At 60.4% G+C, this 225,900-nt stretch carries 228 protein-coding genes, 2 tRNA genes, 1 other RNA gene and 2 pseudogenes (1 of these 233 only partly in view); 111 read left to right on the top strand and 122 right to left on the bottom strand.

Going from position 1 to position 225,900, the window contains the following annotated elements:
* Both rnpB and rpmG read left to right on the top strand, forming a co-directional pair.
* Positions 1-125: RNase P RNA component class A (rnpB, locus tag WNY61_RS11845), an RNA gene on the top strand (it extends 288 nt beyond the left edge of the window).
* A 161-nt stretch (positions 126-286) separates the two neighbouring features.
* Complete coding sequence (rpmG, locus tag WNY61_RS11840; RefSeq protein ID WP_007119221.1) at positions 287-454, top strand: 50S ribosomal protein L33; 168 nt, start codon at positions 287-289, stop codon at positions 452-454.
* A gap of 97 nt (positions 455-551) precedes the next feature.
* Here the strand turns inward: rpmG and WNY61_RS11835 are convergent, their stop codons facing one another.
* The 3 genes from WNY61_RS11835 to WNY61_RS11825 are packed head-to-tail and all read right to left on the bottom strand — an operon-like array spanning position 552 to position 2,035.
* Positions 552-959, bottom strand: a complete 408-nt coding sequence (locus WNY61_RS11835) for a hypothetical protein (RefSeq protein WP_342851636.1) — start codon at positions 957-959, stop codon at positions 552-554.
* Positions 956-1,576 (bottom strand): DUF5671 domain-containing protein, encoded by a 621-nt coding sequence (locus WNY61_RS11830; protein ID WP_342851635.1) that lies wholly within the window; start codon positions 1,574-1,576, stop codon positions 956-958. Before WNY61_RS11830 ends, WNY61_RS11835 begins: the two co-directional genes overlap by 4 nt.
* A gap of 3 nt (positions 1,577-1,579) precedes the next feature.
* Positions 1,580-2,035 carry a nucleoside deaminase gene (locus WNY61_RS11825; RefSeq protein ID WP_040700955.1) on the bottom strand — a complete coding sequence of 152 codons (456 nt, stop codon included), beginning with the start codon at positions 2,033-2,035 and terminating at the stop codon, positions 1,580-1,582.
* Between the two features lie 62 nt (positions 2,036-2,097).
* Here WNY61_RS11825 and WNY61_RS11820 point away from each other — a divergent pair, with 62 nt between their 5' ends.
* The 10 genes from WNY61_RS11820 to dtd all read left to right on the top strand — a co-directional run bounded on the left by WNY61_RS11820 (position 2,098) and on the right by dtd (position 10,664).
* Positions 2,098-3,162, top strand: coding sequence for a pseudouridine synthase (locus tag WNY61_RS11820; RefSeq protein WP_342851634.1), 1,065 nt, complete (start codon positions 2,098-2,100; stop codon positions 3,160-3,162).
* A 127-nt stretch (positions 3,163-3,289) separates the two neighbouring features.
* The gene (locus WNY61_RS11815; RefSeq protein ID WP_007119216.1) at positions 3,290-3,505 is read left to right on the top strand and encodes a hypothetical protein; all 216 of its coding nucleotides are present in this window, start codon (positions 3,290-3,292) and stop codon (positions 3,503-3,505) included.
* A gap of 3 nt (positions 3,506-3,508) precedes the next feature.
* On the top strand, positions 3,509-4,423 hold the full coding sequence (locus tag WNY61_RS11810) for a 5-bromo-4-chloroindolyl phosphate hydrolysis family protein (protein WP_342851633.1): 915 nt from the start codon (positions 3,509-3,511) through the stop codon (positions 4,421-4,423).
* On the top strand, positions 4,423-5,619 hold the full coding sequence (locus tag WNY61_RS11805; RefSeq protein ID WP_342851632.1) for a toxic anion resistance protein: 1,197 nt from the start codon (positions 4,423-4,425) through the stop codon (positions 5,617-5,619). Before WNY61_RS11810 ends, WNY61_RS11805 begins: the two co-directional genes overlap by 1 nt.
* A 22-nt stretch (positions 5,620-5,641) precedes the next feature.
* The gene (locus WNY61_RS11800) at positions 5,642-6,604 is read left to right on the top strand and encodes a DUF2927 domain-containing protein (RefSeq protein ID WP_342851631.1); all 963 of its coding nucleotides are present in this window, start codon (positions 5,642-5,644) and stop codon (positions 6,602-6,604) included.
* A 35-nt stretch (positions 6,605-6,639) separates the two neighbouring features.
* Positions 6,640-7,758, top strand: coding sequence for an SPFH domain-containing protein (locus WNY61_RS11795; protein WP_342851630.1), 1,119 nt, complete (start codon positions 6,640-6,642; stop codon positions 7,756-7,758).
* 51 nt (positions 7,759-7,809) lie between these two features.
* Positions 7,810-8,358, top strand: coding sequence for a cytochrome b/b6 domain-containing protein (locus tag WNY61_RS11790; RefSeq protein WP_342851629.1), 549 nt, complete (start codon positions 7,810-7,812; stop codon positions 8,356-8,358).
* A 71-nt stretch (positions 8,359-8,429) separates the two neighbouring features.
* A complete protein-coding gene (locus WNY61_RS11785; RefSeq protein WP_342851628.1) occupies positions 8,430-9,542 on the top strand; it encodes a TFIIB-type zinc finger domain-containing protein in 1,113 nt (370 codons plus the stop codon).
* Positions 9,539-10,216 carry a nitroreductase gene (locus tag WNY61_RS11780; RefSeq protein WP_342851627.1) on the top strand — a complete coding sequence of 226 codons (678 nt, stop codon included), beginning with the start codon at positions 9,539-9,541 and terminating at the stop codon, positions 10,214-10,216. The genes WNY61_RS11785 and WNY61_RS11780 overlap by 4 nt, the downstream gene beginning before the upstream one ends.
* Before the next feature lies 1 nt (position 10,217).
* Positions 10,218-10,664: a D-aminoacyl-tRNA deacylase gene (gene dtd / locus WNY61_RS11775; protein WP_342851626.1), complete on the top strand. Its 447-nt coding sequence runs from the start codon at positions 10,218-10,220 to the stop codon at positions 10,662-10,664.
* A gap of 188 nt (positions 10,665-10,852) precedes the next feature.
* Here dtd and WNY61_RS11770 read toward each other — a convergent pair whose 3' ends face one another.
* The 6 genes from WNY61_RS11770 to WNY61_RS11745 form a co-directional block, all read right to left on the bottom strand.
* Entirely contained in the window at positions 10,853-11,113 is a 261-nt protein-coding gene (locus WNY61_RS11770; protein WP_342851625.1) for a hypothetical protein, read from the bottom strand.
* Positions 11,103-11,345 carry a DUF1127 domain-containing protein gene (locus WNY61_RS11765; RefSeq protein ID WP_342851624.1) on the bottom strand — a complete coding sequence of 81 codons (243 nt, stop codon included), beginning with the start codon at positions 11,343-11,345 and terminating at the stop codon, positions 11,103-11,105. Before WNY61_RS11765 ends, WNY61_RS11770 begins: the two co-directional genes overlap by 11 nt.
* 262 nt (positions 11,346-11,607) lie before the next feature.
* Complete coding sequence (locus WNY61_RS11760) at positions 11,608-13,488, bottom strand: acyl-CoA synthetase (protein WP_342851623.1); 1,881 nt, start codon at positions 13,486-13,488, stop codon at positions 11,608-11,610.
* A 148-nt stretch (positions 13,489-13,636) separates the two neighbouring features.
* Positions 13,637-15,445: an ABC transporter transmembrane domain-containing protein gene (locus WNY61_RS11755; RefSeq protein ID WP_342851622.1), complete on the bottom strand. Its 1,809-nt coding sequence runs from the start codon at positions 15,443-15,445 to the stop codon at positions 13,637-13,639.
* A gap of 136 nt (positions 15,446-15,581) precedes the next feature.
* Positions 15,582-16,673 carry a purine nucleoside permease gene (locus WNY61_RS11750; RefSeq protein WP_342851621.1) on the bottom strand — a complete coding sequence of 364 codons (1,092 nt, stop codon included), beginning with the start codon at positions 16,671-16,673 and terminating at the stop codon, positions 15,582-15,584.
* Between the two features lie 52 nt (positions 16,674-16,725).
* A tRNA-Gly gene (locus WNY61_RS11745) sits at positions 16,726-16,799 on the bottom strand.
* A 169-nt stretch (positions 16,800-16,968) separates the two neighbouring features.
* Here WNY61_RS11745 and WNY61_RS11740 point away from each other — a divergent pair.
* Entirely contained in the window at positions 16,969-17,904 is a 936-nt protein-coding gene (locus tag WNY61_RS11740) for a YihY/virulence factor BrkB family protein (protein ID WP_342851620.1), read from the top strand.
* Between the two features lie 3 nt (positions 17,905-17,907).
* On the opposite strand, the gene WNY61_RS11735 is transcribed toward WNY61_RS11740, so the two are convergent.
* From WNY61_RS11735 to WNY61_RS11710, 6 genes are all read right to left on the bottom strand, one after another.
* Positions 17,908-18,483 carry a hypothetical protein gene (locus tag WNY61_RS11735; protein WP_342851619.1) on the bottom strand — a complete coding sequence of 192 codons (576 nt, stop codon included), beginning with the start codon at positions 18,481-18,483 and terminating at the stop codon, positions 17,908-17,910.
* A complete protein-coding gene (locus tag WNY61_RS11730; protein ID WP_342851618.1) occupies positions 18,480-20,720 on the bottom strand; it encodes a molybdopterin cofactor-binding domain-containing protein in 2,241 nt (746 codons plus the stop codon). The genes WNY61_RS11735 and WNY61_RS11730 overlap by 4 nt, the downstream gene beginning before the upstream one ends.
* A gap of 2 nt (positions 20,721-20,722) precedes the next feature.
* Positions 20,723-21,181 (bottom strand): (2Fe-2S)-binding protein, encoded by a 459-nt coding sequence (locus tag WNY61_RS11725; RefSeq protein ID WP_342851617.1) that lies wholly within the window; start codon positions 21,179-21,181, stop codon positions 20,723-20,725.
* Between the two features lie 122 nt (positions 21,182-21,303).
* On the bottom strand, positions 21,304-22,467 hold the full coding sequence (locus WNY61_RS11720) for a hypothetical protein (RefSeq protein ID WP_342851616.1): 1,164 nt from the start codon (positions 22,465-22,467) through the stop codon (positions 21,304-21,306).
* Between the two features lie 94 nt (positions 22,468-22,561).
* Entirely contained in the window at positions 22,562-23,998 is a 1,437-nt protein-coding gene (locus WNY61_RS11715) for a TolC family outer membrane protein (RefSeq protein ID WP_342851615.1), read from the bottom strand.
* Between the two features lie 97 nt (positions 23,999-24,095).
* Positions 24,096-24,749, bottom strand: a complete 654-nt coding sequence (locus WNY61_RS11710) for a methyltransferase domain-containing protein (protein WP_342851614.1) — start codon at positions 24,747-24,749, stop codon at positions 24,096-24,098.
* Positions 24,750-24,892: 143 nt separating this feature from the next.
* Between WNY61_RS11710 and WNY61_RS11705 the strand changes: the two genes are divergently transcribed.
* Both WNY61_RS11705 and WNY61_RS11700 read left to right on the top strand, forming a co-directional pair.
* A tRNA-Cys gene (locus WNY61_RS11705) sits at positions 24,893-24,966 on the top strand.
* A gap of 249 nt (positions 24,967-25,215) precedes the next feature.
* Positions 25,216-25,422: pseudogene (locus WNY61_RS11700) on the top strand (integrase core domain-containing protein); the annotation flags it as partial.
* 144 nt (positions 25,423-25,566) lie between these two features.
* Here WNY61_RS11700 and WNY61_RS11695 read toward each other — a convergent pair.
* Both WNY61_RS11695 and WNY61_RS11690 read right to left on the bottom strand, forming a co-directional pair.
* Entirely contained in the window at positions 25,567-26,421 is an 855-nt protein-coding gene (locus WNY61_RS11695) for a DUF481 domain-containing protein (protein ID WP_342851613.1), read from the bottom strand.
* A gap of 125 nt (positions 26,422-26,546) precedes the next feature.
* Positions 26,547-27,506, bottom strand: coding sequence for a LysR family transcriptional regulator (locus WNY61_RS11690; RefSeq protein ID WP_342851612.1), 960 nt, complete (start codon positions 27,504-27,506; stop codon positions 26,547-26,549).
* A gap of 91 nt (positions 27,507-27,597) precedes the next feature.
* Between WNY61_RS11690 and WNY61_RS11685 the strand changes: the two genes are divergently transcribed.
* The 5 genes from WNY61_RS11685 to WNY61_RS11665 all read left to right on the top strand — a co-directional run bounded on the left by WNY61_RS11685 (position 27,598) and on the right by WNY61_RS11665 (position 32,153).
* Positions 27,598-27,792: a hypothetical protein gene (locus WNY61_RS11685; protein WP_342851611.1), complete on the top strand. Its 195-nt coding sequence runs from the start codon at positions 27,598-27,600 to the stop codon at positions 27,790-27,792.
* A 284-nt stretch (positions 27,793-28,076) separates the two neighbouring features.
* The gene (locus WNY61_RS11680; RefSeq protein ID WP_342851610.1) at positions 28,077-28,535 is read left to right on the top strand and encodes a (2Fe-2S)-binding protein; all 459 of its coding nucleotides are present in this window, start codon (positions 28,077-28,079) and stop codon (positions 28,533-28,535) included.
* 3 nt (positions 28,536-28,538) lie between these two features.
* On the top strand, positions 28,539-30,710 hold the full coding sequence (locus WNY61_RS11675) for a xanthine dehydrogenase family protein molybdopterin-binding subunit (RefSeq protein WP_342851609.1): 2,172 nt from the start codon (positions 28,539-28,541) through the stop codon (positions 30,708-30,710).
* Positions 30,711-30,713: 3 nt separating this feature from the next.
* A complete protein-coding gene (locus WNY61_RS11670; protein WP_342851608.1) occupies positions 30,714-31,319 on the top strand; it encodes an Isoquinoline 1-oxidoreductase subunit in 606 nt (201 codons plus the stop codon).
* Between the two features lie 324 nt (positions 31,320-31,643).
* A complete protein-coding gene (locus WNY61_RS11665; RefSeq protein WP_342851607.1) occupies positions 31,644-32,153 on the top strand; it encodes a metallophosphoesterase family protein in 510 nt (169 codons plus the stop codon).
* Between the two features lie 117 nt (positions 32,154-32,270).
* On the opposite strand, the gene WNY61_RS11660 is transcribed toward WNY61_RS11665, so the two are convergent.
* Positions 32,271-32,630: an efflux RND transporter permease subunit gene (locus WNY61_RS11660; protein ID WP_342851661.1), complete on the bottom strand. Its 360-nt coding sequence runs from the start codon at positions 32,628-32,630 to the stop codon at positions 32,271-32,273.
* An 18-nt stretch (positions 32,631-32,648) separates the two neighbouring features.
* On the opposite strand from WNY61_RS11660, the pseudogene WNY61_RS11655 reads away from it, so the two are divergent.
* Positions 32,649-32,765 (top strand): annotated as a pseudogene (locus WNY61_RS11655) (epimerase); the annotation flags it as partial.
* Positions 32,766-32,777: 12 nt separating this feature from the next.
* On the opposite strand, the gene ptsP reads toward WNY61_RS11655, so the two are convergent.
* The 5 genes from ptsP to WNY61_RS11630 form a co-directional block, all read right to left on the bottom strand.
* Positions 32,778-35,018, bottom strand: coding sequence for a phosphoenolpyruvate--protein phosphotransferase (gene ptsP / locus WNY61_RS11650; protein ID WP_342851606.1), 2,241 nt, complete (start codon positions 35,016-35,018; stop codon positions 32,778-32,780).
* Between the two features lie 161 nt (positions 35,019-35,179).
* The gene (locus WNY61_RS11645; protein ID WP_342851605.1) at positions 35,180-36,418 is read right to left on the bottom strand and encodes an aspartate kinase; all 1,239 of its coding nucleotides are present in this window, start codon (positions 36,416-36,418) and stop codon (positions 35,180-35,182) included.
* 87 nt (positions 36,419-36,505) lie between these two features.
* Positions 36,506-37,150 (bottom strand): SDR family NAD(P)-dependent oxidoreductase, encoded by a 645-nt coding sequence (locus WNY61_RS11640; protein WP_342851604.1) that lies wholly within the window; start codon positions 37,148-37,150, stop codon positions 36,506-36,508.
* 43 nt (positions 37,151-37,193) lie between these two features.
* Positions 37,194-37,643, bottom strand: coding sequence for a DUF1178 family protein (locus tag WNY61_RS11635; protein ID WP_342851603.1), 450 nt, complete (start codon positions 37,641-37,643; stop codon positions 37,194-37,196).
* Positions 37,644-37,738: 95 nt separating this feature from the next.
* Entirely contained in the window at positions 37,739-38,206 is a 468-nt protein-coding gene (locus WNY61_RS11630) for an NUDIX hydrolase (protein WP_342851602.1), read from the bottom strand.
* A gap of 111 nt (positions 38,207-38,317) precedes the next feature.
* Here WNY61_RS11630 and modA point away from each other — a divergent pair, with 111 nt between their 5' ends.
* The 3 genes from modA to modC are packed head-to-tail and all read left to right on the top strand — an operon-like array spanning position 38,318 to position 40,822.
* Positions 38,318-39,055: a molybdate ABC transporter substrate-binding protein gene (gene modA, locus WNY61_RS11625; RefSeq protein WP_342851601.1), complete on the top strand. Its 738-nt coding sequence runs from the start codon at positions 38,318-38,320 to the stop codon at positions 39,053-39,055.
* On the top strand, positions 39,045-39,737 hold the full coding sequence (gene modB, locus WNY61_RS11620) for a molybdate ABC transporter permease subunit (protein WP_342851600.1): 693 nt from the start codon (positions 39,045-39,047) through the stop codon (positions 39,735-39,737). Before modA ends, modB begins: the two co-directional genes overlap by 11 nt.
* Positions 39,734-40,822, top strand: coding sequence for a molybdenum ABC transporter ATP-binding protein (gene modC, locus WNY61_RS11615; protein ID WP_342851660.1), 1,089 nt, complete (start codon positions 39,734-39,736; stop codon positions 40,820-40,822). The genes modB and modC overlap by 4 nt, the downstream gene beginning before the upstream one ends.
* Here modC and WNY61_RS11610 read toward each other — a convergent pair whose 3' ends face one another.
* Entirely contained in the window at positions 40,823-41,590 is a 768-nt protein-coding gene (locus WNY61_RS11610; protein WP_342851599.1) for an EcsC family protein, read from the bottom strand.
* Between the two features lie 51 nt (positions 41,591-41,641).
* Complete coding sequence (locus WNY61_RS11605) at positions 41,642-42,133, bottom strand: N-acetyltransferase (protein ID WP_342851598.1); 492 nt, start codon at positions 42,131-42,133, stop codon at positions 41,642-41,644.
* Between the two features lie 93 nt (positions 42,134-42,226).
* On the opposite strand from WNY61_RS11605, the gene WNY61_RS11600 reads away from it, so the two are divergent.
* Positions 42,227-42,832 carry a flavin reductase family protein gene (locus tag WNY61_RS11600; RefSeq protein ID WP_342851597.1) on the top strand — a complete coding sequence of 202 codons (606 nt, stop codon included), beginning with the start codon at positions 42,227-42,229 and terminating at the stop codon, positions 42,830-42,832.
* A gap of 215 nt (positions 42,833-43,047) precedes the next feature.
* Here WNY61_RS11600 and WNY61_RS11595 read toward each other — a convergent pair whose 3' ends face one another.
* On the bottom strand, positions 43,048-44,679 hold the full coding sequence (locus tag WNY61_RS11595) for a SulP family inorganic anion transporter (protein WP_342851596.1): 1,632 nt from the start codon (positions 44,677-44,679) through the stop codon (positions 43,048-43,050).
* 291 nt (positions 44,680-44,970) lie between these two features.
* Between WNY61_RS11595 and WNY61_RS11590 the strand changes: the two genes are divergently transcribed.
* Complete coding sequence (locus WNY61_RS11590) at positions 44,971-45,843, top strand: S-methyl-5'-thioadenosine phosphorylase (RefSeq protein ID WP_342851595.1); 873 nt, start codon at positions 44,971-44,973, stop codon at positions 45,841-45,843.
* Between the two features lie 165 nt (positions 45,844-46,008).
* Positions 46,009-46,539: an adenine phosphoribosyltransferase gene (locus WNY61_RS11585; RefSeq protein WP_342851594.1), complete on the top strand. Its 531-nt coding sequence runs from the start codon at positions 46,009-46,011 to the stop codon at positions 46,537-46,539.
* 7 nt (positions 46,540-46,546) lie between these two features.
* Here WNY61_RS11585 and WNY61_RS11580 read toward each other — a convergent pair whose 3' ends face one another.
* The 10 genes from WNY61_RS11580 to coxB form a co-directional block, all read right to left on the bottom strand.
* Positions 46,547-47,962, bottom strand: a complete 1,416-nt coding sequence (locus tag WNY61_RS11580; protein WP_342851593.1) for an FAD-binding oxidoreductase — start codon at positions 47,960-47,962, stop codon at positions 46,547-46,549.
* Positions 47,963-48,070: 108 nt separating this feature from the next.
* Positions 48,071-48,655, bottom strand: a complete 585-nt coding sequence (locus WNY61_RS11575; RefSeq protein WP_342851592.1) for a GNAT family protein — start codon at positions 48,653-48,655, stop codon at positions 48,071-48,073.
* The gene (locus WNY61_RS11570) at positions 48,655-49,917 is read right to left on the bottom strand and encodes a pitrilysin family protein (RefSeq protein ID WP_342851591.1); all 1,263 of its coding nucleotides are present in this window, start codon (positions 49,915-49,917) and stop codon (positions 48,655-48,657) included. Before WNY61_RS11570 ends, WNY61_RS11575 begins: the two co-directional genes overlap by 1 nt.
* The gene (gene thrC, locus WNY61_RS11565; protein ID WP_342851590.1) at positions 49,914-51,302 is read right to left on the bottom strand and encodes a threonine synthase; all 1,389 of its coding nucleotides are present in this window, start codon (positions 51,300-51,302) and stop codon (positions 49,914-49,916) included. The genes WNY61_RS11570 and thrC overlap by 4 nt, the downstream gene beginning before the upstream one ends.
* Before the next feature lie 4 nt (positions 51,303-51,306).
* Entirely contained in the window at positions 51,307-51,993 is a 687-nt protein-coding gene (locus WNY61_RS11560; protein ID WP_342851589.1) for an SURF1 family protein, read from the bottom strand.
* Positions 51,994-52,088: 95 nt separating this feature from the next.
* Positions 52,089-52,895, bottom strand: coding sequence for a cytochrome c oxidase subunit 3 (locus WNY61_RS11555; RefSeq protein WP_342851588.1), 807 nt, complete (start codon positions 52,893-52,895; stop codon positions 52,089-52,091).
* Between the two features lie 35 nt (positions 52,896-52,930).
* Positions 52,931-53,506, bottom strand: coding sequence for a cytochrome c oxidase assembly protein (locus WNY61_RS11550; protein ID WP_007119154.1), 576 nt, complete (start codon positions 53,504-53,506; stop codon positions 52,931-52,933).
* Positions 53,506-53,673 (bottom strand): hypothetical protein, encoded by a 168-nt coding sequence (locus WNY61_RS11545; RefSeq protein ID WP_007119153.1) that lies wholly within the window; start codon positions 53,671-53,673, stop codon positions 53,506-53,508. Before WNY61_RS11545 ends, WNY61_RS11550 begins: the two co-directional genes overlap by 1 nt.
* The gene (gene cyoE / locus WNY61_RS11540; protein ID WP_342851587.1) at positions 53,670-54,608 is read right to left on the bottom strand and encodes a heme o synthase; all 939 of its coding nucleotides are present in this window, start codon (positions 54,606-54,608) and stop codon (positions 53,670-53,672) included. Before cyoE ends, WNY61_RS11545 begins: the two co-directional genes overlap by 4 nt.
* Before the next feature lie 57 nt (positions 54,609-54,665).
* The gene (gene coxB / locus WNY61_RS11535; RefSeq protein WP_342851586.1) at positions 54,666-55,583 is read right to left on the bottom strand and encodes a cytochrome c oxidase subunit II; all 918 of its coding nucleotides are present in this window, start codon (positions 55,581-55,583) and stop codon (positions 54,666-54,668) included.
* Positions 55,584-55,763: 180 nt separating this feature from the next.
* On the opposite strand from coxB, the gene tldD reads away from it, so the two are divergent.
* The 6 genes from tldD (at position 55,764) to WNY61_RS11505 (ending at position 63,529) form a co-directional block, all read left to right on the top strand.
* Positions 55,764-57,185, top strand: coding sequence for a metalloprotease TldD (gene tldD, locus WNY61_RS11530; RefSeq protein WP_342851585.1), 1,422 nt, complete (start codon positions 55,764-55,766; stop codon positions 57,183-57,185).
* Positions 57,186-57,281: 96 nt separating this feature from the next.
* On the top strand, positions 57,282-58,460 hold the full coding sequence (gene dprA, locus WNY61_RS11525) for a DNA-processing protein DprA (RefSeq protein WP_342851584.1): 1,179 nt from the start codon (positions 57,282-57,284) through the stop codon (positions 58,458-58,460).
* Positions 58,461-58,704: 244 nt separating this feature from the next.
* The gene (gene topA / locus WNY61_RS11520; RefSeq protein WP_342851583.1) at positions 58,705-61,362 is read left to right on the top strand and encodes a type I DNA topoisomerase; all 2,658 of its coding nucleotides are present in this window, start codon (positions 58,705-58,707) and stop codon (positions 61,360-61,362) included.
* A gap of 153 nt (positions 61,363-61,515) precedes the next feature.
* Positions 61,516-62,103, top strand: a complete 588-nt coding sequence (locus WNY61_RS11515) for a L,D-transpeptidase (RefSeq protein ID WP_342851582.1) — start codon at positions 61,516-61,518, stop codon at positions 62,101-62,103.
* A 98-nt stretch (positions 62,104-62,201) separates the two neighbouring features.
* Positions 62,202-62,906 (top strand): CoA transferase subunit A, encoded by a 705-nt coding sequence (locus tag WNY61_RS11510; protein ID WP_342851581.1) that lies wholly within the window; start codon positions 62,202-62,204, stop codon positions 62,904-62,906.
* Complete coding sequence (locus tag WNY61_RS11505) at positions 62,906-63,529, top strand: CoA transferase subunit B (RefSeq protein ID WP_342851580.1); 624 nt, start codon at positions 62,906-62,908, stop codon at positions 63,527-63,529. Before WNY61_RS11510 ends, WNY61_RS11505 begins: the two co-directional genes overlap by 1 nt.
* A 41-nt stretch (positions 63,530-63,570) precedes the next feature.
* Here WNY61_RS11505 and WNY61_RS11500 read toward each other — a convergent pair whose 3' ends face one another.
* A complete protein-coding gene (locus WNY61_RS11500; RefSeq protein ID WP_342851579.1) occupies positions 63,571-64,386 on the bottom strand; it encodes a lytic transglycosylase domain-containing protein in 816 nt (271 codons plus the stop codon).
* Between the two features lie 357 nt (positions 64,387-64,743).
* Between WNY61_RS11500 and WNY61_RS11495 the strand changes: the two genes are divergently transcribed.
* The 15 genes from WNY61_RS11495 to WNY61_RS11425 all read left to right on the top strand — a co-directional run bounded on the left by WNY61_RS11495 (position 64,744) and on the right by WNY61_RS11425 (position 80,837).
* A complete protein-coding gene (locus tag WNY61_RS11495; protein ID WP_342851578.1) occupies positions 64,744-64,941 on the top strand; it encodes a hypothetical protein in 198 nt (65 codons plus the stop codon).
* Positions 64,942-65,363: 422 nt separating this feature from the next.
* On the top strand, positions 65,364-66,224 hold the full coding sequence (cpaB, locus tag WNY61_RS11490; protein ID WP_342851577.1) for a Flp pilus assembly protein CpaB: 861 nt from the start codon (positions 65,364-65,366) through the stop codon (positions 66,222-66,224).
* A 205-nt stretch (positions 66,225-66,429) separates the two neighbouring features.
* The gene (locus WNY61_RS11485) at positions 66,430-67,866 is read left to right on the top strand and encodes a type II and III secretion system protein family protein (RefSeq protein ID WP_342851576.1); all 1,437 of its coding nucleotides are present in this window, start codon (positions 66,430-66,432) and stop codon (positions 67,864-67,866) included.
* Positions 67,867-67,870: 4 nt separating this feature from the next.
* Positions 67,871-68,548, top strand: a complete 678-nt coding sequence (locus WNY61_RS11480) for an OmpA family protein (protein ID WP_342851575.1) — start codon at positions 67,871-67,873, stop codon at positions 68,546-68,548.
* 290 nt (positions 68,549-68,838) lie between these two features.
* Positions 68,839-70,089, top strand: coding sequence for an AAA family ATPase (locus WNY61_RS11475; RefSeq protein ID WP_342851574.1), 1,251 nt, complete (start codon positions 68,839-68,841; stop codon positions 70,087-70,089).
* A gap of 24 nt (positions 70,090-70,113) precedes the next feature.
* Positions 70,114-71,589 carry a CpaF family protein gene (locus WNY61_RS11470; RefSeq protein WP_342851573.1) on the top strand — a complete coding sequence of 492 codons (1,476 nt, stop codon included), beginning with the start codon at positions 70,114-70,116 and terminating at the stop codon, positions 71,587-71,589.
* Between the two features lie 11 nt (positions 71,590-71,600).
* The gene (locus WNY61_RS11465) at positions 71,601-72,563 is read left to right on the top strand and encodes a type II secretion system F family protein (protein WP_342851572.1); all 963 of its coding nucleotides are present in this window, start codon (positions 71,601-71,603) and stop codon (positions 72,561-72,563) included.
* Between the two features lie 10 nt (positions 72,564-72,573).
* Positions 72,574-73,551: a type II secretion system F family protein gene (locus WNY61_RS11460; protein ID WP_342851571.1), complete on the top strand. Its 978-nt coding sequence runs from the start codon at positions 72,574-72,576 to the stop codon at positions 73,549-73,551.
* Complete coding sequence (locus tag WNY61_RS11455; protein WP_342851570.1) at positions 73,551-74,153, top strand: tetratricopeptide repeat protein; 603 nt, start codon at positions 73,551-73,553, stop codon at positions 74,151-74,153. The genes WNY61_RS11460 and WNY61_RS11455 overlap by 1 nt, the downstream gene beginning before the upstream one ends.
* 27 nt (positions 74,154-74,180) lie before the next feature.
* Entirely contained in the window at positions 74,181-75,032 is an 852-nt protein-coding gene (locus tag WNY61_RS11450) for a tetratricopeptide repeat protein (RefSeq protein WP_007119132.1), read from the top strand.
* Between the two features lie 3 nt (positions 75,033-75,035).
* A complete protein-coding gene (locus tag WNY61_RS11445; RefSeq protein WP_342851569.1) occupies positions 75,036-75,530 on the top strand; it encodes a prepilin peptidase in 495 nt (164 codons plus the stop codon).
* Between the two features lie 121 nt (positions 75,531-75,651).
* Entirely contained in the window at positions 75,652-76,959 is a 1,308-nt protein-coding gene (locus WNY61_RS11440) for an ATPase (protein ID WP_342851568.1), read from the top strand.
* 45 nt (positions 76,960-77,004) lie between these two features.
* On the top strand, positions 77,005-79,458 hold the full coding sequence (locus tag WNY61_RS11435) for a ligase-associated DNA damage response DEXH box helicase (RefSeq protein WP_342851567.1): 2,454 nt from the start codon (positions 77,005-77,007) through the stop codon (positions 79,456-79,458).
* Positions 79,459-79,743: 285 nt separating this feature from the next.
* On the top strand, positions 79,744-80,415 hold the full coding sequence (pdeM, locus tag WNY61_RS11430) for a ligase-associated DNA damage response endonuclease PdeM (protein ID WP_342851566.1): 672 nt from the start codon (positions 79,744-79,746) through the stop codon (positions 80,413-80,415).
* A complete protein-coding gene (locus tag WNY61_RS11425) occupies positions 80,415-80,837 on the top strand; it encodes a PaaI family thioesterase (protein ID WP_342851565.1) in 423 nt (140 codons plus the stop codon). Before pdeM ends, WNY61_RS11425 begins: the two co-directional genes overlap by 1 nt.
* Here WNY61_RS11425 and folD read toward each other — a convergent pair.
* The 17 genes from folD to ruvC form a co-directional block, all read right to left on the bottom strand.
* Positions 80,834-81,724 carry a bifunctional methylenetetrahydrofolate dehydrogenase/methenyltetrahydrofolate cyclohydrolase FolD gene (gene folD / locus WNY61_RS11420; protein ID WP_342851564.1) on the bottom strand — a complete coding sequence of 297 codons (891 nt, stop codon included), beginning with the start codon at positions 81,722-81,724 and terminating at the stop codon, positions 80,834-80,836. The two genes, WNY61_RS11425 and folD, sit on opposite strands and share 4 nt — an antisense overlap.
* Before the next feature lie 74 nt (positions 81,725-81,798).
* Positions 81,799-83,475, bottom strand: a complete 1,677-nt coding sequence (locus tag WNY61_RS11415; RefSeq protein WP_342851563.1) for a formate--tetrahydrofolate ligase — start codon at positions 83,473-83,475, stop codon at positions 81,799-81,801.
* A 111-nt stretch (positions 83,476-83,586) separates the two neighbouring features.
* Entirely contained in the window at positions 83,587-84,171 is a 585-nt protein-coding gene (locus WNY61_RS11410) for a sulfurase (RefSeq protein WP_342851562.1), read from the bottom strand.
* A 43-nt stretch (positions 84,172-84,214) separates the two neighbouring features.
* Entirely contained in the window at positions 84,215-84,868 is a 654-nt protein-coding gene (locus tag WNY61_RS11405) for a hypothetical protein (protein ID WP_342851561.1), read from the bottom strand.
* Positions 84,869-85,017: 149 nt separating this feature from the next.
* Complete coding sequence (ftsH, locus tag WNY61_RS11400) at positions 85,018-86,934, bottom strand: ATP-dependent zinc metalloprotease FtsH (protein ID WP_342851560.1); 1,917 nt, start codon at positions 86,932-86,934, stop codon at positions 85,018-85,020.
* A gap of 101 nt (positions 86,935-87,035) precedes the next feature.
* Positions 87,036-88,307 (bottom strand): tRNA lysidine(34) synthetase TilS, encoded by a 1,272-nt coding sequence (gene tilS / locus WNY61_RS11395; protein ID WP_342851559.1) that lies wholly within the window; start codon positions 88,305-88,307, stop codon positions 87,036-87,038.
* 6 nt (positions 88,308-88,313) lie between these two features.
* A complete protein-coding gene (gene ybgF, locus WNY61_RS11390; RefSeq protein ID WP_342851659.1) occupies positions 88,314-89,183 on the bottom strand; it encodes a tol-pal system protein YbgF in 870 nt (289 codons plus the stop codon).
* Between the two features lie 72 nt (positions 89,184-89,255).
* On the bottom strand, positions 89,256-89,792 hold the full coding sequence (gene pal / locus WNY61_RS11385; protein WP_342851558.1) for a peptidoglycan-associated lipoprotein Pal: 537 nt from the start codon (positions 89,790-89,792) through the stop codon (positions 89,256-89,258).
* Positions 89,793-89,893: 101 nt separating this feature from the next.
* A complete protein-coding gene (gene tolB, locus WNY61_RS11380) occupies positions 89,894-91,240 on the bottom strand; it encodes a Tol-Pal system beta propeller repeat protein TolB (RefSeq protein WP_342851557.1) in 1,347 nt (448 codons plus the stop codon).
* Between the two features lies 1 nt (position 91,241).
* Positions 91,242-92,426 carry an energy transducer TonB gene (locus tag WNY61_RS11375; RefSeq protein WP_342851556.1) on the bottom strand — a complete coding sequence of 395 codons (1,185 nt, stop codon included), beginning with the start codon at positions 92,424-92,426 and terminating at the stop codon, positions 91,242-91,244.
* Positions 92,427-92,429: 3 nt separating this feature from the next.
* Positions 92,430-92,903 (bottom strand): protein TolR, encoded by a 474-nt coding sequence (gene tolR / locus WNY61_RS11370; RefSeq protein ID WP_342851555.1) that lies wholly within the window; start codon positions 92,901-92,903, stop codon positions 92,430-92,432.
* A gap of 3 nt (positions 92,904-92,906) precedes the next feature.
* Positions 92,907-93,602, bottom strand: a complete 696-nt coding sequence (gene tolQ, locus WNY61_RS11365; RefSeq protein ID WP_342851554.1) for a protein TolQ — start codon at positions 93,600-93,602, stop codon at positions 92,907-92,909.
* Between the two features lie 120 nt (positions 93,603-93,722).
* Positions 93,723-94,121, bottom strand: coding sequence for a YbgC/FadM family acyl-CoA thioesterase (locus WNY61_RS11360; RefSeq protein ID WP_342851553.1), 399 nt, complete (start codon positions 94,119-94,121; stop codon positions 93,723-93,725).
* Positions 94,118-94,741 (bottom strand): hypothetical protein, encoded by a 624-nt coding sequence (locus WNY61_RS11355; protein WP_342851658.1) that lies wholly within the window; start codon positions 94,739-94,741, stop codon positions 94,118-94,120. The genes WNY61_RS11360 and WNY61_RS11355 overlap by 4 nt, the downstream gene beginning before the upstream one ends.
* Before the next feature lie 29 nt (positions 94,742-94,770).
* Positions 94,771-95,790, bottom strand: coding sequence for a Holliday junction branch migration DNA helicase RuvB (gene ruvB, locus WNY61_RS11350; protein ID WP_342851552.1), 1,020 nt, complete (start codon positions 95,788-95,790; stop codon positions 94,771-94,773).
* Positions 95,791-95,835: 45 nt separating this feature from the next.
* Complete coding sequence (gene ruvA, locus WNY61_RS11345; RefSeq protein WP_342851551.1) at positions 95,836-96,513, bottom strand: Holliday junction branch migration protein RuvA; 678 nt, start codon at positions 96,511-96,513, stop codon at positions 95,836-95,838.
* Positions 96,510-97,016 carry a crossover junction endodeoxyribonuclease RuvC gene (gene ruvC, locus WNY61_RS11340; RefSeq protein ID WP_342851550.1) on the bottom strand — a complete coding sequence of 169 codons (507 nt, stop codon included), beginning with the start codon at positions 97,014-97,016 and terminating at the stop codon, positions 96,510-96,512. The genes ruvA and ruvC overlap by 4 nt, the downstream gene beginning before the upstream one ends.
* 355 nt (positions 97,017-97,371) lie before the next feature.
* On the opposite strand from ruvC, the gene WNY61_RS11335 reads away from it, so the two are divergent.
* A complete protein-coding gene (locus WNY61_RS11335) occupies positions 97,372-97,590 on the top strand; it encodes a DUF1127 domain-containing protein (RefSeq protein ID WP_342851549.1) in 219 nt (72 codons plus the stop codon).
* 102 nt (positions 97,591-97,692) lie between these two features.
* Here WNY61_RS11335 and WNY61_RS11330 read toward each other — a convergent pair whose 3' ends face one another.
* The 4 genes from WNY61_RS11330 to WNY61_RS11315 form a co-directional block, all read right to left on the bottom strand.
* The gene (locus tag WNY61_RS11330) at positions 97,693-97,974 is read right to left on the bottom strand and encodes a hypothetical protein (protein ID WP_342851548.1); all 282 of its coding nucleotides are present in this window, start codon (positions 97,972-97,974) and stop codon (positions 97,693-97,695) included.
* Positions 97,975-98,147: 173 nt separating this feature from the next.
* Positions 98,148-99,020 carry a 50S ribosomal protein L11 methyltransferase gene (locus tag WNY61_RS11325; protein WP_342851547.1) on the bottom strand — a complete coding sequence of 291 codons (873 nt, stop codon included), beginning with the start codon at positions 99,018-99,020 and terminating at the stop codon, positions 98,148-98,150.
* An 82-nt stretch (positions 99,021-99,102) separates the two neighbouring features.
* Complete coding sequence (locus tag WNY61_RS11320) at positions 99,103-100,335, bottom strand: MFS transporter (protein WP_342851546.1); 1,233 nt, start codon at positions 100,333-100,335, stop codon at positions 99,103-99,105.
* A gap of 253 nt (positions 100,336-100,588) precedes the next feature.
* Positions 100,589-102,778: a primosomal protein N' gene (locus tag WNY61_RS11315; protein WP_342851545.1), complete on the bottom strand. Its 2,190-nt coding sequence runs from the start codon at positions 102,776-102,778 to the stop codon at positions 100,589-100,591.
* A 122-nt stretch (positions 102,779-102,900) separates the two neighbouring features.
* On the opposite strand from WNY61_RS11315, the gene fsa reads away from it, so the two are divergent.
* Positions 102,901-103,554, top strand: coding sequence for a fructose-6-phosphate aldolase (gene fsa, locus WNY61_RS11310; protein ID WP_007119104.1), 654 nt, complete (start codon positions 102,901-102,903; stop codon positions 103,552-103,554).
* Positions 103,555-103,617: 63 nt separating this feature from the next.
* Here the strand turns inward: fsa and WNY61_RS11305 are convergent, their stop codons facing one another.
* Positions 103,618-104,538 (bottom strand): nitrilase-related carbon-nitrogen hydrolase, encoded by a 921-nt coding sequence (locus WNY61_RS11305; protein WP_342851544.1) that lies wholly within the window; start codon positions 104,536-104,538, stop codon positions 103,618-103,620.
* Positions 104,539-104,806: 268 nt separating this feature from the next.
* Between WNY61_RS11305 and WNY61_RS11300 the strand changes: the two genes are divergently transcribed.
* The 3 genes from WNY61_RS11300 to WNY61_RS11290 all read left to right on the top strand — a co-directional run bounded on the left by WNY61_RS11300 (position 104,807) and on the right by WNY61_RS11290 (position 106,991).
* Complete coding sequence (locus WNY61_RS11300; RefSeq protein WP_342851543.1) at positions 104,807-105,514, top strand: DUF484 family protein; 708 nt, start codon at positions 104,807-104,809, stop codon at positions 105,512-105,514.
* A complete protein-coding gene (locus WNY61_RS11295; protein ID WP_342851542.1) occupies positions 105,511-106,455 on the top strand; it encodes a tyrosine recombinase XerC in 945 nt (314 codons plus the stop codon). The genes WNY61_RS11300 and WNY61_RS11295 overlap by 4 nt, the downstream gene beginning before the upstream one ends.
* Positions 106,456-106,562: 107 nt before the next feature.
* Positions 106,563-106,991 (top strand): PACE efflux transporter, encoded by a 429-nt coding sequence (locus tag WNY61_RS11290; RefSeq protein ID WP_342851541.1) that lies wholly within the window; start codon positions 106,563-106,565, stop codon positions 106,989-106,991.
* Here WNY61_RS11290 and meaB read toward each other — a convergent pair.
* The gene (gene meaB, locus WNY61_RS11285) at positions 106,988-107,962 is read right to left on the bottom strand and encodes a methylmalonyl Co-A mutase-associated GTPase MeaB (RefSeq protein WP_342851540.1); all 975 of its coding nucleotides are present in this window, start codon (positions 107,960-107,962) and stop codon (positions 106,988-106,990) included. The two genes, WNY61_RS11290 and meaB, sit on opposite strands and share 4 nt — an antisense overlap.
* Positions 107,963-108,042: 80 nt before the next feature.
* Between meaB and hrpB the strand changes: the two genes are divergently transcribed.
* Entirely contained in the window at positions 108,043-110,466 is a 2,424-nt protein-coding gene (gene hrpB, locus WNY61_RS11280) for an ATP-dependent helicase HrpB (protein ID WP_342851657.1), read from the top strand.
* A gap of 54 nt (positions 110,467-110,520) precedes the next feature.
* Here the strand turns inward: hrpB and msrB are convergent, their stop codons facing one another.
* The 4 genes from msrB to WNY61_RS11260 form a co-directional block, all read right to left on the bottom strand.
* Complete coding sequence (gene msrB, locus WNY61_RS11275; protein ID WP_342851539.1) at positions 110,521-111,003, bottom strand: peptide-methionine (R)-S-oxide reductase MsrB; 483 nt, start codon at positions 111,001-111,003, stop codon at positions 110,521-110,523.
* A gap of 81 nt (positions 111,004-111,084) precedes the next feature.
* Positions 111,085-111,639 (bottom strand): fasciclin domain-containing protein, encoded by a 555-nt coding sequence (locus WNY61_RS11270; RefSeq protein WP_342851538.1) that lies wholly within the window; start codon positions 111,637-111,639, stop codon positions 111,085-111,087.
* 160 nt (positions 111,640-111,799) lie between these two features.
* The gene (locus WNY61_RS11265; RefSeq protein ID WP_342851537.1) at positions 111,800-112,492 is read right to left on the bottom strand and encodes an anti-sigma factor; all 693 of its coding nucleotides are present in this window, start codon (positions 112,490-112,492) and stop codon (positions 111,800-111,802) included.
* Positions 112,489-113,037 (bottom strand): sigma-70 family RNA polymerase sigma factor, encoded by a 549-nt coding sequence (locus WNY61_RS11260; RefSeq protein WP_342851536.1) that lies wholly within the window; start codon positions 113,035-113,037, stop codon positions 112,489-112,491. Before WNY61_RS11260 ends, WNY61_RS11265 begins: the two co-directional genes overlap by 4 nt.
* A gap of 240 nt (positions 113,038-113,277) precedes the next feature.
* Between WNY61_RS11260 and WNY61_RS11255 the strand changes: the two genes are divergently transcribed.
* Genes WNY61_RS11255 through WNY61_RS11240 form a run of 4 tightly spaced genes read left to right on the top strand, consistent with a single transcriptional unit; the run spans position 113,278 to position 117,367 of the window.
* On the top strand, positions 113,278-114,480 hold the full coding sequence (locus WNY61_RS11255) for an FAD-binding oxidoreductase (RefSeq protein ID WP_342851535.1): 1,203 nt from the start codon (positions 113,278-113,280) through the stop codon (positions 114,478-114,480).
* Positions 114,477-115,256: an HpcH/HpaI aldolase/citrate lyase family protein gene (locus tag WNY61_RS11250; protein WP_342851534.1), complete on the top strand. Its 780-nt coding sequence runs from the start codon at positions 114,477-114,479 to the stop codon at positions 115,254-115,256. The genes WNY61_RS11255 and WNY61_RS11250 overlap by 4 nt, the downstream gene beginning before the upstream one ends.
* 12 nt (positions 115,257-115,268) lie before the next feature.
* A complete protein-coding gene (locus tag WNY61_RS11245; RefSeq protein ID WP_342851533.1) occupies positions 115,269-116,111 on the top strand; it encodes an NAD(P)-dependent oxidoreductase in 843 nt (280 codons plus the stop codon).
* Between the two features lie 23 nt (positions 116,112-116,134).
* Positions 116,135-117,367 carry a mandelate racemase/muconate lactonizing enzyme family protein gene (locus WNY61_RS11240; RefSeq protein ID WP_342851532.1) on the top strand — a complete coding sequence of 411 codons (1,233 nt, stop codon included), beginning with the start codon at positions 116,135-116,137 and terminating at the stop codon, positions 117,365-117,367.
* Between the two features lie 176 nt (positions 117,368-117,543).
* On the opposite strand, the gene WNY61_RS11235 is transcribed toward WNY61_RS11240, so the two are convergent.
* Both WNY61_RS11235 and WNY61_RS11230 read right to left on the bottom strand, forming a co-directional pair.
* A complete protein-coding gene (locus WNY61_RS11235) occupies positions 117,544-119,718 on the bottom strand; it encodes a thiamine pyrophosphate-dependent enzyme (protein WP_342851531.1) in 2,175 nt (724 codons plus the stop codon).
* Positions 119,719-119,793: 75 nt separating this feature from the next.
* The gene (locus tag WNY61_RS11230; protein ID WP_342851530.1) at positions 119,794-121,017 is read right to left on the bottom strand and encodes an acyl-CoA dehydrogenase; all 1,224 of its coding nucleotides are present in this window, start codon (positions 121,015-121,017) and stop codon (positions 119,794-119,796) included.
* Between the two features lie 97 nt (positions 121,018-121,114).
* On the opposite strand from WNY61_RS11230, the gene WNY61_RS11225 reads away from it, so the two are divergent.
* Positions 121,115-122,014: a LysR substrate-binding domain-containing protein gene (locus WNY61_RS11225; RefSeq protein WP_342851529.1), complete on the top strand. Its 900-nt coding sequence runs from the start codon at positions 121,115-121,117 to the stop codon at positions 122,012-122,014.
* Between the two features lie 90 nt (positions 122,015-122,104).
* Positions 122,105-122,452 (top strand): hypothetical protein, encoded by a 348-nt coding sequence (locus tag WNY61_RS11220; RefSeq protein ID WP_342851528.1) that lies wholly within the window; start codon positions 122,105-122,107, stop codon positions 122,450-122,452.
* Between the two features lie 67 nt (positions 122,453-122,519).
* Here the strand turns inward: WNY61_RS11220 and WNY61_RS11215 are convergent, their stop codons facing one another.
* Both WNY61_RS11215 and WNY61_RS11210 read right to left on the bottom strand, forming a co-directional pair.
* Complete coding sequence (locus tag WNY61_RS11215) at positions 122,520-122,933, bottom strand: VOC family protein (RefSeq protein WP_342851527.1); 414 nt, start codon at positions 122,931-122,933, stop codon at positions 122,520-122,522.
* Between the two features lie 167 nt (positions 122,934-123,100).
* Positions 123,101-124,657, bottom strand: coding sequence for a bifunctional metallophosphatase/5'-nucleotidase (locus WNY61_RS11210; protein WP_342851526.1), 1,557 nt, complete (start codon positions 124,655-124,657; stop codon positions 123,101-123,103).
* A 130-nt stretch (positions 124,658-124,787) separates the two neighbouring features.
* On the opposite strand from WNY61_RS11210, the gene WNY61_RS11205 reads away from it, so the two are divergent.
* From WNY61_RS11205 to arsC, 3 genes are read left to right on the top strand one after another with little or no spacing between them, the layout of a single operon-like run.
* Positions 124,788-125,138, top strand: coding sequence for a DUF952 domain-containing protein (locus tag WNY61_RS11205; RefSeq protein ID WP_342851525.1), 351 nt, complete (start codon positions 124,788-124,790; stop codon positions 125,136-125,138).
* Complete coding sequence (locus WNY61_RS11200; RefSeq protein ID WP_342851524.1) at positions 125,138-126,178, top strand: quinone-dependent dihydroorotate dehydrogenase; 1,041 nt, start codon at positions 125,138-125,140, stop codon at positions 126,176-126,178. Before WNY61_RS11205 ends, WNY61_RS11200 begins: the two co-directional genes overlap by 1 nt.
* Entirely contained in the window at positions 126,175-126,516 is a 342-nt protein-coding gene (gene arsC / locus WNY61_RS11195; RefSeq protein ID WP_342851523.1) for an arsenate reductase (glutaredoxin), read from the top strand. Before WNY61_RS11200 ends, arsC begins: the two co-directional genes overlap by 4 nt.
* Here the strand turns inward: arsC and WNY61_RS11190 are convergent.
* From WNY61_RS11190 to WNY61_RS11180, 3 genes are read right to left on the bottom strand one after another with little or no spacing between them, the layout of a single operon-like run.
* On the bottom strand, positions 126,513-127,850 hold the full coding sequence (locus tag WNY61_RS11190; RefSeq protein ID WP_342851656.1) for an MATE family efflux transporter: 1,338 nt from the start codon (positions 127,848-127,850) through the stop codon (positions 126,513-126,515). The genes arsC and WNY61_RS11190 overlap by 4 nt on opposite strands.
* Before the next feature lie 37 nt (positions 127,851-127,887).
* Positions 127,888-128,400 (bottom strand): PaaI family thioesterase, encoded by a 513-nt coding sequence (locus WNY61_RS11185; protein WP_342851522.1) that lies wholly within the window; start codon positions 128,398-128,400, stop codon positions 127,888-127,890.
* Positions 128,397-128,819 (bottom strand): PaaI family thioesterase, encoded by a 423-nt coding sequence (locus WNY61_RS11180; RefSeq protein ID WP_007119078.1) that lies wholly within the window; start codon positions 128,817-128,819, stop codon positions 128,397-128,399. The genes WNY61_RS11185 and WNY61_RS11180 overlap by 4 nt, the downstream gene beginning before the upstream one ends.
* 118 nt (positions 128,820-128,937) lie before the next feature.
* Between WNY61_RS11180 and WNY61_RS11175 the strand changes: the two genes are divergently transcribed.
* Positions 128,938-129,318 carry a MerR family DNA-binding transcriptional regulator gene (locus WNY61_RS11175; protein WP_342851521.1) on the top strand — a complete coding sequence of 127 codons (381 nt, stop codon included), beginning with the start codon at positions 128,938-128,940 and terminating at the stop codon, positions 129,316-129,318.
* Positions 129,319-129,339: 21 nt separating this feature from the next.
* On the opposite strand, the gene WNY61_RS11170 is transcribed toward WNY61_RS11175, so the two are convergent.
* Positions 129,340-129,570: a hypothetical protein gene (locus WNY61_RS11170; RefSeq protein WP_342851520.1), complete on the bottom strand. Its 231-nt coding sequence runs from the start codon at positions 129,568-129,570 to the stop codon at positions 129,340-129,342.
* A 102-nt stretch (positions 129,571-129,672) separates the two neighbouring features.
* On the bottom strand, positions 129,673-130,434 hold the full coding sequence (locus tag WNY61_RS11165) for a LuxR C-terminal-related transcriptional regulator (protein ID WP_342851519.1): 762 nt from the start codon (positions 130,432-130,434) through the stop codon (positions 129,673-129,675).
* 189 nt (positions 130,435-130,623) lie between these two features.
* On the opposite strand from WNY61_RS11165, the gene WNY61_RS11160 reads away from it, so the two are divergent.
* The 8 genes from WNY61_RS11160 (at position 130,624) to WNY61_RS11125 (ending at position 138,808) form a co-directional block, all read left to right on the top strand.
* Positions 130,624-131,025: a MerR family DNA-binding transcriptional regulator gene (locus WNY61_RS11160; protein WP_342851518.1), complete on the top strand. Its 402-nt coding sequence runs from the start codon at positions 130,624-130,626 to the stop codon at positions 131,023-131,025.
* Between the two features lie 39 nt (positions 131,026-131,064).
* Positions 131,065-132,846, top strand: coding sequence for an acyl-CoA dehydrogenase C-terminal domain-containing protein (locus tag WNY61_RS11155; protein ID WP_342851517.1), 1,782 nt, complete (start codon positions 131,065-131,067; stop codon positions 132,844-132,846).
* A gap of 50 nt (positions 132,847-132,896) precedes the next feature.
* Positions 132,897-133,109, top strand: a complete 213-nt coding sequence (locus WNY61_RS11150; protein WP_342851516.1) for a hypothetical protein — start codon at positions 132,897-132,899, stop codon at positions 133,107-133,109.
* 23 nt (positions 133,110-133,132) lie between these two features.
* Positions 133,133-134,281 (top strand): acyl-CoA dehydrogenase family protein, encoded by a 1,149-nt coding sequence (locus tag WNY61_RS11145; RefSeq protein ID WP_342851515.1) that lies wholly within the window; start codon positions 133,133-133,135, stop codon positions 134,279-134,281.
* 135 nt (positions 134,282-134,416) lie between these two features.
* Positions 134,417-135,055, top strand: coding sequence for a glutathione S-transferase family protein (locus WNY61_RS11140; RefSeq protein WP_342851514.1), 639 nt, complete (start codon positions 134,417-134,419; stop codon positions 135,053-135,055).
* A 17-nt stretch (positions 135,056-135,072) separates the two neighbouring features.
* A complete protein-coding gene (locus tag WNY61_RS11135) occupies positions 135,073-136,287 on the top strand; it encodes an acetyl-CoA C-acetyltransferase (RefSeq protein ID WP_342851513.1) in 1,215 nt (404 codons plus the stop codon).
* Complete coding sequence (locus WNY61_RS11130) at positions 136,287-136,583, top strand: acetyl-CoA acetyltransferase (RefSeq protein WP_342851512.1); 297 nt, start codon at positions 136,287-136,289, stop codon at positions 136,581-136,583. Before WNY61_RS11135 ends, WNY61_RS11130 begins: the two co-directional genes overlap by 1 nt.
* A 20-nt stretch (positions 136,584-136,603) precedes the next feature.
* Positions 136,604-138,808, top strand: coding sequence for a 3-hydroxyacyl-CoA dehydrogenase NAD-binding domain-containing protein (locus tag WNY61_RS11125; protein ID WP_342851511.1), 2,205 nt, complete (start codon positions 136,604-136,606; stop codon positions 138,806-138,808).
* Between the two features lie 203 nt (positions 138,809-139,011).
* Here the strand turns inward: WNY61_RS11125 and WNY61_RS11120 are convergent, their stop codons facing one another.
* On the bottom strand, positions 139,012-139,656 hold the full coding sequence (locus WNY61_RS11120) for a sulfotransferase family 2 domain-containing protein (protein ID WP_342851510.1): 645 nt from the start codon (positions 139,654-139,656) through the stop codon (positions 139,012-139,014).
* A complete protein-coding gene (locus WNY61_RS11115) occupies positions 139,653-140,585 on the bottom strand; it encodes a DMT family transporter (protein WP_342851509.1) in 933 nt (310 codons plus the stop codon). Before WNY61_RS11115 ends, WNY61_RS11120 begins: the two co-directional genes overlap by 4 nt.
* A 95-nt stretch (positions 140,586-140,680) precedes the next feature.
* On the opposite strand from WNY61_RS11115, the gene WNY61_RS11110 reads away from it, so the two are divergent.
* Together WNY61_RS11110 and WNY61_RS11105 are read left to right on the top strand one after the other, a co-directional pair.
* On the top strand, positions 140,681-142,306 hold the full coding sequence (locus WNY61_RS11110) for an AMP-binding protein (protein ID WP_342851508.1): 1,626 nt from the start codon (positions 140,681-140,683) through the stop codon (positions 142,304-142,306).
* An 86-nt stretch (positions 142,307-142,392) separates the two neighbouring features.
* Positions 142,393-143,406: a hypothetical protein gene (locus WNY61_RS11105; RefSeq protein ID WP_342851507.1), complete on the top strand. Its 1,014-nt coding sequence runs from the start codon at positions 142,393-142,395 to the stop codon at positions 143,404-143,406.
* 69 nt (positions 143,407-143,475) lie between these two features.
* On the opposite strand, the gene WNY61_RS11100 is transcribed toward WNY61_RS11105, so the two are convergent.
* The 5 genes from WNY61_RS11100 to WNY61_RS11080 all read right to left on the bottom strand — a co-directional run bounded on the left by WNY61_RS11100 (position 143,476) and on the right by WNY61_RS11080 (position 148,609).
* A complete protein-coding gene (locus WNY61_RS11100) occupies positions 143,476-144,918 on the bottom strand; it encodes an SPOR domain-containing protein (RefSeq protein ID WP_342851506.1) in 1,443 nt (480 codons plus the stop codon).
* 87 nt (positions 144,919-145,005) lie between these two features.
* Positions 145,006-145,638, bottom strand: coding sequence for a uracil phosphoribosyltransferase (upp, locus tag WNY61_RS11095; protein ID WP_342851655.1), 633 nt, complete (start codon positions 145,636-145,638; stop codon positions 145,006-145,008).
* Positions 145,639-145,717: 79 nt separating this feature from the next.
* Complete coding sequence (locus WNY61_RS11090; protein ID WP_342851505.1) at positions 145,718-146,908, bottom strand: phosphopentomutase; 1,191 nt, start codon at positions 146,906-146,908, stop codon at positions 145,718-145,720.
* Positions 146,908-148,212: a thymidine phosphorylase gene (locus WNY61_RS11085; RefSeq protein WP_342851504.1), complete on the bottom strand. Its 1,305-nt coding sequence runs from the start codon at positions 148,210-148,212 to the stop codon at positions 146,908-146,910. The genes WNY61_RS11090 and WNY61_RS11085 overlap by 1 nt, the downstream gene beginning before the upstream one ends.
* 4 nt (positions 148,213-148,216) lie before the next feature.
* Positions 148,217-148,609 (bottom strand): cytidine deaminase, encoded by a 393-nt coding sequence (locus WNY61_RS11080; protein WP_342851503.1) that lies wholly within the window; start codon positions 148,607-148,609, stop codon positions 148,217-148,219.
* A 211-nt stretch (positions 148,610-148,820) separates the two neighbouring features.
* Between WNY61_RS11080 and WNY61_RS11075 the strand changes: the two genes are divergently transcribed.
* A complete protein-coding gene (locus WNY61_RS11075) occupies positions 148,821-151,094 on the top strand; it encodes an NADP-dependent malic enzyme (protein ID WP_342851502.1) in 2,274 nt (757 codons plus the stop codon).
* Positions 151,095-151,150: 56 nt separating this feature from the next.
* On the opposite strand, the gene WNY61_RS11070 is transcribed toward WNY61_RS11075, so the two are convergent.
* Together WNY61_RS11070 and WNY61_RS11065 are read right to left on the bottom strand one after the other, a co-directional pair.
* A complete protein-coding gene (locus WNY61_RS11070) occupies positions 151,151-151,261 on the bottom strand; it encodes a malic enzyme (RefSeq protein WP_342851501.1) in 111 nt (36 codons plus the stop codon).
* A gap of 142 nt (positions 151,262-151,403) precedes the next feature.
* Complete coding sequence (locus WNY61_RS11065; protein WP_342851500.1) at positions 151,404-152,165, bottom strand: MipA/OmpV family protein; 762 nt, start codon at positions 152,163-152,165, stop codon at positions 151,404-151,406.
* Positions 152,166-152,357: 192 nt separating this feature from the next.
* Between WNY61_RS11065 and WNY61_RS11060 the strand changes: the two genes are divergently transcribed.
* The 3 genes from WNY61_RS11060 to WNY61_RS11050 all read left to right on the top strand — a co-directional run bounded on the left by WNY61_RS11060 (position 152,358) and on the right by WNY61_RS11050 (position 156,832).
* Entirely contained in the window at positions 152,358-154,250 is a 1,893-nt protein-coding gene (locus WNY61_RS11060; RefSeq protein WP_342851499.1) for a propionyl-CoA synthetase, read from the top strand.
* 226 nt (positions 154,251-154,476) lie between these two features.
* Complete coding sequence (locus tag WNY61_RS11055) at positions 154,477-155,571, top strand: carboxynorspermidine decarboxylase (protein WP_342851498.1); 1,095 nt, start codon at positions 154,477-154,479, stop codon at positions 155,569-155,571.
* 19 nt (positions 155,572-155,590) lie between these two features.
* The gene (locus WNY61_RS11050) at positions 155,591-156,832 is read left to right on the top strand and encodes a saccharopine dehydrogenase family protein (RefSeq protein ID WP_342851497.1); all 1,242 of its coding nucleotides are present in this window, start codon (positions 155,591-155,593) and stop codon (positions 156,830-156,832) included.
* A gap of 71 nt (positions 156,833-156,903) precedes the next feature.
* Here WNY61_RS11050 and WNY61_RS11045 read toward each other — a convergent pair whose 3' ends face one another.
* On the bottom strand, positions 156,904-157,101 hold the full coding sequence (locus tag WNY61_RS11045) for a CsbD family protein (RefSeq protein ID WP_007119049.1): 198 nt from the start codon (positions 157,099-157,101) through the stop codon (positions 156,904-156,906).
* A gap of 140 nt (positions 157,102-157,241) precedes the next feature.
* Entirely contained in the window at positions 157,242-158,003 is a 762-nt protein-coding gene (locus tag WNY61_RS11040; protein ID WP_342851496.1) for an NAD kinase, read from the bottom strand.
* 182 nt (positions 158,004-158,185) lie between these two features.
* Between WNY61_RS11040 and glyA the strand changes: the two genes are divergently transcribed.
* Together glyA and WNY61_RS11030 are read left to right on the top strand one after the other, a co-directional pair.
* A complete protein-coding gene (gene glyA, locus WNY61_RS11035) occupies positions 158,186-159,463 on the top strand; it encodes a serine hydroxymethyltransferase (RefSeq protein ID WP_342851495.1) in 1,278 nt (425 codons plus the stop codon).
* Positions 159,464-159,639: 176 nt separating this feature from the next.
* Positions 159,640-160,038, top strand: coding sequence for a cupin domain-containing protein (locus tag WNY61_RS11030; RefSeq protein ID WP_342851494.1), 399 nt, complete (start codon positions 159,640-159,642; stop codon positions 160,036-160,038).
* Between the two features lie 18 nt (positions 160,039-160,056).
* Here WNY61_RS11030 and WNY61_RS11025 read toward each other — a convergent pair whose 3' ends face one another.
* Positions 160,057-160,431 (bottom strand): hypothetical protein, encoded by a 375-nt coding sequence (locus WNY61_RS11025; RefSeq protein ID WP_342851493.1) that lies wholly within the window; start codon positions 160,429-160,431, stop codon positions 160,057-160,059.
* A gap of 53 nt (positions 160,432-160,484) precedes the next feature.
* Here WNY61_RS11025 and WNY61_RS11020 point away from each other — a divergent pair, with 53 nt between their 5' ends.
* Together WNY61_RS11020 and carB are read left to right on the top strand one after the other, a co-directional pair.
* Complete coding sequence (locus WNY61_RS11020; protein ID WP_342851492.1) at positions 160,485-161,270, top strand: alpha/beta fold hydrolase; 786 nt, start codon at positions 160,485-160,487, stop codon at positions 161,268-161,270.
* Between the two features lie 157 nt (positions 161,271-161,427).
* The gene (carB, locus tag WNY61_RS11015) at positions 161,428-164,787 is read left to right on the top strand and encodes a carbamoyl-phosphate synthase large subunit (protein ID WP_342851491.1); all 3,360 of its coding nucleotides are present in this window, start codon (positions 161,428-161,430) and stop codon (positions 164,785-164,787) included.
* Between the two features lie 100 nt (positions 164,788-164,887).
* On the opposite strand, the gene WNY61_RS11010 is transcribed toward carB, so the two are convergent.
* Genes WNY61_RS11010 through WNY61_RS11000 form a run of 3 tightly spaced genes read right to left on the bottom strand, consistent with a single transcriptional unit; the run spans position 164,888 to position 167,660 of the window.
* Complete coding sequence (locus WNY61_RS11010; RefSeq protein WP_342851490.1) at positions 164,888-165,451, bottom strand: hypothetical protein; 564 nt, start codon at positions 165,449-165,451, stop codon at positions 164,888-164,890.
* Positions 165,448-165,978 carry a TadE/TadG family type IV pilus assembly protein gene (locus WNY61_RS11005; protein ID WP_342851489.1) on the bottom strand — a complete coding sequence of 177 codons (531 nt, stop codon included), beginning with the start codon at positions 165,976-165,978 and terminating at the stop codon, positions 165,448-165,450. The genes WNY61_RS11010 and WNY61_RS11005 overlap by 4 nt, the downstream gene beginning before the upstream one ends.
* Positions 165,975-167,660: a Tad domain-containing protein gene (locus WNY61_RS11000; protein WP_342851488.1), complete on the bottom strand. Its 1,686-nt coding sequence runs from the start codon at positions 167,658-167,660 to the stop codon at positions 165,975-165,977. Before WNY61_RS11000 ends, WNY61_RS11005 begins: the two co-directional genes overlap by 4 nt.
* 420 nt (positions 167,661-168,080) lie before the next feature.
* On the opposite strand from WNY61_RS11000, the gene WNY61_RS10995 reads away from it, so the two are divergent.
* Entirely contained in the window at positions 168,081-169,205 is a 1,125-nt protein-coding gene (locus WNY61_RS10995; protein WP_342851487.1) for a beta-ketoacyl-ACP synthase III, read from the top strand.
* 87 nt (positions 169,206-169,292) lie between these two features.
* Positions 169,293-169,874, top strand: a complete 582-nt coding sequence (locus WNY61_RS10990; protein WP_342851654.1) for a thymidine kinase — start codon at positions 169,293-169,295, stop codon at positions 169,872-169,874.
* On the opposite strand, the gene WNY61_RS10985 is transcribed toward WNY61_RS10990, so the two are convergent.
* From WNY61_RS10985 to WNY61_RS10965, 5 genes are all read right to left on the bottom strand, one after another.
* Positions 169,871-170,821, bottom strand: coding sequence for a D-glycerate dehydrogenase (locus tag WNY61_RS10985; RefSeq protein ID WP_342851486.1), 951 nt, complete (start codon positions 170,819-170,821; stop codon positions 169,871-169,873). The genes WNY61_RS10990 and WNY61_RS10985 overlap by 4 nt on opposite strands.
* On the bottom strand, positions 170,818-171,156 hold the full coding sequence (locus WNY61_RS10980) for a tRNA-binding protein (RefSeq protein ID WP_342851485.1): 339 nt from the start codon (positions 171,154-171,156) through the stop codon (positions 170,818-170,820). Before WNY61_RS10980 ends, WNY61_RS10985 begins: the two co-directional genes overlap by 4 nt.
* The gene (gene proC / locus WNY61_RS10975) at positions 171,149-171,964 is read right to left on the bottom strand and encodes a pyrroline-5-carboxylate reductase (protein ID WP_342851484.1); all 816 of its coding nucleotides are present in this window, start codon (positions 171,962-171,964) and stop codon (positions 171,149-171,151) included. The genes WNY61_RS10980 and proC overlap by 8 nt, the downstream gene beginning before the upstream one ends.
* A gap of 31 nt (positions 171,965-171,995) precedes the next feature.
* Complete coding sequence (locus tag WNY61_RS10970) at positions 171,996-172,496, bottom strand: YbjN domain-containing protein (protein ID WP_007119034.1); 501 nt, start codon at positions 172,494-172,496, stop codon at positions 171,996-171,998.
* 317 nt (positions 172,497-172,813) lie between these two features.
* Complete coding sequence (locus tag WNY61_RS10965) at positions 172,814-173,056, bottom strand: accessory factor UbiK family protein (protein ID WP_243266759.1); 243 nt, start codon at positions 173,054-173,056, stop codon at positions 172,814-172,816.
* A gap of 94 nt (positions 173,057-173,150) precedes the next feature.
* On the opposite strand from WNY61_RS10965, the gene lgt reads away from it, so the two are divergent.
* From lgt to WNY61_RS10940, 5 genes are all read left to right on the top strand, one after another.
* The gene (lgt, locus tag WNY61_RS10960) at positions 173,151-174,035 is read left to right on the top strand and encodes a prolipoprotein diacylglyceryl transferase (protein ID WP_342851483.1); all 885 of its coding nucleotides are present in this window, start codon (positions 173,151-173,153) and stop codon (positions 174,033-174,035) included.
* Entirely contained in the window at positions 174,032-175,090 is a 1,059-nt protein-coding gene (locus tag WNY61_RS10955; protein ID WP_342851482.1) for an SAM-dependent methyltransferase, read from the top strand. The genes lgt and WNY61_RS10955 overlap by 4 nt, the downstream gene beginning before the upstream one ends.
* A complete protein-coding gene (gene pgeF / locus WNY61_RS10950; protein WP_342851481.1) occupies positions 175,087-175,842 on the top strand; it encodes a peptidoglycan editing factor PgeF in 756 nt (251 codons plus the stop codon). Before WNY61_RS10955 ends, pgeF begins: the two co-directional genes overlap by 4 nt.
* 275 nt (positions 175,843-176,117) lie before the next feature.
* Positions 176,118-176,261 carry a hypothetical protein gene (locus WNY61_RS10945; RefSeq protein ID WP_165481274.1) on the top strand — a complete coding sequence of 48 codons (144 nt, stop codon included), beginning with the start codon at positions 176,118-176,120 and terminating at the stop codon, positions 176,259-176,261.
* Between the two features lie 295 nt (positions 176,262-176,556).
* Positions 176,557-177,276 (top strand): Hint domain-containing protein, encoded by a 720-nt coding sequence (locus WNY61_RS10940; RefSeq protein WP_342851480.1) that lies wholly within the window; start codon positions 176,557-176,559, stop codon positions 177,274-177,276.
* Between the two features lies 1 nt (position 177,277).
* On the opposite strand, the gene WNY61_RS10935 is transcribed toward WNY61_RS10940, so the two are convergent.
* Positions 177,278-177,778: an Lrp/AsnC family transcriptional regulator gene (locus tag WNY61_RS10935; RefSeq protein ID WP_342851479.1), complete on the bottom strand. Its 501-nt coding sequence runs from the start codon at positions 177,776-177,778 to the stop codon at positions 177,278-177,280.
* A gap of 214 nt (positions 177,779-177,992) precedes the next feature.
* On the opposite strand from WNY61_RS10935, the gene trxB reads away from it, so the two are divergent.
* Together trxB and WNY61_RS10925 are read left to right on the top strand one after the other, a co-directional pair.
* Complete coding sequence (trxB, locus tag WNY61_RS10930) at positions 177,993-178,997, top strand: thioredoxin-disulfide reductase (protein WP_342851478.1); 1,005 nt, start codon at positions 177,993-177,995, stop codon at positions 178,995-178,997.
* 192 nt (positions 178,998-179,189) lie between these two features.
* Entirely contained in the window at positions 179,190-180,902 is a 1,713-nt protein-coding gene (locus WNY61_RS10925; protein ID WP_342851477.1) for a bifunctional sulfate adenylyltransferase/adenylylsulfate kinase, read from the top strand.
* A gap of 58 nt (positions 180,903-180,960) precedes the next feature.
* Here WNY61_RS10925 and WNY61_RS10920 read toward each other — a convergent pair whose 3' ends face one another.
* From WNY61_RS10920 to WNY61_RS10910, 3 genes are all read right to left on the bottom strand, one after another.
* Positions 180,961-181,839, bottom strand: coding sequence for a PhzF family phenazine biosynthesis protein (locus WNY61_RS10920; RefSeq protein ID WP_342851476.1), 879 nt, complete (start codon positions 181,837-181,839; stop codon positions 180,961-180,963).
* A 78-nt stretch (positions 181,840-181,917) separates the two neighbouring features.
* Positions 181,918-182,136, bottom strand: a complete 219-nt coding sequence (locus WNY61_RS10915) for a DUF1150 family protein (RefSeq protein WP_342851475.1) — start codon at positions 182,134-182,136, stop codon at positions 181,918-181,920.
* A 4-nt stretch (positions 182,137-182,140) separates the two neighbouring features.
* Positions 182,141-182,554 carry an Hsp20 family protein gene (locus WNY61_RS10910; RefSeq protein WP_342851474.1) on the bottom strand — a complete coding sequence of 138 codons (414 nt, stop codon included), beginning with the start codon at positions 182,552-182,554 and terminating at the stop codon, positions 182,141-182,143.
* 163 nt (positions 182,555-182,717) lie between these two features.
* Here WNY61_RS10910 and WNY61_RS10905 point away from each other — a divergent pair, with 163 nt between their 5' ends.
* From WNY61_RS10905 to WNY61_RS10895, 3 genes are all read left to right on the top strand, one after another.
* Positions 182,718-182,942, top strand: a complete 225-nt coding sequence (locus tag WNY61_RS10905; RefSeq protein ID WP_007119020.1) for a DUF465 domain-containing protein — start codon at positions 182,718-182,720, stop codon at positions 182,940-182,942.
* 95 nt (positions 182,943-183,037) lie between these two features.
* The gene (gene purE, locus WNY61_RS10900) at positions 183,038-183,523 is read left to right on the top strand and encodes a 5-(carboxyamino)imidazole ribonucleotide mutase (protein ID WP_342851473.1); all 486 of its coding nucleotides are present in this window, start codon (positions 183,038-183,040) and stop codon (positions 183,521-183,523) included.
* On the top strand, positions 183,516-184,586 hold the full coding sequence (locus WNY61_RS10895; protein ID WP_342851472.1) for a 5-(carboxyamino)imidazole ribonucleotide synthase: 1,071 nt from the start codon (positions 183,516-183,518) through the stop codon (positions 184,584-184,586). Before purE ends, WNY61_RS10895 begins: the two co-directional genes overlap by 8 nt.
* Positions 184,587-184,588: 2 nt before the next feature.
* On the opposite strand, the gene WNY61_RS10890 is transcribed toward WNY61_RS10895, so the two are convergent.
* Entirely contained in the window at positions 184,589-185,731 is a 1,143-nt protein-coding gene (locus WNY61_RS10890) for an alpha-D-ribose 1-methylphosphonate 5-triphosphate diphosphatase (protein ID WP_342851471.1), read from the bottom strand.
* The gene (locus WNY61_RS10885) at positions 185,718-186,518 is read right to left on the bottom strand and encodes an alpha/beta fold hydrolase (protein WP_342851470.1); all 801 of its coding nucleotides are present in this window, start codon (positions 186,516-186,518) and stop codon (positions 185,718-185,720) included. The genes WNY61_RS10890 and WNY61_RS10885 overlap by 14 nt, the downstream gene beginning before the upstream one ends.
* Before the next feature lie 69 nt (positions 186,519-186,587).
* Between WNY61_RS10885 and WNY61_RS10880 the strand changes: the two genes are divergently transcribed.
* On the top strand, positions 186,588-187,046 hold the full coding sequence (locus WNY61_RS10880; RefSeq protein ID WP_342851469.1) for an NUDIX domain-containing protein: 459 nt from the start codon (positions 186,588-186,590) through the stop codon (positions 187,044-187,046).
* On the opposite strand, the gene WNY61_RS10875 is transcribed toward WNY61_RS10880, so the two are convergent.
* The 3 genes from WNY61_RS10875 to WNY61_RS10865 form a co-directional block, all read right to left on the bottom strand.
* Positions 187,012-187,860, bottom strand: a complete 849-nt coding sequence (locus WNY61_RS10875) for a DMT family transporter (RefSeq protein WP_342851468.1) — start codon at positions 187,858-187,860, stop codon at positions 187,012-187,014. The two genes, WNY61_RS10880 and WNY61_RS10875, sit on opposite strands and share 35 nt — an antisense overlap.
* Positions 187,861-188,035: 175 nt before the next feature.
* The gene (locus WNY61_RS10870) at positions 188,036-188,782 is read right to left on the bottom strand and encodes a HAMP domain-containing sensor histidine kinase (RefSeq protein WP_342851467.1); all 747 of its coding nucleotides are present in this window, start codon (positions 188,780-188,782) and stop codon (positions 188,036-188,038) included.
* 68 nt (positions 188,783-188,850) lie between these two features.
* Positions 188,851-190,194, bottom strand: a complete 1,344-nt coding sequence (locus tag WNY61_RS10865; RefSeq protein ID WP_342851466.1) for an extracellular solute-binding protein — start codon at positions 190,192-190,194, stop codon at positions 188,851-188,853.
* 222 nt (positions 190,195-190,416) lie between these two features.
* Between WNY61_RS10865 and WNY61_RS10860 the strand changes: the two genes are divergently transcribed.
* Together WNY61_RS10860 and WNY61_RS10855 are read left to right on the top strand one after the other, a co-directional pair.
* Positions 190,417-192,405: an ATP-binding protein gene (locus tag WNY61_RS10860; protein WP_342851465.1), complete on the top strand. Its 1,989-nt coding sequence runs from the start codon at positions 190,417-190,419 to the stop codon at positions 192,403-192,405.
* A 23-nt stretch (positions 192,406-192,428) separates the two neighbouring features.
* On the top strand, positions 192,429-192,857 hold the full coding sequence (locus WNY61_RS10855) for a response regulator (protein WP_342851464.1): 429 nt from the start codon (positions 192,429-192,431) through the stop codon (positions 192,855-192,857).
* 101 nt (positions 192,858-192,958) lie between these two features.
* Here WNY61_RS10855 and groL read toward each other — a convergent pair whose 3' ends face one another.
* The 3 genes from groL to WNY61_RS10840 form a co-directional block, all read right to left on the bottom strand.
* Positions 192,959-194,605 carry a chaperonin GroEL gene (gene groL / locus WNY61_RS10850; protein WP_342851463.1) on the bottom strand — a complete coding sequence of 549 codons (1,647 nt, stop codon included), beginning with the start codon at positions 194,603-194,605 and terminating at the stop codon, positions 192,959-192,961.
* 65 nt (positions 194,606-194,670) lie between these two features.
* Positions 194,671-194,958, bottom strand: a complete 288-nt coding sequence (gene groES, locus WNY61_RS10845; protein WP_007119008.1) for a co-chaperone GroES — start codon at positions 194,956-194,958, stop codon at positions 194,671-194,673.
* A gap of 166 nt (positions 194,959-195,124) precedes the next feature.
* A complete protein-coding gene (locus WNY61_RS10840) occupies positions 195,125-195,805 on the bottom strand; it encodes a DUF2161 family putative PD-(D/E)XK-type phosphodiesterase (protein ID WP_342851462.1) in 681 nt (226 codons plus the stop codon).
* 64 nt (positions 195,806-195,869) lie between these two features.
* On the opposite strand from WNY61_RS10840, the gene WNY61_RS10835 reads away from it, so the two are divergent.
* The 7 genes from WNY61_RS10835 to WNY61_RS10805 all read left to right on the top strand — a co-directional run bounded on the left by WNY61_RS10835 (position 195,870) and on the right by WNY61_RS10805 (position 201,193).
* Positions 195,870-196,223, top strand: coding sequence for an MmcQ/YjbR family DNA-binding protein (locus WNY61_RS10835; RefSeq protein ID WP_342851461.1), 354 nt, complete (start codon positions 195,870-195,872; stop codon positions 196,221-196,223).
* Between the two features lie 98 nt (positions 196,224-196,321).
* Complete coding sequence (locus tag WNY61_RS10830; protein WP_342851460.1) at positions 196,322-197,242, top strand: manganese-dependent inorganic pyrophosphatase; 921 nt, start codon at positions 196,322-196,324, stop codon at positions 197,240-197,242.
* A 50-nt stretch (positions 197,243-197,292) separates the two neighbouring features.
* Positions 197,293-198,165 (top strand): TIGR01459 family HAD-type hydrolase, encoded by an 873-nt coding sequence (locus tag WNY61_RS10825; protein ID WP_342851459.1) that lies wholly within the window; start codon positions 197,293-197,295, stop codon positions 198,163-198,165.
* 89 nt (positions 198,166-198,254) lie between these two features.
* On the top strand, positions 198,255-198,698 hold the full coding sequence (locus WNY61_RS10820) for a MaoC family dehydratase (RefSeq protein WP_007119003.1): 444 nt from the start codon (positions 198,255-198,257) through the stop codon (positions 198,696-198,698).
* 61 nt (positions 198,699-198,759) lie between these two features.
* Positions 198,760-199,692: a bifunctional riboflavin kinase/FAD synthetase gene (locus WNY61_RS10815; RefSeq protein ID WP_342851458.1), complete on the top strand. Its 933-nt coding sequence runs from the start codon at positions 198,760-198,762 to the stop codon at positions 199,690-199,692.
* Positions 199,689-200,159: a YcgN family cysteine cluster protein gene (locus tag WNY61_RS10810; protein WP_342851457.1), complete on the top strand. Its 471-nt coding sequence runs from the start codon at positions 199,689-199,691 to the stop codon at positions 200,157-200,159. The genes WNY61_RS10815 and WNY61_RS10810 overlap by 4 nt, the downstream gene beginning before the upstream one ends.
* Positions 200,159-201,193 carry a low specificity L-threonine aldolase gene (locus WNY61_RS10805; protein WP_342851456.1) on the top strand — a complete coding sequence of 345 codons (1,035 nt, stop codon included), beginning with the start codon at positions 200,159-200,161 and terminating at the stop codon, positions 201,191-201,193. Before WNY61_RS10810 ends, WNY61_RS10805 begins: the two co-directional genes overlap by 1 nt.
* A gap of 4 nt (positions 201,194-201,197) precedes the next feature.
* Here the strand turns inward: WNY61_RS10805 and WNY61_RS10800 are convergent, their stop codons facing one another.
* Positions 201,198-201,995 (bottom strand): alpha/beta hydrolase, encoded by a 798-nt coding sequence (locus tag WNY61_RS10800; RefSeq protein WP_342851455.1) that lies wholly within the window; start codon positions 201,993-201,995, stop codon positions 201,198-201,200.
* Positions 201,992-202,588 (bottom strand): 2-hydroxychromene-2-carboxylate isomerase, encoded by a 597-nt coding sequence (locus WNY61_RS10795; RefSeq protein ID WP_342851454.1) that lies wholly within the window; start codon positions 202,586-202,588, stop codon positions 201,992-201,994. The genes WNY61_RS10800 and WNY61_RS10795 overlap by 4 nt, the downstream gene beginning before the upstream one ends.
* A 102-nt stretch (positions 202,589-202,690) precedes the next feature.
* On the opposite strand from WNY61_RS10795, the gene WNY61_RS10790 reads away from it, so the two are divergent.
* Positions 202,691-203,710: a ribose-phosphate pyrophosphokinase gene (locus WNY61_RS10790; RefSeq protein WP_342851453.1), complete on the top strand. Its 1,020-nt coding sequence runs from the start codon at positions 202,691-202,693 to the stop codon at positions 203,708-203,710.
* Positions 203,711-203,769: 59 nt separating this feature from the next.
* Here the strand turns inward: WNY61_RS10790 and WNY61_RS10785 are convergent, their stop codons facing one another.
* The 7 genes from WNY61_RS10785 to WNY61_RS10755 form a co-directional block, all read right to left on the bottom strand.
* Positions 203,770-204,120, bottom strand: coding sequence for an H-type lectin domain-containing protein (locus WNY61_RS10785; RefSeq protein ID WP_342851452.1), 351 nt, complete (start codon positions 204,118-204,120; stop codon positions 203,770-203,772).
* A gap of 110 nt (positions 204,121-204,230) precedes the next feature.
* A complete protein-coding gene (locus WNY61_RS10780) occupies positions 204,231-204,671 on the bottom strand; it encodes a F0F1 ATP synthase subunit epsilon (RefSeq protein ID WP_342851451.1) in 441 nt (146 codons plus the stop codon).
* A 12-nt stretch (positions 204,672-204,683) separates the two neighbouring features.
* Positions 204,684-206,108, bottom strand: coding sequence for a F0F1 ATP synthase subunit beta (gene atpD, locus WNY61_RS10775; RefSeq protein ID WP_342851450.1), 1,425 nt, complete (start codon positions 206,106-206,108; stop codon positions 204,684-204,686).
* A gap of 18 nt (positions 206,109-206,126) precedes the next feature.
* Entirely contained in the window at positions 206,127-207,008 is an 882-nt protein-coding gene (locus WNY61_RS10770; protein WP_342851449.1) for a F0F1 ATP synthase subunit gamma, read from the bottom strand.
* Between the two features lie 15 nt (positions 207,009-207,023).
* Entirely contained in the window at positions 207,024-208,562 is a 1,539-nt protein-coding gene (gene atpA / locus WNY61_RS10765; RefSeq protein WP_007118992.1) for a F0F1 ATP synthase subunit alpha, read from the bottom strand.
* The gene (locus WNY61_RS10760) at positions 208,563-209,123 is read right to left on the bottom strand and encodes a F0F1 ATP synthase subunit delta (protein ID WP_342851448.1); all 561 of its coding nucleotides are present in this window, start codon (positions 209,121-209,123) and stop codon (positions 208,563-208,565) included. It lies immediately after the preceding gene.
* A 284-nt stretch (positions 209,124-209,407) separates the two neighbouring features.
* On the bottom strand, positions 209,408-210,154 hold the full coding sequence (locus tag WNY61_RS10755; protein WP_007118990.1) for a methyltransferase domain-containing protein: 747 nt from the start codon (positions 210,152-210,154) through the stop codon (positions 209,408-209,410).
* A gap of 63 nt (positions 210,155-210,217) precedes the next feature.
* Between WNY61_RS10755 and gloB the strand changes: the two genes are divergently transcribed.
* The 3 genes from gloB to WNY61_RS10740 all read left to right on the top strand — a co-directional run bounded on the left by gloB (position 210,218) and on the right by WNY61_RS10740 (position 214,432).
* Positions 210,218-210,985: a hydroxyacylglutathione hydrolase gene (gloB, locus tag WNY61_RS10750; RefSeq protein WP_342851447.1), complete on the top strand. Its 768-nt coding sequence runs from the start codon at positions 210,218-210,220 to the stop codon at positions 210,983-210,985.
* A gap of 175 nt (positions 210,986-211,160) precedes the next feature.
* Positions 211,161-213,482, top strand: a complete 2,322-nt coding sequence (gene clpA, locus WNY61_RS10745; RefSeq protein WP_342851446.1) for an ATP-dependent Clp protease ATP-binding subunit ClpA — start codon at positions 211,161-211,163, stop codon at positions 213,480-213,482.
* Positions 213,479-214,432 (top strand): M23 family metallopeptidase, encoded by a 954-nt coding sequence (locus tag WNY61_RS10740; RefSeq protein ID WP_342851445.1) that lies wholly within the window; start codon positions 213,479-213,481, stop codon positions 214,430-214,432. Before clpA ends, WNY61_RS10740 begins: the two co-directional genes overlap by 4 nt.
* A gap of 13 nt (positions 214,433-214,445) precedes the next feature.
* On the opposite strand, the gene WNY61_RS10735 is transcribed toward WNY61_RS10740, so the two are convergent.
* From WNY61_RS10735 to WNY61_RS10725, 3 genes are all read right to left on the bottom strand, one after another.
* Entirely contained in the window at positions 214,446-216,383 is a 1,938-nt protein-coding gene (locus tag WNY61_RS10735) for a peptidoglycan -binding protein (protein WP_342851444.1), read from the bottom strand.
* Positions 216,383-217,582: a biopolymer transporter ExbB gene (locus WNY61_RS10730; RefSeq protein WP_342851443.1), complete on the bottom strand. Its 1,200-nt coding sequence runs from the start codon at positions 217,580-217,582 to the stop codon at positions 216,383-216,385. Before WNY61_RS10730 ends, WNY61_RS10735 begins: the two co-directional genes overlap by 1 nt.
* A 71-nt stretch (positions 217,583-217,653) precedes the next feature.
* Complete coding sequence (locus tag WNY61_RS10725) at positions 217,654-218,184, bottom strand: gamma-glutamylcyclotransferase (RefSeq protein WP_342851442.1); 531 nt, start codon at positions 218,182-218,184, stop codon at positions 217,654-217,656.
* Between the two features lie 66 nt (positions 218,185-218,250).
* Here WNY61_RS10725 and WNY61_RS10720 point away from each other — a divergent pair, with 66 nt between their 5' ends.
* Positions 218,251-219,258: a DUF2125 domain-containing protein gene (locus tag WNY61_RS10720; RefSeq protein ID WP_342851441.1), complete on the top strand. Its 1,008-nt coding sequence runs from the start codon at positions 218,251-218,253 to the stop codon at positions 219,256-219,258.
* Positions 219,259-219,265: 7 nt separating this feature from the next.
* On the opposite strand, the gene WNY61_RS10715 is transcribed toward WNY61_RS10720, so the two are convergent.
* The 5 genes from WNY61_RS10715 to WNY61_RS10695 all read right to left on the bottom strand — a co-directional run bounded on the left by WNY61_RS10715 (position 219,266) and on the right by WNY61_RS10695 (position 223,591).
* Entirely contained in the window at positions 219,266-220,060 is a 795-nt protein-coding gene (locus tag WNY61_RS10715; RefSeq protein WP_342851440.1) for an extensin family protein, read from the bottom strand.
* Positions 220,057-220,977: a prephenate/arogenate dehydrogenase family protein gene (locus tag WNY61_RS10710; RefSeq protein WP_342851439.1), complete on the bottom strand. Its 921-nt coding sequence runs from the start codon at positions 220,975-220,977 to the stop codon at positions 220,057-220,059. Before WNY61_RS10710 ends, WNY61_RS10715 begins: the two co-directional genes overlap by 4 nt.
* Complete coding sequence (gene hisC, locus WNY61_RS10705) at positions 220,977-222,059, bottom strand: histidinol-phosphate transaminase (RefSeq protein WP_342851438.1); 1,083 nt, start codon at positions 222,057-222,059, stop codon at positions 220,977-220,979. Before hisC ends, WNY61_RS10710 begins: the two co-directional genes overlap by 1 nt.
* A gap of 173 nt (positions 222,060-222,232) precedes the next feature.
* The gene (gene rpsD / locus WNY61_RS10700; protein ID WP_342851437.1) at positions 222,233-222,853 is read right to left on the bottom strand and encodes a 30S ribosomal protein S4; all 621 of its coding nucleotides are present in this window, start codon (positions 222,851-222,853) and stop codon (positions 222,233-222,235) included.
* Positions 222,854-223,021: 168 nt separating this feature from the next.
* Complete coding sequence (locus WNY61_RS10695; RefSeq protein WP_342851436.1) at positions 223,022-223,591, bottom strand: DNA-3-methyladenine glycosylase I; 570 nt, start codon at positions 223,589-223,591, stop codon at positions 223,022-223,024.
* 102 nt (positions 223,592-223,693) lie between these two features.
* Between WNY61_RS10695 and WNY61_RS10690 the strand changes: the two genes are divergently transcribed.
* Both WNY61_RS10690 and WNY61_RS10685 read left to right on the top strand, forming a co-directional pair.
* Entirely contained in the window at positions 223,694-224,536 is an 843-nt protein-coding gene (locus WNY61_RS10690) for an EAL domain-containing protein (RefSeq protein WP_342851435.1), read from the top strand.
* Positions 224,537-224,697: 161 nt separating this feature from the next.
* Positions 224,698-225,873, top strand: coding sequence for an acetyl-CoA C-acetyltransferase (locus WNY61_RS10685; protein ID WP_342851434.1), 1,176 nt, complete (start codon positions 224,698-224,700; stop codon positions 225,871-225,873).
* Positions 225,874-225,900 lie beyond the last annotated feature (27 nt).

The raw sequence follows: 225,900 nt of genomic DNA, 5'->3' as shown, positions 1-225,900 counted from the left end.
GCTCTTCTGCCCCAGCAGGTCCGGGTTGGCAGCTGTAGCTGCATCGGCAACGGTGCAGTCAGAGGAATGGTCATCGCCTGCTCTCGCAGTAGGTACAAAATCCGGCTTATAGGCCTTCCGCGCATATTCCTGCTCTTTCAGGTCCGAAAGACAGGTTTTTCGACGAAACCGGCGTCTTTCAGCGTTGGAGCGGGCAAATAGCGGTTGACTCGGGCGCGGGTCTGACTAGAACCCGAAATTCAGGATTCACGCACGCCCGCGGGGGCGGTGCAGCAGGAGAAGACACATGGCGAAGCCAACCACGATCAAGATCCGTCTGAACTCGTCCGCGGGCACAGGCCATTTCTACGTTACAAAGAAAAACGCACGCACCATGACCGAGAAAATGGTCATCAAGAAATATGACCCCGTTGCGCGCAAGCACGTGGAATACAAAGAAGGCAAGATCAAGTAAGATCGCCTGACTTGAATGGTTTGAAAGGCCACGCGGTTTGCGCGTGGCCTTTTGCATTAGGGAAGGCATTTCGCGGTCCTTTCGATCCGGCTTGTCGCTACTGGGTCGCCCATTGGCCAGACCGCGCGACAAGCGCATAGCGCATGCATCCACGCAGTCCGTCAAAATGCAATCGCCCCTCTCGATGCCTGCCGGCATCGTCACTTTCCCGCGCCACTTCAAAAGTAGCGCAGACCTCAATAGCATCCGCCGTGCGCGTTACCTCATAGGCAGCGTCGGTCAGCGGGTCGCGTAACGAGCGCTCAGCGTCACGACAGGCCCGCGCAAAGGCCGCCTGCTCTCCAGCTTCACAGATGGTCGCATCAGCGATTCGCCGCAAATCTGCGCGGCGCGTTTGGTCGCGCGCCTCGGCACGGGCATGACCCGGCCCACCTACCACGGCGAACCCGGCGATCAATGCCGCCAGAACCAGGCCAAGCACGCTCCAGAAAAAGAGGCGGCTCACCCGACCTGCCTCCGCGGCCCATCGCCGCGATAATAGCCAAAGATGCCCCCGGCGATTCCCGCGACCACCAGTGCTTTCAGCGCAAACTGCAGTGTGAAATCACCGCTTAGGAACGCATAGATCACCGCCACCAAATCGCCGAGCAGCACCGCCGCGGCAAACAGCAGGGTCACATAAGTCATCCAATTGCGAATGGCCGAGCGCGACAGCGCCGGATCGGCGGCCAGCCGCCTGCGCTCGCGGGTGGCAAGCCAAAGGAACAGCGGCAGGGTCACGATCAGCACCGCCATAGCCCAGCGAATGCGGTAGGTCGCGCCGCCGGTCGCAGGGTCTATAAAATGGTCGATGAGCGCATGAAGCAGCCCAACCAGATACCCCGCGCCAAAGAGCAGCGCACCGAACATCAGCGCATAAATAAAGAAATCCCGTGCCGTCACGATCGGCTGCGGGCGCGGCACCGGCGGGGCGAAAGGCACATCGGCCCAACCTTCCAAAGCGTCACTGACCTCTTGCGCCGACCAGCCCGCCTGCCCCAGCACCGCAGCGATCTCTACCCGGCTTTTGCCCGCACTGAGTGCGTCGCGCACGAACAGCGCCAACTCTTTATTGCCCGCCATGGGTTATCCCCTTCTTTTGGCTTGGAAAAACTTTATCAGCAGATCTTCGGCCTCGCGTCCGGCTATGCCATCAAAGACCTGCGGCACATGATGGCACTGGGGATGCGAGAACACCCGCGCGCCTTGTGCCACGCCACCTGATTTGGGGTCTGCCGCGCCATAGAACAAGCGCTCAACCCGCGCCGCGGCAATGGCACCGGCGCACATCGCACAAGGCTCCAGCGTAACGTACAGCGCATGTCCGATCAGCCGTTCCGAGCCGACCGCGGCGCAGGCCGCCCGCAGGGCCAGCATCTCTGCATGGGCGGTGGGATCGTTTCGGGCACGGGTCTCATTGCCTGCTGCGGCGACGATCTGACCCGCGGGCGACACGACAACTGCCCCCACCGGCACTTCGCCGCGTGTGGCGGCCGCGCGGGCTTCAGCCAGCGCCTGACCCATATACGAGCGAAACTCCATTCCGCCACATGGCCGCAAACGCCACCCTTTCGCAAGCCCGTGAAACAGGGTAAGCGCAGTGTATGAACGCAAAAACGCCCCCCTCCGGCCCCGGCCCGCAAAATACCGATACCGACGCCAGCACGTCTAAGGGCGACCGCATCGCCAAGGTGTTATCGCGCGCCGGTGTCGCGTCGCGCCGCGAGGCTGAGCGGATGATCGAAGCGGGCCGCGTGCGCGTGAACGGAGAGCAGATCAGCTCACCTGCGCTCAATGTCACGCCCGAGGACAAGATCACCGTCGACAACACCCCCGTCGGCGCGCCCGAGCCGCCGCGCATGTGGCTTTATCACAAGCCCGCCGGACTGGTGACCACCGCACGTGATGAGAAGGGGCGCGAGACGATATTTGACGACCTCCCCGAAGACATGCCGCGCGTGATGACCATCGGCAGGCTCGACCTCAACTCAGAAGGGCTGCTGCTGCTGACAAACGACGGCGGCGTGAAACGTAAGCTTGAACTGCCTAGCACCGGCTGGCTGCGCCGCTACCGCGCGCGGGTGAATGGCCGCCCCACAGACGAAATGCTTGAGCCACTGCGCCGCGGCATCACCGTGGAGGGCGAGAATTTCCTGCCGATGGACGTGACGCTGGATCGCCAGCAAGGCGCGAATGCGTGGCTGACCATCGGTCTACGCGAAGGTCGCAACCGCGAGATTCGCCGCGCGATGGAGGCCGTGGGCCTGACCGTCAACCGGCTGATCCGCACGTCCTACGGCCCGTTCCAATTGGGCGAGCTGAAAACCGGTGAAGTCGAAGAGCTGCGCCGCAAGATCGTGCGCGATCAGCTGGGGTTGGAGTTGGAAGACCCAACCGGCACCGCCGTCAAAAAGCCCACCGCCGTCCGCCGTCCACCGCGGCGCAAGCCCGGTGGTTTTGGCGGCGCGGGCCAGCCTGGCATGCCGGTCCAACGGGGCGAAGACGATGAACCGCCCCCCCGCCGCGGGGGCGGCAAAGCCAAAAACGCGCCACGTGGCAAGGCGGCAGCGGGCAGAACCGCAGATAAACCGGGCGCACGCCCCGGCAGCCGTACGGGTGGCAAACCAGCCGGAAAGCCCGGCAGCCGAGGCCCAAAGCCCCGCCGCTGAGCAGGCTCGCCCCAAGCTGCGCCGCCTGCTTTTGGAACGCTGCTGAGCCGCGCGCGTTGAACAAAGAACGGCAGGCAAGATCAGCGCGAAACCGCTGTCAGAAAAGGGCAATATGGCGCGAATATTGATGTTTTTGGTGGCCTTGGCTGCGCTGTTGGTTATCATCCTCGGCGTGGCCTCACTGATGGGGCGCGCTGCAGACACCGCCGGCACGGCATTGCGTCCCATCTGGGGCAGCAAGAGGGGAAATTTGATGGCGCCGACACCCTTTCAAAAGATCGCCTATGGGGCATTGCTGGTTGTGCTGCTCGGCGTGACCAGCGGATTTCTTGGGGGGCTCTGATCAATGGCGCAGCGCTTTGGCGGACGTTATAGCCCCGACTCTGATGTAAAGCCCGGCGGCACTCCGCGTAAAACGCAGCGGCTGCGGGTTGATCCAGCGGGCGGGCGTGTGAACCTTATGTTCGTACCACCGGCGGTTCTGGCGGCGACATCCCTGGTTGGCGGCGCTGGCACTTTGGTTCTGGGCCTTGCGGGCGCGTTCGTGCTGGCATCCGGCGTTTGGCTGCTGCGCGAAGGGCTGTTGGCCGAAGCCGAATACCATGAACGCAAGGTGGCTCGCCGCCCCGCATGGCCACGCAAGATATTCGCGGCACTGCTGACCGGCGTGGGCACCGCGATCGCCGCTTACACATCTGAGCCGGGCATCGTGGCGCCCGTGCTGTTCGGCGCGGCAACCACAGCACTACATGTGGCTGCATTCGGCATTGATCCCTTGAAAAACAAAGGCATGGAAGGCATCGACACCTTCCAGCAAGACCGCGTCGCCCGCGTGGTGGATGAGGCGGAGAAACTGCTGACGGGCATGAGCCAGGCCATACTGCGCGCCGGGGACCGCCGGGCAGAGGCGCGCTTGGCTGACTTTCAAGACACCGCCCGTCATTTGATCCGCACCGTCGAAGAAGACCCGCGGGATCTGACCGCCGCCCGCAAATACCTTGTCGTCTACTTACGCGGCGCGCATGATGCGACGGTGAAGTTCGCCGATCTCTATGCCCGCAACCATGATGACCAATCCCGCAATGATTACCTAGCACTCCTTGACGATCTGGACGAAAATTTCGCCGCCCGCACGGCGAAATCCCTGCTTGACGACCGCAGCGATCTGAACGTCGAAATTGACGTGCTGCGCGCGCGTCTCTCCCGCGAGGGGGTCAGGCTGGATCAGCCGACGCCCATAAATACTAAGGAAGATCAGTGATGACCGATGCCGTCCGTGAAAAAGCCGCCCAGTCGCAAGGGTTGGTCGAAGAAGTGAACGCAACAATCCTGCCCGAACCCGCAGACGCCAATGCCATCGTGCCCTTGGCCAAAGCCAATGCGACCCAGAGCGCTGAAATTCAAAAGCGCATGGCCGAGATTGACGTAACCGACACGCAATCCATCGTCAGCTTTGGCTCTGCCGCGCAGGCAGAACTGCAAGTGATCAGCCAATCCATGCTTGCCGATGTGCGCAACAAGGATGTCGGCCCTGCGGGTGATAGCCTGCGCACGATGGTCAGCGCCATTCGCGGCTTTTCGGTCTCGGAACTTGACGTGCGTCGCAAGCAAAGCTGGTGGGAAAAGCTGCTTGGGCGTGCGACGCCCTTCGCCAAGTTCACGGCTCGATTTGAAGAGGTACAGGGCCAGATCGACCGGATCACCGACAATCTGTTGGCCCATGAGCATACGCTGTTGAAAGACATCAAATCGCTCGACCTGCTCTATGAAAAGACGCTGCAATTTTACGATGAGCTGGCGCTCTATATATCTGCTGGCGAAGCCAAGATTGTGGAGCTGGATCACAAGACCATTCCTGCAAAACAGACCGCACTGGATAAGGCGGGCGAAGACAATCAGGTCATGCGCGCCCAAGAGCTGCGCGATCTGCGTGCGGCGCGGGACGATCTGGAGCGCCGGGTGCATGACCTCAAACTGACGCGACAGGTGACGATGCAATCTCTGCCCTCGATTCGGTTGGTGCAAGAAAACGACAAGAGCCTCGTGACCAAGATCAACTCGACCTTGGTGAATACCGTGCCGTTGTGGGAAACCCAACTGGCGCAGGCCGTGACCATTCAGCGCAGCAGTGAAGCGGCGGGCGCGGTACGTGAGGCGAACGACCTCACGAACGAGCTTCTCACCTCCAACGCCAAAAACTTGCGCGACAGCAACAAGGTGATCCGCCAAGAAATGGAGCGCGGTGTGTTTGATATCGAAGCGGTGAAGCAGGCCAATGAAGACCTGATCGGCACCATTGAGGAATCGCTTCAGATCGCGGATGAGGGCAAAGCGAAACGCGCCAGCGCCGAGAAGGAATTGCAAGAAATGGAAGGCCGTCTGCGCGATACACTGGCCGCTGCCAAAGCCCGTGAAACGGGTTTGGGTGACACAACCAGCAACGCGGTTCCGAGCTGAAACCGACGTAAGGAAACAGGCAATGCAAGGTCGTCTGCGAAGACATCTGCGCGCCGCAGCGGCGCTGACGCTGAGCGCGCTTTTGCTCGCCTGCGCTGAACCTGAGCCCGTCTTGCAAAAGGTCGCCAAACCGCAGGCCCGCCCTGCGGTGGCGCCCCCACCCGCGCCGGTGGTTGCACAGCCCACTTCGCAAAAAAGCGCCATGCTGCGCAGCTATTTGCATCAGGTTGAAAAGGCGCAGCTTAGCCAGGAACTGCTGCGTCAAGATGGCGGCGGGGAAGACACGCCCTTCACCAGCGAAATGTTGGCGCGTAATTTTGAACAGATCGCGTTGTACAACGAATATGACGGTGATTTTTCGGGCCAAGGCGGGGCCAGCCCCCTGCGCCGCTGGGAAGGGCCTATACACATGCAGATCATCTTTGGTGATAGCATTCCACCCTCGCAACGCCGCTCAGACACGACCAATATCAAGGCTTTCGCCCGACGGCTTGCGCGGATTACGGGGCATCCGATCTCAACGACTGGCACGCCTAATTTCATGGTGGTTGTCGCCTCTGAGGACGACCGCGTTGATGCTCTGACCCATGCGGCGGAAAAGGTAGCGGGGGTTAGCCCCTCTTCGCTACGCGCCATGCGCAACATGCGACGCGATACCTACTGTGCCGTGGCGGCCTATGCGGCGGGTGACAATCCCAACGTCTATACTGCCGCCGTGGCTGTGATCCGCTCGGAAAACCCCGAGTTGCTGCGGTTGTCGTGCATCCACGAAGAGCTGGCTCAAGGGCTGGGCCTGGCCAATGACAGCCCCGCCGCGCGGCCTTCGATCTTTAACGACGACGACGAATTCGCGCTACTGACACGGCACGACGAACTCTTGCTCAAGATGCTTTATGATGCGCGTCTGCGCCCCGGCATGACAGCAGAACAGGTCAACCCGATCACCCGGATCATCGCACGCGAGTTGACGGATGGGCCAGTGTAACGCACCCTTACGACCAAAGAATAAGGACGATTTCCATGGGCATTTTCGATTTCCTCTCAGGCCAGTTTATCGACGTCATTCACTGGACCGACGACACCCGCGACACGATGGTCTGGCGGTTCGAGCGTGAGGGTCATGAGATCAAATACGGCGCCAAGCTGACAGTGCGCGAGGGGCAAGCGGCGGTTTTTGTCCATGAGGGGCAGTTGGCGGATGTCTTTACCCCCGGTCTCTACATGCTTGAGACCAATAACATGCCGATTATGACCTCCCTTCAGCATTGGGATCACGGGTTCAAAAGCCCGTTCAAATCCGAGATTTACTTCGTCAACACAACCCGGTTCAACGATCTGAAATGGGGCACGAAAAACCCGATTATCGCCCGCGATCCTGAGTTTGGCCCAGTACGGCTGCGGGCCTATGGCACCTATTCGGTGCGCGTGAGTGATGCAGCCCGGTTCCTAACCGAGATTGTGGGCACCGATGGTGAATTCACCATGGACGAAATCTCTTACCAAATCCGTAACATCATCGTGCAGGCCTTCTCGCGGACGTTGGCAAGTTCGGGCATTCCGGTGCTCGACATGGCCGCAAACACGCGCGAGCTGGGGCAGTTGGTCGGCAAGGACATCGCTGCACAGATCGCGGAATACGGGTTGGCGATGCCAGAGCTTTATATCGAAAATATCTCGCTCCCGCCCGCGGTTGAGGCAGTGATGGACAAGCGCACATCGATGGGCGTGGTCGGAAACCTCAACGAATACATGCAGTTCCAAGCCGCCGAAGCGCTTGGCCGCGATGGGGCGGGGGGTGCGGCGATGCAAACCGGCCTTGGTGCGGGCCTCGGCATGAGCATGGCCCAGGCCGCAACCGCGCAGGCTGGCCCTTGGGGCGCGCGCGCGGCACCTGCCGCCGCCGCTCCCGTGCCGCCGCCCCCACCGCCGGTCGAGAAGGTCTGGCACATTGCCGAAAATGGCGCGACTTCTGGTCCCTTCTCCAAGGCTGCGATGGGGCGCAAGGTGAGTGACGGCAGCCTTGGGCGTGACAGTCTGGTCTGGACGCCGGGCCAAGATGGCTGGCAGCAGGCCGAGGATGTGGCCGAACTGGCGCAGCTCTTCACCGTGATGCCGCCGCCCCCACCGCCGCCCGCGTGATCCGGCGCTGCTGCGGGTGAAACTTTTAGGCCTTTTGCCCGTGGCTCTGCCATGACACCGCGCTTTCATCTTCCTCACCGCCGCAGCGCCCTGAAGGTGCTGCATTGGTCGATGGTGCCGCTGCTGATCTGGTTCATCCTTGTGACCCCCGCCGATGTGCTGCCCTTTGGCCGCACGGCTTTTCGCATTCATTCGCTGCTGGGGCTGGTCTTTGTCACCGCCTGCCTGCTCTGGACCGCCGATTACCTGCGCCGAGGTCTTGCCAGCCGACCGGGGCCAAAGCTGCCGCCTTGGGCGCGGCGTGTGCACCAGTGGATGCATAAGGCGCTGATTTGGGGGCTGTTTGGCGTGGCACTCACGGGCTTTGGCCTTGGTCTTACTGCACCGCGTCTCTTTATGGCGGGCGATCTGGTGCCGGTGGCCCCGCCGCTGAACTTGCCGCGTGCGCATGATCTGATCGGCAAAATCCACATCTATGAATTCTACCTGCTGGCCGCCATCGCGGGTGCCCATGCGCTGTTCCACCTTTGGCGGCACCTGCGTCTGCGTGACAACGCGCTGCGGATCATGGCGCCGAAATGCCTGCACCGCTTTTTGTGAGGTTCAAGGTCTGGCCCATGCCCCCCAAGGCCGCTAGGCTCCGGCGCGATTGACCTTGCAGAGCATGTCTTATGTCCGCCACCGATCTACCCCCCGCCGCCCCGCTGGAAGAGCACCGTTTTCCCTGTGACACCTGCGGCTCTGACATGCGCTTTGACCCAGCACAGTCGCTGCTAATCTGCGATCATTGCGGTAATGTTGAACCGATTGACGGCACGGGTCGTCACACCCATGCGATCGCTGAACAAGATTTCCGCGCCGGATTGCAGGCCGCGCTGCCCGCCGCCGAGATGGAGGAAACCCGCGTTACCACCTGCCCCAACTGTGCGGCACAGGTCGAGTTCGAACCCGGCAAACACGCCACCGAATGCCCCTTTTGTGCCACGCCTATTGTGATCGACACCGGCACCAACCGCCATATCAAACCCCGTGCCGTGCTGCCCTTTGCCCTGCCCGAAGAAAGCGCCCGCAATGCAATGAAAGACTGGCTCGGCAGCCTGTGGTTCGCGCCCAACGGCTTGCAGCAATATGCCCGCAAGGGGCGGAAAATGCAGGGCATCTATGTGCCCTTTTGGACCTATGATGCCCAAACCGCGTCGAGCTATCGTGGGGAGCGTGGCACGGTCTATTACGTGACCCAAACCGTCATGCGCGATGGCAAGCGCGTGCAGCAGCAGGTGCCCAAAATCCGCTGGCGCAGCGCTTCGGGCCGGGTGGCGCGGTTCTTTGACGATGTGCTGGTGCTGGCCTCCCGCTCTCTGCCTAAGAAACACACCGACGCGTTGCATCCGTGGGATCTTTCGGCGCTGGAGCCATACGCGCCCGAATACCTCGCCGGTTTCCGGGCCGAGGCTTACGGCGTCACACTGGAAGAAGGCTTTGTTCAGGCCCGCGCCCATATGGACCGAGTGATTGAGCGTGACGTGAAATTCGACATCGGCGGCGACCGCCAGCGCGTGCATAACATCGATACGCGGATCAGCGATGTGACCTTCAAGCATATCCTGCTGCCTGTCTGGCTGGCCGCTTATAAGTACCGCGGCAAGACCTATCGTTTCGTGGTGAACGGCCACTCTGGCAAAGTGCAGGGCGAACGGCCCTATTCAACGATTAAAATTACCTTCGCCGTGGTGCTGGGGCTGATCGCCGCTGCCATCGTCGGCTATTTCATGGCGCAGCAATGACCCAGACCTACGACCAATTCGCCGCGCTTTTAAAGGCCCGCTATTCCTGCCGCGCTTTCCGGCCCGATCCGCTGCCGGATGAGACCATCACCCAGATCGTCAGCGCCGCGCGCCATGTGCCCTCGTGGTGTAACGCGCAGCCGTGGCAGGTGACCGTGACGCGCGGGGCAGGCACCGATGCCTTTCGCGCCGCACTGCTCAAAGCCGCAGGCGATGATGCCCCCGTTGAGCCCGATCTGACATGGCCCACAGGCTACTCCGGTGCCTATGCCGAGCGGCGGCGCACTTGCGGGTTTCAGCTTTATGACGCAGTGGGCATCGTGAAATCCGACCGCGACGCCCGCAAAGCGCAAATGCTACGTAATTACGAACTTTTCGATGCGCCGCATGTGGCGATCGTCACCTCCCCTGCCGAGCTTGGACCCTATGGCGCGATGGACTGCGGCGGTTTCGTCACGGCCTTTACTCTCGCAGCGGCCGCGCTTGGCGTGGCAAGCATCCCGCAGGCCGCTATTGCCGCCTATGCGCCCTTGGTCCGCAGCCACCTTGGCCTGCCCGAAGACCGGCTGGTGCTCTGCGCCATCTCCTTTGGTTATGCAGACAGCGACCACCCGGCCAACGCATTTCGTACCGAACGGGCGGCCCCCTCAGAGATCATCGATTGGAAAGACTGACATGCGCGCATTGCTGCAAAGGGTGACCGAGGCGTCGGTCACGGTCGAAGGTGAGATCATTGGAGGGATCGGCCCCGGTCTCTTAATCCTCGTCTGCGCCATGCCTGAAGACACGGAAGAGACGGCAGAGAAACTCGCGCTGAAGATCTCTAAGCTACGGCAGTTCAAGGACGAGGGCGGCAAGATGAACCTCAGCCTTGCTCAGACCGGCGGTGCTGCACTGGTGGTCAGCCAATTCACCCTTGCCGCAGATACTTCGCGCGGCAACCGCCCCGGTTTTTCGGGTGCGGCGAAACCTGACATGGCAGAGGCGCTTTATGAGCATTTTGCGCGCAGCCTCAGCGCCTTGGATATCACCGTGCAAAAAGGCCGGTTCGGCGCGGATATGTCCGTAGCGCTGGTCAACGACGGGCCGGTGACCCTGTGGCTCGACAGTGCAGCACCATAATCTAAAGCGGGAAAAGCATGGACCGGCAAGCTTGGGAGGAGGTAAGCTTGCCGGCCGGTATAACGGGTCCGGGAGGAGGACCGTTAAGATGCGGCATCAGATCAACCCTGGGAGGAGCGGGGTCCGACACCTGACAATGCGGCGCTCAGCGCGCGACATTGATTTCTGAAGGTCGAAAGCCCTAAGGCTTACAGGCCGTCGTATTCTTCGGTAACCAGCGCTTCGGCGTGCTGCGGGATCTGGTTCCGCTTAATGCCCGCGCGCTCTAGCTGATCGTCCGTCATGTTGTTTAGGACGGACTGCATCCGCGAAATTTGCATCTGGGTCACGCCACGGGCCAGCAGGTTTCCGACTTTGCCGGCAGCGGAGCCGAGAGCCCCAACAACAGGCGCGGTCGCGTCGCGGAAAGAAAAGCCGTGGGGGGCGGAGAGGGTGTTGTTATATTTCATAGGTCTGTTCCTTTGAAAGTTCTTCCGACGCAAAACGTCGGATGTCGCACCGCGCGATGCCGATATCCGACAGTTCGCGATCACTCAGTGCGGTAAGTTCTGTGAAAGTACGGTCATAAGCTGCGCGCCGGGCTTTGATCTGGGCCACACGACGGCGCATGCCGTCATAGGAGTGGTGAAGCCCTGCGAGCGCGGAGCTCAGGGTGGTGCCACGTGAGATTGCCATCGTCATAAGCGCAACTCCTTTCAGAATGCTGCAAGTGCATTATCAATGCTGCAATGCAGAAGTAGTACGCTCAGCCCCTATTTTGAACCCGCAGAATTTGCATAGGCGCTATGCCTGACAGGAAAGGCAGCCTTATAAATATGCGTAAAACAGCCTAAAATTCTTGCGCCGACACACAGAAATTGTGCATCGGCGCAACGCAGCTGGGCTGCAATCAAGGATCTGAAGAGACCAAGGGCAGGACTGACGCCCCCTGCCCCTTGGTCGGTTAGCTCGCGGGTTCCCAAGGGCGCGTATAGACGCTTAGCACTTTTGTCACATCGTCATGGGACGCGCCGTGCATCGTAACCTTGGCCACAAGCCCACGCTTTTTGTCGTCGATCACTTCGGTTACCCGAGCGGCACAGCCCTCTTTTTCGAGACTGCCATTATAGACCCGCGTGATTGCATCCTTGCGCAGGTCGGGCTTGAAGATTTTGCCGACAGCGGTCTTAGGCAGCTCATCCATGATCTTAAGATGTTTGGGCTGCGCCGCGCGTTCGGCAACCTTTTCCTGCGCGAAGGCCAGCAGTTCGGCTTCGGTCACAGTGGCGCCGGCCACCAGTTCGACAAAGGCGCAGGGCACCTCGCCCGCGTGGGCATCGGGTTGGCCGATGGCCCCGGCAAAGGCGACGGCCTCATGGCCCAACAGCGCCTCTTCAATCTCGGCCGGGTCAATGTTGTGACCGCCGCGAATGATCAAGTCTTTGGCGCGGCCCGTGATCCAAATGTAGCTATCGCTGTCGATACGACCCAGATCGCCTGTTCGCAGGTATTTACCGTGGTAGAAAAGGTCTTTGTTTTTCTCTTCCTCGACATAGGTATGGCCTGCAAAGACGCCGGGGTTCGACACACAGATCTCTCCGATCTCATCGACTTCTGCGTCAATCGGCCCGTCGGCTGTGCCTTTGATGATCCGCACATCTGAATAAGGAAAGGCGACGCCGATGGAGCCTACCTTTTTGACGCCGTCGGGCGGGTTGCAGGACACAAGGCAGGTCGCCTCAGTCAGACCATAGCCCTCAATCAACGTGATGCCTGTGGCTTTCTCAAAGCGGCGGAAGAGTTCCAGCGGCAGCGGAGCAGACCCGGAGAATGCGGTTTTCACGGTGCTGACATCCGCATCAATCGGCCGCTGCATCTTGGCCGAGATTGCAGTCGGCACGGTGATGATAAAGGTGATCTTCCACCGCTCAATCAGCTTCCAGAAGTTATCAAATACGCCCTCCCCGCGATAGCCCTGCGGCGTGGGGAAGACCACATGCGCGCCAGAGGCCACGGCGGCCATCAGGATCACATGGCAGGCAAAGACGTGAAACAGCGGCAACGGACACATGATATTGTCCTGCTCGCTGAAGAGCAGGCGGTGCCCCAGCCAGCCGTTGTAGATCAGCCCGGAGTATTTGTGCTGCGCCACTTTCGGCATCCCGGTCGTACCACCGGTATGGAAATAGCAAGCGACGCGATCCTCTTGCACATCTTCGAAATTGAGCGAGGTGTTCTGCTTGGCGATCTCGGCGTTGAAGTTGAGGTATTTCGCCTGATTGTTCACCATCCCCTTGGGCCGGACCAGTGGCACGATCCAGCTTTTCGGCGGGGTGAGATAGCGGACCAGATCGACTTCGAGCACCGTATGCACCTTGGGCGCAAGCTGCACCGCCTCGGCGGTCTTTTGGGCCACGTCCGTTTTGGGGAAAGGCCGCAGAGTGACGACGACCGATGCGCCGACTTCGCGCAGGATGGCACCGATCTGTTCGGCATCCAGCAGCGGATTGATCGGGCTGACGATCCCGGCAACGGCACCGCCCAACAGGGTAATCGTCGTCTCGTTACAGTTCGGCAGCACATAGGCCACCACGTCTTTCTCGCCAATACCGAGGCTGCGGAACAAATTGGCGGTCTGCGTCACGCGGCCATGCAGCTCGCTCCAAGTCAGCGTTTCGGCCTTGTCTTTGGGCCCTGAGAAAATCTGATAGCTAACGGCGTTATTCTTGGGGAATTTCGCGGTCGTGTTGCTCAGCATTCCGTAAAGCGTCTTGGCCACGTCGCGGTCTTCCCACGGCATTTCCGCCGCGATTGCATTGCGGTCCTCGATCCCGGCGAATGTCATGGTGTCTCCTCCCCTATGCCGGTGTTCCGGCTTATTCTCCTCGGGCCAGATTGCGGTGAAACGCGCCGTTCCGCAAGCAATCGGCGTCGACAGACGCAACGTCATGCAAAGTTGACGTAACGCCGCGTGGGTGTCGTTCAAGTCTTGGTCAGGCCGCTGCGGCCCCGTCAGTGAACTGCAAGCGTGCCAAACGCGCATATAGGCCGTCGCTGGCCACCAATTCATCATGGGTGCCGATGGCCGCGATACGGCCCGCCTCCATCACCACAATCCGGTCGGCTTTCTTTACGGTAGCCAAACGGTGCGCGACGATCAACGTGGTGCGATCCGCACTGAGACGATCCACGGCGGCTTGCACCAGCCCTTCACTTTCGGAATCCAAAGCGCTGGTTGCCTCATCCAGCAGCAGCACCGGCGCATCACGCAGAATGGCGCGGGCGATCGCGATACGTTGTTTCTGCCCGCCAGAAAGCATCACCCCGCGCTCCCCAAGATAGCTGTCATAGCCCTCAGGCAACGCCGTAATGAACCCATGCGCTGCGGCCGCGCGCGCAGCCTCTTCGACTTCTGCATCGGTGGCGTCGGGCCTACCAAAGCGGATGTTTTCGGCGGCGGTCGCGGCAAAGATCACCGGGTCTTGAGGCACCAGCGCCACGGCGCGACGGAAGTGGTCACGCGCCACATCGCGCAGGTCCACGCCGTCCAAAGTGATACGGCCCGCCTGCGGGTCATAGAACCGCAAGATCATCTGGATAATCGTCGTTTTCCCCGCACCCGATGGACCGACAAACGCCACCGTCTCACCGGGGCTAATCTCAAGATCAATCCCATCCAAAGCCGCCACATCGGGCCGTGCCGGATAGGTGAATTGTACGTTTTCAAATGCGATCTTGCCTGCAACGGGTTGCGGCAGGCTGACTTGCGCGTCGGGGGATGGATCGTTCACCGTGTCTTCTGTCTGAAGCAGATCAACCAACCGCTCTGTGGCGCCCGCCGCGCGCTGCAACTCGCCCCAGATCTCTGACAAAGCGGCAACCGCGCCCGCGACCATCACCGCGTAGATTACGAATTGCACCAACGCGCCTGCGCTCATGACATCGGCGCGCACATCACGCGCCCCGATCCAAAGCACGCCAACCACGCCCGAGAACACCAGAAAAATCACAATCATCGTCATCGCGGCACGGGTTTTGATGCGGCGCTGCGCGGCGTCGAAAGACGCTTCGGTCATCTGCGCAAATTGGCCCCGGCTTGCCGTCTCATGGGTAAAAGCCTGAACGGTTTGAACCGCCCCCAACGTCTCAGAGGCATTGCCCGAACTGGCTGCGATCCAATCTTGGTTTTCACGGCTCAGCACCCGCAACCGACGGCCCAGCGTCAGGATGGGAAACACCACGGCAGGCACAATGAGCAGAACCAAACCCGTGAGTTTAGCAGACGTCAGCAGCATCAGCCCAAGGCCGCCTACGAAAATCAGTAAGTTACGCAGCGCGATAGAAACAGACGACCCGATCACCGACAGGATCAGTGTCGTGTCGGTGGTGATCCGGCTGAGCACTTCGCCTGTCATGATGCGCTCATAAAACGAGGGGCTCATGCCCACCACCCGGTCAAAAACGGCGCGCCGAATGTCTGCCACGACCCGTTCGCCCAGCCGCGTGACCAGCGCATAGCGCAGCCCGGTTCCCACGGCGAGCAACCCTGCGATCAACAACGCGGCAACGAAATATTGATCCAGCAACTCAGTCTCGCCGGTGCCGAAATTATCGATCACCCGGCGCACGGCCAAGGGTAAGGTAAGCGAAATCATCGCCGTCAAAACCAAAGCGCCCCCCGCGGCGGCCATCAACCAGCGATAAGGGCTAAGAAATGGCATCAGCGCCGCCAGTGCTCCGATCCGCCGCGACTTCTCGCGTTCATCTTTAGCAGTCGGAGCGGGTGTGGGCGTGCGGGCCATGGGCATTCCTTTGTCTTGCGACATGGTCATGGCGCGGGGACTGAGCGGGGTCAAGCGCGACAGGCCCATCGGGACAATCTGCCGCTCTTGCCCTGCGGCGCAAAATCATGCGCCGCAGGGTGTTAGTGGGCCAAGTTTACTCGGCTGGAAGCGCTGGCACACCGTCTTTCCATTCGTCCCAGTTGGCGACGATCCGATCGACCAGGGGCGCACCAACCAGGGTGATATTCGCCACCGTTTCAGCAAAGCCGCCGGCGGTTTCGCCCGGTGCTGGATCAAGGTGTGCCAGCGTCGATTCATCAGGGTGGCCTTGGTCAAAGTTCACCGCACCGCGCAGACTGGCGATCCGGTCCGTGCCGTGCAGACGTTTGATGACCAACGCGATTGCGGCGGCCTCCATCTCAGTGATCATATAGTCGTCCGCGCCGTAAAGTTCGGCCATATACTGCGCCTCTTCCGACAGGCCCGGCCCGTGAAAGAAGGTATCGCCGGTCATATGGGTGCCGACTTTGACGCTTGGCGCGGCTTGAGCGGCCTCATCAGGGTAGCGCTGGCGGTATTTACGCGCGGAATCTGAATCCTGCATCTCGACATCTTTGGAAAGCGCAACGCCCCATGAAACCAGCTGCTCGTTCAACTCAAATCGGCGGTAATCCTCATAACCAGAGCGCGGCATGAAGACCGGCTCGCCCGGTTCTCCTTCCTCAGGTGCCCAGCGGTGACCGAGGTCATAATCCACCAACCAGCTGCCCCAAACCACATCCGCGATCGTGCCGCGCGACGGGGGCGTGCCTGCCACGCCGGACAGCATGAAATAAGTCTGCGAGAAATCATATGCCGGGTTCAACAGTATCGCCTGCATGGAGGCCGAAGAGTTCACTTTGCCCATCCCTAGCACCGCACCGCAGACGCCATCATCGTTGCAATACATCGAAGAGAATGCGCCCGGCACGTCCTGCGCCTCGGTTTCGGACCAGTATTTCTCGTACCAGTGCTGTAATTCGCCTGCGCGGTCGCCGGTGTTTTCGCCAATCTCAAACATCGCGCCGATGAACACTTTGACGGGCATCGGCTCTTGTGCTGCCAGTGGCGCGGCGAGTGTGCAAAGAGCTAGAGCGGCAAGGCCCGGTGTGGAATGCTTCAGCATGATGTATCCTTTAGGAATGTCGCCCGCACTTAGCGCGCGGATGGCGCAGCTATAGACCTTGGCGCAAGGGAAACCAAGCATCAGGCACGCCAGTCGCAGGACCAGCACAAAGGATCAGATATATCATGAAGAGTGGAGCGGGCGGCGGGAATCGAACCCGCATCATCAGCTTGGAAGGCTGAGGTCTTACCATTACACAACGCCCGCGCTACTGGTTTCCCTCCTATTTTATCGCTTGAGGTGCGTCAAGTAGAGCAATGCCTCAAGTGTACGATCAATCGAATAAGCCTGCTTTTGCCAGACGTGCTTTATCCAGGTGGTCGCCATGCCCAAGGGGCACTAGCTTATGCGTCATAGGTAAAAATGAGGCATGGGAATGGACCCCAGACCGGCTCAGGACCAAAAGCGCGAAGTTGTGCTGACCCACGGTGTTCTCAGCGAGAACCCCGAGGATTTGTTTCACGGCACCGGCTGGCGCGTTGGGCGCGCGGTTCTGCACGAAGCGGTCCTGCGTCTGTGGAGCGATGATGCCTTTGGCATGGCCGGAAACGTGGCCTTCCGTGCGCTTTTGGCGATTTTCCCGTTCCTAATCTTCACCAGTTCGCTGACCGCCTATTTTGGCGACCGATCGATGGCCGACGATCTGATCCATTTCCTTATTGCCATTGTCCCCCCTGCCCTGATTGAACCTCTTGTTACAGAAGTCGAAAAGGTCATGACCGTGCCACGCGGTGATCTGTTGAGCGTTGGTATTCTACTGACCGTTTGGTTTGCGGTTGGTGGGGTCGACGGTGTTCGAATAGGCTTGAACCGTGCCTATGGTTTGCGCGAAACGCGTTCGGTGTTTACGATCTATGCGGTGCAGGTGGTCATGGTGTTGCTGGCCAGCCTCATCCTTGTGATTGTAGGCTATCTGCTGGTACTGGCGCCGCGTGCAGGGTCTTGGCTGCATATGTTGATGCCGGGGTTTGATCCGGGCTCCGTGACTGTCGGCCTGATCCGCTTCCCTGTGTCGGCGACGATCCTATTGGTCGCGTTGTTTGCAGCACATGTGATCCTACCCGCGCGTCGTACCAAGTTTAACAATATTTGGCCCGGTGTAGTGGCCACAGCCATTGCATGGACCCTGCTTGCGATGCTCTTTTCAACCTATCTGCGCAGCTTTGCTACTTATTCCAGCTATTATGCAGGCATGGCGGGAATCATCGCGGCATTATATTTCATGTATCTTGCCGCACTGGTGCTGATCTTTGGCGGCGAGTTGAACCGCGCGCTGCGCATCCGCAGATTGGCCCGCGTGATGAGCGATTGACCCTTAATCCCCGTCGCAGGGGGTGCCCGCAGCGCCCCAGACTGTCACATCATGCACCAGTGCATCCAACGAGCCTTCCGGTACCGAGCGTCCTGCACCGGGGGCAAAGGCCCAGTTCACAAAGGCAGAGTTCTGCAAATGGTCGACCAATGACGCAATATCATGGCCATCGTTGGTGTCAGGGTTCCGCAGCTGCACACAAACCTCTGCCGATGTCTTGCCAAACCATGCCAGTTCCACCGGCGGCAACCGCCACGCGTCGTCGATATGCGGCGGCGCGTGGGGCACGGTATTGGCGGCTCCAGAGGTGACGTGGCAGGCGTCGCAAGGAATACTCTCGGCCCCGATGCGGCTCTCGCCCGCTTGTACATTCATGCCGTGCACTGCGTCCGGCCCATAACCCAAGGCCTGCCACATCGGCTGGCCCTCTTCGCCCACATGGCAATTCGTGCAGCGGGGATGCGAGGTAACGGTAAAGATACGCTCCCATGCAGCCAACCCTTCTACACTGTTGGAGCCTTCTTGCGCCGTCGCAGGGACGGCCAGCATCAGCGCGGCACAGGCAAGCAAATATCTCATGCAAAATCCACGGATTTGGAGAGCGGCAATTCACGGATGCGTTGGCCAGTGGCGGCAAAAATCGCATTGGCCAGCGCCGGTGCTGCGGGCGGCACGCCCGGCTCGCCGATGCCCCGCAGCTTGCTGCCGTTCTCCAGTCCGCGCACTTCGATTTTGGGGGTTTGGTACAACCGCAACCCTTCGTAAAGATGGTAGTTGTCCTGTTGCGGCACCCCGTCGCGATAGGTCAACTCGCAGTTCATTGCATGGCCCAAGCCCCAGATGACAGCACCCGAAAGCTGCGCTTCAAAGTTCACCGGGTCCAGCACCCGGCCCACTTCGGCGGCGACGAAAACGCGGTCAATCTTGAGGCCCGCGTCGGTCTGGCGCACCTCTACCACTTCGGCTACCGGCACGCCGAAGGACAAACAAAAGGCCAACCCCCGGCCCCGACCCGGCCCAAGCTCCGCGCCCCAGTCTGACATCTCTCCCACGGCCTCAAACACCTTGCGCGATGCGTCGTGGGTACAGAGCCGCAGGCGCTCCTCCAAGGGGTCAGCAGCCGCCGCGTGGCACAGCTCGTCCATGAAACTTTCATGTAGAAAACTATTGCCCGACGCACCAACAGAGCGCCACGAACTGACCGGCACCATGGCAGGCACACGATGGCCAGTAACGCGGTAATCTGGAATGGCAAAAGGCTGGTCCCACGCCCCGGCGACGATAAAGATATCGGGGCCAAAGATCGGCTGATTGACCCGCGCCATTTGCGATTCCGCGACCGAGGGTGCTGCGATAGCCATATCAAAGGCCGCGAGTTTGCCGTCAGTAACCTTGCCCTGCGCCCGTGCCATGGCCAGCGGGCGGGGGTAATCATGCATGAAATCTTCTTCGCGGGACCAAACCATCTTGATCGGAACGCCCGGCATCTGCTGGGCCACCTCAACGGCGCGCAGGACGTAGTCATCCTCCAGCCGCCGCCCGAAACTGCCGCCGGCCATAAGCACGTGAATATGCACATTCTCGGCGTCAATCCCGGTGAGGCGGGCGACATTGGCCTGCATGAAGCGTGGGATTTGCGTGGCCGTCCAGATGTCGACGCGGTCCTGCTCCAGCTTCACCACCACGCTCATCGGCTCAAGCGGGGCATGAGCGAGATAGGGAATGCGGTATTCGGCCGTGAGCACCTCTCCGTCGGCCAGCGCCGCCGTTACGTCGCCGTCATTGCGGAACTGGCTGTCTTGGGTGTCTTCGGTAAAGGCAGCGGCGACGGCCTTGAATTGCTCAGCCGTGTCACCGGTATAGGGCGATGGCCCCCAGTCACATTCCACCGCCTGCACGGCCTGAAACGCGCGCCATGTGTTGTCGGCCACCACAGCAACCCCGCCGGTGATCGGCAATACGGCCTGCACGCCGCGCATCTTTTCGGCACGGCCCGCGTCAAAGCCCATGATATCGCCGCCCTGTGCCGGATTGGTGCGGGTGGTGGCATAAACCATCCCCTCCATCGCCATATCGATGCCATAGGTCAGGGTGCCGGTGGATTTGGGCACGATATCCGTCCGCATCTGCGCCTTGCCTAGATGCCGCCATTCACTTGGGTCGCGTAGGGTGACATTGGTCACCGGTTCAATCTCTGCCGCTGCAGCGGCGAGGTCTTGATAGGCCAGACGCATACCATCGGGCAGCACCACGGCACCTGCCTCGGTTTTAAGTTGGCCACGCTCTAACCCGGTTTGCGCCACAGCGGCGGCCAGCAACGTTTCACGCGCCACGGCGCCCGCCATGCGCAGGCGGTCGTACATATCCGGCACGGTAGAGCTGCCGCCGGTCAGTTGCAGGCCCAAAAGCTTACCGGCCACATCCGACGCGCCGCGCCCGGTACGGGCCAGCATGGTTTCCGAGGTCGCGGCAATCGGCATCGCCTCAACCCCCACGACACCATTGTAATAAACCGGCGAAGGTGGCCCGGGCGTGATCAGCACCGCGTCAAGATCGACATCCAATTCTTCAGCGATCATATGCGCTTGGATAGAGTAAGCCCCCTGCCCCACGTCGGCGCGCGGGGTAATCAAGGTGACACCGCCCGCATCGATCTTAACATACGGCGTGATTGCCGCCGCGCCGGGGGCCAGCCCCTCAAGCAATGGGTTCTTCAAGTCGCGTTTATAGAGATAGGTGCCGAAGGCCACGCCCCCCACAATCGCCGCAGAGCCGACGATGAAACTACGGCGGGTGATGGTGCCCAGTCGTGACATGGTCAGGCCCCCCTCAAACGGGCGGCGGCGCTGTGAACAGCGGCGCGGATCCGCGGATAGGTGCCACAACGGCAAAGATTGCCGCTCATCGCGGCGTCGATCTGATCGTCGGTCGGTTCGGGGTTAAGCTCAAGAAACGATGCCGCCTGCATGATTTGCCCGGACTGACAGTAGCCGCATTGCGCCACTTGATGTTCGACCCACGCGGCTTGCACCACATGGAGCGCCTCGGGCGTTCCCAACCCTTCGATGGTGGTGACGTTTCCGTTCACGTCTGCTGCCCGCAGTTGGCACGAGCGCACGGCCAGACCGTCAACATGCACGGTGCAAGCGCCACATTGCGCAATGCCGCAACCGTATTTTGGGCCCGTAATGCCCAATTCATCCCGCAGGACCCACAGAAGCGGCATGTCGTCTTCTACGTCCACATCGTGGACCGTGCCGTTAACCGTCAATTCCATCGGTGATCCTTCCGCCCCTGTCGTGTTCAATGTAACCAGCAGCGCATATGTCGCAAGGCCGCGCACGGCGGGGCGCGCAGCGTCATCTTGTTAAAAAGGGCGCGCAGGGGCGATCAGGTGGCTTATTCGAGGTCTTGAGCGGTAAGCGCACGGTGAATTTCGCGGCGCACCAATTTGCGGACATTGCGGGTGATCCGCTCGCCCAAGGCGCCCTGCAACTCAGCGCGCACGATCTCTGTTACCAAATCGCGCAATGCCTCTTCGTCGAGGAACTGATCATCGCCCCCGACACCTTGGTCTTGTGCAGGGGCGGTATAGCCAAATTCCGGTGCGGTCGCTGCAGGATCGGCCACGCGGGGGCCGCTGTCGGCAAAGCGGCGGACCTGCTCGTCGACCTGCGGTGTGGAAGGCTGACGCGGCGCGGGTTCTTCGGCCTCTACCGTCGCGGTATCAGCAATTGGTGCCTCTGAGACATCCAGATCAACATCGTCTTTCCACTCCATCGCCGGTGGTTCCGTCCCGGAATAGTCATTGTCGCCGGGGCTGTCGGGATCCCAATCGTCCGTGATTTTCCCAATCGCCGTCTCCAACGCCGCAAGCTTATCGTTGCGCGTGCCGCTGGTCGCCGCTGCGGCAACGGCTTCAACCGGGGCTTCTGTCTTTGCCGCCACATCCGGTGACTGGTCACTGTAGTCTTCGGTATGCAGATCACTGGGATCATCGTGCAGCATATCATAATCCAACGGCGAAACCTTGGCGGGCGCAATGGCCGCAGGCTGCGGGCGATCCTTGCCATCCGAAGTTGCAACCCGCAACGCCGGGGTCAGCATCAAACGATCGCTGCTTGCACTTGGCGTCTGCGGCACGGGCGGCACAGTTGAGCGGCGCGCAGAGACAAAAGGACGCTCGGCGGCGTCGGTGCTGCCACCATCGGCAGACTGCATGGCTTGGGTCAAGTTCAGCGGACGCGGCGCGGCGTTCGGGAAAGTACTGGTGGATTCGCCATCCGGGGCCGGGTGCGGCGCGCCGGTGGGTGCCGAACGAAGCGGTGAATGCGGTGCAAAATCCTCCGACGAAGTCGCGCGTGCGCTTTTGAATTCACCCTCACCGCCCGCTTGCGCCGCAGACTGGGACGCTGACTGGGGCGCTGACTGGGGCGCTGCAGCGTCAGATGCAGGCTCTTTTAAAGTGTCAGACGCTTGAAGGGGGCGCTTACCTTCGGACACCAATCGGCGGATTGACGACAGAACGTCTTCCACCTCCGCATTTGTGACGGGTTCGGACATATTTCTCTACCACTCTTTCCTCACGGACAGCTTAACCGCGCGGAGGGATTCTCACAATGGGGCGGCGCAAAATGTCCAAGCCCTGTGCCAAGGGTCAGTCTTTTTGCAACGCGCGCAGCACGCGATCCAACGCTTGGCCCTCTTTGGAGTATTTAGCGGGGCCATCCTTAACAAGGTTGTAATAAGCACCCGCATCATAGATCTGCACAGGCAGCTTTAGATCCCGCGCTGTCAACTGGCCGGTCGCCGCCAGCACTGAATAGGCCGCCACATAGAGATCTGCACGGGCGGACACTTGGGTCGATTCTGCATCCAGCAGCGACTGTTCGGCGTCCAGCACATCCAAGGTTGTCCGTGCGCCAAGGGTGGCTTCCTCGCGGATACCACGAAAGGCGATACGTGCCGCGCGAATTTGGCGTTCCGAGGCTTCCAATTGCGCACGCGCCGATGCCAGCGCGGCATAAGCGTTGCCAACGTCCTGCTCCACATCACGGCGCACCACATGCAGGTTCGCACGCTGCGCATCACGCTGCGCCATTGAGCTGCGCACAGCCGAAGAAAGCGCCCCGCCTTGATAAATGGTCTGCCCGACATTCACGCCAACGCTACCGCTGCGGGTATAGGCGCCACTGTCGAAAGTCTCGTTCAATCCATATTGGCCATTCAACGTAATACTCGGTGCCATCGCAGCCTCATTGGCCTCGACGGCAAGATCAGCTGCCGCGACCTGATGCTGTGCCGAAATGATGGACGGGTGCTGGCGCACAGCCAACCCTTTGGCCGCCGCAAGATTACCGCCAACATTGGGCAAGCTTGGCGGCTGGCGGAGGTTACCGGGCGCACGCCCAACGACGTTGCGATACTCCTCAACCGCGCGCAGCAGATCACCTTCGGCGCCGGCCAAACCACTGCGCGCATCTGCCAGCTGTGCTTCGGCCAAGGCTACATCGGTACGGGTCACTTCGCCTACGTCAAAGCGGTCACGCGCGGCGCGCAATTCTTGGGTCAGCAGGCGCAGGTTATTGTTGCGCAATTCAACCGTTTCTGAGGCTTCGATCACGCCCATATAGGCCGCAACTGCGCGCAAGAGCACCTGTTGCTCAAGGTTCACAAGGGTTTGCCGAGTGGCAAGCACAGTTTCCTTTGCGGCTTCAATCCGATAGGCACTTGCCCCGAAATCATAGATCAGCAATTCGCCAATTAGATTGATTGATGCCTGCAAGCTGTTTGTCGACGACGCGGCCAGCAATGAAGAACTCCGCGAGGTACCAAAGCTCTGCGTCAGGTCCGCAGCCCAACGCAACACTGGCTTCAGCGCCGATTTGGCGGTCGCCACATCCTCGTCGGCAGCGCGCAAGAGCGCACGGTTCTGCTCAAGCAGCCCGGAATACTCGTACGCTCCGACCAATGCATCAGCCAATGTCTCGGCCAGAGCCGCGCGCGGTAGGGTCATAGCCCCCACCAAAGCAAGGCTCACCGGCACCGCAAAAACAAACCGTTTAAGTGATTTCGAAAAACTCATCGCGCTCATGGCATGCTGCCCCTGAATAGCTGTTATGAACCCTTTCGGACCGGCCTACAGGCCGACCGGGACAGTTGCCCCTACCCTGAACGCGATGCTGTATCGCTTACAGCTGAAACTCTGCATGCCGCTCAAAGCCACGCAGCACCGGCGCACCAGCGTTGAACTCTGACCGCCATGAGACATGGCCGCTTCGTTTGTAGCCTACGCGCACTTCGCCCAGACCCCGTTCCATAAAGAGAGAGGCAATACGCCCACCCTCTTTCACTTGCTCCAACAGCGCTTTAGGCACTTCGCCGACAGCGCCTTGAATAATCACCACATCGTAAGGCCCATGCTGCGGCGCACCCTCGGTGAGCGGGGCCACATGAACGATCACGTTATCCGCCCCAGCCTGCGCCAACGCCTCTTGCGCCTCAGCGGCCATGGCTTCGTCTTCCTCAACCGCGACAACAGCTTCGGCCATATGAGCGATCACTGCGCTGGAATAGCCCATCGCGCACCCAATATCGAGCACAAGCTCGTCATTGGTGATGTCGAGGTGGTCGAGCATCTTTGCCAAAGTCCGCGGGTCCAACAGCACACGGTCCTGCCCCAAATCGAGGTTCTCTCCTAGATAGGCGGCCTCACGCTGTGCCGCGGGCACGAAGTCTTCGCGCTGTACGGTTAACATCGCGTCAATGATTGGAAACTTGGTCACATCCGAAGGACGAACCTGCGTATCTACCATAGTTACGCGGCGGGCGGCGAAATCACTCATCAGCTAAACTCATTCGTTCAGGGTGTCTGATAAGTGATGTGACACATTGCCGGGCCAGCAGCAACGCCCTGACCGCGTTTTCGCTCGCATATGGGTCTTGCAGCGCCCCCCACGATCCGGTAGCAGTGCGCCAACCACCGGTCGGCGAGTTGGCGGAGTGGTTACGCAGCGGATTGCAAATCCGTGTACAGGAGTTCGATTCTCCTACTCGCCTCCATTTTTTTCGAAATCATAGGGTTAGCGGCGCGACGGTTGAGTGGGTCACACGCCCTATGCAGCTGTCATCCTATCTCTGTCGTTCTCGGCACGGTATTTACTACTTTCGCTGATCGATCCCCTGCCATTTGAAGAAGAATCGAACTGGCATTCGCATTTCTTTGAGCACTCGATGCCCTGATCGTGCTGGCGATTTGGCGCGCAATCTTGCATCCTGTGGGCGGTTGCTACGCGAGAACGAAGATTTGGCGAGACGATAAGAGTCGATAATGGAAGCGAATTTATCGCGCGCGACCTCGACCTCTGGGCCTACGCAAACAACGTGCCTTTAGACTTCTCACGGCTGGGCAAGCCGACCGACAACGGGTTTATAGAAGCGTTCAACAGCAAGTTCCGCGCAGAGTGCCTGAACGCTCACTGGTTCATGGCGCTTGCAGATACGCGAGAAAAGCTGGAAGGGACTTGGTCCTTAGGTCACCAGCTTTACAATCCATCCAATCTCTGACGCTCAAAACAAAAACAGAGAACGGGTTTCCCCATTCTCTGCTCAAAGTAGCCGTCGGTAGTACGAGGTAAAACCTACCTATGACCTCACGTGCGTTTAGAAGCCCATCACCAAGGACAAGCCGATGGTGTTGTCGGTCGACTTAAGGCCGGCAGTCGGGTCCGTGTTGTAATCCGTCCGGTAGCTGACACGGGTCGAAAGGTTGTTCGACACCTTGAAATTGACGCCCGCATCGTTCGAGACGATCGTGTTTGCATCGGAGCCAAGAATGTCTGTGTCATTGGTAAAGGAAACCGTGTCGGTCAGCGCGTAGAAGTACCGGGACGACACGATGAAGCCGACTTCGGTGTCGGAATTGCCAGTCGCGTCTTTGTAGTAGCGAGCACCAGGACCGGCTTGAACGCGCCATGTGTGGTTCGGCTCGTTCAGGACACGGTAGCCGGGACCAAATCCAAGGAAGGCGTCGGTTTCCGAGCCGGGCAGAATTGCACCGGAGTTGTCGGTCAGCAGCCCGTCATATTGGAAGCGGCCAATCCCGAACATGTAGAATTCTGGCGTGAAGTAGCGGCTGGCTTCATAGGTGCCAAAGAATTTCTCTTCGTTCTTTGTGCCATTTGCCTCGCCATATTCTACCGCGAAACCAACGAGGTGGTTCCAGTCGCCAATGCCGTAGGTCAGGCGGCCTGCGCCGGCCACTTCACCGTTGTCGGTGTTACCCGAGGTGCCTGAGGCCGTCAGGGCGAAGGAGCCGCGCCAGCCTTGGGCCACACCATTGGGTCCAAAGCGGTCATCATCTTCGCCGCGACGCTGGTCGCGTTCGACTTCGGTGGTGATGTCGTCAATCTGGTCGTTCAGAGCGGTGACGCCGGTCAATGTGCTTTGGGCTGATACAGGTGCAGCTATGATCAGCGCCAGAGTGGAAACTGTGGCAAGTTTTGCGAGAGTTTTCATGGGTCAATCCTTCCCCAAAAGAAGTGATCCGAACCGAAATGATCCGAAAGCATCTCTGCTGATTGGGTGTTTACCTCCACCGCTGTGGTGAGGAAAATTCGAATGACTTATGGATAAAGCGATAATTACTCGCTTGTATTTTGAGTTGGCAGGACGGGTTCGTAATCTTCCATCGAAGCCAAATCGTCTACGAGGGTTTCTTGATCTTTTTCAGCTGCATGTACGACGGCCTTCAACGTCTTCCGGGCCAATTCGGCAAGATCATCATCAATGTCCTCTCGCCATACCACCCACGAAGGGTAGGGAAAATGTGGCGCATCTGCCACAAGGTGGAGTTTTCCGTCATGTAAATAACGCTTGACCGATCTGGCGGGGAGGAATGCAGCGGCGTGCCGATTGACGACATATTCCATCGCCAGAGCACCTAAGGCTAAGGATCTGCCAGAATCCGTAAGGTGCGGCAGGGCAACCGCAAGGGCATGGGTAAACTCCGGCCCCCAATCCACTGCGACATAATCTGTGAGGTTTTCCAGCGTCGCATCAGGATAGGATGCGACGAGTATCAACTCATCGTCCAGTGCTGGTTCAACGATCAAGCCGGGCCGGAGTTGCGGAGTGTATAAAAGCGCCGCTTGGATCACGCCTTCAACCAGAAAGCGGGTGATGCGGTCTGTCATACCCACTTCTCCATGGACGCTCAATTCCGGCATCGTTGTTTGAAGCGCGTCGAGCCAGCGAAAGCCCAAACCCGGCCAAAGAGAATACTGCGCGCCGATGCTAAGCGCCCTCGAATACCCGTGCGGAATGGAGATTTTCTGGCGGGCTTCTTCCCAGATTTTCAAAAGGCTGAGAGCATAGGGCTCAAACTGTTGGCCCTCAGCGGTTAGGACAGCGCCAGCCTTTGAACGGGTAAACAACTGATGCCCCAGACTGTCTTCAAGCCGCTGGATGCGCAGGCTTATAGCAGACTGCGTCACAAATAACCGATCCCGCGCCGCGACGAACGAACCGGTGTTGGCAACCTCAAGGAAGGTCTTGATCAGCGTAATGTCCATCGTTTTTGCCATAAGCATATCGCGCTTCAAGCATCATTCTTATTCGTTATTAGAATTCAATAAAAGCACCTATTTAGGGATCAGCAAGGCGAAAGCCTGATTAAGAAAAGGAACCCCGAGTATGTTGAATGCAAAAGTAGTACTTACCGCCGCGATGATCAGCGCGCTGACAGTTGTGTCTGCCTGCTCCACGGAACAGGTCGTAGACAACACTGTAGGGGCAACCAGTTTCATCGCCAAAACCGCAGTCAAAGGCACTGTGGGCGCGGGCCGACTGGCGGTCAAAGGGGTCAAGAAGGCTTCGGGCGCAGAGTAAGCGGGAACCTCGACCGAAAGAAACACTCCTTAACCGGTGCGCCAAACTGTGCGCACCGTATAAGTTATCTTTGATCCACCATCAAATTACCCACCGCACCGAAAACAAACCAAAATAGGCCAACCGCCGCAGGCGACGAACCGCGTTGACAGGCACGGTGATGCCCCTCCTCGCCACGGGCATTACCGTGCCGCCGCTCCCAATGCTGCGAAAAGATAAAGTGACTTATCGCTGCGGTGAGCCATGTCTTACACAAAAGCAGCCGAAAAATCAGCGAGGGTTTCATGACGACATTCACCGTAAACGGAGAAGAGCGCACAGTAGACGTGCCCGGCGATACCCCCCTGTTGTGGGTCCTGCGCGATGAACTGAAACTCACCGGAACGAAGTTTGGCTGTGGCGTCGCCCAGTGCGGCGCGTGCACTGTGATGCTGGATGGCATGACCCGTCGGTCTTGTGTGACACCTGTGTCGATGCTGGAGGGGGCCGACATCCAGACCATAGAAGGGCTCGATACACCGGAAGCCAAAGCCGTGCAGGCGGCATGGACCGCAATCGACGTGCCGCAATGCGGTTGGTGCCAATCGGGCCAAGTCGTCAGCGCCGCAGCGCTGCTGTATGAGATCCCCAACCCCACGGATGAAGACATTGATCATGCAATGGCCGGGAATATCTGCCGCTGCGCGACCTACGTCCGCATTCGCCAAGCGATCAAAGACGCCGCTAAGACGTTGGAGGGATAAGCCATGACCATCACACAAAGCCGACGCAACTTTCTTGCCTCCTCGCTGGGCCTTGTCATTGCCGTGGCGCTGCCCATGCGCGGTCGTGCGCAATCGGGGGCGGCACTCGCGTTCCAGCCGGATGGCACCGAGCCCACATTCGCACCGAACGCCTTTATTCGGGTCGCCGAAGACGACACCGTCACCGTCATCATCAAACACATCGAATTCGGCCAGGGCCCCTTCACCGGCCTTTCCACGCTGGTTGCAGAGGAAATGGATGCGGACTGGAGCCAGATGCGCGCCGAATCCGCGCCGGCGGACGACGAGAAATACAAGAATCTCTTATTCGGCCTGCAAGCCACAGGCGGATCGACCGCAATGGCCAACAGCTACACCCAAATGCGCAAAGCAGGTGCTGCGGCCCGCGCGATGCTAGTACAAGCCGCAGCAGAAGATTGGGGCGTGGATGCGTCTACGATCACCATCTCCGGTGGCGTGCTGACCTCTGGCGATAAATCTTCGACCTTTGGACCGCTGGCCACAAAGGCCGCGATGCTAACCCCGCCCGAAGATCCCCCCGTCAAAGACCCCAAGGATTTTGTCCTGATCGGCAAAGATCGCCCCAAGCTCGACAGTCAGGCCAAATCTACGGGGTCTGCCGTGTTTACGATGGATATGGACCTGCCCGGCATGGAATATGTCGTAATCCGTCACGCGCCCATGTTGGGCGGAACTGTCGCCAGCTTTGACGACGCCGATGCGCTGAAAATGCCCGGCGTCACAGCGGTGCGTCAAATTCCGCAAGGGATTGCGGTCTACGCAACATCAACCCATGCGGCGCTCTCCGGGCGCAATGCGCTGACGGTTGAGTGGGACGACAGTGCCGCAGAGACGCGGACTTCGGCCCAGATGATGGAAGATTTTGCTGCGTTGGCTAATAGCGGCGAGGCGCGGGCTGCGGAGGAAGTCGGCGATGTCGACGCGTCCCTTTCCGAAAGCCAGAACGTGGTCGAAATGGAATTCCGGTTCCCCTACCTCGCCCATGCGCCGATGGAGCCGCTAGACGCTGTCATTCAGGTGAAAGAGGGCAGCGCCGAAACTTGGGGCGGCTACCAATTCCCCGGTTTTGACAGGCAGGCAGTTGCGGGCACCCTCGGCTTGCCGGTCGAGAATGTGAAGCTGAACGTCATGTTGGCAGGTGGGTCCTTTGGCCGCCGCGCTCAGCCGTCTGCTCAGATCGGCAATGAAATCAGCGCGATTGCCAAGGCCGCCGGGCGTGACGGGGCCTGGAAACTGATCTGGACCCGCGAAGACGACTTGGCTGGCGGCTATTACCGCCCGATGACCGTCCACAAAATGCGCGGTGCGGTTGATACCGATGGCAACATCGTTGGCTGGCACGATGTCATTGTGAACCAATCCATCATGGCCGGTGGCCCGATGGAGCAGATGATGAAGGACGGCAAGGACCCAACGTCTTATGAGGGGGCGGTCAAGATGCCCTATAATCTGGCCAACTTGCGTGTGGATTGGGTCCGCGCGGAAAGTGCGGTGCCGGTTCTGTGGTGGCGCTCGGTTGGGCACTCGCACACTGGATACGCCACCGAAGTGTTCTTGGATCACCTGCTCGAAGCGGGCGGCAAAGACCCATTGCAAGGCCGGCTGGACCTGTTGAAGGGTGATATGGGCCGTGACCGGGCGGTGCTGGAAAAGGTCGCTGAGATGGCCGATTGGGACGGGACCAAAGTGAAGGGCGACAAAGGCTATGGCGTGGCTTTGCACGAATCCTTTGGCACCTATGTGGCTCAGATTGCCGAAGTCGAAGACCGCGATGGGTTCCCCCATGTGACGAAAGTCTGGTGCGCCGTGGATTGCGGTGTTGCGGTGAACCCCAACGTGATCCGCGCCCAAATCGAAGGCGGCATCGGCTATGGCTTGGGGAGTATCTTGTTCAACGCAGTGACCCTCGGAGAAGGGGGCGTGGTGCAAGAGCAGAACTTTGACACCTACCGGATGATCCGGATCAACGAGATGCCTGCGGTCGAGGTGGAAATCATCGAAAGCCCGCTGGACCCGACCGGCATTGGTGAGCCGGGCACGCCCCCCGTGGGCCCTGCTGTCGCCAACGCATGGCGCGCTCTAACCGGTACAAACGTGACCACCCTGCCCTTCTTGTCCGCGAACGGAGCCTAAGCCATGAACACTTTTTCCAAACTGGCCGTAGTCAGCATTCTTTGGGCTGGCGCGGTCAATGCCGAAACTGTCAATGGCCTGCGCACGGCTGACGAGTTCGACAGCATCGACAATGAAGCTGATCGGTCCGTCGCGCTCTTCGAAGAAATGTTTCTCGTGATCGAAAGCCCGCGCTGCATGAACTGCCATCCGGTGAACAACACGCCCTTGCAGGGGGACGACATGCAGCCGCACCAGCCGCCCGTTGTCCGGGGCGATGCCGACTTCGGTGCGCCGGGCATGCGCTGTTCGACATGCCATGGGTCTAAAAACTTTACCTATACCACCGGCGAGGGGTCGATCCCCGGACACGAGCCATGGCAGCTTGCGCCGATTGAAATGGGATGGGTTGGGCTAACGGCAGCAGAGGTTTGCGCGCAACTTAAAGACCCGAAACGCAACGGTGACCGGACGCTGGCCGAACTGCATGAGCACAACGCAGAAGACGGGCTGGTCGGTTGGGGCTGGGAGCCGGGCGTCGGCCGAACGCCAGCCCCCGGTTCACAGGAGGTGTTTGGCGCCTTGACGCAGGCGTGGATCGACACTGGTGCGGCTTGCCCGACAGGGTGACCCGATCGGGGGAATTCCAATGGCTTTGAAAGAAGCGCCTTATATGCTCGGTGACGGTGAAGTTTTTAGGATGGCAAAACACTATCTTCGGCCTGCGCTATTGCTGGCTGCAGATAGATTAAGTCTCCCGCGAATAACACAGCGTTTGCAAGAGGTTATCAACAGCTCCCGTACGGCACCCTGAAACCGAAATACGCCTGCGCGTTGCCAGTGTTCACATGTTGAAACCACGTAGCATCAGTGAATTTGTAGTGTTCGATGCAAGTTTAGCGCGACAAGTAGATTTTCGGCGCGTAAGGATCCTCAGCTTCTGGCGGAATAGAAATGACCTACAGCGACAATCCCGTGCAACCAACCCGCCTGCCCCCTTTGGGGGAGCGTATCGGCGTCATATCCGACACGCACGGTCTCTTGCGCCCCGAAGCATTGGATGCCCTCGAGGGCGTCAGGCATATCCTCCATGCAGGCGATATCGGCGATCCCGAGCACCTTAAAACGCTGGCGCGCATCGCCTCGGTAACGGCAATCCGCGGCAACATCGACCGCGGAGATTGGGCAGATGCGTTGCCAGAAACGGCCAGCCTTACACTTTGCGGGCTGCGCATTTACATGATTCATAACCGCAAAGACCTAAGGGCCGATCCAGAAGCGGAAGGGGTGGACGTTGTGATATCGGGCCATTCTCACAAGCCTCGGATCGAAGCCAGCGGCAGCCCCTTATGGCTCAACCCCGGCGCCGCTGGCCCCCGGCGGTTCCGCCTTCCGATTTCGCTGGCTTTCCTATGGAAGGATGTCGACCACCCTCGCGCTATAATCCACACACTGCTTGTCTAGATAACGAAACCTACGACAGACAGAGACGAAGCGGACATGCCGACGTATGAAGCCCGCCCCCCCCTTGGCGGTTTCGATTATCTCCAAACAGCAACATGGCGGGTGTCAGGACGAGTGTCAGCAGCGTGGCCACGACGAGCCCCCCCCTACAATAGCGCTCGAAAGTTCGGTCCAGTATTGGGTCGACGGCGCACCAAAGACGATTTCGCGTGTGAAGAAGTTCAGGTTCGCACCAGTCGCACCGACGAGAAAGGCGCCGGGAATGGCGAGGTCAACAGGAGTGGCCCAGCGAAGACCAAGCGCGGCCACGATAACGATCATGACTAGCAAAACAGCGGCAATAACGTTTGCCACTAAGTCAGCAAGCAGAGTTTCCACCTCTTCGGACTGATCCTGAAAGCAAGTCACGTTAATGCTTTCGGGCCAATCTTTGCGCAGTTCTTCCAAAGCATCGCGGGTCGCCGCAACTGTTTCGATGATAGTTGCGCCAGAGCCGCCACTTGGGCAGACGCCACGCTGCTACATCGGCTTACCGGCTACCGGCCCCAGACCGACATCCACGAGGGCATCGCGCGTTTCGTCACATGGTTTCGGGACTATCACGGCAGATAGCCGCGGCAATCATTACTGGTGCTGCTGGCGCACGTAATCCATCACAGCGCCTCGGACCGACATATCACCCCGTTCGCGCGCCGCGTGGATGACTTCGCGCACGTCATCCAGATTGCAACGTCGCAGCAGGCTTTTGACTGGCCCGATTGACGCCGGGCGCATCGATAGGGTGTTGAGCCCAATGGCCGCGAAACACAATGCTTCGACGGGGCGGCCCGCATCCTCACCACAGAATGACAGCGCCGTATCGGTTTCGGCACAACGCGCGACGATGCCCTCAAGGAAGGTTAAGAAAGAGACATTCAGCGTGTCATAGCGACGCCGCACCCGCTCATTCTCACGATCAGCGGCAAAGAAAAACTGTTTAAGATCGTTGCCCCCGATGGAGAGAAACTCCACCTCTTCAAAGAACTTTTTCGGCGCAAAGGCGAGGCTGGGTGTCTCAAGCATCGCACCAATTTCAAGTTTCTCAGGCAGCACATGGCCCAAAATACGCTCACGTTCCATCGCCTTGTCGACCTCAGCACGGGCGGCACGGAACTCCTCGAACTGGGCCACAAATGGGAACATTACCGTCAGCGGCCGCCCGGCGGCGGCGCGGATCAGCGCCTGCAGCTGCATTCGCATGACCCCCGGCTTGTCCAATCCCACACGGATCGCGCGCCAGCCCAAGGCGGGGTTCGGCTCATCGTTGGGCTTCATATAGGGCAGCACCTTGTCCGACCCGATGTCGAGCGTGCGAAACACCACGCGGCGGCCATGTGCGGCATCAAGCACACGAGCATAAAGTGCGGCCAGTTCAGTCCGGCGCGGCATTTGGTTACGCACAAGAAACTGCAGCTCGGTGCGAAAGAGCCCTACGCCTTCGGCCCCCGACCCCTCAAGGGAGGGCAGATCGGCCATCAGTCCTGCGTTCATCTGCAAGCTGATGATCTTCCCGCATTTCGTCTCAGCTGGTTTGTCGCGGATCGAGGCATAGCGTTCTTGTGCCTCTGCCTGCATCGCGATCTTGTCGCGGAAAGCCGTGGCGACGGTATCATCAGGCCGCAGATGCACCACGCCCTGTTCCCCATCGACCATAATGTGGTCGCCATTCAGCGCGTCGTTGGTGATGCGGTTGGCATGAACGATCAATGGAATCGCCAGCGCCCGCGCCACGATCGCCGCATGAGAGCCGACCGAGCCGCCCTCCAACACAATGCCGCGCAGCGACCGCCCATAATCCAGCAGTTCCGCCGGTCCGATGTTGCGCGCCACGAGGATCGGATCGACGGGCATCTCTGCGCCCGTGTCGGTGCCCTGCCCCGTCAAATGCCGCAGTAAACGATTTGACAGGTCATCAAGATCCGACAGACGTTCACGCAGATAGGCGTCATTGACCTGCCCCAACCGGGCGCGGGCCATGGATTGTTCTTTCTCAACCGCAGCCTCGGCACTCAGCCCACTATGAATATCCTCCACCATCCGCCGCATCCAGCCTTTGGAATTGGCGAACATGCGGTACGCTTCAAGCACCTGTTGCTGCTCTTTGTCGGCGGTAAGGCTTAACAATTGGTCAACACTGACGCGCAATTGCTCAACTGCTTCGGTCAGACGCTCGGTCTCGCGTTCCGGGTCATCGGCAATGGGGTTGGAAACGACCACGCGCGGCTCATGCAGCCAAACATGACCTTCGGCCACGCCCTCTTGCCCTACGGTGCCGCGCAACAAAACCGGCTGACTGTGACGGGCCAACATCGCAGCGCCCTCGCCAACAAAGGCGCCAAGTTCGGCCATTTCGGCCAGCACCATGGCGACAACTTCCAGCGCATAGACCTCGTCGGCGGAGAACTCCCGTGCCTGTTTGGATTGTACGACCAACACGCCCAGCGTCTCGCCCAAGCGCTGGATCGGCACCCCAAGGAACGAGGAATAAATCTCCTCCCCCGTTTCCGGCATGAAGCGGAAACCGGCAGCCTGCGGCGCGTCGGGCGTGTTGATGACGTTGCGCCGCTTGGCCACGCGGCCCACCAGACCTTCGCCCAATTTCATGCGGGTTTCATGCACCGCCGCCTCGTTCAGACCTTCAGTCGCACAAAGCTCAAGCGTATCTTCATCGCGGAACAAATAGATCGAGCAGACTTCGCAGCCCATGGAGTTGGCAATCAACTGGGTAATCTTATCCAGCCGCGCTTGGCCGGCCAAATCACTGGCCATCGCATCGCGCAGCCGCCCAAGCAGCTTTCGGCTCTCTGTCTCAACCCGTTCGCCCATATGGTTTGGTCCCTGTCCCTCTGGAGCAGGGTTTAGCGCACTCGCGCAAGGATAGAAATGCTATTCGCGCAAAACCCCGCATCCAAGGCCAGCATATCGGCAGGATGCTGCAGTTTTACGCAGGCGAAGGGCCCGCGTAAAACCTCTTTGATTGCAGACCCTTAGGCCGCTTTATCCAGTTCGAAAGCATCATGAAGCGCCTGCACGGCCAACTCCATATACTTACGATCAATCAGCACACTGATCTTTATTTCAGACGTGGTGATAACCTTGATGTTGATGCCTTCGTCCGAGAGGACTTTGAACATCTTGGCGGCCACACCAGTATGGCTGCGCATGCCGATGCCCACCACGGAAACCTTGGCCACACCCTTGTCAGCGATCAGCTCTTGGTAGTTGATGATGCCATCTTCATGGGCTTTTTCCATCGCCTTTTCGGCGCGGATCACCTGATCGACGGGGCAGGACCACGTCATATCGGTGCGACCTTCTTCGGCTATGTTCTGAACGATCATGTCGACGTTCACGCCACCATCGCTGAGCGCGGTAAAGATCGTCGCCGCGATGCCGGGGCGGTCTGCCACGGACACCAAGGTCATCTTTGCCTCATCACGGGAAAACGCGACCCCGGCCACCACATTGCTTTCCATGATTTCCTCCTCATCGCAGACGAGCGTCCCGGCATCGTCAGATTGTTCTTCGAAACTGCTCAACACCCGCAGTTTAACCTTGTAGCGCATCGCCAGTTCGACCGAGCGGGTCTGCAAAACCTTCGCCCCGAGCGACGCGAGCTCCAGCATCTCTTCAAAGGAGATCTTGTCAAGTTTGCGGGCCTTGGATTCCACCCGCGGGTCGGTCGTATAAACGCCGTCCACATCGGTATAGATATCGCAGCGTTCCGCATCAAAGGCGGCGGCAAAGGCCACAGCCGTCGTGTCAGACCCGCCCCGGCCCAGCGTGGTGATCCGGCCCTGCGGGCTGATGCCCTGAAAGCCCGCAACCACCGCAACCTTCATGCCTTCGCCGAATTTAGCGGTGATGTTGTCGGTAGGGATTTCCTCGATCCGGGCGGCGGAGTGGGCATCGGTCGTGCGCACCGGCACCTGCCAGCCCTGCCACGAGCGCGCAGGCACGTCCATTTCCTGCAAGGTCAGCGCCATCAGACCAGCGGTCACATTCTCCCCGCTCGACACAATGGCGTCATATTCGCGCGCATCATAAAGCGGCGAGGTCTCATTGACGAAGCCAACCAGCTTGTTCGTCTCGCCCGACATGGCCGAGACGATAACGATCACGTCATAGCCCTTGGCAACCTCGACGCCCACGCGTTTAGCCGCGCGGCGAATACGGTCCAAAGTGGCGACCGAAGTCCCACCGAATTTCATAACCAGAACAGGCATATTGTCCCCCGCGCAACAGTCCAGCGCGGTCTAAGCCCACGGCACGGCAAGGGCAAGCCTATTTAACATGACGTTATGCCGCGCGGCCTAGAACGGATGCGCCCGGCCATCCCATGTCTCAAAGCAGCCTGTTTGAGCAAGGTCCAGCGTGGCGATCCGTTGTGCAAGACCTTGAGCGGATTCCGTGACGCTGATCTCGCCCTGATCGCCACCCATATCCGTGCGGACCCAGCCGGGATGGTAAATGCCGACGGCGATGCCCTCAGGCTTGAGATCAACCGCCAAATTACGCCCCAGATTGATCGCTGCCGCTTTGGAGGTGCGGTAGATGTAACTGCCCCCCGGTGCCCGCGTTGAAGACCCCATTTGCGATGCGATGATCGCGATTTTCGCGCCCGAAGCAGCCCGCAAATTGGGCAGAAGCGACTGCACCGTCAGGAACACGCCGGTCACATTGGTCGCGAAACTCTGTGCCCAGAGATCAGGACCAAAGCCGGTTTCCAGATCGTCACCCTTATCAAGATAGACGCCAGCGTTGCAGATCAGCAGGTCCAATGGGCGGTCTTTTAGCGTTCTGGCAAAGGCCACGTGGCTTGCCGGGTCGGTCACATCCAACACAGCCTCCACCCCCGCGCCGCGCGCGGTGCCGATCACCTTTTCGCCTGCGGCTTCATACTGGGCGGCCAGCGCCGCGCCGATGCCGCGGCTTGCGCCGGTGATAACGATGGTCATGGGCGGTCCTTTAAGAAGATTGGGCCTTTACAAGAATGGGCCATCAGGAAAGTTGGCGTTTGGGTCTGAACGGCAGTGGCATCAAGGGAACGCCTTCCTCCACCAAGGCCCGCGCCTGATCTAGCCGCGCTTCGCCATAGATCGCGCGTTCAGGGATGCGCCCTGCGTGCATGTCACGCGCTTCACGAACAAAGTTTTTGCCCACGTAATCCGATGTGGATTCCACCTTTTTGCGCAACGCTGTAAGGGCTTTTTCGACATCGCCCGGAGGGTTGGACAGGACAGGGACGGATTTCTCTGCCGCCTCGGGGGCCGCTGGCGCACTCTCGCCCGACGTCACGCGCGGGGCCATCAGCGATTTGCTCACGTCGCCCGATCCGCAGACCGCACAGCTTAGATGTCCGGCGCGGGCGAGGCTGTCAAATGCGGCCGCCGATTGGAACCAACTGTCGAAACCATGTCCGGCCTCGCATTTTAACGCATAGCGGATCATTCGCCCGGTCCTTGAAAATCTATTCTTTAAATGGGCTGCAGCGGTCGAGAGGTCAAGATAGCCGGGACTGGCCCGCGGGTCACGGTCATGTGCGATTAGCCCGCCAAGCCGCCACTGCGCGGATCGAAATCGCGGATCAGCCGCGCCAGATCGGGTGCATCCACCAACCGCGCGGCCTTCCGGCGCGAGCACCACATCCGCTTGCGCTGTCCCTTTTCAGGGAACTGTTTGGCCAATGCTTTGACCTTCACGGGGTAAAGCATAGCCAGACAGGGCACCGCCCCGTCCTCACCCGTTTTGGCATAGCTATAGACGCCCAGACATTGCCCGCGCACCTGCCCAACGACGCCGCCTTCTTCCCATGCTTCAACCAAGGCCGAGGCCGCGGGAGTTTTCCCGTCCATTGGCCAGCCTTTGGGGATGATCCAACGCTTTCTGCCGCGCGAGGTGATCAGCAAAACCTGCAACTTGCCACGTTTGCGACGCCAGCAAAGTGCCGCAAATTGAATGCGCAGATCGTTCTTCTGCCCACCGTTCAAGGATATCGGTACCTGTGTCGTCATCCGCCGCAGCCGCACCCTCTGGCTGGTTGTTTTCACTTTCACCCTAGCGCGGCAATCCTTGTCTGGCCATATGCACTTGCCCCCCCTCAATGCATCAAAGATACTACCAAAATGATAAGATTTTGCGCCCTTCTGACCCTGTTATGCAGCCTTGCCCTCCCCCTTCGGGCCGAGGCGCCGCTGACAGTCTTTGCTGCCGCCAGCCTGCGCGGCGCACTTGAGGAGATCGCCGCGGCGTTTCCCGTGCCCTTGGTCTTGGCCTATGGCGGGTCGGGCACGATGGCGCGGCAGGTCGCCGCCGGAGCGCCTGCGGATGTCGTTCTGCTCGCGAACACTGATTGGATGGATTGGTTGGCAGATCAAGGGATCATCGCCGCTGAGGAGGCGCAGATCATCGCCCGCAACCACTTGGTTCTGATTGCTCCCAAAGGGACCGCATCGCTGTCTCATCCTGCGGACCTTCCCGCCCGGCTTGGCCCCACGGGTCGGCTGGCGATGGGCCAACGCGACGCGGTGCCCGCAGGCAGCTACGCCCGCGACTGGCTGACGCATGAGGGGTTGTGGAAGGGTTTGCAAAACCAATTGGCCGAGACCGACAATGTCCGCGCCGCGTTGGCCTTGGTCGCGCGCGGCGATACACCCTTTGGCGTGGTCTATGCCAGCGACGCCCATGCCGAGGCTGACGTGCAGGTTGTCTTTGAGGTGCCCGCCGACACCCATGCCCCCATCACCTATCCCGCCGCCGCCTTGACCCCAGCGGGCGCGGGTTTACTTGCGTTTCTGACCACGGAAAAGGCGCAGGCTATTCTTGAAGGCCATGGTTTCGTCCGGGCCGATCATGGATCTTGATGCTGCCGCTTGGGCCGCGCTCACGCTGTCGCTGCGGGTGGCGAGCGTGGCGATGCTCTGCTCCCTTCCGCTGGCGCTTTGGGTCGCATGGATCCTCGCCCGTAAGGAGTTTCCCGGCAAGGGTCTTCTGAGTGCGCTGGTCCATTTGCCATTGGTTCTGCCACCGGTGGTGACGGGCTATTTGCTGCTGTTAAGCTTTGGCCGCAACGCCCCCTTGGGGCGGCTGTTGGAGAGCCTTGGCATCGGCCTCGCTTTTCACTGGACCGGGGCGGTTCTGGCCGCGCTCATCATGGGTTTCCCGCTGATGGTCCGCGCCATGCGTCTGGCGATCGAAGCCGTCGATCCCCGGATCGAAGCCGCCGCGGCCACGCTCGGCGCGCCGCGCGTTAGCGTGTTCTGCCGCGTGACCCTGCCGCTGATCTTTCCCGGCATCCTCGCCGGGGCTGTGATGGGCTTTGCCAAGGCGATGGGCGAATTCGGTGCCACGATCACCTTCGTCGCCAATATCCCCGGTCAGACCCAAACCTTGCCGAGCGCGATTTGGACCGCGTTGCAGGTGCCGGGCGGCGAAAACCGCGCCTTGGCCATGGCAGCCTTGGCCGGGCTGGTGGCGCTGGCCGCCGTGCTGCTTTCCGAAGCCTTGGCGCGACGGGTCGCCAAACGGATTTCAGGGGCGCGCTGATGCTGGAGGTCACGCTGCGCCACGGGTTTGACGGGTTCAATCTGGATCTGTCCTTCAGCACCGAAGGTGGCATCACCGCTCTTTTTGGCCGCTCGGGCGCGGGCAAAACGACAGTGATAAATGCGGTCGCCGGGTTGCTGCGCCCCGACATGGGGCGCGTGGTGCTGGACGGTGAGACCCTCTTGGACACAGAGCGCGGCATCTGGGTGCCTCCACATCGGCGCAGGCTGGGCTATGTCTTTCAAGATGCGCGGCTTTTTCCACATCTCGACGTTCGCCGAAACCTAACCTTCGGCGCGCGCTATGGCCCACGCGGCAGCCGGGGCGCCGGTTTCGATGATGTCGTCGATCTGTTGGGACTTGAACCACTTTTAACGCGCGCCCCCGCAACACTGTCGGGCGGAGAAAAACAACGCGTCGCCCTTGGCCGGGCGCTTTTGTGTCGCCCGCGTTTACTGCTGATGGACGAGCCACTGGCGAGCCTCGATGGACCACGCAAGCAAGAGATCCTCCCCTATCTTGAACGCCTACGCGATGGCGGTTTGGGCCTGCCGATCCTTTATGTCAGTCATGCGGTGGATGAAATCGCGCGGCTGGCCGACCGTCTGGTTCTGTTGCAAGATGGGCGGCTCAAAGCGCAAGGCGCGCTGTTCGACGTGATGGCTGATCCTGCCGCCGTGCCCCTGCTGGGCGTGCGCGAAGCTGGTGCAGTGCTGGAAGCTGATGTCATCAACCATGCCGAGGATGGCCTCTCGACCTTGGCTGTGCGGGCGGGGCAGCTGGAACTGCCGGGCGTGCAGGCCCCGATTGGATCGCGGGTGCGGCTGCGGGTATTGGCACAAGATGTCATCCTATCCCGCCAACGGCCCGAAGGGCTGTCATCGGTCAATATTCTAGCAGTGCGGGTGGAGGCCGTGCATCCGGGCGACGGGCCGGGTGCGGCCATTGCCCTCAGCGCAGGCGGAGACCGCCTACTTGTCCGCGTTACAGCGCGCGCCGTGCGCGATCTTGACCTGCGCGCAGGGATGGAGTGCTACGCCATTATTAAAGCGACCACCGTGGCACCGGGCAGCATTGGGCGTTGATCAACGTTTCGGGGGCTTTCGGCCCATTTTCTGGCGCAACCGCGCGACCAATTCTTCCTGAGGGATATCGGCCTCAATCGCCAGTTTGCGCATGCCGAAATGCACATGCGCCATATCCTGATAATAGCTGGTATAGGCGTAATTCGTCGCCGCCCCGGCCACCGCCCCCAGCACCGGCACTGCTTGGGCTGCGAGTTTTTGGCCCAACACCACGGCGAGGCGCGGTGCCACACGGGCGATCACCGCGTTCATCGCCCGCCCCGTCAACGCCATGCGCACGGTCAGAAACCCCAGATCGGCACTGTCGTCATCGGCCAGCGGCCCGGCGGCGGTAAACACATGCACGCAATCGAACTGCACGTTCTCGGCCGCTGGATCAAACCCATGTTCTGCGGCCACGCCCTGAATAACCCGCAACAGCAGCGTGGTGGTCACGGGCAGCTCGGCCAGCGCGGTGGGCAGCCCCCCGGCCCCGCCAGCGGCCCCCATTGCGGTCGAGACCGCTTGGTTTAGCCAACCTTGCTGGTCCTTCACATAGCTGCGGCTGGAATGCGCAGCCTGCATGGCGTGGTTCAGCGCCTTCATCGTGGCACTTTCGAGATTGCGACGCACAGCCCCCGGCAAACGGTCGATCAACCCATCCGCACTGCCGCCGATCAGATTCAGCACATGGATGCCAACCCCTCCCGCCTGTTTGTAGCGCCGGGCGATTTCATCCAGTCGGGCATCAACGTCGATGGTGCTGGGCAGGTTGCTTTCGATCCGCATGGGCGTCCCTCTTTGAGCTTAGGCTCAATGTGGGTCGGGGCTGGGGTAAAATCAATCGTGCCAGTGGCGAACCTTGCCGATTACGCCGGCCCAAGCATCCTCAGCCAAGGACCGGCCCAAGACGCGTGCGGGGTTTGTCGGCGGGGGCATTTCCACGTTTTGCAACAGGGTAAAGCCAAAGCGGTTATAGTAAGGCGCATCACCCACCAACATCACCCGTTCCCAACCAAGCGGCCCCGCCTGCGCCAGCGAGGTTTCAATCAAGGCCGCGCCCAGCCCTTCGCCCTGACGGGTCGGGTGGACGGCAACCGGACCAAGCAGCAGCGCCTCTGTCGCGCCGATCCTAACGGGCCAATAGCGAATTGCGCCCGCCAGAATACCACCACTGTCACGCGCCACATGGCTCAGCCCTGCCACGGGCGGCACGCCATCGCGCAGCCGGTAAGACGACAGCGCCTCGCGCCCCGGCGCGAAACAGGTGTCATAAAGCGCCTCAACCTCCCAATGGTCGGCGGGCCCCTCCGGGGTCATCTTATAGGGCATCTGATGCAAGGCCGGAGGCTTTCAGGAGCAATTGCGGGTGGCGCTGGACGTAGCATGAGGCTAGCCATGGGTGCAAACTATCAAGGAGTGTTCATGTTCTATCGTCCCGAAGACGGCCATGGTCTGCCGCATAACCCATTCAACGCCATCGTAACCCCGCGCCCCATCGGCTGGATCTCCAGCCGCGATGGTCAAGGCCGCGACAACCTCGCGCCCTATTCTTTCTTTAACGCCGTGGCCTATGTGCCGCCGCAGGTGATGTTCGCGTCGACCAGCGCCAAGGATGATGTGGACGGCACCAAGGATTCGGTGGCCAATATCCGCGAGACCGGTGCCTTTTGTGTCAACATCGTCGAATATGCCGCGCGGGATGTGATGAACGTGACGTCTGCGCAGTTGCCGCATGGCACCGATGAGTTTCAGCGCGCCGGGATCGCCAAGGCGGAATGTGATCAGATCGCTTGTGCGCGGGTGGCCGATGCCCCGGCGAACCTGGAATGCAAGGTGACGCAGATCGTGCAACTGCCCGGTGAGGCGAACTTTGTGGTCTTTGGTGAAGTTGTGGGCGTCCATCTGCGCGACGATTGCGTGGTGGACGGACGTTTTGACGTGACGCAGTACCAGCCGCTGTCGCGGATGGGGTATCGTGATTACACGGTGGTGCGCGAGTTGTTCGAGCTGAAGCGGCCTGATGATTGAGTAAGGGCCAGCGCCTGCCCGCGGGTGGGCGATCCTAAGGCCTATGCTGCCACTTTATGGCTCAACCATGATGTGCGTTCTCGAAGGAGCGCCTAGCCTCACCAAATCGCCTACCCGTCCGGGCGGGCAAGCGCTGGCCCGGCGCCTGCGGCTTGATTCCGGGCTGGGGTGAAAGAAAAAACCCGGCGCTTCGATTGAACGCCGGGCTTTCTTTTTCAGTGCCCGCCCAGAACCCCGGTGCGCACGTCGTAATCCACGGCCAATTCATAATCGGGGTCATCGTCACTATCGACAATGAGATGCCCAGCCTTGTTCAACAACCGGTGACAATCGCGGCTGAGGTGACGCAATTGCAGACGCTTGCCCGCTGCCTCGTATTTCGCCGCCATTGCCTCAATCGCCTGTAGGGCGGATTGATCCACCACCCGGCTGTCAGCAAAATCGACGATCACCACTTCGGGATCGTTTTCCACGTCGAACAGCTCAGCAAAGCCATCTGCGGATCCAAAGAACAGCGGCCCGTGGATTTCATAGACCTTGGCCCCTTCCTCGCGCACCGACTGGCGGGTGCTGGCATGGATGCGCCGCGCGTTGTTCCACGCATAGGCCAGCGCCGAGACGATTACGCCGACGACTACCGCCACGGCGAGGTCTTCCATCACGGTGACCACTGTGACCAAAATGATCACGAAAGCGTCCATCAGCGGCACCTTGCGCAGGATCGTGAGCGAGTTCCACGCGAAGGTGCCGATCACCACCATGAACATCACGCCGACCAACGCCGCTAGCGGGATCAGTTCGATCACCGAAGAGCCAACGAGGATGAAGAGCAGCAGGAATACCGCCGCCGCGATGCCTGCTACACGCGTCCGCCCACCGGATTTCACGTTGATCATCGACTGACCGATCATCGCACAGCCGCCCATGCCACCAAAAAAGCCGGTGACGGTATTGGCCACGCCTTGGGCGATACATTCCTGGCTCGCGCCACCGCGCTTGCCCGTCAGATCGCCAACAAGGTTCAGCGTTAGCAGGGATTCGATCAGGCCAATTGCCGCAAGGATCACCGCATAGGGCAGGATAATCTCAAAGGTTTCCCACGTCAGCGGCACCATAGGAATATGCCATTCTGGCAGCCCCCCTTGGATCGAGGCCAGATCGCCCACGCGCGGCACATCAAGGCCAAAGCCGATCACCAGCGCGGCAATGATCCCAATGCCTGCCAAGGGCGCAGGAATAAGGCGGGTAATACGCGGTGTGACCCAAATGATCGCCATGGTTGCGGCAACCAATCCCAACATCATCACGAGCGGCTGACCGGAAAGCCATTCACCGCCACCCATCCCATGGCCAGTGTCGACCATCGTGCCGGGCACCTTAAACTGGCTCATTTGTGCCAGGAAAATCACGATGGCGAGCCCGTTGACAAAGCCCAGCATCACCGGATGCGGCACCAGTCGGATGAACTTGCCCCATTGCATGACGCCCGCGAAAATCTGCATAAGCCCCATCAGCACCACGGTGGCAAAAAGGTACTCGACCCCATGCTGCGCCACCAAGGCGACCATGACCACAGCCAACGCCCCTGTGGCACCCGAGATCATGCCAGGTCGGCCGCCAATCAGCGCTGTGATCAGACCGACGAGGAAGGCCGCGTAAAGCCCCACCAGCGGATGCACCCCGGCGACAAAGGCAAAGGCCACCGCTTCGGGCACCAGTGCAAGCGCCACGGTCAGCCCCGACAGCAATTCGATCCGCAGCCGTCCGATGGAGAAACCATCGTCAGGCATCCAGCGCAAATCGGTCACATCAAGGTTCTTGGCAAAGTTGTGCAGCGTGGCGCGCATAGGGGCGTCCTTTGACTTTCGGAAAACAGATATGAGCGCCGGAAGCCGCAGTTGCGGGGCGCTTTTGGCAGCACCTAGAGCAGTTTTGCCGTGAAGAAAAGCATCTTGCCGGTGATCAAGCCGACGCTGCTGCAATGCAGAAACACATTGGTGCAACGGCCAACGCGCAATGTGCTCCGCAAATTCCTGACAAAGACGTGTCTGCCGCGGTGGCAAAAACACTTGAACCCCACTGGAATCTGTGAGGTTCTTTGGGCTTCACTGGCAACCAACCAAGGCACAGGCTCCTCCATGACAGATACGAAAATCGCCGTTATCGGCGGCTCCGGCATTTATGACATCGACGGGCTGCAGGATGCCGATTGGGTCACCGTGGAAACCCCATGGGGTGCGCCGTCGGATCAAGTTCTGACCGGGACATTGAACGGCGTCGCCATGGTCTTTCTGCCGCGCCATGGCCGTGGCCATGTGCATACGCCGACTTCCGTGCCCTACCGCGCCAATATCGACGCGCTGAAACGGTTGGGCTGCACGGATGTGATCAGCGTCTCAGCCTGCGGGTCGTTCCGCGAAGAGATGGCACCGGGCGATTTCGTGATCGTTGACCAGTTCATTGACCGCACCATGGCGCGGGAGAAATCTTTCTTCGGCCCCGGCTGCGTGGCCCATGTCAGCGTGGCCCACCCCACCTGCCCGCGCTTGGGCGACGCCTGCGAGACTGCGGCACGGGAGGCCGGCATCAACGTGCACCGTGGCGGCACCTATCTGGCGATGGAAGGGCCGCAATTCTCGACGCTGGCCGAATCCAAAATGTACCGCGAAAGCTGGGGCGCGGATGTGATCGGCATGACCAATATGCCCGAGGCTAAGTTGGCGCGGGAAGCTGAGCTTTGTTATGCTTCTGTCGCGATGATCACCGACTATGACAGTTGGCATCCGGATCACGGTGAGGTGGATGTGACCCAGATCATCGCAACGCTGATGGGGAATGCCGACAAGGGCCGCGCCATGGTGTCGCGCCTGCCCGCGCTGCTGGGGGCCGACCGCGCGCCTTGCCCACATGGATGTGACCGGGCGCTGGAATTTGCGATCCTGACCCAGCCTGATGCGCGCGATCCTAAATTGCTGGCAAAGCTGGATGCAGTGGCGGGGCGGATGCTTTGAACGCGGGCGGTGGAGTGTGCGGCTGAGTGCGGACGGTATTTAAGAAAGGATGAAGAAGAGGGAGTTGGGCCCTCTTTCTGATGAGGTGCCAGGCGCAGATGAGGGCTTCGCCTACGGGGCGGCTTGCGCTAAGACGGGTCGGGTTAATTCACGCGGAAGGGCGGCATGAAACAGGTTCAGGACTATATTCGCACGATTGTAGATTTCCCGCATGAGGGAATCATGTTTCGCGACGTGACGACACTTTTTGCCGATCCACGCGGGTTTCGCATGGCGATCGACCAGATGCTGCATCCCTATGCGGGCATCGACATCGATAAGGTTGTGGGCCTTGAGGCCCGCGGTTTTATTTTGGGCGGGGCAATTGCGCATCAGTTGAGTGTGGGTTTTGTGCCTGTTCGCAAGAAGGGCAAGCTGCCGGGCACTGTAATCAGTCAGGAATACAAACTTGAATATGGCGAGGCCATTGTCGAGCTGCATGACGACGCGATCAAGCCGGGAGAGAAAGTTTTGGTTGTCGACGACCTGCTGGCCACAGGGGGCACGGCGGAGGCCGGGATCAAGCTGATTGAGCGTTTGGGCGGTGAGATTGTTTCCTGCGCGTTCATCATCGACTTGCCCGAGCTAGGCGGCCGCAAGCGGTTGGAAGCGCTCGGCAAAGAGGTCCACGCGCTTTGTGCCTTTGATGGGCTTTGAACGGCGTTTAGGCGCGTAGGACGGCGCCGGGGTTCATGATGCCCTTGGGGTCAAGTGCCGCTTTGATGGCGCGCATGGCGGCGAGTTTCGCCGGATCGCCGTAGCGTTCAAGGTCATCGACTTTGATCCGCCCGACGCCGTGTTCAGCGCTGAATGAGCCGCCGAGCTCGTGCACAAGGTCGTGGACCAGGCGTTTGACTGCATCGCGTTGCTCTTCGTAGTCGGCACGCGTTTTTCCCTTTGCGGGGAAGACGTTGTAATGCAGGTTGCCGTCCCCGACATGGCCAAAGCAATTGATCCGGAAATCGTTGAGGGCGGTGAGTGCTTGGGTGGCGCGGGTGATGAACTCAGGGATCGCGCTGAGGGGCACTGAAATGTCGTGGCTGGAGACCGAGCCGATCAGGCGGTTGGCTTCGGGAATTGTCTCGCGAATGGTCCAGAAGTCTTGGGCCTGCTGGGCGTTTTGGGCGATCAGGCCATCTGTGACGAGGGTCGCCTTTAGCGCCGCAGCGAAGAGGCTTTCGAGGGCGGCGTCGGTGTCGATCTCTCCGGGCGTGCCAATCTCGATCAATACACACCACTCGGGGGCTTCCGTGAAAGGCTGACGGATATTGGGGAGGGTTTCGTTAAGAAAATCGAAACCTTGTCGGTGCATCAATTCAAAGGCGCTGATCATTTCGCCCATGTGGTCACGGGCCAGTGAAAGGAGCGATAGCGCGGCGGCGGGGCTGTCGACAACCATGAGGGCGGTGCCACTGCGTGCCGGTCGGGCGTAGAGTTTGAGGGCTGCGGCGGTGATGATGCCGAGCGTACCTTCGGCGCCAATCAGCAGGTGGCGCAGGTCATAGCCAGTATTGTTTTTGCGCAGGCGGGTCAGGCCGTGCCAAATTTGACCGTCAGGCAGGACGGCTTCGAGGCCAAGGCAGAGGTCGCGGGCATTGCCGTAGCGCAGCACCCCGGTGCCGCCTGCGTTGGTCGAGAGCGTGCCGCCAATGCGGGCCGTGCCTTCGGCGGCGAGGGACAGGGGGAAGAGGCGGTTTGTGCTTTCGGCTGCCTGCTGAACGTCGGCGAGGATCACGCCGGCTTCGGCGACCAAAACGTTCTCTTCGGGGAGTACGGCGCGGATGCGGTTCATGCGTTCGAGTGACAGGATCAGCGGAGCAGGTCCATCGCTGCTGACCTGACCACCGACGAGGCCGGTGCCGCCTCCATAAGGCACCACCGGCACGCGGGCCGCATCGGCAGCGCGGATCAGAGTGGAAACCTCCTCTGCGGTGCGTGGCAGGGCCAGCAGACCGCCCTGCCCGGCATAGCGGCCACGGGGCTCTTCGAGGTGGCGCGGTTCGGGCTGGCGCAGTACGTCATCGGAGAGTTGCGCGCGCAGGGTATCGGTGAAGGCGGTGTCGGCGGGGTTCAGTGTCATATGGTCTTGATCCTGTGATAGAGGGAAGGATGCAAGGGCAAAGCGTAGAACCGTTTGGCGGGCATGTGGCTTAGCCGGCGGAGGAGAAGCGGCATTGCTTTTCGAAGGTTAACCGACATCCGTACGTCCGCGCCGATCTTTGCGCAGCGCGGCGTAAAGCACATGAGTGCGCCAACGGCCATCAATCTGTAAGTAGCTCTGTGCCACGCCTTCATATTTAAAGCCGGCCTTTTCCAACAGCCCCCGGGATGCTTGGTTTTCTGGCAGACAGGCAGCTTCGATGCGCGACAGGTCGAGCCGGGTGAAGGCCTGATGCACCGCCGCTTCGATCGCCTCACGCATGTAGCCTTGGCGCGCGAAGGGCTCGCCCGTCCAATAGCCGAGCGTGCCTGATTGCGCAGGGCCGCGGCGGATGTTGTCGAGGGTAATCGCACCAACAAGGTTCTGATCGCTGCGCCGGATCAGGAACAGCGGCATGGCATTACCCGACGATACCGATCGCTGCGCCCAGTAGACGCGGTTGGTGAAGGCCTTGCGGGTGAGGTGATCCTCCGCCCATGTCGGTTCCCACGGGCGGAGGTAATCATTGCTGGCGCGGCGCAGGGCAGACCACGCGCGGAAATCGGCATGGATCGGCGGACGCAGGGTCAGCCGTTCTGTTTCGATCCGCAGTTTGCGTCGCCCCAGCAGCATCAGGCAGCGCGTCTGCTGTGGAGTTCGTCGAGTGTTGGCGCGCCATCTACGGGGCCGTAGAGCGCAAGAGCCGCGGGCGCTTGGATGGCCATGCGTTCGGCGAAGTCGCGCACATCGCCTGTGGTGACGGCGTCAATCTGGGCCACGGTTTCTTCCAGCGGCGGAACGCGGTCCCAGATTTGAATGAGGCGGGCCAGACGTTCGGCGCGGTTCGAGGGGCTTTCCAGCCCCATCAGCAACCCGGCTTTCATCTGGGCACGGGCGCGGGCGACTTCAGCGGGGGACATGTCAGAGGCGGCGCGTTTCATCTCGTCGATGGTGATGTTGGCCAGTTCGGGCAGTTGCTCGGCGCTGGTGCCAGCATAGATCGTGGTCATCCCGGTGTCGGCATATGCGCCAGCTTGGGCGAAAATCGTGTAGCAGAGGCCGCGGTTTTCGCGGATCTCTTGGAACAGGCGCGAGGACATGCCGCCGCCCAAGGCAGAGGCGTAGATTTGGGCGATATAGATGTCATCGGAGCGGTAGCCGGGGCTTTCAAAGCCAAGCGCAAAATGGGCCTGTTCGAGCTTTTTGACCTGCCGAAACTCGCCGCCACCGAAGCGGGCGCTGTCGATCTGGTAGAGCTTTTTCGAAGGCATATCGCCAAAGAGGCTCTCGGCCAGCTTTACGATCTTGTCATGGTTCACCGCCCCGGCGGCAGAGAGGATCATCTGCTCTGGCCCGTAGTGGTCGGCGATGAAGAGTTTCAAATCGTCGCGGGAAAAGGCCGAGACGCGCTCGGATGGCCCGAGGATCGTGCGGCCGATGGGCTGATCGGGATAGGCCTGTTCTTGCAGCCAGTCAAAGATCACATCGTCGGGCGTGTCGAGCGCTTGGCCGATCTCTTGCAAGATCACGCCGCGTTCGACTTCAACTTCGGAGGGGTCCAGCACCGGGTTGCGCAGGATGTCGGCGATCACGTCAAGGCCAAGCGCCACGTCGTTTTCCAGCACGCGCGCGTAATAGGCGGTAACTTCGCGCGAGGTATAGGCGTTGATATAGCCGCCCACGTCTTCGATGGCCTCGGCGATTTGCAGCGAGGAGCGAGTCGCGGTGCCTTTGAATGCCATATGTTCAAGGAAATGCGCGATGCCGTTTTGCTGCGGGGTCTCGTGACGTGCGCCTGCGTTCACCCAAACGCCGATGGCCGAGGAGGCAAGCCCCTCCATATGTTCGGTGACGATCCGGAAGCCGTTGGGCAATGTGGTCTGGTTCAAGCTCACGCGGGGAGGTTTCCTTTGATATGCGCTTTCAGCGCGTCGAGGTCATTGGGCAGCCGGGTGAAACGCTCTTCGCGGTCGAAAAGGTCCGACATGCGGGGCGGCAAGGCTGGGCGGATGCCGGTGGCCGCCTCAACAGCGTCGGGGAATTTGGCCGGGTGCGCGGTGGCGAGGGTAACCATCGGGGTGGCCGGGTCGCGCAATTCGTCCGCGACCTTCACACCGACGGCGGAGTGCGGACAGAGCAGCTCGCCTGTTGTGCTGCGGCGGTCGGTGATGGTGCCGGTGGTTTCTTCCTCCGAGGCGCGGCCCGAGCGGTAGGTGTCTTGCAGCGCCTGCATCGCGCCTTGGGAGACGTCGAAACCGCCCTGCCCTAGCTCGTCCATCAGTTGTGCCACTGCACCCGCGTCACGGTCGTAGGCGTCGAAGAGGGCGCGCTCGAAGTTGGACGACACTTGGATGTCCATCGAGGGGCTGATTGAGGGGGTCACGCCGCCTTTGTGGTAGCCCTGCCCCGAGAGGCAGCGGTGCAGGATATCGTTTTGGTTGGTGGCGACGACCAGATCGGCGATGGGCAGGCCCATGCGCTTGGCGATATAGCCTGCGAAGATGTCGCCGAAGTTGCCGGTGGGCACGGTAAAGCTAATCTCGCGCGCAGGTGCGCCGAGGCTGGTGGCGGCAGTGAAGTAGTAAACCACCTGCGCCAACACCCGGCCCCAGTTGATCGAGTTCACACCCGCCAGCCGCACCGAATCGCGGAAGTTGAAGTCGTTGAACATGTCTTTCAGGCGCGCTTGGCAGTCGTCGAAATCGCCGTCGATGGCGAGGGCGTGGACGTTGGACTCCGATGGCGTCGTCATCTGACGGCGCTGCACGTCTGACACCCGGCCATGTGGGTAGAGGATGAAGACGTCGACGTTATCCAAGCCTTTGAAGGCTTCGATCGCGGCGGAGCCGGTATCGCCCGAGGTCGCGCCGACGATGGTGACGCGTTCGCCTTTGCGGCCCAATGCGGCTTGGAACATCTGGCCGATGAGCTGCATGGCGAAGTCTTTGAACGCCAGTGTGGGGCCGTGGAAGAGTTCCAGCAGAAAGTGGTTCGGGGCGAGTTGCACCATGGGGGCGCGGGCTGTGTGCTCGAACCCGGCGTAAGCGCGTCCGATGATGGCGCGAAATTCTTCGTCGGTGAAGGTGTCGCCGATGAAGGGGCGCATAACGGTGAAGGCGACCTCTTCGTAGCTCTGGCCCTGCATGGCGGTGATTTGCTCGGGCGTCAGTGTCGGGATCGTTTCGGGCACATATAGGCCGCCATCACGGGCAAGGCCGGTCAGCATCGCCTCTTCGAATGTCAGGACAGGGGCGGAGCCACGGGTGGAGATATAGCGCATAGGGTCAGTCGACTTTCGGCGTTGCAGGGGCGCGGCGGCGGCGCAGGAAAAGAACGGTCATCGCCAGCCAGACGGCGGCGAGGGAAAACCAGGTGATCGCATATTGCAAGTGATCGTTGGGAATGCGGGCGGTATCGACGGGCAGCGGGACGATTTTTGGGTCACCCCCCTCGGCCTCGCGGGTGACGACGAGCAGCGGTTCGGTATTGAGGGTTTCGGCCATGCGGGGGACATTGCGGGCGAACCAGATGTTGCGCGCGGTATCGGCCTCGGGTGTGAAACTGTCGACCTCTTGGGGCCATTGCAGGTTGCCAGTGATGCGGGCGGGGCCAGCAGTGTGGATAATGTCTTTGTTCTCGGTCGGCGTGAAGCCCAGATCGACGAGAATGCGGCGCCCGTCTTCCAGCGTCAGAGGAGCAATCACACGGTAGCCCGCGCCCGTTTGCTTTTGGCTGACCAGCACATGCAGCGCCTCGGCCCCGATTTCACCACTTACGGTGACGGGCAGATAGGCATCGACTTCCGGGTCAGGCGACCTGGGCAGGTCCACCGGCGTCGCGGTGATGCGTCCGTTGATGTCAGCGACAATCGCCTCTTTCCACGCCAGCCGTTGTACTTGCCATATCCCGAGCGCAACGAGGATCGCTGCCCCGCCAAGACCGACGATGATGAAGAACAGGCTGCGCCGCATACGAATCTCTCAGGCTGAAACGACAAACGCGCGAAGAAGGCTTCGCGCGTTTGGGTTTTACGGGTGTGGGGCGCGGATGCAACCCCGCCTTATGTTTAGGGTGTGCCCCACATGTAGACAGCGAAGAAGAGGAACAGCCAGACCACATCAACGAAGTGCCAATACCACGCCGCCGCTTCAAAGCCGACGTGGCGTTCGGGGGTGAAGTGACCGCGCATGGCGCGCAGCAGGCAGATGAAGAGGAAGATCGTACCGATGATCACATGGAAGCCGTGAAAGCCTGTCGCCATGAAGAAGCTGGAGAAATACATGTCGCCGCCGAAGGTCCAATCGTCATGGACCAGCAGTTCGTAGTATTCAAATGCCTGCAGCGCTGTGAAGAACACGCCAAGCACCACAGCGATGGCCAGACCCGCGATCAGGTCTTTACGGTTGTTTTCATGCGCCAGCGCGTGGTGCGCCCATGTCACGGCACAGCCCGACAGAAGCAGAACCAGCGTGTTGATCAGCGGCAGGTGGAATGCGTCAACCGCGTGGATCTCAGGTTTGAGATATGTGCTCCCGGCATATTCGTACATCGGGTAAAGGGCCTGTTTGAAAAAGGACCAGAACCACGCGACGAAGAACATCACTTCGGACATGATGAACAGGATAAAGCCATAGCGCAGGCCGATCCGCACCACACCGGTGTGATCGCCCACTTCGCTTTCGGTTACGACCTCGGCCCACCAGGCGAACATCACATAGCAGACGGCAACAAGACCGCCGAGAAAGACAAAAGGCGTAATGCCGTGCATCCACAGCACAGCGCCGGCCAACATGGCAAATCCACCCAACGATCCCAGCAGCGGCCAGGACGAGGGGGCTAGAATATGGTAGTCGTGGTTCTTTGCATGGGCCATGGTTTCGGGTCCCTCACCTTTGTTTAATCAGGTCGTTAATTGGTTGCTGTGGCGCTGTCCTGATCGAGGGCGGCATAGCCTTCGGGCAGGTCAATTTCGTAGAATGTATAGGACAGTGTGATGGTATGTACAAACTTCCCATCACGGTCGTTGACCATTTCTGGATCAACAAAGAAGCTTACCGGCATCTGCACCCGTTCACCCGGTGCAAGCACCTGTTCGGTAAAGCAGAAACAGTCGATCTTCTCAAAGAAGGCCCCGGCGGTGTAGGGGGTTACGTTGTAGCTCGCCTGCCCCGCCACCGGTTTATCGGTAGGATTATAAGCCTCATAGAAGGCCAACCCCGTCTCGCCGATGCGTACTTCCATTTCGCGGACCACAGGTTTGAATTCCCATGGCATGCCGTCGTTCAGGGAGCCATCAAAGCGGACCTTCACCGTTTGGTCGAGAACTTCGCCGCTGGATGCGCTTACCTGTCCCGGCGTGCCGCCGAAGCCGGTGACCCGGCAGAACCAGTCGTAAAACGGCACCGACGCCCAAGCCAAACCGCCCATCAACACCACGACGCTGACGGTTTGCATCACTGTTTTCTGAGGACCGGAAAGCGCCATTACTGGGTCACCTCACGTTGGTTCGCGGGCAGTTCAAAATCTGTCTGCGTAATTTTGACGTATGTCAGCGCCATGATCAGCACCACAAAAGCCGCCAGCATCAAACCGACGCCGATATTGCGACCGCGGCGGCGCTTGTGCAGTTCGTGCTCAGGACGAAAGCTCATGCCCAGCCTCCCAGACCAAAGGCACGCAGGGCGGCTTCGCCCAAGATCGCGCCGAAGTGCAGGAAGAGGTATGCCAGCGACAGGCGGAAGAATTTGCGCTCTTCGGCGTAGTCGTCGGCTTCAGCCATCACCTCATCCCGGTTCCAAATGCGCCATGCGCCCAGCAGGAATGCGGCGTTCAGAACCAAGGCCACGGCGAAATAGAAGATGCCACCGATAGCCGTGAAGGACGTGCCGATCGCCAGAGCGGCCAGCAGAACGGTATAGATCAAGATATGCAGCCGCGTGGCCGGACGGCCGTGGGTCACGGTCAGCATCGGCACTTTGGCGTCGTCATAGTCGGAGCGCATGAATAGGGCCAGCGCCCAGAAATGCGGCGGCGTCCACATGAAGATCAGCGCGAACATCAACCATGCCTCGACCGAGAAGCTACCCGTAGCGGCGACCCAGCCAATCACGGGCGGGAAGGCCCCGGCGGCACCGCCGATAACAATGTTCTGCGGCGTCAAACGCTTGAGCCACATGGTGTAGAAAACCGCATAGAACAGAATGGTGAACAGCAGCATCCCGGCGGCCAGCAGATTCGTCGCCAGCCCCAGCATCATCACCGACAGACCCGACAGCGCGACGCCAAGCGTCAAGGCTTCGCCGGGCTGCACACGGCCCGATGGGATCGGGCGGCCACGGGTGCGCCGCATCACAGCGTCAATGTCTGCGTCCCACCACATGTTCAACGCGCCCGAAGCACCGCCGCCGATGGCGATGAACAAGATGGCGCAGAAGCCGACGATCGGGTTCACAGACACCGGTGCGGCCAGCAGCCCCACAAATGCAGTGAATACAACAAGCGACATCACGCGCGGTTTCAGTAGGGCAAAGTAATCCCCCAACTGCGCATCGTACTCACTTGTTGGCGTATTGGTGATGTCAGTCATCCCGAACCTTCCAGGTTAAAAACGGGGCAGGTTTCCTCCCTGCCCCGCAGAACTGGCTTACTTGGAGGCCACGGTCAGCGGCTGTTCGATACCCGCATATTCCGCCTTAGCCTTACCGAGCCACTCGGCATAGACTTCTTCCGAGACAACCTTCACGGTGATCGGCATATAGGCGTGGGCCTGACCGCAAAGCTCGGAGCACTGACCGTAGTAGACGCCTTCCCGCTCAGCGGTGAACCACAGTTCAGCCAAACGACCGGGCACGCCATCCTGTTTCACGCCGAAGGCGGGGATGGTCCAAGAGTGGATCACGTCGCTTGCGGTAACCTGTACCACGATGGTTTTGCCAACCGGGATCACGACGGATGTGTCAGTGGCCAGCAAGAAGTCTTCGCGGGCATAGCCTTCGTCTTCGAGCTTGGCGACCATCGCGTCATTCAGCACGAAGGGGGTCACATCTTCGTCGCCATCGCCCAGCGTTGCGGGCGCGCCGATCATGTAGCTGTCAAAGGCGATCTCTTCGTCGACATATTCGTAGGTCCAGTACCACTGGTTGCCGATCGCCTTGATGGTGATGTCTGCCTCAGGGATTTCCTGTTGGCGGAACAGGATTGGCAGCGAATAGGCACCAATCAACACAAGGACCAGAATCGGCAGGATGGTCCAGGCGATCTCAATCGGTGTGTGGTGGGTGAAGGACGACGGTGTCGGGTTCCGCTTTTTGTTGTAGCGGATCATGACCCAGATGATCAGGCCGGTCACAAAAACGGTGATCAGCGTGATGATCACGAGAATCAGATAGTCCAAATCGTGGATATCCTGCGCCACCCGCGTCACAGCCGGTTGAAAGCCTGTCTCGCCGTCAACAGGTCTGCCGATGACATCAAGCCCGTCAATGCGCAGGCTGTCCTGTGCCAATGCTGGCAGGGCGGCAAGGCTGGTCAAAAGACCGGAAAGGGGGAGTAGATGTTTCATATGTCGTCCTGATCTTGTGACCATTAAGAAGCCGATTAGACACCCGAACCGCTGCTGCGACCCGGTGCCGTTGTAATCCTGGATGCTTACAATCATATTCTGCTTACAAGATAAAGTCACATGCTTGCGTCATAGGGACGCGCGAGACAGTTTTGTGACAGCAAGCAAGGATACCCCCCAATGAGCAGCGCGCAATTCACCCCGTTTGAGGCCGATCTGGACCGAGAAACCGCTCTGAGCGTGCTCCGCGAGGCCGTAGCCGGTGCCGATGACGGCGAATTATTCCTCGAACGCCGCCGCTCTGAGGCGCTGGTATTTGATGACGGGCGGCTTAAGACTGCGAGCTATGACGCCGCAGAGGGCTTTGGCCTGCGCGCGGTACGTGGCGAGGTGGCGGGCTATGCGCATTCGACCGAACTCAGCGAAGCGTCGCTGCGGCGCGCGGCAGAGACGGCGCGGCTTGCGGTGGGCGATGGCGGTGGCACATGGGCGGACGCCCCGCAGGCAAGCAACGTGCGACTGTACACAGACGAAGACCCGATTGCCGGCCATGCCTTTCCGGTGAAGGTCGACACGCTGCGCGAGATCGACGCCTATGCCCGCAGCCTCGATGCCCGCGTGGTGCAGGTGAGTGCGACGATTGCCGCCAGCATTCAGGAGATTGAGATTCTCCGGCCCGAGGGTCACTCCGTGCGCGACGTGCGCCCCATGACGCGGGTTAATGTTTCTGTCATCGTGGAGCAAGACGGCCGCCGCGAGAGCGGCGGTGTCGGCGGTGGCGGGCGGATTGGACTGGACGGGATGCTGGCCCCTGAGGATTGGCAGGCCAAGGTGCGTGAAGCATTGCGCATCGCCTGCGTCAACCTTGAGGCTATCCCCGCCCCGGCGGGTGTGATGGACGTGGTGCTTGGCCCCGGCTGGCCCGGCATTCTGCTGCATGAGGCCATTGGCCACGGGCTAGAGGGCGATTTTAACCGCAAAGGCTCCAGCGCATTTGCCGGGCTGATGGGTCAACAGATCGCCGCCAAGGGAGTGACCGTGTTGGACGATGGCACGATTCCTGACCGGCGCGGCTCGATCTCGGTCGATGATGAAGGCACCCCCTCGGCGCGCAATGTGCTGATCGAAGATGGCGTGCTGGTGGGCTATATGCAGGATCGCCAGAACGGGCGGCTGATGGGCGGTGCCTCAACCGGGAACGGGCGGCGGCAGTCCTACGCGCATATCCCGATGCCGCGCATGACCAACACCTATATGCTGGGCGGTGACGTGGCGCCGGGTGACATCGTGGCAGATCTCAAAGATGGTATCTATGCCGTCGGTTTTGGCGGCGGTCAGGTCGATATCACCAACGGCAAGTTCGTGTTTTCCTGCACCGAGGCGTATCGCGTGCAGAACGGCAAAGTCGGCGCGCCGGTCAAAGGGGCCACGCTGATCGGCGACGGGGCCACGGCGCTGCAGCAGATTCGCGCCATCGGAAATGACCCAACGCTGGATCCCGGCATGGGCAACTGCGGCAAACAGGGTCAGTGGGTGCCGGTGGGTGTCGGACAACCGACGTTGATGATCGGCGGGCTGACCGTGGGCGGCGCGGCAACCTGACGGCACGCCTGAGTTGAATCGAATGGGTGGAGAAAAGTTCATAGGTTGTTAAGCACTAAATCCTATACCTGATTCTGCAACGGACGGAGCTTCGGGATGACTGACAAGGACCTACATCCTTCTTCCACTCACCCCCCACTCCCACCCACCCAGGAAGATGAACAGGTTGCCCGGCTTCGTCTGTTGCGTTCTCGCAGGGTTGGCATTTCGACCTACCGGCGTTTGCTGGATGAACATGGGTCGGCGATTAATGCGTTGACCGCCCTGCCAGAAGTTGCCCGTGCCGCAGGCATTTCGGACTATCGCATCTGCCCCGAAGGGGTTGTTCAGGCCGAACTTAACGCCGCCCGCGCCGCCGGGGCGCGGCTGCTGGTGCAGGGCCAAGCGCCCTACCCTGACCTATTAAGTGATCTTGACGATGCACCGCCCTTTCTGTGGGTTATCGGTGATCCCGCGCTGCTGACCCGCCCGATGATTTCCCTCGTCGGCGCGCGGAATGCCTCATCGCTTGGCCTGCGCATGGCACGCACCCTCGCGGCAGAGCTGGGGGAGGCCGGGTTTATTGTTGTCTCCGGCCTTGCCCGGGGCATCGACGCCGCAGCGCATGAAGCGGCCCTCACGCGCGGCACCGTCGCTGTCCAGGCAGGTGGGGTCGACACTATATATCCCAGCGAAAATTCCGAACTGGCGGGCCAGATCGCGGCACAGGGGCTGCGGCTGTCAGAGCAACCAATGGGGCTGCAACCGATGGCGCGGCATTTCCCACGACGCAACCGCATCATCTCGGGCCTCAGCCGGGCGACTGTCGTGGTAGAAGCGGCGGCACGGTCTGGCAGCCTGATCACTGCGCGGGATGCGCTGGATCAAGGGCGCGATGTGCTGGCGGTGCCGGGGCACCCGATGGACGCGCGTGCCGCAGGGTGCAACATGCTGATCCGCGACGGTGCTGTGTTGGTTCGCTCCGCCGCCGATGTCTTGGAGATTTTGCCTGAACAGGATCGGCAAAGGGACAACGCGCCTGCCCCAGTGAAACCAGCTTCGGGTCCGACATCTGCGCCGCCGTCTTGCGCAACTCAATCCCGTGACAATACGGGCTCCATCGCGAAACTACACGCACGCATCCTATCTCGGCTTGGCCCTGCACCGATTGCAGAGGATCAGCTGATCCGCGACCTACAAGTGCCCAGCACTGCCGTAGCCCCGGCGCTTCTTGATCTTGAAATGGACGGCCAAATTGAAAGACAGCCCGGTGGATTGCTGAGCCGCACCGCGTAGCTAGAAGAGTGGCCCCTGCGGGCGATGAAACAGCAGCAAACCGCTAACGTCTGAATGCAGCCCATTCCCGCCAGAGACTCGGCTCAAAGCATCCCAGCCATGGCGCCCTTCCAAACCAGCAAGCGCAGCAAACCGCTGCCGCGCAGAACCCTCATAAACAGCAGCCGCATTGACAAACACCCCCGCCATCCCACATGAGACAGCGCAAAGCTGCCCTCATTTTTGATCTAAGGTGCCTGTATTTATGCCCGTCGTCGTTGTCGAATCCCCCGCCAAGGCCAAAACGATCAACAAATATTTGGGCGATAATTATACCGTCCTCGCCTCCTATGGCCACGTCCGAGACCTGCCACCCAAGGATGGGTCAGTCGACACCGACGCTGATTTCGACATGAAATGGGAAGTCGCCAGCGACAGTAAGAAACACGTCAAGGCGATCGCGGACGCGCTGGCCAAAGACAACGCATTGATCCTCGCGACTGACCCCGACCGCGAAGGCGAGGCGATCAGCTGGCACCTGCAAGAGGCGCTGACCAAGCGCAAATCGATCAAGAAGGACACGCCTGTCAGCCGCGTGGTGTTTAACCAGATCACTAAGAAGGCCGTGACCGAGGCGATGGAAAACCCGCGCCAAGTCGATATGCCGTTGGTTGAGGCTTATCTCGCCCGTCGCGCGCTGGACTATCTGGTGGGCTTTAACCTGTCGCCTGTTCTCTGGCGCAAACTTCCCGGCGCGAAATCGGCAGGCCGGGTGCAATCGGTTACCCTGCGCTTGATTGTTGAGCGTGAAATGGAAATCGAAGCCTTCCGCGCCCGCGAGTATTGGTCGGTCAAGGCGCTGCTCGCCACGCCGCGCGGTCAGGAATTTGAAACGCGCCTTGTTTCTCTTGCGGGCAAAAAGCTGGATCGTTTCGATTTGGCCGATGCCACCCAGGCCGAGATGGCGGTGCAGGCGATCACCAGCCGCGCGCTGAAAGTCATGAACGTTGAGGCCAAACCGGCCAGCCGCAACCCCTCGGCACCCTTCATGACGTCGACCCTGCAGCAAGAAGCAAGCAGGAAGTTTTCGATGGGCGCACGGCAGACGATGTCAACGGCGCAGCGCCTTTATGAAGCCGGTCACATCACCTACATGCGGACCGACGGCATCGACATGGCCCCCGAAGCGGTGACAATGGCGCGCGATGCGATCGCCGACCGTTTTGGCGCTGACTATGTGCCGAAAGAACCGCGCATCTATAAAAACAAGGCGAAGAACGCTCAGGAAGCGCACGAATGTATCCGCCCGACGGATATGACCAAAGACGCAAAGACGCTGAAGCTCGACGCGGATCAGGCGAAACTTTACGATCTGATCTGGAAACGTACCCTCGCCTGTCAGATGGAAAGCGCGCGCCTTGAGCGCACCACGGTTGAAGTCGGGAGCGAAGATGGTCAGGTCGGCCTGCGTGCCAATGGTCAGGTTGTGCTGTTTGACGGTTTCCTGCGCGTTTACGAAGAGGGCCGCGATGATGTGGTCGACGAAGACGACAAGCGCCTGCCCCAGATCAACAATGGCGATGCGATGGACAAGCGCAGCGTCACGCCAGAGCAGCACTTCACCCAGCCGCCGCCGCGCTACACCGAAGCGACATTGGTCAAGCGCATGGAAGAGTTGGGCATTGGCCGCCCCTCAACCTACGCCAGCATTGTCACCACAATTCAAGACCGCGAATATGTCCGCAAGGATGGCAACCGCCTGATCCCAGAGGATAAGGGCCGTTTGGTCACCGCCTTCCTTGAGAACTACTTCCGCCGCTACGTCGGGTATGATTTCACCGCTGATCTGGAAGACCAGCTTGATAAGGTCAGCGCAGGCGATGCGGCTTATAAAGAAGTGCTGCGTCGCTTCTGGCGCGACTTCTCGGCGGCGATTGCCGAAACATCCGAGTTGCGGATCACGGAAGTTCTGGAAAAGATTAACGAGATTTTGGAGCCGCATCTTTTCCCGCCCACGGAAGATGGCAGCGATCCGCGCCTTTGCCCGAACTGTGAGGTTGGTCGCCTGTCGATGCGCACCGCGCGGTCGGGCGGGGCATTTATCGGCTGCTCAAACTACCCCGAATGCCGCTACACCCGCCCCTTCGGCCCGCCGGACCCAGAGGCTGAAGCCTCGGCTATTCCGCCTGATGGAAAGCTCTTGGGCGAAGATCAGGCGGACGAAATCCGCGTCTTCAAGGGCCGTTTTGGCCCCTATGTGCAGCGCGGCCCAGTGACCGAAGAAAACAAAAAGCCCCCGCGCCAATCGATCCCAAAGGATTGGCCCGCCGAAGAACTGACGCTGGAACAAGCTGTTATGCTGCTGTCCCTGCCCCGCCAGATCGGCCCGCATCCAGAAGATGGCGTGATGGTCTGGTCGAACATCGGGCGTTATGGTCCGTATATCAAACACGCCGAGAGCACCTCGGACCGGGGCGGCACCAATGCCAACCTTGAAGGGATCGACGAGGTCTTTACCGTGGGCATGAACCGCGCGGTGCAACTGCTGGCCGAAAAAGTCGCCAGCCGTGGCGGGCGTGGTAAGGCCGCCAAGCCGATCCGTGAGATGGGTGAACACCCAGATATGGGCGGCGCGGTGAATATCATGGAAGGCAAATACGGGCCTTATGTGAAGTGGGAAAAGGTCAACGCGACGATCCCGAAAGAGGTTGAGCCGGCGGACCTGACCATGGAACGCGCGGTGGAGTTAATCGAGGAAAAGCTCGCTAAATCTCCGGCCAAACGCAAAGCGGCAACCAAGAAGAAAGCGCCTGCAAAGAAGCCTGCGGCCAAGACCGCTACCAAGAAACCCGCAGCGAAAAAAACGGCTGCTAAGAAGCCGGCTGCAAAGAAACCGGCGGCTAAAAAGACCGGCGGCGCGTAACCAATCGCGCCCGCACTGCAGCGGCCGCGCCGGATCGGCGCGGTTCCGCCTGTGGCGCACCGTCACATCCAGCATCATGAATATGTGATTTGCCATTTACCTTCGATTTTCGGATCAGGGGCAGACGGCAAGACCAGTATGAAAGGCAGATATATGTCAGGCATTAAATTTACCCGACGCGGCGTGATCGCCGCCAGCGGTGCGGCGTTGATGACCCCGCAGATCCTGCGCGCGCAGGAATTCGGCCAATCGGCCCGCGAATTCTCCAACGAAGCCCCGGTTTCGCGCAATTCGTCAAGCTTTGCGACGCAGCGTTGGCAGGACCATTTCGACAGCCTCGGCCAAGGGGCGATTGTCGCTGACACCATCAGCCGCGCCTTGCATTACTGGAGCGCCGACGGCCAGATTTACAAAGTCTACCCGACCTCCGTGCCTGCCACCGAAGAGCTGACCAAACGCGGCTATACCGAGATTGTGCGCAAGAAAGAGGGGCCAGACTGGACCCCGACCGCGTCGATGATGGAGCGTTTCCCGCATTACAAATACATGCCGCCGGGCCCCGATAACCCATTGGGCACCCACGCGATGTACCTCAGCTGGCCTGCCTATATCATCCACGGCACCCACGACACGCGCAAGATCGGGCGTCGGTCCTCGGACGGCTGCATCGGGCTGTATAACGAGAAGATCGAAGAGCTTTTCGGCATGTGCCCTGTCGGCACACAGGTCCGCGTAATCTAACCGTTCCCACGGCGGCCTTCCCTTGCGTAGCTCCACGTAATTGACACTGCAGCAGCGCAGCGTCACATATGGCGCGACGAAACCAAGGGGAGGTCGCCGTGAACAAAATATATGGATCCGCCGCTGAGGCACTGGAAGGTGTCTTGTCGGATGGCATGCTGATCGCCGCAGGGGGCTTTGGCCTTTGTGGCATTCCTGAATTGCTGTTGCAGGCGATCAAGGACAACGGGGCCAAAGACCTCACCTTTGCTTCCAACAACGCGGGCGTCGATGATTTCGGCATCGGCATTCTGCTGCAATCGCGGCAGGTTAAAAAGATGATCTCCTCTTATGTCGGCGAGAACGCCGAGTTCATGCGCCAGTATTTGAGCGGCGAGTTGGAGCTTGAGTTCAATCCACAAGGCACATTGGCCGAGCGTATGCGCGCGGGCGGTTCGGGCATCCCCGGTTTCTATACCAAGACCGGCGTTGGCACCCAGATCGCTGAGGGCAAAGAAGTAAAGCAGTTCAACGGCGAGGATTACATTCTCGAAGAGGGCATCTTTGCCGATCTGTCGATCGTGAAGGCATGGAAAGCTGACGACACCGGCAACCTCGTGTTTCGCAAGACCGCGCGCAACTTCAACCCGCCTGCGGCTATGTGTGGTAAGATTTGCATCGTGGAGGTTGAAGAGATCGTCCCGCGTGGCAGCCTTGACCCCGATAAAATCCACCTGCCAGGCATTTACGTGCATCGCATCATCCAAGGCGACCACGAGAAACGCATCGAAAAGGTTACGACACGCAAGCGGGAGGAAGCATAATGCCCTGGGATAGAGATCAGATGGCGGCGCGGGCCGCAGAGGAACTCGAAGACGGCATGTATGTGAACCTCGGCATCGGGATTCCGACGCTGGTGGCGAACTACGTCGGCGACAAGGACATTACCTTGCAGTCGGAAAACGGCATGTTGGGCATGGGCCCTTTCCCCTATGAGGGCGAAGAAGACCCCGACCTGATCAACGCAGGCAAACAGACCATCACTGAGCTGAGCCGCACGGCCTATTTCGACAGCGCCATGTCATTTGGCATGATCCGCGGTGGTAAGATCGCCGCGGCGATCCTTGGTGCCATGGAAGTGGCCGAGAACGGCGATCTGGCGAACTGGATGATCCCCGGCAAGCTGGTCAAAGGCATGGGCGGCGCGATGGACCTTGTTGCCGGTGTGCGCAAAGTGATCGTTGTCATGGATCACCAAAACAAAGCCGGTGAGTCCAAATTGCTGAAAGAATGCACCCTGCCACTGACCGGCAAGGGCGTGGTTGACCGCATCATCACCAACCTTGGTGTGCTTGACGTGGTCGAAGGTGGATTGCGCATCGTCGAATGTGCCGATGGCGTGACCGAGGATGAGTTACGCGCCGCCACGGACGCCACCATCATTTAAACAAAGCCCCCGGCGGCATCCGCCGGGGCGCCACTGCGACGTTAGTTCATCGCCGCGAAAACACACCCATCGCTGATCAACTCCGGCGGTGTCAGGCAAAGCCCCTGCGCCACTTGGAAGGCTGCCAAGACCTTTGGCACATAGTCCCGCGTTTCAGCAAAGGGCGGCACGCCCGCATGTTTGCGCACCGAGCCCTCGCCCGCGTTATAGCCCGCAAGCACAAGAATCGGATCACGGTCGAACTCTCCCATCAGCCAATCGAGGTATTTGACGCCGCCCAAGATGTTCTGCGCTGCGATCATGCTATCGCCTACGCCGAAACGTGCAGCGGTATCGGGCATGAGTTGCATCAACCCCGCAGCCCCTGCCCGGCTCACTGCATCGGTGCGCCCAGCCGATTCGACGCTGATCACCGCCAACACGAGGGCCGGAGAAACTTTCGTGCCGACTGTCGCACGCAAAATGTCCACACCGTTGCTGCGAGCGATGTCTTGTAGATGTTGCAAACGCGGCGCGGGCACTTTGCCAGTGGAAAGCACGGCCATGGCAGGTGCCAGCCGTCCTGCCCCGCCCAAATCAGCTGCGGGAGAGACTTTATCCCAGAACCAATCAAACTGCCCTGCGTTCAAAGGCGCGATGGCACCTGAAGGCGTGGCCGCCACGGCTGGACCGGTCTCAACCTTGGCAGCGGCGGCGGCACGGGCAGCCGGGTCGATCTGTACGGTGATGCGCTTGGCCCCCTTTTTGGGCGGCGCGACCCGTTTGGCCGAGAATTCGGGAAAAGGAGTAAGCCCCTCTGCCCAAGTGGCGGGGGCCGAAAGGGCCATGATCAGCCAAAGTGCCAATAAACGATACATGCCTGCTCTACCTTGCGTCTGACGCGCCTTTGGCTGGCAATATCTCATGAAAAGGGGAATCGGGCCAGCGATTGAGACGGGGATCGTGGCGATTTCGCCGCAATTGCGCTGAGAACCCGGGAAAACACGCTAAAAAGCGACCTCAAAACGCCTTTAGACTCAATAAAAACAGGACGTTGAAACCTTTTTAAAAGAAAAACATGCCAGAACGGTAAAAGTCACATTTGCTGCCAAATTCGCGCCCCAATCGCAGGGCTATATAGGGTCATACCAAGTCGGACAGCCTCAATGAGAGAACGAGGCAAACCGGACGGCGAGGTTAAAACCTTTACTCAGTGATCCTTGGAGGGACATGACATGATGAACTTTATCAAAAACTTCCGCAAAGACGAAGACGGTGCCGTGACAGTTGACTGGGTCGTTCTGACCGCTGCGATCGTTGGCCTGGCTGTTGTTGCTTTCGGCACGATCAAAGAAAATACGACGGCTTTGACCGACGATATTGCTACCGCAATTGGTGGGGTAACCGTGGAAGAACCCACAACCACTCAATAAAGGCTAAGACCTTACAGCAATAGAGAACTTCAGTTGAGGGGCTGTCTTCGTCCGGAAGGCAGCCCTTTTTGGTACTCCCTTACCGTCATATCTAAGGTCAACGGAAATACATATGCGCAGATTTTTTCGGAATTTCGCACTGAACCAAAGTGGCGCGATTAGCGTCGACTGGGTCGTTTTAACGGCGTTTCTGGTTGCCTTGACGATTTTGTCGCTGGGCCTCTTTTCTGACAGCGTCAATGTTCTTGTAAAAGACATTGAGGAAGGACTCGCAGCCCAATCTTCCAGTTAGAAAGAATGCTGAGCACCGCGACACTTCATCCCATCGCCGCTGTGCCGACCAATTCTCGTCATAATCGGCAGCTATTCTGCCTTTGACACAAGCGGGCTCAGACCCGCTTCCATAGCAAAGAGGTGACAACATGCGGGCCGTATTTGGATTGGTTCTTTTGGTAGGTATCGCACTTGCCGGTGGGGCCGTATATCTGGCGAAAGACCGGATTTCTCAGTATCAAGCAGCCAATGCACAGGCGCAGGCCGCACTGGCGCAGGTGGTGCCAACACAAACCGTTTGGGTGGCCGACAAGCCGCTTAAGTACGGGCAGCCCCTGACTCGTGCAGATGTGCGCGCTGTAAAATGGCCTGAGAACGCGATACCTGAGGGCAGCTTTGTTGAAGAAACCTTGCTGTTTCCTGAAAATAGCAGAGATCAGCGCATCGTGCTGCGCAACATCGAAAAAGATGAAGCGATCATGGCTGTTAAGGTGACCGAGCCGGGGGAAGACTCCGGTCTGACCTCCCGCCTTGCCCGCGGTATGCGCGCCTTCGCTCTCAAGGTCGACGTGTCCAGCGGTGTGTCGGGCTTCTTGCGCCCCGGCGACCGGGTCGATGTTTATTGGACGGGCCGCGTCAACTTGGGCAGCCAATCCAGCAACGGCGACGTAACCAAGCTGATCGAATCAGCAGTACAACTGATCGCCATCGACCAAAGCGCCGATGCGCTGGTGATGGAGGAAGCCTCAATCGCTAAGACCGTGACCGTAGCCGTGAACCCCCAACAGGTCGCAGCCCTCGCCCAAGCGCAGTCGACCGGCAAACTGTCCCTCTCCTTGGTCGGCACCAATGACGATACCGTGGCCGAAGCCATTGAGGTCGATCAGCGGTCGCTTCTTGGGATTGAGATGCAAGAAACCATCGCAGAGGTCGCCAAAGAGAAGGTTTGCACGATCCGCACACGTCGCGGCGCTGAGGTGGTCGAACTTCCGATCCCCTGCACAAACTGACCTGATGACCCCCTCTTGCTATGCTAAGCAAAGACGTCGCAGCCTCTGCGGCGTCTTTTCCATTTCAAGGTTATGTTGCGAATAGCCCACATGCAAAGCACCCGCGAAGAGCTTGATTCTTGCAATAAAATTCGAATTGCCGCAGAGTGCTGCCAAACGAGGGCGAAAAGACCCATCCCGAGGCGTGATCAAAAAGGCAGGTCACATGAAAATCGATAGATTTCTGAAAGCGGCCCTATTGGGGCTGACTCTGGGCGCGATGCCATTGGCATTGACCCTGCCCAGTTCTGCTGGCGCCGACACGCTGCGGGTTGTGAAACGCGGCACGAACTCCAGTCTCGATGTTCCGATGAACCGCGCCGTGGTGGTCGAAAGCGACATCCCCTTCGCTGAATTGAGCATTGCCAACCCCGGCATCGCGGATATCTCTTCGCTGTCCGATCGCACCATCTATGTGCTCGGCAAATCCCCGGGTCTGACCACACTGACGCTGCTGGACGCTGGCGGGCAATTGATCACCAACGTCGATGTTCGCGTGGCTGCGGATGTATCCGAGTTTAAAGAGCGGCTGCGCCAAATCCTTCCGGGTGAGAAGATTGAGGTACGCACGGCCAATGACGGCATTGTGCTGTCGGGCATCGTGTCTTCGACACAGCGCTTGCAACGCGCGCTTGATCTGGCCGAACGCTATGCGCCTGAACGGGTCAGCAACCTAATGAGCGTTGGCGGTATCCAGCAGGTGATGATGAAGGTCCGCTTTGCGGAAATGCAGCGCAACGTGTCCAAATCGCTCGGGTCTTCGCTTGCGATCAATGGCGCGATTGGCGGCACTGGCATCAATGCGGGCACCGGCAGTACCAATTCATCTGGCGGGGTCGCCTCTTCGCTTGGCGGTACGATCCCCTCCTCCAACCAGAACGCAGGCGCGGTGCTGTTTGGCTTTAACGCCGGGTCGACCCAAGTGGGCATCTTGCTGGAAGCGCTAGAAGAAAAAGGGGTTGTGCGGTTCTTGGCGGAACCGAACCTAGTCGCGCTGTCGGGGCAAGAGGCCAAGTTCCTCGCCGGGGGGGAATACCCCGTTCCCGTCGCGCAAACAGGTGACACCATCGCGGTTGAGTTCAAGCCCTTCGGTGTTGAGCTCGCCTTTATTCCGCGTGTCGTGGACAAAGATATCATCAACCTCGAGATGAACGCCGCCGTATCGGCCATCGATGCGAGTAACAGCATCGCCCTGGGCAACGGCATCGAGATTTCCGCCTTCACCCGCCGTGAGACGTCGACCACGGTCGAAATGCGCGATGGCGAAAGCTTTGCCATTGCCGGGCTTCTGACCGACGACTTTACTGACAGCACGCGGCAACTGCCGTGGATCGGCGATGTGCCAGTGCTGGGCGCGCTGTTCCGGTCAGCGGATTATCAACGCAGCCAGACAGAGTTGGTGATCATCGTCACCGCGCATCTGGTAACGCCAACCCGCAGCGAAGCGCTGGTACTGCCCACGGACCGCATCAAGCCGCCCTCAGAGAAAGACCTATTCTTGCACGGGCGCACCGCCGACGGCACTCGCACCCCCACCCGAGGCGCGGCGGGCGAAGTGGCCAAGCAGGACTTCCGCGGCTCCTACGGTTACGTACTGGATTGATCCGATGACACGCAGACATATCACGTTGATCGCTGGCACCGCGGCCCTCGCCGGGCTCACCGCCTGCGCCCCCAGCAACGATCCGGTCTATACACAGTTCTACCGCGAAGCCGGCTCGGTTGTGGACATAGGCCAGTTCGGCAATGCCACGTTGCATAATCGGCAAGTTATGACGGGCGAGAAGCATGTGACCTTTGATCTGGCGAATCGTTTCGCCAACGAAGTCGGCTCTACCGTGACCTTCGCCTTTAACTCTGCCCAGCTGGACGCCACTGCACAGGCCGTTTTGCGCCAACAGGCCGGATGGATCCGCCAGTTCCCCGAGATTCGCTTCCGCATTTATGGCCACACCGATCTGGTCGGCTCGCAGGCTTATAACCGGGCCTTAGGTCTGCGCCGCGCGCAGGCAGTGGTGGGCTACCTCTCGACCTTGGGAATCAGCCCAAGCCGGTTGGAAGCTGTTGTTTCCTTTGGCGAAACCCAGCCCCTGATCGTCACCCAAGGCCGCGAGCGCCGCAACCGGCGCACCGTGACCGAGGTCAGCGGCTTTGTGCACGGCCATCCGATGCTTCTGGATGGTAAATATGCGCAGGTCATTTATCGCGAGTATGTGGCCAGCGCCGTGCCCACCTCGCAATTAAGCACCAGTGCCACTGCGGCTGGTGGCAGCGGCGGGGAGTAAGGCCAAGGGCCTCTTCTGAAATAGAAATTTACCCCCGTGCCCTTGGGTCGCGGGGGTTTCTCGTACCCGCCAAGAGATGTCCAATAGGGCGCTAAAACGCGGATCGTTTCACAATACCCAACAATGGAGGCTTTTTGGCCCCAATCTCGCCCCAGTTGGGCGTGATATTCGACCCAGAAGGACAAATGTGCCCGGCTCAGAGGCCGCGCATGAGGCAGAGGCCAGAGCGGACGCGGCGACAGAATATCGCCGCCCCCCGGCCAAACCGTTGATGTAAAGGACAAAAGGTCATGAGCAACAGTATGCCCCAACCCGAAGCAGCGCCGATCGTTGCCTGCACAATCAGCCGTGATGTACAAAACTTCGACCTCTTGATCGAAGATATGGAGGCCACGCTTGGCGAAAGCTGGGGCGATCTGGGATTCGCCGAAGCGCTGGCATTCTTTGGGCAACCCGAAGCCGCGGCGATGGAATTTGTAGCCCTGGCTATGGATGAGACCGACGAAGACAACCTTGTATTGATGAGCGAGATCATCACTCAAGCCAAGGCCCGTGATATCCGCGTGATCCTGATCGCCGAGGACATGACCCCCGCAGCTTTGCATTCGCTGCTGCGACAAGGCGCTGACGAATTCGTTCCCTATCCGCTGCCCGAAGGCGAGTTGGCCCAAGCCATCGCACGGGTTCGCGCAGGGGAGAATGCCCCCCCTGCCCCCGCCGCAGAAACAGAATCAGCAGCCCCACAGTTAAAAGCTGGCGCGCGCAAAGACGGTGCATTGATCGTGGTGCACGGATTGGCCGGTGGCACCGGTGCGACAACACTTGCTGTGAACCTTGCTTGGGAACTTGCCAACGCGGACAAGAAGAACGCGCCTTCCGTCTGCCTGTTGGATTTCGATCTGCAATACGGCTCCGTCGCGACATTCCTTGACCTGCAACGCCGCGAGGCGGTCTACGAGATGATGTCCGACACGCAGTCCATGGACGAAGAGATCTTTGGCCAAGCGCTGCAAACCTTTGAAGACAAGCTGCATGTGTTGACCGCCCCCGCGGAAATGCTGCCGCTCGACATCATCACCAACGAAGACGTCGACCGCATCCTGAGCATGGCCTGCAACCAGTTCGACTATGTCATTGTGGATATGCCCTCAACGCTGGTGCAATGGTCTGAAACCGTATTGACCAGCGCGCATATCTATTTCGCTATGCTGGAACTTGATATGCGTTCGGCCCAAAACGCTCTGCGCTTCAAACGCGCGCTGCAATCCGAAGAGCTTCCCTTTGAGAAGTTGCGCTATGTGATGAACCGCGCGCCCAAGTTCACCGATCTCAGCGCCAAGAGCCGGGTCAAGCGCATGGCCGAATCGCTCAGCATCTCGATTGACGTGCAACTGCCTGATGGCGGCAAGGCGGTGACGCAGGCCAATGATCACGGCCTCCCGCTCGCCAATTCTGCCCCAAAAAGCCCGCTGCGGCGCGAAATAGCCAAGCTGGCAGGCTCCATCCACGATCTCAAGGGCGATCAGGCCAAAGCAGCCTGAGCCCCCTAGCGAAAGAGCGTATCGATGTTTTCCAAGTATAAGAAACCAGCCTCCGCGACCCCGAAAGCGACCCCTGCTTCGGCGCCAGCCAAACAGGCCGCGCCCGCAAAGGTTGTTGAAGCCGCGCCAGTAGCCGCCCCCGCAGTTGCTGAGGCCGCCAAATCGGCTTCGATGCGCCGCGCCCTCAAGCCCGCAGCCGCAGCGCCGGTAGACCGTGATGTCAAGCGCAAGCAGCGGATGGGCGACATCAAACTTGAGCTGCACCGCGCGCTGTTGGACAACCTCAACCTTGCCGCTTTGGAACATGCTTCAGAAACAGAATTGCGCCAAGAGATCAACGACATAGCGGTCGAAATTCTCTCGGAAAAGAGCATCGTGCTCAACCGCGAAGACCGCATGACGTTGAACTCAGAGCTTTATGACGAGGTGACCGGTCTTGGCCCGCTGGAAACGCTGCTGAAAGACGACACCGTAAACGATATCTTGGTGAATGGCCCGCAGCAGATCTTCGTCGAGCGCGACGGTAAGCTGCAACTGACGGACATCACCTTTAAGGACGAAAAACACCTGCTGCGGATCATCGACAAGATCGTCTCGGCGGTGGGTCGTCGCGTGGACGAAAGCAACCCTTACGTCGATGCACGCCTGAAAGACGGCTCGCGTTTCAACGCCATGGTGCCCCCCGTCGCGGTGGACGGGTCGCTGGTGTCCATTCGTAAGTTCAAGAAAGACAAACTGGGCATCGACGATCTGGTGAATTTCGGTGCTTTCTCAGAAGAGATGGCCGCCTATTTGCAAGCCGCCGTGGCGACGCGTCTGAACATCATCGTATCAGGCGGTACAGGCTCAGGTAAGACCACCACGCTCAACGCGCTGTCTTCGTTCATCGCCAATGATGAGCGTATCCTGACCATCGAAGACACCGCCGAACTTCAGCTTCAGCAGACCCACGTAGGCCGGATGGAAAGCCGCCCGCCCAACGTCGAAGGCAAGGGCGAAGTCTCCCCCCGCGACTGTCTGAAAAACGCGCTGCGGATGCGCCCGGACCGGATCATCGTGGGCGAAACCCGCGGTGAAGAGGTCATCGACATGTTGCAGGCGATGAACACCGGCCACGACGGCTCTATGACCACGATCCACGCGAACTCTGCCCGCGATGGCGTGTCGCGTCTGGAGAACATGATCGCCATGGCTGGGATCGAGATGCCGCTTAAGGCCGTGCGCAGCCAGATTTCTTCGGCGGTGAACCTGATCGTGCAGGCCTCGCGCTTGCAGGACGGCTCGCGCCGCATGACCTCCATCACCGAGATCACCGGCATGGAAGGCGAGGTAATCTCAATGCAAGAGATCTTCCGCTATCAGCGTGTCGGCCTGACCCCTGAAAACAAGATCATTGGCCACTTCACCGCCACCGGTGTGCGCAGCCACTTCTCCGAGCGGTTCCGCATGTGGGGCTATGATCTGCCCGCCTCCATCTACGAACCGGTCGCGGCCCAGTAAGGATTGATGTAATGAGTGCCGAACCAATCATCTATGGTCTGATCTTCATCGGCGTTCTGGTGCTGGTCGAAGGGCTGTACCTTGTCGCTTTCGGCAAATCCATCAGCCTCAACAGCCGGGTCAACCGCCGCCTTGAGATGCTGGAAAAAGGCGCCCGCCGCGAAGAGGTCTTGGACAAGCTGCGCAAAGAGATGCAGCAGCATATGAACGCCAAGTCGATCCCGCTCTATTCCCTGCTGTCAGAACGTGCGCAGAAAGCCGCGATTGCTTTCACGCCGCAGCAACTTTTGATGATTATGGCTGGTCTCGCCGTCGTGGCCTTTCTGGGGCTGACGATTGGCACTGATACGTCAGTGTCGGTGCGCGCGCTTATTTCCATCGTCATGGGCGTCGGCGCGGTGTTCTTTTGGGTGTCGCACAAAGCTGGTAAACGTATGTCGATGATCGAAGAGCAGCTTCCCGATGCTGTTGAATTGATGGTCCGCAGCCTGCGCGTCGGCCACCCGTTTTCTAACGCGATCTCCATCGTATCCAAAGAGATCCAAGATCCGCTGGCGTCAGAGTTTGGGGTCATCGCCGATGAGGCCGCTTATGGCCGTGATCTGGGCGAGGCGCTGAAAGACATGGCTGAACGGCTCGACATGCAGGATTTGCGCTTCTTGGCCGTCGCCGTGACCATTCAACAGCAATCTGGCGGCAACTTGGCCGAAATCCTCGCCGGTCTGGCCAAAGTGATCCGCGCCCGATTTCGCCTATTCCGCCGCGTCAAAGCGATCACGGCCGAGGCGAAATGGTCGGGCAAATTCCTTTCGGCTTTCCCACTGGCCGCGCTGGTCGTGATTAACCTTGGCGATCCGCATTACTACGACGAGGTGCGCGATCACCCCTACTTTATCCCCGCCTGTTTCATCGTGGGCATGTTCCTTGTGCTGAACTTGTTCGTGATGCGCATCCTCACCAATATCAAAGTCTGAGAGGCCGATGATGGAATTTCTCAATCAGCTTAACGAGCAGATCAACGAGGCCTTGGGCCCGATGGGCCTGATCATCATCATCGGCACCTTGGGCGTTACCTTGGTTGCGCTAACCTTGGTGATGATGCTGCGCCAGCCCGAAGATCCGCTGTCCAAGCTCAAACGCACCAGTTCTGCGCCCGCGGCTGACGGGACGCGTCAGCAGTTGCGCCAGTCCGACCAAAACGCGCAATTGCAGAAATTCGCCAAGTTTCTTGAGCCTGAGGACGTGGCCGAACTCAGTGCCAAACAGTTGATGCTGCGTCAGGCGGGCTATCGTTCGCGCGATGCTGTCCGGCTGTATTACTTTGCCCAGTTTGCCCTCGGGATCCTCGGATTGGTGGGCGGTTTGGTCTATACCAAAGTCTTGGGCGGCGGCGAGGGGATGACCACGCAGCAGACAATGATGTGGGCCATCGGCCCCGGTGCGATTGGGTACTATTTGCCGAAATACTGGGTCCGCCGCCGGGTTGATTCCCGTAAAGAAGAGATCACTCGCGGCTTCCCAGATGCGCTTGATATGATGCTGGTTTGCGTCGAAGCGGGTCAATCGCTGGATCAATGTATCGTCCGTGTCGGTCGCGAACTTCGCGCTTCCTACCCCGCCCTTGCCGAAGAGTTCGAGATGGTCGCCTATGAGATGAAGGCTGGCAAGGACAGGATCACCGTCCTAAACGACATGAGTGAACGGTGCGGCGTGCAAGATGTCTCTTCTTTCGTGACAGTCCTGATCCAATCCGCAGCCTTTGGTACCTCCATCGCCGACGCGCTGCGCGTCTACGCTGAAGAGATGCGCGACAAACGTGTGATGCGCGCCGAAGAAGCGGCAAACAAGTTGCCAACCAAGATGACCCTTGCCACAATGGGCCTCACCGTACCGCCGCTGTTGATCATTCTGATCGGCCCGTCGGCACATGGCATCTCGAAACTGGGACAGATGGGGAATTAATGACGGGCAAAATTCGGCGCAGGCTGGCCCGCGTTGTCTTCTTCGGGCCGATCTTGGTCCTTGCTCTGGCCGCCTGCTCGACAGGCGGCTTTTCTGCGTTGGGTGGGGATAACAAGAAACCAGATTCCCTTTTTGCCCCCGGTGTGAACCAGCGTGCAGAGGCCGTCGACGGGATTGAAGTGGGCCACAGGCTTATTGCGGCAGGACAGTACGAGCTGGCGCTTAAATCCTTTAACCGCGCGGCGCTTGATCATGGGTTGACCGGCGAAATCCTCTCAGCTTTGGGCAGCGCCAACCTTGGGTTGGGCCGCTTGGGCCAAGCCGAGACCCTGCTGCGCCGCGCCGTTGAAGAGGACGCTGCCGAGCCGGAAGTCTGGAACAACCTTGGCGTCGTGTTGATGGAAAGCGGCCAAACCGCCGAGGCCGAGCAGATTTTTCGCAAAGCCTATGCGCTCGACAATGGCGAAAGTGACGCAATCCGGGACAATCTGCGCTTGGCGCTCGCAAAAACGGAAAAATCTGTTATAACAGAAGTCAATGAGGATAATTATAAATTGGTGCGGCGCGGCAGCGGGGATTACCTGATCCGTCCGACACCATGACCAGGCAGAGCAGTAAAAGGACGCAAAATGCGCCATCCAATCATTCTGGCCGTCTGCATGGCAGGCGTCACCGCCCTTGCAGGCTGCGGTGAAAAAGACGCGAACGCCACCGTTGAACGGGCCTTCAAGGACGTCAACGTGGTGGACGAAACCAACCTTTCTGACGTGATGCTGACCGTGGCCGACCCCAATGAGGCGGTCAGTTACTTTGCGCGGTCCGTAAAGGAAAGCCCCGACCGGGTCGACCACCAGCGCGGGCTGGCCGCATCGCTCGTGCGCGCCAAACGCACCACCGAAGCCGTGGGTGAATGGGATAAGGTCACCAAGATGGAGGGCGCCACGCCCGAAGACAACGTGCAGCTGGCCGATGCGCTGATCCGCTCGGGCAACTGGGCGCGGGCCGAAACGGTCCTGAACGGCATCCCCCCTACCCATGAGACATTCGCCCGCTACCGGCTGGAAGCGATGGTCGCCGACAGCAAAGAACAGTGGAGCCGCGCCGACAGCTTTTATGAAATCGCCGTCGGGCTGACCACCACCCCCGCCGCTGTACTGAACAATTGGGGTTATTCCAAACTGACCCGTGGCGACTATGCCGAAGCGGAGCGTCTGTTTGGCGAAGCAATCCGTCAGGATGACACTCTTTTCACCGCCAAGAACAACCTCATCATGGCCCGTGCCGCACAGCGCGACTACACCCTGCCCGTGATGCCGATGGAGCAATCCGAGCGCGCGCAGCTTTTACACACCATGGCGCTTTCCGCGATCAAACGCGGCGATGTGGAGACCGGCAAAGGCCTGCTGCGCGAAGCGATCGACACCCACCCCCAGCATTTCGAAGCCGCCGTCCGTTCCCTGCGCGCATTGGAAAACGGCTAACCCATGGCGATCTCTGCCACGGCGGCCCTGTGGTTCCTGCCCTTCGTCTTGCCGATCTGTCTTTATGTCGCCTTCACCGACATGAAGCAGATGCGCATTACCAATCAGGCGGTCTTACTGCTCACCGCGATCTTCGTGGTGCTGGGGCTGTTTTTGCTGCCCTTTGAGACCTATCTTTGGCGCTTGCTGAGCCTTGTCATCGTCTTGGGCGTCGGAATCGTGCTGAACGCCGCTGGCGTCATGGGGGCCGGAGACGCCAAATTCGCCGCCGCCGCCGCGCCCTACATCGCGCTAGGTGATCTACGCCTGTTGATGATGCTTTTCATGGCGACGCTTCTTGCCGCCGCCGCCACGCATCGCGGGGTGAAATACACCCCCCTGCGCAGGCTCGCCCCCGATTGGCAAAGCTGGCAGGAAACCAAGAAGTTCCCTATGGGCCTCGCCCTTGGCGCCACGCTGGGGCTCTATCTGATCATGGGGGCGATTTACGGCGCCTGAGCACGGCCATAGCCGGTACAATCTCTTTCTTCGCGATAGATTGTCCACATTCACGCCATATTCAGGATTTACCCTTCAGTCTGACCGAGCGCCGCCGCCCGCCCTTTCAAGGAACCCGTTGATGAACGCCCCGACCAGCACAGTGCTTGCCCCACCGCCCCCCAAGCGGCTGGAGGATATGAAACTGCCCATCGTCATGATGCGCGACATCCTTCTAAAAACGATTTTCCGCAAAAACGTCGAAATGGTCAGCGATCTGGCACAGGCGCTGTGCTTGCCGATTCAAGTCACGCAAGAAATGGTCGACCAAGCCCGCGGCCAGCGCCTGCTAGAGGCGACAGGCACACTGAGCGCCACCAGCGGCAATGAGATGGGATATCAGCTGACCGATGCAGGCAAGGCACGCGCGCTCGACGCGTTGGCGCAGTCGGAATATTTCGGCGCCATGCCTGTCCCGCTTGAGGTTTACCGCGAACAGGTCAAACGCCAGTCGGTGCGCAACCTGCAAATCACCCGCGCGCAACTCACCGGGGCGATGGGCCATTTGGTGCTGCCCGATAGTTTGCTGGACCATCTCGGTCCTGCCGTCTCTGCCGGGCGGTCGATCCTGATGTATGGCCCGCCGGGCAACGGGAAATCAAGCATTTCCAACGGTATACGCGATGCGTTGGGCGACAAGGTCTATGTGCCGCGCGCCATCGAATACGCGGGCCAAGTTATCACCGTCTACGACCCGATCGTGCACTCCGCCGCCGAGTCTGAGGTCCAAGACCCCACCTCCTTGCGCCGCGTCACCCGTTATGACGCCCGCTATGTCTGCTGCGAACGCCCCACCGTCATCACCGGAGGAGAGCTGACACTCGACATGCTCGATTTGGTCTACAATCCCGCGGCACGGACCTATCAGGCCCCGCTGCAACTGAAAGCCGCGGGCGGCGTCTTTATCGTCGACGACCTTGGCCGCCAGCAAGAGCCACCGCAAAGCATCATCAACCGCTGGATTGTGCCGCTTGAAGAAAGCAAAGACATCCTCGCCCTGCAATCGGGCGAGAAGTTTGAAGTGCCGTTCGACACGCTGGTGATTTTCTCAACCAACTTCCACCCGAATGAGATCTTTGACCAAGCGGCCCTCCGGCGGATTTTCTTTAAAATCAAGATCGACGGGCCGGACCAAGAAAACTTTCTCAAAATCTTTGCCCTAGTCGCACGCAAACGCGGCATGCCGTTGGACGAAGCGACACTGGTTCATCTGCTCAAAGAGAAATATCCAACCATCAACAACGTCTATGCGAACTATCAGCCAAACTTCCTAATTGACCAGATGATCGCCATCTGCGATTTCGAGGGCATCCCCTACCAGATGAACCCCGATCTGGTGGACCGCGCCTGGGCTAACATGTTCGTCCGCGATGAGGTGATCGTTAAATAGCTCCAGCTGCTGGCCCCACGGCCTGCCGATACTACATTGGGTGTCATGCGCGCCCTACCCACTAAATTCGCCGATTGGTTTGCCCAGAACGGCTGGTCTTTGCACCCGCACCAGCAAGAGATGCTGGACCGCGCCGATGCCCCCGCCCTGCTGCTCATCGCCCCCACAGGCGGCGGCAAAACACTGGCGGGGTTCTTGCCCACCCTCGTCGATCTGACCGAAGAGCCGCATGAGGGCATGCACACGCTCTATATCTCGCCCCTCAAAGCGCTGGCCGCCGACATCAAGCGTAACCTGACCCGCCCGGTTGAGGAGATGGGCCTGCCAATCCGCATCGAAGACCGCACCGGCGACACCTCGCAATCGCGCCGCCGCCGCCAACGGGCCGACCCGCCGCATATCCTGCTGACCACACCGGAAAGCCTCGCCCTGCTGACATCTTACGAGGACGCGGCCCGCACCTTTCGCGGCCTCAAACGGGTGGTGATCGACGAAATTCACGCCCTTGCCGAAAGCAAACGCGGCGATCAACTGATGCTCGCGCTGACCCGGCTTCAAGCGCTCTGCCCCGGCCTCAAACGGGTTGGCCTCTCGGCCACGGTCGAAGACCCCGCCGCCATCGCCCACCTCATGGCCCGCCACCCTGATCCCTGCGAAGTGCTGCTGGCCGACCCCGGCCCCGCCCCTGACATCCAGATGCTACACACCGAAGAAGCCCCGCCATGGGCGGGGGGGGGAGCAGCCTATTCAATCCCGGCAGTGCTGGAGCAGGTGCGCCAACACAAAACCACGCTGATTTTTCACAATACCCGCGCACAGGCAGAAATTTTCTTTCACAATCTGTGGCTCGCCAATGAAGACGCATTGCCTATCGCGATCCACCACGGCAGCCTCGACCGCGCCCAACGCGAGAAGGTCGAAGCGGCCATGGTCCGCGGCGATCTGCGGGCCATCGTCTGCACCGGCACGCTGGATCTGGGCATCGACTGGGGCGATGTGGACCTGATCATTCAGATTGGCGCGCCAAAGAACGTCAAACGCCTCGTCCAACGCATTGGCCGTGCCAACCACCGCTATAATGCGCCATCCAAGGCGCTGCTGGTGCCCGCGAACCGCTTCGAAGTGGTCGAATGCGTGGCCGCCCTAGAGGCCGTGCTCGAGGGCGCACTCGACGGTGATCCCCGCGGCGCAGGCCCGCGCGACGTGCTTTGCCAACACATACTCATCACCGCCTGCGCAGGCCCTTTTGACGCAGATGACCTCTTTACCCAAGTCCGCTCTGCAGGAGCCTATGCCGCCCTGCCCCGCGCCGAGTTCGACGCGTGCCTCGATTTCTGCGCCACGGGTGGCTACGCCCTGCGCGCCTATGACCGCTGGCAACGCTTGCTGAAACGCGCGGACGGCCAATGGCAGTTGCGCGACCCGCGCAGCGCGCAGCGCATCCGCATGAACATTGGCACCATTCAGGATACCGATAAGCTGAAGGTGCGCATGAAACGCAACCGCGGTGGCAAACCTCTGGGCGAGATCGAAGAAGGCTTCGCCGCGACCCTCACCAAGGGCGACACATTCCTCATCGGCGGCCAGATCGTGCGCTACGAAGGCCTGCGCGAGACCGTGGTTGAGGTCAGCCGGAACGCTGCCAAAAAACCCAAAGTTGCAACCTTCGGCGGCACCAAATTCGCCACTTCCACGCAGCTGTCGGCCCGCGTACAACGGATGTTCACCCAAGACAGCTGGCCTGAATTGCCGCGCCACACGGCAGAATGGCTGGGCTTGCAGCGCGAAGTCAGCCAACTACCGCAACCCGGAACGCTGCTTGTCGAAAGTTTCCCGCATGACATGGCCGAGCAAACAGTCTTTTACGGCTTTGCCGGACGCAACGGTCAGCAGACGTTGGGCCTTCTGCTCACCAAGCGCATGGAAGACCTGGGCCTGCGGCCCTTGGGGTTCGTAGCCACTGACTATGCCACGCTGATCTGGGGGCTGGCCCCTGTCGAGGACCCCGCGCTGCTGCTTGATCCCACCGTGCTACACGAAGGTCTCGACAGTTGGCTTGCAGGCAACGCCGTGATGAAACGCACCTTTCGGGCGGCGGCAACCGTCGCAGGACTGATCGAGCGCAACACACCACAGGCCCGTAAATCCGGGCGGCAAGCGACGTTTTCCAGCGACATTCTTTATGACACGCTACAGCGCTATGAACCGGACCATCTGATGCTCGACATCACTCGCGAGGAGGCGTTGAGCGGGCTGGTGGATTTTGGCCGAATCGAAGAGATGCTTGCCCGCATCGCCGGGCGCATAACCCATCGCAAACTGGATCGGGTGAGCCCACTTGCCGCGCCGCTTTTTTTGGAGATGGGTCGTGTGCCCGTCGAAGGAGCCGGACAGGAACGCATGCTGGCGCAAGAGGCCGAAAGACTGATGGAAGCGTCCGGACTTGCACAGCTCACCCCACCGCCATCCGATCAACCCCGCTGGCGAACGGGAGGCTAAACGCAGACTCCCCGTGGGTTGAGATGTCGTGCACGGTATTTGAAAAAGGATGAAGAGGATTAAGCATTCTTTAATCAACGAGGTGCATGTTTCGTCTGCGGTACAGGCTGCGGAGCCGATGACCGTAAAGGATGAAGGCGCGCCTCCGGTCGAGTTACCGCTTGGTTGCGGGGCGCGTTTTCTGCATTTCATCCTTTCTTAAATACCGCTGCGACACCTTATCCGATCATCCTACATCTGCGTTTGCCCCTTGCCAAATCAGCGTCGATCTCAGATGAACAAAGGATGAACGGACTGGATTTTTCTTTCGTAGGCACCCTGCTGACTGCCCTTGGCTCAGGCGCGCTTTGGTGGCGTGAACGGGACTTGCTTTGTGTGAGTGATCTGCACTTGGGTAAGTCAGAGCGGATGGCGCGACGTGGCGGATCGGCATTGCCGCCTTATGAAACCCGCGACACATTGAACCGTCTGGCCGCGGATTTATCCTTTACGCAAGCGCGGCATGTGGTCTGTCTTGGTGATAGTTTTGATGACCTTGGCGCGGCGCAAGCGCTGCCAGAAGACGAGCGTTTGTGGATACTGGGCCTGCAAGCCGGTCGCCGGTGGAATTGGATTGAAGGCAATCACGATCCTGGTCCGGTCGGGCTGGGCGGTACGCATTTAAGCGAGCTTTCATTTGGGCCGCTTACTTTTCGCCATATCGCCGTGCCAGGGAGCCGTGGAGAAGTATCAGGTCATTATCACCCTAAGGCGACGGTCCGGGCGCGGGGGCGTAGTATTTCACGGCCAGCCTTTTTGTTTGACACTTCGCGGCTGATTTTGCCTGCTTACGGCACGTATACTGGCGGGCTTCGCAGTCAATCGCGAGTGCTCTGTGACTTGATGGACGCGGATGCCCGCGCGGTGCTGACCGGGCCGCAACCTGTGGCCATACCCATGCCAGGAAAGGCGCGATAATGAACGACACTATTGAACGCCGCGTGCGGGAGAGCTTTGCATCGCAGACGATGATGCAGACGCTGGGCGCGAAAATTATCGAGGTTCAGCCTGGTTTGGTGCGGGTTTCTGCGCCGATCTTGCCGAGTGCGATGCAGCAGCAAGGGTTCGGCCATGCGGGGTTAACCTTTTCCATCGGCGATTCGGCCGCGGGGTATGCGGCCTTAAGCATGCTTCCACCCGATGTCGATGTTGTGACCTCTGAGATAAAAATCAATCTGTTGGCCCCGGCGCAGGGAGACCGGCTTGTTGCCACAGGCCGGGTGGTGAAACCGGGGCGGCGGCTATGCGTGGTTACGGCTGAGGTTCATGCTGAAAACGATGGCGAGACAAAGCTGATCGCCATCCTACAGGGCACCATTGTGCCGGTGAGCGCGTCTTAAGCCGTTAGCCCCTCGGGTTCATCAAGGCCGTTGGCGCGGCAGCAGGCAGTGACGGTATTGGCCAAAAGGCAGGCGATGGTCATTGGCCCTACACCGCCCGGAACGGGAGTGATGGCCCCGGCGCGCTGGCTGGCACTTTCGAAATCTACATCGCCGACCAATTTCGTTTTCTCACCCACCTCGATCCGGTTGATGCCCACGTCGATCACCGTGGCGCCTTCTTTGATCCAATCCCCCGGTACCATCTCAGGGCGGCCCACGGCGGCGACGACGATATCGGCGCGGCGCACCACCTGCGGCAAATCGCGGGTGCGGCTATGGGCTATGGTGACGGTGCAGCTATCGCCAAGGAGCAGCTGCGCCATGGGTTTGCCAACGATGTTTGAGCGCCCGATTACCACGGCGTTCATGCCAGACAGATCACCATGCTGTTCGCGCAGCATCATCAGACAGCCCAAGGGTGTACAAGGCACCATGCTTTTCTGCCCCGTACCCAGCAGACCCACGTTGGAGATGTGAAAGCCGTCCACATCCTTGGCCGGGGACACGGAGTTTACCACGCGCTGTTCATCAAGGTGATCCGGCAGCGGCAGTTGGACGAGGATGCCATGGATCTCTGGATCGTTGTTCAAGCTGTCGATCAGCTCAAGCAACGCCTGTTGTTCCACAGTGGCGGGCAGTTTGTGTTCAACCGACTTCATGCCCACCTCGCGGGTCATCTTACCCTTGGAGCGCACGTAAACTTGGCTCGCGGGGTCTTCGCCCACCAGCACTACGGCGAGGCCCGGTGTTATCCCATGATCAGCCTCAAGCCGGGCAACATGGCCCGCCACCTTTTCACGCACTGTTGCCGCAAAGGCTTTACCGTCGATGATCGTCGCTACCATATCCGTCTCACTTTCGCTCGCTTCAGGTTGAACACGCCCTACATCACCGCGACGGCTGGGCAATGCAACCCGCCTTAGAACAATCCCTCCACATCGCCGTCGACGTTAAGCTTGATTGCCTCCGCAGAAGGCACCCTTGGCAGACCCGGCATGGTCATGATCTCACCGCAGATCACCACGACAAATCCTGCCCCAGCCGAGAGCCGTACCTCGCGAATTGGTACGCTAAAGCCTGTGGGCGCGCCGCGCAGGTCTGGGTCAGTTGAGAAGCTGTATTGCGTCTTGGCCATGCAGACCGGCAAGTCGCCGTAACCCTGCGCCTCCCAGTCTTTCAGCTGGTTGCGCACCTTTTGGTCGGCCAATACCTCGTCCGCGCGGTAGATGCGTTTGGCAATGGTCTCGATCTTTTGGAACAGCGGCATGTCATCGGCATAGAGCGGTGCGAAATTGGCGCTGTCGCCATCGGCAATTTCAGCCACGCGGGTGGCCAGATCGGCGGAGCCTTCGGAGCCCAATTCCCAGTGGCGCGACAAGATCGCTTCTGAGCCCTGCGCGGCAACGTAGTCCTTTACCGTTTGGACCTCTGCGTCGGTGTCGGTGACAAAGTGGTTGATCGCCACAACAACCGGAACGCCAAAGGATTTGACGTTCTCGATATGGCGTCCGAGATTGGCGCAGCCCTTCTGAACGGCATCAACATTTTCGGCCCCAAGGTCGGCCTTAGCCACACCGCCGTTCATCTTCATCGCGCGCACCGTGGCCACAACAACAACGACCGACGGCGCCAGCCCAGCCTTGCGACACTTAATGTTCATGAATTTTTCGGCACCCAGATCGGCACCAAATCCTGCTTCAGTCACCACGTAATCGGCCAGTTTCAGGGCCGTTGTCGTGGCAATGACCGAGTTACAGCCGTGGGCGATATTGGCGAAAGGACCGCCGTGCACGAAAGCCGGGTTGTTCTCCAGTGTCTGCACGAGGTTCGGCTGCATCGCGTCTTTCAACAGCACGGTCATGGCACCATCGGCTTTGATGTCGCGCGCATAGACCGGGGTGCGGTCGCGGCGGTAGGCGACGATCATCGCGCCCAAGCGCTCTTGCAGGTCGGTCAAATTGCGCGCGAGGCACAGGATCGCCATGACTTCGGACGCCACAGTGATGTCGAACCCGCTTTCACGCGGGAAACCGTTCGGCACGCCGCCCAAGGAGGCCGTGATCTGGCGCAGCGCCCGATCGTTCATGTCGACCACCCGACGCCAGACAACACGGCGTGTGTCGATCTCTAGCTCATTGCCCCAGTAGATGTGATTGTCGATCATCGCGGCCAGCAGGTTATGCGCCGAGGTAATGGCGTGAAAATCGCCGGTGAAATGCAAGTTCATCTCTTCCATCGGCACGATCTGCGCATAGCCACCGCCCGCGGCACCGCCTTTCATGCCAAAATTAGGCCCAAGCGAAGCTTCGCGGATGCAGACAGCCGCCTTCTTGCCGATGCGGTTCAGCCCGTCTCCGAGGCCGACCGTGGTGGTCGTCTTCCCCTCCCCCGCAGGCGTGGGGTTGATCGCGGTGACGAGGATCAGCTTCCCGTCGGGCCGGTCCTGAACAGAATCGATAAACCTTTGGCTTACCTTCGCTTTGTCATGGCCATAGGGCAGCAGATCATCGCTGGAAATGCCCAGCTTTTCGCCGATTTCCTGAATAGGGCGTTTCGCCGCTTCGCGGGCGATTTGAATGTCGGTTTTAAAAGCCATGAGATTCCCCTGTTGCCATTGTTGGCGATCTTGATCCCCAATCCATAGCGCGACTACACCCCGGCGGGGGGCCGTGTTTCCGACACTCAAAGTTCGCGAAACGGCGCGCGGTTAGCTGAGGTGGGGCCAACTGGGTTGGTTGGGCACAAAAAGTCGCAGTTCGTCACCCAAGGACAGCGGCCCTTCCCGTTCGACCCAGGCAGTCACACCGCGCTTGCCCTGTGCCGCGGCCTTGAAGCCCTTGCCGTGACCGGGCGCCTCGCTTTCAATCTCGCGCGCGGGCAAATTGCAGGGTCCGTTTTCGATGTCTACCACAAACGTCGTACCTTGGGCGTTTTGCAGCCGTGACCCCGGTGGCACGAGGGTAAAATCCGGAATGCCTTCAAGGATGATCGACACGCCGAGTAGTGTGGGATCAAGCGCGGGTAGATCGATGGCCGTTGCGATCTGGGCCATCTCTTCGGCTGAGAGAATAGAAAGCTGGCGCGTGTTGCGAATTTCCCTGCCCTTGGGGTGCAGATTGCGGACGCGCACGCAGGCAGGACGGGTGAGCCCGGCGTGGAAATCGCCCTCGAACCCCGCGTAGGTCGCAAATGCCGCCTCCATAGAAACGGAGCGGATGTTCGTGCGATCTTGAGGGACCATGCCCAGCCAGGTGATCCGGGCGCTGTGATCGGTTGTGCGTAGCTCAGGCATCTTTGCGTCCTTTGGGGGGGGTGGTCGAATGGTGAAACCCCGCCTATTGGCGGGTCAGATGCACTTTAAACCCGCCACCGCTTAACGAAGCCTTGGCAAGTTCACCTGCGGTATAGACAAGCTCCATCCCGAACGACTTGAGGTAGAAAGGCGAGACATACCCCGGCCCCATCACAACGCGATAAGACATTTCGCAAAGCACAGAGGCCCCCTCCTGACTGGTTGCTTGGGTCGCAATCTGAACCACGCGGCGGCCATCGTAGAGGGCAAGCGGGGACGGACAGCCACCGGATTTCGCCAGCGCTGCAAAAACCTCGGGCGGGAACAGGACGCCGGCAGGCACCGCTTTGGCATCAGACATCGCAGTCATTTCCGAGGAGGGCGTGATCGTTACCGCAGTGACCCGACCTGCGGTCCGGGCAATCGCGATATCGCGCGTTTCGCTTCCCCGGTTGGAGCCAAGATAGCTGACGTCGCCTCCGGCAGATTGCGTCACCGCGTTAAAGGTGCCGTTCTTGATACCAAAGGGCGCATTGTTGAGCGACAACAAGAATGCCGCGTTCCGGCTTTGCCCATTGAACTGCAATGTGCCCAGGGGACGCCCGCCCAAGGCCACCGTGTAGTTTTGTGCCTCAGCCCAAGCGGGACCGGCCATAAGTGCAGAGAGGGCAGCCAGAGCCAAAAGAATACGTCGCATAAAACCCATAATATTAAGACATTTACCCATATCTAGCGCGTCAGTGCCGGTGAGGCGACACCTGAATCTCTACTAAGGCCATGTTCAGCAAGCCGTAACAAAAAAGACCCCACCGAAGCGGGGTCTTTAAAGTTAGTCTTAAGGTCAGGTTAAACCGAAGGCTCAGGCTCCATCCCGCCGTCCTTCGGCGGGGTCTTCTTGCCTTTCGCCTTGGGGATCGCGGTGACGCTCGGCGCACTGCCCGCGTCAGAGTTGTCGTCGTCGGAATCTTCCGCAGGCGGCTGCCCCTCCATGACGCGTTTGATCTCATCGCCCGTCAGGGTTTCATATTCCAGCAGACCTTGGGCCAGACGCTCGAATTCCACTTCCTTCTCGGTGATGATCTTCAGCGCTTGATCATAGCCGTCTTGAATGAACTTCTGGACCTCTTTCTCGACCAGTTCCTTTGTATTGGCCGAAACCGAGAAGCCGCCGGTGTTGCCTTGATAGCCCTGTGCGGCTTCGGAATAGTCGATATTGCCGACCTTGTCCGACATGCCCCATTGCAGCACCATTGCACGTGCCAAGGCAGATGCCTGCTGGATGTCGCCCGCCGGGCCGTTGGAGACAGAATCGGGGCCGTACTTGTGGATTTCAGCCGCTTTGCCCGCCATGGCCATGGCCAAACGCTGGTGGCATTCGTCTTTGAACATATTCAGACGGTCAATCTCAGGCAGGCTCATCACCATACCAAGCGCACCGCCCCGTGGAATGATCGTGGCCTTATAGACCGGATCACATTTCGGCAGCGTCATACCAACCAGCGCGTGTCCGGCTTCGTGATAGGCGGTCATCTCTTTCTGTTCAGCAGTCATCACCATCGAGCGGCGCTCTGGCCCCATCATGACTTTGTCTTTGGCCTGCTCAAAATCGATCATTGTCACAAAACGGCGGCCCACGCGGGCAGCCATCAATGCGGCTTCATTCACAAGGTTCGCTAGATCAGCACCCGAGAAACCCGGCGTGCCGCGCGCGATGATGCGCAGGTCAACATCCGGCCCAAGCGGGGTCTTGCGGGCGTGAACGGAAAGGATCTTCTCGCGGCCTTTGATGTCGGGGTTCGGCACGGTGACCTGACGGTCAAAGCGGCCCGGCCGCAGCAGCGCGGGGTCGAGCACGTCACGGCGGTTGGTTGCGGCGAGGATGATGACACCCTCGTTGCTCTCGAAACCGTCCATCTCGACCAGAAGCTGGTTCAAGGTCTGCTCACGTTCGTCATTGCCGCCGCCATAACCGGCACCGCGGTGGCGACCCACGGCATCGATTTCATCGATAAAGACGATACAGGGCGCGTTTTTCTTGGCCTGCTCGAACATGTCGCGGACACGGCTTGCACCGACGCCGACAAACATCTCAACAAAGTCAGAGCCGGAGATGGTGAAGAAGGGCACACCCGCCTCGCCCGCAATCGCGCGCGCCAGCAATGTCTTACCAGTACCGGGAGGGCCCACGAGCAGCGCGCCTTTGGGGATCTTACCCCCCAGACGAGAGAATTTCTGCGGGTTGCGGAGGAATTCAACGATCTCCTCAAGCTCTTCCTTGGCCTCGTCAATGCCTGCGACATCATCAAAGGTCACGCGGCCCTGTTTTTCGGTCAGCATTTTGGCCTTGGATTTGCCAAAGCCCATTGCGCCGCCTTTGCCGCCGCCCTGCATGCGGTTCATGAAGTAAATCCAGACACCAATCAGCAACGCGATCGGCAACAGCGACATTAGGAAGGTTTGGAAACCAGACTGCTGCTGCGGGCGCGCTTTTACGGGGATCTCATTGCTGATCAACAGCTGCGTCAATTCTGCGTCTTCGGGCTTGATCGTAAGATAGTCCGCCCCGTCTGCCGACCGGAAACGCACCTGCTCGCCGTCCAATGTCACATTACGGACATCACCATCCTGTACGGAGGTAACAAACTCGGAATAGCTGACCTCGTTGTTTTGCAGCGAACCGCTGGACCCGCTGAACAGGTTGAACAGCGCCAGTACCAGCAGCATCAGGACAACCCAGAAGGCGAGGTTACGAACATTTCCCAAGGGAATTCTCCTAAATTCACATGGCCGCAGGCAAGTCCTGCGACCCAAGGGGCGCCCGTTCGGGCAACCACCACACTAAGATAGACATGATACGCTCATGTTCAATGCGATAATGGCGCGGTGTTAATCCAATCCGCGCCGCTTTCGAGCAGGACATGCCATTTCTCGTCCAGCCCGGCAAGGGGCGCTGCAAGCAGCTGCGCGCCTTGCCAGATCGCCGGGGTCGACAGCAGCATGGCCCGGGGCCGCCCGAGGCTGCGCCAATCGGGACATTGGGCTAAGCCATCCGGCCCCAAGGCGCGCAGCTCAGCCCCTTCGGTGGACCCGCCCGGCGACACTGCACGCCAGCGCTTATCCCAGAGGTGATCCACAGGCACCCGATGATCCCGCACGGCATTATATTCGCGGAAGAGCCAGATTTCACCGCGCCGTACCAGCGCTTGACAGCCATCAAGGGTCGCAGCCTGCCCTTCTGCCAGCCCTGCAATTAGCGCTGCCACGGGTCCGCGACGGGGTGGATAGGCGCTGCCGCTCATTTTCCCAAGCGCGCGGATAACCAAGCGGCGGCGGATCTCTTCCGGCGCGGCAAAGAAGGCTTCGGCCCGCATCACCAACGCCCCGGCCTCCATGCGCAGAATATCGCCTGCCGTTAGGTCGGTTTGCCATTCCAGCGCGTCACGGGCGCGGGCCATGTTGCCTGCCACCTCAGCCAGCGTCTCGACATCGATGCCAAGCGGGGCGAGTGCCGAAAGGCTTTGGCGGGTTTGAATGCGGGCAAAGCGGGGATCGTCGTTGCTGGGGTCTTCGACCCACTCAAGGCCCGCGCCGCGCAGGTAATCTCGCAGCGCTTCTCGGCGTGCAAAGAGCAACGGGCGCAGCCATGTGACGCCGTGTCGCGTGCTTTGCGGTGCCATGGCCGACAAACCATCCACCCCAGCCCGGCGGGCCAGTCGCATCAAAACAGTTTCCGCTTGATCATCCGCCGTATGGCCAAGGGCGATGCTGGGAAAATCTCGCCGCATCGCCCAGTCGGCCATCAACGCATAGCGCGCCTCACGCGCGGCATTTTGTAAGTTTCCCTGCCCGTCCCACCCGCGCCACTGCAGCGTTTCGTGGTGCAGACCCAAACTTCTCGCGCACCGCGCGACGAATTCGGCTTCTGCCGCAGCTTCGGACCGAAGCCCATGGTCGACGGTAACGGTCTCGAGAACTGTCCCTGCCGCCGCGCAAAGCGCGTGCAGCAGGGACATCAGCGCCATGGAATCGCCCCCGCCTGAGACAGCCACCCCGAGGCGCGGCGGCACCCTGCCGCCAAGGCCCGCCAACAGCCTGTTGGCCAGTGCTGCGTTAGCCTGAGCGGCAGGCGCAGTCATCGGCGTTTAGGAACAACCCAGCGTCTGACGCTGCGCTTCGGCTTGGGACACCTGCGGCGCGTTTGGAAAGCGCACTGCAACCTCGGACAGGGTCACGCAGGCTTCTTGCGTTTGCTGAAGAGTGCCAAGCGAACGGCCCAGCTCAAACAAAGACTGCGGGGCGACGGGCCCTTCGGGATCGGTGCTGAAAGCCGCAAGAAACGCGCGGGCCGCTTCGCGGTTGTCGCCCAACCCGGTGAGGGCTTCGCCGCGGCGCATCTCGGCTTCGGCGGCTAGCGGACCGCCGGGATAGGTCTGACTGAAGGTCGCAAAGAGATCGGCGGCGCTGCGAAAGTCACCGGATGCGAGCGCCCCCTGCGCCCGCTCGAAATCGGTCTTTTCGCTGACCGCCAGCTCTGCTTCGTTGATGGGGGTGATGATGCCGCCCGCGCTACCGGCTCCGGCGTTCGGGGTCACCTCGGCCACCTCGCGGTCGGGGGTCAACGCAGGAGCAGCTACGGGGGCCGAAACTGCGGGCAGATCGCCACCGCCAAGGGTGGAGGTTTCGCCAAGCGCGCCCAGATCGCCGCCCTCAAGCTCTACCAAACGGTATTCCAGATCACCGATGCGGTTGGTGCCATCGGAAACGACCCGGTTGATCCGGTTTTCCATCTCTTCGGTCTTCGAGGTCAGACGCTGAAGTTCGCTTTCCATCGTGCCGACACGTTCCAGAACCGAGTCGCCACCCGTTTCGACAGAGCCACCGCCCGTGGTCGAGAGTTCGCGGCGCAGCTTTTGCACCTCAACGCTCAGAACGGTCAATTGCTGGCGGATGTCCGCCAGCGTTTGATCGTTGTCCTGCGCCATAAGCGCGGCGGGGGCGGTCATCAGCCCCATCACCGCCACGAAGATATATCGCTTCAGCACATCGGCCTCCTTGGATTTGTATTGCGTCGGCAGTTGCCGCGATTAGCTGGTCAGCGCGCCACCGGCCAGCACGGTCACGGCACGGCGGTTCTTGGCATAGCAGGCCTCATCTGAGCAAATCTCGATCGGGCGTTCTTTGCCGTAGCTGATCGTCTTGAGCCGCGATGCAGTGACACCGCGCGAAATCATATATTCACGCACCGCATTGGCGCGACGACCGCCAAGCGCGATGTTGTACTCGCGCGTGCCCTGCTCATCCGCGTGACCTTCGATCACGGCTTGATAGTCCGAGTTTGTCTGCAACCAAGCGACCTGCCCATCAAGCGTGGCGCGGCCCACATCGGTCAGTGTGGATTGGTCCACAAGGAACAGCACCCGGTCGCCAACAGCCTGCTGGAAATAGGCGGTCGAAGTTGGATCATTCGCACTGCCCGGCACCACGCCGGCGTTAACCCCTGCGCCACCATTGGCCCCGACCCCGGCCCCGCCCATGCCATCGGCACCAAAGCGGTCAGGGTTGGTACAGGCCGACACGGCCAATGCGGAAATCAAAAGCGTGCTGGTCAAAATACGTTTCATGAGGGGTCTGCCTTCTCTGTGGTGGCGTTGTTGTTGCTGGTGTTAACACAGGCGCGGAACCATTGGAATTGCCCGCGCCCGTTCGGAGGGTCTGGAATACGTTACTGCTGCAGCGGTGACCAAGAGGGGTCAGAGCCGCCTTCGGGCGTGCGCACCGGCTTAAGGTTGCGCCCCGAAATATCGACGGAATAGAGCGAGGACGACCCGCCCGCCCCTTGGGTTTCGCGGGCGAACATGATCACCCGGCCATTGGGCGCCCAAGTCGGACCTTCATCAAGGAAAGAGGCGGTCAGCAGGCGCTCTTCGGAGCCATCAAGACGCATCACGCCGATGTGGAAACGGCCCTTGTTCTGCTTGGTGAAAGCCACCAAATCCCCGCGTGGCGACCAAACGGGTGTGCCATAACGCCCTTCGCCAAAGGAAATCCGCGTCGCCTCTCCGCCGGTGGCGGGCATGACGTAAAGCTGCGGGCTGCCCGAGCGGTCACTTTCAAAGACGATTCTGCTGCCATCGGGAGAGAAGCTGGGCGCCGTCTCGATCGCAGGGGTATTGGTCAGGCGCACCGATTGGCCGCTGTTGATATCCATCGAGAAAATGTCGGTATTGCCGCCTTGGCTCAACGAATAGACCACCGTCTGCCCACTGGGTGAGAACCGCGGCGCAAAGGCCATGGAGCCTTCGGCACTTTGCAGCGCGCGGCGTTGGACGGTGCCGATATCCAGCACATATATGCGCGGGAAACCGCTTTCGTAACTGGTGTAAAGCACCCGGTCACCGGTGGGAGAGAACCGCGGCGCAAGCACGATAGAACCAGATTCGGTCAGGTACTTTAGGTTGGCCCCGTCGTAATCCATCACCGCCAGACGCTTCTGGCGGGCGTCCTTCGGGCCGGTTTCCGAGACATAGACAACACGGCTGTCGAAATAGCCGCCCTCGCCGGTGATCCGGCTATAGACCGCATCGGCCACCTTATGCGCCATCCGGCGCCAGCCATCAACGGTGCCGGTAAATTGCAAACCGCCCTGCCCGCTGCCATCAAGAAGCTCTTCGCCCGAGAAGACATCATAGACGCGAAATTTCACGTTTACAGAATTACCGGTAACATTCACCGCCCCGGTGATCAGCGCCTGCGCGTTGATCGCTTTCCAGTCCGCGTATTCCACGGGCGCGTTGAAGTCGCTCACGGTGGAAATATAGGCGCTGGCCGGGATCTCACGGAAAAGCCCAGTGCCGGTCAGGTCTTCGGACACAACGCGCGCCAGGTCGACGGCCATCTGCCCGGCCTCACCGCTTTCGGGCTGAAAGCTGGGCACGGCAAAGGGCAAAGGCTCAATCGTTGGATCATCGATCACGATGCGCAGGGGTTGAGCCTGCGACTGGTTGGGGGCCAGCGTGAGCGTGGCCGCCGTGGCGCAGAGCGCCAGTAGTCCCAGAAGTCTAGTCAGCATGTTATCGGCTCCTCATTGGGTCGAATGTCATCTCGATGTCTTGCCATTGGCTGTATTTTTCCTGCGGCAGATTATAGCCGCTGCTGCCGCAACGAATAACCGCGCGTTTTGCGGCCTCATAGGCTTGCCGTGCGGCGGTATCGCTGCCGCCGCTGGAACTTAGCAGGCGGATCGAACTGGCAACCGGCGTGCCGTCGGTGTTCATCTGCATGCCGACCACGACTGTAGTGCGTGCCGCTTCCGTCGAGAGCGCGCCGATGTTCCAGCAGGCAGATACCGCCACGCGCAGAGATTCGCGTTCGCCCGACGACAGTGGCGGGCCGCTTGGCGCGGGCACGGTGGCTTCGGGCTGGCCCAAAACTTCGCTCAGCGCATCTGCGATGGCATCTTCGGTTGAGCTGGAAGTAGCAGGTTCTTCAACGGGTTCCGGCTCGGGCGTTGGCTCTGGGGTCGGTTCAGGTGTCGGCTCAGGCGCTGGCGTCTCGGCAGGTTCTTCTGGTGCTTCGGCCACTTCGACGGGTGCCGGGGGCGGCGGTGTCGGGCGGCGGCCGGGGGGACGCGCAGAGGCTGCCGGCGCTTTGTCGGCTTCGGTCACGATCTCGGTCGTGCTGTCTTCGGGCGTCTGCGCCTCTTGGGGCTCTTCGACGACGGCTTCAGCTTCGGCCTCGGCATCGGGAGCCACGGCGGGCTGCTCGTCCAGATCGGGGCGCACTTCGGGGTCGGGTTGCTCTACCGGTTCGGGGGCCACGCGCGGCGCTTCGCGCGGGGTGGCTTCAGGCGCGATTTCCGGCACCAGCACAGCGGTATCGCCCACCGGCTCGTTCATCACGGGCGGCGTGTCGTCCACTTCGGTCTGCGGCGGCAGTTCCAATTCCGTCACCTCAGGAGGGATATCCTCGGGCGGGGTTTCGGTCTGCACCGGCTCGGGCTGTTCGATCTGGGTATCAGGCTCTGCCGTGACCTCAGGGGTCTCCTTACTCACCTCTGGCGGGGCGGGTTGCGCCACTTCGGTGGACGAGGACGGTGGCTGCTGCGCGGCCACCAGCGCGTCATATTCCGCACCAGAGATCACGGAAACTTCTGTCATCTCAACGGGGTCTGGGTCGGGGGTGAAAATCCCGCCAAAGAGCAGCCAGAAGATAAGACCCAGATGCCCGGCACCTGATATGTAATGCCCGGTATGCACGGCTCAGCCACCCGACGTGTCGCTGCCGTCCAACGCCGGGCCACCGATGTCGGTCACCAGACCGATGTTGGAAAAGCCGCCTGCGTTGAGCGCGCCCATGACTTCCATGACCTGCGCATAAGACACTTTGCCATCCGCGCGCAGGAACACCCGATCGCTTGCGCGTTCCGAGGCGATCGCCCGCAGTTTGGTCACCAATTGGTCACGCGCCGTGTCAGTAGTCTGGATTTGCACCGCCCCTTCGGCGGTGATGGTCACGGTCAGCGGTTCTTCCTGTTCGGACGGCAGGGCGCTGGCGGCGGTTTTAGGCAATTCAACAGGCACGCCCACGGTCAGCAGCGGTGCCGCCACCATGAAGATGATCAGCAACACCAGCATAACGTCAACAAATGGCGTGACGTTGATCTCGGCCATCGGCTGCGCGCGGCCGCGACGCCGCCCCCTGCCGCCTTGTTTTTTCATGACACCTGCGCCCATGGCTTAGCTGTCCAACTGACGACTGAGGATGGTGGCGAACTCATCCGAAAAGGCTTCGTAGTTGCCCAAGATGCGGTCACTGTCGGCGCTGAGCTTGTTGTAGAACACAACCGCCGGGATCGCAGCCAGAAGGCCGATACCGGTCGCCAGCAGCGCCTCGGCAATACCGGGGGCGACGACGGCGAGGTTGGTGTTCTGTTGCGCGGCGATCTCAATGAACGAGTTCATGATGCCAAAGACCGTCCCGAACAGCCCCACAAAAGGTGCGGTGGAGCCAACAGTGGCCAGCACCGGCAAACCCTTTTGCAGACGCTCGGCTTCCTTAGAGATCGCGACATCCATCGAGCGGTCGATCCGCGCGGTGGCACCGGGGATCAGCCCGCCATCCTCGCGGTGCGAGCGGCGCCATTCGGACATGCCAGCGGCGAAAATCTTTTCCGATGACCCGTCCGGGTCTGCGCCGATGCTGTCAAACAACCCGTCCAGCGGCTCACCCGACCAGAAAGCCTGATCAAATTGGGCCGCCTCGGCACGGGCTTTGCGGTATTGGATGGTTTTTTGAACGATGATTGACCACGACCAGAACGACGCCCCGATCAGAAGGATCATTACCAGTTTAACCGTCAGTGTCGCCTTCGCGAACAGCCCCCACAAGGAGAAATCAATCCCCTGTGCCAATGCCAGCGTCTCTGCTTCCATTTGCCTATGCTCTTTTCCTGCCGCCCCCTATGGGGGCAATCTGCCTCTCGGGCCCTATTTTCCGGCCTCAATTTGGAGCAAAGCTAACGGACTGCAACCGGGATTGCCAGAATTATGGTATTAAGATGACGGATCGCAGTCAGACAGGCGGAGTTTCGCTGGCAAACGTGTGGGTTTTCCAGCGGTTGTCATGCAAACGGCAGTTACTTTGGCGCGAAAGATCACCTTGTCGTCGCGCAGCACATCTTGATCGAACACCCAACGCACCGGCCCTTCGGCCCGATGGGTGGTGCGCACCTCCAGCCGATCCCCGAAACGCGCGGCCCCGATATAGTCGGCCTCCACCCGCGTCACGGCAAAGACCAGCCCTTCATCGCGCATGGCGCGCTGGTCTAGGCCGATCTGCTCCACGATGTCTGACCGGGCGCGTTCGATGTAGCGCAGATAGTTGGCGTAATAGACGATACCCGCCATGTCGGTGTCTTCGTAAAAGATGCGGACAGGGAAGCTATGGGTCATGCCTGCACCGCCACCCTTGCTGCAAGGCGCAGCGCATGGCTGGGGTCATTGGCGGCGGGCGGCATCACCGGGTCATAGGCCGCGCGGATCACATCCGCCACTTCGGGGCGCAGCACCAAGGCTTCGTCGGCCAGCGCCAGCGGCGATTGCTCCTGAAAGGCGTTTTCTGACCACAGCAGAATGATCTGCACCGCTTGGCTCAGCGCCAAGACCTGTGCGGACATATCACGCAAGCTGTCGTCCATGCGCAGAAAGACAAAGGCCGCCTTGATCGCGCCGTTCTCCTCAAAGCGGAAGAAGCGGTATTGGTTCGCGCCTGCCGCCTGAAGCCGCTCAACCTGCTGGGCAAGGTCCGGCACCAGACCGTCCATGCCCGGCACATCCAGCAGTTCTGCCCACTCGGCAAAGAAGAACATCATCAGGTTGCTGCCAAGCTCGGTGTCGGTCTCGGCCATGTCATGGCCGGCCAGTTTGACCACCGCTTCCAGCGCGCCCTTCACAACCGGCAGCGCGTCTTCTTCAACGCCAAAGACCACCGGCGCGATAGGGCGGCCCCAGCGGGCAAAGGCAAACTGCCCATCGCGGCGGGTGAACATGGTTTCGATCTGCTCTGCTGTCATCGTCATCGTCTTACCTTCGCTCCGGGGCGTCAGCGGAAAAGGTCGTTCTGCCCCTTGGGCGCAGCCATGCCGAGATGTGTCCAAGCCTTGGCCGCCAACATTCTGCCGCGCGGGGTACGCTGGATTAGGCCCTGCTGCAACAAGAAGGGTTCTATCACCTCCTCCAACGCATCGCGGCTTTCCGACAGCGCGGCCGACAGGGTTTCAATCCCCACCGGGCCGCCCTGATAATTCTCTGCGATCAGCTTGAGGTAGCGCCGATCGGCCCCATCAAGGCCCAGATGATCGACCCCAAGCCGTGTCAGCGCCATGTCGGCCAAGGCCCGCGTTACACGGCCATCGCCTTCGACAACGGCGAAATCCACCACCCGGCGCAGCAAGCGGCCCGCGATGCGCGGTGTGCCGCGGGCGCGCTTGGCGATTTCACGCGCGCCGCCCTCGTCTGCGGGCGCGCCCAGCTTGCGGGCGTTGCGGTCGACGATGATGAAAAGCTCGTCCTCGGTGTAGAATTGCAGCCGCGTTGGAATGCCGAAACGGTCGCGCAGCGGCGTGGTCAGCAAGCCCATCCGGGTGGTCGCCCCGACCAGCGTGAAGGGCTGCAACTCGATCCGCACGGTCCGCGCCGCCGGGCCTTCGCCGATCACCAGATCGAGCTCAAAATCCTCCAAGGCGGGATAGAGCACCTCCTCCACCGCCGGGTTCAGACGGTGAATCTCGTCAATAAACAGCACGTCGCGCGCTTCGAGATTGGTGAGGATCGCCGCCAGATCGCCCGCTTTGGCCAGCACCGGGCCAGAGGTCATGCGAAAGCCCACGCCCAATTCCCGCGCCATGATCTGCGCCAGCGTCGTCTTACCAAGGCCCGGAGGGCCGTGAAACAGCGTGTGGTCCATCGCTTCGCCACGCTGCCGCGCGGATTGGATGAATACGGCGAGGTTCGCCCGCGCCTCGGCTTGCCCGACAAATTCCGCCAGCATCTGCGGCCGCAGTGCGCGGTCAAAGTCTTCGGGCATCGGCTCGGGCCGCACGGTGGGGTCAATGTCGGTCATAGGGCCTCGTTATGCCGCAGGGCGGAGGGTTCTGCCAGAGGGGTGTCACCCCTTCGGCGCCAGCAGCTTGAGCGCCGCGCGGATCAGCGTCTTGGTGTCTGCATCCGGTGTCTCACCCGCCGCTTGCGCGACGGCACCTGCCGCATCGCCGGGGCCGTAACCAAGGTTGCTAAGCGCCGAGAGCGCCTCGGACTGCGCCGAGGCATTGGGCGCGGCAGCTTTGGGCGCGGGGCGCGGGGTGGTGGCTTCGATGACGCTTTCATCGGCGGCGGCTTGGGCCTCGCCCAAGGCGTCGGCCACCGTGCCGGTCATCGCCATGACGCCGGGGGCTTTGTCCTTGAGGTCTAACACCACGCGCTGCGCGATTTTGGGGCCGATGCCCTTGGCCGCCTTCACCGCGTTCCAATCGCCCAAAGCAATCGCCCGGCTCACCCCATCCGGCCCCAGCGTGCCGAGGATCGCGAGCGAGGCCTTGGCCCCTACCCCCTGAACCGAGGTCAGCAAACGGTGCCATTCCTTTTCCACCAAAGTCTGAAAGCCGAAAAGCTGCATCAAGTCTTCGCGCACCACCAGATCGGTATAGAGCGCCACGACCTCGCCCACGCTCGGCAGTGCCGCCATCGTCCGGTCCGAGACATAAACGAGATAGCCAACGCCGCGCACGTCAATCAGCAGATGATCCGCAGCGCGATAGTCGATGCGGCCCGAGATTTTGCCGATCATGCCTGTGCCCTCGCCACAGCCTGCGCCAGAGTGCTGGCCCCGCCGTGATGCGCGTGGCAGATGGCGATGGCCAAGGCGTCGGCGGCATCTGATCCTGCGATCTCAATCCCCGGCATCTGCATCCGCACCATATGCGCCACCTGTCCCTTGTCCGCGTGGCCCACTCCGACCACGGTTTTCTTGACCTTGTTGGGGGCGTATTCGCCCACCGTCAGCCCGAACTGCGCCGGTACCAGCATCGCAATACCCCGCGCCTGCCCAAGTTTCAGCGTCCCGGCTCCGTCTTTGTTCACAAAGGTCTGCTCAACCGCCGCGGCACCGGGGCGGTAGGTGGCCAGCACCCGCGTTAGCTGCCCGTGCAGGGAGAGGAGCCGCGCCGCAAGATCATCGCCCTCGGAATGACAGATGCCGTTGGCGACATGCGCGATTCGGCTGCCAGAGACGTCGATGACCCCCCAGCCCAAATTGCGCAGCCCCGGATCTATGCCGATCACCCGTATCATCTCTGCCCTCGATAAAATTGTTGCTTTTTTGGTGCACTAGCACGAAACGCGAACATCGCAAAGCCCTGATGCACCACTGGCGCTTTACGACATCCTCCCTGTCGCATTTGGGCCGCCGCGTCGAATTGCGCCTCTCCGTGATGCAAAACCGACACCGTCGAAGCGGGATTTATGCCTTATTGATAGTAGGTTAACGCCGTTTTCGACCTATGCAAAAAATGCAAAGCTCACTGTCGTTTTTAAGGGATTGCGTGGCGCGATATTCAGGCATAATTGCCAAAAATCCCGTTTTAAGCATGGCGCCCTTTTATGCGCCGGGCAGGACGTAACCGACGATTAAACAAAGGACGGCACCATGGCAGCATTCGACACCACCCGCACCGCTTACGGCTCAACATCGGCCGTCTCTCGTATTGTCAGCTTTTTTGGCGCCTTCTTTGGTGCAGTCGAAGCGTGGCAGGACTCTCGCGCCTCCCGCAAGGCGCTGTCGGACCTGACCGATCTTGAACTGCAAGACATTGGCCTGATCCGTGGCGATATCGACCTTGTGGCGCAAAACCACTTCGTGCGCTGACTGCTGCGCGCCAGTGCGGCGCAGCGCCCTGCCCGAACGCAAAAGCCGTAGCCGGATGCACCCGCTACGGCTTTTTCTGTTTCAGATTTAAGCTGGTTAAGATCAGCGCATGATCGGGCCAGTCAGCCCCGCCAAAGCCTCTGTCACCGGATCAATGGCCATCATCTTGGCACCAATCTGTTCGACACTTGATCCGTTGTTTAATCTCGAAAGCCGCTCATTATACGTCACCGGGCCGATCGCGGCGAGGGTGAAGGCCTTGAATCCAAAGAATACCAGAACGATCAGGTAGAGCCCTGCCATCGGGAAGCTCCGTTTGCCGCGCTTTGGCAAGACGCTGATTAACCCGTCGCGACCGACGCGGGTGACGTAACCATGCTGCATCTTCCGATGCTTGCGCCTCAGAAGTTCAATACGTTTCGCGAATTGAGCGTGTCCTTCAGCCATCACAGCCTCCGTAGCAATTCGGCCCCCACCGTTTGCTGCCAATTTGAATAAAGTCAAATTGTGGCAACAAAGGGGCAAATGGGCCAAATGCAACGAAAATGAGGCGTAAATTATGCGTTAGTTTGCAGCGTTAGTGTCGTCCAGTCACCAATGCTCTCGCGATGTGCCAGATTGATGCCAGATCGTGCATAAACCTCGATCACCTCGTCAGCCTGCTCATTCAACAGCCCCGAGAGAATCGCATAGCCCGCGGGCCGCAGTACTTCGGCCATGTCGGGGGCCAGTGCGACCAGCGGGCCTTTCAGGATATTGGCAAAAACCAAATCAAACGGCGCGGCTTGCGCCAGTTGAGGATGATCGAAGCCCGCGGCTTCGACACAGGTCACGCGGCCTGAAAGGTCATTTGCGTCAACATTGGCCTGCGCCACTTCGACGGCAACTTCGTCGATGTCGCTGGCAAGCACCGGCTCGGGCCAGATGCGCGCGGCGGCCATTGCCAGCACAGCAGTGCCGCAGCCGATATCAACAACGTTCTTGCCGTGGAACCCCTCGCCCGCCAGACGGTCCAAGGCACGCAAGCAGCCCAGCGTCGTGCCGTGGTGCCCGGTGCCAAAGGCCATGGCGGCTTCGATCAACAGCGGCTCGCAGTTGTCTGGCACCTTGTCGGCGTCATGGCTGCCGTAGACAAAGAAACGCCCAGCTTCGACCGGGGCCAACTCGCGGCGCACATGTGCAACCCAATCGGTTTCGGGCAGCTCTGAGATCGTGAAATCCTTGGCCCCCAACGCAGCGGCCAACACGGCCAAAGCGGCGGTGTCGGGAGCTTCCTCGAAATAGCCGCCGACTTCCCACAGGCCCGATCCGTCTTCGACCTCAAAAACGCCGACGCCCGTGGGTTCGGGGATCAGCCGTTCCATTGCCTCGCCCAAAGCATAGGCAGGGTCGCGGCCCGTGAGGGTGGTCAGGGCGGTGAAAGTGGGCATGGCGCGGTCCTTTGCTACGGTGCGGTTGCGCTTCGCCTAGGGCTGCGCGCGCGTCGGGTCAAGCCATGCTGGTTTTCGCGGGCTACTCGGCGGCTTGTGGCACAGCCTGTTGAAAGATCGTCTCACGCCCCGGTGCCGGGTGGCGCGGGATCAGCAGCGACAGCATCAGCGACACCGCCGCCATCCCTGCTGCGAGAAAGAACACCGCCGCAGGCGAGACGAGCCACAACAGGCCAAGCCCGACCGGCAGGAACACCGCCGCGATGTGGTTGATGGTAAAGGCGACCGCCGCCGTGGGGGCGATATCTGCGGGGTCGGCGATCTTTTGGAAATAGGTTTTCAGCGCCAGCGCGAGGGCAAAGAACATGTGGTCCAGCACATAAAGAGTGGCCGCGATGACCACGCCCCAGCCAAGGTAGTAAACCCCGCCGTAAGCCAGAAAGACGATGATCAGCCCGACATATTCAACGGTCAGCGTCCGGCGTTCGCCGAAATGGCCAACCGCACGGCCCATCAGCGGGGCAAAGATCATATTGGCGACGAGGTTGATGAGGTAGAGCATGGTGATCTCATGCACTTCAAAACCGAAGCGTTCGACCATCATGAAACCCGCGAAGACCACGAAAATCTGCCGCCGCGCGCCGGACATGAATTGCAACGCGTAATAGAGCCAATAGCGTTTGCGCAGGATCATCTTTTTGTTCTGCACTGTGGGGGATTCAAACTGCGGATAGGCGACTATCGCGATGATGGCGATCACCACGGTGACACCGCCCCCGATCATATAGACGATGTTGTAGCTGAGGTTCAGCGTCTCCCACAGCGCCATGATTGCCACATAGGCGACCAGCGTTGCCAGCGACCCGGCGGCCATAAGCCAGCCAATCATGCGCGGCGCGTCTTCGATTTTGAGCCATTGCAGTTGGAGCGATTGGTTCACCGTCTCATAATAGTGAAAGCCGATGGAACTGAGCATGGTGATCGTGAGGATACCGCCCATAGAGGGGAAATAGGCGGTGATCGCCGTGGCCGCGCCCAGCAGAATGAGCGAGACCAGCCCGAGCACCTGTTCGCGTACGAAGATAATAATGGCGATAACGCCGATGGCCAGAAAGCCGGGAATTTCGCGCACTGTGTGCAGCAGGCCGATGTCGGACCCGTCAAAATCTGCCACCTCGATAACGAAGTTATTCAGCAGCGCCGACCAGGTGTTGAACGCAATCGGCATCGCCAGCGCCATAAGGAACAGCAGGGCCACGGGGCGACGCCAGAACGGTAGGCGCTTGGCTTCTTCGAGGGTGATATAGCGGGTCATGCGGATTTATTACGCCCGGTATTCGGGAATGGCGAGAGAAAAGGGAGGCTTGGAACGCGCCTCAATGCCACCAGGCCCGAAATCAAGCCGCAGGCGCCGGGCCATCGCCTGCCCGCCCCCGGGTAGGCGATTTAATGTGGCTAGGTGTAACTTCGCGAAGACGCGCCAAGGCTGAGCGATAAAGTGGCACAAAGCACCGTCAGATCACCGACCCGCGGGCAAGCGCTGGCCCTCAACTCTAAGCCAGCCAGCCTCAATAAAAACTCTGCGGATCAATATCCACCGCGAGCCGCAAATCCCCTTTCAGCCGCACCGATCCAACCCAACGGCTCAGCGCCTCCTGCAAGGCGACACTCTTATCCGCCTTTACCAAGAGCCGCACCCGATGCCGCCCCCGCACGCGGGCAATCGGCGCGGGCGCTGGCCCAAAAACCTGCGCGCCCACGGCCCGCAAAGGCCCGTCATGCCGCGCCAGATGATTGCCCAAATCAAATACCGCCGCCGCATCGCTGCCGCTGAGGATGATCCCGGCCATACGCCCGTAAGGCGGCACACCGGCCTGCCTACGCTCACCCGCCTCGGCAGCCCAAAACTTCTCTTCCTCGCCCGCCAAAATGGCGCGGATCACCGGATGCTCGGGCTGGTAGGTCTGCAACAAGGCCGCCCCCGGTGCCTCAGCCCGTCCGGCCCGGCCCGCGACCTGACGCATCAACTGAAACGTCCGCTCCGCCGCCCGCAGGTCCGACCCGGTGAGGCCAAGATCGGCATCAATCACCCCTACCAACGTCAGCTTGGGAAAGTTGTGCCCCTTGGCGACCAGCTGCGTCCCGATGATGATGTCTGCCGTTCCTTCGGCGATCCCCGCAATCTCGGCCTTGAGCGCCCGCGCCGAGCCGTACATGTCCGAACTCAACGTCGCGATGCGTGCTTCGGGCCAAAGCGCCGTGGCCTCTTCGCCCAGCCGTTCAACCCCCGGCCCGATGGGTGCAAGCTTGCCCTCCACTTTGCACGAAGGACAGGCTTCTGGCATCGGCTTGGTCTCACCACACTGGTGGCAAACGAGTCGCTTAAGGAACCGATGCTCCACCATCCGCGCGTCACACTGATCGCAGCCGATTTGTTCGCCACAGGCCCGGCACAGCGTGATCGGCGCATAGCCACGGCGGTTGATAAAGAGCATCGCCTGCTCGCCGCGCTCCAGCCGCGCATCCACCTCGCGCTTCATCTCGCCCGAGATCCATTTGTCCCCCGGCAAACCCGCCTGCCGCATGTCAATCGCGCCCATCTGCGGCATCACCGCCGGGCCGAAGCGCGAAGTCAGCTCCAGCCGCCGATATTTCCCCGCCTCAGCGTTGGCCCATGTCTCAAGGCTTGGCGTCGCACTCGCCAGCACCACCTGCGCGCCGCAGATCGAGGCGCGCAGCACCGCCATGTCCCGCGCGTTATACAGCACTCCATCTTCCTGCTTGTAGGACGTGTCATGCTCCTCATCGACAACGATCAACCCGAGGTTCTGGAACGGTAAGAACAGCGCCGAACGCGCCCCGATGACCAATTGCGCATTGCCCTCGCCCACCATGCGCCAGATGCGGCGGCGCTCTGTCATGGTGACGCCGGAATGCCATTCGGCGGGCTTGGCCCCGAAACGCACTTCGACACGGTCCAAGAACTGTTCGGTCAAAGCGATCTCTGGCAGCAGCACCAAGGCCTGCCGCCCGGACTCAATCGCCGCCGCCACGGCTTCGAGATAGACCTCGGTCTTGCCCGACCCGGTGACGCCGCGCAGGAGGGTGGTGCCGTAGGTCTCGGCCTTGATCCCCTCGCGCAGCACCGCCGCCGCTGTCGCCTGATCCTCGGTCAGCGCCTTGCCGGGCAGTGACGGGTCCAGCCGCCGAAACGGCATATCGCGGGGGCTTTCCTCTTCGCGGACGGCCCCCTGCTCCACCAGCCCCTTCACGACCGAAGACGTCACCCCGGCCATCTCCGACAACTCCTTCAACGTGAAGGCCAGATCGCCATATTCCTCCAACACCGCCATGACCCGCTGGCGCGCGTCGGTCATGCGGGCGGGCACACCATCCCCCGCGCGGTAAATCTTGCGCATCGACGGCGGATCGCCCAAGCCCGGCGCGCGGGTCGCCAGCCGCAGCATCGCGGGCAGTGGGGTCAGCGTATAGGCGGCCGAGCGCAGCAAAAACTCGCGCATCTCATCGCGCATCGGCGGGGCATCCAACACCCGGATGACATGGCGCACCTTGTTGATGTCATAGTCCCCGGCCCCCGGCCCCCAAACCACGCCCATCACCTTCCGCGGGCCCAACGGCACCTCGACGAACGCGCCCGCATGGCAGCCGCCTTCGGGCGCGCGGTAGTCCAGCGCCCGGCCCAGAGGCTGGGTGGTCATCACCGAGAGCAACTCGCCATGATGGTAGAATTCAGCCATGTCTGCCGCATGCTCCGTGTCGCTTGGGGGAATTGAGGCTTTAAGCATCGCAGATCATGCGGTAAAGCCAAGGCAAGCAATAGACCTGTTAGCGATCACATTCCAACCCGGAAGGAAAGCCCATGAAATTCTTCGTAGATACCGCCGAGATCGACGCCATTGCCGAACTCAATGACCTTGGCATGGTCGACGGCGTCACCACCAACCCCTCCCTGATCTTGAAATCAGGCCGTAACATCCTTGAGGTCACCAAAGAGATTTGTGACCTCGTTGATGGCCCAGTTTCTGCCGAAGTGGTGGCGCTGGAGGCCGATGCGATGATCGCCGAAGGCCGCAAACTGGCCGAGATCGCCGACAACATCACCATCAAGCTGCCGCTGACATGGGACGGGCTGAAAGCCTGTAAAGTCCTGTCGGGCGAAGGCCGCATGGTGAACGTCACGCTCTGCTTCTCGGGCAACCAAGCGCTGCTGGCTGCAAAGGCTGGCGCGACTTTCATCTCGCCCTTCATCGGCCGTTTGGACGACATTAACCTTGATGGCATGGACCTGATCCAAGACATCCGCACCATCTATGACAACTACGGCTTTGAGACGCAGATCCTTGCCGCCTCCATCCGCAGCCCGAACCACGTGCTCGACGCAGCGCGCATCGGGGCCGACGTGATGACCGCGCCGCCAGAGGTGATCAAGAAACTGGCCTCCCACCCGTTGACCGACAAAGGTCTTGAGCAGTTCATGGCCGATTGGAAAAAGACCGGTCAGAACATCCTCTGATCCGGCCTTAGCGCCAAGACATCAAACCCCTTCCGCCCGTGGCGGAGGGGGTTTTTCTTTGCCTCAGGCCGCGTTGCCTTCGACCGTCAGATGGTCACCGGACCACAGACCGGGGCGGACCTCGGCCTCAGCCGCACCAGCGCGAATGCGGCGACATTGGCCCACAGGAATCGCAGCGGCCTGCAAAACCAAATCGGTGCCATGCGCAGCTGTTTGCGGCGGCAAGGCCGCGTGCATCCCGTCCAGCGCCACGGAAACATCGCAGGGCAAATACACGCTCGCCCCGCCCACGCCGGTATCCTCTTGCCACGGGGTAAGCGGCGCGCCAACAGCGCCAACGCAGCAAACAGCGGTCTGCAATTCAATCGCCCGCGCCCGCGCACAGCTAAAGACGCGGTTGTAGCCGGTGATCATGTCGGTCTTGGCTGGAATGATCACCAGATCAAGGTTCAGCTCCCCCAGCTTTGACCAAAGTGCTGTATATTCCGCATCAAGGCAGATCGCGATCACGCAGCGCAGCCCGTTCCACTCAAACAGATTGATCCCCGTGCCCGCGATGGTCACACCACTGGCGCCATTCGCCTCCAGCGGGGTCAGGCTCAGCTTGTTCTGCACCTGCATGCCGCCGCCCGGCGTGAGAAACCACGCTTGATTGAGGTAACCTTCGGGCGCATCGACAGAGGGGAAAGCCACTGGGAACGTGCCGGGCAACAGCGCCACGCCGGTCTCCTCAACCATGCGGCGCATGGAATCGAGCGCAATCACGGCGGTTTGCGCCAACCAACCCAACTGTTGATCTGCGGGCAGGTCCACCGGGGCGAAACTCAGCCATTGCGCGCAGCAAAATTCCGGCATGACCAGCAGGTGCGCCTTGCGCGCAGCGGCTTGTTGCAGGCGCAGCTCGACACTGGCGAGCCAGCTTTGCAAAGAGTCGGGCGCAACCTGAAGATTGGCCGCCCAGAGATCGACAGAAACATGTTCCATGTGAGATTTCCTCTCCCGGGAATGGCCATCTCACCACATCCGGGGATATGCGGCAGGCTTAGATCATGCGCACAGCCTAGCGGCTGAAATCCGCGCGTTGACCGAAGCAAACACCCCCGGGCCGCTTTTGTTCCCGAAGGCTTCGTTCTACATCGACGGCCTGACGCAGAGCGGCAACAAAGACCGCAGGCGGCAGTACCGTGACCAATTTGGGGCAGATCTTGACGCCTCACCATGTTATGACACCGCAAATCAAAAAGAGACGCCCATGAGCAGCAGCCCGAAAATCGACGACGCCTTGCGCGAGGCGATCATCTCCGCACCCGATGTCATCCTTGACGACAGCGATGTGATGCAGGCGCTGATCGCCGCGAATGAAAAGGCCATGGGCGGCAATATCGTCGACCTGCGCGGCATCGCGATGGAGCGTTTGGAAACCCGCCTTGATCGGTTGGAAGACACACACCGAAGCGTCATCGCGGCGGCCTATGAGAACCTTGCCGGAACCAACCAGATCCACCGTGCAATCCTGCAAATGCTGGACCCGGTGGAATTTGAGACCTTCCTGCGTAATCTAGGCGGAGAAGTGGCAGACATCCTGCGGGTAGATGCGGTGAAGCTGGTGCTGGAGTCGGTCCAGAACGACAATGATCCGGCGGTGCAGCGTTTGGGTGATGTGCTGACCGTTGCCGAACCGGGCTTTATCGATGATTACCTCAGCCATGGCCGCGGCGGATTGGTGCGGCAGGTAACTCTCCGTGCGCTCCAAGACGGTTCTGAAACCCTGTATGGCACCAAGGCTGGTTGGATCCGTTCTGAGGCCTGTCTTAAACTTGATTTCGGCACAGGCCGCCTGCCCGGTCTTTTGGTCATGGGCGCCGAAGACCCGCATATGTTTGGCCCGCAGCAGGGCACCGATCTGCTCACCTTCTTTACCGGCGTGCTGGAACGTACCATGCGCCGCTGGCTGTCTTGAGCGCTGCGGCAAATCCGCTGCTGATCAGCCCCGCCGCGCGGGATGCGCTGCAAACGTGGCTGGAGCATCAAAGCGCGTTGAAGGACGCGGCAGAGAATACCATCACCGCCTATCGGGGCGATGTAACTGAGTTCCTCGCCTTCATGACCCTGCACAAGGGCGATACTCAAGGCCTTGGCGCCTTGGCTAAGATCACCATCAGCGACATGCGGGCCTGGATGGCCCGCATGCGCAGCGGCGGGGTCGGGTCACGTTCCGTCGCACGCAAACTGTCGGCGGTGAAAGCATTCTATCGCTGGCTGGCCGAGCGTGAGGGGTTCGAGCCGACCGCCGTACTTCTCACCCGCTCGCCCAAATTTCAAAAGAAGCTCCCCCGCCCCTTGGCGGAAGACGCCGCGCGCGCGTTAATCGATTGTGTGGAAACCCAAGCCCGCGCCCCATGGGTGGCGGCGCGCGACGTGGCGGTGCTGACGATGCTTTGGGGCTGCGGGCTGCGGATCTCCGAGGCGCTCGCGCTCAAGGGCGGCGATGCGCCTTTGCCGAGCAGCCTACGTATTCTTGGCAAAGGCAGCAAAGAACGGGTCGTACCAGTGCTGCCTGCAGCCCGCGCCGCCGTCGACGACTACCTCGTCGTCTGCCCCCACCCGCAAGAGCCGCAAGCCCCGCTGTTCCGGGCTATTCGCGGTGGTGCCTTGGGCGCGCGGGCGGTGGCGCAAGTGATGGCCGATGCCCGGATGCAACTGGGCCTTCCGGCCACCGCAACACCCCATGCCATGCGCCACAGCTTTGCCACGCACCTGCTGGATGCGGGCGGCGATCTGCGGGCGATCCAAGAGCTGTTGGGCCATGCGTCCCTGTCGACCACACAGGCTTATACCGCTGTTGATACTGCGCGGCTGATAGAGGTCTATAACAACGCCCATCCCAAAGCGGGCCGCTGACCCCCTTGCACCGCGCGGGCCAATCGCCATATTGAGGCCAAGCGAGGACGACCTCCCCCATTTGGGCAGCCACTCGGGACGACCCGACCGATACCGGGAACGACCCCATGCGCAGCACCGCAGACCGCATCCGCCACGCCATCAGCTTTGAAATTCTTGCCCTTTTGATCGTCACGCCCATGGGCGCGTGGCTTTTTGACAAACCTCTGCATGAGATTGGCGTCGTCACCGTCGTAAGCGCCAGCATCGCGACGGGATGGAATTACCTTTACAACCTTGGGTTCGACCACGCCCTACGCCGTCTGCGCGGCACGGTGCGCAAGACTGTGCCGATCCGAGTGCTTCACGCTGTGATATTTGAGATCGGCCTGCTCTTCGTCCTGATGCCCTTTATCGCGTGGTACTTGAGCATTTCGCTGATGGAGGCGTTCTTGATCGACGTGAGCTTCGCGCTCTTCTACCTGATCTACGCTTTCGCGTTTAACTGGATCTACGACGTGATCTTCCCGGTGCCGGAGCCTGCAAGCCCGTCTTAATCGGCCCGGAGGCGGCTCACGAACTCGGCTGCCGCCTCTGCCGGATCACGCGCGCCCTCGGCCACCGCGTCACTGAGGCGGTTCAGATCGTCCTTTGCCTGCGGTGTTTCCAACTGCGCCAAAAGCCTTTGTTTCACGTCTTGCTCAAACCAATAGCGCGCCTGCGCGGCCCGTGTTCGGTCCCAAAAGCCATTTGCGCGCCGCCAGTCGATCAGCTCCTGCAAGGCGGTCCAAGTCTCATCTAGCCCGTGTTCCTCCAGCGCCGACACCGCCGTTGCTCGGGGGTAGCCTTCGGGGTCTTGCGGGCGCTTGCGTAGAAGACGCAGCGCCCCGGCATAATCCGCTCGGGTCCGCGACGCGGTGGATTTCAAGTCACCATCCGCCTTGTTGATCACGATAAGATCGGCAATCTCCATGATGCCGCGTTTGACGCCCTGCAACTCATCCCCGCCTGCCGGCGCCAGCAGCAGCACAAAGGCGTCAGACATCTCGGCCACCACGGTCTCAGATTGACCCACACCCACGGTCTCGATCAGAACCACGTCAAACCCCGCCGCCTCGCACAGCCGCACCGCCTCGCGGGAACGGCGCGCCACACCCCCGAGATGCGTCTGGCTGGGGGAGGGTCGGATGAAAGCCCGCGGTTCACGGCTGAGCCGGTCCATCCGCGTTTTGTCGCCCAAAATCGACCCGCCTGAGCGCGCCGAACTGGGGTCAACCGCCAGTACCGCCACGCGCTTGCCCTGCGCGGTCAGCATCATGCCAAAGCTTTCGATGAAGGTGGATTTGCCCACCCCCGGCGTGCCCGAAAGGCCAATGCGCAGCGCTTGTCGATCTGTCGGCAGTTTCGCCAGCAGCTCTGCCGCCGCCGCGCGATGGTCCGCACGGCCCGATTCCACCAGCGTGATCGCCCGCGCCAATGCGCGCCGCTCGCCTGCTATGATGCCCATGGCCAGATCGTCGATATTCATGGGCCAACTTTTGCGGGGACGGCGCGGAATTGTCCATCCCCACCCTTGGCGCGGCGGCGGCTTTGCCCGATAACCACGCCATGTCCAACGCTGATTTCGCCCTGCCCATCGACGCCGTCCTGCCTGACGTGATCGCCGCCCTACGAGAGACGGGCCGCGTGGTTCTGCAAGCGCCCCCCGGCGCGGGCAAGACGACACGCGTGCCGCTGGCGATGCTCGACGCTCGCCTGACCCAAGGCCGCATCCTGATGCTGGAGCCGCGCCGCCTCGCCGCCCGCGCCGCTGCCGCGCGTATGGCCGAGAGCTTGGGCGAAGAGACTGGCCAGACCGTCGGTTTCCGGGTGCGCGGGGCCTCTGCCGTGTCGAAAAACACCCGCATTAAGGTCGTGACCGAAGGCATCCTGACCCGCATGTTGCAAGACAACCCTGATCTGCCGGGCGTCGGCGCGGTGATCTTTGACGAATTTCACGAACGCTCGCTCAACGCTGATTTGGGCCTCGCGCTTTGCCTCGAAATCGCGGGCGCTTTGCGTGACGATCTGTTGCTCGTCGCCATGTCTGCCACGCTCGATGCCGCCCCGGTGGCCGCGTTGATGGAGGCGCCCATCGTGACCTCTGAGGGGCGCAGTTTCGATGTGGAGCCGCGCTGGCTCGACAAACCCATGGGCAAGCAACGGCTTGAGAATGCAGCAGCCGATCTGACGCTCAAGGCGCTCAACGAGGCACCGGGCTCCGCGCTGGTTTTCCTCCCTGGGGAAGGTGAGATCAGGCGGGTGGAGGCGCTGTTGCGCTCTGCCTTGCCGGGCGATTGCACCTTGGCCCCTCTGTTTGGCGCGCTGGATTTCAAAGCCCAGCAAGCAGCTATTGCTCCCGCAAAATCAGGCCGCAAGGTGGTGTTGGCGACCTCCATCGCCGAAACCTCCCTGACCATCGAAGGCATCCGCATCGTGGTCGACGCAGGCCGCTCGCGCCGAGCGCTGTTTGATCCATCCTCGGGCATGTCGCGGTTGGTGACCGAGCGCGTCACCCGCGCCGAGGCAACCCAACGCGCAGGCCGCGCCGGGCGGCTGGACGCGGGCGTGGCCTACAAACTCTGGACCCGCGGCGAAGAAGGTGCGCTGGCCGCCTTCCCCCCGGCAGAGATCGAGGCGGGCGATCTGACCGGATTTGCGCTGGAACTGGCACTTTGGGGCGCGCAGGCGGAGGAGTTGAGCTTTGTCACCCCGCCCCATGCGGGACGCTTGGCCGAGGCGCAGTCGGTCTTGCAGATGCTGGGCGCGCTGGACGACAGCGGACGTATCACCGCGCACGGGCGGGTGCTTGCCAAACTGCCGCTGCACCCGCGTCTTGCGCATATGGTCGCGCGCGGTGGGCCACGTGCACCGCTACTTGCCGCGCTTTTGGCTGAGCGTGATCCAATGCGCGGCGCGCCCGTCGATCTGTCGCTGCGGATGGACGCGCTGGCCGGAAAACGCACCGCCGCCGTGCCTCATGCCCCGACGCTGGCGCGGATCAAGGCCGAAGCGAAGCGGCTGGGCCGCATGACGAAGGGCGAAGGGCCGGACGGTTTAGGCGTGCTGGCCGCCTTGGCCTATCCGGACCGTGTCGGTCTGCTCCGCAAGGGCGACGCGCCGCGCTATGTGCTCTCTGGCGGAAAAGGGGCGATTTTGCCAGACACCGATCCGATGGCGGGCGCACGTCTGCTGGTGGCAACGGACCTCGACGGCGACCCGCGCGAGGCGCGCATCCGGCAAGCGGCGCTGATAACGGATGCGGAACTGCGCGCGACTTTCCCCGAGCAAATTCACTGGCAGGATGTTTGCCTCTGGTCGCGCCGCGAGGGACGTGTGCTGACCCGGCGGCAAGAGGTCTTCGGGGCGCTGGTGCTGGAGGACCGCACATGGCCCGACGCGCCTGCCGATGCGGTTGCCGTGGCGATGCTCGACGGGGTGCGGCAGTTGGGTCTGAAGCCCGGCAAAGCAGCCGACCTGTTCTTGTCCCGCGCCCGTCTGATGTCCGCGCCCTTTCCCGATTTTTCGGACGATCACTTGATGGCAACGCTCGACGACTGGCTGCTGCCGCATCTCGCGGGTGTGCGCAGCACCGGAGATTGGAAGGGCTTTGATCTGACCCCGGCGTTGAAGGCGCGGCTGACGTGGGAGCAGCAACAAGAGCTCGATCGCGCGGCGCCGGGGCATTTTGAAACCCCACTGGGGCGGCGCGTGGCGATTGACTACAGCGGCGAACAGCCCGGCATTGCGCTGCGCTTGCAAGAGATGTTTGGCGTCACACGGCATCCGACGGTGGGCGGGCAACCGCTGCAGGTCACCCTGCTGTCCCCCGCCCAACGCCCGGTGCAGGTGACGATGGACATTCCGGGCTTTTGGGCGAGTTCCTATGCGGATGTGCGCAAGGATATGCGCGGGCGCTACCCGCGTCACCCGTGGCCCGAAGACCCCACAGTGGCCGACCCGACCCTACGCGCCAAACCGCGCGGCACTTAAAAACGAAAACGCGCGCCGAAATGGCGCGCGGTCGGGTCTTTTGGTTCTTAGAAATTAGGCTGCAACAAACTTCAACGACACACCGTTAAGGCAATGACGCTTGCCGGTTGGTTCTGGCCCATCGTCAAAAATATGGCCCAAATGGCTGCCACAACGGTCACAGTGGACTTCGGTCCGGCGCATGAAGAAACTGTTGTCGGCCATTGTCTCAACAGCATCGTCGAGCGGTTGATAGAAGCTTGGCCAGCCAGTGCCGCTTTTGAACTTGGTCGCGGCATCGTAAAGCGGCTGATCACAGCCCTTGCAGATGAACGTGCCTGCACGGGTTTCGTCGTTAAGCGGGCTGGTAAAGGCACGCTCTGTGTCGCCTTCGCGCATGACCGCAAATTCAGTGTCGTTCAGCATTGCGCGCCATTCGGCCTCTGTGCGCTCAACCTCGAAATTGCCTTCAACATAGGACGCTAATGCCCCCCGCACGCCCAGCCCCATGGCGGTGGCGCCCAGAAAGGTCGATGTCAGAAAATGACGTCTGTTCATGGTATTACTCCTCGCGGTGGGGTGGGGTCGTGCCGGGCCAACATGGGGGTGCTGGCCCGACGTCACAGTGTGGGTCGCCTATTACTTGGGGACCAACACGCTGTTTACAACGTGGATCACGCCATTGGACTGGTTCACATCTGCGATAGTCACACGTGAAGCGTTGCCGTTTTCATCAAGTATATAGACATTATTGCCCTTTACCTGAGCCGACAGAGCGTCTCCCGATACCGCTTCGAAATGGTAGAACCCATCGCTGGAGGCGCGTGCCTTGGCGGCGATGTCAGCGGCAGACCAGTTGCCAGCAACAACATGCGCGGTCAGTACTTTTGTCAGCATCTCTTTATTTTCGGGCTTCAGCAGCGTCTCAACGGTGCCAGCGGGCAGCGCGTCGAAGGCGGAGTTGACGGGTGCGAAGACGGTGAACGGGCCTTCGGAAGCCAGCGTGTCAACCAGACCAGCGGCTTTCACAGCGGCAACCAGCGTGGTGTGGTCGGCAGAATTCACAGCGTTTTCGACGATGTTCTTGCTCTCGAACATATCCGCACCGCCGACCTGTGGATTGGCAGCGATGGCACCGGTGGCCAGCAGAGCGGCAGTGGCAGTGGCGGCGGCGAAAGTTTTGAAGTTGATCATTGGGTTTCCTCCTCAGATGCCTCCCGTTTTGGGCGGCGATGATGAACCCACGAGGCGAGATGGAGTGGAGTTTCAGGAAGGTCGAAAAAACATCTAATTTATTGTTTTGTAATGGAAATGGAAAATGCCCACCTCTGTTTGAGATGGGCATCTTTGGGTCTTAAAGTTCGGCCACGGCCCCGGCGGCCATGATGGTCCCGGTGGGGGCGCCTTCCGGCGCGCCGCCCGGCGGCTCGTCGGTGATGGCCAGCGTGATCTGTGCCGCCTCTGCAGCCAGATCGGCGGGCAAGGCCACGCGGGTCACGTCGCCCTCAGGCAACACGCCCAAAGAGATCGGCGCGCGGTCCGGCAGAATGGCCCAAAGCTCCAGCACGCGGCCATCAGGTGCATTACCCGATACCCGGCGCAGCGCGATATCGCCGCGCGACATGTCCATAACAGCCAGCATTTCCAGCGCACTGTCTTCGGCGGCCATGCGGGTGGCATAGACATCGCCCGGCAGTTCCGTCGGTGCCTCGCGCAGCATTGGCAGGGCGAGGAAAGCCACGGTGGCCAGTGCGGCAACCGAAAGCCCCTGCCAGAGCCAGAGGCGCTGCATCAAAGGCACGCGGCGCGCGGGGAAGAGCCGCGACATCAGTGACTTGCGCGCCTTTGCGGGCGGGGCTACTGGCGCGATATCATCGGTCAGGGCGACCAAACGTTCCTGCCAGTCGGCCACACTGCGGGCAAACGCGCGATCTTGCATAAGGCGGGCGCGTGCGGTCACGCGGTCTTCGCCCTCAAGCAGACCCAATGCCATTTCAGCGGCCAGCAGATCGTCGTCTTCGGGCGGGATGATAGGGGTGTCACTCATGCGCTCATACACTCCCGCAAGCTCAACAGCCCGCGCCGCAGCCAGGTGCGCATTGTATTGAGCGGCACGTTAAAACGCGCGGCAAGGTCGGCATAGCTGTCGCCATCAAGATAGGCACCGCGGACGGCAGCCCCCCGATCGGCCTCAAGATCATCCAGACAACCAGTCAGGCGCTTGGCTTCAGAAGCAGCGACGGCAGATTGTTCAGGGTTCGGCCCCGGCGCGGCCAGTTCCAGCCCCGGCGTGTCGATATCTTGATGCCCCTTACGGGTCGCGCGCAGCCGATCGATCGCAGTGTTGCGCGCGATGGTGATCAGCCACGTCATCGGCGACAGGCCATTGGCCTGATAGCGGTCGGAATGGTTCCAGATTTTGACGAAACTGTCCTGCATGGCGTCCTCTGCTGCGGCCCGTGTATCCAACACACGCAGGCAGACCCCGAATAGTTTCCCAGACACCCGATCATAAAGCGCCTCAAAGGCGGCACGATCCCCCAAAGCAACCTGTGCAATCAGACGCTCAATCTCTTCACGGTCGCTGTCCAAGGGCCACTCCTTTGGGCGGTGATGTCTTTTACGGCACAGCAATCATGGTGCGACAGCCGCTGCAAAAGTCAACGATGCAATAGAACCGCATCTTTCGAATGCCACCCTGCCCCAACCTAGGGCAGTCGCGCAACCCATCGCGGAAAAACGAAAATTCGCCCCGCCGTTCACAGAGATTGCAGGCTCTGGATGCTTAGGCTACCCACAATTCAGAGGGGAATGCGCAAAGGGAGACTGTGCATGCAAAACGCGCTTGAGACGTCATATGACGTGGTGATCGTGGGCGGGGCCATCTACGGCTCGGCCTTGGCTTGGTGGTTGACCAACACGCCGGGGTTTGACGGCGAAGTGCTGGTGGTGGAGCGTGACCCCACCTATGAATTTGCCTCGACCAGCCACACGAATTCCTGCATCCGGCAGCAGTTCACCGCGCCGGTGAACATCCAGATTTCGCAGTTCGGGGCCGAGTTCATCCGCAACTTCCGCCAGTTCATGCATGACGATCCCGAGGTGCCAAAACTGGCGCTGCAATGCTTCGGCTACCTCTACCTTGCCGACACGCCCGAGTTCGCCCAAACCCTGCGCGAAGCGCAGAGCATTCAGGCCTCTCTGGGTGCGCATACCCAGCATATGACCAAGGATGAGATCGCCGCGCGCTATCCGTTTTACATGCTCGACGATGTCATCGCGGGCAACCACAACACGGTGAACGAGGGCTATTTTGACGGCGGCACCATGTTTGACTGGTTCAAACGTATGGCCAAGCGCCGGGGCGTGACCTTTATCCATGACGAGGTGACGGGCATGACCCTGAACCCCGCAGGCAGCGCGGTGGATGCGGTGACGCTGAAATCCGGCGCAACGGTCTCTTGCGGCACGGTGGTCAACGCCTCTGGCCCCCGCGCGGCGGCGACGGCGCGGATGGCGGGCATCACCCTGCCCGTCGTGCCACGCAAACGCTACACCTTCATCTTTGACGCCGCCGAGCCGCTGGAGATGGACCTGCCGCTGACCATCGACCCCAGCGGCGTGCATATGCGTCAAGAGGGTAAGTATTATATGGCAGGCTGCCCGCCGGAGGATGACTACGACGCGGCCTATGATGATTTCACCTTTGACCATTCAATCTGGGAGGAGAAAGTCTGGCCCATCATCGCCACCCGCGTCCCGGCCTTTGAGCGGGTCAAGGTGATCAACGAATGGGTCGGGCATTACGCGTTTAACACCGTGGATCAAAACGCAATTGCCGGGCGGCACGACAAGGTCGAGAACTTCGTTTTTATGAACGGGTTTTCCGGCCATGGGTTGCAGCAAGCCCCCGCCATCGGGCGCGGCACGGCTGAGTTGATCACCCATGGCGCCTATCGCACGCTGGACCTCACCCCATTGGACTACGGGCGCATCACGCGGTCGGAGAAATTTATCGAAAAGGCCGTGATATGAAGCACCCCGAGAACACATTCCTCACGGCCATCCGCGCCGGGAAAAAGCAGTTGGGCCTCTGGGTCTCCCTCTCGGATGGCTATGCCGCCGAGGTGGTGGCCCATGCGGGCTATGACTGGGTAGTGCTGGATATGGAGCATGCGCCGAGCGACATGAAATCGGTGCTGGGCCAGCTACAGGCATTCTCGGGCAGCGACACAACGGCGATGGTGCGGCCCGATTGGAACGACGCGGTCAAGGTCAAACGCCTGATGGACCTCGGCGCGCCGGGGCTGCTGTTTCCAATGGTGCAATCCCCCGACGAGGCACGCGCTGCTGTCGCCGCCTGCCGCTATCCGCCGCGCGGCATCCGGGGTGTGGCCGGGCTGAACCGCGCCAACCAGTTTGGCCGGGTCGAGGATTACAACACCGAGGTTGAGAACCAGACCGCGATCCTGATCCAGCTTGAAACCCGCCCCGCCGTGGAAAACGCCGCCGCCTTTGCCGAGGTTGAGGGGATCGACGGCATCTTCTTTGGCCCCGCCGATATCGCCGCCGACATGGGACATTTGGGCCAGACCCTGCACCCCGAGGTTTGGGAGGTGATCCGCCCCGCCGCCAAGCTGCTAATGGACAAGGGCATTCCAGTGGGCACGTTGGTCACCGACCCCGATTTCGCCGCAACGCTGCTGAATGAGGGCTTTAGTTTCGTCGCCTGCGGGACTGACGTTGGTCTTTTGGCCAAAGGGGCCGACGCGCTGCGCGCCCAAGTACGCGACAAGATTTCTGAGACTTGAGAGGAAGATATTATGAAATTTAAGAAACTGGTCCTGACAGGCGCCGCCGGGCGGCTTGGCTCCTACCTGCGCGAACCACTGGCCGCGATGTGCGAAGAATTGGTCAGCACCGACATTGCTGATGACATCGGCAAGCTTTACGCTGGCGAGCGCTACGCCAAGGCCGATCTGGCTGAATATGATCAGATCGCTCCTCTGATGGAAGGTGCCGACATGGTCGTGCACTTCGGTGCCATCGTGGACGAGAAGCCTTTCATGGAACTGCTCGGCCCAAACTTCGTCGGTTCCTACAACGTCTGGGAGGCTGCCTATCAGGCAGGCGCACGCCGCGTGGTTTATGCCTCGTCCATCCACGCTGTGGGGATGCATAAGAAATCCGATTTCATCGGCATCGACGCCCCGCACAAGCCCGACACTTTCTACGGCCTCGCCAAATGCTTCACCGAAGACCTAGGCTCCATGTATTGGGACAAACGCCAGCTTGAATCCGTGCATCTGCGCATTCTCAGCGCAGCGCAGGTCAACAACTCCCGCGCGCTTGGATCGTGGCTGTCGTATGACGATCTGATCCAGCTTGTAACCCGCGCCGTTGACACGCCCTCAGTCGGTTTCTCGGTGATCTACGGTGTGTCGAACAACGACCGCGCCCCGGTGGACAACACCAAGGCGGCCTTCCTCGGCTACCGCCCCAAGGACAACGCCGAGCAATTCGCCGAAAAAGTGCTCGCCGAAGAAGGCCCGGTCGACATCACCGACCCCGGCCAGATGTGTCACGGCGGCCCCTTCGCCAAGGTCGATCTGGGCGAAAGCGGATTGGCACAGATGACCATCGTCAACGACAAGAAAGAGACCTGATCAGGCTCTGAGGAGGGACCGTCATGAAGCTGCAAGATCTCGACATCATCGTGACGGCCCCGCCCGCCCCCGGCTGGGGCGGGCGCTATTGGATACTGGTTAAAGTAATTACCGACACGGGCGTGACCGGTTGGGGCGAATGCTATGCCGCCAGCGTCGGGCCCGACGCGATGCGCGCAGTGATCGAGGATGTCTTTGCCCGCCATATGCTTGGCGAGAACCCCGAGAATGTTGAGCTGATGTTCCGCCGCGCCTATTCCGCGGGCTTCACCCAGCGGCCAGACCTGACTGTGATGGGCGTGTTTTCGGGGCTAGAGATCGCCTGTTGGGATATCTTGGGCAAAGACCGAGGCCGCCCAGTGCATGCGCTGATCGGCGGGCGTACCAATGACCGCGTGCGCGGCTATACCTACCTCTACCCCCTACCGCATCACGATATGGCGGAGTTCTGGACCTCGCCCGAGATGGCGGCGGAATCGGCGGCGGACTGCGTGGCGCGGGGCTATACGGCGGTGAAATTCGATCCCGCCGGTCCCTATACGCTGCGCGGCGGGCATATGCCTGCGATGTCGGATATCAGCACCTCCGTCGCCTTTTGCAAAGCCATCCGCGAGGCCGTGGGCGACCGTGCCGATCTGCTCTTTGGCACCCATGGGCAGTTCACCACCGCGGGCGCGATCAGGCTGGGGCAAGCGTTAGAGCCCTATAGCCCGCTCTGGTACGAAGAGCCGATCCCCCCAGACGCGCCCGAGCAGATGGCCAAGGTCGCGCGCGGCGTGCGCATCCCCGTGGCCACGGGCGAGCGGCTGACGACGAAGGCCGAGTTCGCGCCCCTGCTGCGCGCCGGTGCGGCAGAGATTTTGCAACCGGCGCTTGGCCGCGTCGGTGGCATTGCCGAGGCCAAGAAGATCGCAGCCATGGCCGAAGTCTATAACGCGCAGATCGCACCGCATCTTTATGCCGGGCCGGTGGAATGGGCGGCGAATGTGCAGCTTGCCACCGCGATCCCGAATATCCTGATGTGTGAGTGCATTGAGACGCCGTTTCACGATCAACTGATCAAGGGGTCAATCCGGGTGGAGGATGGGTTCATCACCGCACCCGAAGCGCCCGGTCTGGGGATCGAAGTGGACGAAGACCTTGCCCGCGCGCATCCCTACACAGGCGATGGGCTGCATCTGGAGATGCGCGAGGCGCCTTGCGACTATGTGAAAGGGAACAATTTTCAGGGCGGCGCGCCAGCGGATAGCCACTAGGCGCGCATACCCGGCCCGGATTCAAGCCGCAGGCGCCGGGCCATCGCCTGCCCGCCCCCCGGGTAGGCGATTTGGCGGGGCTTGGCGCAACTTCGCGAAGGCGCACCGAAGTTGCACTATAAAGTGGCATAAGGCACCCGCGGATCGCCGACCCGCAGGCATGCGCTGGCCCTCATCTACACCAACAACTCCCGCGCCGCTGCAACAATACCCTCCCGAGAGGGCAACGTCGCCGCATAGGCCGGACCCGTCGCGATAAAACTGTCCTCCGCCGTCAGCCGCGCAAAGCGCTTAACCCCGCGCTCGGCCATCAGCGCCATCAACGCTTCGGCTTGCCCGCCGGTGCGGCGGCATTCGTCAACGATCAGTACCGGCCGATCCCCAATCGCGGCCATTAGCGCCTCATCCGGCAACGGGGCCAACCAACGCAGGTCAATCACCCGCGCCGCGACACCCTGCTCGGCCAGATCATGCGCCGCCTGCTGGCTCAGATAATGCCCATTGCCATAGCTCACGATCGCTAAGTCGGCACCGTCGCCCGTGACACCAACCTCGCCCAAACCAATCCGCTGGTCCGGCGCCGGGTAGTGCCGCATCCAGCCGCCGTCCCCGGCCTCCAACAAATCCCGCATCGGGTAGAGCGCGATGGGCTCGACAAAGACCACCAACCGCTGCTCCTCGCGCGCCAAACGGTGCGCCTCGCGCAGCATCATCGCCGCATCATCCCCGGCGGACGGACATGCAATGATAATCCCCGGAATGTCGCGCAGCACGGCCAGCGAGTTGTCATTGTGGAAATGCCCGCCAAAGCCCTTCTGATACCCCAGCCCCGCGATGCGCAGCACCATCGGGTTGCTCCATTGCCCGTCCGAGAAGAACGGCAGCGTCGCCGCCTCGCCGCGCAACTGGTCTTCGGCGTTATGCAGATAAGCAAGGAACTGGATCTCGGGCATCGGGATAAATCCGTTGTGCGCCATGCCGATGGCCAGCCCCAAGATACTCTGTTCATCCAACAGCGTGTCGATCACCCGCCCCGGCCCAAAGCGGCCCTGCAACTTCTGCGTCACGCCATAGACGCCGCCCTTGCGGCCTACATCCTCGCCCATCAACATGGTCTCAGGATGCGCCAGCATCAGATCGTGCAGCGCCCAATTGATCAGCCGCGACATCGGCTGCGGGTTGTCCATCTGCGCCATATCGCTGCCGAAAGTCTCGCTCCGGGCATCCGCGCTCGGCCCGTTGCTGGGCGCACAGGCCCGCGCTGGCGGCACGAGACTCGCCATGACATCTGATGCCGTTTTCAAGCGCGGGCGTTTGACCACATCCTCGGCAGCTTTTGCCACGGCGTCTTGAGTGTCGCGGTAGATCGCCAGCGCCTCAGCAGCGTCGACCCCTGCCTCGACCAACAGCCGCGCAGAATGCAGCAGCGGATCATTCGCCTCATCCGCCTCCACCTCGGCCCGCGGCAGATAAGACGTCGCCACATCCGCCCCGGCATGGCCATAAAGCCGCACGGTTCGCAGGTGCAGGAAAGCAGGCTTGCGATGCACCCGTACCCAATCCGCCGCTTCCTTGGCTGCCGCGAATGCCGCATGCAGGTCCAGCCCGTCGCCCTCAAAATACTTCAACCCCGGCCGCGCGGACATAGAGGCTTTAATCCAGCCCGTCGGCGTCTTGGTCGAAATACCTATCCCATTGTCCTCGCAGACAAAGAGCAGCGGCAAAGGCACGCCCTGCACCGCCGTCCAACAGGCCGCGTTGATCGCCCCCTGCGCGGTGGAATGGTTCGCCGAGGCGTCCCCAAAACTGCACATGGCAATCGCATCACGCGGCAGGATCGCATGCTCAGGCCGGTTCCGCCGTGCCATGCCGATGGAATGCGCCGCCCCGACAGCTTTGGGCAGATGGCTGGCGATGGTCGAGGTCTGCGGCGGGATCATCAGCGGCCGCGAGCCCAGCACCTTATGTCGTCCGCCACTGATCGGATCTTCAGCCGAACAGGCGAAACTCAGGAGCATATCGCGCAGCATGTCCTGCCCCTCGGCCTGATCGGCCCGGGCAATCTGGAACGCCGCATCGCGGTAATGCAGGAAGGCAATATCATCCACGCGCAGCGCCGCTGCTACTGCCGCCATGCCCTCATGGCCCGACGAGCCGATAGTATAAAAACCCTGCCCCTCTTTCTGCATCACGCGGCTTTGCAGGTCGAGCGCGCGGCTCAACACCTGCGCGCGGTAAAGCTGCTCTAACGCGGCACGATCAAGCGCCTTTTTATCGGAGGTGGAATCGGGAAAATCCCCCGCCGCAACGCGACGGAGGAAGTTCTCATGAACGATGGCAACGCGGTCCATGGGGCCTCTTGGTATTTGAAATTTTGCCTCAAGGGAGGCGCGTTGGGGGGGGAGGTGATCCCCCCAAACCGTTTCTTAAAAGAACGCCTGCAGGCCGGTCTGAGCGCGGCCCAAGATCAGCGCGTGGACGTCGTGCGTGCCCTCATAGGTGTTCACCGTCTCAAGGTTCATCATGTGACGGATCACTTGGAATTCACCCGAGATACCGTTGCCACCGTGCATGTCACGCGACATGCGCGCCACGTCCAGCGCCTTGCCACAGTTGTTGCGCTTGACGATCGAGATCATCTCAGGCGCAGCATTGGCGGCGTCCATCAAACGACCCACTTGCAATGACCCCTGAAGGCCGAGCGAGATTTCGGTCATCATGTCCGCCAGCTTTTTCTGGAACAGTTGTGTCTGCGCCAGCGGCTTGTTGAACTGCTTGCGGTCCAGACCGTACTGGCGCGAGGCGTGCCAGCAGAATTCGGCAGCGCCCATCGCGCCCCAAGAGATGCCGTAACGGGCACGGTTCAGACAGCCGAACGGGCCTTTCAGCCCCTGCACATGTGGCAGCAGCGCGTCTTCGCCGACTTCGACACCGTCCATGACGATCTCGCCGGTGATGGAGGCGCGCAAGCTAAGCTTGTTGCCGATCTTTGGCGCGCTCAAACCCTTCATGCCTTTTTCCAGCACGAAGCCACGGATCTTGTTGTCGTGCTCTTCGGACTTGGCCCAAACAACGAAAACATCGGCGATGGGGGAGTTGGAGATCCACATCTTGGAGCCGGTCAGCTTGTAGCCATTCGCTGTTTTCACGGCGCGGGTCTTCATGCCCGCAGGGTCAGAACCCGCGTCAGGTTCGGTCAGACCAAAGCAGCCAATCCATTCGCCCGAGCACAGCTTCGGCAGATATTTCTGGCGCTGCTCTTCCGAGCCATAGGCATAGATCGGATACATGACGAGGCTCGCCTGAACCGACATCATCGAGCGGTAGCCGCTGTCGACCCGCTCAACTTCGCGCGCGACCAGACCGTAGGAGACATAGTTGCCGCCCAAGCCACCGTATTCTTCGGGGATGGTGACGCCCAAAAGGCCCATGTCACCCATCTCACGGAAGATGCCCGCGTCGGTTTCTTCGTTGGCGAAAGCGTCGATCACGCGCGGCTGCAGCTTTTCTTGTGCATAAGCACGGGCGGAGTCGCGGATCATGCGTTCGTCTTCGGTCAACTGGCTGTCAAGGCGGAAGGGATCCTCCCAGTCAAAAGTACCAAGATCGGGTTTATCTTTGGCGCGCAGCTTGGGGGCTTCGGCAGTCATGAGGCATCCTTTCGGGTGAGGTAATTTGCGGCAGTATTGCAAATTGGCGCGGCGAACTCTATCGCTGCTTTGTCCTGAGTTCATGAGAAAAAGTCATATGATCGCCCCGCGCCGCTTTTTACCGTCGATCTCGGCCTTACTGTCATTTGAGGCGGTAGTGCGGCTTGGCACGGCCACGGCAGCAGCGCAGGAGCTGAACCTGACCCAAAGCGCGGTGAGCCGTCAGATCAAGACGCTAGAGGATCAGCTGGGCGTGTCACTGATGATCCGGCAGGGGCGGCGGCTTTCGCCCACTCAGGCCGGATTGGACTATGTCACGCAGGTGCGCGATATCCTGAACCGGCTGGCGCAGGCTTCGGTCTCGGCTCGGACCAACCCCACCGGTGGCACGCTTGATTTGGCGATCCTGCCCGCCTTTGGGATGCACTGGCTCGCCCCACGGCTGCGCGATTTCGCGCGGGCGCATCCTGAGGTGACGGTGAACCTCTCCACCCGGTTGCATCCCTTTGCCTTTGCGGGCAGCCGCTTCGACGCCGCCATTCATTTTGGTCATGAAGACTGGCCCGGCGTGCGCTACCTGCCGCTTCTGCCGGAAACGGTGGTGGCGGTCTGCGCGCCTGACTTGCTGGCCGAACCGCTGGAGGATGCGCGCGACGTGCGCCACTTGCCGCTGCTGCATCTGGAGACCCGCCCGCGCGGATGGGCGCGCTGGCTGTCGTCTCTGGGTGTGACCGATGAGCCGCCGGGCGGGATGATGTTTGACCAATTTTCAACCATGGCGCAGGCAGCAATCCACGGGCTGGGCGTGGCGCTGTTGCCGACGTTTTTCGCGCGCCCCTACCTGCGGGATGGTCAATTGGTGCTGGCGGCCTCGCAAACCACCCAGAGCATCGGCAACTACTATCTTGTTTGGCCCGAAGATCGGGATGAAACCGCCGCTCTTGCGTCCTTTCGCGCATGGCTGGCCCAGCAAGCCGAAGCAGTGGCGACCGATTAAACCGACCCCAAGACGGCCAAAGTTATGCCGCATTCACCCTATACTGAAGCGGCCAATCCGCCCGCGTCGGGCGACTTTGAGGAGCAGATCATGCTAAGTTCATATCGTAAAAGCGCTGGTGCTCTGGCCCTAGCCATAAGTGTTTTCGGGGCCACCGGCGCAAGCGCCGAAACCCGCTATGTGCTGATCGTTGACGGTGCCTATTTCCCATCAGTTTCGCACGTGCAACCGGGCGATCAGGTGGTTTTCACCAACAATGCCACGGGCGGCCACACGGTCACCGGCGACGCAGAAGCTTGGACCAGCGGCGCAATCCCTGTGAACGGCAGCTATACGCTCGATATCACCGCTGAGACCCCCACCACATTTAGGGGCCAAACATCAGATAACACCGAGTTTGAAGGGGCGATCAGTTTCGACGTGCCTGTCACGCAGTAACGCGGCAGCCTCGCGCAAGACCAAAGCCCCGCCATGCTGCGGGGCTTTGTCGTTTTAGCGATCCACCTTACTGAGCAAAGACACGTTCCATATCCGCGAAACCTTTGACCTCAATCGGGTTGCCCGACGGGTCGCGGAAGAACATCGTCGCCTGCTCTCCCGGCTCGCCTTCAAAACGCAGCGAAGGCTCGATCACGAAATCGACCTTTGCGCCCTTCAGCCGCTCGGCCAGCGCCTTCCAATCGTCCATCTGCAGGACAACGCCCAGATGCGGCATCGGCACCATATGTTCGCCGACCTTCCCGGTGGCCTGCGTGGCGAAAGGCTCTCCCAGATGCATCGAAATTTGATGCCCGAAGAAGGAATAATCGACCCAAGTCTCGGTCGAGCGGCCCTCGGTGCAGCCCAGCACATCGCCATAAAAGGTGCGGGTTTGGTCAAGGTCACGGACGTTGTAGGCAAGGTGGAACGGGGTGAGCATTGGTGGTCTCCTGTTTATCTGCCGCCTGTGTATCTTGCGGGCACAAAGGTGCAAGTACGACCCGCGCCGCAGATCGAAGACAAGGGGCCAAGGGCCGCCAGCCCCGCATAAGAAAAGGGCGCGTCCGAAATCGGACGCGCCCCTAAAAAATCAGGTTTGACCCCGTTTTACTTCATGGTGATCCGACCATCGGTATAGGGTTTATATGTCCCATCCTTCGCCAGATACTCTGCCGTGACATCCGCCAGATCGGGGCCGTAGTCATAGGCGTTATCGGCCTCTTTGAACATCGCATAGCCATCGCCGCCATTGCGAACGTAGTTGTTCGAGACGGCGCCATAGGTCTTTTCAGGATCAATCGGCGCACCTGCGACCATCACATCGCTGATCCGGCTGCCAGCTTCGGCCTTAGGGTCGAAGGCAAAGGACATGCCAGCCACTTGCGGGAAGCGCCCTGCGCCCTCTTCATGCTGGCTCACGCCGTTCTCCAGCGCCTCAACCAGTTGTGCGCCGGTGACTTGGAAGGTCGACAGTGTGTTCTGGAACGGCAACACGGTGAGCACTTCGCCCATCGTCACTTCGCCCGCGTCGATAGAGGCACGCAGCCCGCCCGAGTTTGCAATCGCCACGTCGATACCTTGATCCTTCACCCGGTCAAGCATCGCATCGGCCACAAGGTTGCCCATTGAGCATTCCTGCGCGCGACAGCTGCCGCGTTCACCGTCGATTGCCTCGGCTGTATCGGCCACCACCCGGTTGCGGATTTCCTCAAGCGGTTTGGCGGCTTCGGCGATACGGTCAACGGTGGGCTGATCCTCGGTCACGGCAGCGTCCATGATCAGCGGCTCACCCTCGGCCTTGGTGATGTTGCCCTCATCGTCAAAGGTCACATTCAACTCGCCAAGGAATTTGCCATAGGCATAGGCCTGCACGATCGCAGTTTCGCCCACCATGGTGGGGTACGGCCCTTCAGCACCCTCGTCCGTGTTGCTGAGCAGCGTGTTCGTGTGGCCGCCGACGATCACGTCGACCCCGGTGGTTTCAGCTGCGACTTTCTGGTCAACGCCATAGCCTGAGTGGCTGAGCACGATGATCTTGTTCACACCCTTAGCAATCAGCAGATCGACCTCACCCTGCACGGCAGCCACAGGGTCAGAGAAGGTGATGTTGTCGCCGGGGCTGGCCAACTCATGCGTGTCTTGGGGCGTCAGGCCGATCAAGCCGATCTGTTCGCCGCCCTTTTCGATCACGGTCGACTTGGCCAGCTTGTCGGCCAGAAGCGGCTCGCCAGAGACATCGGCATTGGACATCAGCACCGGAAATTCCAAGGCGTCCATAAAGCCGCGCAGCACTTCGGGGCCATCGTCGAATTCGTGGTTGCCCACAGTCATCGCGTCATAGCCCATCTGGTTCATCATCTCGGCGGCCAGTGCGCCTTTGTACTGGGTGTAGAACAACGTGCCCTGAAACTGGTCGCCCCCATCCACAAGGATGCTGTTGCCTGCACGCTCGCGCGCCTCGGTGATCGCGGTCATCAAACGGCCAGAGCCGCCGAAACATTCGCCTGCTGTGTTGTCTTCGGCACCGCAAGGGCCGTCATATTTGCTGATAGGCTCAAAACGCGCATGGAAATCGTTGGTGTGCAAAATGGTGAGGTTATACTCAGCCGCCGCCATGCCACTGGTCAGCGCCAGTGCTGCGGTCGCAGTCAGGAATCGTTTCATGATAGTTCCCCTGTTGGTTGTTATGCCGGTATCGTGGCGTGGGGTTCGGCCCGTGTCAAAGGTCATATCGCCTGCCCTATGGTCAGCCTGAAGGTCTTGACCCCGCGCCGCCCGGCGGGCATCAGAAGTCATGCTGATTTTTAAGATATTCCGCGCCGACGAATGGGCGGCGCTGCGCAAGAACGGGGCCACCGATGGGGCGCCGATTGATGTGACCGATGGCTATGTGCATTTCTCAACCGCCGAACAGGCTGAAGAGACTGCCGCCAAACATTTCGCGGGGGTCGATGGGCTCTTCCTGCTCGCCGTTGAGGCCGAGACGCTGGGCAATGCGCTGAAATGGGAGCCCTCGCGCGGGGGCGCGTTGTTTCCGCATCTCTACCGCCAGCTTAAACTGGGCGATGTGGTTTGGGCGCAGCCCTTGCCACTGGTAGACGGCGCGCATGAATTCCCCGCCGGTCTAGGCGAAGCAGGCGCATGATGCCGCTGATCGAAAAAATGGGCCTCAGCGCGCTGCACCGGGTTGATCCTGAAGCGGCCCATGGTCTGGCGATCCGTGCTTTACGGGCGGGCCTTGCCCCAGCTCCCGGTCCGGAAACCTCTCCCCGGCTGCACACAACGATCGCCGGGCTTGATCTGCCGAACCCCGTAGGACTGGCCGCGGGCTTTGACAAGAACGCGACCGCTGTGGCTCCGCTCAGCCGGGCTGGATTTGGCTTTATCGAAGTGGGGGCTGCCACGCCCCTGCCCCAACCCGGCAACCCACGCCCGCGTCTGTTTCGCCTGACCGAAGACCGCGCGGCGATCAACCGCTTCGGTTTTAACAACGACGGGATGGAGGCGATCTGCGCGCGGCTTTCGCAGCGCGGCGCTGGCGTTCCGGTGGGGCTGAACCTTGGCGCGAACAAAACCAGCCCCGACCGCGCCGCTGATTTCGCCCGCGTGATGACCGCCGCACGCAATCACGTCGATTTCGCCACGGTCAACGTCTCATCCCCCAATACCGAGAAGCTGCGCGATCTTCAGGGCAAAGCGGCGCTGTCGGCCCTGCTCGAAGGGGTGATGGAGGTGCGCGGTGCGACGCCCGTGTTCCTGAAAATAGCCCCCGATCTCAGCCCTGTGGAGATTGAGGAAGTGGCCGAGGTTGCCCAAAATTCGGGCGTCGCTGCCATTATCGCAACCAATACCACACTTGACCGAACCGGTCTTGCCAGTGCCCACGCGAGCGAGGCCGGTGGCCTTTCCGGCGCACCGCTGTTTGAGCGCTCGACCCGCGTTCTGGCACGGCTCGCCGGGCTGACCGACATCCCGCTGATCGGGGTTGGTGGCGTATCAGACGCCGAAACCGCTTACGCCAAGATCTGCGCAGGTGCCTCGGCCCTGCAACTCTATACCGCGCTGGTGTTTGGCGGCCTTGGACTGGTGCGTGAGATCACCTCCGGGCTGGAGACGCTGCTCGCCCGCGATGGCTTAGCCACTGTGGCCGAGGCCGTGGGCAGCAAGCGCGAGGACTGGCTATGATCACCCTGTGGCACAACCCGCGCTGCTCAAAGTCCCGCCAGACGCTGGCGTTGATTGAAGAAGCCGGAGTGCCCGTGACCGTCCGCCGCTATCTCGAAGACGCGCCGACACGGGATGAGATCGTGGCCGCCCGCGACACCCTCGGCCTGCGCGCTATCGAGATGCTGCGGACGGGCGAAAAGGTCTTTAAAGAGTTGAACCTGACCAAGGACAGCCCCGAAGACATGTTGCTCAATGCGATGGCCGCCCATCCGATCCTGATCGAACGCCCCATCGCCTTTGCCCAAGGTCGCGCCGTGATTGGCCGCCCGCCCGAAGCGGTACGGGTGCTGCTCTAACCCGCCGCGCGCTCCAACGCGGGGTAGCGCAGGCCCAATGTGACGCCCCGCACCACGAAGGACACCAGCAGCGAAATCCACAACCCGTGGTTGCCCAGACTCGGCACCAGCAGCAACGCTACGGCGACATAAATCAAGAACGACACCAGCATCATATTGCGCATATCGCGTGATCGGGTGGCGCCGATGAAGATCCCATCGAGCATGAAGGCCGCACAGCCCAACAGCGGCGCCGCAACCATATAGGGCAAATAGACCCGCGCGAGGTCTTGCACGTCGGGCGCTTTGGCCATCAGGTCGATGATTATGCCGCCGCCAACCGCAAAGGCCACGGCCATCACAGCACTCACCAACAGCGCCCAGCCCGAGGTCAGCAACGCCCCGCGCCGCAGAACCTCACGCTGGCCCGCGCCGAACGCCCGGCCCACGATCGCTTCGGCAGCAAAGGCGAAACCATCAAGGCCGTAAGCGGTGATCATCAGGAATTGCAGCAGCACCTGATTGGCGGCCAAGGTTACATCGCCCAGGCCCGACCCCATGAAAAGGAACGAGACAAAGATCGCCTGCAAAAGCAGCGAGCGGATCAGGATGTCAGTGTTCACCTGCATCATCCGTTTCCAGCGCGGCCCGTCAAAGACCTGCGCCCAGTCCCGCCAAGCCACCCCGGCAAAGGCCGCCCGGCAGAACCACAGCCCGAAGATGGCCCCGCTCCATTCCGCAAGGAAGGTGGCAATCGCCACGCCCTCGACACCCCAGCCAAGACCCAGCACAAACCACAGATCAAGCAGGATGTTCAGCCCGTTCATCCAGACCTGAAGTACCAGCACAGCGCGGCTGCGCTCTTGGGCGATCAGCCAGCCGGTGATCGCATAGATCGAAATGGCGGCAGGCGCAGACCAGATGCGGATCGCCATATATTGCCGCGCCAGCCCTTCGACTTCGGCAGAGGCAGGGGCGACCTGAAAGGAGGCCCAGAACAGCGGCCATTGCAGCGCCATGAGCACGAGCCCCGCGCCCGCGCCGATCAGCAGGCCGCGCGTCAAAAGAGCCGCGACTTCTCCTTCTTCGCCATTGCCCGCCGCCTGCGCGGTCAGCCCGACGGTGCCCATCCGCAGAAAGCCGAAAATCCAATAGAGCGCCGAAAGGATGATCGCCCCCAGCCCGACCGCGCCGATGGGGGCCGCTGCGCCCAACTGGCCCACCACGCCCGTATCGACCGCGCCGAGGATCGGCACAGTGGCGTTGGAAATCACGATGGGCAGGGCAATCTTGAGGACCCGGCGATGGGTCACCACATCACGCGCGGCCAGTGTGCCACGCTCAACCGCGCGCACCTCAGCGTCGGTGAGCGGCTCGGCCTCTGGTCCCGCCTCAGCCACGCCGTTGCGGCATTAGGAAATGGCCGGTGGCCTGTGCAAATATACGGCTGCGGTTGTCCTGCCACGCCTCAGCATGAACCGAGGCATAGCGCCGTCCCGAGCGGTTAATCCGCGCCCGCGCATACGCGTCGCGTGGCAGGCCGGTGCGCAAGTAATCCACTGTGAAATCAATCGTCTTTGGCAGCCGTGTCAGGTGGTCACTGTCCAGATTATCCAGATCAAGCGCGCCGCTTTCCATGTCTTCCCAGATCAAACCCCAGCTCAGCGTGATGATCGCTGTCACCTCAAGAAACGCAGCCGTTGCGCCGCCATGCAGCGCGGGCAGGATAGGGTTGCCAATCAACTGCTCGGAAAAGGGCATGACCCCAGTCAACTCATCGCCGCGGCGCTCAAACTCGATGCCAAGAAAACGGATATAGGGCACGCCTTCTACCATGGCGCGCAGCACCCCGTCGCGGCGCTGTTTGACGACCTGCACTGGCTCTGGCTTGCGATGTTTGGTCATTTGTGGCCCTCCACAGTGAAGGTTCCGGTGGCCGTGGCGACAAGGTTTTCGGCATCTTCATCAGTCGCCGTGGCGCGCACAAAGGCGACCGAGCGGGTAACGTGATAGCAAGTCGCGCGGGTCGTTATCGTCTGGCCCGGCTTTGCCGCGCGCAGGTATTCAATGCGCAGATCCATCGTGGCCGTCGCGGCGGGATTGCTGGGATGGCTCATCACTGCGGCCCCACAACAGGTGTCCATCAAGGCCGAGACCGCCCCGCCGCTGATCACGCCAGTTTTCGGGTCGCCGATAAGTTTTTCATCATAGGGCATCGTGATCTCGGCAGAGCCGTCGCCCAGCTCCTGCAGCTCCATCCCAAGCGCCATCGAATGGGGCAACGCTTGAATGAACTGTCGTGCCATCTTCAACTTGTCCGACATGTGGCTCGACCTCGTGTATCTGATTTCGACCTTTATCACGGGGGGATAGCGAAAGGGCAAGACCACCTGTTGCGCATCCCCGCGGCTGACAATACTTTGCCTGAAGGGGGAAAACACTTTGGACGATGAACGCCTGACATTCAAAGAGATGTGCGCCGCATTCGACGTGACGCCACGCACCTTGCGCTATTACGAATATATCGAATTGCTACAGCCGCACCGCGAAGGGCGCTCTCGTTTCTATGGCCCGCGCGAACGCGCGCGGATGAAGCTGATCCTGCGCGGCCGCAAGTTTGGCTTTGCGCTGGAAGACATCCGCCAGTGGCTGTTGATCTACGAGAAAGAGGGCACAGAGGCACAGATGCGCGCTTGGGTGACTATGGCGGATGGGCAACTGTCGGAATTGGCCGAGCAACGCCGTCAGTTGGACGAAGCGATGGCAGAATTGCAAAAGCTGCGTAATGACACCGCCGCAGCAATCGGATCGGGCCAAGGCTAACCCCCGCCCTCCTGCGAAAGTTCAGTGGCTGCTGCGCTGAGACAGCTGCCCGATGAGCATTTGTAAATCAGCCGCAATGCGAATGAGGTCAGACACCGTATCTGGGTTTGTGGCTCCGGCCAAATCAAAGGCGCTATTTTCAATGATCTCCGAAGCGGCTTTAAGGTCCGTGACCACGCGTTGGCGCGTCTTATGGTCGGAACCGTTTCCAGTCCCGTTACCCGTGCCTGTTTTCTCGTCTTCGTCTGACATACCTCACGCCTTTCTAGGTCAAGTTCCCTGCCCTACAGAGCGCCCCCGCCGGGGTCATGTCACGCAGTCACGCGACAGCACAGCACGCTATTATGGCACCCGTTACGGCGCGTTGTCTTTTGGACGGCGCAGCAGTCCTGCCCCCAGCCCCCGAATGGCTGCGGTGGTACGATCGTTTACGTCGAGCTTAGCAAAAATTCGGCGCACGATCGTATCCACCGTATGCGGGGAAATCCCAAGTATCTCAGCGATGACACCGTTGCTTTTGCCGGTAGCAATCCACTCCAACACCTCAATTTCACGCGGAGAGAGGCCAAAATCACGGGGCGATTGGCTCTCGGCCAAAGCGCAATACCGCAGGTGCGCAATCTGGGCGGCACAAAGGAGTTTATAGAGCGCAATCGGTGACAAACGCGCCTGTTTCGCCGCAAATCCCAGCCCCACGACGGCAGAATCTCCGCCAGGCCCGTGGACCTTTAGGGAAATGCCGTCATTTGGATACCGCCCCAGTAGCCTTTCCATATATGCACGCTCAGCGCGGGTAAGGCGGGCTTCTTTGGACACGGCTGACCAATAGACCGGCAGAACCTGCTGTCGGGCTATGGCCTCGACAGGGCTTTCGCGCAATTTTTCGACATCTAAGAATCGCGAATGCCACCGGGGCGGCTCTGCACCCGTCGCCTCATACCGATAGAGGATTGCTGGCGCGCCTGCGCTATCGCCATGATAGCTCACCAAATCGATCCCACACGGTTGATAATAGGCCAGCCCACAAGCCAATAGGCTCGCTGCGGTCTTAGCGTCCTGACAACACTGAACCAGCTCATCCAGCGTTTTAGGACTATGTTGACTGAGGTCGATCATCTCCCGTCCACTCCGATGCCCAGCGCCGTGGAGCGGACAGCCCGCCCCCACAGCGTATGTCAAACCAAACGGTCGTTACCTCGCGCGCAAAGTGACGCAACGTATCGCTTACGTCAACGTCAGCTTCCGTTGTATCAGAAACGCCAGTCCCCACCTAAAGTCCTGAAACGACCATTGGAGAGTGATGAGATGACCGCCGACACGCTGACCATTCGCCAGATGTGCGACGCCTTTGAAGTAACCCCCCGCACCCTGCGCTTCTATGAGGCGAAAGAGTTGCTCTTCCCACTGCGGGAAGGTCAAAAACGGCTGTTCACCAAAAGCGATCGCGCCCGGCTCAAGCTGATCCTGCGCGGCAAACGTTTTGGGTTCAGCCTCGAAGAAATTCGCCAGTTGCTCGACCTATACCACATGGGCGACCAACAGCAGACTCAAATCGCCGCCGCCTATGACGTGGCCCGCGCCCGCTTGGCCGATCTAGAATCGCGCCGCGAAGAGCTGAACGAGGCGATTGATGACCTCAAGGACCAGTTGAAATGGGGGGAAAAGATGATTGCCTCCATGAACCAGCCGCGCCGCGCCGCTGAATAATTATTAGCACTATTAAAAAGACCACCCGGAGAGCCTTAGATGCCCAGCTACACAGCCCCCACCAAAGACCTGCAATTCGTCCTGCATGACGTGCTGAAAGTCACCGAAAGCAAGACCCCCGGCTATGACGAGCTGGAGCCTGATTTCACCTCCGCCATCCTTGATGAAGCGGGCAAGCTGACCTCCGAAGTCCTCGCCCCGCTCAATGCCGTGGGCGACAAGGAAGGCTGCCGTCTGGAGAATGGCGTGGTCTATACGCCCAAGGGGTTCAAAGAAGCCTTTGAGAAGGTCAAAGAAGGCGGCTGGCCCGGTCTCGACATGCCCGAACAATACGGTGGGCAGAACATGCCCTATGTCATCGGCACGGCTGTCGGCGAGATGTTTTCCGCCGCGAACCAAGCCTTTACCATGTACCAAGGCCTGACCCACGGCGCGGCCTCTGCGATCCTCGCCCATGGCACCGACGCGCATAAAGACACCTATCTGCCCAAGATGGTCTCCTGCGAATGGACCGGTACCATGAACCTGACCGAGCCGCATTGCGGCACCGATCTGGGCCTGATGCGCACCAAAGCCGCCCCCCAAGACGACGGCAGCTACAAAATCTCCGGCCAGAAGATCTTTATTTCGTCCGGCGAACACGACATGGCCGACAACATCATCCATCTGGTGCTGGCCAAGATCGAAGGCGGCCCAGAGGGCATCAAGGGCGTGTCGCTCTTCATCGTGCCGAAGTTCATGGTCAACGAAGACGGTTCCTTGGGTGAACGCAACGGCGTCTCCGTCGGCTCCATCGAAGAAAAGATGGGCATCCACGGCAACTCCACCTGCGTGATGAACTACGACGGCGCGACCGGCTATCTGCTGGGCACCGAGCATAAGGGCATGCGCGCCATGTTCACCATGATGAACGAAGCCCGCGTCGGCGTCGGCATGCAGGGTCTGGCACAGGCCGAAGTAGCTTACCAAAACGCCGTGATCTACGCCAATGATCGCCTGCAAGGCCGCGCCGTGACCGGTGCCGTGGCCCCCGAGAAAGCCGCCGATCCGCTGATCGTGCACCCCGACATCCGCCGCTCGCTGATGGATCAGAAAAGCTTCGTCGAAGCCGCCCGCGCCTTCATCCTCTGGGGTGCGACAATGATCGACGCGGCTCACCGCGCCGATGACAAAGACGCTGATGGCCTCGTGTCGCTGCTGACCCCAGTCATCAAAGGCTTCCTGACCGACCAAGGCTACGACATGACCGTAAAGGCCCAGCAGGTTTACGGCGGCCACGGCTATATCGAAGAATGGGGCATGTCCCAATTCACCCGCGACGCCCGTATCGCGCAGATCTACGAAGGTGCCAACGGCGTGCAAGCGCTTGACCTCGTAGGCCGCAAATTGGCGCAGGACGGCGGCAAACACGTCATGGCCTTCTTTGACCTGATCAAAGGCTTCATCAAGGACAACGCCGGCCAAGATGCCGAGTTCGACGCGGCCTTCCTTGACCCGCTCAAAGCGGCCAGCAAGGACCTGCAATCAGCGGGCATGTACTTCATGCAAAACGGCATGAAGAACCCCAACCACGCGCTCGCGGGCTCCAACGACTTCATGCATATGTTCGGCCATGTCTGCTTGGGCCTGATGTGGGCCAAGATGGGTCTGGCGGCGAAAGAGGCGTTGAAGAACGGCAGCGGCGACGCCACGTTCTACGAGACGAAGCTCGCGACCGGGCGCTACTATATGGCACGGCAACTGCCCGCCACGGCCCTACACCTGACCCGCATCCAATCGGGCGCGGATACTGTCATGGCGCTGGAGGCCGCAAACTTCTAAAACGGGTGGTGGGGGCCTGTCCCCCACCCTGCCCAACACCCGGAGAGACCATGCCCAAACGCTTTCGCCTGACCCGCCGTTTTCCGATCGCCATGACCGAAGAAGGCTACCGCAGGCTCAAAAAGTTCAGCACGGATGCAGGTCTTGATGAAGGTGAAGCACTGTCGTTCCTGTTCGAGAATTTTAACTCGGTCATGAATGAAGAAAACCTGACCGCGCGGCTGCGCCTGTTCAACGCCGAACTGGAAAGTCGCAAACGCTGAACCCTTGGGGAGGGGGCCAGAAGATGCAGAACTCAACATCCAAATGGATGACCGACGAACACCAGATGATCGCCGATATGACGGCGCAGTTCATCAACACCGAATGGGCACCCAAGTTCGAGAAATGGCGCAAGCAAGGCCAGATGGACCGCGAGACATGGGCCCAAGCCGGTGAGCTCGGCCTGCTCTGCCCCTCGGTGCCCGAAGAATACGGCGGCGCAGGCGGTGATTTCGGCCACGAAGCCGCCATCCTGATCGAAGGCTCCCGCGCCAACCTCGCCTCATGGGGGCACGGCATCCACTCGGGGATCGTGGCGCATTACATCCTCGCCTATGGCACCGAAGATCAAAAGAAGCGCTGGCTGCCCAAAATGGTCTCGGGCGAGCTGGTCGGCGCGCTGGCGATGACCGAACCCTCCACCGGCTCGGACGTGCAGCGGATCAAGACCAAAGCCGTGCGCGACGGAAACGCCTATAAGCTCTCGGGCCAAAAGACCTTCATTACCAACGGCCAGCACGCCAACCTGATCATCGTCGCCGCCAAGACCGACCCGAAGGAAGGCTCCAAAGGCGTCTCGCTCGTCGTCGTCGAAACCGACGGGGCACAGGGTTTCCAACGCGGCCGCAACCTCGACAAAATCGGCCTGCACGCCGCCGACACCTCGGAACTGTTCTTCGACAATGTCGAAATCCCGCCCGAAAACATTCTCGGCCAAGAAGAAGGCCAAGGCTTCTACCAGATGATGAAGCAGCTTCCCCAAGAACGGCTGATCATCGGCTGCGGCGCGGTGGGTGCCATGGAAGGCGCCGTGGCGCGTACGATCGCCTACTGCAAAGAACGCGAAGCCTTTGGCGGTCCGCTGACCCAGTTCCAGAACACCCGCTTCCAACTGGCCGAAGTCAAAACCAAAACCGCGGTATCGCGGGCATTCCTTGACGAATGCATCGCCGAACATCTGCGCGGCGAGTTGACTGTCGATAAAGCCGCAATGCAAAAATATTGGCTCACCGACACTCAAGGCGAAGTGCTCGACGCCTGCTTGCAACTGCACGGCGGCTACGGCTTCATGCAGGAATATGCCGTTGGCGAAATGTGGGCCGACGCGCGGGTGCAACGGATCTATGGTGGCACCAATGAGATCATGAAGGAACTGATCGCGCGCAACCTTTAACAGCGCGCCAGGGCCCGACCGTTGCGCAGAGGTATTTGAGAAAGGATGAAGATATGGCACACCCTGCCCCTTCATCCTTTTAAAAATACCGTCCGAATGTGCAGCGGGCGCCAACAGAATGAGGAGAAAAGACACATGACCATTCAGCTCTATTGCTTTGGTGAATCCGGTAATGCTTACAAAGCTGCGCTTGCACTTGAACTGGCCGGACTGGACTGGGAGCCGGTCAAGGTCGACTTCTTTGGCGGCCAGACGCGCCAGCCGGACTACCGCGCGCAGATCAATAACATGGGCGAAGCACCGGTGATGATTGACGGCGATCTGCGGCTCACGCAATCGGGCGTGATTCAGGATTACGTAGCGGAAAAGTCAGGCAAATTCGGCGGGCGCGACGCGACGGAACGGCGTGAAATCCTGCGGTGGGTGCTATGGGATAACCACAAGCTTAGTGGCGTTGCCGGGATGACACGTTTTCTGATGAACTTTCTACCCGAGGACAAACGCCCTGCAGAGGTCATCGCCTTTAGCCAAGGACGGCTTAAGGCAGCCTACGGCGTGCTGAACGACCATCTCGACGGCCGCGACTGGATCGTGGGCGACGAGCTGACCAATGCGGACCTGAGCTGTTGCGGGTATCTTTACTACCCCGAACCTTTCGGGTTCGACCGCAGCGACTGGCCGCATATCGACGCGTGGCTCACGCGTCTGAGCGAAACACCGGGCTGGAAAGCCCCATACGACCTGATGCCCGGCAGCCCTGCTGACCGCGCTTGATCCCGGAGGACATGAATATGACCCAAGACGTTTACATCTACGACGCCCTGCGCACCCCCCGCGGCAAGGGCCGCAAGGACGGCGCTTTGCACGAGGTTACTTCGCTGCGGCTTTCGGCTTTGACACTGAATGCACTAAAAGAGCGCAATAATCTGGAAGGTTACGCCGTTGAAGACGTGATCTGGGGTAACGTCACACAGGTGATGGAACAGGGTGGCTGTCTTGCGCGCTCGGCGGTGCTGGCTTCTGATCTGGATGAACGCATCCCCGGTTTGGCGATCAACCGTTTCTGTGCTTCGGGCATGGAGGCTGTGAACCTTGCCGCCAACCAAGTCAAAGGCGGCGCGGGCAATGGCTATATTGCCGGCGGTGTTGAAATGATGGGCCGTGTCGCGATGGGCGCGGACGGGGCAGCGATTGCAGTGGACCCGACGCTGGCGATGGAGAAATACTTCGTCCCGCAGGGCATCTCGGCGGACATTATCGCCACCGAGTTCGGCTTTACCCGCGATGAGGCGGATCAATTGGCCATGCAGTCTCAGCAGCGCGCGGCGCGGGCTTGGGACGAGGGGCGCTTTGACAAATCGGTCATCACCGTGCGCGATCAGAATGGCCTCGCGATCCTTGATCGTGACGAATACATGCGCCCGCAAACCGACATGCAGTCACTTGGCGGCTTGAACCCTGCCTTCCAGCAGATGGGCGAAGTCATGCCCGGCTTCGACAAGATCGCGCTGATGAAATACCCGCATCTGGAGCGGATCAACCACATCCACCATGCGGGCAACTCGTCTGGCATCGTTGACGGCGCCGCTGCTGTGTTGATCGGCAACAAGGAGTTTGGCGAACAGCACGGTCTGAAGCCCCGCGCCCGTATCCGCGCCACGGCCAAGATCGGCACCGACCCGACCATCATGCTGACCGGCCCGGTGCCGGTGACCGAAAAAATCCTCAACGACAACGGCATGACCATCGGCGACATTGATCTGTTTGAGGTCAACGAAGCCTTTGCCGCCGTGGTCCTGCGCTTCATGCAGGCCTTTGATGTGGACGACAGCAAGGTGAACGTGAACGGCGGCGGGATCGCGATGGGTCACCCGCTGGGCGCTACGGGTGCCATGATCATCGGCATTCTGCTCGATGAGATGGAGCGCGCGGACAAGGAAGTGGGCCTCGCCACGCTCTGCATCGCGTCCGGCATGGGTGCCGCAACCATCATCGAGCGCGTCTAATGGCCTCGGATCATCCTTTCCACGCGGTTGCGGCGCTTGCCGCAACCCGTGGCACGCCGGACTTGCAGATCAAGGTTGAACGCGGTGGCGATTATGTGCGGCTCTATAGCACCGATCCCGCGCTGTTTTTCAAACACCGCGATGATCCCAGCGACAGCTTTGACCGCGAAGCCTTTGGCCAGTCCAAACGCCTCCTGCTCAGCGCCGATGACTGCGACGCGGGCCCCGACGCCACGCTGGCCCTGATCGAGACGCTGCTGGAAAAATTCGCTGACTACACGTTTCAGCGCCCCTAACCCATTTGAGGGAGAGAACAATGACCGATTTTACATTGAATAAAGACGCCGAGGGCATCGCCACCATCACTTGGGACGTGCCGGGCAAGAGCATGAACGTGATGTCCTTTGACGGACTGCGCGACCTGGAAACGCACATTGACGACGCGCTGGCCGATGACGCCGTGAAAGGCATCATCATCACCTCTGGCAAGGAAGGCTCTTTTGCCGGTGGCATGGACCTGAACCTGCTGGCGAAGATGAAGGAAGACGCAGGCGACGATCCGGCCAAGGGGCTGTTCGAGGGCACGATGAAAATGCACGCCCTGCTGCGCAAGATCGAGCGCGCCGGCATGGACCCAAAGACCAACAAGGGCGGCAAGCCGGTGGCCTGTGTGATCCCCGGCACGGCGGCGGGCATTGGTTTGGAACTGCCTCTGTCCACGCATCGGACGTTTGCGGCCAACAATCCTAAGGCGCGGATCGGCCTGCCGGAAATCCTCGTCGGCATCTTCCCCGGCGCCGGTGGCACCACGCGGATGGTGCGCAAGTTGGGCGCCATGGCGGCCTCGCCCTTCCTTTTGGAAGGCAAGATGGTCGCGCCTGCTGCTGCACAGAAGGCCGGGATCATTGATGAGGTCAGCGACGACCCGATGGCCGCCGCGCGCGATTGGGTGTTGAGCGCCAAGGACGCTGATCTGATCAAGCCATGGGATGCCAAGGGCTACAAAATGCCCGGTGGCGCGCCTTATCATCCAGCGGGTTTCATGACCTTTGTCGGGGCCTCGGCCATGGTCAACGGCAAGACGCAGGGTGTGTATCCCGCCGCCAAAGCGCTACTGTCGGCCGTCTATGAAGGGGCCTTGGTGCCTTTCGACACGGCGCTCAAGATCGAAGCGCGCTGGTTCACCAATGTTCTGATGAACCCGTCGTCGGGCAATATGATCCGCTCGCTTTTCCTCAACAAAGAAGCGTTGGAGAAGGGTGCTGTGCGTCCTGAAGGTGTGCCGGACCAGCGCGTGAAGAAACTGGGCGTTCTGGGTGCAGGCATGATGGGTGCAGGCATCACGCTGGTGTCGGTGCAAGCGGGCATCGAAGTCGTACTGATCGACCAGACCCAAGAAGCCGCTGACAAAGGCAAGGCCTACTCCGCGAGCTATTTCGACAAGGGCATTGCCCGGAAGAAATCAACCGAGGAGAAGAAAGAGGCCGCGCTGAAGCTGATTACCGCGACCACCGAACTGGACGCGCTGAAGGACTGCGATCTGATCATCGAAGCGGTGTTTGAAGACCCCAAGGTGAAGGCCGAGATGACCCAAAAGGTCGAAGCCGTGATCCCCGAGGATTGCATCTTCGCCTCCAACACCTCGACCCTGCCGATCACTGATCTGGCGAAAGCGTCGAGCCGTCAGGAGCAGTTCATCGGCATCCACTTCTTCTCGCCCGTTGAAAAGATGCTGCTGGTGGAGATCATTAAGGGCAAGCAGACCGGCGACCGGGCCGTGGCCAAGGCGCTCGACTATGTGCGCCAGATCCGCAAGACCCCGATCGTGGTCAATGACGCGCGCTTCTTCTACGCCAACCGCTGCATCATTCCTTACATCAACGAAGGTGTGCGCATGGTCCAAGAGGGTGTTGAGCCTGCGCTGATCGAGAATGCGGCCAAGCTCGTCGGCATGCCGCTGGGACCGCTGCAGCTGATGGACGAGACCTCTATCGACCTCGGCGCCAAGATCGCCCGCGCGACCAAGGCGGCGATGGGGGATGAATACCCGAACGACGACCTTGATCCGCTGGTGTTCTGGATGGAAGAAGAGGGCCGTCTGGGCCGCAAAGCGAACGCGGGCTTCTACAGCTATGACGCCAAGGGCAAGCGCGAGGGACTGTGGAAGGGCATGGGGGACAAATACCCCGTGGCCGACGAACAGCCCGATCTGATCGAGGTGCAGCACCGTCTGCTCTTCTCGCAGGTCTTGGAAGCCGTCCGCGCGCTGGAAGAAGGCGTGTTGATGGACATCCGCGAGGGGGATGTCGGCGCGATCCTTGGCTGGGGCTTTGCGCCTTGGTCCGGTGGTCCGCTGAGCTGGCTCGACATGATCGGCGCGCCCTATGCGGCGGAACGTTGTGATCAGTTGACCGAGAAGTTCGGTGAGCGGTTTGCTTGCCCTGACTTGCTGCGCGAGATGGCGCAGAAGGGGCAGAGCTTTTACGGGCGGTTCAACCCGGATGCTTCAAAAGCAGCATAAGAGATCGGGGCGCTTCGGCGCCCCCTTTTTATTGGGTCACAAGGGCCATCGCCTGTCCGTGGGGTGGCGATTGAGACGTTGATCCGTGCCACTTTATGGCTCAGCCTCGGCGTGATTTCACAGAGTTGCGCCAAGCCTCACCAAATCGCCAGCCCGCCGGGACGGGCAGGCGATGGCCCGGCGCCTGCGGCTTGATCCCGGGCTTAGGAGCCGCCGTAAGCGTAGCTAAACCGCGCGATATCCTCGGCGCAGACATCGGCCACGATATCGCGCAACGCTGGCGTATAGTCCGCCCCCCCCTGAGCCGAAGCGTTCGCCCGAGGCAACTCCAGTTCAAACCCAAGATGGTCAAACAACGGCTGCGCGTCCGCCCCGAAATGCTCCAACCGGATATAGAGATCACAGCGCTCCTGCCCTGCCGCATCTTGCATATATCGCTGCGCTGGCCACGCCCGCAAACTCGCCTGTGTCTGCGGATGCCGCAGGAACCCTGCAAAATTCTCCGCCTTGGCCAGATGCACCGCCGAATGCTCAAACCCTTGCCCGCGCAGCCAGCGGTAATAGCTTGCCACCCGATCCCACGGGTTGCGCACCAGCGTGAAACAGAACAACCCGTCCAACTCCTCCGCCGATACCAGCCCGTCGATGTCTGCCAGCGTGGAATGCTTCCACAACCGCCCCGCCGCCTGCGCCCCTTGCAACCGCCGCCGCCGCTTCAGCGCTTTTGGCGTGTCGCCCAGCATCAGATCGTCCTTCATCGCCCGCCCCTCCAGCGCCAAGGCCAGCGAAGTGCCCCCAGTTTTAGGAATATGTACAAAGGCATAGCGACGGCTGCGGCTGATGATCACTCGACCGCCTCCGGCGCGCGCAGGGTCGAAGGCTCATCGCTGCGCAGGGCAATCACCGCGCCTGCCAACGCAATCAGCGCCATGCCAACAAAGCCAAGCGCTGAGACCGTCTGCCCCCAAAGCACCCAGGCCCAAAAACTGGCGAAAATTAGCAACGAATACTCAAATATTGCCACATGCCCGGCCTCGCCCAATTGGTAGCCGCGGACCAACAGCCCAATGCCCACCAGCGAGCCCACGGCCTGAACCGCGATCCAGAACCACATCGCTCCGTCCAGCGGCCCCCATGTGCGGCTGACGAACCCTTGCGCGCCCGTCACCTCGGCGCCCGGCAAGACCGCCATGCCAATCCCGCCCATCACCGCCAACATGCCAAAGAACCCGGCGGTCATGACCATGGTGCTTTCGCCCTCGCACCACGCCCGCGTTGCCACAGCACCGATGGCGTAGAGCACCCCGGCCAACAGCGGTAGGAAGGCCACGGGATCAAGGTCACTTGGATCAGGGCGGATCACCATTAGCGCTCCGGCAAACCCCACGGCCACCGCGCCCCACCGCCAGCGCCCGACGCGCTTGCCCTGAAATAGGGCCGAGATCAGCAACACGAAGAGCGGCGATGTGAAAAGCCCCGCCACCACCACGCCAATAGGCAAAAAGGCCAGACAACCGAAATAGATCAACATGGCCCCGGCCTGAAACAGGCTGCGGCCCGCCACGGCCCAGAACCGCAGCGGGCGCAATATGCCAAGGCCAAAAGCCGCCAACACAGCAAGGATCGCCACCGCCATGATCCCACGCACAAAATGGAACTGCCAGAGCGAGCCGCGCTCGGAAATATAGGGCACAAAGTTATCCGTGAGCCCCAATGCCGCCATGCCGCCCACCGCGCATAGCGCCGCCATGCCTGATTTTACCGCTACGTCCTGCATCAATCGTCCTTTTCGCGTCTTGCCCTCTTTTCAAAGTCACGCCTCAGCAGCAATACTCAACCCTAAATCGCAACCAATGCCTTGGGAGGGGTCGCATGGGGTGGATGACAGACGAGCGTGGACTGGATAAATGCGCGGCGAACTTTGTGCCGCTGACGCCGCTGTCACATCTACGCCGCGCGGCACAGGTCTTTCCGACCCAAACGGCGGTGATCTATGCCAACCACCACGCCACCTATGCGCAGTACCATGAGCGTTGCACTCGGCTGGCCTCAGCCCTCGCTGAGATGGGTGTCACGCCCGGCGATGTCGTCGCCACGCTGATCCCCAACTTGCCCGCACAGGCCGAAGCGCATTTCGGCGTGCCCGCCTGTGGCGGCGTGCTTAATACCATCAACATCCGGCTCGATGTGGGCACGGTGTCCTACATCCTTGAACATGGCGGCGCTGTGGTGCTGCTGGTCGACAGCGAATTTATTGCCCTCGCCGAAGCTGCCTGCGCCGCGATGGAGGGCACACCACCAGCCATCATTGAGGTGCCTGACACTGCGGCTGGCCACCCTGCCACCGGGCGGCATCCGCTCTACGAAGACCTGCTGGCCGAGGCCGACCCCGCCTTCGACTGGATCATGCCGCAGGACGAATGGGAAAGCCTCGCACTGAACTACACCTCCGGCACCACGGGGCGACCCAAGGGCGTGGTCTACCACCACAGGGGGGCCTATCTGATGACAATGGGCACGGTCGTCTCATGGCAGATGGTCCTGCGCCCGGTTTTTATGCAGATCGTGCCGCTGTTTCACTGCAACGGCTGGAACCACACTTGGATGATGCCGCTTTTGGGCGGCACGTTGGTGTGCTGCCGCGACATCACAGCGGCGGCGATCTATGACGCCATCGCCGATCACGGCGTCACCCATTTTGGCGGCGCGCCGATTGTGCTGAACATGTTGGTCAACGCTGCTCAGGAAGACCGCCGCGCCTTTGATCATACGGTCGAAGTCTTCACCGCTGGTGCGCCCCCCGCCCCCGCGACCTTATCGAAGATTGAGAAACTGGGCTTTAACGTCACACAGGTTTACGGCCTCACAGAAACCTTTGGCCATGTCACCGAATGCTTGTGGCAAGCGGATTGGGACGGGCTGTCAGAACCCGAACGCGCGCTGATCAAGGCGCGCCAAGGCATCGCCATGCCGATGATGGAAGAGATCACCGTCACGGACGCCGAGATGTCCCAGACCCCGCGCGATGGCAAAGCGCAGGGTGAGATCATGATCCGGGGCAATGCGGTGATGAAAGGTTATCTTAAGAACCCTGAAGCAACGGCAGAGGCCTTTGCAGGCGGGTATTTTCATTCCGGCGACATCGCGGTGCAGCATCCCGACGGCTATATCCAAATCTCTGACCGGGCCAAGGACATCATCATTTCTGGCGGAGAGAACATCTCGAGCGTTGAGGTTGAGGGCGTCTTGATGGGTCACGATGCGGTTAATCTGGCCGCCGTGGTGGCGCAACCGCATGACAAATGGGGCGAGGTGCCCTGCGCTTTTGTTGAGATAAAACCGGGGTCAGAGGTCAGTGAAAGTGCGCTGATTGCCTTCACCCGTAAAAGCCTTGCCGGATTTAAAACCCCCAAGCGCGTGGTCTTTGGCGAGTTGCCTAAAACCTCCACCGGGAAGATACAGAAATTCGAACTTCGAAAACGGGCCGCAGCGCTCTAAGTCGGGGCGCATTATGTCACCTCCCATTGCTGATCCCGCAGCGCGTGGTAGAGTGGCGAAAATTGACAGGCCCGCAGCAGAACCCCATGACCGCCTTGACAAAATACGCCCGGCTCGAAGCGACGGGCCTTTGGCGCGCTACGCCCGATGCGCAGCGACGCGAGGTGATCGTATCCATTGGTGATGCGACGCTGGTGATCAGTGATCTCAAAGATCAGGCGCTGACACATTGGTCGCTTGCGGCGATCGAGCGGGCCAACGCAGGGCAACTGCCCGCGCTCTATCATCCTGACGGTGATCCGGGTGAGACGCTGGAACTGCCCGACGATGAGACCCAGATGATCGAGGCCATCGAAAAGCTGCGCCGCGCAATCAACCGCAGCCGCCCAAAACCGGGCCGCTTGCGGTGGGTGGGCATGGTGGCGTCGGTGGCCGTGGTGGCCGCGCTCGCGGTGTTCTGGATGCCCGGCGCACTGCGCGATCACGCCATAAAAGTGGTCCCAGACGTTAAACGCACCTCCTTGGGCACCGCGCTGCTGAAACGGCTTGAACGGGTCTCTGGCCCTGCCTGCGAAAGCGCGGGGGGCAGTGCGGCGCTGTCACGCCTCTCCAAACGGTTGGAGGTGGGACGCGTGGCGATCCTGCCCGATATGACCCGTCCGAGCCTTCATCTGCCCGGACGCCTTATCGTGCTCGACCGCGCGGTGCTGGAAGATCACGAAGAACCAGACGTCGCCGCGGGCTATGTGTTGACCGAAGATGTCCTGCGGGTGGAACATGACCCCTTGCGCGCGCTGCTAGAGGCGGTTGGCCTGCGCGAGAACTTCCGACTGTTGACCACCGGCGATATCTCCTCAGAAGCGCTTGATGCCTATGCTGAGCAACTGTTGTTGCGCCCGGCTGCCAAACCGCAGGTCGACATGCAGCTGGCCCGCTTTGCCAAGGCCGAGTTGCGCAGTACCCCTTATGGCTATGCGCGCGACATCACGGGCGAAACCACCCTGCCCCTGATCGAAGGCGATCCGATGAGCGGCAAGCTCACCGCGCCGCTTTTGTCGGATGCCGATTGGCTGAGATTACAGAACATCTGCGGCGGTTGACCGACCCGCACAACGCAAAAGGCCAGCCGGGAGGAACCACGGCTGGCCTTTGTTGTCTTCGCAATACGCTCAGCGGCGCAGGTAGGCGTCGCGGTATCCCGCACGGCGCAGCTGGCTTACCGCCGATTGAACCGACCCACCCGCGATAGGACCGGCCTGAACGCTGTGATAGGTCTTGCCACCGCGAGTCTGTTTGCCGATGCGGGCAGGCAGGCCCATACCGGCGATCTGGCGTGCCGCGCGTTGGGCATTGGCCGGGCTGCCAAAGACACCGACCTGAACGTAACCCGCGTTTGCGCTTGGCTGTGGCACAGGGGTCGACCGGCTGGAATAGACCGGCTCTGCTTTGATCGGGCGCGCGTCACGATGAACCGGGGCGGCATTGCGGTAGCGCACCACGCGTTTCACCACTTGGCCGTCCCGCTCAACAATCTTGACCAGCCCCAGTTTGCGACGCTGTGTTTCGATATCAAGATAGGGGTAGATCAGCGGCACTTTGGCAGTCACGTCTTCGCCGGTGGCCTTGTTCACCAAACGGCGCGGCACGGTCTGGGTCCAGACCAGCAGCATGTCAGCGCGGCCTTCCAAGGTCTGCTCGGCCCGGTGCGGGTTCAGACGGTCGTCTTCCCAAACCTTTTTATAGCCGTGTGGGACTTTGACATTGGTGGTGTTCAAACGGTTGATCGCCACATGTTTCGGCACGATCCGCGTCTGGGTGCCTACGGCCTTGGCTGGCGGCGCGCTGACCACCGGGGCAGTGACTGCAACAGGCGTCACGATCCGTGCAGGTGCTGCGACAACGCCGGGCATCATACCCGCGCTGCGGTAGGGCTGCGGTGCTGTGCCGCGCTGTGGGCTCGAGGGCGCAAATCGGCCCGTCACGATCGGCTCGGCCTGCGGGCCACAGCGCACGCTATAGCCAGCGCCGCGCCGCATGTATCGTTGTGACAAGGGCGACGCGTTGGGACAAGCTGTGCCCTCAAATGTAGGCGCTGCCAAGGTGACAGGTTTGCTCGGTACCACGGGCACAGGGCGCGGGGCGGTTTGACGTACGACGACGGGCGCGGCGGTGCGTACCGGCGCAGGGGCCACCCGGCGCACGACCTTTTGCGGTGCGGGGCGGGCCACCGGCGCTTTGCGCGCTGTTGCCGTGGCGGCTGGTGCTTCTGTCACGCGGGTCGGAGCTGGCTTGGCGGGTGTCGGCTCAACCGCAACCTTTTCAGCCGCTGCGACCTTCGCCGGGGGGGCCGCTGCCGTTTGCACGCCACCGGTTGGCTGGAAGCCACAAACCTGTTCTCGTGCCCGGCTCATACGCGGTACCCATGACACGTTGCCGTCGATCCCTGCGCGAATGAATACGCAGCCCGCGCTGTCGACATACTGCTTGCCCTTGTAAGAGGACGGCGGAAATTCTGCTGGTTGACTGCGGCTGTCTTGGGCCTGCGACTGCGATCCGCCGACGCCCAACGCAGCGACGATCATCGCCATGGCAATACTTCTGGTAAGTGTCATCTAATGCCCCCACACTATCTGGTAGAACGATGCATCAGCGCGCGACCTGAGTAAAGCGCCGCGCGCTACATTGCTGATTTTACCTGATCACTTGGTGCCAAACATCCGGTCGCCCGCATCGCCGAGACCCGGAATGATATATCCCTTCTCGTTCAGCGCTTCGTCCAGCGAGGCCGTGACGATCCGCACATCCGGATGCGCTTTCTTCATCGTGGCCACCCCTTCGGGCGAAGCCAGCAGGCAAAGGAAGATGATATTCGTGGCGCCCGCTTGTTTCAGCAAATCAATCGCTGCAACAGAGGAGTTGCCGGTGGCGAGCATCGGATCGACGGCAATCACCAGACGGTCATCCAGCCCTTCGGGCACTTTGAAGTAGTACTGCACCGGCTTAAGCGTCTCTTCGTCCCGGTAGAGGCCTACAAACCCGACCCGCGCCGATGGGATCAGTTCCAGCACACCGTCCATCAGACCATTGCCCGCCCGCAGGATCGAGATCAGCGCCAGCTTTTTGCCGTCTAGCGTCGGCGCGTCCATCTCTTGCATCGGGGTTTCGATGCGTTTGGTCGTCATGGGCAGACCGCGCGTGACCTCATAGGCCAAAAGCTGGCTGATCTCGCGCAGCAATTGCCGGAACACCGCTGTGGGCGTGTCCTTGTCGCGCATGATGGTCAACTTGTGCTGCACCAGCGGGTGGTCGACGATCGTGAGGTGGTTGGGGATATCGGTCATGCGGCAGGCTCCTTTAGTTGCCTTGCTTCTAGCCGTACAAGTGCCCCGCTCGCAAGCAAAGGCTGCGCGGCTACTCCGGTACCTTTACCCCCAAATGCCCGGCGACAAGGGCCGCGACATCGGTAAAGCCGATCTGACCCAACTCCCCCGCCCCGGTCCCGGCGACCAGCACCGGCACCCTTTCGCGCGTGTGATCGGTGCCAGCCCAGGTTGGGTCATTGCCATGATCCGCAGTCACCACCAGCATGTCCCCGTCGCGCAGCGCGTCGATGACTTTGCCGATCTCGGCGTCGAACCACTCCAACGCACGGGCATAACCCGACACATCGCGGCGGTGGCCATAAAGGCTGTCGAACTCCACGAAATTAGCGAAGGTCAGGCTGCCCTCTTCGGCCTCGTTCATCAGATCATTCAAATGCCCCATCAGCACCGCATCCGGGCCTTTGCGCAGCTCATCAATGCCCTGCATGGTGAAGATGTCGCCGATCTTGCCCACCGCGTAGACCCGCCCCCCCGCGTTTTGCACCCAGTTGGTCAGCACCGGTTTGGGCGGCGTGATGGCATAGTCGCGGCGGTTCGCGGTGCGCACAAACGCGCCGGGTTCTCCGGTGAAGGGCCGCGCGATCACACGGCCCACCTTCATCTCATGCAGGTGCGGCGCGATGTCTTCGCAAAGCTTCAGCAGGCGGTCGAGGCCGAAGGTCTCTTCATGGGCGGCGATCTGGAAAACGCTGTCGGCGGAGGTATAGCAAATCGGCCAGCCGCTTTCGCAATGATCCGCCCCCAGCCGCTCAATGATCGCCGTGCCTGAGGCATGGCAGTTGCCCAAGATGCCGTCCGTCCCCGCCAGCCGCGCGACCTCGTCCGTTAGGTCAGATGGGAAGGCGGGTTTCTTATCGGGGAAGTAATGCCAAGCCCAAGGCACCGGCAGCCCGGCCAATTCCCAATGGCCCGAGGGGGTGTCCTTGCCTTGAGAGATCTCCGTCGCAGCGCCCCACCGCCCCTCGGGCGTAGCGCCCAAGCCCGGTGCCTCCATCCCGCTGGCGAGCGTCAGCGCAGCACCCAGCCCCAACCGGTGGAGATTGGGCAAAGTAAGCGGCCCGCTGCGCCCCTCCTCAGCTTCGCCCGCAGCACAGGCCTGCGCAATATGGCCCAGCGTATTGGCCCCGCTATCCGGCAGATCGCCGTTAAAAAAATCCCCCGCGTCCGGCGCACCGCCGATACCTACGGAATCAATCACGACCAAAAAAGCACGTCCCATCAACCGATCCTTTCCAAGATCAAATCCGGCACTGCCACCGGCGCATCGCCCAAGCTAATCCCCGCCAGCACCGCCGCCTCGGCTGCATCCGCAGCCTCAGGCCGCGCCGCGTGGATCATCGCCAAGGGTTGGCCTGCCTGCACCTCATCGCCCAAACGCAGCACTTCTGAGAGGCCAACCGCCGGGTCGATCCGATCCGCCTCAATCACGCGGCCTCCGCCAAGGTTGACGACAGCCATGCCGAGTGCAGCCCCGTCGATTGCGCTGACATAACCGGCGCGCGGTGCAGGCACAGCGCGGATCACAGGAGCCTCGGGCAGGATACGGTGCCAAGTCTCAACGAAATCCGCAGGGGCGCCCATCGCGCTTAACATGCGCGCGAAATGCTCCAATGCACGGCCATCGGCAACTGCTGCGCGCAGCGCTTGCGCGCCCGCTTCTGCATTCGCCGCCAAACCGCCACTGGCGAGCAGGCCGCCACCCAGCTCGACTGTCACATCAAGGATCGGCCCGGTCTTCGCCCCGGTCAGCACCTGCATGACTTCGGCCACTTCAAGCGCGTTGCCAAGGCTCGGCACCAGCGGCTGGTTCATGTCGCTGATGACTGCCGTGGTCGGGCAACTCGCCGCCGTGGCGGTGCCGCTCAGCGCTTGCGCCAATGCGCGCGCCTCGGCCAAATCTTTCATGAAGGCGCCGCTGCCGACTTTCACGTCCAGCACCAACCCATCCAGCCCCGCCGCGAGTTTCTTGGACAGGATCGACGCAGTAATCAAATCGAGCGAATCCACGGTCGATGTCACATCTCGCACCGCGTAAAGCCGCCGATCCGCTGGTGCGATGTCGCCACTGGCGCTGACGATGGCGCAGCCGACCTCTGCTACGACATCGCGAAACCGCGCCTCTTCCAACTGGGTGCTCACGCCGGGGATCGCCTCCAGCTTATCAAGCGTTCCGCCCGTGTGGCCCAATCCCCGGCCCGAAATCATCGGCACGTAAGCGCCGCACGCGGCCAGCGCCGGGGCAAGGATCAGCGACACGCAATCGCCGACGCCGCCGGTGGAGTGTTTGTCGAGCACCGGGCCGTCCAAGTCCCACGCCAGCACCCGCCCCGAATCGCGCATCGCCAGCGTCAGCGCCACGCGGCCTTGCTCATCCAAGCCGTTAAGGCAGATGCCCATGGCAAAGGCCCCGGCCTGTGCGTCGCTCACCGAGCCGTCAGCTAACGCGCCAGCCATCCAAGACAGGGCTTCGGCGTTCAGCGTCTTGCCGTGGCGCAGACGCGCCAGAATATCCCGCGCGCTCATGGGGTTAACCCTGCATATGGGCGGCACCAAAGGCCCCCGGCAGCAGGTCGCCCATGGTCATTTTCTGCTCTTTGCCTGCGACTGTCGCCATGGTCACCGACACCAAATCGCCCGAGAACTCGGCGAGTTTCTGACGGCACCCGCCGCAGGGGGTCACCGGCAGGTCGCTGCCTGCCACGACATAGACCTCGGCAATCTCACGCTCGCCTGCCGCAACCATAGCGGCAATCGCACCGGCCTCGGCGCAGGTGCCCTGCGGGTAGGCAACGTTTTCGACATTGCAGCCGCTGAACACCGCACCCGAGGCAGTGCGGATCGCCGCACCAACCTTGAAATTTGAATAGGGCGCGTGGGCATTTTCCCGCACCTTCACAGCCGCTTCGCGCAAATCGCTCATTATGATCTCCTTTTTTCCGGACTATAGAAAATTGCCCCGCCCTGTGCGATGCAAAACCACGCGTCATTCCAGCCGTCCCTCATACCTCTAGTGGAATGGCCTGCAAGGACGACGCTAAGTCACCCCCCTTCAACCGGGGCACCAAATGCCGCTTTGCCTGCGCGCAAAAAATAGTTTAACGCTAAACCATTATTCGGGAGGAGCATAAACGATGTCCGACACCCCCAACTTGCGCCAAGCAGCACTGGACTACCACGAACACCCCCGGCCCGGTAAGCTGGAGGTCCGCGCGACCAAGCCGCTGGCCAATGGCCGTGATCTGGCGCGGGCCTATTCGCCCGGCGTGGCCGAGGCCTGTATCGAAATTCAAAAAGACCCCGACACCGCCGCACGCTACACCTCGCGCGGGAACCTTGTTGCCGTGGTCACCAACGGCACCGCTGTGTTGGGGCTGGGCAATATCGGCGCGCTGGCCTCCAAACCGGTGATGGAGGGCAAGGCCGTGCTCTTCAAAAAGTTCGCCAATATCGACTGTTTTGACATCGAGCTTGACCAAGCCGACCCCGAGAAACTGGCCGAAATCGTCTGCGCGATGGAGCCGAGCTTTGGCGCAATCAACCTTGAGGACATCAAGGCCCCCGATTGTTTCACGGTTGAGCGTATCTGCCGCGAGCGGATGAATATTCCCGTTTTCCACGATGACCAGCATGGCACTGCCATCGTTGTGGGTGCTGCTGTGAAGAACGCTTTGCATGTCGCAGGCAAACGGTTCGAGGACATCAAGATCGTCTCCACCGGGGGCGGGGCGGCGGGCATCGCTTGCCTCAACATGCTGCTGAAACTGGGCGTAAAGCGCGAGAACGTCTGGCTGTGTGACATCAACGGTCTGGTCTATGAGGGCCGTACCGAGGATATGAACCCGATCAAGGCCGAATATGCGCAGAAGTCCGATCTGCGCACGCTGGACGATGTGATCGACGATGCCGACCTCTTCCTCGGCCTTTCCGGCCCCGGCGTGCTCTTGCCCGAGATGGTCGCGAAAATGGCCAAACGCCCGATCATTTTCGCTCTGGCCAACCCGACGCCCGAAATCCTGCCCGATCTCGCCCGTGCGGTGGCCCCCGACGCGATCATCGCAACAGGCCGCAGCGATTTTCCCAATCAGGTGAACAACGTCCTCTGCTTCCCCTTCATCTTCCGAGGCGCATTGGATGTGGGGGCGACCACGATTAATGACGAAATGAAGATTGCCTGTATCGACGGTATCGCAGCCCTCGCCCGCGCCACGACAAGCGCCGAAGCGGCAGCGGCCTATCAGGGCGAACAGCTCACCTTTGGCGCCGATTACCTGATCCCCAAACCTTTCGATCCGCGCCTCATCGGGGTGGTATCCTCTGCCGTGGCCAAGGCCGCGATGGAGACGGGCGTGGCCGCACGGCCCATCGAAGACCTGGACGCCTATAAGCGTAAACTCGACGGGTCGGTGTTTAAATCCGCGCTGATCATGCGCCCGGTGTTCGAATCCGCCCGTTCCTCCCCGCGCCGCCTGGTCTTTGCCGAGGGCGAAGACGAGCGGGTGCTGCGCGCCGCGCAGGCGATCATCGAAGAAACCGTTGAGCGGCCGATCCTCATTGGCCGCCCCGAAGTGATCGAGCGGCGCATCGAAAAGGCGGGCCTCAATCTTCAACTGGGCCAGAACGTCGATCTGGTGAACCCCGAGAATGACCCCCGCTACCGCGACTATTGGGAGACCTATCACAGCCTCATGTGCCGCCGTGGCGTCAGCCCCGACATTGCCCGTGCGGTGATGCGCACCAACACCACTGCCATCGGCGCGGTCATGGTGCATCGCGGCGAGGCTGACAGTCTGATCTGCGGCACCTTTGGTGAGTTCGGTTGGCATTTGAACTACGTCAATCAGGTGCTGGGCCGCGACGGTTTCCGCCCGCATGGCGCGTTAAGCATGATGATCCTCGAAGACGGGCCATTGTTCATTGCCGACACGCAAGTGAACCTGCACCCCACGCCTGAGCAGATTGCCGAGATCGCCATTGGCGCGGCCCGCCACGTGCGGCGCTTTGGGATTGAGCCGAAGGTCGCGCTCTGTTCGCAAAGCCAGTTTGGCAATCAGGGCGAAGGGTCGGGCAAACGCCTGCGCGCGGCGCTGCAAATCCTCGACGCGGGCCAGCATGATTTCTGCTATGAGGGTGAGATGAACATCGACACCGCGCTTGATGCGGAATTGCGCGGGCGGCTCTTGCCCTGCAACCGGATGGAGGGGGCCGCGAATGTGCTGGTCTTTGCCCATGCCGATGCGGCCTCGGGCGTACGTAACATCCTGAAAATGAAGGGCGACGGGCTTGAGGTTGGACCGATCCTGATGGGCATGGGCAACCGGGCGCATATCGTTTCGCCCTCAATCACCGCGCGCGGGCTGCTCAACGTGGGCGCCATCGCGGGCACTCCGGTTGCGCATTACGGCTGAGCCCAAAGCAAAACGCCGCCCCCTTTGGGGACGGCGTTACGTGTTCGGGCGTTGGCTTATTTACGGGGCGTGGCGGGCTTGATGTCCGCGACGGAGGACGGGGCCTTGGAGGCTGGCTTTGCCGCCGCCTTGGCTTGCTTTTTCTTGTTGCTGATTTTGTCACCCATGGTCGGGCCCTTTGTCATGCGAGGGGCGCTGGCATCATGCCGCGCCTGCCCTCATCATGGCAAAAACCCGTGCCCACGCTGATCCGTTTTCGACCCAAATGTCGCAAACGACGCGCCGCCCCGGAAGGCGGCGCAATGCCGCTTAGAACCGCCAGTTGAACGCGCGGCTAACGCCGATGCGCATGGTCCATTGATCATCAGAACCGGCCTGCGTGATCGGGCTGTCGGCCGCGTCATTCAGCAGACGTTGATAGGCCACGGCCCCCTCAAGCGCCCATGCCTCATCCAAACGGTAGGTCGCCTGTACCTCAACACCCGCGCCCAGCAGACCGCCATCGGCCTCATAGGCCGCCAAGGTCGGCGTAGCCGTGTCGACGCCAAAATAGGTGTCGGCATAGGTGTCATTGCCAAGGCTGAAACGCGGGCCTGCGGTGATGGTCCAACGCTCATCAGGGCGGAAGATCACATCAGCGCCGATGTCACCGGTCACGCCTTCATGCCCGCCAAAACCTTGGCGTACCTTACCGAAGACTTGCCAGTTCACTTCGCGGTAGACCACGCCAAAGCCCAGTTCGACCGCGGCGTCGATATCCTCAAGCCCGGCCAGTTCGGGGTAGTCAGACGTGTCGCGCTCGCCCACATACCGGAATGCACCGGTAAAGCCGAAACCGGTTTTGGGCGCCTCGCCGATGTTGGTGCCGATCTTACGACCGCCCCATTCCAGTGACCCCAAGGTGAAGGACAAATCCGGCGTCGCGCGGTAGCTGCTGGCGCCCGGGTAATCCGGCGCCGCCCCAACCCCGCCGCGCAGGGCGAAGTTGAACGAACGGTCCTGCGCTGCCGCCGGCAGCGCGGCAACCAAAGCAAGGCAAGAAGCAAGGGGCAGTGAAAAGGCGAGGCGCATGTGGGCAGGCTCCAAAGATATCTAAGGGTTTCCGCCCAACCTAGCATGACGCGCCACAACTGACAGGAACAATAGCGATCCGCTTGCTGAATTCTTTCTAAGCGGCCAGAGTGGCTGGAAATATTTGCGCGTCAGTACAGCTATACCCGGCCCGCGGGTTTGCCCCGCCCGCGCAATAAGAGGAGGATCACCATGGGATACCGCGACACCTACGACCGTTGGAAGGCCGACCCCGAAGCCTATTGGTTAGAGCAGGCCGAGGCGATCGACTGGGACATCGCGCCGCAAAAGGCGCTCTTTGACCGGGGTGACGATATCTATGAATGGTTCGCGGATGCCAGTGTAAACACCTGCTACAACGCCGTGGACCGCCATGTGGAGCAGGGCAACGGCAAGCGCGTCGCGATCATCTATGACAGCCCGATCACTGGCAAAAAAGCGACCCTGACCTATAGCGAATTGCAGGCCCATGTTGCCTCGCTCGCCGGGGCGCTGGTGGCGCAAGGTGTGGAAAAAGGCGACCGCGTGGTGATCTATATGCCCATGGTCCCCGAAGCGGTGGAGGCGATGCTGGCCTGTGCGCGTATCGGCGCAATCCATTCGGTGGTGTTTGGCGGCTTTGCTTCAAGCGAGTTGGCGGTGCGGATCGACGATTGCAAACCCAAGGCGATCATTGCCGCCTCTTGCGGGGTCGAGCCATCGCGCGTGGTCGATTACAAACCTTTGCTGGACGGCGCCATCGAACAGGCCACGCATAAGCCCGACACTTGCATTATCCTGCAACGCGGCCAAAAACCCTGTGAGCTGAACCCCGAGCGCGACATCGACTGGTACGCCGCCCAAGACGGCGTGCGCCCCGCGCCTTGCGCCCCCGTTGAGGGGAACCACCCGGCCTATATCCTTTACACCTCCGGCACCACCGGCGCGCCCAAGGGCGTGGTGCGCCCCACAGCGGGGCATCTGGTGGCGCTCAACTGGACGATGAAGAACATCTATAACGTCAATCCGGGCGAGGTTTTCTGGGCCGCGTCAGACGTGGGCTGGGTCGTGGGCCACAGCTACATCTGCTATGCCCCGCTGATCGCTGGCAACACCACCGTTGTGTTCGAGGGCAAGCCCGTGGGCACCCCCGATGCGGGCACCTTCTGGCGGGTGATCGAAGAGCATGGCGTGTCGAGCTTCTTCACCGCCCCCACTGCAATCCGCGCCGTAAAACGCGAAGACCCCAAGGGCGAGGAGATCAAGAAATACGATCTGTCGAGCCTGCGTGCGCTCTATCTCGCGGGGGAACGGGCCGATCCGGATACCGTCGAATGGGCGCAGGAAAAGCTGGGCAAGCCGGTCTACGATCACTGGTGGCAGACCGAAACCGGCTACACCATCGTCGGCAACCCTGCGGGGCTTGAGGCGCTGCCAGTCAAGGTCGGCTCCCCCACTGTGCCAATGCCCGGCTATGACGTGGAAATTCTTGATGAGCGCGGCGAACCCCTGCCTGCTGGAGAGTTGGGCGCGATTGCCATCAAGCTCCCCCTGCCCCCCGGCACCCTGCCCAGCCTGTGGAACGCCGAAGACCGCTTTCGCAAATCCTATCTCACCACCTTCCCCGGCTATTATGAGACCGGCGATGCAGGCCGGATTGATGAGGACGGCTATGTCTGGATCATGGCGCGCACCGATGACGTGATCAACGTGGCAGGCCACCGTCTGTCGACCGGGGCGATGGAGGAGGTTCTGGCGGGCCACCCCGATGTGGCCGAATGCGCCGTTGTGGGGGTGAGCGACGAGCTTAAAGGGCAAAGCCCCGTGGGCTTCTTGTGCCTCACCAAGGGCGTCGACCGCCCACATGAAGAAATCGTCGCGGAATGCGTCACCCGGATGCGCGAGCAGATCGGCCCCGTCGCCGCCTTTAAACAGGCCGTGGTGGTAGACCGCCTGCCCAAAACACGCTCGGGGAAAATTCTCCGCGCGACGATTGTGAAAATCGCGGATGGGGAGGATTTCAAGCCACCCGCAACCATCGACGACCCGGCGATTCTGGACGAGATCCGTGACGCACTAAAGGGCATCGGCTACCCGCAGGGCTAACCAAACAGACGTATGGCGGTGGACCTTTGCAGGTCTGGCGCTAAACTCAGACCCAAGGAAACGCGCGTGCCGTCCAGCCCGCGCGTTTTTTACAATTGCGTTGCTTGCGCGAAATATGCGAAGCGCCCTCGGAAATGCCCCGCAGCGGGGCCAACCACGACAGCACATCCAGTGGGTCTTTTCCCTCCCGGAGCTTGCCCTCCGGCCGCGCAGAAAGGTTTTCGACGTGCAGACACCCTATTACCTGATCGATAAGGCCAATCTCCGCGACAATATGGAGAAGATCGCCCGCCTCCGCGCCCTTTCGGGCGCGCGTTGCCTGCTGGCGCTGAAGTGTTTCGCGACATGGTCGGTCTTTGACTTCATGTCGGAGTATATGGACGGCTCGACCTCCTCCTCGCTTTACGAGGTGCGGCTGGGGGCCGAAAAATTCCCCGGAGAGACCCACGCCTATTCCGTCGCCTATGCCGATCATGAGATCGACGAGGTGCTGGGCCACGCCGACAAGATCATCTTCAACTCCATCGGCCAGCTCGACAAGTTCGATACCCAATCCTCGGGCCACATCCGCGGCCTGCGAGCAAATCCCGGCGTCTCGACCTCCGAGTTCGACCTTGCCGACCCCGCGCGGCCTTTTAGCCGTCTGGGCGAACATGACCCGGCGGCGATTGACGCGGTCGCAGACCGGATCACCGGGCTGATGTTTCACAACAATTGCGAGAACGACGACTTCGAGCGGTTCGACGAGATGCTGACCCTGATCGAAGACCGCTTTGGCGAAGTGCTGCATAAGATGGACTGGATCAGCCTCGGTGGTGGCATCCATTTCACGGGCGCAGACTACCCGCTTGATGATCTGGCGCTGCGGCTGAAATCCTTCGCCGAAGCCTTTGGCGTGCAGGTCTATCTGGAGCCGGGTGAGGCCGCGATTACCGGGGCGGCGACGCTGGAGGTTACCGTGCTTGACACGATGCACAACGGCAAGAACCTTGCCATCGTCGACAGCTCGATCGAGGCGCATATGCTTGACCTGCTGATCTACCGCGAACCGGCCAAGATCGCGCCCAATACCGGCGACCACGAGTGGATGATCTGCGGCAAGTCCTGCCTTGCGGGCGATATCTTTGGCGAGTTCCGCTTTGATGCGCCGCTGAAAGCCGGTGACCGGCTCTCGTTCCAAGACGCCGCTGGCTACACGATGGTCAAGAAAAACTGGTTCAACGGCGTCAAAATGCCCAGCATCGCCATCCGCGAGCTGGACGGAACCACCCGATTGGTGCGCGATTTCGACTATGACGATTTCGCCGCCGCCCTGTCGTGACAAGAGAGAGGTCAACACTATGAAACGCAATGTTCTTATCATCGGCGCGGGCGGCGTCGCACAGGTTGTGGCGCATAAATGCGCGCGAAATAATGATCGTTTGGGTGATCTTCACATCGCCAGCCGCACGGTTTCGAAATGCGAGGCGATCATCGCCAGCGTGCATGAGAAAGGCGCGATGAAGCAGGACGGTGTGTTCAAGACGCATGCCGTCGACGGGATGGACACAGAAGCCGTCGCCGCCCTCATCAAAGAGACCGGCTGCCAGATCGTTATCAACGTGGGCTCGCCCTTCGTGAACATGACGGTGCTTGAGGCCTGCATCCAGACCGGCGCCGCCTATATCGACACCGCGATCCACGAAGACCCCCGCAAAATCTGCGAGACGCCGCCGTGGTATGGCAACTACGAATGGAAACGCCGCGAAGCCTGCGCCGAGGCAGGCGTGACCGCGATCCTTGGCGCTGGCTTCGATCCCGGCATGGTCAACGCTTTCGCTCGTTTCGCGGTTGATGAGTTCATGGACGAGGTCAGATCCATCGACATCGTCGACATCAACGCAGGCGATCACGGCAAATATTTCTCGACCAACTTCGACCCGGAAATCAACTTCCGCGAATTCACCGGCACGGTCTACAGCTGGCAAGAAGGCGAATGGAAAGAGAACAAGATGTTCGAAGTGGGCCGTGAGTGGGATCTGCCCGTCGTCGGCAAGCAAAAGGCCTATATGTCGGGCCATGATGAGGTGCATTCGCTGGCCGCGAACTACCCCGAGGCCGATGTGCGCTTCTGGATGGGATTTGGCGATCATTACATTAATGTCTTCACCGTTTTGCAGAACCTCGGCCTGCTGTCAGAGCAGCCGGTTACCACTGCCGAGGGGCTAGAGGTTGTGCCGTTGAAGGTGGTCAAAGCCGTGTTGCCAGATCCGTCGAGCCTTGCGCCGAACTACACCGGCAAGACCTGCATTGGCGATCTGGTGAAGGGTGTGAAGAACGGCGAAGAGGTTGAGGTGTTCGTTTATAACGTCGCCGATCACAAGGACGCTTATAACGAGGTGGGCAGCCAAGGGATTTCCTACACCGCTGGCGTGCCGCCGGTCGCGTTCGCGATGCTGATCGCCGAAGGCGCTTACGACACGGGCACGATGGTTAATGTGGAAGAGCTGGACCCGAAGCCGCTTTTCACGCTGCTTGATGACATCGGCCTGCCAACCCGTGTAAAAGACGACAAAGGCGACCGCGCTTGGCACGAAGCTTGATGCCTTAGCGCATACTTAAACGCAAAAAGGCGACCCCTCGGGATCGCCTTTTCTAATCTATCGTCAAAAACTCAGTGCTTTGCAGCAAAGTCGTCAACCTGACGCTCGGCCTCATCCTTGGCCACGCCGTAACGTTCTTGAATCTTGCCCACCAGTTGCTCGCGGTTGCCGCGTGCTTCGGTAATCTCGTCGTCCGTCAGATCACCCCATTGCGACTTCACGGCGCCGGTCATCTGTTTCCAATTGCCTTCGATACGATCCCAATTCATTGCAGGTCTCCTTTTATCGGCTGCGAAGATGCGGGATTGCCCCGCTCTTGCAAGTACAACGCTGGCGGGAAGTTCGTGGTTCCTGCGCCAATCCTCAGCAGCGGAAAGGTGCCAACTGAACAGTCTGCCCGTCCCGTAGCCTAATTAAATTGTTCGGAGATCAACCGCTCTTCCAACCCATGACCGGGATCAAACAGGATGCGGTGGCTGATCCCGGGATCCGAGGCCACTTCAACGGTCGTCACATTGCGGTGTGACTGTCCGTCGGCGTCCGCCATAACGGGGCGCTTTTCAGGCTCCTGCACATCAAAACGCACCGTGGCGCGTTTGGGCAGCAACGCCCCCCGCCAACGACGCGGGCGGAAGGCTGCGATAGGGGTCAGGGCCAGCACATCCGAGCCAATCGGTAAGATCGGACCATGTGCGGAATAGTTATAGGCCGTGGACCCCGCTGGGGTTGCCACCAGCGCGCCGTCGCAGACAAGCTCTTCCATCCGTTGCCGGCCGTCTATCGTGATCCGCAGCTTGGCTGCCTGCGGCCCGGCGCGCAGCAAGGACACCTCATTGATCGCAAGCGCGGTTGAGGTCGTCCCGTCAATATGCGTGGCCCGCATGACCAAAGGGTTAATCACGGCCTCTTCGGCAGCGGCAAGACGCGCTTGCAAGTCACCTTCGCGGTAGGCGTTCATCAAAAAGCCGATGGTGCCCCGGTTCATCCCATAGACCGGCGCGTCCATCTCTTGGGTGCTGTGCAGCGTGTGCAGCATGAACCCGTCACCACCCAGCGCCACAATCACATCCGCCTGACGCAGAGGCACATCGCCATAGCGCCCGATCAGGGCAGCACGCGCGGTCTGAGCCACGGTGGCGCGACTGGCCACAAAGGCGATTTTCAGAGACATGTCAGCGGGCTCACTCGGGGCAAAGTTTCCGATCATCGGCGTTTGGGGCCAAAACAACCACATTATTCCGCGCGCCACCAGTGTTGACGCACATATCTTGCACATGGTCGGTTTACAGACTTCACCTCGGCCCGCGTTTCCGATAGGCAACACGCGAAACCAGCTCCAATGAGGATCCCCTGATGTCCGATTTCTTCACCAAATCTCTTGCTGACTCCGACCCGGCCCTCGCCGCTGCGATTGACGCCGAACTGGGCCGCCAGCGCGACGAGATCGAGTTGATCGCCAGCGAGAACATCGTCTCTGCTGCGGTGCTTGAAGCGCAGGGCAGCATCATGACCAACAAATACGCCGAAGGCTATCCGGGCCGTCGCTATTATGGCGGCTGTGAACATGTCGACGTGGCCGAAAACCTCGCCATCGAACGGGCCTGCAAGCTGTTTGACTGCCAGTTCGCCAACGTCCAGCCGAATTCAGGTAGCCAAGCGAACCAAGGTGTCTTTACCGCCCTGCTGCAACCTGGCGATACCATACTGGGCATGAGCCTTGATGCCGGTGGACACCTGACCCACGGGGCCAAGCCGAACCAGTCGGGCAAATGGTTCAACGCGGTGCAATACGGCGTGCGCAAGCAAGACAACCTGCTGGACTACGACCAAGTCGCCGAACTGGCTGCCGAGCATAAGCCTAAGATGATCATCGCCGGCGGCTCTGCCATTCCGCGCCAGATCGACTTTGCCAAGATGCGCGAGATTGCCGACAGCGTGGGTGCCTACCTGCTTGTCGATATGGCGCATTTCGCGGGCCTCGTGGCAGCAGGTGAGCATCCCTCGCCCTTCCCGCATGCCCATGTCGCCACCACCACAACCCATAAAACCCTGCGCGGTCCGCGCGGCGGGATGATCCTGACCAACGACGAGGCGATCTCGAAAAAGATCAACTCCGCCATTTTCCCCGGCATTCAGGGCGGCCCCCTGATGCATGTGATCGCGGCCAAGGCCGTGGCCTTTGGCGAGGCGCTGCAGCCCGGCTTCAAAGACTACGCCAAACAGGTCATCGCCAATGCGCAGGCGCTGTCGGATCAGTTGATCAAAGGCGGGCTTGATACCGTGACCCACGGCACCGACACCCATGTCGTGCTGGTTGATCTGCGTCCCAAGGGCGTCAAAGGCAACGACACCGAGAAGGCTCTGGGCCGGGCGCATATCACCTGCAACAAGAACGGTGTGCCGTTTGACCCCGAAAAGCCGATGGTAACCTCGGGCATTCGTCTCGGCTCCCCCGCGGGCACGACGCGCGGCTTCGGTGAGGCCGAATTCCGCCAGATTGCGGATTGGATCATCGAAGTGGTCGACGGGCTTGCGGCGAATGGTGCCGAGGGCAATGCCGAGGTTGAGGCGAAAGTAGCCGCCGAAGTCGAAGCACTTTGCCAGCGGTTCCCGATGTATCCAAACCTTTAAGACGTTTGGCCCTCGCAGGGATGCGGGGGCCTTTCTTTGTCCGGAACCAAGGCACCCTGTGCCGCCGGACAGCGCCCGACCGCCCCAAGGGCGGGCGATGGCCTTGGGTGCATTGGTACGCTTCCCCTTGCCCATCCCCCCGTCCCGCGCCACATTCTCCTGCAAAGGAGACCCAGATGATCATTCACCCTAAAGGCAGCCGCCCTTCCGAGCCCGGCCCCGAAGACTACTTCACCGGAGAGGTGGAGATGGCACCGGTGATCGCCGCCCCGGCCCCCGCCCGCCTGCGCGCGGTGACAGTGACCTTTCAGCCCGGTGCGCGCACAGCGTGGCATACCCATCCGCTCGGTCAGACGCTGATCGTCACCGAAGGCACAGGCCGCGCCCAGACCGAAGGCAGCCCGATGCAGACGCTCAACAAAGGCGATGTGGTCTGGTTTGAACCGGGAGAGAAACACTGGCACGGGGCCGCACCTGACAGCGCCATGACCCATATCGCCATGCAAGAAGCACAGGTCGGTGGAGCCGTTGAATGGATGGAAAAGGTCGCGGACGCGGACTACGATCCGTCCTGAGCCAAAGGGCGCGGCGGCTTAGACGTAGCCGCGCCACCACAGCCAGATCACAAAACCCACGAAAACCACCAGTATATTAAAGGCAATTCCTGCCAAGCGATCCAGAATCTGACCGCGCCGTCGGGCTTTGCCATCGATCTCTCGCAGATGCGTCGTCACTCGGTTGAAGGCATCCCAAACAGGCGCGTCCTCTAGCTGACGGGCAATATGTGGGTTGGCGACCAGATGCTCAGTCTTGCCCAACAGTGCCCCATCGCCCCGAATGCCGCGCGGCAATTCTCGGCCTGCCCGGTGAAAGGCCTGACGCAGATCACGTGCTTTGATGCGCAACCTATCCTCAAACAGGGGGCGCAGCGCCTCGGCGCGGGTGTTGAATTCTTGACGGTCGATCATGGCCGCATCTAATCGCTCTGGCCCCCGGGCTGCAATGCCCGTAATTTGGTCGCATGTTAAATTACACCGAATATGGCGACACCGCCGCAGACCACCCGACCCTGCTCATTGTGCACGGGCTCTATGGCTCTGGCCGCAACTGGGGCGTGATCGCCAAACGTCTTTCCGATAACCGTCGGGTTGTGACCGTGGACATGCGCAACCACGGCAGCAGCCCGCATCACGCCAGCCACAGCTATCCGGACATGGCCCAAGATATCGCGCAGGTCATCGAACATCTGGGTGGGCCAGTGGACATCTGCGGCCACTCCATGGGCGGCAAGGCGGTGATGCTGCTGGCACTCACCCGTCCCGAGCTGCTGCGCCGCGTGATTGTCGCCGATATTGCGCCCGTCACTTATGGCCGCACACAGCAGATGTTCATCGACGCCATGCGCAGCGTGGATTTGGCACATATCGAGCGCCGCTCGGACGCCGAGGCGCAACTGGCCAAGGCCGGCGTAGAGCGCGCCTTGCAAAGCTTTTTCACCCAATCGCTTGACGTGCCCGACAAACGTTGGCGCTTGAACCTTGACGCGCTCGAAGCAGAGATGCCCAAGATCATCGGCTGGCCCGAGGATGTTAGCGGGCAGTTCGACGGGCCGACGCTTTTTCTATCCGGCGGCGCATCAGACTATGTCCGCGCCGAACATCGAGGTCTGATCAAGGAACTCTTCCCGCAGGCGCGCTTTGCCAAGATCCCCGGCGCGGGCCATTGGCTCCATGCCGAAAAACCACGGGAATTTGAAGCCACGCTGCGCATCTTCCTGAATACCGAAAGAACGGACACGCCAAGCTAGGTTCCTCCTGCACCCGCATAGACGGCCCAGAACATCACCCCCATGGGTAGAAGTCACCGCTCAACCCCTCGTTCTCAGGCCGTCGATGCCATTCCCCCTTGCAGCCACAGCCGCCTTGCCTATAAGGCAGGACAATTTTCAAGCACAGGGGGCCGCCATGCCAAAACGTACCGACATCCAGTCGATCATGATCATTGGTGCGGGGCCGATTGTCATCGGACAAGCCTGCGAGTTTGACTATTCCGGCGCGCAAGCCTGTAAGGCGCTGAAGGAGGAAGGCTACCGTGTCATCCTCGTCAACTCCAACCCAGCCACGATCATGACCGATCCGGGCCTTGCCGATGCCACCTACATCGAGCCGATCACCCCTGAGATCGTTGCCAAGATCATCGAAAAAGAGCGCCCCGACGCGCTTTTGCCCACGATGGGCGGCCAGACCGGGCTAAACACCTCGCTCGCGCTCGAAGAAATGGGCGTGCTCGAAAAATTCGGCGTTGAGATGATTGGCGCCAAGCGCGAAGCCATCGAGATGGCCGAAGACCGCAAGCTCTTCCGCGACGCGATGGACCGCTTGGGCATCGAAAACCCCAAAGCCACCATCGTCACTGCCCCCAAACGCGCCGACGGCAAGAAAGACCTCGCCGCAGGCGTGAACCTTGCGCTTGAGGCGCTGGAATACGTGGGCCTGCCCGCCATCATCCGCCCCGCCTTTACCATGGGCGGCACTGGCGGTGGCGTGGCCTATAACCGCGAAGACTACGAATTCTTCTGCCGCTCCGGAATGGACGCCTCGCCCATGGGGCAAATCCTCGTCGACGAGTCCCTGCTCGGCTGGAAAGAGTTCGAGATGGAAGTGGTGCGCGACACTGCCGACAACGCGATCATCGTCTGCGCGATTGAAAACATCGACCCAATGGGCGTGCACACCGGCGACAGCATCACCGTGGCCCCGGCCCTGACGCTGACCGACAAAGAATACCAGATCATGCGCAACCACTCCATCGCCGTGCTGCGCGAGATCGGCGTGGAAACCGGCGGTTCCAACGTGCAATGGGCCGTGAACCCCGCCGATGGCCGCATGGTCGTGATCGAAATGAACCCACGCGTTTCGCGCTCCTCAGCGCTGGCGTCCAAGGCTACCGGCTTCCCCATCGCTAAGATCGCGGCGAAGCTCGCCGTGGGCTTCACGCTGGATGAGCTCGACAACGACATCACCGGCGTTACCCCCGCGTCCTTTGAGCCATCAATCGACTACGTCGTCACCAAGATTCCAAAATTCGCCTTTGAGAAATTCCCCGGTGCCGAGCCGCATCTCACCACCGCGATGAAATCGGTGGGCGAAGCTATGGCGATTGGCCGCACCATCCATGAAAGCCTGCAAAAAGCGCTGGCGTCGATGGAATCCGGTCTTACTGGCTTTGACGAAGTCAAGATCACCGGGTTCAACGCCGATCTGCCAAACGACGCGCCGGAAAACACCGCCGCCCTTATAAAAGCGATCACCGCCCAGACCCCCGACCGCATGCGCACCATCGCCCAAGCGATGCGCCACGGAATGGCGGACGAAGATCTGCACGCCCACACGATGTTCGACCCATGGTTCCTCGCCCGTATCCGCGAGATCATTGAGGCCGAAGAAGGCATCCGCATGAATGGCTTGCCGGAAGACAGCGACAGCTTCCGCGACCTCAAAATGATGGGCTTCACCGACGCCCGCCTCGCCATTCTGACTGACCAACGCGAAGCCGCCGTCCGCGACGCCCGCCTCGCCCTTGGCGTCAAAGCCGTCTTCAAACGCATCGACACCTGCGCCGCCGAATTCGAAGCGCAAACGCCCTACATGTACTCCACCTACGAGACCCCGCTCATGGGCGAAGCCGAATGCGAAGCGCGGCCCTCTGACCGTAAAAAGGTCGTCATCCTCGGCGGTGGCCCCAACCGCATCGGCCAAGGCATTGAGTTTGATTACTGCTGCTGCCACGCCTGCTATGCGCTCACGGACGCGGGCTATGAGACCATCATGGTCAACTGCAACCCCGAGACGGTCTCGACCGACTATGACACCTCGGATCGTCTGTACTTTGAGCCGCTGACATTTGAGCACGTCATGGAAATCCTGCGCGTTGAGCAGGAAAACGGCACGCTGCACGGCGTCATCGTCCAGTTCGGTGGCCAGACCCCACTGAAGCTCGCCAATGGCCTGCAAGAGGCGGGCATCCCGATCCTTGGCACCACGCCGGACATGATTGATCTGGCCGAAGACCGTGAGCGCTTCCAACAGCTTGTGCTGAACCTCGGTCTCAAGCAGCCACACAACGGCATCGCCCATTCCGACGCTGAAGCGATGGAAATCGCCAAGGAAATCGGCTTCCCGCTGGTGATCCGCCCCTCCTACGTTCTGGGGGGCCGCGCGATGGAGATCGTGCGCGACCAAGCCAGCCTTGAGCGCTACATCACCAACGCCGTGGTCGTCTCCGGCGACAGCCCGGTGCTGCTCGACAGCTACCTCTCAGGCGCGGTTGAGCTGGATGTGGATGCCCTCTGCGATGGCGAGAATGTTCATGTCGCGGGCATCATGCAGCATATCGAAGAGGCGGGCGTTCACTCCGGTGACAGCGCCTGCTCCCTGCCGCCCTATTCGCTGCCGCGCGAGATCATCGCCGAAGTTGAAAAGCAAACCCGCGCGCTGGCCCTGGCGCTCAACGTCGTCGGCCTGATGAACATCCAATTCGCGGTCAAAGACGGCGAGATTTACTTGATTGAGGTCAACCCCCGCGCCTCGCGCACCGTGCCTTTCGTGGCCAAAGCGACGGACTCTGCTATCGCCTCCATCGCCGCGCGGATCATGGCTGGCGAGCCGCTGACCAACTTCCCCCTGCGCGCGCCCTATGACGCCTCCGCCGCGTATGAGGACACGCTGCCGCTCGGCGATCCGATGACGCTGGCAGACCCCAATATGCCGTGGTTCTCGGTCAAAGAGGCCGTGCTGCCCTTCGCTCGTTTCCCCGGGGTCGACACGCTCTTGGGGCCGGAAATGCGCTCCACGGGCGAGGTCATGGGCTGGGACCGCGACTTCCCCCGCGCGTTCCTTAAAGCGCAGTTGGGCGCGGGCAACCCGTTGCCACGCAAAGGCTGCGCTTTCTTGTCTGTCAAAGATGCCGACAAGGGCCAAGGCATGCTAGAGGCGGCAGAAATCCTGCTTGCCCAAGGCTTTGCCCTCATCGGTACCCGCGGCACCGCGGAATGGCTGTCTGAGAATGGCCATGCCTGCGCTGTGGTGAATAAGGTCTACGAAGGCCGTCCCGACATCACCGACATGATGAAGAACGGCGATGTGCATCTGGTAATGAACACGACGGAAGGCGCGCAGGCGGTTGAGGACAGCAAGTCGATCCGCTCCATCGCGCTTTATGACAAGATCCCCTACTTCACCACCGCCGCAGGCGCCCATGCCGCTGCATTGGCGATCAAGGCGCAGGCCGAGGATGAGATCGGCGTGAAGGCGCTTCAGGGTTAAGAAATTGGGGCTGTCCATTGGGCGGCCCCACTTCATTGTTGCGCTTAGCTGCCCTGAGGATCCGTGCCCTTTCATGCGTCCCAAAGTGCCACACGGCTAATTAGCTGACGATGCACCTCAGCCAGCACAGTTGCGGCGCAAAGCGCATTCGCGTGGCGTGGGATACGCTGACTTCCCGGCCCTCTAATCCGATTTGCGCAATCGGTTCGTGCATGAACGATGTCTCGACCAGCACCAGCCGGTCGCCTTCGGCCATCAGCGGCACGCGCTGACGTGACAGACCTGCTGCGAAATCCAAGTCCAGCAGGCTGTCCAATCCAATCCCTTGCGAGAAATCGACCAAAATTATCCGACGGTTAAGATCAGCACAATTGCTGAGACAGTGAACTTGGGTGATGCGCAGGGACACGTCATAGCCGATCAACTGCTCTGCGACCGATTGAAGCCCAAGCAGTTCGTTCAGGTCAATTGGCGTTGATTGCCGTGACAGGCTGTCGGCGATAACGGCAGTGGCATCCGTGGCCATTGCACGAATGCGAAAGGCATCCGTAAAGGTCAGCATCGCCATGATGGACCAAACCAAAAGCGGCAATAGAACGACAAATGCGATCGTTTGACTGCCCTCATCTGCCTTCAAGAAGCGTTTAAGCCTATTTGCAATCATCCGCGCGGCTCCGTCACAAAGGCAGTGGTGACCCGCACGCCGTACTGACTGTCAGATCCTTCGGGCAGACGGCGCCCCAGACCGGTCCCCGGCAAAAGCGGGTCGAAAAGGCGGCAGACCCGCATCATCATCAGGTTGTTCTGCTGGCCGGGTAGAAAGCCGTTGGCCGGGTCGTAATCCTCGTCTCGGTCCACACAGGGGGCTGGCCCTGAAAAGTCTGCCCAATCCGCCACAGGCTTGGCCTGCATCTCAATACGGATGCCCTCAAGACACCCGGCCTCAAAGACAGAACGCTCGCAGATCAGCGCCTTCATAGCGTCATAGCTCGGCGTGGCGCCGGTCGACAGGCGCACATCCCGCACGGCGAGGTTCGTCGCGCGGCGCAGCATGATCTCACGCGCGCTCCACAAGCCAGTTTCAAGCGCTAAGAAGAAGAAATAAAACACCAAAGGCAGCAGGATGACGAACTCAATGGTGACCCCGCCCGCCTCGGATGGGCGAAAACGATATTTGAAAAAACCCGTCATTTCGTCAGCCTCAACATTGAGATCGACGCGGCGATCATGTCAAAAGCTGTCTGGATCTCTAGTCCTTCAACATCGAAGTAATGGGATTCAGAAGAGGCGCAGTCCTTCAAAAGGTTCAGCGAATTGGTGTTGTCCACATCCATGCCGATGGAATAGATGACGACCCCCGCAGCATTCGCCACGCCGCAAATTTCCCGAAGGCGACGGTCTTTTTCCACCGAGTCGACCGTCCATTGAATGTAATCTCGGAAATTTATCGCACGCTGGTACCAGTACCAACTCGAGTTGTATCGTCGGCCGTACATGTTGTAGCCGTAGTAGTAGGGCGACATTTCGGCCCAGACTTCAGGCCAATCCAGGCGTTCTTCAGAGGACTTATTTGCCTGTTTGTAGTCGGAATTGTTCGCGAGCGTGTCATTGCTCCACATTCGCTGAGTTCCAAACGGGTGTATCGCGTAAAAGTTAGATTCTGGATAGGACCTATCGCTGTCATTCTCGTAACTGCTCTCCGAAGACGCGACAGAATAGTATGTGTTGCTCCCATAAGTCGTTCGGGTCAAATCCGATTGGCCAGATGCAAATTCTGGCTTTAGGCGATACTCCTCGCGGTTCTCACCGTCGGTCATCAGCACCAAGACTTTCATGCTATTATCGGCACCATAACTATGGGGGCGCCCCTGAAATGCGCGGTTGACCTGGCCTGACGCAATCATGGCAGCGATGGGTGTTTGGGCGGAAGGATCTAGCAAGGCCAACCCCCACTTCGCACCCATGTCGATAGAGGTTGAACCCAGAGGGGTCAGCGCAGCAATCTGCGCTTTCAGCTCTGCGACTGAACTAGACAAAGGCGTCACCGCGAAGCCAGAATCAAATCGGCACACCCATTGCCCCGAAGTTGGGTTTGAATTCGACTCATTGCCGATCAGAAAATGTCCGGTTCGCTGCAGTTCGGTGGCTGTATCGATGCCAAGATGCGTGAAGTCAGCAGCGTCAAAGTCCACGCAATGCGAATATGAATGCTCTTGAGACACGGTGTATTGGCCCAACAACGCCGACCCGGGGTTCACCTTTGTCGAATAAGGAACGATTGAAATTGACACACGCCCCTCTTCGGCATCACTCAAAATTGTCTCAACAAAATCGCCTGCCGCCCTTTTTAACAAATCCAGCTTGATCCCGCTGCGGTCGCTGGTGGTTTCCTCCATCGACCCCGAAACATCGAGTACGAGTGAAATTTCGATATCCTCCACCCGCTCTGTGGCCTCTGAGCTGATCGTCATGCCAAGCGTGTCTATATCGAAAAAGCGGAAGAAATAGGTGTTAAGCCCGGCAGGAAGCGATGCTTCGACTGTCCGGCCCACCAAGATGCCGCCGATTTTTTCTTCGCTTGTCTCAATCTCGACTTCCGACGGGTCAAGCCCCGCGGATGTGAGATAGCTGCGCACCACCTCCTCGGCATCGAGGTCTTGTGACAGGCTGGCAGCTGCCAGCACCGCGTTATCGAGGTGGGTCTGAAAGGTCGTCCGCGTCCGCTCGTGGTTTGCCAAATCTACGGCGAGCCCGCCAAAGATCGTAATCCCAAAGAATACGATCAGCATGAGGACCAGCATACCACCGCCCTCATCCTTGCGGAAATGCACTATCCTGCTGATAAGCATATTATATTTACTTCTCTGCCTCATGACACCCTCTTCTGCGGAGGTTGAAATCGTAAGGAGTTTTTGTGCTTTGCGTCGCGAAATCAGCGGCAAATAGCCTGTATAATCAGTGCCAGTTTCGTAGGCGCCAGTGCAAAACTCTGAATAAATTTTATCAATTAGTGGTTGTTAATATCTGATCACTGCCCCCTATCGATTGCATAGTCAAGGCACGCCGCATGATAGAGATAAATCAGATTGTGTGATTGTAGCGGCATTCCCACGCTTGCCATTTCAAACCCGTGGCAACTCTGTTGTGGTTTCGTTAAAGTACGAAACCTGCACCATTGCAGACAGTATGCACCCAAAGGTGCAGCAACCACGACGCCGGCCCCTTGCAAAACTTCTGGGGCTGCTCAGCTTTAGTAGACCAGCCATGCTGTTGGTGAGAAAGGGACAACTTCGATGTATCAAGCCGCCATCACCGGCACGGGCGTCTTCACGCCGCAGCAGACCATCACCAATGCGGAACTGGTCGAAGCGTTCAATGCCTATGTCGATCTTTACAACGACGAGAATGCCGAGGCGATCGAAGCAGGCACTGTGGACGCCAAGGCGCATTCTTCTGAGGAATTTATCCTTAAAGCCAGCGGCATTGAGCAGCGCTACGTCATGGACAAATCAGGCGTGCTTGACCCCAACATCATGCACCCCCTGCTGCGCCAACGCGCGGATGAGGAACCGTCATTGATGGCGGAAATGGCCGTTGACGCGGCCCAGAAAGCGCTTGCCGCTGCAGGCAAAACCACCGCCGATGTCGATGCCGTAATCTGCGCCGCTTCTAATCTGGAACGCGCCTATCCTGCGGTGGCCATTGAAATTCAGGAACTGCTCGGGGTTAAGGGGTTCGCCTTTGACATGAACGTCGCCTGCTCTTCGGCCACCTTTGGCATCCAGGCCGCGGCCGATATGATCCGCTCCGGCTCCATCCGCTCTGCTTTGGTGGTGAACCCTGAGATTTGCTCAGCCCACCTCGAATGGCGCGACCGGGATTGCCACTTTATCTTTGGCGATGTCGCCACCGCCACATTGCTAGAGCGCGCCGAAGATACCAACGGCCCCTGTTTTGACGTCATCTCAACCCGTTGCGCCACGGAGTATTCCAACAACATCCGCAACAACAACGGCTTCCTCCGCCGCTCACGCCCCGATGGGCTGAGCGACCGGCGCGATATGCAGTTCATGCAGAATGGGCGCAAAGTGTTTAAGGAAGTGTTACCCATGGTGGCCGACCATATCGGCGGGCATATGGCCGACAATGGGTTGGAATCCTCTGACCTGAAGCGCATTTGGCTACATCAGGCGAACAAGTCGATGAATGATTTTATCGGCCGCAAGGTGCTGGGCCGGGAGCCTGAACAAGGTGAGCAACCCAATATCCTGCAAGACTATGCCAACACGTCCTCCGCCGGGTCGATCATTGCCTTTGCGAAGAATTCCGATGATCTGAAGGACGGTGAAACCGGTCTGATTTGCTCCTTCGGTGCGGGCTATTCTGTCGGCTCGGTGATCGTCAAAAAACGCGGGTAACGGCCCGCGACATGCTCGCCGCCTTCGGTGCACGAGGGCGGGGTTTGCGTCTTGATCCGCTGTCATGGGCGGCGTAACACCCTGCCCATGGCAAAGCTCTACTTCAACTACTCCACCATGAACGCCGGTAAATCCACGGTGCTGCTACAAGCGGCGCATAACTACGTGGAACGCGGCATGGTCCCCTATCTGCTAACCGCCCAGTTCGACAATCGCGCGGGCGAAGGGCGCATTGCTTCGCGCATCGGCATCGGCCAAGAAGCCGACACTTTCGGCCCCGGCGAAGACCTTCTGGCCAAAATCGAAAGCCGTTTAGAGCAAGGCCCCTGCGCCTGTATCTTCGTCGACGAGGCGCAGTTTCTAGAGGTTGACCAAGTCTGGCAACTGGCCCGCGCAGTGGATGATCTGGGCGTGCCGATCATGTGCTTTGGCCTGCGGGTAGACTTTCGCGGTGAACTTTTCCCCGGTTCTGCGGCGCTATTGGCGCTGGCCGATGAAATGCGCGAGGTGCGCACCATCTGCCACTGCGGAAAAAAGGCAACGATGGTCGTGCGCCGCGACGCCGAAGGGCAAGCCATGCGCGACGGCGCGCAGGTGCAGATCGGCGGGAATGAAACCTATATCTCGCTCTGCCGCAAACACTGGCGCGCCGCCGTGGGGGATGGCTAAACCCGGTTCGGTAGGATCTCTCCGTCGATGAAGGCTTGCAGATTGGCCGCTGCCATCAGCCCCATATCGACACGGACTTCATGCGCCGCAGTGCCCAGATGTGGCAGCAGCACGACATTTTCTAAATCGCGCAGCGCTTGCGGGACATTTGGCTCGAATTCATAAACATCCAGACCAGCGCCGCCGATTTTGCCCACTCGAAGGGCTTCGATCAGCGCGGCCTCCTGCACCACATCGCCGCGAGCGATGTTGATCAGCCGAGCATGGGACTGCATCGCGCTGAGCACCGTCTCATCAATCAAATGCCGCGTCTCTCCCCCGCCCGGCACGGCGATGACAAGAATATCGACGGAAGTGGCAAGGTCTATCAGGCTTTCAACACGCGTGGCTGGGAAATCCAGGTCCTTGGCGCTCCGGTTGAAATAGCTGACCTGCATTTCAAACCCATAGTGACATCGCCGCGCAATCGCTTGCCCGATCCGACCCATGCCAACGAGACCAACTTTTTTGCCTGTCACGTGCAGCCCCAGCATCTGGGTCGGGTGCCACCCCTCCCACGCGCCGGAACGCACCAGCCGCTCCCCTTCAGCGGCGCGGCGTGCGGACATCAGCATAAGGGTCATAGCGACATCCGCCGTCGCATCGGTGACCGCGCCGGGAGTGTTCGTCACCTCAATCCCCGCAGCCCGGGCCGCAGCCGCGTCGATATGATTATAGCCGACGCCGAAATTGGCGAGGATTTTGCAGCGTGGGTCGGGCACATTGGCAAAGACTTCAGCCGAAAAGACATCTCCCAAGGTCGGCATCACCCCGTCATAGTCGCGCAGCGCAGCGCGCATTTCGTTAGCCGAGAGGGGAGCGGTCTCCTCGCGCACGGACACGTCGCAGCCTTTTAGCGCGCTGGTGACCTCTTCTGGCAAGGGTCTGGCAATCAATATTTTTTTCAATGCATCCGCCCCCCTTGAGGCACCAGTTGATCAGGTGAAAGCAATACAATCTCGCCGTCTTTGTCCGGCAAGCCGAGCACCAGCACCTCTGACATGAATGGCCCAATCTGGCGCGGTGGGAAGTTCACCACGGCCACAACCTGCCGCCCCACCAGCGTTTCCGGGATGTAATGAGCGGTGATTTGCGCAGAGGTTTTACGCTCGCCAATCTCATCGCCGAAGTCGACCCAAAGCTTGATCGCCGGCTTGCGGGCCTCAGGAAAGGGTTCGGCCCGGGTGACGGTCCCGACGCGGATGTCGACTTTCAAAAAATCGTCAAAGGAAATCTCAGCCATTTGCCAGCTCCCGCGATCTATCTGCGGCGGCGGCAACGGCGCGTTTCAGCAGGGGCGGGAAGCCTTTGGCCTCGTCCATCAAAACCTCAAGCGCCGCTTGGGTGGTGCCATTTGGGCTGGTCACGTTGACGCGAAGCTGGCCGGGATCCTCTTCGGCCTGCATCGCCAATGCCCCTGCCCCGGCGACGGTTGCTTTGGCCAACAGCATGGCTAATTCTTCGGGCAACCCTTGCGCCACACCGGCGGCGGCCATGCATTCGATCATATGAAAAACATAGGCCGGACCAGAGCCGCTGACCCCGGTGACTGCGTCGATCTGCGCCTCTTCGGTCAGGCGGACGACTTCGCCCACGGCGCTCAGCAGGGTCTCGGCCTCATCCAGTGACCGGTTGCCCGCCTTGGCATTGCCAACGATTGCCGTGATCCCTTGGGAAATGGCGGCGGGGGTATTGGGCATGGCCCGCACAATAGGTGTGTCGCCGCCAAGGACGCTTTCGAAATAGCCGATGGTGGTACCCGCAGCGACGCTGACAAAAAGCGTGTCGCCATTGCCCATCGCCTGAAGCGTCGGCAGCGCATCTGCCATCATCTGCGGTTTCACTGCCACCAGCACCACGGCGGGCGCGGCGGGCAGATCGGCGTTAAGGTTCACGCCAGTGCCTTGCAACCAGTCAGACGGCTTCGGGTCACGGACCCAGACCGAGCTTGCTGGCAGCCCCTTTGCCAGCCAACCCGCCAACATGGCCGACCCCATCTTGCCACAGCCCAGCAAAACTAGGCCATCACGTGCAACTCTGCCGTCTTTCATCGTCATCCCCCGAAGTTGTTCGGGGACTTTGTTACGCCCGGCCGTAAGCCTCTGCAATGGCGACATCCATCGCGGCCTTCGGTGTTTGATCCCCCCAGACCAGCAATTGCAGCGCAGGATAGTAGCGTTCCGCGCTCATGACAGCGGCACCAATCATCGTGTCGATCTGCTCAGGCCCCGCAACCTGACCACCCGCCAAAACCAACCCGTAGCGGTAGACCATCATTTGCTGATCAGCCCAAAAGCTGAACGCCCCGGCCCAGCATTGATCGTTGACGAGGTTTAACAATTCGTAAAGCTGCGGCAGTTTTTCGGCAGGCGGCTCCATCTCAAAGGTGCAGATCAAGCGCAGGGTCTCATCATAGGCGGACCACGCAAGGGTGATGGAATAAGTACGCCACTGCCCTTCAACAGCCATGGCGATCTGGTCATCCGCAACACGGTCGAAGTCCCAATCGTGATGGGCTGCCAAATTTTCTACGATATCAATGGGGTGAATGTCTTCTTCAAGGTAATGCTCGGACAGGGCCATTTCGCCACCTCTCAATCTGTTCCATAGGATGGGCCGTGGCGCCACCAGCCATGGAAGCCTGCACAAATAGGCGTGTAGGTTTACCTCGCCCATACAATATATGGTGCTTCCAGCAGGCCGCTCTGGCAACCTTTTTCTTGGGGATAACCACAAAAGGTAGGGGATAACCGCAATAACTTGTGGGTAAGTCGCGGAAAACGTCTAGGATTTGGAGGGGGATGCGGCGCGCGGCCCAGATTTGGGCTTCGGGCTACCGAAAGGATCACCGCCCTACGCAGGGGCAGCAGATCAATTTTTGGAGGGTGGTCGCTTAGCGCTCAGCCCTTGGCTTCCAGCTTGTCGAGGCGGGTTTTAAGCGCTTCATTCTCTTCGCGGGCCTTCTGCGCCATCGCGCGCACCGCGTCGAATTCTTCGCGGGTGACGAAATCACGATCGGCCAACCAACGGTCAAGCATGCCTTTCATGGCAGTCTCGGCCTCGTCTTTGGCGCCTTGGGCGACGCCCATCGCATTTGTCATCATCTGTGAAACGTCGTCGAAAAACTTGTTACGGGTCTGCATGTCTGGCCTCCGGAGGTTTGTTAGCCTCTATATGGGGCGCAAGGCCCTCACTCGCAAGGTTGACTTCCCCGCGCGGCCTTGCTCAATCAGCGACATGATAGCCATGCTCCCCTTCCCCGATATCACGCCGGAAATTTTTTCGGTTAACCTGTTTGGTGCCACCTTCGCGCTAAGGTGGTATGCGCTCGCCTATATCGTGGGCATTCTGCTGGGCTGGCGTGTCGCCACTGCGGCAATCAAACGGCCAACCCTATGGAAGAATGACATGCCCGTCATGAAGCCCGGTCAGGTCGAAGACCTGCTGTTTTGGGTGATCCTTGGCGTGATCCTCGGTGGGCGGTTGGGCTATGTGCTGTTTTATCAACCGGCCTATTACCTGTCGAACCCCGCCGCCATTTTGCAACTGTGGGAAGGCGGCATGTCTTTCCACGGCGGTGCGCTTGGAGTCATCTTGGCGGGGCTTTTTTATACATGGAAGCATCGCATCCCCGTAATCTCGACCGGGGATATGGTCTGTTTGGGGCTGGCGCCGGGGCTGTTTCTGGGGCGGCTGGCGAATTTCATCAACGCCGAGCTTTGGGGGCGCCCGACCGATCTGCCTTGGGGCGTCGCATTTCCAGGTGAGGCAGCGCAGTTCTGCCCTGACGTGGCCGGTATCTGCGCGCGCCACCCCTCGCAGCTTTATGAGGCGCTGCTGGAAGGGCTGCTGCTGGGCGGCGTGCTGATCTGGATGGCATGGAAGCGCGGCGCGCTGAAAATGCCGGGGCTGATCGGCGGCACCTTCCTTGCAGGCTATGGCGCCGCACGTTTCGCGGTAGAGTTCCTGCGCCAACCCGATGCGCAATTCGTGACGCCGGGCAACCCGCTGGGGCTGGCGTGGCATATCGGTGGCTGGGGTCTGACCATGGGGCAAATCCTGTCGCTGCCGATGATCGCCGTAGGCATCTTTCTTATCATCCGGGCGCGGCGGCAGGCATGAGCCTGAAGGACCATCTGCTGGCCCGGATCGCGCATGAAGGACCGATGCGGCTGGACGACTATATGCACTCGTGCCTGCTGCATCCAGACTGGGGTTATTACACGACGCGCGTGCCCTTTGGTGTGCAGGGGGATTTCACTACCGCGCCGGAGATCAGCCAGATGTTTGGGGAGTTAATCGGCCTCTCGCTGGCGCAAAGCTGGTTGGACCAAGGTGCGCCTGCACCCTTCACGCTGGCCGAAATTGGGCCGGGGCGCGGCACGCTGATGGCCGATGTGTTGCGTGCCTGCGCGCGCGTGCCGGGGTTTCTGGCTGCAGCACAGGTAAGGTTGATCGAAGCCTCCCCCGCCTTGCGCGACTTGCAACGCCAGACCCTTAAGGGGTTTGAGGTCACTTGGCATGAAACCGTGACGGAATTGCCGGACGTGCCGCTGTTCCTAATTGCCAACGAATTTTTCGACGCGCTGCCGATCCGCCAATTCCTCCGCCAAGGTGCTGGCTGGGCTGAGCGGCGCATCGGGGCGGCGGAAAACGGCCTTTGCTTTGGACTTGCCCCGGTCGCACCACATCCAGTCCTTGCGCATCGGTTAGAGGATACGAAGGATGGCGATTTGGTCGAGGTCTGCGCTCCGGCGAAAGAAATAATGCAAGAGATCGGCAATCGCATCGCACAACAGGGCGGTGCCGCGCTGATCATCGACTATGGCGACTGGCGCGCGCTCGGCGATACGCTGCAAGCGATGGAAAACCACGCCCCCGCCGATCCGCTGGCCAACCCCGGCTGCGCCGATCTGACCGCCCATGTCGATTTCGAAGCGCTCGCCCTTGCGTGCCCCTGTCAATACAGCCGTCTGGTCACGCAAGGTGTCTTTCTAGAGCGTTTGGGCATCACGGCCCGGGCGCAGAAATTGGCCGAGCCGCTCACTGGCGAAGCCCTTAACAGCCACATTGCCGCACATCGACGGTTGACGCACCCGGCGGAAATGGGAAACCTGTTCAAAGTTATGGGGCTCTATCCAAAGGGTCAGACCCCGCCTCCGGGAACAGAAATATGACGCTCGAAATTCTCACCTCAGACGCGCTTGCCCCCCTGCGGCACGGTTTTTTCACCCGGCGCGGGGGCGCGTCGTCGGGTGTCTTTTCCGGGCTTAACTGCGGCAGCGGCAGTTCTGACCAATCCGAAATTGTGCGCATTAACCGCACCCGCGCGGCCGAGGCGATGGGCCTGCCTGCCGATCATCTGGTGGGCGTGCATCAGGTGCATTCTGCCACGGTCGTCACCGTTACAGAGCCACGCGATGACAAACCCCGCGCCGACGCGCTGGTGACCAAGACACCGGGGATTGCGCTGTCGATCCTGACCGCAGATTGCCAGCCGGTGCTTTTTGCAGATGCGCAAGCTGGTGTGGTGGGCGCAGCCCACGCAGGCTGGCGCGGCGCGCTTGATGGGATTCTTGAGGCGACTGTCGACGCGATGGTTAATCTGGGAGCCACGCGCGAAAAAATCACGGCGGTCATCGGCCCCTCCATCAGCCAGCGTGCCTATGAAGTTGGGCCAGAGTTTCTCGACAACTTTATGAACGCCGACCCCGAATTCGCCCGCTATTTTGCCCAAGGTGAAGGTGACCGGCTGCATTTCGATCTGCCGGGCTTTGGCTTGAACCGTCTGCGCGCGGCGGGCGTGGGCCATGCGGAATGGACGCGGCACTGCACCTATGCTGATCCGGCGCGATTCTATTCCTATCGCCGCACGACCCACGCCAAAGAAGCAGATTACGGGCGCTTGCTGTCGGCGATCACGCTCTGAACGGGGCGGGATTGGGGCAAAGCCCGTCCGCTTTACGCCCTATTGCTTTGGAAAATTGCGAAACAGTTGCCGCAAATTAAGCGCACTGTTGATCATAAATCCAGTAACTCCCTGAAATAAAGAACCTTTCGAAATGTGGCGAGCGCGCCCCAAAGTCCCTCGCTCTGCCCGGGATTTTCCGTAAGTTTTTCCTTTACCGTCAAAAACCGGCCCGATTGCCCTGCGATAGTGATCACCAAGCAAAGATGCCTGCGTGACCCGAGAGGAACAGAGCTATGAAAAAGAACCCGCGTTTCATCAAGTCCATCGTCGAGACTGCCGCCAAGACCGACACGGTCATGCCGTGGGCCCGCGGTGCACGTCGCGCTGCCTTTATCGCCAAGCGCGCAGGTGCCGCCCCGGTCCGCAAAAGCGCCTGATAGGTTTCCCCCGGCACCGCCAGCGCCAAAGCGCCCGGTGCAACAGACCGCCCCTCGGTACGTTGATTCGTGCCGGGGGCGTTTTCATTTAAATGTGGCAAGCAACCTCCCCTTGTCGGAAACAGAACCTTGGTTTTAGTCAAAATTGGCTTGGAATAAGTCGTTAATGTTCTGGATACTTTGACAATCCATGCCAGACGTGGCGATTTGACTGTCAGACCGCGTCATCTAATACCGAGGTACAGCTGCTTGATGTCAGCGATGCCGGATGCGGCGGACCGATAAGAGGTTTAGAATGACACTGACCGCCGCCACCGATCACGGCAGCCCCACGTCCGAACCGCTGCGCACCTACGAAGTTGCCGCACTGCGGGCCGACGGCTCGCTTTATATCGGTCAGGACAATGCGCCCGCATTGCCGCTTTTTGAAGCAGCCTTTGCCGCCTTTGCCCGTGGGACGTTGATCCAGACCGTGCAGGGTGACATCGCCATCGAGGATCTGCAGCCCGGCGACATAATAAACACTTCGTCGGGAGAGCCTGCCCAGCTGATCTGGATCGGGTCGAGCAATTTTATCCCCGCTGATACCGGGCGGCGCCTGCCGCTGATCCGCATCATGCCCGACAGTTTCGGAGAGGGACGGCCCAGTTCATTCCTAACTGTTGGCCCTGCCGCGCGGGTATTGCATACGCCACACCATCTGCGCGCAGAGGCGGGCGGCACCCGTCTGCTGGCGCCGGTACGTGAGTTTGTGGATGGGGTGAATGTAATCGAAGTGGCCCCGCCGACCCCGGTGCGCCTGTTTCACATTTGCCTGTCCCGCCATGCGGCGATCAAAGCTGGTGGATTGGAGATGGAAACTTTTCACCCCGGCGCACAGGCGCTGCGCGACGCCACGCACAACCTGCGTGATCGCTTTCTATCAATGTTTCCACAGATTGGTCATGCGACAGACTTCGGCCCGCTCGCCCATCCCCGCGCGCCTGACACACCAGCCGAGGGTGTGACCGGCTGAGTTAAGGCGCGGTAGAAAGCCGCGCTTCAAGCACGTCGAAAGGCACACCGGGATCATCTTTTGCGCCACGGATCACGAGACTGGTCTTCACGCTTTCCACATTTGGCGTGGTCAGCAATTGCCCGGTTAGGAAGCTCTGAAAGCTCGACAAGTCAGGTGCCACGCATTTCAGGATGAAATCAACCTCGCCGTTGAGCATATGGCACTCGCGCACCAGCGGCCAACCACGACACTTTTCTTCAAATGCGCTGAGATCAGCCTCGGCCTGACTGGCCAGTCCGACCATGGCGAAAACCTGAACTTCAAAGCCCAACTCGCGGGCATCGACATCGGCGTGATAACCTTTGATATAGCCCTGTTCTTCCAACGTGCGGACCCGGCGCAAACAAGGCGGTGCAGAGATACCGACACGTTTGGCCAGCTCGACATTCGTCATCCGACCATCCGTTTGCAGTTCGGCCAAGATCATCCGGTCAATCGGATCTAGTCGTGTGCCTGCCATATCGCCCTCAATGATTTTCGATTCTTATAGCAGCCTGCGGCCTACACGCAATAAAGTTTCACACAAGCGCAATATCCTTTGTCACCGACAACGGCCAGATCTGGTTGCGCCCCTCACATAGACGTATGGCGCATCGGCGACGGCAGGGGTTTAACGGCTCCCCCGCTACCGCTATATGAAGCGGGCAATATCAATGACAGCCCGGGGGCGCCAGATGGCCGAGACACGTAAAACCAAGGTACTGATCATCGGCTCCGGCCCTGCGGGCTATACCGCTGGTGTCTACGCAAGCCGCGCGATGCTTGAGCCGATCCTCGTGCAAGGGATCGAACCCGGCGGCCAGCTGACCACGACGACAGAGGTTGAGAACTGGCCAGGCGACAGCGAGGTTCAGGGCCCTGACCTGATGATCCGCATGCAAGAACACGCCAAAGCAATGGGCACCGAGATCATCGGCGACATCATCACTGATCTGGATCTGAGCAGCCGCCCCTTCCATGCCAAAGGCGACAGCGGCACCACCTATGTGGCCGACGCTGTGATCCTTGCCACCGGCGCCCGCGCCAAGTGGTTGGGGCTGGAGTCGGAAGAGAAGTTCAAAGGTTTCGGCGTCTCGGCCTGCGCCACGTGCGACGGGTTCTTCTATCGCGGACAAGAGATCGTTGTGATCGGTGGCGGCAACACCGCTGTGGAAGAGGCGCTGTTCTTGACCAACTTCGCGTCCAAGGTGACCCTGATCCACCGCCGTGATGAGCTGCGTGCCGAGAAAATCCTGATCGACCGCCTGATGAAGAACCCCAAGATTGAACCGTTGTGGTTCCACCAACTGGACGAAGTCTATGGCACCGACAGCCCTCTGGGCGTCGAAGGCGTGAAGGTAAAACACGTCAAAACGGGCGAGATCACGGACATCCCCGCCAAGGGCGTCTTTGTGGCCATCGGCCACGCGCCGTCCAACGAATTGGTCAAGGACACGCTGGAAACCCATATGGGCGGCTATGTCGTGACCAAGCCTGACAGCACAGAAACCTCCATCCCCGGCGTCTTTGCTGCGGGTGATCTGACCGACCACAAATACCGCCAAGCCGTCACAAGTGCGGGCATGGGCTGCATGGCGGCGCTGGAAGCTGAGCGTTTCCTGGCCGAAGTAGGCGATGATGAGGGCAAAGACACCTCCCTGCCGTTGGGCTACGGCGTTGAGGTCAAGGAAGATGTTTAACGCGCAATAGGCTGCGGCGGAGATCATTCTGGTTTCTGCCACAGCCTAAATCCCGTATTGCGTGAAGTCTTAACATTATGAGATTTCGGCCTTTAACGGGATGTCGTGGCCCCGTTCTATAGACAAACCACGCCTTTTAAAGCTATGGCGGCCCAAACCGAAGCCGCCTCTTCTTGATGAAAAGTGATAGATATGATGACCAGCAACCTGACGCCGATCCCCGAACTCTACGTCTCCTACGAGTCTTCGCAGAAGCTGAAAGTAGAGGCGGGCAATCTCTTGAGCCTCGACCTCACCCCGCGTCAGATCTGCGATCTGGAACTGTTGATGAACGGCGGCTTTAATCCGCTGAAAGGTTTCCTGACCGAAGACGACTATAACGGCGTGGTTGAAAACATGCGCTTGGCGGATGGCACGCTCTGGCCAATGCCGATCAACCTCGACGTCAGCGATACCTTCGCCGAGAAGCTGGAACTGGGTCAAGACATTGCCCTGCGCGATCAGGAAGGCGTGATCCTTGCGACCATGACCGTCACCGACCGCTGGACGCCGAACAAAGCGCGTGAGGCTGAGAAGGTCTTTGGCGCCGATGATGATGCGCACCCGGCGGTGAACTACCTGCATAATCAGGCGGGCAATGTGTACCTCGGCGGCCCCGTGACCGGCATCCAGCAGCCTGTGCATTACGATTTCCGAGGCCGCCGCGATACGCCGAACGAGTTGCGCGCCTATTTCCGCAAACTTGGCTGGCGTCGTGTTGTGGCCTTCCAGACGCGCAACCCGCTGCACCGCGCGCATCAGGAACTGACCTTCCGCGCCGCGCGTGAAGCGCAGGCCAACCTGCTGATCCATCCGGTCGTGGGCCTGACCAAACCGGGCGATGTTGATCATTTCACCCGCGTGCGCTGTTATGAGGCCGTGCTCGACAAATACCCGGCGGCCACCACCTCCATGAGCCTCTTGAACCTCGCCATGCGCATGGCGGGCCCGCGTGAGGCCGTGTGGCACGGATTGATCCGCAAGAACCACGGCTGCACCCACTTCATCGTTGGCCGCGATCACGCTGGCCCCGGCAAGAATTCCGCCGGTGACGATTTCTATGGCCCCTATGATGCGCAGGACCTGTTCCGCGAACATCAGGAAGAAATGGGCATCGAAATGGTCGATTTCAAACACATGGTCTGGGTGCAAGAACGTGCCCAATACGAGGCCATGGATGAGATTGAAGACAAAGAGAACGTTACCATCCTGAACATCTCGGGCACCGAATTGCGCCGCCGCCTGCGCGAAGGTCTTGAGATCCCTGAGTGGTTCTCCTTCCCCGAGGTGGTCAAGGAACTGCGCCGCACCTCGCCGCCGCGTTCCGAGCAGGGTTTCACCGTCTTCTTCACCGGTTTTTCGGGCTCTGGTAAATCCACCATCGCGAACGCGCTGATGGTTAAGCTGATGGAAATGGGTGGTCGCCCTGTGACGCTGCTGGACGGTGACATCGTGCGGAAAAACCTCAGCTCCGAGCTGGGCTTCTCGAAAGAGCACCGCGACCTGAACATCCGCCGTATCGGCTATGTCGCGTCAGAGATTACCAAGAACGGCGGCATCGCCATCTGCGCGCCGATCGCGCCCTATGCCACCACCCGTCGCGCCGTGCGTGAGGATGTGGAAGGCTTTGGCGCGTTTGTCGAAGTGCATGTTGCAACTTCGATCGAGGAATGCGAACGCCGTGACCGCAAAGGCCTTTATAAGCTGGCGCGCGAAGGCAAGATCAAAGAGTTCACCGGCATCTCCGACCCCTACGATGTGCCGCAGAACGCTGAACTGGTGCTTGAAACCGAGAATGTCGATGTAGACAACTGCGCGCATCAGGTGCTCCTGAAGCTTGAGAACATGGGGCTGATCGCGGGTTAAACCGAGTTGCCCATTGAGACGACCACGCAGCCCCCCGGGGCTGCGTTTTACGTTTGGCCTATGCTGTTTCAGGCATAAAGACTTGACCAGACATTACCACGCGGCCCTGCCCCGCCACACGCACGCCCGTGATCGCCTCGCGCGGGCCGAGCACTTCAACCTCGGCCCTGCCGGGGCGGCCCATGAGGTGTCCTTGCTCTGCCACGAAAGCCGGGCTGTCTATCAAACCGCGCGCCCAGAGATAGGCCGCCATGGCACCTGTGGCTGATCCGGTGAAAGGGTCTTCGGCGGGGCTCGGTGGGGCCAATAGAAGCCGTGCATAGGTATCTCCCGCGGAGGTGGCTCCGTCGAGGGTCACCCAAAAGGGCTCCATCATGTCGCTGTCTTGCCCTAAATGGCGATTGTAGTTGGCCAGCGCTTCTGTATCGAGGGTCAGCGCCTCTAACGCCGCGCGGCTGCGCAAGACAGTGATGCAAAAAGGCAACCCGGTCGAGACCACCTGCGGCTGGCCGACAATTTCGTCAGCCTTCAAACCGCCCACCCGCGCGACGAGATCGACAGGCACTTCGGGGCCAAACTGGGGGGCGATCTGCGTCATCGCGATCTGCGCGCCCCGTAGTTCCACCTGGACAATGCCCGCCCCCGTTTCCAACCTTAGCAACCCTTCGCCGATCAATCCGCGATGGCGCAGTGCTGCCACGGTGGCGATGGTCGGGTGTCCTGCAAAGGGTATCTCGCGGCAGGCGAGGTAATATTTCACCTTGAAGTCAGCGACCTCGGATGGCCCCGTGAACGTACACTCCACCAAAGATGTCTCACGCACATAGGCCATGCAAAGCGCATCAGAAAGCACCGCCCCGCCGTGCACCACGGCACAACCGTTGCCGCCAAAGACCTGATCCGTGAAAGCATCTACCCAGTCGAAATCGAAATTCAAAAGCCCGCTCCCAATAAAAAAGGCCGCAGCGGACTGCGGCCTTGCATCGGGCTTAGATTACCCTCGCCGTCTATGGCGTCAATGCACCATAACCGGACGGTAGTCGTGTTCACGCGCCAACGAAAACGCGAGTTTCTGGTCGCCAACAAGCGCCAATTGCTGCCCTTCGGCGTCGTGGACCGCATAGAGAAGTTCAAGCCCCTCTACCTGATCGCGCACTTCGCGCGGCAGATCGGCGACAGCGATGGTTTTGACATAGACCATACGGTCATTTCCGTGGGTGATTGCGTCTTGCATGATGTTACCCCTTCTTGATCTTGATGGTTTGAACCACCGTTTCAGGCTTGGCACGAGTTAGATCCACATGAAGCAGACCATTCTCCATTACGGCTTCACCCACATCGACCCCATCGGCCAGAACGAACGAGCGCTGAAATTGTCGCGCAGCGATGCCGCGGTGCAGAAACACCCGATCTTCGCCTTCGTCAGACTGACGCCCACGGATCACGAGCTGTCTATCCTCAACGGTTATCGAGAGATCCTGTTCCGAAAAACCCGCAACGGCAAGTGTGATCCGATAGCTAAAGTCCGAGGTTTGTTCGATGTTAAACGGCGGATAACCTTCGTTTCCGGCTTTGGCGCTGCGTTCGAGCACCCGTTCCAATTGTTCAAACCCAAGCATATGTGGGTAAGAGGCAAGCGTTAGTTTCGTCATGCGACACGTCCTTATCAGGTCAAGCGACAGTGTTTCACAGGCCCCGCAACCGGCAGCCCGTTGTCTAGAATATGGGGGGGCTTTCTTGCCTGCGCAAGGGCTATGCCAAATGATCTCAAGCGCTTATATTCAAGGTTCAGTTGCCCAACGGAATCACCCAACCATGAATGCCCCTACCGATCTGTCGATGAAAACGGACGAAGTGCTGCGTGTCGAACTTGAAGTCTTCCGACGGGAACATCGCGATCTGGATGACGCCATCCATGCGCTCGTTGAAAAAGGAACTGGCGATCAACTGACCCTGCAACGGCTGAAAAAACGCAAGCTGCGGCTCAAGGATCTCATCGCCCAGATCGAAGACCGCCTGACCCCCGATATCATCGCCTAACCCATTATCCGTTTGGTCCGCGGCAATCGACGTTGCCACATGGGCCGGGATGGGTATAGTGCGCGCTCTGATCCACCAAGAGAAGGCCCTGCGCAATGACCACGCCCCCGGTTGGCATCATCATGGGGTCCCAGTCCGACTGGGCCACCATGCGCGAAGCAGCAACCCTGCTGGAAGAGCTTAACATCCCCTTTGAGGCGCGCATCGTATCTGCGCATCGCACGCCTGACCGGCTGTGGGAATACGGCAAAACGGCGGTCGACCGTGGTCTGCAAGTGATCATCGCGGGCGCTGGCGGTGCGGCGCATCTGCCCGGGATGATGGCCTCAAAAACCCGCGTGCCGGTGATTGGCGTGCCAGTGCAGACCAAGGCGCTGTCGGGTGTGGATTCCCTTTATTCCATCCTACAGATGCCGCGTGGCTTTCCTGTGGCGACGATGGCAATCGGCGCGGCGGGTGCCGCCAACGCAGCCTTGATGGCGGCAGGTATCCTAGCGTTACAAGACGCGGAACTGGCGAAGCGGCTCGACGATTGGCGCGAGGCGCTCAGCGCATCGATCCCCGAGGTGCCGCATGACTGAGCCGCTGCAAACCGGCGCCACCATCGGCATTATGGGCGGCGGTCAGCTGGGCCGGATGCTGTCTGTCGCCGCTGCCCGCTTGGGCTTTCGCACCCATATTTTTGAGCCGGGTGCCAACCCGCCCGCCGCCGATGTGGCCCTTGCTGTGACCACCGCAGGTTATGACGACCACAAAGCGCTAGAGGCTTTCGCCCGCGCCTGTGACATCGTGACCTTCGAGTTTGAGAACATCCCCACGGAGGCGCTCGACGTGGTCGAGGCAATCACCCCGCTCCGTCCGGGCCGCGAAGCGCTGCGGATTTCGCAGGACCGACTGACCGAGAAGACCTTCCTCGGCGACCTCGGCCTGAAGGTGGCCCCCTTCGCCGATGTCTCTGACGCTGCAACGTTGAAAGCCGCTGTAGCGCAAATCGGCACGCCCGCGATCCTCAAGACCCGGCGTTTCGGCTATGACGGCAAGGGCCAAGCGCGGCTGAAAGACGATACTGATCTCGACGCCGCATGGGCCGAAATGAACGGCGCGCCGTCCGTGCTCGAAGGGTTCGTGAACTTCAGCGCCGAAATCTCCGTCATCGCCGCGCGCAGCGTCACGGGCGAAGTCGCCTGTTTCGATCCCGGTGAGAACGTCCACCGCGATGGCATCCTGCACACCACCACCGTCCCAGCAATGATCAGCAACGCGCAGCGCACCGATGCGGTCTTGCTCGCCGGTCGGGTGCTCAACGCGCTTGAGTATGTAGGCGTCATCGGGGTTGAGCTTTTCGTTACCCCGCAGGGGTTGATCGTGAATGAGATCGCGCCACGGGTGCATAACTCCGGCCATTGGACCCAGAACGGTTGTGCCATCGACCAGTTCGAGCAGCACATCCGCGCCGTGGCTGGATGGCCCTTGGGCGATGGTCAGCGCCATGCGGATGTGGTGATGACCAACCTCATCGGCGATGACATGGCCCGCGTGCCCGAGCTTGCTCGCGCCCGTGATACGGCGCTGCATCTCTATGGCAAGGCCGAGGTGAAGCCGGGTCGCAAGATGGGCCATGTGAACCAGATCATCCGCGATTGAGTTCAGGCGACGAAACGCTCTGCAATCGCCCCTGACATAAAGCTCACCCGCCCCGCCACGAAAGTGGCGGCGACACGGCCCGTGGCCTTGTCCAGCACAACGAAATCAGCGCGTTTGCCTGGCGCCAGCGTGCCACGATCCGAAAGCCCCAGCACCTCCGCCGGCCAGGATGAGACCAACGCCCATGCGGCTGCGATGTCCAGTAGCCCACTCTGCGGCAGCATCAACGCGGCACGGCGCGGCGACGGGTAATGGTAGTCTGACGCCAAAGCATGGCACAGCCCCATGCTGAGCAAGTCCAGCGCCGAGAGGTTGCCGTTATGCGACCCGCCACGCACCACATTCGGCGCGCCCATGATCACCGCATCCCCTGCCGCATGCGCGGCCTCGGCAGCCTCCTGAGTCTCAGGGAATTCGGCCAACGTCACCCCCCGCGCCCGCCATAAGGCGCGGCCCTCTGCGGTCTGGTCGTCATGGCTGCCCATCTTCACCCCACGCTGCGCCAGGTCTGCGCAAAGGCGATCCAACGCCGCTGGCACCTCATCGCGCCGCGCGTGCATCTCTTGCATCTGCGCCAAATGGCTCTCAGGGCTGCGCCCGGCCTTAAGCGCTTGCCCCACCAGCCGCTTGGGCATTTTGCCCTGCGCCAAACGGTCATGCGGCAGGTGATCGTTAAAAACCACATAGCCCACCCCCCAATCCGCGATCCGTTGCGGCAGGCTGTCATAGAGGTCGAGCATATGGGTCTCAAACCGCAGTTGGGGGCGTATATCGGTAACCAATTGGGGCGCGGTGTCGCGAATGCCGGTTAACACCTGATCGGCAAACGCCAGCCCCCGCAGCCCGCCTTCCCAACTGACGAATTGCGCCAAAATCGCTGTCGTTATCCCATTGGCTGCCAACTCCGCTTCCGCCGCGACCAGCCCCTCGGAGAGTTGCTTCATCGCCCCCCGGCGCGGAGCCAGATGCCGCTCGAACGCATCGCCGTGAAGGTCAACAATCCCTGGAAGCACCTGGAAACCAGTCAGATCGACACGCCGACCCACCGGGGCTTCGCGGATCAACCCTTCGGAAAAGGACAGCGGCGCGCGGCTCAGCCCTTCGGGGTGTAGAACGTCTGCGTTAATCAAATCAAGGTTTGGCATCGGTCCCTCCCATCCCCAGCAGGCACCCCCCTTCGGGGCAGCCAATCGCATTCAATACGCCATCGATAAAGGTCATCGAACGGTCAAAGCTGCCGGTTTTCAGGAAGGCCATGGTCTGCGCAATCACACGCGGGTTGTTCATCATAAAAGTATGGGTCACGGGCAAAACGATATGCTCTTTCATGCCCGCCACACGCGTGGATGCGACAGAGACTTTCCCATCGTCCGGTCCAGGCAGTAGACTTGAAAAATATGGATTTAGCGACTGCGAGCCAGCGATCACCCCCAGTTCGAACGGCACGGGTGGCAATTGGTTTGGCAAGGCTTCATCGCCGGTACCGATCTCGGCCCCCGCGGGGCCGTTCAGCCATTCAAACGCGGGGTTTTCGACCAGTTCGTCCACCACCTCGCTGCCATGGTTGGGCGGCCCCAGCATCACCACCCGGCCCACCCGATCAGCTCCGGCCTCTGCCACCCATTTGCGCACCAATATGCCACCCATGGAATGGGTGACGAAATCAATCCGCGCAGTTCCGCAGGCAGCTATCGCACGCGGCAGGGTTTGCTTCGTCAAATCAGCGATATTGGCCTCGGTCGAGGGGTAGCCGGGACGTACCACACGGTACCCTTCGGCAGCCAAGGCGGCCTCCATTACGGCGAAAGACGTTTCGGTCCGCGCCAAACCATGCAGCAATACAACACAGCGACCTGCAGCAGTTTCAGCCTTGGCAGGCTGCGGCAGCGCCAACCAAAACGCGGCAAAAATCAGGGAAAGGCTTTTCATCATGCTCTCCAGATAGACTGATTGCCAGGACTGTGAAATGGTCTTGGCGCGTTACCTGACGAAAGTGTGCCGATGCCCCGCCCCTGCCCCCGATTGGCCGCTCGTGCGGTCCTGCTCCATGAAAGCCGGTTGCTGCTGGTAAACGCCTATTCCGACAACAGGCTTGGCCTGATGTGTGCGCCCGGTGGCGGGGTAGAGGCCGGAGCGTCGTTACCTGAGAACCTGCGCCGTGAAGTTTTCGAAGAGACCGGTCTGCATATTTCGGTAGGCCAGCCTTGTCTGGTGAATGAATTCCACGACCCGGGCGGCGATTTCCATCAAGTAGATATCTACTTTCGTTGCCATCTCTTGGGCCCGGCTGAAATTGCGCCCAATTGGCGAGACCCCGAGGCCATCGTCACCCGGCACCAATGGGTAACCAAATCCGAACTTGCGCAGGTACCCCATAAGCCAGACAGCCTTGGCGCGGTGGCTTTCGGCCTCGCAGATGCGGCGATTACCTATGATCCGTTGGAGCCGATCTTGCGCTGATCGCCCACGCGATCCCGCCCAACACCAGAACAGTCGCGATGAGTAGGGTAAGACTCAGCGGTTCCCCAAGGATCAGCGCGCCAGCAAAAATCGCAATGATCGGCACACTGAGTTGCGCCACGGCTGCTGTCCCTACGTCGATCCGGGCCAGCACGACATACCACAACGCGTAGCCAAGGCCCGAAGTTATCCCACCGCAGAGCGCACCGAGCAGAAGACCCGATACGCTAAAATACCCGCCCGAAAATGCGGGCAGGATCAGCATGAAAGGCAAGCAAAGCAAAAAGTTTGCTGAAGTTGCGGCCAAAGGATCGCCGGATGTGCGCCCGATGATCGTATATGCAGCCCAGCCGACCCCGGCGAGAACCATAAGCCCAGCCCCCGCGATATCTGTAGAACTCTGCCCATCAGGCCATAGTACAAGCACCAAGCCTGCGAAGGCTGCTGCCGCACCCATTACCTGCCTTGCTGTGGGTGCCGTTCCGGTAAGCGCTGCGTGGGTGAACATGGTTATCTGTACCACGCCGAAAAGAATAAGCGCGCCAAGACCGGCATCCAACGTCATGTAGGCGAGGCTAAAACCAATCATGTAGACGGCAAGGCTCAGCGCCCCGCCAATCCTGTTACGTCGCAAAAGTGGTAACCGCCTTCCCCTTAACGCCACCATCACCGCCAATACCACGGCACCCGCGCCGACCCGAACCAAGGCAAAGCCAGCGGGATCAATATGCCCGCCGTCGACCGCCATCCGTGTCAGAATGGAATTGGCCGCAAAAGCGCACATGGTGAGGGCGGAAAGAAGGAGCAGTTGCATAGCCATCCGATTAGCCTCCAGACTTGGCTGCGCCAAGCACGGAATCTCTTTGGCCTGGCAATCTAAACGGATTGTGATTTTTACCTCCTACGGCTTCACCTGGTTTGCTTGTTTCAAGTCACCTCTTTCCCCGTCCGAACGGGGTCGATAGGCCTGATCCGGCCTTTTTACCTTCCTACTTCGTGACCGTCTGCAATCTCACTTCAACCGTCGTCCCGCGGCCTTTCTGTCCGGAAAAAATTCTGGCAGATCCTTCATAACACCTTGCGATTTTTTGTACGATGGCCAACCCAAGGCCGGACCCTTCAACGTCGTCCCGCGCGCGCAGCGTGGTCATGGGTCTAAAAACCCGGTCATGAAACTCCGGCTGGATACCTGGACCGTCGTCCGAAATGGTCAGTACCAGAGTCGTTCCCTCCATCCGCCCCAATACCTCAACAATACCCGAAAGCTGATCATGATGCTTTACTGCGTTGCCAATCAATGCCGTAAAGAGCGCGTGCAGGTCCTGTTCGCAGATTGAAAATGAATGGCAATTGAACTGTTGGTTGAATCGAAATTCACTTGGCAGCCCCAACTCTTCTAGGGCAGCATCACAGGCATCACGCAAATTGACCTTTTGAACATTGCGACCTTCACCCACACGGGAATAGTGCAGCAAGTCGATCAGCATCCTGTCCAAGCGTTGCGTATGCCGTTTCATCAAGGAAATGGAATCAAGTACTAATGCACTCACTTCTAGCCCAGATTCTTCGAGGTCTTCAGCGATCCACTCAGGAAGTTCTAGTAGCGCCCGGATGGAACTTCGTAGATCGTGGCTTAAAAGATAGATAAACTCTTGCGTATCCACGGCAGCGTTTTGCGGCGGCGCGGTCGAATACGGATCAGTGTGGGGGGTGAGGTTCAACAGCGGTGGTGTCATGTGCTAATAACCAAGACGGCTCCATTGATTACAGTAAATAGATTGAGCATTAATTCGCGGCCCTCGCATCACGCGATATCTCGCAGTAATCGGCGGGCTTCTGGCGGATATTTAACCCGGAGTTGTGCCCATCGCTGTATCTGTTCCGCACGCCCGGCGCGACTTGTAATAAGTTGCCATTTTTGAGCAACTCGGGTTAAGGCCACTTTCGGCGTTACGTCCCCTTGGAGGGCTCTGTCCAGCCCTCTGCCCAAAGTTTGAAAGTACTCCGATTGACCTTTGAGATACAGATCGGGTATCGCCCCTTCGAGTGCCTCGCGCTGCACTTTCAAGAAGGGCTCGGAATAGGCCTTTTGTACACCCGGATCGCTGTAGTGCTCATCGCGGTATGGGTCAAAGAACCCGCCGGGCTGCCGAACAGCAAGCGTTGAAATTGCGGGAGTGGCCGCAAAAAGCGCAAAGAGGTATCCGAGCTCTTTCTGCGTCGAGGCGGTGCTGATCACAAAGCTCCACCCCCAATTGAAATAAGGGGCTGACAGCAATTCACTCCCAACCTTTCCGCCCGGCGTGGGTCCATGTACCATTCGCCCCCGCATCGGTGATTGCAAAGAATTGAGATACTTCTGCGTCCCGCCCCAGCCAATGTTGCAATACACATCGCCCTTTGCATACCGCGCCCAATTTCCGAATAGCCCGAGGCTGGATGTTTCAGGAACCAGACAGTCTGTAATCGCGATCAATTCCTCTAATGCCGCTATACCCGCCTCCTCAGCGATTTGCGGCGTCATATCAGAAGCCAAAGGCCAATAACCTTTGGCATGAAATCTAACCCACCATTCCCAGGCCAGATAACCCGGCGTGCGAAATAACAGCCCCCCATAGCGGCCTTCCGCGGGCGAATGGAAAAACCGAATTTGCCGATCTAATTCCTCCCAAGTTTTTGGAGTGGAAAGAATATAGCCGAAGCGATCTGCATAACGTTTTTGCGCATCCAAATCATTGAGCATTTCGCGGTGGTAAAACATCAAGTAAGCGTCACCATCAGTCTGGAAGCCATACGTCTGACCATCGAACTTATCGCCTTCCTGATAGAGCATCGCGTTCCTAAAACCTTTAGGTTCGTAACGCCCGATATAGTCATCTAAAGCATGGATCGCGCCTGCTGCCACGAGGTCGGCCACGCCGAAAGTTGCCGGTAAGGCAATGTCATATTTCGCTTGACCCAACACGCTATTTAACATCAGTTCAGCATTGATTTGATCGACATGGACCTCTTCCAAATTTATCTGAATACCGGTCTTCTTTGTAAAAGCTGCAGCGACCGGGTCGAGATTGGCTCGAGACCCTTCTGGTAACAAAACAGATAGTGGACGACCGTTGTCGCCAAGTTTACGCGCATCTTCGGCGACCACTATGTCAATTGCCTCCGACCCGAATACCGGGCCGGCAGCCAGCGCTGTAAGACTTGCCCCAAGGCCGAGGGAAAGCCGTCGTCGCGTAAGTTTCTTCCCTCTCAACACGTTATAATCCTCCAGATTTTCGAACCGACAGACGGGATGGCCCGCTGGCGATAAATCAGTTTTAGGTCGGCGGCACTTAACATTGCGTTAATTGGTTCCGGCTATTGATTTTGCATGGTAACGATACTTCCTCTCAGACAACTGCCGCAGCTTTTTGGCAGCCGCATTAGCACCCGCCTTAGGGCGGTGCTTATTCTGGTCGCTGCAATCATTTGCGTGGCAGGGTCAGCCGCTACGATACAAATGCGCTCTGCATTGAGTAGCCATGCCCAATTAAGTCTATCCGCGCTGCCAATGATGGCTCTTTCACAACGAATTGAGCGCTCATTGAATGGCGTCTTCTTACTGATTGAGCAGTTAAACCAGACTGAGTTTGCGGTTTCTCTTGAAACCCTTGAAGAGGATATTTCCACAAAGATCGGTAAGGTTATCAGCTTGCTGGATACCCTTAAAGAGCTGGGAATAGACCAACCACTTTTGACCCAGCTTGAGGAGCGGTTGCAGGTAGCGCAGCGCGCGTCGGCTGCGACGATTCAAAACCGTCGAAAGATGCGGCGTTCAGAAGCCCAAATTATAGAGGCGCTGGACAATATTGAGCGTGTCCAGGAGCAAAGCCATCTAATTATTGATGACCTCGCTTTTCAGCTTTCGGAAAGGTCCGAAGCCCTACTACGCAACGCAGATGGGTTTCCTCCTTCGGACGACGACCCCACTCGAGCGCTTAACCCAAACTTCCCAGACCTTTTGCTAAATGCCATCAATCTTAACGATGTTCGCCTAAGCCTAGATACTTTAATTAGCATTGTTGTCGCGCAAAGGCTGCAAGACAGACCGCCTCAGCTTGAACGAGCGGAGCTTCAGGTAAAGGAGCACCTTCAGGATATCATATCCCGTCTTCCGCGTATTACCGATATAGAAAAGCAGCAGTCCTTGGCACGTCAGATTACCGCGTTGCGTGATGCTCTGCTTGGCCCCGAAAGCGGCTTTTTTGCCCATACCGATGCGCGCCTGCGGTTTCGGAATGGCCTTAGGGCACTGCAGGCTGAGCATTTGCCAATGATCGTTGAACTGTCTGACATGTCCTCCGACCTGACGCAGAATACATTACAACTGGTTGATCGCGCGTCAGAAAACCTTAGCAATGCTATTCACCGGGTCATTTGGATCGTGGGCGCAACAGTTACGATTGCGCTTTTCGCCATTGCTCTTACCAACGGGCTGGTTATCGAGCGGCAATTCAATCGTCGTATCAGAAGGTTAACCAATTCCGTAACGGCCATCGCAGGAGGCGATCTTGATCATCCAATTACCGTCCGAGGCCGCGATGAATTGGGAGAAATGGCGCGTGCTTTGGTTATATTCCGCCGAAATGCGGAAGAACTTCGTCGCTCGAATATTGAGCTAGAGAAGTTTGCCTATGTGGCCGCACATGATCTTCGCTCTCCCCTACGCGCTGTACATGAACTAAGCCTTTGGGTGCTGGAGGATGAGGAAAACGTTCTAAGCGACGAAAGCCGTGAGTATCTCCTGATGTCCCAGCAGCGAATCGATCGCCTCAACCGCTTGCTGAACGATCTACTGGACTATGCACGCGCCGGGCAAGATCAACCTATTCCAGAGCCAGTGAACTTTGCCCGTTTAGTGGCAGAGCAGGCACGCTATATCGATACTGAGGATCGGTTCGATATTAGCTTCACTGGCACGGATCATTTAATTGACGTGCAACTCAGCCCGCTGCAGCAAATTTTGGGCAACCTCATCTCTAACGCAATCAAGCACCATGACCGTGCCCAAGGTGAAATCCATGTCAGCGCTGACGTTGTTGAGGATCGTTTGATCCTGATGGTGCGCGATGACGGTCCCGGAATAGAACTGCGACACCAAAACAAGATATTTGAATTATTCCAGACACTAAGACCGCGCGATGAGGTTGAGGGAAGCGGTCTTGGCCTTGCTATTGTAAGTAAGTTGGCGAGCCACCAGAAGGGCAAAATCACCCTTATATCCGACCCTGTCAAAGGTCGTGGCTCTACCTTTATTGTCGAACTCCCACAAGCACCGCACTCTCACCGCCCTGCTCCGCCGATAGCGGCGGCGGCATGAGGCAAGCCTCGAAGGACTGCTGGATGAAAACTACTGCCGCAAAATTTCTTATCGTTGATGATGACAAGGTCAGCGTGATGGCCATGCAGCGGGCGATGCGAAAATTGAAAATCGTGAACGAAACGGCAGTCTGCCACGACGGCCAACATGCGCTAGAGTTCTTAGCAGAGGAGGTAAAACGGCATGGGCGATTGCCGCCCTATATCATTACACTCGACCTGAATATGCCGCGGATGGGTGGGCTTGAATTTTTGGAAGTCGTCCGGGCCGATCCAGCGCTAGAGCGTATGGTCATTTTTGTCTTTACAACGTCCGATATGCCCACGGATGTTCAATCTGCTTACAACAAGAATGTAGCGGGCTATATTGTGAAGGAGAACCCTTCAGAGACCTTTGCAAATGCGCTCGACATGCTGAATGCCTATGCGCGGATTGTTGAGTTGCCCAATTAAGGGCCAAAAACTAGAGGCGCAAAGATGAAGGTGTCCCCACCAAAGAAAAAGAGGCGCGCCATTTCTGGCACGCCTCCTTATCTTGAGCCATTTGGGCTGGATTACATCATGCCGCCCATGCCGCCCATGCCGCCCATGTCGGGCATGCCGCCGCCGGCACCTTCCTTGGACGGACGGTCAGCGACCATCGCCTCGGTGGTGATCAGCAGACCAGCGATGGAAGCCGCGTCTTGCAGAGCAGTGCGAACAACCTTGGCCGGGTCGATAACGCCGAACTTGAACATGTCGCCATATTCTTCGGTCTGAGCGTTAAAGCCGAACTTCAGGTCGTCGCTTTCGCGGATCTTGCCGGCAACAACCGAACCGTCCACACCAGCGTTCTCAGCGATCTGACGCAGCGGTGCTTCCAGTGCCTTGCGGACGATGGAAATACCGACGTTCTGATCGTTGTTGTCGCCTGTCAGACCTTCGAGCTTTTTGCCCGCCTGAACGAGAGCAACACCACCGCCAACAACGATGCCTTCCTGAACAGCGGCACGTGTCGCGTTCAGTGCATCGTCAACGCGGTCTTTACGCTCTTTCACTTCGACTTCGGTCATGCCGCCGACGCGGATAACAGCAACACCGCCTGCCAGTTTGGCAACGCGCTCTTGCAGCTTCTCACGGTCGTAGTCGGACGTGGTTTCTTCGATCTGGTTGCGGATCTGAGCCACGCGGGCTTCGATCTCGGCCTTCGCGCCAGCGCCGTCAACGACAGTGGTCTCGTCTTTGGTGATCGAAACCTTCTTGGCCGAACCCAGCATGTCCATAGTGACGGACTCAAGCTTCATGCCCAGATCTTCGGAGATCACCTGACCACCTGTCAGAACCGCGAGGTCCTGCAGCATGGCTTTGCGACGGTCACCGAAGCCCGGTGCCTTCACAGCAGCAATCTTCAGACCGCCACGCAGCTTGTTCACGACGAGTGTCGCCAGGGCTTCGCCCTCAACGTCTTCGGCGATGATCAGCAGCGGCTTCTGGGACTGGATCACCTGCTCGAGCAGCGGAACCATCGGCTGAAGGCTCGACAGTTTCTTCTCGTGCAGCAGGATGATTACGTCTTCCAGCTCAACAGTCATCTTGTCGGAGTTGGTGACGAAGTAGGGGGACAGGTAGCCGCGGTCGAACTGCATGCCTTCGACGACGTCGGTCTCTGTTTCCAGACCCTTGTTCTCTTCGACGGTGATAACACCCTCGTTGCCGACCTTCTGCATCGCGTCTGCGATCTGACGGCCGATTTCTTTTTCGCCGTTGGCGGAGATGGTGCCAACCTGCGCGACTTCGTCGCTGTCGGACACGTCACGTGCTGCGGCCTTGATCGCTTCAACGACCCGGGCAGTTGCCAGATCGATGCCGCGCTTAAGGTCCATCGGGTTCATGCCAGCAGCAACCGACTTCATGCCTTCTTTGACGATGGCCTGAGCCAGAACGGTGGCAGTGGTGGTGCCGTCGCCTGCTTCGTCGTTGGTCCGGGAAGCGACTTCCTTGACCATCTGGGCGCCCATGTTTTCGAACTTGTCTTCCAGTTCGATTTCCTTCGCCACGGATACACCGTCTTTAGTGATGCGCGGTGCGCCGAAGGATTTGTCCAGAACCACGTTACGGCCTTTGGGGCCGAGTGTGACTTTCACCGCGTCGGCAAGGATGTTTACACCCTTGAGCATCCGGTTGCGGGCATCGGTGTCAAATTTGACGTCCTTAGCAGCCATGTTGTCTTCTCCTAAAATCTTAGATTGATGTGAGCGTCTTCAAAAGGGTCGGCAAGCCGGGCGGCTTACGCGATGATCCCCATGATGTCGCTTTCTTTCATCATCAGCATTTCTTCGCCTTCGACGGTGACCTCTGTGCCGGACCATTTGCCGAACAGAATTTTGTCGCCGGGTGCGACGGCCATTTCGATCAGCTCGCCGTTGTCCTTGCGTGCGCCGGTGCCCACGGCAACGACTTCACCTTCGGAAGGCTTTTCTTTGGCGGAATCAGGGATGATCAACCCGCCGGCGGTTTTTTCTTCGCTTTCGGTACGCTTTACCAGCACACGGTCATGAAGCGGTTTCAATGCCATCTTTGCAGCTCCTTAAGGCTCAAAGTTACTCTTCCAAGCCACCCCCTCCGGGCGAGGGGTGCAGCCGTTAGCACTCAACCCTTGTGAGTGATAACGAGGCATAGCTAAGCAGCGGTCCGCGTCCTGTCAACAACGGCGTCAAAAAATTTTGCGCGGATTGGAACTATTAACCCGCGCCCAGAATGCGGCCAGCGGTAGCCACAGCCTCTGCCCCCGTTGGGGTCAGGCCATATATACCTTTGCCGACCTTTTCAAACCACCCATAGTGATCGTCACGCATCATGCGGGTTGCCGCCAACACCCCCGTGGCGCGGGCCACATCCGCGCCCTTGCTTGCCCCGGCCTCAAAGAGGAATACCGCCAGCTTCAGTGCGTCTTGACGGTAGGCGGTCACCAGCCCTGCACGGGTCTGACCGCCGTCATTCGGATCCCCTTGCCGCCGGGCGAATTCGCGCAAGAGCAACGCCGCGCGCTTGGCATTCTTGCGCGGCGCATAGGGGCCGGGGTCGCAGTGCACTTCCACCAGCCCATCCGACAGACGCACGGTAATCAGCCCCAACCCCAAACGCCGCGCCAGAGTGACGTTATCCTTTACCGACTTAGCAAAACGCTTGCCGGGTTGGCGCGCCACGGCAAGGTAGACATCATCCGAGACCTTCATCCGTGCGAGACATTGATGAAACAGCGCCAGCGAAAAGCCGAGTTTCAACTCCACCACCACCGGCGGTTCTGCCCCGCGCACCGCCACCACATCTGCGGCGCCGACTTCGGATTTTACAACATAGCCCTGATCTTCAAGGAATGCCTTGATTGGGGGGTAAAGATCGGTCTCACGGGGCTTACTCATGGCGGGCAACTTGCCCCATTGCGCAGCGCTATGCAAAGGGCCGCGTGCGGCTTAGGCTCATGCCATGACCCGCGACGAATTCAACGCCTTTTGCGCCGCCCTGCCCCAGACATCCCACGTTGTGCAATGGGGCAATGCTGACGTCTGGAAAGTCGGCGGCAAGGTCTTTGCGATCTGCGGCTGGGCCGAGGACGCGCCTGCTTTCACCTTCAAAGTGACTGAGCTGGGGTTTGAAGTGCTCTCCGACAGCCCCGGCTTGCGGCCTGCACCCTATCTGGCCTCGCGCGGGCTTAAGTGGATACAGCATTACGCCGAGCCGGGACTGGGTGACGATGGCCTACGGGATCACATCCGCGCCTCCTACGACATGATCGCCGCCGCACTTTCCAGAAAGAAACGGGCGGAACTGGGCCTTTAGGCCCTGCGTGCAATGCCGCAATGCAGCGGGCGCAGGTGACAAGCCTATTGAACCTGCTATAAGGCCCGCAAATCCACCCGAATAGACAGGACCGCCCCATGACAACGCTTGTTTTTGGCCATAAATCCCCCGACACCGACAGCACCGGCAGCCCGATCGTCTGGGCTTGGTATCTTAACGAGATTAAGGGCATCCCCGCCAAACCCGTTCTGCTGGGCGAGCCGAACACCGAAGCGCTGTTCATGCTCGACAAATGGAACCTCGATAAGCCGGAAATCCTGACCGCGCTTGAGGCCGACACCAAGGTTGTCATCGTCGACACCAACAACCCCGTCGAGCTGCCCGCCAACATCAACGAGGCCGACATCACAGGCATCATCGACCACCACCGTTTGGTGGCGGGCTTGGAAACCCGCGGGCCGATTGAGATCAACATCCAGCCGCTCGCCTGCACCGCGACCATTATGTTCAAGATGATCGGCAAAGACTGGGCACAGGCCCCGCGCGGCGTCAAAGCGGCGGCCCTGTCCTGCATCCTGTCCGACACGTTGGAATTCCGCAGCCCGACCACCACGCAAGAAGACCGCGCGATTGCCGAAGATATCGCGCGCGATTTGGGCGTAGACATCAGCGAATATGCGGCCGAAATGTTCGCGGCGAAATCTGATGTGTCGTCCTTTAGCGAGGCTGAACTGCTGCGCATGGACAGCAAGGAATTCGACCTCGACGGCACCAACCTGCGGGTGAGCGTGTTGGAGACCACCTCCCCCGCGCCGCTGCTGGACCGTAAAGACGCGCTAATGGCTGAGATGCCGAAAGTCGCCGAAGCCGACGGTGCCGCACAGGTGCTTCTGTTCATCGTCGACATCCTCAAGGAAGAGGCGACGCTGCTGGTGCCCAACGACATGGTCAAACATATCGCCGAGCAGAGCTTTGGCGCTGAGGTTTCGGGCGACACGGTCGTGCTGCCCGGCGTGATGAGCCGAAAAAAGCAGATCATCCCCAACCTTAAGATGTAAGCCAATCGGGCGGGCCAAGCGCCCGCCCTCGCTTTTTGAAAGGCCGTCCCATGACCCGCATTATCTCAGCCCTGCCCGACGTATCCGATCAATATGACGCGCTGTTCGTCGATCTCTGGGGCTGCGTGCATGACGGGCGCAAGGCGCTGCCTGATGCGGTGGCGGCATTGCAGGCCTATCGCAAAACCGGCGGCAAGGTCGTGCTGGTCACCAACTCCCCCCGCCCGCGCACGGGCGTAGAGAAGCAGTTGCAGCAGTTCGGCGTGCCGAAAGATGCATGGGACAGCATCGCCACCTCCGGCGATTCCGCGCGCTCGGCCATGTTCCGGGGGGCGGTGGGCGAAAAGGTTTGGTTCATCGGCCATCCCGGCGAGCGCAAGTTTTTCGAGCCGCTGACCCTTCTTGAAGACCCAGTAGATATTAAAACTGTCGCATTGGATCAGGCCGAAGGCATTGTCTGCACTGGCCCTATTGATCCGATGGCCGACCCCGACGTGATGCGCCCCGAGTTTGAGCAGGCCATCGCCCGCGGGCTAAAATTGCTCTGTGCCAACCCTGATATTGTGGTGGACCGGGGCGAAGTGCGCGAATGGTGCGCCGGGGCGTTGGCTGCGCTCTATACAAAAATGGGGGGTGAAAGCCTCTACTTTGGTAAGCCACACGGTCCGATCTACGATCTTGCGCGCCGTCGCCTTGCCGCGCTTGATGTCGATAGTCCCGACGACCGTATCCTCGCTATCGGCGACGGCATCCTGACGGACGTCAAAGGCGCGATCGACGAAGGCATTGATTCGCTTTTTATCACCGGTGGTCTGGCGGCTGCGGAAACGGATACCACTCACCAACCCGATGAAGAGAAGCTGAAGTCATACCTCACGCGCGAATCTTCCTCCCCAACCTATGCAATCGGTTTCCTGCGTTAACCTAGTTTTCACTTGATTTTCTGCAGCTGCGAAGTAATAAAGTTGCATCTCAGCGCCTCTCGGCGTCACTTTATTACTAGGGAGCCGTCATGTTGGATAATCTGCCACGCGGGACGATTTGCATCGAAGACATCGAAATTGGGATGACCCGCCATTTGCGCAAAGTCGTGACTGATACTGATATCGAGATGTTTGCGCAGGTCTCCACCGACCATAACCCGGTGCATTTGGATGATGATTATGCTCGTGACACGATCTTCGAGGGTCGCATCGCTCATGGAATGCTGACCGCAGGACTGATCTCAGCCGTGATTGGCGAACAGCTTCCCGGTCACGGCACGATCTACCTCGGACAGTCGCTTAGATTTCTTGCTCCCGTTCGCCCCGGTGACATGGTGCTGGCGGAAGTGACCGTTACCGACATGGATATCCGCAAGCGTCGGGTCAAAATGGATTGCCGCTGTTCGGTCGATGGCAAGCCCGTTCTAGAAGGTGAGGCCACCGTGCTCGCCCCTTCAGCCAAGTTCGACTGACCCTGCAGTTTCGCCCTGCCTGCATCTTGCCCTTGCGCGCAGGCACGGCTAGGCAAGGTCCATGCGGATCATCCGAGATTATCAATTCGTCGACCTGCCCGATCGTGGTGCCACCGCTGCGATTGGCAATTTCGATGGCGTTCACCTTGGCCACCGGTCGGTAATTGAACTGGCACAGCGCGCGGCCCCCGAGGCACCCCTCGGTGTGGTCACCTTTGAACCGCATCCCCGTGAATATTTCGCCCCCGATGCCCCGCCCTTTCGCCTGATGGGCCGCGAGGCCCGCGCACATCGACTGGAGAAGATCGGCGTCGAACGGCTTTTTGAACTGGCATTTAACGGCACACTTGCCAGCCTCAGCCCCGAAGCATTTGCCCGGGATGTGCTGCACGAAGGGCTCGGGCTTGCACATGTGGTGGTCGGCGCTGACTTCTGCTTTGGCAAAGGCCGCGCAGGTACGGCGGGCGATCTGGTGCGCTTCGGCGATCAGTATGGATTTGGCGTCACCATCGCCCCGCTGATGGAGCGTGATGAGCTGACGGTATCCTCGACCGCGATCCGCGAAGCGCTGAGCGGTGGTGAGACCCGCGAAGCGGCTGCCATGCTCGGCCATTGGCACCGCATCGACGGGCCTGTGATCTCAGGCGAACAGCGCGGCCGCGAGCTGGGCTTCCCCACCGCCAATATGTCCATCGATGGGCTGCACCCGCCCGCCTTTGGCGTCTATGCCGTCTTGGTGGATGTGCTGGAGGGGCCGCACAAGGGCAGCTATCACGGTGCGGCCAGCATCGGCGTGCGCCCCATGTTCGGTGAAAACAAAGCCAACCTTGAAACCTATCTCTTTGATTTCAAAGGCGACCTTTATGGCGCGCCGCTCTCGGTCGGACTGGTCGAGCACCTGCGTGGCGAAGAGAAGTTCGACAGTCTTGAGGCACTCATCACCCAGATGGACGCCGATTGCATCCGCGCCCGCGCCATTCTGGAGGCTCTATGAGCGACCCGATCCCCCGCAAGGGCCTGGCTCCGAAATTCTGGGAGCAGAAGCCGCTCAAGGAGATGTCCCAAACCGAGTGGGAAGCGCTTTGTGATGGTTGCGGGAAATGCTGCCTGAACAAACTAGAAGACGAAGACAGCGGCGAAGTGGCCCTCACCCGTGTCGCCTGCCGCCTGCTGGACGATAGCACCTGCCGCTGCGTGCATTACGAGAACCGGCATGAGTTTGTGCCCGACTGCATCGTGCTGCGTCCCGATAACCTTGACACCCACGCTTATTGGATGCCCCAGACCTGCGCCTATCGCCTGCTTTGGGAGGGCAAGCCGCTGCCCGAGTGGCACCCCCTGCTGACCGGCACGCCCGACAGCGTTCACGAGGCCGGAGTCAGCGTGCAATTTGATACCGTGTCCGAATTCGACACCCCGTTCGAGGAATGGGAAGACCATATTATCGAGGAGCCCACCTGATGTTTTTCGCCTCTGACAACGCCGGCCCCGTCCATCCCAAGGTGATGGAGCGCGTGATCGGCGCCAACAGCGATTATGCCATGCCCTACGGCAAAGACCCGATCATGGAAGAGGTACGCGCGCAGATACGTGAGCAATTTGAGGCACCTGAGGCCGCGGTCTATCTTGTTGCAACCGGCACGGCAGCGAATGCGCTGGCGCTGGCCAGCTATTGCCAGCCGTGGCAGACGATCTTTTGCTCCAAAGTCGCGCATATCGAAGAAGACGAATGCAATGCGCCGGAATTCTACAGCGGCGCGGCCAAGCTGACGCTGGTGGAAACGGACGACAAGATGACCCCGGACGCCCTGCGCCGCGCCATCACCGCGCGGGGCCTTGGCGATGTGCACAGCCCGCAGCGCGGCCCGGTGTCGATCACCCAAGTGACCGAGCGCGGCGGGGTCCATAGCCTTGACGAATTGCAGGCACTGACAGCGGTCGCCAAGGAACACGACCTACCCGTCCATATGGACGGCGCGCGTTTTGCCAATGCGCTGGTGGCTTTAGGCTGCACCCCGGCAGAAATGACGTGGAAATCGGGTGTTGATGTTGTCAGCTTCGGCGGGACCAAAAACGGCTGTATGGGTGTTGAGGCGGTGGTGTTTTTCGACCCCCAGAAAGCGTGGGAGTTTGAACTACGTCGCAAACGCGGGGCGCATCTTTTCTCCAAACACCGGTTCCTTTCGGCGCAGATGGCAGGCTACCTCGCGGATGGTGCTTGGCTGGAAACGGCCAAGGCTGCCAATGCCAATGCGGCCTATCTTGCCGAACGGCTGCGCGCGGCGGGGGCGGAATTCCTGCATGAGCCTGCGGCGAACATGATCTTCGCCCGTTTCCCCCGCGCCATCCACCGCAAGCTGCACGAAGCAGGCGCGCGCTATTACCTCTGGGATGGCACGCTGGACGGTGGCGATGACGAGATGCTGGCCGCACGGATGGTCTGCGATTGGTCGATCAGCCGCGACCAGATCGACCAGTTCCTAAGCCACTTCTAAAGGCTTAGGCCAGCGGCACGTCGTTCAAGAAATTGCGGATCGCCTCGGCGACCTCAGCGGCATGGGTGATGGGCACCATATGCCCCGCCCCCTCGACCGAGACCCGCCGCGCCTTTGGCAGGCGGCGCATGAGCGAATCGTTAATCGCATGGGCCGCCTTGGGCGAAGCGCTCCCCTCGACTAGCAGCGCGGGCATCGACGCGCGGTCGAACATGCCCGGCGCCAGCAGCCCGGCGCTGTCTTCGCCAAGGAAGGGTGAAGACGCGGGGATAAATCCAATCCGGTCCACCATATAGGCGCGGGTCGGTTCAGGGATTTGATCCCATTTCGTGCCATCGCCCCAGACCCGGTTGAACAGCCGCGCAGCGGTTTCTTTGTCGCCCTCGGCCAATGCAGCCTCGAAAGCCGCGTTCTGGTCGTTGTATTCCTCCATCGCGTCCGGATCATCCTGCTTGGCTGCGGCGAAATAGACCGGCTCAATCAAGGTAATGCTACGCACCAATTCGGGGTGTTCGATCGCAAGACGCAGCGCCACAGTCGCACCAAAAGAATGGCCGATCAGGTCCATCGGCGCTTCGAGCAGGCTCAGCGCCATGTCGGTCGCTACATCGTGGATATTGCCCTGCCCGTCCCAATCGCCAGAACGTCCGTGCATCGGCAGATCGAAGGCCCGCAGGGTCAGCTCGTCCGACAGGGCGGCCCCAATGCCGCGCCAAGCACCGGAATGCGCCAACGAGCAATGGATCGCCAAAGCCGGACGCGGGCCGTGACCGAAACGGCGCGCGTTGGTCTCTGGGATCACAGCTTACCCCCGAGGTGCAGGTCAAGGTCTTCCAACCGATCCTGCCCCCAGAATTCTTGATCTCCGACGATATAGAAGGGTGCACCGAAAACGCCCTGCGCCACAGCCTCTTCAAGGTTCGCCGAATAGGTCTCGGCGCCCTGCAACAAACCGCTGTTCGCCAAGTCGGGGTCAAATCCAGCCTCTTCCAGACAAGCACGCACGACATCGTCATGGCCGATGTCCTTTTCCTCGGCCCAAACGGCGCGGGTGATGGCATGGGTCAGCTTGCCCAGATCACCGCCACCAGCGTTCTGCGCGGCGATCACGGCATAGGCCGCGGGCGCGCCATTCGTAGGCCAATGCGCGGGCTTGAGGTTGAAGGGCAAATTCAGTTTGCGCGCCTGACGCGGCAAATCCTGCGCACGGTACTCATTGCGGCTGGGATGACGCTCGGCTGGGGGCAAACCACCTGTCCGCGGGAAGGCCGCGACGATGTCGAACGGCTTGTAAACGATCTCGGCCCCATGCTTTTTAGCAATCTCCTCAAGCCGATTCCCGGCGAGGTAGCAATAGGGTGACAGGGTCGCGAAAAAATAGTCGATCCGGGCCATTTGAGTCTCCTTCGAGGGCGGTGCAGCTTTGCCCGACCGTAAGCGCATGCTAAGCGGTGTCAACGTCACGAATCTGCAACCTACCGCTGCTCCGGAGCCCCTATGCCACGCACTTCAGAACCTAAGCTGATCTCAGGCAATGCCAATATGCCGCTTGCCAAGGCCATCGCCCGGCGCATGTCGCTGCATCGCGGCGTTAACGTGGGGCTCGTCGATGCACGGGTCGAGCGGTTTAACGATGGTGAAATCTTCGTCGAGGTGTACGAAAACGTGCGCGGCGAGGATATGTTCATCATCCAGCCCACGTCGAACCCGGCCAATGATAACCTGATGGAACTGATGATCATGGCCGACGCGCTGCGCCGGTCCTCGGCTGCCCGCGTGACGGCCGTGCTGCCCTACTTCGGCTATGCCCGTCAGGACCGCCGCACCAAGGCTCGGACGCCGATCACCGCCAAGATGGTCGCCAATATGCTGACCGGTAGCGGCATTGAGCGGATCCTGACGATGGACCTGCACGCGGCACAGATTCAGGGGTTCTTCGACATCCCGGTCGACAACCTCTATGCCTCACCGATCTTTGCGCTCGATATCAAAGACACCTTCAAAGACCGCATGGATGAATTGATGGTCGTCAGCCCTGACGTGGGCGGCGTGGCCCGTGCGCGTGAGCTGGCCAAGCGCATCAACTCGCCCCTGTCGATCGTCGACAAGCGCCGCGAAAAGGCGGGCGAAGTGGCTGAGATGACCGTGATTGGCGACGTGAAGGGCAAGACCTGCCTGATCGTCGACGACATCTGCGACACCGCTGGCACGCTTTGCAAAGCTGCTGAAGTGCTGCTGGAGAATGGTGCCAAGGAAGTGCATTCCTACATCACACACGGCGTTATGTCCGGCCCAGCGGTTGAGCGGGTTGAGAACTCAGTCATGAAATCGCTGGTTATTACCGACAGCATCGCGCCGACTGCTGCGATCAAAAAAGCACCGAATATCCGCATCGTGCCGACTGCGCCGATGTTTGCCCAAGCAATCCTGAACATCTGGAACGGCACCTCCGTCTCTTCGCTGTTTGAGGCAGAGACACTTGGTCCAATCTATGACGGAATGTATGCTGCAAGCTAAGCTGCGCGCTGCGATCTAGGGGCGGCCTTCACGGGCTGCCCCACCCTGCTAAGCCTCGCTTAGCCGACGACCCAGTCGTCCTCTTCCCCCACAGCACCAATCGCCGTCCAAGCCAAGCGCACCCGTGCGACGCGGGTGTCGCCCCAGGTGCGAAACACCATATCAAAACCCGCTTCAGTTACCGCCTCAGCACTGATGTCCGCGCGGGTGACGGTACTGGCGTCAATGTCCCATAGCGACATGTTAACCTGAACATGGGGCGGCTCGCGGAAGGGTTCTGAAAAGGTGATCCGGCGACGGCGCTCGCGCTGGCCCCTGCCCGTCCACATCGGCCCACCGTCCTCATAGTCCGAGAACAGCATGACGTCGCCGCTGTCCAGACCGATGGTATGGCTGCGCAGTCGTTTCATGTTTCGGATGTGTTTGATTTGGCTCTCATGGCGCGATGATGCCGCAGGAGCCAGAGGCTTAAAAGCAAAAAGCCCCGCCGAGGCGGGGCTTTTTAGAAGCTTTCAAAGCATTACAGGTTGGGCTGCTTGCTCGACAGTCCGATATGATCGCCAACGGCAACCATGTCGGCCAGAAGCTTGGCCGCATCATCCACGGGACCGGGCTCGTTTTCCCAGTTGTCCTTGGCGCGGGCGTAGACGGAATGTGCCTCCGCCACCATGCTGTCCATCTGCTCCTGCGTCATGTCGGCGCGTGCCACGGCACGTTCCGCCAGCACAGACACGCCGCCCTGACCGCCGATCTCGGCGAAGCCGCCGGTCACGACATACTCGGACGTGCCCTCCGGCCCTTCAACGCGCAGAAGGCCCGGACGCAGGGTGGTGATGGTGGGCGCATGATCGGCCATGGCCGTCATGTCGCCCTCAGTGCCCGGAATCTGCACGGCTGTCACCTGCATCGATGCCAGCCGCCGTTCCGGCGAAACGAGGTCGAATTGCATTGTGTCTGCCATTGTCAGCGCTCCTTAAGCGGCGTCTGCCGCCATTTTCTCGGCTTTCGCCTTCACGTCTTCGATGCCACCAACCATATAGAAGGCACCCTCGGGCAGGTGATCGTATTCACCGGCAACCACGGCCTTGAAGGACGCGATTGTTTCTTCCAGCGGCACCTGAACACCGTCGGAACCAGTAAAGACTTTCGCCACGTCGAAGGGCTGGCTGAGGAAACGCTCGATCTTACGGGCGCGTGCCACGGTCAGTTTATCTTCTTCGCTCAGTTCATCCATGCCGAGAATGGCGATGATGTCCTGAAGCGATTTGTAGCGCTGAAGCACCTGCTGCACGTCTGTCGCCACCTTGTAGTGCTCGTCGCCGATGATCAGCGGGTCGAGCAGACGCGAGGTGGAGCCAAGCGGGTCAACCGCAGGGTAAATGCCCTTTTCCGAGATCGAACGGTCAAGAACCGTTGTCGCGTCGAGGTGGGCAAAGGAGGTCGCAGGCGCCGGGTCGGTAAGGTCATCCGCAGGGACGTAAACGGCCTGAACGGAGGTGATCGAACCAGATTTGGTCGAAGCAATACGCTCCTGCATCACGCCCATGTCGGTCGCCAGCGTTGGCTGGTAGCCCACAGCCGAAGGAATACGACCCAGCAGAGCGGACACTTCGGAACCGGCCTGTGTGAAGCGGAAGATGTTGTCGACGAAAAACAGAACGTCGGAACCGGATTCGTCGCGGAACTGCTCGGCCAGTGTCAGGCCGGTCAGGGCGATCCGCATCCGCGCACCGGGAGGTTCGTTCATCTGGCCGTAAACCAGCGCAATTTTCGAATCGACGAGGTTGTCAGGAACAATAACGCCGGATTCGATCATCTCGTGGTAAAGGTCGTTACCTTCACGGGTACGCTCACCCACGCCCGCGAAAACGGACAGACCGGAGTGCACTTTGGCGATGTTGTTGATCAGTTCCATGATGAGAACTGTCTTGCCCACGCCGGCACCGCCGAAGAGACCAATTTTACCACCCTTGGTGTAGGGGGCCAGCAGGTCGATGACCTTGATGCCTGTCACGAGGATCTGTGTCTCGGTCGACTGCTCGGCGAACTCGGGCGCGTCGCCGTGGATCGCACGAGTGGCTTCGGAGTTTACTGGACCTTTTTCGTCAACCGCGTCGCCAGTGACGTTCATGATGCGGCCCAGGGTCGCGGTGCCGACGGGCACGCGGATCTGGTCGCCAGTGTCGTTCACGGCTTGACCGCGGACGAGACCTTCGGTGGCGTCCATCGCGATTGCGCGAACTGTGTTTTCGCCAAGGTGCTGCGCCACTTCGAGAACCAGCGTTTTGCCCTGGTTCTGAGTGTGCAACGCGTTGAGGATCTCCGGCAGGTCGCCTTCGAATTGAACGTCAACGACAGCGCCGATGACCTGTGTGATTTTACCGACAGCATTTGCCATGTCGTTTCTCCGATTTGCTTACAGCGCTTCCGCGCCGGAAATGATTTCGATCAGCTCGTTGGTGATGACAGCCTGACGCGAGCGGTTGTACTGGATGGTCAGCTTGTCGATCATCTCACCCGCGTTGCGTGTTGCGTTGTCCATCGCCGACATACGCGCACCCTGTTCGGACGCGCCATTCTCCAGCAGAGCCGAGAAGATCGCCGTGGCGACCCCGCGCGGCAGAAGATCGGCCAAAACCGCCTCTTCGCTGGGTTCATAGTCGAACAATGTGGACGCACCGCTGTCTTCGCCGTCTTCGGCTTCGAACTTGGCCGGGATGATCTGCTGCGCCGTCGGCGTCTGCATCACCACGTTCACGAACTTCGCATAGAAGATCGTCGCCACGTCGAATTCGCCCCCGTCGAACCGGTTCAGGACGTCCTGCGCGATCTTCTGCGCGTCGCCATAGCCGATCTTTTTGACGTCACTAAGGTCAACATGGCCGACCAAATGGTTGCCCATGTCACGACGCAGCGCATCACGGCCTTTTTTACCAACGGTGAGGATTTTCACCTCTTTGCCCTGGGCCAGCAACTCACGCGCATGGGCTTTCGCCTTCTTTGCGATGTTGCTGTTGAAGCCGCCGCACAGCCCGCGTTCGGCGGTCATGACCACCAGCAGATGCACTTTGTCTTCACCCGTGCCGCTGAGCAGCTTGGGCGCGCTGTCGGAGCCGCCGACGCTGGCCGCGAGCCCTGCCATCACGGCATTGAACCGCTCAGTATAGGGACGCGAAGCCTCGGCAGCCTCCTGCGCGCGGCGAAGTTTCGCCGCGGCAACCATTTGCATGGCCTTGGTGATCTTGCGGGTCGATTTGACCGACGCGATCCTGTTCTTCAGGTCCTTGAGATTTGGCATTGCCTTATCTCCCGTTTAAGCGAAGTCGGCGGCGAAACCGTCAATGGCGGCTTTGATCTTCTCTTCCAACTCGCCTTTGACCTTGCGGTCATTGTTGGTGATGTCCTTGAGAAGGTCGTCATGCTTGCTGCGCAGATGCGCCAGCAGGCCCGCTTCGAAGCGGCCAACGTCGTTCAAGTCCACCTTGTCGAGATAGCCGTGTGTACCAGCGTAGATCACGCAGACGATTTCCGAGTTGGTCAGCGGCGCGTACTGCGGCTGCTTCATCAGTTCGGTCAAACGCGCACCACGGTTCAGCAGCTGCTGTGTCGAGGCGTCGAGGTCGGAACCAAACTGAGCAAAGGCCGCCATTTCGCGGTACTGAGCCAGCGACAGTTTCACCGGGCCAGCAACGCTCGACATCGCCTTGGTCTGAGCCGAGGAGCCAACACGCGACACCGACAGACCGGTGTTCACAGCAGGACGGATGCCCTGATAGAACAGTTCGGTTTCCAAGAAGATCTGACCGTCGGTGATCGAGATCACGTTGGTCGGAATAAACGCGGACACGTCGCCACCTTGGGTTTCGATGATCGGCAGAGCCGTCAGCGAGCCGTTGCCAGCCTCGTCACCAAGCTTCGCGGAACGCTCAAGCAGGCGGGAGTGGAGATAGAAAACGTCGCCCGGGTAAGCTTCGCGGCCCGGTGGGCGGCGCAGCAGCAGGGACATCTGACGGTAGGACACGGCCTGCTTGGAGAGGTCATCATAGATGATCAGCGCGTGGCGGCCGTTGTCGCGGAAGTGTTCTGCCATCGCGGTCGCGGCGTAGGGCGCGAGGAACTGCATCGGTGCAGGCTCGGACGCGGTTGCGGCCACGACGATGGAGTAGTCAATCGCGCCGGTTTCTTCGAGCTTTTTCACAAGCTGAGCAACGGTCGAACGCTTCTGGCCGATGGCGACATACACGCAGTACATCTTCTTGCCTTCGTCGTCGCCAGCAGCGGCGTTAACCTGCGCTTGGTTCAGCATCGCGTCGAGGGCGACTGCTGTTTTACCGGTCTGACGGTCACCAATGATCAGCTCACGCTGGCCACGGCCGATTGGGATCATCGCGTCAACGGACTTGAGGCCAGTTGCCATCGGCTCATGAACCGATTTACGCGGGATGATGCCGGGCGCTTTGACGTCGGCGATGCCGCGCTTGGTGGCGCCGATGGGGCCTTTGCCGTCGATGGGGTTGCCCAGACCGTCAACAACGCGGCCCAGCAGTTCGTCACCGATTGGCACGTCCACGATGGAGTTGGTGCGCTTGACGGTGTCGCCTTCTTTGATGTCACGGTCGGAACCGAAGATAACAACACCCACGTTGTCAGCTTCGAGGTTCAGGGCCATGCCCTGAATACCACCGGGGAATTCGACCATCTCGCCGGCCTGAACGTTGTCCAGACCATAGACGCGGGCGATACCGTCACCGACGGAGAGAACGCGGCCCACTTCGGCGACTTCGGTTTCCTGACCGAAATCCTTGATCTGGTCCTTCAGGATCGCAGAAATCTCTGCTGCTTGGATACCCATTTATCCGACCTCTTTCATTACATTCTGGAGGGAATTGAGCTTGGAACGGATCGACGTATCGATCATTTTCGAGCCCACTTTGACAACAAGACCGCCGATGAGGCTTTCATCAACGGTCGCATGAAGTGATACTTTTTTGCCGGTGGAGGCATTGAGCGACTTGGTCAGCTTGTCCGACTGCGTCTTGGTCAGCGCCTTGGCCGATGTAACGTCTGCGGTGATCTCGCCCTTGGCTTCGGCAATTGTCTCGCGCAGCGCCTTGACCAGCGCGGGCAGCACAAACAAACGGCGCTTTTGCGCCATCAGTGCCAGCGTGTTCGCCATGGTCTTGGTCAGGCCCATCTTGTCGGCCAGCACCTTGATCGCCTGCGCCTGCTGATCGCGCGTGTAGAGCGGCGAAGAGATCAGGCGGCGAAAGTCGTCGCTGTCGTTCAATGCCGCTTCAAGTGCGGTAAGATCGCCCTCGATGGCATCGACCTGATTGGCCTCGCGGGCCAGATCATACACGGCTGTCGCGTAGCGTTCCGCGATGCCGGTGGAAATGGAAGCAGGTTCGGACACGTCCATCCTCTCGTTCAATAAGCGCCGGATATGCGAAGATGTCGCGTCACCAGCAGTTGGCGCGGCTTGAAGTTACCCAAGACGTCTAAATCAGGGGCGATGTAGCAGACAGGTTCACGCCCGGCAACACAGTATAGGCAGGTAATGTTCCCGCGCGCTGCAATATTGCAAGGCTTGCAACATACAGCGGCCCTTTGCCGCAGAAGATTGCAGCCTTTCCGGTCAAACCCGCGGGCCGAGAACGAATCCTGACGCCCGGAACGCTTCGTCCAAGCCCACAAGGCTTAGACTGGCTTTGCCTGTGGCTCGGCGATACCTTCCAACACCCCGATCGCGCGCCGCGCGGTGCTGCGCTGCGGGCGGCCCCGCGGTGGATAGACCAGTTTTGTCGCTTCAACCAAGATCGCGCCGCCGCCCATCATTGTTGGCATCTGGCGACCAACTTTCTCAAATAATGGGGCGGATTTCATCCAGATTCGCTGCTGTGACGGGAATTGGAACAGCGCCCCAAGGTGCCGCTCGGGGAGGAACTGATGCTTACGCAGCTGCGTTTCCAGCTGTCCCGGCGAATAGGGCCGCCCATAGCCGAATGGCGTGCGATCCCGCCGCGCCCACATACCTGCCCGGTTCGGCACGATGAACAGCGCCTTACCCCCCGGCCCCAGCACCCGCCAGCATTCGTCCAGCAATTCACTGGGCCGCTCCGAGGTCTCAAGCCCATGCATCAGCACCAGCTTGTCCACCGCCCCCGTCTCTACCGGCCAAAGCGTTTCCTCGGTCAGCACCGAGGTATTGGGCATCCCCGCAGGCCAAGGCATCACCCCCTGCGGCCCGGGCATCAAGACCATCACGCGCCGGGCATCTGCCAGATAGGGCCGCAGCAGGGGTGCTGCAAAGCCAAAGCCGACGACGGTCTGGCCCTTCGCCTCGGGCCAAAGCTCCAACAACCGCCCGCGCAGAGATTTCTGCGCCGCACGCCCCAACGCGCTGCGATAATAGAAATTGCGCAGATCCTGTACATCAAGATGCATTGCAGCCCGCCTTGGTGAGTGTCACTCTTACACGACCATAACAACACAGCGAGGTAAGACGCCATGGCCTTTGATCTGGTCACGATTCCATGTCTGTCGGACAACTACGCCTTCTTGCTTCGCGATCATGACAGCGGCGCGGTGGCCCTCGTCGATGTGCCCGAGGCCGTGCCGATCATGGCAGAGCTTAATCGCCGTGGCTGGACGTTGAGCCAAGTTTGGCTGACCCACCACCACCCCGACCACGTCCAAGGTCTGGCCGAGTTGCTCACCCGTTTCCCCGCGCAAGTGATCGGCGCAAGGGCCGATTCCCACCGCCTCCCCCCGCTCGACCGCGAAGTGGCAGAGGGAGACAGCATCGCGTTGGGCGCGCTGCAAGCCGAAGTTCTGGATGTGTCGGGCCACACCGTGGGTCATATCGCCTTTCATGTGCCGGAGGCCAAAGCGGCCTTTACCGCCGACAGCCTTATGGCGCTCGGCTGTGGGCGCCTGTTTGAGGGCACGCCCGCGCAGATGTGGGAAAGCCTGCAAAGGCTCGCTGCCCTGCCCAGCGATACCACGATCTGCTCGGGCCACGAATACACCGCCGCCAATGCAAAATTCGCGCTGACCGTTGATCCGGACAACGCGGCACTTATATCAAGGGCCAAGGACATCGACAGCGCCCGTGACAAGGGGCAGCCGACGGTCCCCTCGCAGCTTTCACTGGAACTAGAAACCAATCCCTTTCTGCGCCCGGGCGATCCCGCCATCCGCGCCACCTTGGGGATGCCAGACGCCACCGACACGGAAGTGTTCACCGAAATCCGCAAGCGAAAAGACCAGTTCTGATTGCCTGCAATCATGGCCCAAAATCCCCGCTCACGTGAAATGTGACCGATTCGGACCAGAATCTTCTTGAAGATGGGCGATGATCAACCAAACTCTAATACTATGAGGCCATGGTCGGACCGGGGCCTGAGATATCTCAGCACCTCACCGACCCCGATCGAAAAGGAGCACGCCCGTGCCTTCATTCTCGACTACACTTGAGCAGGCAATCCACGCGGCCCTCGCGCTGGCCAATGCCCGCCGCCATGAATTCGCCACGCTGGAGCACCTGCTGTTGGCGCTGCTTGATGAACCTGACGCGGTTCAGGTGATGAAAGCCTGTTCGGTCGACGTCTCTGATCTGCGCGACACGCTGGTTGAATTTGTCGACGATGACCTGAGCAATCTGGTCACCGACATTGACGGCTCTGAGGCTGTGCCGACCGCCGCTTTCCAGCGCGTGATCCAACGCGCCGCCATCCACGTGCAATCTTCGGGCCGGACCGAAGTGACCGGGGCCAATGTGCTTGTCGCGATCTTTGCCGAACGCGAAAGCAACGCCGCCTACTTCCTGCAAGAGCAGGACATGACCCGCTATGACGCGGTGAACTTCATTGCCCACGGCGTGGCGAAAGACCCCGCTTATGGCGAAGCCCGCCCCGTGAGCGGCGCGCCCGAGCATGAAGAAGAGCCCCAAGGCGTCACCGACGGCGACAAGAAAGAATCCGCGCTGGCTAAATACTGCGTAGATCTGAACGCAAAATCCCGCGAGGGCGACATCGATCCGCTGATCGGCCGCGAGAGCGAAGTTGAGCGTTGTATTCAGGTGCTCTGCCGCCGGCGGAAAAATAACCCGCTTCTCGTGGGGGATCCGGGCGTTGGCAAAACCGCCATCGCCGAAGGTCTGGCGCGCAAGATCGTCGCAGGTGAAACGCCTGAGGTTCTTGCCAACACCACGATCTACTCGCTCGACATGGGCGCGCTGCTTGCGGGCACCCGCTACCGCGGTGATTTCGAAGAACGCCTGAAAGCCGTCGTGACAGAGCTGGAAGAGCATAAAGACGCAGTGCTGTTTATCGACGAGATTCACACCGTGATCGGCGCAGGTGCCACATCGGGCGGCGCGATGGACGCTTCAAACCTCCTGAAGCCGGCGCTTCAGGGTGGCAAACTGCGCACCATGGGCTCCACGACTTATAAGGAGTTCCGCCAGCACTTTGAAAAGGACCGCGCGCTGAGCCGCCGTTTCCAGAAGATCGACGTGAGCGAGCCTTCGGTTGAAGACGCCACCAAGATCCTCAAGGGTCTGAAGCCTTATTTTGAGGAGCATCACAGCGTCAAATACACGGCCGATGCGATCAAGACGTCGGTGGAACTGGCGCATCGCTACATCAACGACCGCAAGCTGCCCGATAGCGCCATCGACGTGATCGATGAAGCGGGTGCCGCCCAGCATCTCGTGGCTGCATCTAAGCGCCGCAAGACCATCGGCACCAAAGAGGTCGAAGCCGTCGTGGCCAAGATCGCCCGCATTCCGCCGAAGAACGTGTCGAAAGACGATGTGGTGGTGCTGAAGGATCTGGAAAGCTCGCTCAAACGGGTGGTCTTTGGTCAGGACGACGCCATCGTGGCGCTGAGCTCCGCGATCAAACTGTCGCGGGCTGGCCTACGTGAGCCGGACAAACCAATCGGCAACTACCTCTTTGCAGGCCCCACCGGTGTCGGCAAGACCGAGGTCGCCAAACAACTGGCGGATACCTTGGGCGTGGAACTGCTGCGCTTCGATATGTCGGAGTATATGGAGAAACACGCGGTCTCTCGCTTGATCGGTGCCCCTCCGGGCTACGTCGGCTTTGACCAAGGCGGTATGTTGACTGATGGTGTGGATCAGCATCCGCACTGTGTGCTGCTGCTTGACGAGATGGAGAAGGCGCACCCAGACGTCTATAACATCCTGTTGCAGGTGATGGACCACGGCAAGCTGACCGACCACAATGGCCGGACAGTGGATTTCCGCAATGTGGTGCTGATCATGACCTCTAACGCCGGCGCATCCGAGCAGGCGAAAGAGGCCGTGGGCTTTGGCCGGGAGCGGCGCACTGGTGAAGACACCGCCGCGATTGAACGGACGTTCACGCCAGAGTTCCGCAACCGTCTTGATGCTGTCATCAGCTTTGCGCCGCTGCCGAAATCGGTGATCCTGCGGGTGGTCGAAAAGTTTGTGCTCCAACTCGAAGCACAGCTGATGGACCGCAACGTGACCATCGAGCTTAGCAAGAAAGCCGCCGAATGGCTGGCCGACAAAGGCTACGATGACAAGATGGGCGCGCGCCCCTTGGGCCGCGTGATCCAAGAGCACATCAAAAAGCCGCTGGCCGAAGAACTCCTGTTCGGCAAGCTCGCGAAAGGCGGTGTGGTCAAGGTGGGTGCCAAGAAGGGCGAGTTGACGATCGAAGTGCTGGGCGTTGAAAACAAGCGCCTGTCGGGTGATCGGCCGCCCCTGCTGACCGCAGAATGATCTACAGGGCCGTTCTGGCCCTGATCCTCTCCTCCGCCGGCCCCGCGCTGGCGGAGGAGTTGCAACTGGCCTTTCCGCTTGATTGCACCCTTGGGCAAGATTGCCACATTCAACAATATATGGACCACGACCCCAGCAGTGCTGCGCAGGATTACCGCTGTTCGGGGCTGACCTATGACGGCCATAAAGGCACCGACTTTGCCCTGCCCGACCTTGCTGCAATGGACGCAGGCGTATTCGTCCGCGCTGCGGCTGGTGGTATGGTCAAAGGCGTGCGCGACGGCATGGACGACGGCGCACCCCTTAGCCAAGTGCAGGGGCGCGAGTGCGGTAATGGCGTGGTGATCGACAACGGTAACGGGTGGGAAACGCAGTATTGCCATTTAAAGCGCGGCTCCCTACGCGTCACCGACGGCCAGCAGATCGCCGAAGGTGACGTCATCGGGCAAGTCGGCCAATCCGGCAGGGCCGCCTTCCCTCATCTGCACCTTTCGCTGCGCCACAATGGCGAACCGGTTGATCCCTTTGACGCGGGTGGCACTGACTGCGCGGCTGAGCCTTCCGAAACTCTTTGGCAAGACACCCCGCCCTACCGCCCCGGTGGGCTGATCGCAGTGGGTTTCGCGGATCATGTGCCCAATTACGCGGCCATCAAAGCAGGCGGTGCCGGGCGCGAGACCCTCCCCACAGATGCACCTGCCTTGGTGATCTATGGCTACAGCTACGGCACGCAAAAGGACGACGTTTTGCGGCTAAGTCTTTCAGGCCCAAACGGTGTGGTGATTGAAAAAGACGTGGTGATGGACAAGCCCCAAGCGCAGTCCTTCCGCGCCGTTGGCAAACGTATGGCGTCTCGGAAGTGGCCTCCAGGTCGCTATACTGGCACCGCGACCCTGCTGCGCGCGGGCCGTGTCATTGATGAAAAGAATGGCTTCGTAACCGTTCGTTAACCACCCGGCGCGATCACTTCTCGGTAAACTTCAACTCGATCCGCCGGTTTTGCGTCCGTGCGGCTTCGGTATTGCCCTCGGCCACGGGCTGATACTGGCCAAAGCCGTTGGCCGCCAGACGATCCGGCGCGATGCCGAGGAAGTTGACCATATATTTGACGACCGACAGCGCCCGCGCTTGGCTCAGCTCCCAGTTATCGGCAAACTCGCCAAAGCCTGAAAGTGGCACGTTGTCGGTATGACCGTCGACCCGGATCACCCAGTCAATCTCAGTGGGGATATCGTCCACAACACTGCGCAAAATGCCTGCGACCTTGGCGATCTCGCCCTGCCCATCTTGGCTCAGCACGGCGCTGCCCTGTCCAAACAGCACCTCGGAGGAGAAGACAAAGCGGTCGCCTTCGATTCGTACGCCTTCTTGATTGCCCAAAAGGTTGCGCAGACGGCCAAAGAATTCCGACCGGTACTGTGCCAGATCCTTGCTTTCCTCTTCCAGACGCTTGCGCTCTGCCGCTTCCAATTCAGCGCGGCGGCGCTCTTCCGCTGCGACCCGCGCAAGGGCGGTGTTGAGCTCAGACCCCAGCGATTGCAACTCGACCGAATTCGCCGCATCCCGCGCCACGGCATCGTCCAAAAGCGCCTGAAGATTGCCCAATTGCGCGCGCAGTTCTGCAACCTGCTGGTTGAGCAGTTCGGTCTGACGCCGCGCCTCGGCACTTACGGCTTTTTCTTCGGCCAAGGTCTGCTCGGCCTGCGCCAACAGGGCCGCCCGGCGTTCGGCGGCGGTGGTATTGTCTTCGGCTAATGTCTCAGCTGCGAGCTTTGCCGCCAACGCCTGTGCCAGCCGTTCGCGCAAGTCAGCTTGATCGCCACTCAACGCATCGCCCTCGGCTTCAAGCAGTTGCACGCGGCTCAATGCCTCGGAAAGCCGTGCGTTCAAGTCCTGTTCGGTGACCTCCGCCTGCGCCAATCGCGCGCGCAGGTCTTCTTCGGTACCCTCAGCCGCTTCAACCTGTGCCTCCAGCGTCGCGCGCTCGGCTTCGAATTCTGTACCGCTCTGCTCAAGGGTCTCCATCCGCAGCAGGGCAGCGGCCAGTTCGGTATCAAGATCGCTGCGCGCCGCGCGGGCGGCAGCCAGCAGGGTCAGAGTATCTTCTGCTTCCTTGCGCTGCGCCTCAAGCGCGAGGGTCATGGCGGTCAGCTCAGCATCTGCATTTTCCAGCCGATCACGCAGCGCTTGCGCGGCCGCGGCCTCTGCCAGCCGCGCGGTCTCTTCCTCGCTCAGCGCCTCTTCCGCTTCGGCTACCTGCGTATTCAGCGTGGCAACTTCGGCCTCTGCCTCGGCAATTTGTGCCCGAAGGTCAGCGACCAGCGCATCCAACGCTTCGCGTTTCGCCGCAGCCAAACGGGCCGTTTCGGCCTGCACGTCAATCTCATCACGGGCGGTGCTAAGCGCGAGGTTCAGCGCCTCTTGTTCATCTAGCAACTCAGCTTCGCGGTTTTCCAAAGTGCCGATACGGGCCTGATCCGTCGCCTGCGAAGCTAACAGCGCCGCAACGCGGGCCTCGAACCCCGTGATCTGCGCCTCTGCGGCTTTCAAGGCCGCGTCCTGCTCATCACGTTCGGTCGTTAGTCCGGCAATCACGGCCTCTTGCCGCGAGACTTCATCCTGCGCGTCATTCAGCGATGCGTTGAGCGCCCCAAGCCGTGCCTCCAACCGGGCGCTGGTGCGTTCCTCGACGCCGAGCGCTTGCGCAAGGGCGGCAACCTCTCCGGCCAGTTCATTCAATTCGCTTTCTTGGCCACTGATGCGTTCAGTTAGGACGAATTGCACCACCATGAAAATGGTCAAAACGAACATCAAAACCAGCAAAAGCCCGGTCATCGCATCGACGAACCCCGGCCAGATAGAGCCCTGAAACCGCGTGCCTGACCGCCGGGAAAGTGCCATTACTGGTCCCCGCCACCGGGGGCGTCACCGGCCCGCAGGCGCCGCGCATCCGGCGCGCGTTGGCCGGAAAGTGCCTTGGCCAGCAATGAGATATCCTTGCGGAGTTCAGCCATGGTTTCCTGTCGCCCGGCGGAAATTTCTTCTAAAATGCGGAGCATTTGCACATCGATCGACCGCAGCCGCATTCGGCTTTCGGCATCAATCCCTTCGCCCGTGACCTGACCTTCGAGGACAGAAACCAAACGCTCTTGTCCCTCGGCCACCCGCGTCAGGGCCGCCCCGGTCGGATCGTGCCGTTCCATCCTTGTGGTCATCCGGTCCACAGCATCGGCAAGCTTGCCCAGTTTGTCATCTACCATGGACCGGCTGATATCGGACTGGGTGAACATCTGTTGCATTTCGCCCATCTGTTCGACCATCTGATCCATCACGCTGGCCATGATGCTCTGGTCGCTCACATCGTCGCCGGAGGTCAGACCGACCCGCGTGATCGAACTGAGCCAATCTTCCAGCTCTTGATAGAACCGGTTCTGCCCGTGGCCTGCGAAAAGCTCCAACAGCCCGACGACGAGAGAGCCCGCAAGGCCGAGAAGCGACGAACCAAATGCCACGCCCATGCCGCCCAACTGGGCCTCAAGCCCGGTCATGAGGCGGCCAAAGACATCAACGCCCGCCTCACCCTCGCCCGGGGCGAGCGAGCGGATCGTATCGACAACCGCAGGCACCGTCGTGGCAAGCCCGTAAAAGGTACCAAGAAGGCCGAGAAAAATCAGCATGTTGACGATATAGCGCGTGATCTCGCGCACTTCGTCGATGCGCGAGGCGACAGAATCGAGAATCGAGCGGGTGGAGGCCGTGCTCACCTGCATCCGCGCGCCGCGCTGGCGCAGAAGCGATGCCAATGGCGCCAGCAGTTGCGGCGGCTGGGCGTCGGGTTCGGAGTTGTCGGCGGCGAAATCCTCAATCCAGCGGACCGAGCCGATAAGCTGCGTCACCTGATAAAAACAGGCCAGCACACCGACGACGAAAACAAAGATGATGACCCCATTAAGCCATGGGTTCGCGGCAAAGATCGGCAGCACGCTGGGCAGGGCCAAAAAAGCGCCCACGCCGGTCAATGCCAATACGATCAGCATCAGAGAAATCTGACGCACCGGTTGTGAAAACTGCGGTTTTGCCTTGCGGTCTGGCTGTGCCATGCGGCCTTTCTTGACCCTCTATTCTGCTCTCGGCGCAGCCTACACTGAAACGCCGGGGGGTTGCCAAGTTTTTATAAGGCCAATGCCCTTACGCGGTCATGCAACCACTCCAACGCAGGGTCATGCAAGCCCACTTCGGAAAGATGCACGGCAGTGTTGATTAAATACTCGGTATTTGGCCCGCGTCCGCCCACCGCACGGGCAATGATTTGGGCCTGTTCTTCCAATGGGAGCCCGCCGCAATATTGGTCATGCGCCGCGTCAATCACATAGGTGACCGCCTCCACATCGCGTCCATCGGTCAGATGCACAGTAAGGTTTTTCTCCAAATAGGCCGACGAGATCAACTCACGCTCGCGCAGATAAACCAGCGTCTGTGCCTCATGCCCCGCCGCCACGCGCATCGCCATGCCTTCGCAGGCCGAGCGGACGGATTCGTCAAGCGCCAGCACCAGCCCCGGCTGTTCGACCGTGCCACGGTGATGGATCGAGCGCATGCAGAACGATCGGGCATAGCCCGGCAGCGTGCCGATCACGCTTTCCGCCACCTCGAAACCGGGATTCCACAAGAGGCTACCGTATCCAAATACCCACATAGTCATCGTGCTGGTCCTTTCTGCTGGCCTTCGATAAACCGCATCTGAAGCACGATTTGAAGGGCTATCGAAATGCGGAAACTGGTTTGGCTGCTGATTTTGCTCGCTGCGCTGTGTGGCGCATGGTGGGCTGCGGCCACGGCGCAAATGCAAAGCACCCTGACCGGCCTGCTCGACAACCGCCGCGCGGCGGGGTGGGATGTAACGCTTAAGGATATCAGCAAGGCCGGTTTCCCCCTCACGCTGCAAAACCGGCTAAGCGGCCTTGCTGTGGCTGAATCGGGCCGAGGTGTGGCATTCGAGGCACCGCAGCTTGACCTATCGGCCCCAGTTTGGTGGCCCGGTGATCTGACCGCGCGCGCGCCGGTCGCGCAGGCCGCGTTCCCTGCGGGGGCGCTGCCCTTGGTCTTGAAAATGCGCGACATGCACGCTGATCTGGCCTTGCATCCCGGCCTATCGCTTCAGCTTGAGGGAATGTTGGCCCGCAGCACCTATCTTGAGGTCAATGGCCCTGATGGCCTGTTGCTGGAAGCCGATGAGCCGCGCATGGAGGTCACGCAGTCTTCCGAGGCTGAGAATGATTACAACATCGCATTGCTGCCGGGCAGGATTGCCCCCGGCCCCTTGCTGCGCAAAGTCCTGGGAGACGGCATCGGCCAACCCGGCGGGCAACCGATCCTGTCGGCACGGATGGCCTTCACCTTTGCCCGCGCGCTGGATCGCCACGCCGCAATGACCGGCACCCTGCCTCAGATCGACGCGCTGACGGTTGAGAACGTGGACGTGGCATGGGGCGATGTGGCGCTGGCCACCGAAGGGGCGCTTACATTCAACTCTGAGGGTGTTCCTGCGGGCGTGTTGAGCCTGCGGGTCACTAATTGGCCTAAGCTGTTGGACGCGGGGGAACGTGCAGGGTTTTTGCCGCCATCGATGCGCGGGCAGGTCAATACCATGCTGCGCCTGCTAGAGGCACGGGGCGGTACAACCGGCGGGCTTGATCTTGATCTGGTCTTTGCAGAGGGGCAGATGGTGCTGGCAGGCATTCCGCTTGGCGCGGCACCTCAATTGATCCAGCCGTAAACCGCCCTCAGCGACAATAGCTGCCGCTGCGGTACCGCGCGGTGTCAAAGTGAAAATGATCTTGGTGGAAACGGTCGGATTCGGGGCCAAGCACTGTGCCGAACGGCCCACAGGCGCCCCGATGCATCCGCCGCATTGCCTCACTGGTGCGCCGAGCGCGCCAGCCTTTTAGGACAGTGATCGTGCTACCATCTGCCAGTTCAAACCCAGAGATGTCGATCGCGCGGCCTTTCCCATGTTCGGAAATCTTGCCGCCCTTGCGGTTGTTCCGCGTGCGGCAGGCGTAATGCGCGGCGACCCTCAATTGCTTAAGTCCACCGCCCTGCCCCGCCAAGGCGGGCACCGCCGATTGCCGCACCCAAGTATCGAGCGCTTTGGCCGTGGTGCAGTCCATCACGGCAGAATTGCTAAGCTTGATGCCAGAGACGGAGCGTATCTTCACCGCATTCTCAATCCCGCAACCGCTGATCTTGCCGGGCACCCGGCCAACCTGCGCGCCCTGAATCGCCAAATCGCCGCAGACCGCGCCTTTGGCCAGCATCTGTTGACGCGCGCGGGCGGCTTTCTCAGCCTTGCGGCTGCGCAGCGTAGGGCGAAGAGAGGATTTCATTCCCTGTCCTCCCTCGGCGGCAGCACGCGCAGCGGGATCCCGTTTGGGCTGTTCGATCGCCCCCGAGGGCACGACGATCACCGGCAGGGTATCGCCGTTGTCCCGAGGGACCGGGCGCTGCGACCTGTCCGGCCCTGCGGCCAAGGCCATCTGCCCCAGCACGATCAGCGACAGAACAACCCAGCCTTTCATGACTTGCGCGCGCCGCGGCCAAAGTCGGGCGCATCGGTGTCTTGTCCCGCCTCAATAATGCCGCGGCGGATCGCGCGCGTGCGGGTGAAATAGGCGTGTAGGTGATCGCCATCGCCGGTGCGAATGGCGCGCTGCAGGGCGAAAAGCTCTTCGGTGAAGCGCCCTAGAATTTCCAGCGTCGCGTCTTTGTTGGTCAGGAACACGTCACGCCACATGGTCGGATCACTGGCGGCAATTCGGGTGAAATCTCGGAAACCGGCGGCAGAATACTTGATGACTTCGCTGTCGGTCACCCGGCGCAGATCATCGGCCACGCCCACCATCGTATAGGCAATCAGGTGTGGCGCATGAGAGGTCACGGCCAGCACGAGGTCATGATGCTCGGCGTCCATTTCCTCAACGTTGGCCCCCGCCCCTTCCCACAACGCACGCAGCCGGGCGATGGCATCCGCGTCTGTCCCCTCAACGGGGACAAGCAAGCACCAGCGATTATCGAAGAGCTCAGCAAAGCCGCTGCGCGGGCCAGAATGCTCGGTGCCCGCCAACGGGTGGCCGGGAATAAAATGCACGCCATTCGGCAGATGCGGACCGACCTGCGCGATGACATCCGCCTTGACCGAACCTACATCCGTAACGGTCGCCCCCGGTGCCAGATGCGGCGCGATTTCGGCGGCCACGGCGCCCATGACGCCCACGGGCACGCAGAGCACCACCAGATCGGCGCCCGCCACGGCTTCGGCCACACTATCGCAGACCCGGTCGCAAAGGCCGATCTCGCGCGCGGTGGCGCGGGTCTCATCGCTTCGGGCATAGCCCGTGACTTCGCCCGCCAGTCCGCCGCGCTTGATCGCCCAGAAAAGCGAGGACGCAATCAGCCCCAGCCCGATCAGGGCGACCCTGTCATAAACCTGTGCCATCAGCGCGCCCCCTTGAACTGCCGCACGGCATGAACCACGCGACGGCACGCGCTCTCATCCCCCACGGTGATCCGCAGACATTGCGGCAGGTTGTAGCCCGCCACCCGCCGCACGATCAGCCCTTGGGTTTTGAGGTAATCATCACAGGCCTCAGCCTCCGCCTGATTGGCGAAACGGGCCAGCACGAAGTTGGCGCAAGAGACATCCGAAGGCACACCGATCTCGGCCAGCGCATCTGCCAGCCATGTCCGCCAACGGGCATTCTCGGTCCGGCAATGGTCGGTATAAGCGCGGTCGCGGATCGCAGCCTCGGCAGCGGCAAGAGCTGCCTGCGAAAGGTTAAACGGCCCCCGCACACGGTTGAGCACGTCGATCACGTGGGCCGGACCGTAGCCCCACCCAATCCGCAGCCCGCCCAACCCGTAGAGTTTGGAGAAAGTCCGCGTCATCACCACATTGTCGCGACGGTCGACCAGTTCGGCCCCACCGTCATAGCCCTCGACATATTCGGCATAGGCACCATCCAGCACCAACAGCGCCTGCGGTGGCAGCCCTTCAGCCAGCCGTTCAATCTCGGCCAAGCCGATCATCGTGCCGGTGGGGTTGTTGGGATTGGCAATGAACACCAGCCGCGTCGCATCGGTACAGGCCGCAAGGATCGCATCGACATCGGTGACGCGCTCACGTTCGCGGACCTCTACCGGTGTAGCGCCCGCAGCAAGCGCCGAAATGCGGTACATGGCAAAGCCGTGTTCGGTATGCACCACTTCGGTGCCCGGCCCGGCGTAGGCCTGGCACAGGAAGGCAATCACCTCATCCGAGCCTGCGCCGCAAATGATCCGATCAGCGTCCAGCCCCAGTACCTCGGCAATCGCGCCGCGCAGGGCGCGGTGGTCCGAGGATGGGTAGCGATGTAGATCGTAGGCGGCGCGGCGATAGGCCTCAATGGCAGCGGGGCTTGGCCCCAGTGGGTTCTCATTTGAGCTGAGCTTGACCACGTTATCAAGGCCCGCGACATGCGCTGCACCCCCTTGATAAAGGTCGATCTCCATAATGCCCGGCTGCGGTGCGATCTTTGTCATCTCGCTCTCTTCCTCACGCTACTGCCGCCCTTCTACCGGGGCCAGTGCGGCGATGCCACAGCAAGTTTGCTGCAGCCCTACAGCGCGCAATTCTGCGCGAAGCATCCCGCGCAAAGAAAAAGGCCGCGCGGTCTGCACCACGCGGCCTTTCGGTATTCGACGGGCGAAGAAGCTTAGTTCTTCGCGTAGAATTCCACGACGAGGTTCGGCTCCATCACAACCGGGTATGGCACGTCGGACAGGCCGGGTGTGCGCACGAAGGTTGCTGTCAGCTTGGAGTGATCCGTCTCAAGGTAGTCAGGCACGTCACGCTCGGGCAGTTGAACCGCTTCGAGAACGGAAGCCAACTGCTTGGAACGGTCACGCACTTCGATGACGTCACCCTCTTTCACGCGGTAGGAGGGGATGTTCACTTTTCTGCCGTTCACACGAACGTGGCCGTGGTTCACGAACTGGCGTGCTGCGAAAACGGTTGCAACGAACTTGGCGCGGTACACAACGGCGTCCAGGCGACGCTCAAGCAGACCGATCAGGTTTTCACCGGTATCGCCTTTAACACGCTCGGCTTCGCCGTAGATGCGACGGAACTGCTTTTCGGTCAGGTCGCCGTAGTAGCCCTTGAGCTTCTGCTTGGCGCGCAGCTGGATACCGAAATCGGAAATCTTGCCCTTACGACGCTGGCCGTGCTGGCCGGGGCCGTATTCACGACGGTTAACTGGGGATTTTGGACGGCCCCAAATGTTTTCGCCCATGCGGCGGTCTAGTTTGTGCTTGGCAGCTGTGCGTTTGGTCACGGCTGTTCTCCTTTATAAGGCCCCGAGGGGCAGTAAAGGGCGTTGTCCTTTGGCCGAAGCCCGACAGGGTTCCCCTTGCGGGGTCCACCAACACCAATGAAGGGGCGCTTATACGGTGCCATGGCCGGGAGTCAACGGGGGATTTCAGCGAGAGCGATACACCCTGCCCTAACGCGCCAGCGCCGCACAGGGGCCGTGGCGGTGGCAGGTCAGGATATGATCATTCACCAGCCCGCAGGCCTCCATCCACGCATAGGTGATCGTCGGCCCGCAGAACTTGAAACCGGCCTTCTTGAGGTCTTTGCTGACCTGCTCTGACAGCGCTGTTTTCGGTGGCACGTCAGACTGCGTGGCAAAGTGGTTTTGCAACGGCACCCCGTCGACATAGCGCCACATGAAAGTGTCGAACCCTTCGCGCGCCTCCATCTCCTGCCATGCCCGCGCGTTGGTGATTGCGGCCTCAATCTTGCCTCGGTGCCGAATGATGCCCGGATCATCCAGCAGCCGGGTCACATCCGCCTCGCCCCACTCGGCAATCTGATGCGGATCGAACCCAGCAAAAGCGGCGCGAAAGTTGTCGCGCTTTTTAAGGATGGTGATCCAGCTTAACCCGGCCTGAAACCCATCAAGTATCAACTTCTCCCACAACGCGCGGCTGTCATATTCCGGCACGCCCCATTCGGTGTCATGGTAGGCTTGGTAAATCGGGTCGTCCCCGGCCCAGTCACAGCGCTGCATCTTAACTCTCCCGCGGATCCACCGCGGAAATCGCCGCTGATTAAGACCGTGTTATCACCTTTGCGCCCATACCCATGGCAGGACAGAAAGAAGAGTACCGCCGTGCCCCGCCGATTCCAATGCCCTATCGCCGACATCCCTCCCGGAGGGGACAGCCCGCTGAACCACGCGGTCACGCAGCGCGATGCCTCGACCCTTGAGATGGTGCGCGAAGCCGTCGCGCATCGTCAGACACTGCTGGCCTTTCAGCCGGTCATGCGCGCCAGCGATCCCACCCGTATCGCCTTTCACGAAGGGCTCATTCGCCTGCTTGACCCGACGGGCCGTGTGATCCCGGCCAAGGATTTCATGCCGGTCATTGAAGACACAGAAACGGGGCGGCAGGTTGATGTACTGGCTTTGCGGTTGGGGCTGAATGCGCTGCACAGCCACCCCGGCCTGCGCCTTTCAATCAACATGTCTGCGCGGTCTATCGGGTATCAGGAATGGAACCGCGTATTACGCCACTGGCTCGCCCGGGATTCAACTTTGGGAGAGCGGCTGATCCTTGAGATAACCGAGAGCTCAGCCATGATGGTGCCGGAACTTGTGGCAAACTTTATGGATCAGCTGCAGCCTTATGGCATCTGCTTTGCAATGGATGATTTCGGAGCGGGGCAAACCGCAATCCGCTATTTTAAGGATTTTTACTTCGATATCCTAAAACTTGATGGCCAGTTCATCCGCGGGATCGCTACGAACCCCGATAACCGCGCATTGACTGCGGCGCTCATGTCGATCGCCACGCATTTTGACATGCTCACTGTGGCCGAATGCGTCGAAAACGCTGCCGATGCGGCGGTTTTGACCGAAATGGGCATCAACTGTCTGCAGGGCTATCACTACGCCGCGCCGACCACCCGACCCGATTGGCTTGATCTCGGCCACGCCCGCGCAACTGGGTAACCTTTGATCTTTGATGTGATGTCGATGACGGGGTGCTGTCTGCTCAGTTGCCGCGTTGCGGCGCATCCGCTATCACTACCTCAGAGGGACGGAGGCGCCCACGCCCGACGACGGCGCGTGTCGGTGTGCCCCCGCCCAGTCAGGTAGAGGAAAGTCACATCATGACCAATGTCGTCATCGCATCCGCCGCCCGTACCGCCGTGGGCAGTTTCGGCGGGGCGTTTGCCAATACACCCGCCCATGATCTTGGTGCCGCCGTTCTAAAAGAACTGGTAGCCCGCGCCGGGGTGGACCCGTCCGAAGTGTCTGAGACCATTTTGGGTCAGGTGCTAACCGCCGCTCAGGGTCAGAACCCCGCGCGTCAGGCGCATATCAATGCGGGCCTGCCGAAAGAGAGCGCTGCTTGGGGCATTAACCAAGTCTGCGGCTCGGGCCTGCGCGCCGTTGCGCTGGCGGCACAGCATATCCAATTGGGTGACGCGAACATCGTCGCCGCAGGTGGTCAGGAAAACATGTCCATGAGCCCCCATGCGCAAAACCTGCGTGCCGGGCAGAAAATGGGCGATCTGCAGTTCATCGACACGATGATCCGCGACGGCCTGTGGGACGCGTTCAACGGTTACCACATGGGCCAAACGGCCGAAAACGTCGCCGAAAAATGGCAAATTTCCCGCGATCAGCAGGATGAATTCGCCGTCGCCTCGCAAAACAAGGCCGAGGCCGCGCAGAAGGCTGGAAAATTCGCGGATGAGATCGTCGCCTACACCATCAAAACCCGCAAGGGCGAGACGGTCGTCGATCAAGACGAATACATCCGCCATGGGGCCACCATGGAAGCGATGCAAAAACTGCGCCCTGCCTTTACCAAGGATGGCTCGGTTACAGCGGCTAACGCTTCGGGCCTGAACGACGGCGCAGCGGGTGCCCTGCTGATGAGCGCCGAAGACGCCGAAAAGCGCGGCATCACCCCGCTGGCGCGCATCGCCTCCTATGCCACGGCAGGTCTCGACCCGTCGATCATGGGTGTCGGCCCCGTCTACGCCTCGCGCAAAGCGCTGGAGAAAGCCGGTTGGAAGCCTGAAGACCTTGATCTGGTGGAAGCCAACGAAGCCTTTGCCGCGCAGGCCTGCGCCGTGAACAAGGAAATGGGCTGGGACCCTGAGATCGTGAACGTGAACGGCGGCGCCATTGCCATCGGTCACCCAATCGGTGCCTCCGGTGCGCGCGTGCTCAACACCTTGCTGTTCGAAATGCAGCGTCGCGGCGCCAAAAAAGGTTTGGCTACCTTGTGTATCGGCGGCGGTATGGGTGTTGCCATGTGCCTTGAGCGCCCCTAAAACTAAAATCGGCGCGCAACTTTGTTG

This window comes from Sulfitobacter sp. AS92, from assembly GCF_038900015.1.
Classification (GTDB): domain Bacteria; phylum Pseudomonadota; class Alphaproteobacteria; order Rhodobacterales; family Rhodobacteraceae; genus Sulfitobacter.
Note: the sequence above shows the minus strand (reverse complement) of the source record. Positions and strands in the feature narration are given on the sequence as shown.

Coding starts and splice junctions, on each gene's coding strand:
- rpmG (WP_007119221.1), top strand. CDS start 287: ATGGCGAAGCCAACCACGATCAAGATCCGTCTGAACTCGTCCGCGGGC.
- WNY61_RS11830 (WP_342851635.1), bottom strand. CDS start 1,576: ATGGCGGGCAATAAAGAGTTGGCGCTGTTCGTGCGCGACGCACTCAGT.
- WNY61_RS11825 (WP_040700955.1), bottom strand. CDS start 2,035: ATGGAGTTTCGCTCGTATATGGGTCAGGCGCTGGCTGAAGCCCGCGCG.
- WNY61_RS11820 (WP_342851634.1), top strand. CDS start 2,098: ATGAACGCAAAAACGCCCCCCTCCGGCCCCGGCCCGCAAAATACCGAT.
- WNY61_RS11815 (WP_007119216.1), top strand. CDS start 3,290: ATGTTTTTGGTGGCCTTGGCTGCGCTGTTGGTTATCATCCTCGGCGTG.
- WNY61_RS11810 (WP_342851633.1), top strand. CDS start 3,509: ATGGCGCAGCGCTTTGGCGGACGTTATAGCCCCGACTCTGATGTAAAG.
- WNY61_RS11805 (WP_342851632.1), top strand. CDS start 4,423: ATGACCGATGCCGTCCGTGAAAAAGCCGCCCAGTCGCAAGGGTTGGTC.
- WNY61_RS11800 (WP_342851631.1), top strand. CDS start 5,642: ATGCAAGGTCGTCTGCGAAGACATCTGCGCGCCGCAGCGGCGCTGACG.
- WNY61_RS11795 (WP_342851630.1), top strand. CDS start 6,640: ATGGGCATTTTCGATTTCCTCTCAGGCCAGTTTATCGACGTCATTCAC.
- WNY61_RS11790 (WP_342851629.1), top strand. CDS start 7,810: ATGACACCGCGCTTTCATCTTCCTCACCGCCGCAGCGCCCTGAAGGTG.
- WNY61_RS11785 (WP_342851628.1), top strand. CDS start 8,430: ATGTCCGCCACCGATCTACCCCCCGCCGCCCCGCTGGAAGAGCACCGT.
- WNY61_RS11780 (WP_342851627.1), top strand. CDS start 9,539: ATGACCCAGACCTACGACCAATTCGCCGCGCTTTTAAAGGCCCGCTAT.
- dtd (WP_342851626.1), top strand. CDS start 10,218: ATGCGCGCATTGCTGCAAAGGGTGACCGAGGCGTCGGTCACGGTCGAA.
- WNY61_RS11770 (WP_342851625.1), bottom strand. CDS start 11,113: ATGAAATATAACAACACCCTCTCCGCCCCCCACGGCTTTTCTTTCCGC.
- WNY61_RS11765 (WP_342851624.1), bottom strand. CDS start 11,345: ATGACGATGGCAATCTCACGTGGCACCACCCTGAGCTCCGCGCTCGCA.
- WNY61_RS11760 (WP_342851623.1), bottom strand. CDS start 13,488: ATGACATTCGCCGGGATCGAGGACCGCAATGCAATCGCGGCGGAAATG.
- WNY61_RS11755 (WP_342851622.1), bottom strand. CDS start 15,445: ATGGCCCGCACGCCCACACCCGCTCCGACTGCTAAAGATGAACGCGAG.
- WNY61_RS11750 (WP_342851621.1), bottom strand. CDS start 16,673: ATGCTTGGTTTCCCTTGCGCCAAGGTCTATAGCTGCGCCATCCGCGCG.
- WNY61_RS11740 (WP_342851620.1), top strand. CDS start 16,969: ATGGACCCCAGACCGGCTCAGGACCAAAAGCGCGAAGTTGTGCTGACC.
- WNY61_RS11735 (WP_342851619.1), bottom strand. CDS start 18,483: ATGAGATATTTGCTTGCCTGTGCCGCGCTGATGCTGGCCGTCCCTGCG.
- WNY61_RS11730 (WP_342851618.1), bottom strand. CDS start 20,720: ATGTCACGACTGGGCACCATCACCCGCCGTAGTTTCATCGTCGGCTCT.
- WNY61_RS11725 (WP_342851617.1), bottom strand. CDS start 21,181: ATGGAATTGACGGTTAACGGCACGGTCCACGATGTGGACGTAGAAGAC.
- WNY61_RS11720 (WP_342851616.1), bottom strand. CDS start 22,467: ATGTCCGAACCCGTCACAAATGCGGAGGTGGAAGACGTTCTGTCGTCA.
- WNY61_RS11715 (WP_342851615.1), bottom strand. CDS start 23,998: ATGAGCGCGATGAGTTTTTCGAAATCACTTAAACGGTTTGTTTTTGCG.
- WNY61_RS11710 (WP_342851614.1), bottom strand. CDS start 24,749: ATGAGTGATTTCGCCGCCCGCCGCGTAACTATGGTAGATACGCAGGTT.
- WNY61_RS11695 (WP_342851613.1), bottom strand. CDS start 26,421: ATGAAAACTCTCGCAAAACTTGCCACAGTTTCCACTCTGGCGCTGATC.
- WNY61_RS11685 (WP_342851611.1), top strand. CDS start 27,598: ATGTTGAATGCAAAAGTAGTACTTACCGCCGCGATGATCAGCGCGCTG.
- WNY61_RS11680 (WP_342851610.1), top strand. CDS start 28,077: ATGACGACATTCACCGTAAACGGAGAAGAGCGCACAGTAGACGTGCCC.
- WNY61_RS11675 (WP_342851609.1), top strand. CDS start 28,539: ATGACCATCACACAAAGCCGACGCAACTTTCTTGCCTCCTCGCTGGGC.
- WNY61_RS11670 (WP_342851608.1), top strand. CDS start 30,714: ATGAACACTTTTTCCAAACTGGCCGTAGTCAGCATTCTTTGGGCTGGC.
- WNY61_RS11665 (WP_342851607.1), top strand. CDS start 31,644: ATGACCTACAGCGACAATCCCGTGCAACCAACCCGCCTGCCCCCTTTG.
- ptsP (WP_342851606.1), bottom strand. CDS start 35,018: ATGGGCGAACGGGTTGAGACAGAGAGCCGAAAGCTGCTTGGGCGGCTG.
- WNY61_RS11645 (WP_342851605.1), bottom strand. CDS start 36,418: ATGCCTGTTCTGGTTATGAAATTCGGTGGGACTTCGGTCGCCACTTTG.
- WNY61_RS11640 (WP_342851604.1), bottom strand. CDS start 37,150: ATGACCATCGTTATCACCGGCGCAAGCCGCGGCATCGGCGCGGCGCTG.
- WNY61_RS11635 (WP_342851603.1), bottom strand. CDS start 37,643: ATGATCCGCTATGCGTTAAAATGCGAGGCCGGACATGGTTTCGACAGT.
- WNY61_RS11630 (WP_342851602.1), bottom strand. CDS start 38,206: ATGACGACACAGGTACCGATATCCTTGAACGGTGGGCAGAAGAACGAT.
- modA (WP_342851601.1), top strand. CDS start 38,318: ATGATAAGATTTTGCGCCCTTCTGACCCTGTTATGCAGCCTTGCCCTC.
- modB (WP_342851600.1), top strand. CDS start 39,045: ATGGATCTTGATGCTGCCGCTTGGGCCGCGCTCACGCTGTCGCTGCGG.
- WNY61_RS11610 (WP_342851599.1), bottom strand. CDS start 41,590: ATGCGGATCGAAAGCAACCTGCCCAGCACCATCGACGTTGATGCCCGA.
- WNY61_RS11605 (WP_342851598.1), bottom strand. CDS start 42,133: ATGCCCTATAAGATGACCCCGGAGGGGCCCGCCGACCATTGGGAGGTT.
- WNY61_RS11600 (WP_342851597.1), top strand. CDS start 42,227: ATGTTCTATCGTCCCGAAGACGGCCATGGTCTGCCGCATAACCCATTC.
- WNY61_RS11595 (WP_342851596.1), bottom strand. CDS start 44,679: ATGCGCGCCACGCTGCACAACTTTGCCAAGAACCTTGATGTGACCGAT.
- WNY61_RS11590 (WP_342851595.1), top strand. CDS start 44,971: ATGACAGATACGAAAATCGCCGTTATCGGCGGCTCCGGCATTTATGAC.
- WNY61_RS11585 (WP_342851594.1), top strand. CDS start 46,009: ATGAAACAGGTTCAGGACTATATTCGCACGATTGTAGATTTCCCGCAT.
- WNY61_RS11580 (WP_342851593.1), bottom strand. CDS start 47,962: ATGACACTGAACCCCGCCGACACCGCCTTCACCGATACCCTGCGCGCG.
- WNY61_RS11575 (WP_342851592.1), bottom strand. CDS start 48,655: ATGCTGCTGGGGCGACGCAAACTGCGGATCGAAACAGAACGGCTGACC.
- thrC (WP_342851590.1), bottom strand. CDS start 51,302: ATGCGCTATATCTCCACCCGTGGCTCCGCCCCTGTCCTGACATTCGAA.
- WNY61_RS11560 (WP_342851589.1), bottom strand. CDS start 51,993: ATGCGGCGCAGCCTGTTCTTCATCATCGTCGGTCTTGGCGGGGCAGCG.
- WNY61_RS11555 (WP_342851588.1), bottom strand. CDS start 52,895: ATGGCCCATGCAAAGAACCACGACTACCATATTCTAGCCCCCTCGTCC.
- WNY61_RS11550 (WP_007119154.1), bottom strand. CDS start 53,506: ATGGCGCTTTCCGGTCCTCAGAAAACAGTGATGCAAACCGTCAGCGTC.
- WNY61_RS11545 (WP_007119153.1), bottom strand. CDS start 53,673: ATGAGCTTTCGTCCTGAGCACGAACTGCACAAGCGCCGCCGCGGTCGC.
- cyoE (WP_342851587.1), bottom strand. CDS start 54,608: ATGACTGACATCACCAATACGCCAACAAGTGAGTACGATGCGCAGTTG.
- coxB (WP_342851586.1), bottom strand. CDS start 55,583: ATGAAACATCTACTCCCCCTTTCCGGTCTTTTGACCAGCCTTGCCGCC.
- tldD (WP_342851585.1), top strand. CDS start 55,764: ATGAGCAGCGCGCAATTCACCCCGTTTGAGGCCGATCTGGACCGAGAA.
- dprA (WP_342851584.1), top strand. CDS start 57,282: ATGACTGACAAGGACCTACATCCTTCTTCCACTCACCCCCCACTCCCA.
- topA (WP_342851583.1), top strand. CDS start 58,705: ATGCCCGTCGTCGTTGTCGAATCCCCCGCCAAGGCCAAAACGATCAAC.
- WNY61_RS11515 (WP_342851582.1), top strand. CDS start 61,516: ATGTCAGGCATTAAATTTACCCGACGCGGCGTGATCGCCGCCAGCGGT.
- WNY61_RS11505 (WP_342851580.1), top strand. CDS start 62,906: ATGCCCTGGGATAGAGATCAGATGGCGGCGCGGGCCGCAGAGGAACTC.
- WNY61_RS11500 (WP_342851579.1), bottom strand. CDS start 64,386: ATGTATCGTTTATTGGCACTTTGGCTGATCATGGCCCTTTCGGCCCCC.
- WNY61_RS11495 (WP_342851578.1), top strand. CDS start 64,744: ATGATGAACTTTATCAAAAACTTCCGCAAAGACGAAGACGGTGCCGTG.
- cpaB (WP_342851577.1), top strand. CDS start 65,364: ATGCGGGCCGTATTTGGATTGGTTCTTTTGGTAGGTATCGCACTTGCC.
- WNY61_RS11485 (WP_342851576.1), top strand. CDS start 66,430: ATGAAAATCGATAGATTTCTGAAAGCGGCCCTATTGGGGCTGACTCTG.
- WNY61_RS11480 (WP_342851575.1), top strand. CDS start 67,871: ATGACACGCAGACATATCACGTTGATCGCTGGCACCGCGGCCCTCGCC.
- WNY61_RS11475 (WP_342851574.1), top strand. CDS start 68,839: ATGAGCAACAGTATGCCCCAACCCGAAGCAGCGCCGATCGTTGCCTGC.
- WNY61_RS11470 (WP_342851573.1), top strand. CDS start 70,114: ATGTTTTCCAAGTATAAGAAACCAGCCTCCGCGACCCCGAAAGCGACC.
- WNY61_RS11465 (WP_342851572.1), top strand. CDS start 71,601: ATGAGTGCCGAACCAATCATCTATGGTCTGATCTTCATCGGCGTTCTG.
- WNY61_RS11460 (WP_342851571.1), top strand. CDS start 72,574: ATGGAATTTCTCAATCAGCTTAACGAGCAGATCAACGAGGCCTTGGGC.
- WNY61_RS11455 (WP_342851570.1), top strand. CDS start 73,551: ATGACGGGCAAAATTCGGCGCAGGCTGGCCCGCGTTGTCTTCTTCGGG.
- WNY61_RS11450 (WP_007119132.1), top strand. CDS start 74,181: ATGCGCCATCCAATCATTCTGGCCGTCTGCATGGCAGGCGTCACCGCC.
- WNY61_RS11445 (WP_342851569.1), top strand. CDS start 75,036: ATGGCGATCTCTGCCACGGCGGCCCTGTGGTTCCTGCCCTTCGTCTTG.
- WNY61_RS11440 (WP_342851568.1), top strand. CDS start 75,652: ATGAACGCCCCGACCAGCACAGTGCTTGCCCCACCGCCCCCCAAGCGG.
- WNY61_RS11435 (WP_342851567.1), top strand. CDS start 77,005: ATGCGCGCCCTACCCACTAAATTCGCCGATTGGTTTGCCCAGAACGGC.
- pdeM (WP_342851566.1), top strand. CDS start 79,744: ATGAACGGACTGGATTTTTCTTTCGTAGGCACCCTGCTGACTGCCCTT.
- WNY61_RS11425 (WP_342851565.1), top strand. CDS start 80,415: ATGAACGACACTATTGAACGCCGCGTGCGGGAGAGCTTTGCATCGCAG.
- folD (WP_342851564.1), bottom strand. CDS start 81,724: ATGGTAGCGACGATCATCGACGGTAAAGCCTTTGCGGCAACAGTGCGT.
- WNY61_RS11415 (WP_342851563.1), bottom strand. CDS start 83,475: ATGGCTTTTAAAACCGACATTCAAATCGCCCGCGAAGCGGCGAAACGC.
- WNY61_RS11410 (WP_342851562.1), bottom strand. CDS start 84,171: ATGCCTGAGCTACGCACAACCGATCACAGCGCCCGGATCACCTGGCTG.
- WNY61_RS11405 (WP_342851561.1), bottom strand. CDS start 84,868: ATGCGACGTATTCTTTTGGCTCTGGCTGCCCTCTCTGCACTTATGGCC.
- tilS (WP_342851559.1), bottom strand. CDS start 88,307: ATGACTGCGCCTGCCGCTCAGGCTAACGCAGCACTGGCCAACAGGCTG.
- ybgF (WP_342851659.1), bottom strand. CDS start 89,183: ATGGGGCTGATGACCGCCCCCGCCGCGCTTATGGCGCAGGACAACGAT.
- pal (WP_342851558.1), bottom strand. CDS start 89,792: ATGAAACGTATTTTGACCAGCACGCTTTTGATTTCCGCATTGGCCGTG.
- tolB (WP_342851557.1), bottom strand. CDS start 91,240: ATGCTGACTAGACTTCTGGGACTACTGGCGCTCTGCGCCACGGCGGCC.
- tolR (WP_342851555.1), bottom strand. CDS start 92,903: ATGGGCGCAGGTGTCATGAAAAAACAAGGCGGCAGGGGGCGGCGTCGC.
- tolQ (WP_342851554.1), bottom strand. CDS start 93,602: ATGGAAGCAGAGACGCTGGCATTGGCACAGGGGATTGATTTCTCCTTG.
- WNY61_RS11360 (WP_342851553.1), bottom strand. CDS start 94,121: ATGACCCATAGCTTCCCTGTCCGCATCTTTTACGAAGACACCGACATG.
- WNY61_RS11355 (WP_342851658.1), bottom strand. CDS start 94,741: ATGACAGCAGAGCAGATCGAAACCATGTTCACCCGCCGCGATGGGCAG.
- ruvB (WP_342851552.1), bottom strand. CDS start 95,790: ATGACCGACATTGACCCCACCGTGCGGCCCGAGCCGATGCCCGAAGAC.
- ruvA (WP_342851551.1), bottom strand. CDS start 96,513: ATGATCGGCAAAATCTCGGGCCGCATCGACTATCGCGCTGCGGATCAT.
- ruvC (WP_342851550.1), bottom strand. CDS start 97,016: ATGATACGGGTGATCGGCATAGATCCGGGGCTGCGCAATTTGGGCTGG.
- WNY61_RS11335 (WP_342851549.1), top strand. CDS start 97,372: ATGGCAGCATTCGACACCACCCGCACCGCTTACGGCTCAACATCGGCC.
- WNY61_RS11330 (WP_342851548.1), bottom strand. CDS start 97,974: ATGCAGCATGGTTACGTCACCCGCGTCGGTCGCGACGGGTTAATCAGC.
- WNY61_RS11325 (WP_342851547.1), bottom strand. CDS start 99,020: ATGCCCACTTTCACCGCCCTGACCACCCTCACGGGCCGCGACCCTGCC.
- WNY61_RS11320 (WP_342851546.1), bottom strand. CDS start 100,335: ATGACCCGCTATATCACCCTCGAAGAAGCCAAGCGCCTACCGTTCTGG.
- WNY61_RS11315 (WP_342851545.1), bottom strand. CDS start 102,778: ATGGCTGAATTCTACCATCATGGCGAGTTGCTCTCGGTGATGACCACC.
- fsa (WP_007119104.1), top strand. CDS start 102,901: ATGAAATTCTTCGTAGATACCGCCGAGATCGACGCCATTGCCGAACTC.
- WNY61_RS11305 (WP_342851544.1), bottom strand. CDS start 104,538: ATGGAACATGTTTCTGTCGATCTCTGGGCGGCCAATCTTCAGGTTGCG.
- WNY61_RS11300 (WP_342851543.1), top strand. CDS start 104,807: ATGAGCAGCAGCCCGAAAATCGACGACGCCTTGCGCGAGGCGATCATC.
- WNY61_RS11290 (WP_342851541.1), top strand. CDS start 106,563: ATGCGCAGCACCGCAGACCGCATCCGCCACGCCATCAGCTTTGAAATT.
- meaB (WP_342851540.1), bottom strand. CDS start 107,962: ATGAATATCGACGATCTGGCCATGGGCATCATAGCAGGCGAGCGGCGC.
- hrpB (WP_342851657.1), top strand. CDS start 108,043: ATGTCCAACGCTGATTTCGCCCTGCCCATCGACGCCGTCCTGCCTGAC.
- msrB (WP_342851539.1), bottom strand. CDS start 111,003: ATGAACAGACGTCATTTTCTGACATCGACCTTTCTGGGCGCCACCGCC.
- WNY61_RS11270 (WP_342851538.1), bottom strand. CDS start 111,639: ATGATCAACTTCAAAACTTTCGCCGCCGCCACTGCCACTGCCGCTCTG.
- WNY61_RS11265 (WP_342851537.1), bottom strand. CDS start 112,492: ATGAGTGACACCCCTATCATCCCGCCCGAAGACGACGATCTGCTGGCC.
- WNY61_RS11255 (WP_342851535.1), top strand. CDS start 113,278: ATGCAAAACGCGCTTGAGACGTCATATGACGTGGTGATCGTGGGCGGG.
- WNY61_RS11250 (WP_342851534.1), top strand. CDS start 114,477: ATGAAGCACCCCGAGAACACATTCCTCACGGCCATCCGCGCCGGGAAA.
- WNY61_RS11245 (WP_342851533.1), top strand. CDS start 115,269: ATGAAATTTAAGAAACTGGTCCTGACAGGCGCCGCCGGGCGGCTTGGC.
- WNY61_RS11240 (WP_342851532.1), top strand. CDS start 116,135: ATGAAGCTGCAAGATCTCGACATCATCGTGACGGCCCCGCCCGCCCCC.
- WNY61_RS11235 (WP_342851531.1), bottom strand. CDS start 119,718: ATGGACCGCGTTGCCATCGTTCATGAGAACTTCCTCCGTCGCGTTGCG.
- WNY61_RS11230 (WP_342851530.1), bottom strand. CDS start 121,017: ATGACTGCCGAAGCCCCCAAGCTGCGCGCCAAAGATAAACCCGATCTT.
- WNY61_RS11225 (WP_342851529.1), top strand. CDS start 121,115: ATGATCGCCCCGCGCCGCTTTTTACCGTCGATCTCGGCCTTACTGTCA.
- WNY61_RS11220 (WP_342851528.1), top strand. CDS start 122,105: ATGCTAAGTTCATATCGTAAAAGCGCTGGTGCTCTGGCCCTAGCCATA.
- WNY61_RS11215 (WP_342851527.1), bottom strand. CDS start 122,933: ATGCTCACCCCGTTCCACCTTGCCTACAACGTCCGTGACCTTGACCAA.
- WNY61_RS11210 (WP_342851526.1), bottom strand. CDS start 124,657: ATGAAACGATTCCTGACTGCGACCGCAGCACTGGCGCTGACCAGTGGC.
- WNY61_RS11205 (WP_342851525.1), top strand. CDS start 124,788: ATGCTGATTTTTAAGATATTCCGCGCCGACGAATGGGCGGCGCTGCGC.
- WNY61_RS11200 (WP_342851524.1), top strand. CDS start 125,138: ATGCCGCTGATCGAAAAAATGGGCCTCAGCGCGCTGCACCGGGTTGAT.
- arsC (WP_342851523.1), top strand. CDS start 126,175: ATGATCACCCTGTGGCACAACCCGCGCTGCTCAAAGTCCCGCCAGACG.
- WNY61_RS11185 (WP_342851522.1), bottom strand. CDS start 128,400: ATGACCAAACATCGCAAGCCAGAGCCAGTGCAGGTCGTCAAACAGCGC.
- WNY61_RS11180 (WP_007119078.1), bottom strand. CDS start 128,819: ATGTCGGACAAGTTGAAGATGGCACGACAGTTCATTCAAGCGTTGCCC.
- WNY61_RS11170 (WP_342851520.1), bottom strand. CDS start 129,570: ATGTCAGACGAAGACGAGAAAACAGGCACGGGTAACGGGACTGGAAAC.
- WNY61_RS11165 (WP_342851519.1), bottom strand. CDS start 130,434: ATGATCGACCTCAGTCAACATAGTCCTAAAACGCTGGATGAGCTGGTT.
- WNY61_RS11160 (WP_342851518.1), top strand. CDS start 130,624: ATGACCGCCGACACGCTGACCATTCGCCAGATGTGCGACGCCTTTGAA.
- WNY61_RS11155 (WP_342851517.1), top strand. CDS start 131,065: ATGCCCAGCTACACAGCCCCCACCAAAGACCTGCAATTCGTCCTGCAT.
- WNY61_RS11150 (WP_342851516.1), top strand. CDS start 132,897: ATGCCCAAACGCTTTCGCCTGACCCGCCGTTTTCCGATCGCCATGACC.
- WNY61_RS11145 (WP_342851515.1), top strand. CDS start 133,133: ATGCAGAACTCAACATCCAAATGGATGACCGACGAACACCAGATGATC.
- WNY61_RS11140 (WP_342851514.1), top strand. CDS start 134,417: ATGACCATTCAGCTCTATTGCTTTGGTGAATCCGGTAATGCTTACAAA.
- WNY61_RS11135 (WP_342851513.1), top strand. CDS start 135,073: ATGACCCAAGACGTTTACATCTACGACGCCCTGCGCACCCCCCGCGGC.
- WNY61_RS11130 (WP_342851512.1), top strand. CDS start 136,287: ATGGCCTCGGATCATCCTTTCCACGCGGTTGCGGCGCTTGCCGCAACC.
- WNY61_RS11125 (WP_342851511.1), top strand. CDS start 136,604: ATGACCGATTTTACATTGAATAAAGACGCCGAGGGCATCGCCACCATC.
- WNY61_RS11115 (WP_342851509.1), bottom strand. CDS start 140,585: ATGCAGGACGTAGCGGTAAAATCAGGCATGGCGGCGCTATGCGCGGTG.
- WNY61_RS11110 (WP_342851508.1), top strand. CDS start 140,681: ATGGGGTGGATGACAGACGAGCGTGGACTGGATAAATGCGCGGCGAAC.
- WNY61_RS11105 (WP_342851507.1), top strand. CDS start 142,393: ATGACCGCCTTGACAAAATACGCCCGGCTCGAAGCGACGGGCCTTTGG.
- WNY61_RS11100 (WP_342851506.1), bottom strand. CDS start 144,918: ATGACACTTACCAGAAGTATTGCCATGGCGATGATCGTCGCTGCGTTG.
- WNY61_RS11090 (WP_342851505.1), bottom strand. CDS start 146,908: ATGGGACGTGCTTTTTTGGTCGTGATTGATTCCGTAGGTATCGGCGGT.
- WNY61_RS11085 (WP_342851504.1), bottom strand. CDS start 148,212: ATGAGCGCGCGGGATATTCTGGCGCGTCTGCGCCACGGCAAGACGCTG.
- WNY61_RS11080 (WP_342851503.1), bottom strand. CDS start 148,609: ATGAGCGATTTGCGCGAAGCGGCTGTGAAGGTGCGGGAAAATGCCCAC.
- WNY61_RS11075 (WP_342851502.1), top strand. CDS start 148,821: ATGTCCGACACCCCCAACTTGCGCCAAGCAGCACTGGACTACCACGAA.
- WNY61_RS11070 (WP_342851501.1), bottom strand. CDS start 151,261: ATGGGTGACAAAATCAGCAACAAGAAAAAGCAAGCCAAGGCGGCGGCA.
- WNY61_RS11065 (WP_342851500.1), bottom strand. CDS start 152,165: ATGCGCCTCGCCTTTTCACTGCCCCTTGCTTCTTGCCTTGCTTTGGTT.
- WNY61_RS11060 (WP_342851499.1), top strand. CDS start 152,358: ATGGGATACCGCGACACCTACGACCGTTGGAAGGCCGACCCCGAAGCC.
- WNY61_RS11050 (WP_342851497.1), top strand. CDS start 155,591: ATGAAACGCAATGTTCTTATCATCGGCGCGGGCGGCGTCGCACAGGTT.
- WNY61_RS11045 (WP_007119049.1), bottom strand. CDS start 157,101: ATGAATTGGGATCGTATCGAAGGCAATTGGAAACAGATGACCGGCGCC.
- WNY61_RS11040 (WP_342851496.1), bottom strand. CDS start 158,003: ATGTCTCTGAAAATCGCCTTTGTGGCCAGTCGCGCCACCGTGGCTCAG.
- glyA (WP_342851495.1), top strand. CDS start 158,186: ATGTCCGATTTCTTCACCAAATCTCTTGCTGACTCCGACCCGGCCCTC.
- WNY61_RS11030 (WP_342851494.1), top strand. CDS start 159,640: ATGATCATTCACCCTAAAGGCAGCCGCCCTTCCGAGCCCGGCCCCGAA.
- WNY61_RS11025 (WP_342851493.1), bottom strand. CDS start 160,431: ATGATCGACCGTCAAGAATTCAACACCCGCGCCGAGGCGCTGCGCCCC.
- WNY61_RS11020 (WP_342851492.1), top strand. CDS start 160,485: ATGTTAAATTACACCGAATATGGCGACACCGCCGCAGACCACCCGACC.
- carB (WP_342851491.1), top strand. CDS start 161,428: ATGCCAAAACGTACCGACATCCAGTCGATCATGATCATTGGTGCGGGG.
- WNY61_RS11010 (WP_342851490.1), bottom strand. CDS start 165,451: ATGATTGCAAATAGGCTTAAACGCTTCTTGAAGGCAGATGAGGGCAGT.
- WNY61_RS11005 (WP_342851489.1), bottom strand. CDS start 165,978: ATGACGGGTTTTTTCAAATATCGTTTTCGCCCATCCGAGGCGGGCGGG.
- WNY61_RS11000 (WP_342851488.1), bottom strand. CDS start 167,660: ATGAGGCAGAGAAGTAAATATAATATGCTTATCAGCAGGATAGTGCAT.
- WNY61_RS10995 (WP_342851487.1), top strand. CDS start 168,081: ATGTATCAAGCCGCCATCACCGGCACGGGCGTCTTCACGCCGCAGCAG.
- WNY61_RS10990 (WP_342851654.1), top strand. CDS start 169,293: ATGGCAAAGCTCTACTTCAACTACTCCACCATGAACGCCGGTAAATCC.
- WNY61_RS10980 (WP_342851485.1), bottom strand. CDS start 171,156: ATGGCTGAGATTTCCTTTGACGATTTTTTGAAAGTCGACATCCGCGTC.
- proC (WP_342851484.1), bottom strand. CDS start 171,964: ATGAAAGACGGCAGAGTTGCACGTGATGGCCTAGTTTTGCTGGGCTGT.
- WNY61_RS10970 (WP_007119034.1), bottom strand. CDS start 172,496: ATGGCCCTGTCCGAGCATTACCTTGAAGAAGACATTCACCCCATTGAT.
- WNY61_RS10965 (WP_243266759.1), bottom strand. CDS start 173,056: ATGCAGACCCGTAACAAGTTTTTCGACGACGTTTCACAGATGATGACA.
- lgt (WP_342851483.1), top strand. CDS start 173,151: ATGATAGCCATGCTCCCCTTCCCCGATATCACGCCGGAAATTTTTTCG.
- WNY61_RS10955 (WP_342851482.1), top strand. CDS start 174,032: ATGAGCCTGAAGGACCATCTGCTGGCCCGGATCGCGCATGAAGGACCG.
- pgeF (WP_342851481.1), top strand. CDS start 175,087: ATGACGCTCGAAATTCTCACCTCAGACGCGCTTGCCCCCCTGCGGCAC.
- WNY61_RS10945 (WP_165481274.1), top strand. CDS start 176,118: ATGAAAAAGAACCCGCGTTTCATCAAGTCCATCGTCGAGACTGCCGCC.
- WNY61_RS10940 (WP_342851480.1), top strand. CDS start 176,557: ATGACACTGACCGCCGCCACCGATCACGGCAGCCCCACGTCCGAACCG.
- WNY61_RS10935 (WP_342851479.1), bottom strand. CDS start 177,778: ATGGCAGGCACACGACTAGATCCGATTGACCGGATGATCTTGGCCGAA.
- trxB (WP_342851478.1), top strand. CDS start 177,993: ATGGCCGAGACACGTAAAACCAAGGTACTGATCATCGGCTCCGGCCCT.
- WNY61_RS10925 (WP_342851477.1), top strand. CDS start 179,190: ATGATGACCAGCAACCTGACGCCGATCCCCGAACTCTACGTCTCCTAC.
- WNY61_RS10915 (WP_342851475.1), bottom strand. CDS start 182,136: ATGCAAGACGCAATCACCCACGGAAATGACCGTATGGTCTATGTCAAA.
- WNY61_RS10910 (WP_342851474.1), bottom strand. CDS start 182,554: ATGACGAAACTAACGCTTGCCTCTTACCCACATATGCTTGGGTTTGAA.
- WNY61_RS10905 (WP_007119020.1), top strand. CDS start 182,718: ATGAATGCCCCTACCGATCTGTCGATGAAAACGGACGAAGTGCTGCGT.
- purE (WP_342851473.1), top strand. CDS start 183,038: ATGACCACGCCCCCGGTTGGCATCATCATGGGGTCCCAGTCCGACTGG.
- WNY61_RS10895 (WP_342851472.1), top strand. CDS start 183,516: ATGACTGAGCCGCTGCAAACCGGCGCCACCATCGGCATTATGGGCGGC.
- WNY61_RS10890 (WP_342851471.1), bottom strand. CDS start 185,731: ATGCCAAACCTTGATTTGATTAACGCAGACGTTCTACACCCCGAAGGG.
- WNY61_RS10885 (WP_342851470.1), bottom strand. CDS start 186,518: ATGATGAAAAGCCTTTCCCTGATTTTTGCCGCGTTTTGGTTGGCGCTG.
- WNY61_RS10880 (WP_342851469.1), top strand. CDS start 186,588: ATGCCCCGCCCCTGCCCCCGATTGGCCGCTCGTGCGGTCCTGCTCCAT.
- WNY61_RS10875 (WP_342851468.1), bottom strand. CDS start 187,860: ATGCAACTGCTCCTTCTTTCCGCCCTCACCATGTGCGCTTTTGCGGCC.
- WNY61_RS10870 (WP_342851467.1), bottom strand. CDS start 188,782: ATGACACCACCGCTGTTGAACCTCACCCCCCACACTGATCCGTATTCG.
- WNY61_RS10860 (WP_342851465.1), top strand. CDS start 190,417: ATGGTAACGATACTTCCTCTCAGACAACTGCCGCAGCTTTTTGGCAGC.
- WNY61_RS10855 (WP_342851464.1), top strand. CDS start 192,429: ATGAAAACTACTGCCGCAAAATTTCTTATCGTTGATGATGACAAGGTC.
- groL (WP_342851463.1), bottom strand. CDS start 194,605: ATGGCTGCTAAGGACGTCAAATTTGACACCGATGCCCGCAACCGGATG.
- groES (WP_007119008.1), bottom strand. CDS start 194,958: ATGGCATTGAAACCGCTTCATGACCGTGTGCTGGTAAAGCGTACCGAA.
- WNY61_RS10840 (WP_342851462.1), bottom strand. CDS start 195,805: ATGAGTAAGCCCCGTGAGACCGATCTTTACCCCCCAATCAAGGCATTC.
- WNY61_RS10835 (WP_342851461.1), top strand. CDS start 195,870: ATGACCCGCGACGAATTCAACGCCTTTTGCGCCGCCCTGCCCCAGACA.
- WNY61_RS10830 (WP_342851460.1), top strand. CDS start 196,322: ATGACAACGCTTGTTTTTGGCCATAAATCCCCCGACACCGACAGCACC.
- WNY61_RS10825 (WP_342851459.1), top strand. CDS start 197,293: ATGACCCGCATTATCTCAGCCCTGCCCGACGTATCCGATCAATATGAC.
- WNY61_RS10820 (WP_007119003.1), top strand. CDS start 198,255: ATGTTGGATAATCTGCCACGCGGGACGATTTGCATCGAAGACATCGAA.
- WNY61_RS10815 (WP_342851458.1), top strand. CDS start 198,760: ATGCGGATCATCCGAGATTATCAATTCGTCGACCTGCCCGATCGTGGT.
- WNY61_RS10810 (WP_342851457.1), top strand. CDS start 199,689: ATGAGCGACCCGATCCCCCGCAAGGGCCTGGCTCCGAAATTCTGGGAG.
- WNY61_RS10805 (WP_342851456.1), top strand. CDS start 200,159: ATGTTTTTCGCCTCTGACAACGCCGGCCCCGTCCATCCCAAGGTGATG.
- WNY61_RS10795 (WP_342851454.1), bottom strand. CDS start 202,588: ATGGCCCGGATCGACTATTTTTTCGCGACCCTGTCACCCTATTGCTAC.
- WNY61_RS10790 (WP_342851453.1), top strand. CDS start 202,691: ATGCCACGCACTTCAGAACCTAAGCTGATCTCAGGCAATGCCAATATG.
- WNY61_RS10785 (WP_342851452.1), bottom strand. CDS start 204,120: ATGAAACGACTGCGCAGCCATACCATCGGTCTGGACAGCGGCGACGTC.
- WNY61_RS10780 (WP_342851451.1), bottom strand. CDS start 204,671: ATGGCAGACACAATGCAATTCGACCTCGTTTCGCCGGAACGGCGGCTG.
- atpD (WP_342851450.1), bottom strand. CDS start 206,108: ATGGCAAATGCTGTCGGTAAAATCACACAGGTCATCGGCGCTGTCGTT.
- WNY61_RS10770 (WP_342851449.1), bottom strand. CDS start 207,008: ATGCCAAATCTCAAGGACCTGAAGAACAGGATCGCGTCGGTCAAATCG.
- atpA (WP_007118992.1), bottom strand. CDS start 208,562: ATGGGTATCCAAGCAGCAGAGATTTCTGCGATCCTGAAGGACCAGATC.
- WNY61_RS10755 (WP_007118990.1), bottom strand. CDS start 210,154: ATGCATCTTGATGTACAGGATCTGCGCAATTTCTATTATCGCAGCGCG.
- gloB (WP_342851447.1), top strand. CDS start 210,218: ATGGCCTTTGATCTGGTCACGATTCCATGTCTGTCGGACAACTACGCC.
- WNY61_RS10740 (WP_342851445.1), top strand. CDS start 213,479: ATGATCTACAGGGCCGTTCTGGCCCTGATCCTCTCCTCCGCCGGCCCC.
- WNY61_RS10735 (WP_342851444.1), bottom strand. CDS start 216,383: ATGGCACTTTCCCGGCGGTCAGGCACGCGGTTTCAGGGCTCTATCTGG.
- WNY61_RS10730 (WP_342851443.1), bottom strand. CDS start 217,582: ATGGCACAGCCAGACCGCAAGGCAAAACCGCAGTTTTCACAACCGGTG.
- WNY61_RS10725 (WP_342851442.1), bottom strand. CDS start 218,184: ATGACTATGTGGGTATTTGGATACGGTAGCCTCTTGTGGAATCCCGGT.
- WNY61_RS10720 (WP_342851441.1), top strand. CDS start 218,251: ATGCGGAAACTGGTTTGGCTGCTGATTTTGCTCGCTGCGCTGTGTGGC.
- WNY61_RS10715 (WP_342851440.1), bottom strand. CDS start 220,060: ATGAAAGGCTGGGTTGTTCTGTCGCTGATCGTGCTGGGGCAGATGGCC.
- WNY61_RS10710 (WP_342851439.1), bottom strand. CDS start 220,977: ATGGCACAGGTTTATGACAGGGTCGCCCTGATCGGGCTGGGGCTGATT.
- hisC (WP_342851438.1), bottom strand. CDS start 222,059: ATGACAAAGATCGCACCGCAGCCGGGCATTATGGAGATCGACCTTTAT.
- WNY61_RS10695 (WP_342851436.1), bottom strand. CDS start 223,591: ATGCAGCGCTGTGACTGGGCCGGGGACGACCCGATTTACCAAGCCTAC.
- WNY61_RS10685 (WP_342851434.1), top strand. CDS start 224,698: ATGACCAATGTCGTCATCGCATCCGCCGCCCGTACCGCCGTGGGCAGT.